This is a genomic window from Pseudonocardia aurantiaca, assembly GCF_039526725.1.
GTDB classification, from domain to species: Bacteria; Actinomycetota; Actinomycetes; order Mycobacteriales; family Pseudonocardiaceae; genus Pseudonocardia; species Pseudonocardia aurantiaca.
The window spans coordinates 171,161-399,571 of sequence record NZ_BAAAJG010000008.1 but is presented as its reverse complement, the minus strand read 5'-3'; the positions used below and the strand labels follow the sequence as shown (position 1 = coordinate 399,571).

Below are 228,411 nucleotides of genomic sequence, written 5' to 3'. Positions count from 1 at the left end.
GCCGACGCCCCCACGAGCAGGAACCGGAGCACGTAGTAGCCGGGGCGCCTGCGCATGAGTCCGGCGGCGGAGACCCGGCGGGACAGGAGCGCGAAGTCGCTGCCGGTCCGCGGGATCGTGGTGTCGGTGGTCGTGGTGTTCACGGTCCCCAGCCTTCGGCGCACGGGCCGCAGCGGTGAGCCGGTGAACCTCCCACCCTGGGTAAGGAGTTCCCCCGACCGGTGCCGGGTGCTCGCCCGATGGCGCGGGGGATCTCCGCTGAGGATTCTCACAGCGTCGTCACAGCGACGTTCTGTCACCGTGAGCGCCCCCCAAGCACGCTCCCCGGAGGCGCACGACGATGACGATCTCGCTGCACACCGGCACCCACACCGCGACCGTCTCCAGCGAATGGACCGTCTGGGACACGCGGTGCCGCCTGGTCGTCACCGATCCCTGGGCCATGCACAAAGCCCGACACCTCCTCGAGGAGCAGCTCACGATCATCGACCGGGTCGCCCACCCGAAGGCCGCGGGCGCGGGCCGGAGGCGCCGCGGTGGGCCGGTCGGCGGCGACCGCTTCGCCGAGCTGCTCGGCCGCACCAGCCGTCCGCGGGCCTACCCGTACGGGCTCGTGCCCGCGCCCGAGGGGGTGGACGTGCACCAGCCCGCACCCGAGCCGTGGCAGCTCGTGCTCGACGCCGCCGCACGCGGCCGCGAGGCTCTGCTGCTGGAGCGGGGAGCGTCGCTGCGGGCGTGGACGGCCCAGCTCTGCGCCGAGCTGGTCGCCGAGGTGATGTCCTGCGGTGTGCTCGTGGCGTTCGGGAGCGACGTCGCCACGTCCGGGCTGGCACCGGTTGGCGGCTGGCGCATCGAGATCCAGGACGCGCCGGACGCCTCGTCCACCGTGGTCGCGGTGGACGGGGGCGGCATCTCCCGGCTGAGCACGGTCCGCGTCGGGCAGCAGCGGGGGCGCTCGCCGCTGCGCCCCGTGGTGGTGCCCGCGACGGGGCGGACGGTTCCACCGGCGTGGCGATCGGTCAGCGTGGCCGCCGCCGACGCACCCGCGGCGAGCGCTGCGTGCGCCGGAGCGATGCTGCGCGGGCCGGCGGCGCCGGGGTGGCTGGCGGAGCTGGGCTTGCCCGCCCTGCTCGTGGACACCGCCGGTGCGGCCCATTGCGTGGGCCGCTGGCCGGTGCCGGCCTGAGCACCGGACGGCTCAGCCGCGCTTGGGCGCATACCGGCGAGCCGGCCGCGCGTCGGCGTGGCGACGGCGAGCGCGACCGCGTACCCGCTCACCGTCACCATCCACGCGGCGGTGGAGGCGCTGATCTCCAGGCCGGCGGCGAGCTCGGGGAGCGCAACGGTCACCGCCGACGTCGACATGCGGGCGAGACCGAAAAGGAGGCCGACAGAGCCGCCGCGCGCCCGAGATGGAGCACGATCGGAGAACGTGGTGGCCTCGGCGCTGTCGGTCGACACCGCCTTCAAGCAGGACGAGCGGGGCTTGGGCTAGACCTTCTCATCGATTGCCGGGGCGACCAGGCGGGCTGAGGCGGCCGCGCCGGCGGCCGAGAGCAGCACCGGCCACCGGCTGCCCTTGGGCAGCTTCCCGAAGGAAAGCAGCGTGGCGAGGGCGTCGCCGGCGTCGGCCACCCCGCCGCCCTCCACCCAACCCCGCACCGGGGCGTCGTGGCGCAGCGCCAGGACCAGGCCGATGCCGAGGGCGAGATCCCGGGCCCCGAGCGACCGGGCCAACAGCTTGGCCTGCCAGGCGACGTCGCGGCCGACCCACGGCCGCAGGGGCACCGTGGGCGCCACGAGGGCGGTGACGCCGATGGCGATTCGGACCCAGGCGATCGCCTCGGCCAGCTGACGAGCTTGATCCCGTTTCATAAGCGGGGACGCTACCGGGCGCCGGCTTCCGGCCGCATGCATCGTGCCGGTCAGGACCCAAGCCGCGTGACGATCGGGGGGACCGGGTTCAGGGGATGAGAACGACCTTCCCCGTCGTCGCGCGCGACTCCAGCGCCCGGTGGGCGCCGGCGGCGTCCGCGAGGGGGAACCGCTGCACGACCGGCACCATCCGCCCGGCCGCCGCCTCGGCGAGCGCCGCGGTCTCGAGCCCCCTGAGCCCGCCGTAGCGGCGCAGCATCCGCGGTCCCGTCACCCAGTGCACGGAGAGGCTCCCCTTGACGATGTCCATGGTCGTGAGCTGCGTGGGCTTCCCTGCGGACCAGCCGAACATCACGATCCGCCCCCCGACGTCGAGCATCTCCAGCCCCGCCCTCCCGACGTCGCCGCCCACACCGTCGAGCAGGAGCGTCGGCTTGCGCCCGTCGAGAGCGGCGAGCGCCTTCTCCGCCCATTCGGGCTCGTGGTAGTCGACCGCGACGTCCGCACCGAGCGAGCGCACCAGCTCGACCTTCTCCGGCCCGCCCGCCAGGCCGACGGAGGTGGCGCCCGCGGCCCGCGTGGCCTGCACGAAGAGCGTGCCGAGCCCACCGGCCGCCGCAGGGATCAGCACCACGTCCTCGGGCGTCAGGTCGGACATGCCGAGGACGCCGACTGCGGTCCGTCCGGTGCCGATCGTGGCCACGGCCTGCTCGGGGGAGAGACCCGACGGCATCTCGTGGAGGGACTCGGCCGCGGCCACGGCCCGCGCGGCGTACCCCCCGCCGGCCATCCCGAGATGCACGACAACCGGCTTGCCCACCCACGACGCATCGGCGTCCGGCCCCGTCCGAATGACCGTGCCCGCCACCTCGCGACCGGGTGTCATGGGTAGATCCGGGTCCGGGTACGGGCCGCCGGTCTGACCCGACCGGATCGTCGTGTCGAGCAGGTGCACCCCGGCCGCGGCCACCTCGACGAGCACCTGCCCCTCGCCGGGGACCGGGTCGGGCATGTCCTCGTACCGCAGCACATCTGCGGATCCGAACTCGTACTGGCGGATGACCTTCATATCGTCTCCTGTCTCGCGACCTGCGAAGATCACGCTAGGAGCTCCACCGCAGTTGAGGTCAAGTCCGTGTTACGGCCGCCCGGCAGCCCGCTGGGCGCGATGATGCGGGCGTAACGTTGATTACGTGCCCCATGATCTTCCCCGCACTGTGGGCGCCCTCCGGGCGTCCGGCCACGAGCTGCGTGGCGTCAAGGACGAGATCCGCGACAACCTGCTCGCCGCGCTCCGCGAGGGGCGCGACCCGTGGCCCGGCATCGTCGGGTTCGAGTCCACCGTGCTCCCGCAGCTGGAGCGCGCCCTGATCGCCGGGCACGACGTCGTGCTGCTGGGTGAGCGCGGCCAGGGAAAGACGCGCCTGCTGCGCTCGATCGTCAACCTGCTCGACGAGTGGACGCCCGTGATCGAGGGCTCCGAGCTGGGCGAGCACCCCTACGACCCGATCACCCCCGCCTCCCGCCGCCGCGCCGCCGAGCTCGCCGACGACCTGCCGGTGGCCTGGCGCCACCGCGACCAGCGCTACACCGAGAAGCTCGCCACCCCCGATACCGCCGTCGCCGACCTCATCGGCGACGTCGACCCCGTCAAGGTCGCCGAGGGCCGCTCGCTCGGCGACCCGGAGACCATCCACTTCGGCCTCGTGCCCCGCGCCCACCGCGGCGTCGTGGCCATCAACGAGCTGCCCGACCTCGCCGAGCGAATCCAGGTGGCGCTGCTCAACGTGATGGAGGAGCGCGACATCCAGGTCCGCGGCTACACGCTGCGGCTCCCGCTGGACGTGCTGCTCGTGGCATCGGCCAACCCCGAGGACTACACCAACCGCGGCCGGATCATCACCCCGCTCAAGGACCGCTTCGGCGCCGAGGTCCGCACGCACTACCCGCTTGAGCTGGCCGACGAGATCGCGCTGGTGCAGCAGGAGGCCGAGCTGGTCGCCGACGTGCCGCGGCACCTCGTCGAGGTGGTCGCCCGGTTCACGCGGTCGCTGCGTGAGTCGAGCGCCATCGACCAGGGGTCGGGGGTCTCGGCCCGGTTCGCCGTGGCCGCCGCCGAGACCGTGGCCGCCGCGGCACTGCGCCGCGCGGCGATTACGGGTGAGAAGCGGGCGGTCGCACGTCCGGTCGACCTGGAGGCGGTGCCAGCCGTGCTGCGCGGCAAGCTCGAGTTCGCCTCCGGTGAGGAGGGCCGCGAGTCCGAGCACCTGGAGCACTTGCTCCGGCGCGCGACCGCCGACACCGCCCGGTCCTGGCTGCGCGGCATCGACCTCAACCCGTTGGCCGAGGCCGTCGCCGAGACACCGGTGCGCACGGGCGAGCGCGTCCCCGCCATCGAGGTGGTGGCGGCGCTGCCCGCCGTCGAGGCACTCACGGAGGTGGCCACGCGCCTCGGCGCGGGCGGCACCGAGGACCCCGGACCGATGGCGAGCGCCGCCGAGCTGGCCCTGGAGCTGCTGTTCCTCACGAGGCGGCTGGCGAAGGACGAGTCCGACGACGGCGACACGGTGCGCTATGGCTAGACGCGCACGCAGGTATGCCTACGGGCCTTACACCGACGGGCCGGACCCGCTCGCACCGCCCGTCGACATCCGGGCGGCGCTCGACGAGATCGGCCGCGACGTCATGGAGGGCGCGTCGCCGCGCTCGGCGCTGCAGGAGCTGATGCGTCGCGGCATGCGCGGGCAGCGCGGGCTCGACGAGCTCACCCGCGAGGTCTGGCAGCGGCGCAGCAGGCTGCAGCGGGAGAATCGGCTCGACGGCACGTTGCAGGAGGTCCGCGAGCTCCTGCAGCGTGCCCTCGAGGCCGAGCGCGACACGCTGGGCCGCCAGGACACCGACGACGCCCGGTTCCGCGAGATGCAGCTCGACGCGCTGCCGTCGGACACCGGCGGCGCGGTCCGGGAGCTGAACGAGTACGACTGGCAGTCCGCAGGCGGCAGGGAGGCGTACGAGCAGATCCGCGACCTGCTCGGCCGGGAGATGCTCGACCAGCGGTTCCAGGGCATGAAGCAGGCGATGGAGAACGCCACGCCCGAGGACGTCGAGGGCATCCGCGAGATGCTCGACGACCTCAACGACCTGCTCGCCAACCACGCGCAGGGGCGCGACACACAAGCGCAGTTCGACGAGTTCATGCGCAAGCACGGCGAATTCTTCCCCGAGAACCCGCAGAACACCGACGAGCTGATCGATCTGCTCGCGCAGCGGGCCGCGGCGGCGCAACGGATGCTCAACTCGATGACGCCGGAGCAGCGCGCGGAGCTGATGGAGCTGTCGCAGCAGGCGTTCGGCGATCCGCGGCTGGCGCAGGCGCTGGGGCAGCTCGACGCGCACCTGCAGGGCCTGCGTCCCGGCGAGGACTGGGATGGCCAGGGCCGCTTTCGCGGCGAGAACCCGATGGGCATGGGCGAGGCCACCCGCGCGATGGAGCAGCTCGGGCAGCTCGACGCGCTGGCCGAGCAGCTGGCCCAGAGCTACCCCGGCGCCCGGATGGAAGACATCGACATCGACGCGCTGGGCCGGCACCTGGGCGACGAGGCCCGCGTCGACGCCCGCGCCCTGGCCGAGCTGGAGCGTGAGCTGCAGCGCCAGGGCCTCTTCGAGCGGGCGCCGGACGGGTCGCTGCAGCTCTCGCCCAAGGCGCTGCGGCGGCTGGGGGAGGCGGCGCTGCGCGACGTCGTCGACAAGATCGGTGCGCGCCGGGGCGAACGGGAGAACCGCAGCTCCGGGGCGGCCGGCGAGGCCACTGGGGCCACCAGGCCGTGGGCCTTCGGCGACACCGAGGCGTGGAGCGTCCCGCGCACCCTGCTCAACGCGCAGCTGCGGCGGGCAGGCGGCGACGACCGGCGGCTCGACGTCACCGACGTGGAGATCGTCGAGACCGAACAGCGCTCCCGTGCGGCCGTGGCACTGTGCGTCGACACGTCGTGGTCGATGGTGCAGGACGGGCGCTGGGTGCCGATGAAGCGCACCGCGCTGGCGCTCCACCAGCTCATCTCCACGCGGTTCCGCGGCGACGACCTGAAGCTGATCACGTTCGGCCGGCACGCCCGGTCGGTGGAGCTGGGTGAGCTGATCGGCCTGGAGGGGGTGTGGGAGCAGGGCACCAACCTGCACCATGCGCTCCTGCTCGCCGGCCAGCACCTGCGCCGCAACCCGGACGCCGAGCCGGTGGTGCTGGTCGTCACCGACGGCGAGCCGACCGCGCACCTGGAGCCCGACGGGGAGGCCGTGTTCGACTGGCCGCCGAGCCACGAGACCCTGCGCGCCACGATCGCCGAGGTGGACCGGATCGCCGCGCTGCGGGCGGCGATCACGTTCTTCATGCTGGGCGACGACCCGAGACTCGCGGCATTCGTGGACGACGTGGCCCGCAGATGCGGCGGGAAGGTGGTAGCGCCCACGCTGGACGGCCTGGGCGCGGAAGTAGTGAGCGACTACCTCCGCACCCGCAAACGCTGACCCCACCCGCGAGTCGCTGGGAAAGTGTGCGCGAGTCGCGGGGCTGCAGAACAGCCCGCGACTCGCGCGCACTAATCGCGCGACTCGCGCGCACTTTCGGCGCGACTCGCGGGTGGATCGCGGGGGATTCGGTCGCCTCTCCGGTAGACCTCCTGGACCTTCAGGTCCTCGGTCAGCACCACCAGGTCCGCGCGACTGCCTGCCTCGATCGCGCCCACGTCGGCCAGACCCATGGCCTTCGCCGGGGTCGTCGACGTCATCGCCACCGCCCGCAGCAGCGCCTCCTCGCGTGACGTCGCCGCGTGCCGGACGATGTTGGCGAACAGCTCATCGGTGGTGGCGGTGCTGCCGGCGATCGTGCCGGTGCCGGGGAGCCGCGCCACCCGGTCCCGCACGGCCACGCGGAGCGCGCCGAGGTGGTACTCGCCGTCGGGCATCCCGGCTGCCGCCATCGCGTCGGTCACCGCGGCCACCCGCCCGGCCCCTGCCGCCCGCACCACGTGCTCCCACAGCGCCGGGTGGACGTGCAGCCCGTCGGTCACCAGTTCCACGGTGACGCGTGGGTCCTCCAGCAGCGCCACGGCCGGGCCGGGCTCGCGGTGGTGGACCGGTGCCATCGCGTTGAACAGGTGGGTGCCCATCCGGGCGCCCGCCGCGATCGCGTCCTTCGTCAGCTCGTAGGTCGCGTCCGTGTGCCCGAGCGCCGCGATCGCGCCGGCCCCGGTGATCCGCCGTACCGCGTCAACCCCGCCGGTCAGCTCGGGCGCGAGCGTGATCATGCGCACGGCCCCTGCGCCCGCGCGCAGCAGCCGGTCGAGCTCGGCGGGATCGGGGTCGCGGAGCTGAAGGGGGTCGTGCGCCCCGCAGCGGGCCGTGGCGAGCCACGGCCCCTCCAGGTGCACGCCCGCCAGTTCGCCGTCGGTCACCAGCTCGGCGAGCGCGTCGACGGCCTTGAGCAGCTCGTCGGGCGCGGCCGCCACCAGGCTCGCAAGCATCGTGGTGCTCCCGTGCGCGCGGTGGAACCGGACGGCCTGCAGAGCCGCGCCCACGTCCCCGTCCGGGAACGCGGCTCCCGCCCCACCGTGCACGTGCACGTCGACGAAACCGGGAACGAGCACAGCGTCCCCGAAGTCGGTGTCGGGCGTCCGCGGCGGCGCGCCCGATCCGACCGCCGAGATGCGCTCGCCGGCCAGCTCGACCCAGCCCGGCCCTACCGTGCCGCCCGCGACGACAGTGCCGGCGGCGAGCAGGTGTTCGCCACTCCCAGAAACTCGAGTCACAGGGTCTCCGTGATCTTGCTCAGCCCGCGCGGCGCGTCCGGGTCGCCACCCCGCGCGACGGCCAGGTGCAGGGCGAGCAGTTGAAACGGGACGATCTCCAGCAGCGGCGACAGCTCCTCGGGGGCGCCTCCCGGCAGCGCGAACCCGACGGCGGCGCGGGACACCGCGCCGGGGTGCCCGACGCAGCAGACGTCCGCGTTGCGCTCCGCCAGCCGCGGCAGGACGTCCTCCATCGCCGCGCCGCCCACCCCGTCCGCGACGACGGCAAGCACCGGCACCTGCGGGTCGACGAGCGCGAGCGGGCCGTGCAGCAGATCGGCGCCGGAGAACGCCTGCGCCGACACGTACGAGGTCTCCATGAGCTTGAGTGCGGCCTCTCGCGCGGTCGGGTAGGAGTACCCGCGCGCGGTGGTGAGCAGCCGCTGGGCGAACCGGTAGCGCTGTGCCAGTTCCGCGACCTCCGCCTCACGGGCGAGCAGCGCGTCGCCGAGGTCGGGCAGCGCCGCGGCGGCCGCCGCGCCGTCGACGTCGCGGACCCGCTCCAGCAGCAGGTAGAGCGCGAGGAGCTGGGCGGTGTAGGACTTGGTGGCCGCCACCGACCGTTCCCGCCCCGCCAGCACGTCCACGTGCTCGTGGGCGGTCTTCGCGAGCGCGGAAGTGGCGTCGTTCGTGACGGCGACGGTGAGCGCGCCCTGCTCGCGGGCCACCTGCAGCGACCGGACGAGGTCGGGCGAGCCGCCCGACTGGCTGATCCCGATCATGAGCACGTCTCGCAGGTCGGGCCGGGCCCCGTAGGCGGTCATCGTGGACGGCGAGACCAGCCCCGCCGGGAGCCCGTGCCGGATCTCCACGAGGTACTTGGCGTAGAGCGCGGCATGGTCGCTCGTGCCGCGGGCGACGAACAGCACGGCGCGCGGGCGCCTGCGCCGGATCGCGTCCGCCGCCGCGTCGATGCCGGCCGCCGGGCCGTCGGCCAGCAACCGGCGCCAGACCTCCGGCTGCTCGGCGATCTCCGCGGCCATCAGGCGGCCGGGCATGTGCGGTGCCACGAGCGTCACGCTCTCTCCTGTTCGGGATCGGCAACGAGGGCGGCGGCGAGCCGCACCGCCCCGGCGACGGGCTCCTGCGTGAGCACATGCACCTCGACGCCGGGAAGTCGTTCCCGTACGGCCTGTTGCAACGCGGGCTGGTGCACGGCGAACCCACCGCCGAGCACGACGGGGCCGGGCGTGCCGAGCCGGCCGAGCACGCGGAGCGCCAGCGCCGCGAGCGCGTCGGCGGCGCCGGTGAGGAGCGCGCCGGCCGCCGGGTCGCCGGTCGCGGCCAGCGCGAGGAGCGCGGGCGCGCGTTGGGCCCAGTACCGGCGGTCCTGGGTGCTGTAGAAGTGGTCCACCAGCTGCTCGGGGCTGGTCAGCCCGCATTGCGCGAGGAGCGTGGCGGTCAGCTGGTCGACCGGCGCGCCCGCGTCCATCCGGTCCAGTGTGTGCCGGACGGCGTCGACGGTGACCCGGTAGCCGCTGCCCTCGTCGCCCAGCAGGTGGCCCCAGCCGCCCGCGCGGGAGTCGGTGCCGTCCATGCGCACGCCCCAGGCCACCGACCCCGTGCCGGAGATCAGCGCCACCCCGGTGTCCATCCCGGCGGCGGCGAGCACCAGCCGGGCGTCGTGCACGATCGCGACGCAGGCCCCGGGCATGCGCTCGGTGAAGAGCCGCTGCAGCGTGGCGATCGACTCGGAGCCGTCGGCCCCGGCCGCGCCCGCGCACACCGCGTCGACGTCGGCGGTGCCGAGCTGCGCGAGGAGGCCGTCGAGCTGGCGGCCCGCCTCCGCGGGGCCGACGGAGGCGATGTTGGCGCTCCCGGCCACCGCCTCGGCCACGGAAAGGCCGTCGACGGCGCGGACGCCGTGCGTCTTCGAACCGCCGATGTCGACGCCGATGACGGTCGGCAATTCCACCCCCGCAGAGAGTAGACGTTTGGTCTAGAGGACTTGGCTGAAGGCTGTCAGACGACGCTCCGCGGGGCAAGAGGGCACCCTCGCCAGCGTGACTGATCCGACGGACGAGCCGACCCCGCTCTGCCACCGGTGCGCCACCCCGCGGCCCGCGAGCGGCGCGGCTCGGCTGGCATGGGCGTGCGAGCGCGAGCCGGACGGGGAGCGGTGGCTGTGCCCGGGCTGCGCACGCCGGCATGCCCGCGAGATCGAGGCCAGGCTCGCCCCCGAGTGGTGGTGACCGGCTTGGAGCGCCCTGAACAACTCGGCCCTACTGCGCGACGCCCAGGCGGGCACCTCGCGGCGTTGGACGATCGGGCCGATACAACAGCGGTATCGGCCCGATCGTCCGCCTTGCGATGCACCCACCTGGACGCCGCTCGCTACGGGCGGAGTTGTTCAGGACCCTCCCAAGGCGCGAACGGCGCCAGGTCGAGCTCAGCCGGCTGGCCGAGCACGGCGCACGCGAGCGCGTCGCCGGAGACCGGGGCCATCGTGAGCCCGCCGGCACCGAAGCCGGCGTTCACGAACACCTCACGCATTCCCGGCACGGCGCCGAGGCGCGGGACGCCGTCGGCCGGCAGCGGTCGCAGGCCGACGCGGGTCTCCAGCACGGTCGCGTCCGCGAGACCCGGCGCCACTCGAAGGGCGTGGTCGAGCACCTCCCGTTGCCCTGCCGCGGTCAGCCGGACATCGAACCCGCTGCCGGTCTCGCGGGTCGCGCCGACCACCACACGGGAGTCGTCGAACGCGACGAGGTAGTGGCCGCTCAACGGGAGCACCGTCGGCCAGGCGCGGGTGTCGACGCCGTCCAGGCGCAGATGCGTGATCTGGCCCCGCTGCGGCACGACGCCCAGCGGATGGCCGAGCGGCTCCAGCAGGTCGTCCGTCCAGGCGCCGGCTGCCACGACCACGGCGTCCGCGGCGAGCTCGTCGGCGTCGACCTGAACGCGCACCCGCTCGCCGGCGCGCACGAGCGAGGCCTGTCCGGCACGGACGCTCGCTCCGTGGGCCCGGGCGCCTGCGAGGAGCCCGTCGCGCAGCGTCCGGCCGTCGACGCGCCCGCCGCCCGGTACGAAGACGGCGTCCAGGTCCGAGGCCAGCGGCGGGAACAGCTCGCGCGCCTTCTCGCTCGGGAGCCGCTCGACCTCCCCCGTAGGGGCGCCAGCCGCGTGCCGGATGGCAAGGCGCTCCTCGACCGCGTCGAGAACCGCGGGATCAGCGCTCACGACGAGCGAGCCGGTGCGGCGGAAGTCGACCGACCGGACGCCTGCCGCGGCAAGCAGTTCGAGCAGCCGGGGGTAGTACGCGGCGCCGTGGGCGTAGAGCTCGTAGTAGGCGCCGTCCGCGACGGCGCTGCTCCACGGCTGGACGATCCCGGCGCCCGCGGCCGTCGCCGTGCCCGGGACGTCCGCGTCGAGCACGGTGACCGCGGCCCCGCGGCGGGCCAGCGCGAACGCCGTGGCCGCACCCGCCACCCCGGCCCCGACGACCACCACGTGCGGCTTCGACATGTTCCTCCCGATGCGCTTCCGACCTCGCCCGGTGAGCATAGGAGGGTTCGTGGCGCCGCTCACCTGCACGATCGCAGAGGTCCGGTGGCGAGGTCCGGCCGCGTAAGTTGTGCCCCATGCAGACCTGGGCATCCGTCGACGTCCCCCAGCTGGCCGGCGGTGGCCCACCGCTACGCCTGCACGACACCGCCACGGGACGCGTCCGTCCGACCGCCCCCGGCGCCACCGCGCTCATGTACGTCTGCGGGATCACCCCCTACGACGCCACCCACCTCGGCCACGCCGCCACCTATCTGGCCTTCGACCTGGTCAACCGCTTGTGGCGGGACCTCGGCCACGACGTGCACTACGTGCAGAACGTCACCGACATCGACGACCCGCTCCTGGAGCGCGCCGCCCGGGACCAGGACGACTGGGTCGTTCTCGGCATGCGCGAGACAGCGCTGTTCCGGGAGGACATGGAGGCGCTGCGGGTGCTGCCGCCGCGGCACTACATCGGCGCCGTCGAGGCGATGGGGGAGATCGCGGAGCTGGTCGGCAAGCTCCTTGCCGCCGGGGCCGCCTACCGGATCGGCGACGAGCAGTACCCCGACGTCTACTTCGACTCCGCCGTCACCGGCCACTTCGGCTACGAGTCGAACTACGACGAGGCGACGATGGTCGAGCTGTCGCGCGAGCGCGGCGGCGACCCCGACCGCCCCGGCAAGCGCCATCCCGCCGACGCCCTGCTCTGGCGGATGGCGCGGCCCGACGAGCCGTCGTGGGAGTCCGACCTCGGAGCGGGCCGCCCCGGGTGGCACGTCGAGTGCGCGGCGATCGCCCTCAACCGGCTCGGCACCCAGATCGACGTCAACGGCGGCGGTTCCGACCTGATCTTCCCGCACCACGAGTTCGGCGCCGCCCACGCCGAGGCGCACACGGGCGTGCACCCGTTCGCCCGACACTACACACACACCGGGATGATCGGGCTCGACGGCGAGAAGATGTCCAAGTCGCGCGGCAACCTGGTCTTCGTCTCGAAGCTGCGCAGCGAGGGTGTGGACCCGAACGCCATCCGCCTGGCGCTGCTCGCCGGGCACTACCGCACCGACCGGGCGTGGACCCCCGACCTGCTCTCCACCGCCGAGGCCCGGCTCGCCCGCTGGCGCGAGGCCGTGGCCCTGCCGACCGCCCCTCCAGCCGACGACCTGGTCCAGCGCCTGCGCACCCACCTCGCCGACGACCTCGACACTGCGTCGGCGCTGGCGGCGGTGGACGCGTGGGCGGTGCAGGCGCTAGATCGCCGAGGCCAGGACCCGGACGCCCCGGCGCTGGCGAGGAGAGCTTTGGACGCCCTGCTGGGCGTCGCGCTGTAGGGCATCCAACGTCCAAACCCAGCGGTCCCTCTCAGTCGGGGGGCTCCGTCGCTCCCGCCTCCGGTGTCACGTCCTCGTTGCCCGGGACGGCGCCGCCTTCGCCCGGGTCGATCGGGATGTCGACGTTCACGTCGCGGTCGGCAGTGCCAGTCGGGGGCGGTTCCGGGTCGGGCTGCTGCGGTTCTGTCATTTCACCGAACTACCCGCTCTGGTTGAGTGAGGCACATGGCGCGCAACGTGCTCGGCGGTGAGCTCGCGACCTGCGGCACCGACCCGATGACCGGTTTCTACCGCACCGGCTGCTGCGACACCGGTTCGGAGGACGCCGGCGTGCACACCGTGTGTGCCCAGGTGACCGCCGAGTTCCTGGAGTTCAGCGCGCAGCAGGGCAACGACCTGTCCACCCCGCGCCCCGAGTACGGGTTCGCCGGACTGCGGCCGGGGGACCGGTGGTGCCTGTGCGCCGACCGCTGGGCCGAGGCGCTCGCCGCCGGGATGGCCCCGCCGGTGGTCCTCGAGGCCACCCACGCCCGCACCCTCGATTGGGTCGACCTCGCCGATCTCCGCCGCCACGCGACCACCCAGAGATGACCCCAGAGAGATTCCAGAGAGATGACCCGGTGATCTCCGTCGAGCTGGCCACGCGCTTGCAGGAGGCCGGGCTGCGGTGGCGGCCCGCGTCCGGCGACCGGTTCGTCATCGCCGAACGCGGCATGGACGCCGACGTGTTCGTGGTGAGCGATCTGACGATCGACGTGCACCAGGCCCCGACCGGCCCGCTCATCCGCTTCAACGGCACCACCGAGTGGGCGCTCGACAGCGTGCCTCAGGAGGCGACGGTGTGGCTGCCCCGCGAGGACCAGCTGCGCGCGGCCTTGGGCGGGCGCTTCCGGCGCCTGGAGACGATCGGCGACGGCTTCGCCGTGGTGGTCGAGAGCCTGGACGGCCGCGAGGAGCGCCACGTGGACGTCGACGCCGAACGCGCCTACGCGAGGGCCCTGCTCGCCCTTCTCAGCGCCTGAACCCGCCCGAACCGGCGCTCGTCGGCGGCTGCTGACGTCCTCTCCGCGCTACATCGACGACGAGGGCTACGACGAGGGCTACACGGTGCTGCTGGCGCTCAGCGTCCCCGCGGGGCGGGTCTCAGCCGGGTAAGGGCTCCGGCAGGCTCCCGGGGCAGCGCCACCGGCACCACCACGGCCAGGAGCGCGGCCGGGATCAGGAAGCCGGCCAGCGGGTCGGCGTGGTAGATCGGCGTGACCACAACGGGGCTCGCCGCGGCACCGGCGAACCGGACGGCCGAGACCACCGACATCGATCCGCCCTGATTCTCCCCGCCGGAGCGCAGCACCATCGCGTTGATCCCGACGAGCACGAGCTGCGTGGCGACCCCACCGAACGCCCACAGCACGGCGACCTGCCAGACGGCGGGCGCGACACCCACCCCGACGACCACGAGTGTCCCGAGCGCGCCGCCCAACAACACACAGAGCCGCGGCCCGATCCGGTCGATGCCCCCGCCGACCAAGCGCGCCGTCAGGATCCCGGCGAGGCCGAGGCCGGTCAGCACGAGCCCCCGTCCGCTCGCACCGACGTGGAACTCCTGCTCCAGGCGCAGCGCGACCAGGAAGTTCAGCCCGGTGAGACAGCCCCACGTGACGCCGGCAGCGATCCCGGCGCGCAGCACGAGCGGCCGCATCGCCGAGCGCAGCCCCGGACGCGCGCCGACCGCGCGGCCGTCGTCAGGAATCCCGGCCACCCCGAGTAGTACCGCGACGACGGCCACCCCGCCGAACGCGAGCCGCCAGTCCACTTCCGTGGCGAGCCCGCCCACGAGCGGCGCGAACGTCTGGCCGGCGGCCTGCAGCGACCCGAACCAGCCAAGCGCTCCGCCGAGCCGCTCCGGCGAGGTGGCCGTCGCGAGCGCGGCGAGCAGCAGTGGGGTGATGAATGCGTTCGCGGTGCCCTGCAGGGCCCGTGCCGCGAGGAAGAGCGGGAACGTCGTGGTGAGCATGCAGGCGACCGACGCGAGCGCGTACCCGCCGTACGCGACGGCGACCGTGCGCCGCCTGCCCCAGCGCTCGCCGAGCGTGCCGGACACGAGCATGACGGCCGCGAACGGGAGGATGTACGCGGTGACCGACAACGAGGCGGTGGCCGCGGAGACGCCGTAGTCGCGACCGAGCTCCGGCAGCATCGCGACGGTGATGCCACCGCCGAAGGGTCCGAGGAACGCACCGAGGTAGAGCCCGGCGCGGGCGAGTGCGCGGCCGCGGAGGCCCGCCCTCAGTTGCCCGAACCCCCGGTGCCGCGCCGCCGCAGGTAGCGCTCGAAGTCGGCGGCGATCGCGTCGCCGTCGGCCTCCACCACCTCGTCGTCGGCGTCCTCGATCGCGGCCTGCTCCTCGAGCTGCCGCACGTACTCGCGCACCTCGTCGTCGGCCTCGGCCATCTCCGAGACGGTTCGTTCCCACTCCTCGGCCTGCTCGGGCAGCCCACCGAGCGGCACCTCGACGTCGAGCACCTCCTCGACGCGGTGCAGCAGCGCCACGGCGGCCTTCGGCACCCGCGCCTGCGAGACGTAGTGCGGCACGGCGGCCCAGAAGGACACTGCGGGCACCCCGGCCTCGACGCACGCGTTCTGCAGGACGCCGACGATCCCCGTGGGCCCCTGGTAGCTCGACGGCTCCACGCGCAGCTCGCCCGCCGAGTCCTTGTCGTAGGAGATGCCGCTGACCGGGGTGGGGCGGGTGTGGGGTGTGTCGGTGAGCAGGGCGCCGAGGGTGATGACCTTCGTCACTCCCAGCCGTTCGATGTAGCCGAGGATCTCGCGGCAGAACGCGCGCCAGCGCATGTTGGGCTCGATGCCGTTGACGAGCACCACGTGCCGGTCCGTGCCGGGAAGGGTGGCGACCGACAGCCGAGTGGTCTGCCACTCGATCTTGCGGGTGACCCCGTCGGTGAGCTTCACGTGCGGGCGCGTGACCTGGAAGTCGTAGTACTCCTCAGGGTCGATCGAGCCCAGCGGGGTGGCGTCCCAGCTGAGCTCGAGGTGCTCCAGCGCGGTGCTCGCCGCCTCCCCGGCGTCGTTCCACCCCTCGAAGGCGGCGATCATCACCGGGTCGACGAGCTGCGGTTGCGCCTTCGCCGCTCCGGTCTCCGGGTCGCGATCGGTCATCGGTCCAGCCTACGGCCCGCGCGGCGCCGCGCCCGGGTGCCTACCCCGGGCGACTACCGTGTCCGCTGTGCAGTCCGACACGCGTGCCGCGGCAGAGCCTGCCTTCGACTCCACCCTGCTGGACACGCTCGCAGAGCGCGTCCTGATCGCCGATGGCGCCATGGGCACCATGCTTCAGGCCGCCGACCTGGTCCTGGACGACTTCCTCGGGTTGGAGGGCTGCAACGAGATCCTGAACGACAGCCGCCCGGACGTCGTGCGGCACATCCACCGCGCGTACTTCGAGGCGGGCGCCGACGCAGTCGAGACCAACACTTTCGGGGCGAACCTGCCCAACCTCGCGGAGTACGGGATAGCCGAGCGGATCCAGGAGCTCGCCGAGAAGGGCGCGCGCCTGGCGCGGGAGGCCGCCGACGAGATGGCTACCCCGGACCGCCCCCGTTACGTCCTCGGCTCTGTCGGTCCCGGTACCAAGCTGCCGACGCTCGGCCACGAGTCGTTCGCCCGGCTGCGCGACGCGTACGCCGAGTGCGGGCGCGGGCTGCTGGCGGGCGGCGCGGACGCGATGGTGATCGAGACCTGCCAGGACCTGCTCCAGGTCAAGGCGGCCGTGCTGGGCGTGAAGCGGGCGATGGTGGCCGAGGGCAGGCGCGTCCCGATCATCACGCAGGTCACCGTCGAGACCACCGGCACGATGTTGTTGGGCAGCGAGATCGGCGCCGCCCTCACCGCCATCGAACCCCTGGGCGTCGACCTGATCGGCCTCAACTGCGCCACCGGGCCCGCCGAGATGAGCGAGCACCTGCGCACGCTCTCCAAGCACGCCCGCATCCCCCTCTCGGTGATGCCCAACGCCGGCCTCCCGCAGCTCGGCCCGAAGGGCGCCGAGTACCCGCTCACCCCCGACGAACTGGCCGAGGCGCTGTCGACGTTCGTGCGCGACTACGGCCTGCGGCTCGTCGGGGGCTGCTGCGGCACCACGCCCGAGCACGTCCGCGCGGTCGACCAGGCGCTGCGCAGCGTGCAGCCGCCGGCCCGCACGCCGCGACCCGAGCCGGGGCTCAGCTCCCTGTACGCCGCCGTGCCGTTCCGGCAGGACACCTCGGTGCTGATGGTCGGCGAGCGCACCAACGCGAACGGGTCGAAGAAGTTCCGCGAGGCGATGCTCGCGCAGGACTGGGAGGCGTGCGTCGGCATCGCCCGCGACCAGACCCGCGAGGGTGCCCACCTGATCGACCTCTGCGTCGACTACGTGGGCCGCGACGGCGTCGCCGATATGGCCGAACTCGCCGGGAGGCTGGCCACGGCATCGACGCTGCCGGTGATGCTCGACTCCACCGAGCCCGAGGTGATCCGGGCAGGACTCGAGCGCCTCGGCGGCCGGTGCATCGTCAACTCGGTCAACTACGAGGACGGCGACGGCCCCGGCTCGCGGTTCCAGCGGGCGATGGAGCTGGTCCGGGAGCACGGCGCCGCGGTCGTCGTGATGTGCATCGACGAGGAGGGCCAGGCCCGCACCGCGGAGTGGAAGGTGCGCGTGGCGGCCCGCACCATCGACGACCTGGTGGCAAACCACGGTATGCGGGTCGAGGACATCGTCGTCGACACTCTCACCTTCCCCATCACGACGGGTCAGGAGGAGGTCCGCCGCGACGCGCTGGAGACCATCGACGCCATTCGCGAGCTCAAGCGTCGCTACCCGGACGTGCAGACGACGCTGGGCATCTCGAACGTCTCCTTCGGCCTCAACGCCGCGGCGCGGCAGGTGCTCAACTCGGTGTTCCTGCACGAGTGCGTGAACGCCGGGCTGGACACCGCGATCGTGTCCGCCGCGAAGATCCTGCCGATGGCCAAGATCGACGACGAGCAGCGCTCGGTCGCGCTCGACCTCGTCTATGACCGCAGGCGCGACGACTACGACCCGCTCAACAGGTTCATGGAGCTGTTCGAGGGCGTCTCGGCGTCCTCTGCGCGGGCGAGCCGCGCCGATGAGCTCGCCGGCCTGCCCCTCTTCGAGCGCCTGGAGCGGCGCATCGTGGACGGCGAGCGCGACGGGCTGGAAGCCGACCTGCAGGAGGCGCTTCGCTCGAGACCCGCCCTGGAGATCATCAACGACACCCTGCTCGCGGGCATGAAGACCGTCGGCGAGCTGTTCGGGTCGGGGCAGATGCAGCTGCCGTTCGTGCTGGCGAGCGCCGAGGTGATGAAGACCGCGGTGGCGCACCTCGAGCCGCACATGGAGAAGACCGACAGCGATGGCAAGGGCACGATCGTGCTCGCCACGGTGAAGGGCGACGTCCACGACATCGGCAAGAACCTCGTCGACATCATCCTCACGAACAACGGCTACAACGTCGTCAACCTGGGCATCAAGCAGCCCATCTCCACGATCCTCACGGCGGCGGAGGAGCACCGCGCCGACGCCGTGGGCATGTCCGGGCTGCTCGTGAAGTCCACCGTGGTGATGAAGGAGAACCTCCAGGAGATGAACTCCCGGGGCGTCGCCACGAAGCTCCCGGTGCTGCTCGGCGGCGCCGCGCTCACCCGCTCCTACGTGGAGAACGACCTCTCCGAGGTCTACGAGGGCCGGGTCGCGTACGCCCGCGACGCGTTCGAGGGCCTGCGCCTGATGGACGCCACGATGGCCCGGGTGCGCGGCGGCGGCACGGCCCTCGATCCGGAGGAGGAGGCGAAGCGGGCCGAGCGCAAGGCCCGCCACGAGCGCTCCCGGCGGGTCGCAGCCAAGCGCAAGGCCGCCGAGGCGCAGGACGCCGGCCCGCTGCCGGAGCGCTCCGACGTCGCCGCCGACAACCCCCTGCCGGCCCCGCCGTTCTGGGGCACCCGCGTGGTGAAGGGCGTGTCGCTCGCGGAGTACTCCGGGATGGTCGACGAGCGCGCGCTCTTCCTCGGGCAGTGGGGGCTGCGCGGGGCGAAGGGCGGCTCGGGGCCGAGCTACGAGGAGCTGGTGGAGACCGAGGGCAGGCCGCGGCTGCGATACTGGCTGGAACGGCTGTCCACCGAGGGCGTGCTTGCCCACGCCGCCGTCGTCTACGGCTACTTCCCCGCCGTGTCCGAGGGCGACTCCCTCCTCGTCCTGACCCATGACGTCGACGGCGGGCCGCGGCCCGACGGGCCGGAGCGGTACCGCTTCACGTTCCCGCGCCAGCGTCGCGACCGGCACCTGTGCCTCGCCGACTTCTGGCGCCCGCGTGGCCTCGCGATCGAGCAGGGCAAGGTCGACGTGCTTCCGCTGCATCTGGTGACGATGGGGCAGCCGATCGCCGACTACGCCAACGAGCTGTTCGCGAAGGACGCCTACCGTGACTACCTCGAGGTGCACGGCCTCGGCGTGCAGCTCACGGAGGCGCTCGCCGAGTACTGGCACCGCCGCATCCGCGAGGAGCTGGTGTTCGACGGCGGCGGCGCGGTGGCCGGCGAGGACCCCGAGGACGTGGAGGAGTTCTTCAAGCTCGGGTACCGCGGCGCCCGGTACTCACTGGGTTACGGGGCGTGCCCTAGCCTTGAGGACCGCACCAAGATCGTCGACCTGCTGCAGCCGGGCCGCATCGGGGTGGAGCTCTCCGAGGAGCTGCAGCTGCATCCCGAGCAGTCCACAGACGCCATGGTCGCGCACCACCCGGAGGCGAAGTACTTCAATGCAGGCTGAGGATCGCTTGTCGGGTCCGAACATAGGCGCTGAGGATCGCTTGTCGGGTCCGAACATAGGCGCTGAGGATCGCTTGTCGGGTCCGAGCATCCGCACTGAGCTTCCCACCACGATCACCAACCCCGCCGCCGTCCTCTGGGACATGGACGGCACCCTCGTCGACTCGGAGAAGGTGTGGACGGTCTCACTCGTCGAGACCGCACGCCGGCTGGGCGGCGAGCTCAGCGCGTCGGCGCGCGAGGACATGGTCGGCTCGAACATGGCCCGCACCCTGGTGATCATGTTCGACGACCTCGGCCTCGCCCACGATCCCGCGCGGATGGCGGAAGCCGCGGAGTGGATGACAGCTCGCACCGGCGAGCTGTTCGCGCAGGGCCTGGAGTGGCGGCCGGGCGCCCAGGAGGCGCTGCGTATGGTCACGGCGGCCGGGTGGCCCACCGCGCTGGTCACGAACACCGGTCGCGCCCTCACCGAGATGGCCCTGGAGGGCATCGGCCGCGAGCATTTCACCGTCTCGGTCTGTGGCGACGAGGTGCCGCGCGGCAAGCCGGACCCCGACCCGTACCTGCGGGCCGCGGAGCTGCTGGGGGTGTCGCCCGAGGAGTGCCTCGCGGTGGAGGACTCGCCCACCGGCACGCTCGCCGCCGAGCGGGCCGGCGCCGCGGTGCTCGTCGTGCCGTGCGAGGTGACGGTGCCCACGGGTCCGCGGCGGGTCCACCGGGCCTCGCTGGTGGGGCTCACCGCCGCCGACGTCCGCTTCTCCTACGCGCAGGCACGAGGCGAACGCGTGGCCTGACCATTCACTGAGGGAGGGCCCGTTGGCCCTCCCGTCCCGCCGTGCCGCAGAGTGGTATCAGCACCATCCGGCGCCCCGCGGGTAACCGGGCGCAGCACAGGAGTTGGCCTGCGCGCAGTGGCGGGTGACATATGACACTGGACAGGAGAGGAGATGGGCGAGGTGAAGACCTTCGACGGGCTGTTCGCCGAACTCACCGATCGGGCCGGCACCCGGCCGGAGGGCTCGGGCACGGTCGGCGCGCTCGACGCCGGCGTCCACGCGCAGGGCAAGAAGCTGCTCGAGGAGGCAGGCGAGGTGTGGCTCGCGGCCGAGCACGAGAGCGACGACGCGCTGGCCGAGGAGATCTCCCAGCTGCTCTACCGCATCCAGGTGCTCATGATCGGGCGGAAGATCACGCTCGACGACGTGTACAAGTATTTGTAGGGCGGGTTCCCGCACCTCCCCGAACGACCCGCACTCAGCAAGGCACTACCGAGGAGAGCCCCCATGCTCCGCGTCGCAATCCCCAACAAGGGGACGCTGGCCGAGCCCGCCGCAACGATGATGCGTGAGGCGGGGTACCGGCAGCGCTCGGACTCCCGCGACCTCAGCATGATGGACGAAGATAACGAGATCGAGTTCTTCTACCTGCGTCCCAAGGACATCGCCACGTACGTGGGCTCGGGCGACCTGCACCTCGGCATCACCGGGGCGGACCTCATGGACGAGTCGGGCAGCCAGGTGAAGAAGGTCATCGAGCTCGGCTTCGGGGCGTCCAAGTTCCGCTTCGCCGCTCCGGAGCGCACGGAGACCGGAGAGCCGTGGTCGCTCGCGCACCTGGAGGGCCGCAAGGTCGCGACCTCCTACCCGCGCCTGGTGCGCGCCCACCTGGCCCGCAGCCGCGTGCGCGCCGACATCATCAAGCTCGACGGCGCGGTGGAGATCTCCGTGCAGCTCGGCCTGGCCGACGCCATTGCCGACGTGGTGTCCTCGGGCCGCACGCTGCGCCAGCACGGGCTCGTCCCGTTCGGCGAGGCGATCGCCGAGTCGCAGGCCACCCTGATCGAGCGGGAGCCGCGGCCGGACCGCGAGGAGACGGTCGAGGTCAAGGCGGCCAAGCAGGTGTTCACCGCGCGGCTGCAGGGTGTGGTCTACGCGCGGCAGTACCTGATGCTCGACTACGACTGCCCCAAGCGCGTGCTCGAGGACGCCAAGCGGATCACCCCCGGCATGCAGGCGCCCACCGTGTCCCCCCTCACCGAGCCCGACTGGGTCGCCGTCCGGTCGATGGTGCGGCGCACCAAGGCCAACAAGGTGATGGACGACCTCGCCGCGCTCGGTGCCCGCGCCATCCTGACGTCCGAGATCCGGTCGTGCCGGGCCGTGGACGGCACGACGATCTGATCCCGCCCGGGTCCACGGGGCGTCGATGATCACGGACGCCCCGGATTGTGGGTGCCGTCGCCTACGCTGCGGAACGTGATGGACACTCCCGGCGCCGGGCCCGCCAGCGGCGGGGCGGCCACCGTCACAGCCGTCACAGCCACGGCCCCGACCACCTGCGAGGAGGCGCCCCCGCGGCGCCGTCCGGCGCTCTCGCCGTCGCGGGCGGGCGATTTCAAGCAGTGCCCGCTGCTCTACCGGTTCCGGGTCATCGACCGGCTTCCCGAGCTGCCCAGCCGCGCGCAGATCCGCGGCACGCTCGTCCACGCGGTACTGGAGCGGCTCTTCGACCTCCCGGCTGCCCAGCGCACCCCAGAGGCCGCCAGGGCGCTGGTCGCGCCGCAGTGGGAGGAGCTCTGCGCCGAGCTGCCCGAGCTCGTCGGACAGCTCTTCACGGGTGCGGACGACCCGGAGCTGACGCTGTGGCTGGAGTCGGCGGGCCCGCTGCTGGACGCGTACTTCACCCTGGAGGATCCCCGCCGGCTGGAGCCGGAGGCACGGGAGCTGCTGGTGGAGGCCGAGCTCGAGTCCGGCCTGCTGCTGCGCGGCTACGTCGACCGGCTCGACGTGGCGCGCACCGGCGAGATCCGCGTCGTGGACTACAAGACCGGCGCGGCCCCCCGCGAGGTCGCCGAGACGCGGGCGCTGTTCCAGATGAAGTTCTACGCGCTGATGCTGCTGCACCTGCGCGGGGTGGTGCCCACCCAGCTGCGTCTGGTCTACCTCGCCGACTCCGAGTCGCTCACCTACCAGCCCGACGAGGCCGAGTTGCGGCGTTTCGAGCGCACCCTCGATGCGATCTGGCTCGCCATCCGCACCGCGGGGGAGACCGGCGACTTCCGGCCCAACCGGAGCCGGATGTGCGAGTGGTGCAGCCACAAGGCCCTCTGCCCGGAATGGGACGGCACACCTCCCGAGTATCCCGGCTGGCCCACCGATCCGGCGGTGAGCGCCGTCGAGTCGCCGCTGGACCGGGCCGAGTGAGGCAGCAGCCACGGTGGCCGTCGGGATCGACGACGTGCGGCCACCTCCGCGCGTGGGTGCAACCGGGCGACCGTTAGCGTTGCACCTCGTGTCCGATCCGCGTGCCACTCTCGACGTGCCTGCGCTCACGAGGGGCGGCCCGTTCCGCCCCGGCGACCGCGTGCAGCTCACCGACCCCAAGGGCCGGCACTACACCGTCGTGCTCGAGGCGGGCGCGGAGTACCACACCCACCGCGGCGGGCTGCGCCACGACGACCTCATCGGCAAGCCCGAGGGCAGCCTCGTCGTGTCTCCGACGGGCACGCCCTACCTGGCGCTGCGGCCGCGGCTCGCCGACTATGTGCTCTCGATGCCGCGCGGCGCCCAGGTGATCTACCCGAAGGACGCCGCCCAGATCCTCATGTGGGGCGACGTCTTCCCCGGGGCGCACGTCCTCGAGGCGGGTGCCGGTTCGGGGGCGCTCACGTGTTCGCTGCTGCAGGCCGTCGGACCTGAGGGGAGCGTCACCTCGTACGAGATCCGCGCCGACCACGCCGAACACGCTGAGCGAAACGTGCGACAGTTCTTCGGCGAGCCGCCACCCAACTGGACCTTGAAAGTCGCTGATCTTAACACTCACGACTCCGCCTCCGAGCGTTTCGATCGGGCTGTGCTGGACATGCTGGCCCCGTGGGAGCAGCTGGAAACGGTCCGGGCCGCGCTCATTCCGGGGGGCGTGCTCGTGGGCTACGTCGCCACCACGACGCAGCTCTCGCGGCTCGTGGAGGACCTCCGCGAGCAGCAGAGCTGGACCGAGCCGCAGGCCTGGGAATGCCTGGTCAGGCCCTGGCACGTGGTGGGCCTGGCAGTCCGGCCGGACCACCGTATGCAAGGTCACACCGCCTTCCTGGTGACGGCCCGCCGGCTCGCGGACGGGGTCGTGCCACCTCGGCCGCAACGCAGGCCGACGAGCCGGTGAGGCCGTCCGGTGGAGCCCAAGACCCCTGCTGTCCGCAATCAGGCCCGGGGGTCAGCGTCAAGGTGCCGACCGGTTGAGGTGGATCACCGGTTCGCCGCAGGGCTAAATACCCACGATCGCAGGTACCGTATGGAAACGGAACACGGAGGGAGGATGCCGTGAACCCCTACGACGGTCCCGGCAGGCGTGAACCAGGTGATCGGGGCGAACTCAGCCCCGCTGAGGCCGCCGCGCAGATCCGCTTCCTCGAGGAGGAGGTGGCACTGCTCCGCCGGAAGCTCACAGAGTCTCCCCGGCATGCGCGTGTCCTGGAGCAGCGGCTCGCTGAGTCGGCCAGCAGGCTGGCGCAGTTGTCCGCTCGCAACGAGAAGCTCACCGAGACTCTCAAGGAGGCCCGCGGCCAGCTCGTGGCCCTCCGCGAGGAGGTCGACCGGCTGGCGCAGCCACCAAGCGGCTACGGCGTCTTCCTCGCGCGGTTCCCGGACGAGACGGTCGACGTGTTCACATCAGGGCGCCGCATGCGCGTCGCGGTGTCGCCTGCCGTCGAGACGGCAGAGCTGCACAGCGGGCAGACGGTGCGGCTCAACGAGGCGCTCACGGTCGTCGAGGCAGGCGACTACGAACGCATCGGCGAGGTCTGCGGGCTGCGCGAGGTGCTCTCCGAACCCACCGAGGACGGCCTGGCCGGTCGTGCGCTCGTCGTCGGGCACGCCGACGAGGAGCGGGTGGTGTGGCTAGCCGCGCCGCTGATCCCCGGCCCGGACAACCCCGACGCCGTGGCGCTCAAGCCGGGCGACTCGCTGCTGGTCGACACCAAGGCCGGCTACGCGTACGAGCGCGTGCCGAAGGCCGAGGTCGAGGACCTCGTGCTGGAGGAGGTGCCCGACGTCGACTACTCCGACATCGGTGGCCTGTTCCGGCAGATCGAACAGATCCGCGACGCCGTGGAGCTGCCGTTCCTGCACGCCGAGCTGTTCAAGGAGTACGAGCTGCGCCCGCCGAAGGGCGTGCTGCTCTACGGCCCTCCCGGCTGCGGCAAGACGCTCATCGCCAAGGCGGTGGCCAACTCGCTCGCGAAGAAGGTCGCGGCCGTCCGCGGCGACAACCCCGACGAGGGCAGGGCGTTCTTCCTCAACATCAAGGGCCCCGAGCTCCTCAACAAGTTCGTCGGCGAGACCGAGCGCCACATCCGGCTGATCTTCCAGCGCGCCCGGGAGAAGGCGTCGGCCGGCACCCCAGTGATCGTGTTCTTCGACGAGATGGACTCGATCTTCCGCACCCGCGGCTCTGGCGTGTCCTCCGACGTCGAGACCACGATCGTTCCGCAGCTCCTTGCGGAGATTGACGGTGTCGAGGGCCTGGAGAACGTCATCGTGATCGGCGCCTCCAACCGCGAGGACATGATCGACCCCGCGATCCTGCGGCCGGGCCGGCTCGACGTGAAGATCAAGATCGAGCGGCCGGACGCCGAGGCGGCCCAGGACATCTTCTCCAAGTACCTCACCGAGACGCTCCCGATCCACACCGACGACATCGCCGAGTTCGGCGGCAACCGCAAGGCCTGCATCGACGCGATGATCCAGCGTGTGGTCGAGCGGATGTACGACGAGACCGAGGAGAACCGGTTCCTGGAGGTCACCTACGCCAACGGTGACAAGGAGACCTTGTACTTCAAGGACTTCAACTCCGGCGCCATGATCCAGAACATCGTCGACCGCTCCAAGAAGTCGGCCATCAAGTCGGTGCTGGAGACCGGCCAGCCGGGTCTGCGCGTGCAGCACCTGCTGGACGCCATCGTCGACGAGTTCGCCGAGAACGAGGACCTCCCCAACACCACCAACCCCGACGACTGGGCGCGCATCTCCGGCAAGAAGGGGGAGCGGATCGTGTACATCCGCACCCTCGTCACCGGCAAGAACGCCGAGACGGGCCGCGCGATCGACACTGCGTCGAACACGGGCCAGTACCTGTAAGCCCTTCTCCCGAACGGGCCGCTCGTCGCAACCACTGCGAGGAGCGGCCCGTTCGTCGGTGTCCGGCGGCGGTGGTCGGTGAGATCCGGGAACGACGAGAGCACGCGGAGTCCCTGAACGGTCCGGAGCGGACGGGCGCTGGAGCTACGTCGGGCCGAGCTGATCCCGCGTCCGATCCGTTCACGACCCGGCGCCCCTGCGCTGCGTAGGGTCGCGCGCATGACGATCAACGCACGGATGGACGCGGTCGGGATCGTGGCCTCCGACATGGCGAAGGCGCTCGCGTTCTACCGGGCCCTTGGCCTGCAGATCCCCGCCGACGCTGACGGTCAGCCGCACGTGGAGGTGACGCTCACCGGCGGGCTGCGCCTAATGTTCGACACCGAGGAGACCGTCCGCTCCGTCAACCCGGACTGGCGTCCGGTGCCTGGCGCCGGACGGATCGGCCTCGCGTTCGTCCTGCCCGACGCTGCCGCCGTGGACGCGGCCTACGCCGAGCTGACCGCCGCAGGGCACCACGGCGAGATGGCGCCCTTCGACGCCTTCTGGGGCCAGCGCTACGCGGTCGTGAACGACCCGGACGGCAACGGCGTGGACCTCTTCGCCCCGCTCGCGAGCTGACTGGGCGCCACCCCGGCGAAAGCCCGCACCTCGCGGGAGAGGTGCGGCTGGTCGGCGTACCCGGCCACGGCGGCGACCTCGGCGATCGGCACATCGGCGTACAGGAGGCCCGCGGCCCGGCGGAAGCGCAGCACCCGCCGCAGCACGGCCGGCCCATAGCCGAAGGCGGTCAGGCAGCGGCGATGCAGGGAGCGGGCGGTCCAGCCGAGCCTGTCGGCGGTGTCTGCCACCGAGCCGCCCGCGTCGAGCCGGGCGACGACGGCTCGCAACCCGGCCTCGGCCGGGTGTCCCGGGAGCGCGGCAGTGATGCCGGCGAGCACCGCCACCGGATCGGCTCCGTGCTCCAGTCGCGCGGTGGCGCGGCGGGCGAGGGCCGGGCGTAGCTCGGCGAGCGGGACACGCTGGTCGCGCACCGCAGCCGCCGGGACGCCGAGAAGCGCCGGGAGCCGGCCCGGTGCGAACCGCAGCCCGGCGCTCGGGACGCCTGGATCCAGGCGTGCCGCGTGCGGTGCGGTGTCCGGGCCTGCCACCAGGAGGCCGGTACTGGTCCAGACGAGGTCCATGCAGCCGTCCGGCAGGACGTCTCGCACCTGGGCAGCGCTGACCTCCGACGTCCACGCGCACTCGACCTCGCCGCGCAGCGGGGAGGGTGGCGGTGCCTCGCGGTAGGACACACCCGGCACGGTAGCGCGCCCCGGACCTTCAGCACCCCGAAACGTCAGCGGGGTGGCCCCGCTGACGTTCAACGTCAGTAAGGCCACCCCGCAGTACTTGCCGGCCTGGCACTTGTCGGCCTGGCACGCGTCAGGGCCCCGCGCCTGGTCACGACTGGCGCAGCACGGCCTCGATCTCGAGGGTGATCTGCACCTTGTCGCTGACGACCACGCCTCCGCCGTCCATCGGCATCTTGATGTCGACACCGAAGTCGTTGCGGTCGATCGTCGTGGTGACGGTGAAGCCGGCCCGCGTGCCGCCGTAGGCGTCGGGGCCGAAGCCGTTCAGCTCCACGGCCAGCGGAACGCTGCGCGTCACCCCCTTGATCGTCAGCTCGCCGTCGACCGCGGTCTGGTCGCCGTCGACGCGGACGCCGGTGGAGCGGAACGTCCAGAGGGGATGGTTCTCCACGTCGAAGAAGTCGGCGCTGCGGATGTGGCCGTCGCGCTGGTCGTTGCCCGTCTGGATGGAGCCGGCCTCGATCGTCGCGTTGACCGTGGACTTCGCCACGTCGGCACCGGTGATGATCTCGCCCGAGAACGTCGCGAACCGACCGCGTACCTTGCTCACCATCATGTGCCGGACCGTGAAGGAGACATCGGAGTGCACCGGGTCGATGTCCCAGGTCCCGGCGACGTAGCCGGGGACCTGAGTGCTCACTACTGTGGTCATAGGGGCCTCCGCAAACTCATTGAGCGCTCATGTTTTCCGTGTGATGCTTGAAGGCAAATGAGCGCTCAAGTATTCCGGAGGTGTGGTGAGCGACACTAGTGGATCCGCGGGCCCTCGCTGGTTGAACGAGGAGGAGCGGCACGTCTGGCGCAGCTTCCTGACGGCGACGCGGCTGTTCTTCGACCAGGTCGAGCGGCAGCTCCAGCAGGACTCCGGGCTCCCGCACGCCTACTACGAGATCCTCGTCCGGCTGTCCGAGGCTCCCGACCACACGCTGCGCATGAGTCAGCTGGCATCGACGTCGCTGTCCTCGCGGAGCCGGATCTCCCATGCGGTGGCGCGGCTCGAGGAGTCGGGCTGGGTGCGCCGCCGCCCGGCCCCCGACGACCGCAGGGGTGCGCTCGCGCAGCTCACCAACGCGGGACTGGAGTACCTGGCGTCGGCGGCGCCCGGCCACGTGGAGACCGTGCGCTGCTACCTCTTCGACGCGCTGACCCCGCAGCAGCAGGCCGCGCTCCGCGAGGCGGCAGACGCCATGGTCGCCAAGATGTCCGACAAGCCGGTGTGGCCTGCCGTCGACGACCCGACGGCCGACGCGGGCGGCCGGAGGTAGCCGAGCCCGCCATCTCCCGGCCACCTCGACGCTACCGCCCGTACGCCACGACCGGGTCGGATCGCGCCATGATCACTCGCTCCCGCTCGCTCCCCGCAGCGCTCGGCCTCGTCGTCACTCTCGGCGCCGTGTCCCTCACTGTCGGCGCCGGCATGGCCGCCGCGGAACCCGGCCCGTCCGCCCAGGGCGGTCGGCAGCTCCAGGTCGCAGGCTTCCTCGGCGAGCAGCGCCTTCCCAATGCCATGCAGTTCCAGGGCACCACGGTCGGCGGGTTCTCCGGCCTCGACCGCGACCGCCGCAGCGGCACCTGGTTCATCGTCAGCGACGACCGCTCGGCCCTGCAGCCCGCTCGCTTCTACAGCGCCGACCTGAAGTTCGAGGGTCCGGACGGCGCCCTGTCCGGCGTCGAGCTGACCGGTACGGCGCCGTTCCAGCGGCCGGACGGCTCGACCTACCCTGCCTTGGAGGGCGGCGACGGCACGACCGTCGACCCCGAGGACATCCGCGTCGACCCGATCAGCGGGCGCCTGGTCTGGATCCAGGAGGGCGACCGGATCGTCCCGACGGACGGCACGCCGCCCACGCTGATCGACCCGACCGTCCGGTTCGCCGAGCGCGACGGCCGGTTCGTCTCCGAGCTACCCGTGCCGGCCGAGCAGCGGCCCGACGCCGGGCAGCGGGGCATCCGCCAGAACCTCGGTCCCGAAGGTCTGACGTTCGCTGCCCGAGGCGCGCTCGTCGTCACCGCCCTCGAGGGGCCGCTGCTCCAGGACGGACCGCCCGCCACCCGCACGACTGGCGCGTTGTCGCGGATCGTGGTGCAGAAGCACACGGGTGAGGTCCGCGCGCAGTACGCCTACCCGCAGGAACCGGTGTTCGCCGACCCGGTGCCGGCAGGTGGCTCGGCCAGCACCGGGGTCAGCGCGATCCTCGCCGTCGGCGACAATGACCCGACCCGCTTCCTCGTGATGGAGCGCTCGTTCGTCGCGGGCGTCGGCAACAAGGTGCGGATCTACGAGGTGAGCACCGCGGGCGCCACGAACCTCGCCAAGGGCACGCCGATCGCCGACGCCCGGCCGGTGCGCAAGCACCTCCTGGTCGACGTCGCCGACCTGCCCGTGAAGTCGGTCGACAACATCGAGGGCATGGCGTGGGGACCGGAGCGCCGTGACGGCTCGCGCGCCCTCGTGCTCGTCAGCGACGACAACTTCTCCGCCACCCAGGTGACGCAGTTCGTGGCGCTCGCCGTGCGCTGACGCCGGGTCGGCTCCTGAGCGCGCCGCATAGAGTCTCAGGCATGGCTTCTCATGTCGATGTCGTGGTCCTTGGAGCGGGTCCCGGTGGATACGTGGCGGCGATCCGCGCGGCCCAGCTCGGCCGCAGCGTCGCGGTGGTGGAGGAGAAGTACTGGGGCGGGGTGTGCCTCAACGTGGGGTGCATCCCGTCCAAGGCGTTGCTGCGCAACGCCGAGCTTGCGCACCTGTTCACGGCCGAGGCCAAGACGTTCGGCATCTCCGGTGAGGTCAGTTTCGACTTCGGTGCCGCGTTCGACCGCAGCCGTTCGGTGGCCGACGGCCGCGTCAAGGGCGTGCATTTCCTGATGAAGAAGAACAAGATCAGGGAGGTGCAGGGCCGAGGGTCGTTCGTCGACGCGCACACGATCGACGTGGCGCTCACGGACGGCGGCACCGAGCGGCTCACGTTCGACGACGTGATCATCGCCACAGGAGCCGCCACCCGACTGCTGCCCGGCACGCGGCTGTCCGAGCGGGTGGTGACCTACGAGGAGCAGATCCTCACCCGCGAGCTACCGCGCAGCATCATCATCGCCGGCGCGGGGGCCATCGGCGTCGAGTTCGCGTTCGTGCTGCGCAACTACGGCGTCGAGGTGACGATCGTCGAGTTCCTGGACCGGATGCTCCCCCTGGAGGACGCCGACGTGTCCAAGGAGCTCGCCAAGCGGTACCGCAAGTACGGCATCGAGGTGCTCACCTCCACCCGCGTCGAGGCGATCGACGACTCCGGCGACCAGGTCACCGTCACCGTCACCGGCAAGGACGGGCAGACCCGCGAGCTCCACGCCGACAAGGTGCTGCAGGCCATCGGCTTCACCCCGCGTGTGGAGGGCTTCGGCCTGGAGAACACCGGCGTCGAGCTCACCGAGCGCGGCGCCATCGCCGTCGACGACTACATGCGCACCAACGTCGCGCACGTCTACGCGATCGGCGACGTCACCGCGAAGCTCATGCTCGCCCACGTCGGCGAGGCCCAGGGGGTGGTCGCCGCCGAGACGATCGCGGGTGCCGAGACCATGCCGCTGGACTACGTGATGATGCCGCGGGCCACGTTCTGCAGCCCGCAGGTCGCGAGCTTCGGCTACACCGAGGCCCAGGCGCGTGAGCTGGCCCCCGAGAAGGGCTGGAAGGTCAAGGTGGCGCAGTTCCCGTTCACGGCCAACGGCAAGGCGCAGGGCCTCGCCGAGCCCACCGGGTTCGTCAAGCTCGTGGCCGACGACACCTACGGCGAGCTGCTGGGCGGGCACCTCATCGGCGCCGAGGTCACGGAGCTGTTGCCGGAGCTGACGCTGGCGCAGAAGTGGGACCTCACCGCGTACGAGCTGGCCCGCAACGTGCACGCGCACCCGACGCTCTCCGAGGCGCTGCAGGAGGCGTTCCACGGCCTGACCGGCCACATGATCAACTTTTGATCCAGATGCCCGCCAGCTCCCTGCCGTCGGGGACGAACGGCCAGCGCCGCGGGTCGGCCAGCACGGCGCGCAGCTCGTCGACCGTCACCCAGTCCCCCCAGACGACCTCCTCGGGCTGGTGGCGCACCGGGCCGTCCCAGCGGACCTCGTAGCCGAACACGTGGTAGCGGTAGCGGCCGTCGTCGTAGGGGTGGCGGCCCAGTGGGCGCAGCGGCGCGCCAACCACCCCCAGCTCCTCGGCCAGCTCGCGCTCGGCGGCCTCGCCGGGGTTCTCACCGGGCCCGAGCACGCCGCCTGCCCAGCAGTCGTACAGCCCTGGAAAGATCATTTTCTCCGGGCTGCGCCGGTGTAGGTAAACCCGTTCCCCGTCGCTGTGCTTACCCACCCCGCCGGCTCCGCCGGCTGCCGTCCCCCCACTGCGCACGAGCACCGCGGTGCTGGCGTGCCACAGTCCGTCGCGGTAGGCGACGCTGCGCTGCACCACCCCGATCGGGTTGGCGTCGGCGTCGTAGTGGGCCACGGGTTCGTCCGCCTGCACGCGCTTATGATGCGCCCGCCCGGGGTGGGGTCAGCGCAACAGGGAGGATCGCCACTCATGGGTTGGACGCTTGACGAGCTCCGCGAGGCCGTTCAGAAGCCGGTCGGCGATCCGACTCCGGCCCGACCGGTGATGACGGTGCGAAGCATCCATGACGACGGTGATCACCTGGTCGTCGTGCTGGACGCCGGTCGGCCGGGCGCCGAGGCCGAGCGCTGGGAGCTGAGCTTCGCGACGACGGAGGGTGACCTCACGCGGATGCCGCTCGATCACGCTGCGCTCATCCTGCGGGCGAACCTCGAGGAATGGTGGGACACCCGCGACCAGTACCCGGCCGGGGTGCCGGGTGTGGTCGAGAAGCGGGTCGGAACGCCATCTCAGTGATCCGGCGCGCATCGTCGTACAGCGAAACCGGCTCGTCCACGCCCGTCGGCGACCGCGCGCCCTCATTCACGGGCATGCGCCGACTAGTCTCACCACCATGTGCACGCAGCAGGTGGGCCCGTGACAGCCCGAAGGATCATGGGCACGGAGGTCGAGTACGGGATCTCGGTCCCCGGCGACCCCACGGCCAACCCGGTCATCACCTCCACGCAGGTTGTGCTGGCCTACGCGGCCGCAGCCGACATCCCGCGGTCGCGCCGCGCCCGCTGGGACTACGAGGTGGAGTCGCCGCTGCGGGACGCGCGCGGGTTCGACCTGTCGACGCCCACCATGCACAACCCCGCCGAGTCCGAGCTCGATGACCTCGGCGCCGCCAACGTCATCCTCACCAACGGCGCCCGCCTCTACGTCGACCACGCGCACCCCGAGTTCTCGACGCCCGAGGTCACCACGCCCCGCGACGTCGTGATCTGGGACAAGGCGGGCGAGCGGGTGATGGAGGAGGCGGCGATGCGGTCGGCCACCGTGCCCGGCGCCCCCCGCATCCAGCTCTACAAGAACAACGTCGACGGCAAGGGCGCGAGCTACGGCTCGCACGAGAACTACCTGATGGCCCGTTCCACCACGTTCCCCTCGATCGTGGCCGGGCTGACCCCGTTCTTCGTCACGCGCCAGGTCGTGTGCGGCGCGGGCCGGGTGGGGATCGGCGCCACCGGCGACGAGGCCGGCTACCAGCTCTCCCAGCGCAGCGACTACATCGAGGTCGAGGTCGGGCTGGAGACCACCCTCAAACGCGGGATCATCAACACCCGCGACGAGCCGCACGCCGACGCCGACAAGTACCGCCGCCTGCACGTCATCATCGGCGACGCGAACATGAGCGAGTACTCCACGCTGCTCAAGGCGGGCGCCACGGCGCTCGTGCTCGACATGATCGAGAAGGGCGTGCGGTTCGACGAGCTGCGCCTCGCCGAGCCCGTCCGCTCGGTGCACCGGATCAGCCACGACCCCTCGCTCAAGACGCTCGTCGACCTGGCCGACGGCCGGAAGATGACCGCCGTCGACGTCCAGCGTGCGTACCTGGAGAAGGCGCAGAAGCACGTCGAGAACACGATGGGCGCCGACGTCGACGACGCCACGACCGAGGTGCTCCAGCTGTGGGCCGAGGTGCTCGACGACCTCGCCCGCGACCCCATGAGCACGGCCGACCGGCTCGACTGGACGGCGAAGCTGCGGCTGCTGGAGGGCTACCGCGAGCGCGACGGGCTCGCGTGGAACTCTGGGCGGCTCGCGCTGGTCGACCTGCAGTACACCGACGTCCGGATGGGCAAGGGCCTGTACAACCGGCTCGTCGCGCGTGGGTCGATGAAGCGGCTGGTGGCCGAGGAGGACGTCGTCGCGGCGATGCACGCCCCGCCGGAGGACACCCGCGCCTACTTCCGGGGTCGCTGCCTCGAGCGCTACCCCGCGGAGGTCGCCGCGGCGTCGTGGGACTCGGTCATCTTCGACCTCGGCCGCGAGTCCCTCGTCCGGATCCCCACCCTGGAGCCCCTGCGCGGCACCCGCCGGCACGTCGGTGAGTTGATCGACAACTCGCGCACTGCGGAGGAGCTCGTCGAGGCCCTCACCCGGGGCTAGGGCCTGGTGACGCGCGGATCACGACAACCGGAATCACGGGCGTGTCGCCGATCGGCTGGGTAGTGTTCAGCTACCGGACCCGGTGGTATCGACACGTACGCCACCGGGCAGGCGTGAATAGGAGACACCCATGTCGCAGGAGCAGACCAAGCGCCAGGGCGGAGGCGGCGGCGACGACGATGACGCCACCGACGCGGCGGCGGCGGGCCAGGAGCGTCGTGAGAAGCTCGGCGAGGACGTCGACACGATCCTCGACGAGATCGACGACGTGCTCGAGGAGAACGCCGAGGACTTCGTCCGGGCCTACGTCCAGAAGGGCGGCGAGTAGCCGACCGGCTCCTGGCCCTGCGTCACCTGCACCACGTGATCTGCGTTACGTCAGTCGCACCACGCAATACCAGCGCAGTAATTGATCCAGAGCAGTACCAGCACTGCCCGGCACGATCCTGCGCGCCGGCACGGGAGAGAGGCACGCATCTGACCATGTCGTTCCCTGAGCGCCCGTCGCTCGGCACGCCTCCTGGCCTAGGCGCGTATCTCGCGCCCGGCCAGTCGTCGTTCACCGACTTCGTCACCGCCACTGCCCCCCACCTGCTGCCCGGCCGCGTGCCGGAGGGCCTCGCCCCGCGGGTGGGGGTCGGCGGCGGGGGGCTGGCCGCGGAGCTGGACGCCCCGCACGGCACCACCATCGTCGCGCTGAAGTTCGCCGACGGCGTGGTGATCGCCGGTGACCGCCGCGCCACCAGCGGCAACGTCATCGCCCAGCGCGACATGGAGAAGGTCTTCGTCACCGACTCGCACTCGGCCGTCGGCATCGCGGGCACGGCGGGCATCGCGCTGCAGATGGTCCGGCTGTTCAGCGTCGACCTGGAGCACTACGAGAAGACCGAGGGCGTGCCGCTGTCCTTCGACGGCAAGGCCAACAAGCTCGCCGGGATGGTTCAGGCGAACCTGGGCGCCGCGCTGCAGGGCTTCGTGGTCGTCCCCCTGTTCGTCGGCTACGACACGGACGCCGCCGACGCGGCCCAGGCCGGCCGCATCGTCACCTACGACCCCGTCGGCGGCCGCTACGACGAGCACCTCGGCTACCACTCCGTGGGCTCCGGTTCGGTGTACGCCCGGTCCGCGCTGAAGAAGCGCCATGATCCCGCCGCCGACCTCTCCACCGCGATCCGTACGGCCCTCGAGTCGCTCTACGACGCCGCCGACGATGACACCGCGACCGGTGGTCCCGACCTCACCCGCCGCCTCTTCCCGGTGGTCATCAGCATCACCGGCGTCGACGGTGCGGTGAAGCGCCCCGAGGAGGAGATCGAGGCGCTCACCCGCGACGTCGTGGCCGGCCGCATCGAGAACCCCGGGGGATGAGGCTCCCCGTGCTCCGCTCCCTCTCGACCCCCCAGGAGTTCCTCCCGTGACGATGCCGTTCTACTCGTCGGTCGACCAGCTGCTACGCGACCGGTCCGAGCTGGCGCGCAAGGGCATCGCCCGCGGCCGCAGCGTCGTCGTGCTCACCTACACCGGCGGTGTGCTGTTCGTGGCCGAGAACCGGTCCACGGCGCTGCACAAGGTCTCGGAGATCTACGACCGCATCGGGTTCGCCGCGGTGGGCCGCTACAACGAGTTCGACAACCTGCGCACCGGCGGCATCCGGATCGCCGACCTGCGCGGCTACTCCTACGACCGCCGCGACGTCACCGGCCGCTGGCTGGCCAACGCCTACGCGCAGCTGCTGGGCACCTCGTTCGTCGAGCAGCAGAAGCCCTACGAGGTGGAGCTGTGCCTCGCCGAGGTAGGCGCCACCCCCGAGGGCGACCAGCTCTACCGCATCACCTACGACGGCTCCATCACCGACGAGCCGCAGTTCGTCGTGATGGGAGGCACCACCGACCCGATCAGCGCCAAGCTCAAGGACACCTACCGTCCGGGTCTGGAGCTGGCCGAGGCCGTCGCCGTGGCGGTGGAGGGTCTCGAGGCCGCGGCGAGTGGCGCGGGCGCCAATGGGGCGGCCCAGCAGCCGCGGGTGCTCGGCGTCAGCGCGCTGGAGGTGGCCGTGCTCGACCGCGCCCGGGCGCGCCGCACGTTCCGCCGGATCACCGGGGCTGCGCTGCGCCAGCTGCTGCCGCAGGAGAACCGCTCGGTCGACGCACCCCCCGGCGCGGATGCGCTCGGCGGCGACGACACCCCGGCGGGTGGCGGCGCGGTGAACGACGACCAGCAATCCTCTTGACTTGAACCGAGGTTCAGGAAGCACCCTGGTGCCCATGGGCATCGAGCTGAACCACACCATTGTCAACTCCCACGACAAGCAGGCCGGGGCGCGGTTCGTCGCCGACGTCCTCGGCCTGCCCTCGCCCACGTCCTTCGGGCCGTTCGCGGTCGTGGAGTTGCAGAACGGCGTGAGCCTCGACTTCATGGACGTCGACGGCGAGGTCGGCGTGCAGCACTACGCGTTCCTGATCTCGGAGGACGAGTTCGACGTGGTGTCGGCGCGCCTGCGCGAGCGCGGCGTCCCGACCTACGCCGACCCCGGCCACCAGAAGCCGGGATCCAACACGCACGACGGCGGGCGCGGGCTGTACTTCGACTCGCCGGAGGGTCACAACCTGGAGGTGATCACCCGGCCGTACGGCAGCGGCGGTCAGTAGGCCCGCAGCTCCACACCGGTGCCGTCGGGGTCACGCAGGTAGATGCCCCGGCCGGTGCCGCGTGCGCCGAAGAGCTCCTTCGGCGCGGCCACGCCGTGGTCCGCGGCGAGCGCGTCGAGGTCCGCGTCGACGACGAGGGCGATGTGGTCGACGTTGGCGCCGGTGCGCTCGCCCTGGAGCACGTCGATGATGGTGCCGGCGTCGACCCGCAGGGACGCGAACGGCACCTCCCCGGCCCGCCACTGCTCCAGCCGCTCCGTCTGGAGCCCGAGCACCTCCCGGTACCAGCCGATGAGTCGCTCCGGGTCGGGCGTGACGAGGACGATGTGGTCGAGCCCGGTGACGCGCACGGGTCCTGTTTAGCACGGGGCAGCGAAGATCGCCGCGCGATGATCTTCAGCCTACGAAGGGGCGATCGCGGCCTGTCCAGCGCTCCTCGCGGCGCCGGTAGACCGGTATCGGGTCCTTTGCCACCCGGAACGTGTAGCGGCCCGCTTCCTCCACCACCTCGCCGTCGGTGGCGAGGATGCCCGGCACGGCCAGCTCGACGTCCAGCTCCGCCACCTCGCGCTGGTGGTAGACGCGGCTGTGGCCGAGCGCGCCCAACCCCAGCGCCAGCACCGCACGGAGCCGCGAGAACCGGATGTCGGCGCGCAGCCAGCGGACGTCGAGCAGGCCCGAGTCGAGGGAGGGCCGCCAGGCCGGCACCATGCCACGCGGGTGGTAGGGACCGTTGCCGACGAACAGGAACCAGACCGAGAGCCACCGCCCGTCCACCTTGATCTCGACGGGCTCGGCGTCACGCAGCACCGTCACCAGCGCCGCGGCGAACGCCGGCCACTTGCCCCACCGCCCCTGCCATTTCTCGCGCAGCCGCACCAGGTCGGGGTAGGAGCCCAGGCTCGCGGTGTTGAGGAAGCACCGCGTCCGCATGACCGCACCGGACTTGGGGTCGGCGCCGTGGCCGGGGTGCACGTCGATCAGGCCGAGGTCGACGGCCACCGCCTCGCCTGCGCCGGTGGCGTCCACAGCTTCCTGCAGGTCATAGACGCCGACGTCGCGGGCGAAGTGGTTCAGCGTGCCGGTCGGCACCACCACCAGCGGCAGGTGCCCGCGCCCGGCGACCGCCGCTGCCGCCGCCACCGAGCCGTCGCCGCCCGCCACGCCGATGGCCCGCACCCAGCCGTCGCGGGCGGTGGCCGCTTCGTCGAGCTGCTCGTCGAGGTCCCGGTCCGGGACGGCGCGCACCACGACGGCGGCGGGGAACGCGGCCTCGAGGTCGTCGGCTGGGTCGTAGTCGGGGTCGCCGGAGCGCTGATTGCAGACCAGCACCAGGCCTTTGCCGCGGGGAAGCTCCGGGGCGGCGTCGAGGGGGCGGGCGCGGGCCTCGTCGGTACGCCGGACCGGCCACCACCGACGGGTCGCCAGTGCCACCCCTGTGCCCAGTGCCGCGCCCGCGACCACATCCGACGCCCAGTGCACGCCGACGTGCACGCGTGAGTACGCCACCGACGCCGCGAGCGGTGCGATGGCCAGGCCGAGCTTGGGGCTCTCCAGCGCCACCGCTGTGGCGAACGCCGCCGCAGACGCCGCGTGCCCGGACGGGAACGACGAGGACGTGGGCGGGTTGTCGATCGTGTGGTAGGCGGGCAGCTCCGCGGCGGCCGGTCGCCGCCGCGGAAGCAGCGGCTTCAGCAGGGCGTTCGCGGTGGCGCTGGCCCCGGCGATCGCGATCACCCCGCGCATCGACGCCTTCCGGCTCGCCCCGCGTCTGCCCGCGAGCAACACGGCGATCGCGAACCACAGCAGGCTGTGGTCCGCCGCGACGGACAGGCCCTTCATGGCGGTATCGATCCCCGAAGGGGGCATGGAGGAGATCGCCCGGGACACGGCGAGGTCCGCGTCGTTCACGTCGTCGGCGGCCCGCCGGATCCAGGGGAGCACACCAGTGACCCTACGGCCCGGGTGCGCGATACCGACATCCTGCAACTCACCACGTTCGCCGTCGGGCTGTTCGTCGGCCTCGTCGGGCCAAGACCTCGTACGCGCGCACGCCAGGGCAGTCTTCACCGCGCTCGCCCGGCAGCTACCCGACCTCCGGCGCGCCCGGGACCACGAGGCCGAGTTCACGTGCGAGATCGGCCTCCACGGCCTCCTGACGCTGCCAGTCGAGTGGAAACCAGATGCGACAGCGTCGAAAGGGCGGTCACAGCGCTGACACGATCGGGCCGTGTCCGCTTACGCTTGCGGGATGCAGCGGCGGATCTATGGTGTCGAGACCGAGTTCGGGGTCACGTGCACCTTCCACGGACAGCGGCGCCTCTCGCCCGACGAGGTGGCTCGCTACCTCTTCCGCCGGGTGGTCTCGTGGGGTCGATCGTCGAACGTCTTTCTGCGCAACGGCGCCCGCCTGTACCTGGACGTCGGCAGCCACCCCGAGTACGCCACGGCCGAGTGCGACTCGCTCACCCAGCTCGTGGCCCACGACAAGGCCGGTGAGCGGATCCTCGAGGACCTCCTCATCGACGCCGAGCGCAGGCTCGTCGACGAGGGCATCGGCGGCGACATCTACCTGTTCAAGAACAACACCGACTCCGCGGGCAACTCCTACGGCTGCCACGAGAACTACCTCGTCGCCAGGGCAGGCGAGTTCTCCCGGATCGCCGACGTACTGCTTCCGTTCCTCGTGACCCGGCAGCTGATCTGCGGGGCGGGCAAGGTGCTGCAGACCCCGCGAGGGGCCGTGTACTGCCTCTCGCAGCGCGCCGAGCACATCTGGGAGGGTGTCTCCAGCGCCACCACCCGCTCGCGGCCCATCATCAACACCCGCGACGAACCGCACGCCGACGCCGAGCGCTACCGCCGCCTGCACGTGATCGTGGGCGACTCCAACATGTCCGAGGTCACCACCCTGCTCAAGGTCGGCTCGGCCACCCTGGTGCTGGAGATGATCGAGGCGGGTGTCCAGTTCCGCGACTTCACCCTCGACAACCCGATCCGCGCGATTCGCGAGATCAGCCACGACCTGACCGGGCGGCGCACCGTCCGGCTCGCCGGTGGGCGGGAGGCGAGCGCGCTCGACATCCAGCGCGAGTACTACGCCCGCGCCGTCGAGCACGTGGCCGCCCGCGGCAGCGCCGACCCGACGACCCAGCGGGTGCTCGACCTGTGGGGCCGCACCCTCCACGCCGTCGAGAGCCAGGACCTGTCGATGATCGACCGCGAGATCGACTGGGCGATCAAGCACCGGATCGTCGAGCGCTACCGCGAGCGCAACGACATGGACCTGGCCAACCCGCGCATCGCGCAGCTGGACCTCGCCTACCACGACATCCGCCGCGGCCGCGGCCTGTTCGACCTGCTGCAGCGCAAGGGCATGGTCGACCGGGTCACCGACGACGGCGAGATCGAGGCCGCGAAGGACACCCCGCCCCAGACCACGAGGGCGAAGCTCCGCGGCGACTTCATCGCCGCCGCTCAGGCCGCCGGCCGCGACTTCACCGTCGACTGGGTGCACCTCAAGCTCAACGACCAGGCCCAGCGCACCGTGCTGTGCAAAGACCCGTTCCGGTCGGTCGACGAGCGGGTGGACCGCCTCATCGCCTCGCTGTAGGCGCGAGTCGCGGGACGCTAGGAGCCCTATGGCTCGCCGAACATGCGGGCGCGCAGCTCGGCGAGCGTGTCCTGCACCGCGGGGGAGGTGACGCTCTCGTCGTTGCGCCCCGGTTCGATGCCGAGGGCGCGTAGAAGCGCCGCGGCGGGCACCGCAGGGTCGCCGGCGTCGCCGAGCACGGGGTGCAACCCGCTGTCGGCGAGGTGATGGAAGACCAGGTTGACCACGGTCCACGGGTTGAACGTCTCGACGGGTTCGTCCACTGCTGCCTCCCGATCGCGGGCTTCGAGCTTCCGCGCGTCGCCCCGCGACGGTCAAGACCACCGGTGTCGCAAGGTGAGACACCGGAGGGTTGCGCCCGGTCGGCCACGGCGCGGCCCGCGCCGGTCGTACGATGCCGACGTGTCCTCCGCACGGGCCGAGCGTCTGGTGAACCTGGTGCTCTGCCTGCTGTCCACCCGGCAGTTCCTCACGGCCGAGCGCATCAGGCAGATCGTGCCCGGCTATGCCGATGCGCGCGGGGACGAGGCGTTCTTCCGGATGTTCGAGCGCGACAAGAACGAGCTGCGGGAGCTGGGTGTCCCGCTGGAGACCGGGCGCCTGTCGAGCTTCGACACCGTCGACGGCTACCGCATCGCCCGCCAGGACTACGAGCTGGGCGACATCGACCTGGAGCCCGACGAGGCCGCCGCCGTCGCGCTCGCGGCCCGGCTGTGGGACTCGCCCGAGCTCGCCACCCCGGCCCACGGCGCCCTGGTCAAGCTGCGGGCCGCAGGTGTCGAGGTCGACGAGGACCAGGGCCGCGTACAGCCGCGGGTCCGGGCCACCGACCCGGCGTTCGCGCCGCTGCTGGCCGCCGTCCGCGAGGGGCGCGCCGTCACGTTCAAGCATCAGCGCGGCGGGGTCGGCGGGCCCGTGCAGCGCCGCACGGTGGAGCCGTGGGGAGTGATCTCCTGGCGCGGGCGCTGGTACCTCGCGGGCCACGACCGCGACCGCAAGGCCCCGCGCTCGTTCCGCGTCTCGCGGATCATGGAGCCGGTCACGCCGGTCGGGCCGGCCCGCGCGGTCACCGTGCCGGACGGGGTGGACCTGATGGGCATGGTGCGCGTCGGCGTCGAGCCGCCGCCCGTCAGCGAGACCGCGCGGGTGTGGGTGGCCGACGGGCGCGCCAACGGCCTCCGCCGCCTCGGCACGGTCGTCGGGCGGCGCACCCACCGCGGGCGCGCAGGCGACGAGCTGGAGCTGGGCCTGCGCAACGTCGACACGCTCGCCCGCTGGCTCGCAGGCCACGGCCCCGACGTCGTCGCGCTGGGGCCGGGCCGCCTGGTCGAGGCCGTGCGGGCCAACTGGGCGGCGTCCGCGGCGAACCACGCCGAGCAGGACCAGGCGGACCGCGCCGAGCCGCTGGCCCGCACGTGAGCACCGGAGGGGTCACCGAGCGGCTCCCGCGGCTGCTCTCACTCGTGCCCTATCTGCTCGCGCGGCCCGGCATCCCGGTGGCCGAGGCCGCCGCCGACTTCGGGATCTCCGAGAAGCAGTTCCGCCGTGACCTCGAGCTGCTCTGGATGTGCGGGCTACCCGGCTACGGGCCAGGCGACCTCATCGACCTGTCGTTCGCGGGCGACACCGTCACCGTCACCCACGACGCCGGGATGCGCCGTCCGCTGCGGCTCACCACGGCCGAGGCCACCGCGCTGCTCGTGGCGCTCCGCACGCTCGCCGACGTGCCGGGCGTGGTCGACACGGCCGCGGTGCGGCGCGCCACCGCGAAGGTCGAGCGGGCCGTCGGCGACGCGGGCCTCGGTGGCGTAGCCGTCGACCTCACGCCGGAGGAGGCCGAGGCGACCGCCGCCGTGCGCGCGGCGCTCGTCGCGGGCCGAGCCATGCGGATCGTCTACTACACCGCGGGCCGCGACGCCGTCTCCCAGCGCACGATCGACCCCATGCGGCTGCTGATCGTCGAGGGTCGCGGCTACCTGGAGGCGTGGTGCCGCCGGGCCGAGGCGGTGCGCCTGTTCCGGCTGGACCGGGTGGAGGACGTCGAGGTGCTCGACGAGCCCGCGGCCCCGCCTGCGGACGCCGAGCCCACCGACGTCTCCGAGGGGCTCTTCCGGCCGAGCGCCGAGCATCGCTCCGCCGTGCTGCTGCTTCAGCGCGAGGCGCGATGGGTGGCCGAGTACTACCCCGTGGACGAGGTCGTGGAGCTCGACGGCGAGCGGCTGCGGGTGCTGCTGCGCTACGGGGACCCAGCGTGGCTGGTGCGGCTGGTGCTCGGTCTCGGCGGCGGGGCCCGGCTGCTTCAGCCGCCGGAGCTGGTGGCCGAGGTCGGCAGGCGAGCGCGTGCGGCGCTGGAGGCGTCCGACGGGGAGAGGGATCATGGCTGAGGCCGTGGCACTGGTGACGCTCGGCATCGGGGTCGTGCTGCTGGTGATCGTCGTGGTCAGCACGCTGCGGCCGCTACGCCGGCTCCGCCGCGCCGGCGAGGCGATGCGCGAAGCGTTGCAGGAACGGGCGACGAGCCTGCGTGCACTTCGCAACGCCAGGAAGCGGCCAGATGACGCGCGGGGAACCGGCCGGTAGCCGCTTGCCAGTCACAGACGACGCGCTGGTGGAGCGGCGTACACTTCGGGCGACTTGACGACGGCGGAAGGACGAGAACCATGCCGAGCCTCGGCGGCTGGGAGTTCGTGATCCTCATCGGGATCCTGGTGCTGTTGTTCGGCGCCAAGCGGCTTCCTGACATGGCACGCTCCATCGGACAGTCCGCCCGCGTGTTCAAGGGCGAGATGAAGGGCATGAAGGGCGACGACGCGGCGAAGGCGGAGCCCCCGCCCGCCCAGACGCCCGCGCCGCCCGCCGCGCTCCCGTCCACGCAGGTGCAGCAGACCCCGGCGGAACCGGCCAAGCAGGACGCCCCTGCAGCGCCCCCGCGGGTCAGCCAGCCGGGTTCCGGCAGCAGCGGGCAGTAACCGCGCACAGTGGCCCGGTTCTCGCTGCGTCGGGGCGGAAGGCGGCCGAAGAACCCCGACGGCACCATGTCGCTCGTCGAGCACCTCTACGAGCTCCGCACCCGCCTCGCGATCGCGCTGATCGCGATCGCCGTCACCACTGTCGTCGGCTACATCTGGTACGAGGTGTCCTTCTTCGGGTTGCCCAGCCTCGGTGAGCTGCTGAAGGAGCCGTACTGCGCCATCCCGGCCACGTCGCGCGGGCAGTTCAGCGCGGACCCCAACGCGTGCACCCTGCTCGCGACCGGTCCGTTCGACCAGTTCAACCTGCGCCTGCGAGTCGCCATGACCGTCGGTGTCGTGCTGGCCTGCCCGGTGTGGCTCTACCAGATCTGGGGTTTCATCACCCCCGGCCTGTACGACAAGGAGCGGCGCTACGCGCTGAGCTTCGTGTCGGCGGCCAGTGTGCTGTTCGTCGCCGGGGCTGTGCTGGCATACCTGGTGATCACCCAGGGCCTCGCCTTCCTGCTCTCCATCGGCGACTCGGTGCAGACGACGGCGCTGACGGGCGAGTACTACTTCAGTTTCGTCATCGCGCTGCTGATCATCTTCGGGGTCAGTTTCGAGATCCCGCTGCTCGTCGTGATGCTCAACCTCGTCGGGATTCTCACCTACGCGAAGCTCAAGGCGTGGCGGCGGGGGATCATCTTCGGGCTCTTCGCGTTCGCGGCCGTCGCGACGCCGGGCCAGGACCCGTTCTCCATGATCGCGCTGGCCTCCGCGCTGGTGGTGCTGTTCGAGATCGCGATCCAGATCGCCCGGATCAACGACCGCAGGCGGGCGCGCAAGCGCGCCGCCGAGGGCTGGGACGACCTGGATCCGGACAGCCCGAGCCCGATCGACACCACGCCGAGCCAGATCGACACGACCCCGAGCCGGGTCGACGAGCCGGAGCACGTGCCGACCGTCGCGCCCGAGAAGCCGCGCCTCGACGACGTCACCTGATCCGCCCCGGTCCCGCCGCCGCGCCCCGGCGGTACCGGGTCAGACCAGAAGGTCGGTGGCGCGGTGCTCCGGCCCGACACCGTCAACGAGCACGGCCGGCCCCACCGAGTTGTCCAGCCGCAGCGGCAGGATCTCCCGGTAGGCGGACGAGTCGTACCAGCCCTCGGCCTGCTCGCGGCTCGGGAACGCGATGACGATGAGGTGCCCGGGGAACTCGCCCTCGAGCACCTGCGGCGCGGCGCCGTGCACCACGAACCTCCCGCCGAACGGTTCCAGCGTCGCGTCGATCCGCTGCAGGTACTCGACGATCGCCGGCCCGAACGTCACCGACTGCATGTGCGCCACCGCGTAGGTCGTCATCGTGGGTCCTCCCCATCAGGGCCGGTCGGTCACCGGCGCCGTGGGACCACCTTCTCCGGCGCTATCGGTGCCGGTCGATGACGTCGGGGGTAATGCGCCGGCGTCGGTCCGCAGCAGCCGCCAGACCGCCAGCGCCTGAGCGGACGCGGACGGGCGCCCGCCCGGTGCGGCGGCCGCCGCGCCGAGGCGGAGCCGCACCTGCGGATGAGCAGCGCCATGTCCCCGGCCTACGCGGGCGAGGTCTCCTTAGGCGCTCAGCCGGCGGCCCGCCACTCCCTGATCAGCTCGCCCTTGCCCTCGACCATCACCGCGCCGGGCTGGACCCGCACGGACCACGGGTCCAGACGCAGCGCGGCGAACGCGGGGGACAGCGGTCCGTCCCAGGCGGGCACGATGGCCGGGTCGTAGCCCACGGGCTCGGGGGCGGTGCGGAAGAGCTCCCAGAGCCAGGTGCGCCTCTCGTCGTCGGTGAGCAGCGTGGCAGCACAGTGGGCCGTGGCAACATCGTGGGACGGGTGCCAGTAGGTCAACGAGACGTACGGGTTGGCGCCGAGGTGCGCGACCTTCGTCTTCGTCGGGCTGGTGCCCACCCACCCGACGAGCTGCTCACCGTCCCACTCCCAAATGGGGTGCAGGATCCGGGTCCAGGGCCGCCCACCGGGGTCGACGGTGGCCACGGTCGCCCAGACGATCCGGTGCGCCATCTCGACGAACTCCGGGGCGGTCTCGGGCAGCGAGTTCGGCATGCCGGGGATCTTGCCACTGCTGTGTGAGCGGCCACTCCCGGTGACCCGGGCGACCATGTGGAAACCTGGAGCCGTGGCCACCAGCCAGCCCGCTCCCGCGGAGGCGTACGCCGCCGCCAAGAACCGCGCCGCACGTCCCCGCCTCACAGAGTTCGTCCAGAGCCTCCCGTTCGAGATCGACGGGTTCCAGCACAGCGCCTGCTCAGCCCTGGAGGAGGGCCACGGCGTGCTCGTGTGCGCCCCCACCGGTGCCGGGAAGACGGTCGTGGGCGAGTTCGCCGTGCACCTCGCCCTCGCCCAGGGGCTCAAGTGCTTCTACACCACACCGATCAAGGCGTTGTCGAACCAGAAGTACGCCGACCTGGTCGAGCGCCACGGGGCCGACGCTGTCGGCCTGCTCACCGGCGACACGGTGATCAACGGGGACGCGCAGGTGGTGGTGATGACCACCGAGGTGCTGCGCAACATGATCTACTCCGGTTCGCGCCAGCTGGACCAGCTGGGCTACGTCGTGATGGACGAGGTGCACTACCTCGCCGACCGTTTCCGCGGCGCCGTGTGGGAGGAGGTCATCCTCCAGCTGCCTGAGCACGTCTCGCTGGTGAGCCTGTCGGCCACCGTGAGCAACGCCGAGGAGTTCGGCGACTGGCTGGTCACCGTGCGCGGCGACACCACCGTGGTCGTCGAGGAGCACCGTCCGGTGCCGCTGTGGCAGCACATGATGGTCGGCAACCGCATGTTCGACCTGTTCGCGGGCGAGGATGCCGAAGGCGAGCTGCAGGTCGACCCCGACCTCGTCCGTCACTCGCGCGAGCTGGACCGGCAGAGCTCCATGACGCAATGGGACCGCGGCGGCCGCGGACGGGGGCGGTCCGGCGCGCCGCGACGCACCGGGTTCCGCCCGCCGTCGCGCACCACCGTCATCGACCGCCTCGACCGCGAGAGCCTGCTCCCCGCCATCACGTTCGTGTTCAGCCGTGCCGGGTGCGACGCCGCTGTCGGGCAGTGCGTCCGCGCCGGCCTGCGGCTCACCACCGAGGACGAGGCCGCCGAGATCCGGCGGACGGTCGAGCGGCGCACGGCCGATCTGCCGCAGGCCGATCTCGCCGTCCTGGGCTACTGGGAGTGGCGGGAGGCGCTGGAGCGCGGGATCGCCGCCCACCACGCCGGGATGCTGCCCGCGTTCAAGGAGACGGTCGAGGAGCTGTTCGTCCGCGGCCTCGTGCGGGCGGTGTTCGCCACCGAGACGCTGGCGCTCGGCATCAACATGCCGGCCCGCACGGTCGTGCTCGAGCGGCTGGTCAAGTTCAACGGTGAGGCGCACGTCGAGCTGACCCCCGGCGAGTACACCCAGCTCACGGGGCGCGCCGGCAGGCGGGGCATCGACGTCGAGGGGCACGCCGTCGTCGTGTGGCAGCCCGGTGTGGACCCGGAGCAGGTCGCCGGCCTGGCCTCCACCCGCACCTACCCGCTGCGCAGCTCGTTCCGGCCCGGCTACAACATGGCCGTCAACCTCGTGGGCCGGCTCGGCACCGAGGCCGCCCGCGAGCTGCTGGAGCAGTCGTTCGGCCAGTTCCAGGCCGACCGCTCGGTCGTCGGGCTGGCGCGCCGGATCGAGCGCAACGCGGAGGCGCTCGCCGGCTACGAGAAGTCGCTCGAGTGCCACCTCGGCGACTTCCGCGAATACGCGGCGCTGCGCAGGCGGGTCTCCGACCGGGAGAAGGTGCTCTCCCGGGAGGGCGTGGCCGAGCGCAGGGACGCCGCGGCCGAGTCGCTGCGCGCGCTCCGCCCCGGTGACGTCATCGCTGTGCCGGGCGGGCGGCGCGCCGGCCTCGCCGTCGTGCTCGACCCGGGGCTGGACTCCGGCTCCGATCCCCGTCCGCTGGTGCTCAGCGAGGACCGGTGGGCGGGCCGGCTCTCCGCGGCCGACTTCCCGGTCCCCGTCGAGCCGCTCGGACGGATGCGGCTGCCGAAGCACGTCGACCACCGCGCCCCGCGGGTTCGCCGGGACCTGGCGTCGTCGCTGCGCAACACCGGAATCGTCGCCCCCGCCACCGAGCGGCGCAGGAGCCGCGGCGGCCACGTGGACGACCCAGAGCTCGCGAGCCTGCGACGCGCGCTGCGGGCCCACCCGTGCCACGGGTGCGACGACCGCGAGGCCCACGCCCGATGGGCCGACCGGTACGCGCGGCTGGAGCGCGAGACCGAGCAGCTGCGGCAGAAGGTGCGGGCGACCACGCACTCGCTGGCGAGAGCGTTCGACCGGATCAGGGCGCTGCTTGCGGAGCGGGGCTACCTCGACAGCGACGAGGTCACCGAGCACGGCCAGCGGCTCGCGCGGCTGTGGGGCGAGTCGGACCTGCTCGCGGCGGAGTGCCTGCGCCACGGCGTGTGGGAGGGGCTCGCCCCAGCGGACCTGGCGGCCGTCGTGTCCGCGCTGGTCTACGAGTCGCGGCGGGACAACGGGCCGATGCCGCGGGTGCCGTCGGGGCCGGTGTCAGAGGCGCTGGCGGGCACGGTGCGGCTGTGGGCGGAGCTGGAGGGCGACGAGCGCCGGCACCGGGTCGACCGCACTCGTGAGCCGGACCTCGGGTTCGCCTGGCCGATGCACCGCTGGGCCCGCGGGGAGTCGCTGTCGGCGGTGCTCACGGCCGCGGAGGAGAACGGCGTGGAGCTGTCCGCGGGCGATTTCGTGCGCTGGACCCGTCAGGTGCTCGACCTGCTCGACCAGGTCGCCGGGGTGGCCGGGCGGGGGAATTCGGTGGGACGCGCCGCCGCTGAGGCCGTGACTGCGATCCGGCGCGGGGTGGTCGCCGCCGGTACCGCCTGACGGTCTCCTGGCGGTGCCTTCCGGTCGCGGTCCTGCCCGGCTCCGCGTCGTGTCGGACGCTGTGCTTTGATCGCCGAACCGCACGTCTTCGGGGAACGTCGGCGATGAGCGATTTCGCGAGCGGATCATCGGCACAGCGCCCTCCCCGAAGCGCCGGGTGAGCGCAGCGAGGGAGAGCGATGAGCACGCCCCACCCACAGGGTCCGAATCCGCCGCACGGTGCGCCGGAGCCTCCCGAAGAGCAGCCCACGTGGGGGCAGCAGCCGCCGGGTGGTTGGGGTCAGCCGCAGCACCCGCAGCAGCCTGCCCAGCCCCCGCTGTGGAACAGCGAGGACACGCGTGACGTCCCCCAGCTGGGCGGCCGGCAGCCCATGTGGGACGACGAGGAGACCCGCGCCGTGCCCCAGCAGGGGGTCCCACCGGCCGGCCAGCAGGGCCGGGACGTCGAGCAGACCAAGGACGTGCCGCAGCTTGGCGGCCACCAGGCGTGGAGCGTCGACCAGACAACTGCGGTGCATCAGTCCCAGCCGCACCAGTCCCAGGTGCCCCAATCCCACCCGCAGCAGGGCCGGCCCCAACAGAGCCAGCCGCAGCAGGCCCACCAGCCGCAAGCCCACCAGCCGCAAGCCCACCAGCCGCAGTCGCAGGCGTCCCAGCCGCAGCAGGCGCAGTCTCCCGCGCAGGGCCAGCCCCCGCAGGGTGACCAGGGCCAGCCGGTCCAGGGCCAGGGCGCCCAGCCGGCCGCCGCTCCGGTACCCGGCGGGCAGCCTTACGCCTCCCCTCAGCCCCACTACGGGGCGCACCAGCACACGCAGCCGCAGCAGCAGTACACCCAGCCCGGCCAGCCGGCCGCGTACGGGCAGCAGCAGCCGTACCCGGCCCAGCAACAACCCCAGTACGGGCAGCCGGTCCAGGGCCAGGCGTCCCAGCACGGCCAGAACGCGTGGGCGCAGCCGCAGTACGGGCAGCAGCCCCAGTACGGCCAACAGCCGGGCCAACAGCCCGGCCAGCCGCAGCAGTCGCTGTTCGCCCAGCCCACCACACAGGTGCCTACGCAGCCGGGCCAATCTCAGCCGGGCCAATCTCAGCAGGGCCAACCCCAGTACGGGCAGTCCGCGTACGGCCAGCAGCAGCAGTTCGGCGGCCCATCCGGCCAACCCGGCCAACCCGGCCGGCCGGCGTACGGGCAGCCCGAGCAGGGACGGCAGGGGTGGTCCGGGCAGCCGGAGGCTCCTCAGTGGAACCAGGGCTACCCGTCGCTGCCGGATGCGTCGGCGGGTGGCAAGCGGAAGCTGCCGATGCCGTTGATCATCGGTGGCGGGGTGGTGGTCGTCGCGCTCGCCGTGGTCGGCGTGCTCGGGTTCGTCACGCCCGGGTTCTTCATGTCGCGCGTGTTCGACAGGGCCGCCGTGGAGCAGGGTGTGGCGCAGGTGCTCACCCAGGACTACGGGATCGCCAACGTGGGTGGGGTCGCGTGCGCCGAGGGCATCCCGGTGCGGGCGGGCTCGTCGTTCGAGTGTGACGCCTCGATCGACGGCCAGCCGGTGCGCGTACCGATCCAGATCACCACGGACCAGGGGAACTACGAGGTCGGGCGCCCCGCCTGAGCCGACGGTGAACTCGGTGTCGCGGGGCTGCCCGATCGGGCAACATCACCACCTGTGAGCCACGACGTCCGCACCCTCGCCACCGACGAGTTCGTCGCCGCGAACGCGCTGTTCGCAGCGGCCATCCACCGCGGCCCCACGCCGGAGGCCCAGCACCCACGGGTCCTGGCCTCCTACAGCCCCGGTCGCGCGCTGGGCGTGCACGAGGACGGGGCGCTGGTCGCGACGGCGACGTCGTTCCCGAGCGAGACCCTGGTGCCCGGCGGGGCGGTGCTCCCGGTGGCCGCCGTCACCCGCGTCGGCGTCCGGGCCGACCACACGCGACGGGGCCTGCTGACCGCGATGATGCGGGCCCAGCTCGACGACGTCGCCGAGCGCGGTGAACCGCTGGCGACGCTGCGGGCGAGCGAGGCCCGGATCTACGGGCGGTTCGGCTACGGGGTCGCCACCCGCGGCCGCAGCGTCCGCGTCCGGGCCGACCGGGAGCCGCTGCGGCCGGGTGCCCCGCTGGATGGCTCCGTGCGAATGCTGGAGCGCCAGGACGTCGTGCCCACGCTGCGCAAGGTGCACGAGAACATTGCGCTGCGCCGCACCGGCGGCATGACCCGCACCGAGGCCTGGTGGCGGGGTTTCGTGGAGCGCCGGATCGACGACGGCGAGCACATCATCGCCGCCTTGCACACCGGCCGCGACGGCGACGACGGGCTCGCCGTCGCGTTCGTCGGCGAGTCCACGGGCGGGTTCGCGGGTCGCACGCTCGCCCTCACCGACCTGCACGCCGCCGACGTCAGTGCCACGGCGGCACTGTGGCGGTTCCTGCTCAGTGTCGATCTCGTGGGTGCGGTGCAGGCCGACCTGCGCCCGCTGGACGAGCCGCTGGAACTCCTGCTGACCGACCCGAGGGCGTGCGTCGTCACCGGGCAGGACGACGAGACGTGGCTGCGGCTCGTCGACGTGCCGGCGGCGCTGGCCGCGCGCAGCTACGGCACCGCGGAGCCGTTGCTGCTCGCCGTGCACGACCCCTTCCTGGAGCGCAACGCGGGTGTGTACCGCATCGCGGACGGGTCGGCCGAGCGCGTAGGCCCGCTCGGTGGCCCGGTGCACCCGGATCTGGAGTGCAGCGCGGCGGCGCTCTCGATGGTGTATCTCGGCGACCGGGTCCCCTCCGAGCTGGTGGGCACGGGCTGGTGGCAGGTGAACGACGCCGCGGCGGTACCGCGGGCCGACGCCGCGTTCGCGACGGCGGAGACGCCGTGGTGCGGCACGTTCTTCTGACGGGCCCGTCAGAGCAGGTCCTCGAGCAGCCGCGGCTCGCCCGACGACATCACGTTGAGCTGCCGCCGCGCCGCGCCGGCGCCCGAGCGGTATCCGCCCGTCGGCCACTCGTTGCAGCACCGGGGTCACCAGTCCGACGGCCACGCCCACCGCTGTGAGCCGCAGAAGCTGCGGGACCGCTTCGGTGCCGAGCACGACCGACGCGACACCGACGCCGACCGCGAAGGCCGCCGCGGCGAGGATCACGAGCCCGAGGATGCGCTGTTCCGGCACACCACGGACGACCCCGTACCGGGCCTGGCGGTTGGGGTCTACCCGGCGGCCTTCGCGAGAGCGGCAGTGAGCCGCTCGATCGAGCTGCCGATGCCCCACCGTTCGGCGAGCGCGGCGAGCCGGTCGGGGTCGGCCGGAGTGGCCGGGAGCGTGTCGGGACGGTCGAGCCGCACGGGTGCGTCGAGCGCGACCCGAACCACGGGCTCCACCACAGCGAGGTAGGGCGCAGCGGCGGCGAGCTTGCTGCGCACCGGCGGGCTGAGTCGGGTGTCGGCGCGGTTGGTGATCGCGGTGCGCAACTCGTCCCACGAACCGAACCGCCCGACGAGGGTGGCGGCGGTCTTCGCGCCGATCCCGGCAACGCCGGGCAGCCCGTCGGAGGGGTCGCCGCGCAGCATCGCCATCTCCGCGTACGCCTCGCCCGCCCGGCCGGCGGGCACCCCGTACTTCTGCGACACGTCGATGGGCCCGAGGTGCTCGGCCTTCGCGAGCCCGCGCCCGACGTACAACAGCCGGACGGGGACGGGCTCGTCCCGAACGATCTGCATGAGGTCGCGGTCGCCGCTCACGGCGAGCACGGGGTCGATGCGTTCGCCCCCGGCCAGCGTGCCGATCACGTCGTCGGCCTCGTAACCCTCGGCGCCGCCGGTGGCGATCCCGGCCGCGGCCAGCACCTCGAGGAGCACGGGCACCTGGGGTGCGAGCGCGTCGGGCACGATCTCCGGGAGCCCGGCCGGTGCCACGTCAGGCTCACCGGGCACCCGGTGCGCCTTGTAGGAGGGCAGCGCCTCCACGCGGAACGCGGGGCGCCAGTCCAGGTCGAGGCATGCGACGAGCCGGGAGGGGCGTCGCTCGCTCACCAGCCGGGCGACCATGTCGGTGAACCCGCGCACCGCGTTGACCGGGGACCCGTCCGGCGCCGTGATCGACTCGGGCACGCCGAAGAAGGCCCGGAAGTACAGGCTCGCGGAGTCCAACAGCATCAGCGACGGCGCAGGCGGGGTCACGGTTCGACAGCTTGCCGGAATACCCTGCTGGGCATGACACCGGCCGTTCCCACCACGCTGCTCGCCGACCGCCTCCGCCGCGCCGGCGAGGTGGCGGCTGCCCAGGACACCGACCTCCTGCTCGTCACTCCCGGCACCGACCTGCGCTACCTCATCGGTGCCGACGGCTCCTCCCACGAGCGGCTCACCTGCCTCGTGCTCCCCGCCGCCGGCCACCGGGCCCCGCCCGCACTCGTCGTCCCCCGCCTCGAGGCGCCCGGCTATGCGGGCCTCGACCTCGAAGGGCTAGGTGTCGAAGTCGTCACCTGGCAGGACGGGGAGGACCCGTATCTGCTGGTCAGCGACCTGGCCGGCGGCCCGACACGGGTCTCGGTCGTCGACTCGATGGCCGCGGCGCACGTCTTCGGGCTGCGCGAGGCGCTGCCCGAGGCGAAGCAGTACCTCGCCGGGCCGGTGCTGCGCGAGCTGCGGATGCGCAAGGACGCCGCCGAGGTGGCGGAGCTGCGCGCCGCGGGCGCGGCGATCGACCGCGTCCACGCGCGGATGGGAGAGTTCCTCAAGGCCGGCCGCACCGAAGAGCAGGTGGGTGCCGACATTGCCGCCGCGATCGTCGCCGAGGGCCACACGAGGGCCGAGTTCGTGATCGTCGGCTCCGGCCCGAACGGCGCGAGCCCGCACCACGACGTGTCCGGACGCGTGATCGAGAGCGGCGACGTCGTCGTGATCGACATCGGCGGCCCGCTGCCCAGTGGTTACAACTCCGACTGCACCCGCACCTACGCCGTCGGCGCGGAGCCGCCCGCGGCGATCCGCGAGGCGTACGCCGTGCTGCAGGACGCCCAGGAGCGCGCGGTCGCCGCGGTGCGCCCGGGTGTGACCGCCGAGCAGGTCGACGCCGCCGCGCGCGAGCCGATCACGGTGGGCGGGCTGGGTGAGCGGTTCGTGCACCGCACCGGCCACGGCATCGGGCTCGACGTACACGAGGACCCCTACATCGTCGCCGGCAACGCACTCGATCTGGAGCCGGGCATGGCGTTCAGCGTGGAGCCGGGCGTCTACCTCGACGGCGAGTGGGGCGCGCGCATCGAGGACATCGTCGTGGTCACCGACAGTGGCTGCGAGCGCCTGAACCAGCGGCCCCGCGAGCTCGTGGTCCTGTGACGCTGGTGCAGAGGCCGACGCTGGTGCAGAGGCCGACGCTGGTGCTCTGAGCAGCAACCGCTACGCGGCCGGGGCCGTCGCCGCAGGCGCCGGCTCCAGGTGCGTCCGGCCGTCGCTGCCCGCCACGCAGGCGGCAGCGGCGGTCCCGCCGCGCACGAAGTCGCCGACGCACCGCCCCATCTCCGCGTGCGCAGCCGCCGTCGGGTGGAACGACTCCTGGGCCAGGTGGTAGCCGAGCGCGTCGAGGCCGCCGTAGACCAGCGCGTCGGGCGCGACAGTGATGCGCTGCTGCCACTCCGCGCTGCGCACGCGTTTCGTGCAGGCCTCGTAGCCCTCGGTGGCCCGGGCCATGTCGAGGAACCGGGCGCCGGTGGCCGCGGCCACGCGATGGATCGTCGCGGACAGCGCGGGGAACAGCACCGTACGGCCCCAGCCGGCGTCCGGCCTGCTGTACGGGCAGCCGAGCGCGGCCTGCAGCGGGAGCATGTGCTCGGTGATGGGTGCGGAGTAGGAGGCGAGCACAAGCTCGTAGCGGGACTCGGGGTAGCCCGCCCGGCGCATGGCCTCCCGCACGTCCCGCACGGCCGCCTCGACCTTGGGTGCCGTGGCCGCCATGCGCTGGGGCACGAGCGGGTCGAGGGTCTGCCGGCAGGGCGGCTCGCGCGGGTCGATGAACGCGCGGATGCAGGCGATGCCGGTGCCGGTGATGGCGGCGTCGTCATTGGCGCCGACCTGCAGGATCACCGTGGTGACGCGGTTGGTGCGCGCCACCTGCACCAGCCGTTCCGCCTGTGAGCCCTCGGTGTGCTGCACGGCGGAGCCGAACCGGACCTGCGTGGTGTCGGCGCCGGAGCACGCGAGGTTGACCGAGGTCTGCGCGAGCCCGGTGCGGTGCGCGTAGGCGTGGACGGAGCGGTGGCACCAGTTCCCGTTCTCTCCGCGGGTGCCCTGCTCGTAGTCGCCCGCGCCCTCGCCGGCGGCCGCGCTGTCGCCCAGCACCACGACGGCTGTGGGTGGCTGCGTTGCCGCGGCCGGCGCAGCGACCGCGGGCGGAGCGGCGACCATCGCGGCGGCCGCGGCGGCAACGACCAGGACCAGCACGGAGCGGACGCGCGTCACACAGTGGACGGTAAGGGGCGGGCCGTGCCCTGACCATGGCGTTCGCCGATGCCTGCCGATCGTCCGTAGCCATCGCCCGGGGGGGAGCACGCCGTGGTCACGCACCGCGAGCGCCGTCAGCCCTCCGGACGGGAGATCGCTGTGCGCGGGGAGTGCCTCGCCGCGGCACGCGCCGGGCGCCCACGGCTCGTTGTGCCGGGGAGAGCCGGGGATCGGCAAGACGCGGCTCGCCAGTCTTCGCCCCAGGGGGCACCGGTTCGCGCACGACCTCGCGCGCGACGCTGAGAATCACGGCGGAGCGGATCGGGTCTTTGGCCTGCCTGCCCAGGGGGAACCTCAGGGTCGTATCCGGGTGTTTCCGGAGTACTCGCCGCTCGTGCCGGAGCACAGTGGTCATCAGCGGCGAGGTTCGCCGCTGTGGAAGGAGCCCTGAGGTGGCATCGACGACCCTGACCCGCCCGCAGCACGGGAAGGTCATCGCCGGCGTCTGCGCCGGTCTCGCCGAGCGCTTCGGCTGGAACCCGCAGGTGGTCCGGCTGGCGTTCCTGCTCTCGTGCCTGCTGCCCGGCCCGCAGTTCCTGATCTACATCGTGCTGTGGATCATGATGCCGAAGCGCCCCTACTGATCGTCGCGGCGTCCGCGGCAGGGTAGACAGGTCGAGTGACGCGCACGCTGCTGCTCGGCGCCCGGGTCGTCGACCCGGGCGCGCCGGCCGAAGGGTCCAGCGCGCTGGAGGTGGAGTACGGCCGGATCACGTGGGCGGGTCCGGCCGACCTGGGCCGGGAGCGCGCGCCCGGCGCCGACGTCCACGACCTCGACGGTGCTGTGGTCACCCCGGCGTTCGTGGACGCCCACGTGCACGCCACCGCCACCGGGCTGCTGGCGGACGGGCTCGACCTCACCGGCTGCCCGTCCCCTGCGGCCCTCCTCGACGCCGTGGCCGCCCGCGCAGCTGCCCGGCCCGGCGCGCTGATCTGGGGCCACGGCTGGCAGGACCAGATCTGGACCGAAGCGACCCCGCCGCGCTCGGCGATCGACCGGGCCGCGGCCGGTGCATCGGTCTACCTCAGCCGCATCGACGTGCACTCCGCGCTGGTCTCCTCGGCGCTCCTGGACCGGGCGCCCGGGGCCGCGGACGAGCCGGGCTGGTCGGACGGGCCTCTGTCCGCCGGCGCCCACCACCACGCCCGCCGCGCAGCGCTCGCCGCCGTCGACGGGCGCACCCGCGCTGCGGCGCAGGAGGCCTTCCTCGCCGCGGCCGCCGCGCTCGGCGTCGCCGTCGTGCACGAGTGCGCGGGACCGGACATCTCCTCGGCCACGGACCTCGCCGAGTTGCTCGCGCGGCCCGGGCCGCAGGTCGTCGGGTATTGGGGTGAGGCGGTCACGACGGCGGCGCAGGCCCGTGAGCTGCTCGCCGCCACCGGAGCGCACGGCCTCGCGGGCGACCTCTTCGTCGACGGCTCGATCGGCTCCCGCACCGCGGCCCTACGCGCGCCCTACGCCGACGCACCGGGCTGCACCGGCAACCGCTACCTCGACGCCGAGGCGGTCGGCGCTCACGTCACCGCGTGCACCGAGGCGGGTGTGCAGGCCGGCTTCCACGTCATCGGCGACGCCGCCGCGGACGCGCTCGTCGACGGGCTCCGCATCGCAGCCGCGGCCACCTCGCCCGACGCCGTCCGCGCCGCCCGGCACCGCGTGGAACACCTGGAGATGGCCGAACCCGCGCAGGCGGCGCTGCTGGCGGAACTGGGCGTCGCGGCGAGCGTGCAGCCGCTGTTCGACGCGCACTGGGGCGGGCCGCACGGCATGTACGCCGAACGCCTCGGCGCTACCCGCGCGGCGCCGATGAACCCCTTCGCCGCGCTCCGCGACGCCGGGGTCCTGCTCGCCCTCGGCTCGGACACGCCGGTCACGCCGGTAGCACCGTGGGACGCCGTCCACGCTGCCGCGGCGCACCGGACGCCCGGCTCGGGGCTCACACCCGCCGAGGCACTCGCGGCACACACGGTCGGCGGCCACCGCGCAGGCGGCGAGGGCTCCCCGTTGGCCGGCCGCCTCGTGGCGGGCGCGCCCGCCACCTATGCGGTGTGGGACGGGCCGGGACCGCTCGACGGCGATCCGCGCCCGCCGCGCTGCCTGCAGACCGTGTTCCGGGGCACAGCCCTGCACGACACGCTGCCGCGTCTGGCATGATGCGCGGCGTGACGGACCGGACTGGCATCGCTGGCGTGAGCCGCTGCTGTCCGGCGAGCTGTTGTCGTCGCTGCTGTCGCAGCTGACCCAGCCCTCGTCCGTCCCGGCCGCCGTCGCGGCCCGTCTCTTCCTGTGAGCCATGATCTCCACGCCTGGTTTGCCCGCTGATCTGCCCACGCCTGAGCTGCCCACGCCCGATCTGCGCGGTCATACCGTTCTCGCCCTGCACGCCCACCCTGACGACGAGGCGATCTTCACCGGCATCACCCTGCGCCGCCTCGCCGACGCCGGGGCGCGCACTGTCCTCGTCGTCGCCACGGCGGGGGAGCTCGGTGATTCCCGCGTGCCGCTGCGGCCCGGTGAGACGGTGCCCGAGCGCCGGGTCGCCGAGTTGGAGCAGGCCGCCGCGCTGCTCCGGGTGTCGCGGCTGGTGCTGCTCGGCCGCCGCGACTCCGGGCTCCCCGGCAGCGTCAGCGGCAACCACGCCAGGGCGCTCGCCGCGGCCGACCCGCTCCTGCTCGCGCGCACGGTCGCCGAGATCGCCGACGACGAGGGCGCCTGCGCGCTCGTGCACGACGACGAGCACGGCATCTACGGCCACCCCGACCACCGGGCGACCTTCCGGATCGGCGCTACCGCCGCCGACCTGGTGGGCGTCACGAGCTACCGCACCACCGTCGATCGCGAGCACCTGCACGTCTCCGCGCGCGACCGCCACCTCGTGCACGGGGCCGCCCGCGCCGCGGCCGTGGCGTTCGGGCGGGTCACCGCGGAGATCGGGCTCGCCGTCACCGGCACACCCGAACACCTCGCGAGCAAGCGGGCCGCGATGGTGGCGCACGCAAGCCAGATCGACGCGAGCGACGTGCCGGAGACCGGCTTTGCCGACGCGTACGGCTACGAGTGGTACCGCCGCAGCGGGGAGGCAGGCCCGCTGGATGCCCTCGGCAACGCCCACCTCGTTGCTCCGATACCGGCCTGACCGGACCCGTTCCCGTGCCCGCCGGTCGGCACCGAGATCCCACATCCGGGGACGTACGCTCGCGCGGTGGCCGTACCCACTGCGCAACCCGCTGCGTTCGACCCGGCTCCGGAACCGGCACCCCCGCCGCGGGCCGCCGGCCGCGAGCGCCGGTCGTGGGCCCCGTTCGCCGCCCGTTTCCTCGGTGCGGCGGGCGGTGGCCTGCTGCTGTACCTGAGCTTCCCGCCGCGCACCCTCTGGTGGCTGGCGTTGCCGGCGTTCGCGCTGCTCTGGGGCGTGCTACAGGGTCGCGGCGTCCGCGCGGGATTCGGGTGGGGCTTCGTGTTCGGCCTCGCGTTCCTGCTCCCGCTGCTCGTGTGGGTCGGCGAGCTGGTCGGGCCGGTGCCATGGGTGGCGCTGTGCGTGTTCGAGGCGCTGTTCGTCGGCGTCGGCGGCGCGTGCATGGCGCTCGTGTCGCGGCTGCCGGTCGGGCCGCTCTGGGCTGCCGCGGTGTGGATCGGCGCGGAGGCGCTGCGCGGGCGCGTGCCGTTCGGCGGGCTGCCATGGGGGCGGGTGGGCTTCGGCCAGCCCGACGGCCCGCTGCTGCCGCTGGCCGCCATCGGCGGGGAGCCGCTCCTGTCCTTCGCCACGGTGCTCGTCGGGCTCGCCCTCGGCGAGTTCGTGCGGAGGCTGGTGGTCAACCGCAACCCGCGGGCGCTCGTCGTACCCGCGCTGACCGCCGTGCTCGCGATGGTCTCCGGCCCGCTCGCCGCACTGGTGCCGCCCACGCCGGGAAAGCCGGAGCCGACGGTCACGATCGCCGCGGTCCAGGGCAACGTCCCGCGCCTCGGTCTCGACTTCAACGCCCAGCGCCGCGCCGTGCTCGACAACCACGTCCGCGTCACCGAGCAGCTTGCCGCCGACGTGGCCGCCGGGCGGCAGCCCCAGCCCGACCTCGTGCTGTGGCCCGAGAACTCCAGCGACATCGACCCGCTGCGGAACCCCGACGCCGCCGCGCAGATCGACAGAGCCGCCCGTGCCATCAGGGCGCCCATCCTGGTCGGTGCGGTGCTGCGCAACCCGGACGGGCAGACCACCACGAACTCGTCGCTCGTCTGGGAGGCGGGCGCCGGGGTCGTGGAGCGTAACGACAAGCGCCGCGTGCAGCCCTTCGGCGAGTACATGCCGTGGCGCGACTTCTTCGCGTTGTTCTCCCCCTACGTGGCGCGCGCGGGCTACTTCGTACCCGGTCCTGGTCCCGGCGCGGTCGACATGGCCGGTGTCCGGGTCGGTGTGGCGATCTGCTGGGAGGTCGCGTTCGACGATCTGGTCGCCGACAGTGTCGACGCGGGTGCCACCGTGATCGCGGTCCCCAGCAACAACGCCACGTTCGGGCTCACCGAGATGACGTACCAGCAGCTCGCGATGTCACGGATCCGCGCGGTCGAGCACGACCGGCCGGTCATCGTTCCGACCACGAGTGGGGTCAGCGCCACCATTGCCAGCGACGGCACGGTTACAGCGAGCACGAAGCAGTTCACGCCAGACGTCCTGGTCGATCGGACGGCTCTGAGCGACACCACTACGCTGGCCTCCCGATGGCGATCCACACCCGAGTGGGTACTGGTCGCATTGGGAGTGGTGGCGGTCGGCGCCGCGGTTGTGTCGCGGCGCCGTTGGGGGAAGGACGAGGATGGCTGAGCCCGCGGGCCCGGTGCTGGTGGTGATCCCCACCTACGAGGAGCGGGACAACCTCGGTCCGGTGGTGTCGAGGCTGCATGCCGCGGTACCCACCGCCCACGTCCTGATCGTGGACGACGCCAGCCCGGACGGCACCGGTGAGCTGGCCGATGCGATGGCGGCCGACGACGACCGGATCACGGTGATGCACCGCGACGGCAAGGGCGGGCTGGGCACGGCCTACCTCGCCGGGTTCGCTCACGGGCTGCGCAACGGGTACGAGGTCGTCGTCGAGATGGACGCCGACGGTTCGCACCCGCCGGAGGACCTGCCCGCCCTGCTGGCCGCGCTCGACGACGCCGACATCGTTCTCGGGTCCCGTTACGTGCCCGGTGGCATCGTGCGCAACTGGCCCGCGCACCGCGAGTGGCTGTCCCGCGGCGCCAACCTCTACTCCCGCGTCGCCCTCGGCGTACCGATCAAGGACATCACCGCGGGCTACCGCGTGTTCCGCCGGCAGGTGCTCGAGGAGCTGGACCTCCAGGAGGTCTCGTCGCAGGGGTACTGCTTCCAGATCGACATGGCCTGGCGCGCCGTGCAGGCCGGGTTCCGCGTGCGCGAAGTGCCGATCACCTTCACCGAGCGCGAGCGGGGCTCGTCGAAGATGAGTGGGGCGATCGTCGTCGAGGCGTTCTGGCGCGTCGCCTGCTGGGGCGCGGACCGGGTGCTGCGCCGCACGAAGCCGGACCGTGCCACGCCGGATCGCACGAAGCCGGGCGACAGGGCCGTGCCGGAGGTGCCGGAAGGTCCGGTCCGGGCGTGACGGGCAAGCCCGCATGACGGAACCGAGGGAAGAGCTCACGTGGGAGCTCTTCGGCACGGCGGCGCGCGAGCTCGCTGAGCTGGTCGCGAAGGACGGCTACGAGCCCGACATCATCCTGTCGATCGCCCGCGGCGGCCTGTTCGTGGCCGGCGCGCTGGGCTACGCGCTCGACGTCAAGAACCTGCACGTGGCGAACGTCGAGTTCTACACCGGCGTGGACGAGCGGCTGCCGGTGCCGATCATGCTGCCCCCGGTGCCCAACGTGGTGGACCTGTCGGGTGCGAACGTGCTCGTCGCCGACGACGTCGCCGACACGGGGGCGACGCTGAAGCTGGTGCGCGACTTCTGCGTCGGGCACGTGGCGGACGTCCGCTGCGCAGTGGTCTACGAGAAGCCACACACCACCGTGCAGTGCGAATACGTCTGGCGCCGCACCGACCGCTGGATCAACTTCCCGTGGTCGACCCAGCCGCCGGTGGTCCGGCGCCCGGACCAGGTCCTCGATGCCTAGGGACTCCTAGGGACTCCTAGGGACGCTGAGACCCCGGACATGAGAGAACCGGGCCGCCCCTGCGGGAGCGACCCGGTTCTCGGTGTCGGTAGTGCGCGTCAGGCGATGTCGCGCCGACGCTCGGCGAGCAATTCCAGACGCTCGTTGAGCAGCACCTCGAGGTCAGCCACGGAGCGGCGCTCGAGCAGCATGTCCCAGTGTGTGCGCGGGGGCTTCGCCTTCTTCTGCTCAGGCTCCTCGCCGTCCACCAGCCGGGAGATGCTGCCGTGGAGACGGCACTCCCAGGTGGCCGGGGCCTCTGCGTCGTTGGCGAAGGGCACCTCGAAGTCGTGCCCGCGTGGGCACGCGTAGCGCATCGACTGCCGCGGCGCGAGGTCGTGGTTGCGGTCCGTCTCGTAGCTGACAGCCCCGAGCCGGCTGCCACGGAGCACGCGGTCGGCCATGCGTCATCCTCCACTTCAGTGGCCAAGGGGACGTTCCCTCGGCCGTCGCCACCGGGTGTAACGTCTGCAACACAGCCGTCCATTCCCGCCATCGGGGCGGCTCCGCCAGCGTCGTCGTCGCACGACAGACGCCGGACGTTTGCCGCCCCGATAACTTAGTGTCCACCATGGCGGCCCGCTACACACGCCGTTGTGACCTGTCAGCCAGTTGTGACTTATGTCACCGGGCCCTGACGTGCTGTTTACACGAGTGCAGGTTCCTCGTTACCGGCTGCTCGGATCGCGCGCCGCACCGGCACGAATGCCAGCCCGACACCGCCCAACACGAAGAATACGAGCACCGAGACGATCGCGGGCCGGAACGAGCCGGTGGCGTCGGCAATGACGGCGAACAGCAGCGGCCCGAGCCACGACGTGCCACGCTCGCCCACCTCGTAGAGCGCGAAGTACTCCGCCTCGCGCCCGGCCGGGACCATCTGGCTGAACAGGGACCGGGTGAGGGCGAGCGTGCCCCCGATGACGACCCCGATCCCGGCCCCGACCATGAGGAAGCCGATCGCGTTGCCGGGCGCGAGGAGGTACGCGCAGCCGACGATCACCGACCAGCCGACCAGGCTGGCGAGCACCGTGCGCTTCGCCCCGAACCGCCTGGCCGCCGCCCCGTGCAGCACGGCCCCGCCGTAGGCGACGAACTGCACAACAAGGATCGTCGCGATGAGCATCTCGCGGGGCAGCAGCAGCTCCCGCTCCCCGTAGAGGCCCGCGATCTGGGCGACGGTGTTGATCCCGTCGGCGAACAGCAGGTAGGCGGCCAGGAACGCGAGCGTCAGCGGGAACCGGCGGGCCTCCCGCAGGGTCGACCCGAGCTGGCGGAACCCGGCCGTGAGCACCGCCCGGCCCTGCTTGCCGCCCTGCGGCGGCTGGTGACGGCGCAACCGGCGCAGCGGCAGCAGCGTGAACACGGCCCACCACACGCCCGCGAGGAGGAAGCAGATCCGCACCGCGGCGCTCTCCGACAGGCCGAGGGAGTCGCGACCGAGATAGACCACCAGGTGCAGCACGAGTGCAAGCCCGCCGCCGAGGTAGCCGAACGCCCAGCCCCGCGCCGAGAGAGCGTCGCGCTCGTCCGGGCCGACCAGCTCGGGCAGGAACGCGTAGTACACGACGATCGACGCGCCGTACGCCGTGTTGGCCACCACGAACAGCACGAACCCGAGCTGCCAGTTCGTGCCGGCCACGAGCGCCAGCGCAGCGGTGGCGGCCGCGCCGATGAACGCGAACAGCGCCAGCATCCTGCGCTTGTCCTGGGTGCGGTCGGCGATCGCGCCGGCGATCGGCAGCACCACGACCTGCAGCAGCGTCGCGATCGAGACGAGGTAGCCGTACACCGAGCCGGCGGCCACCGGCACGCCGAGCAGGGAGACGTCGCAGTCGACGAGCCCGGTCTCGCCTGGGCAGGCCTGGCCGGATGCGCGCGCGTCGGCCTCGGCCACACCCGTCAGGTACAGGGCGAGGAAGACCGTGATCACCGAAGTCTGGAAGACCTGGCTGGCCCAGTCGTAGAAGACCCAGCCCGTGCGCTCCCGCGCTGTGCTCGTCCCGCGGCCGGACGTCATGCGGCGCGGGCGGGCGGGCGCACCGGCCACAGCGCCACCAGACCGATGGCGAGCACGAGCAGGATCCCGATCATGCCCGCCCGGTCTGAGGCGAACAGCGTGGTGAACACTCCCACGAGCGTCGGCGCGAGGAACGACACCGCCCGCCCCGTGGTGGCGTAAAGCCCGAAGAGCTGGCCCTCGCGGCCAGGCGGTGCGAGCCGCGCGAGATACGTGCGCGACGACGACTGCGCCGGCCCGACGAACAGCGTCAGGATCAGCCCGAAGATCCAGAACATCGTCGGGCCGGACACGAACAGCAGCACCACACCGGTGGCGAGCATCCCGATCAGCGAGCCGACCACCACCGCCTTCGGCCCCACCCGGTCGTCGATCCGGCCGGCCACGAGCGCCCCGAGCGCCGAGACGATGTTGGCAGCCACCCCGAAGATCAGCACGTCGCCCGCACCGATGCCGTAGACGGTGACGGCCAGCACCGCGCCGAACGTGAAGATCGCGGCGAGCCCGTCGCGGAACAGCGCGCTCGCGCCGAGGAAGTAGACGGTGTGCGGGCTCGCGCGGTAAAGGCTGCGCAGGTCGGCGAAGAGCGCCTTGTACGAGGCCACCACGCCCAATCGGGCCGGCTGGTCGATGCGGGCCGCTACCTCGGGCACCACGACGAACATCGGCACCGCGAACACCAGGAACCACGCGGCCGCGACCAGCGCGATCAGCCGGATGTCGAACCCGTTCTCGGTCGGGACGCCGAGCAGCCCGCCGTCGCCGACGACGAAACCCAGGTAGACCGCGAGCAGCAGCACTATCCCGCCCAGGTAGCCCATCGCCCACCCGAAGCCCGAGACGCGCCCGATCGTCGCCGGCGTCGAGACCTGCGTCAGCACTGCGTTGTACGACACCGACGCCAGCTCGAAGAAGATCGACCCGGCGCCGAGCAGCAGGAGCCCGAGCCACAGGTAGTGCCAGTCGTCCGCGACGAAGAACAGCCCGGCCATCGTCACGATCGTCAGCGCGGTCCACACACCGGTGGCGAACTTGCGGCGCCCCGCCGCGTCGGCCCGCTGCCCGAGCACGGGCGCCATCAGCGCGATGAGCAGGCCGGCCGCGCCGATCGAGTAGCCGAGCCAGCTGTTCGCGCTGACGTCGCCGGGGAGGTCGTCACCCACCTGGTCGGTGAGGTAGACGGAGAAGACGAAGGTCAGGATCACCGCGTTGTACGCCGCCGAACCCCAGTCCCAGAGGCTCCAGGCCAGCACCTGCCCGCGCCCGGCCGCGGGGACCGACCGATCGGTGCTCTCGCGTGCCGCGGTGTTCATGCGCGGAGAGTAGCGGGCCGTATCCCGGTCAATCCGTCCACTGGTCGCGCTCCTGCAGGAGCTTGCGCAGGAGGTCGGGACGGTCGGACAGGAGCCCGTCGACGCCGAGGTCCAGCAGCGTCGACATCTCCGCCGGATCGTCCACGGTCCACACGTGCACCTCGCGCCCGCCGGCGTGCGCGGTGCGCACCAGGGCGCCGTCAACGACGGTCAGTGGCCCGAAGCGGCGGGGGAGCTGCGCCAGGTTCCCGGTGACGGGCGGCGCGGGCAGCCGGGAGAACGGGCCCGGCAGCGCGTCGAGCCACGCCCGGCTGCGCAGCCCGAACGCGGCGCCCTGCGCCATCGACGTGCAGACGCGGGGCCCGGCCAGCGCCCTCGCCTTCGCGAGCCGGCCGTCGTGGTAGCTGCCGAGGCAGACCCGGTGCCAGCTCTCGGTGCGGTCGAGCACCGCGAGGACGGGCTCGACCACGGCGTCCGACTTGAGCTCGATGGTGATCCGGGTGTCCGGCAGCTCGGTGAGCACCTGTTCCAGGATCGGCAGCGGCTCGCGGCCCATCACCCGCACGTCGGCGAGCACGGCGGCCGGTTGCGCCTTGATCGGGCCGGAGCCGTCGGTGGTGCGGTCGAGGGTGGGGTCGTGGTGCACGACCGGCACGCCGTCAGCGCTCGCGTGCACGTCCAGCTCGATGTAGGCGAAGCCCTCCTCGACCGCGCGCCGGAACGCGGCCAGCGTGTTCTCGTAACCGGCGAGGTCACCGACGTGCCAGCCCCGGTGGGCGTAGGCCCGCGGGTAGGGGCCGTCGAGGTAGGGGTGGCCGGACGGGAGGGGGCGGGACACGGGGCGAGCGTGCCACTCCGGACGATCAATCGCGACGGGGCAAGCGTTGCGGATCGGTGAACAGCGGGGCGAGCAGATCACCGTGTTCCGCGATCCGCGCCGGCAGGTCGGCGGCGGTGAAGATCAGGTCCTCGGGACGGCGGCAGGCGCGCACCTCGTCCCACGTCACCGGAGTGGCCACGGTCGGCCGGGCCCGCCCCCGCAGCGAGTAGCTCGCGATCGTCGTCTTGTGCGGGTTGTTCTGGCTCCAGTCGACGAACACCCTGCCGCGACGGCGGGCCTTCGCCATCACGGCGGTGACCCGTCCCGGCGTCTCGGCGGCGAGCTCCTCGGCGAGCGCCTTCGCGAACTCCGACGTGCGCTCCGCGCGCGAGACCGTAACCGGCATGTACAGCTGCATGCCCTTGCCGCCGCTCGTGCGCGGGTACGCGACGAGGCCGTCCGCGGCGAGCCGGTCGGCGATCCGCTCCGCAACCCTGGAGCAGTCGACGATCGTGGTGCCCTCGCCGGGGTCCAGGTCGAACACGACCAGGTCCGGCAGCTGGTGCCCGCCCCGCGGCCCGACCCGCCACTGCGGCACGTGCAGCTCAAGCGCGGCGAGGTTGGCCGCCCACGCGAGGCCCTCGGCGTCGTCGATGAGCGGGAAGTCGGCGCTCTCCGAGCGGCCGCCGGGGGTGCCGACCCGCGCGGTCCGGATCCAGTCGGGAGCGTGGCGCGAGACGTCCTTCTCGAAGAACGACGACCGCTCCACTCCGTCCGGCCAGCGGACCATCGTCACGGCGCGGTCGCGCAGGTGGGGGAGCATCACCTCGGCGACGGCCAGGTAGTGCGCGAGCACCTCGGCCTTCGTGGTGCCGGTGAGCGGGTAGAGCACCTTGTCCGGGTTGCTGAGCTTCGCACGGCCGAAGCCGGCTGCTTTCCCACCGGCTCCCGCCGCTGGGCGCGCCGGTTCGGGGGCCTTCCCTCCTCCCGTCGCGACCTCGACCCACCGCGCGCTACGCCTGCCCGGCTCGTAGGGCGAGTCGGCGTCCTTCGCCACGACACAGGGCAGGCCCTGTTGCGCGGCCGCCGCGACCACTTCCTGCCCTGCGTCCGGGAAGACCGGCGCGAGCTTCCAGTGCGGGCCGTTCAGCGGCAGCCGCTCCAGCAGCGCCCGGCGCTCCCGCAACGGCAACGGACACGTGTCACGGCCGTCGAGGTGCAGCAGGTCGCCGATCCACAGCTCGGCCCGCTCGACCGGACCGGCCAGCTCGCCGTCCAGCAGCACCGGAGTCGCGCCGAGCGACGGGCCGAGCTCCCGCAGCCGCGGGACGGTGACCTCGCCGCCGTCCCCGTCGGTGATCCTGGCCCGCCCGCCGTCGACCCGGATGATCACCCGCCGCCCGCCGAAGCCGACCTGCAGCCACCAGTCGGTCCCGTCGCCGGCCTGGGGGAGGGGCCCGGCTGTGGGGAGCATCGGCAGCGCGTCGTGGGGGAGCGGGTCGCGGTCGGGGACCGGGTCGGAGCGGCGCAGCAGCCAGTTGTCCTTGCCCCGGTCGCCGCCCCCGCCGTCGCGGTCGGTGCGGATGAACACGAACCGGCCTGCCGCCCGCTCGCCGCGCATCCGCACGATGACCTCGCGCGAGTTCCACTTCTCGGTCTCGTAGGTGCCGGTGTCCCAGATCGTCATGGCGCCGCCGCCGTACTCGCCAGCCGGGATCTCCCCTGAGAAGTCGAGGTACTCGATGGGATGGTCCTCGGTGCGCACGGCCAGTCGCACCGTCTCCGTGTCGGTGGGCAGGCCCTTCGGGACCGCCCACGACGCCAGCACTCCGTCGCGCTCCAGGCGGACGTCCCAGTGCAGCCGCCGCGCGTGGTGCTCCTGGATGACGAACCGGTGCCCCTCGCCGGACGCGACCGGGTCGTCATCGGGTACGGGCTCCGGCGTCCGCCGCGCGTCGCGCTTGCGGCGGTACTCGTCGAGCGGCACGTGTACAGGCTAGTGCGGTGGCCACCAACGTTGCCGGGGTGATCGCGGGATCAGAACGGCGCCTCGCAAGGCGCCCCCGCACCCTCGTACCGGGCGTACTCGGGTGCGGGGGCAACGCGGCGAGGCGTCGTTCTGGCCCGCGAGGACCCGGCGGACGTTTGTGGCCACCGCACTGGTTATCCCGTCCAGAGCATCTTGCGCCCGATGGAGGGCGGATGTGAACATAGGCTTGCCTCAACAAAGGAGCGCCTGTGTACGTCTGCATCTGCCACGCGGTGCCGGACACCGAGATCCGGTCTTGCATCGCGCGCGGGGCGCGCTCCATCGAGGATGTCGGGGACGCCTGTGGGGCAGGCACCGGCTGCGGCTCGTGCCACGACCACATCGACGTCTTCCTCGCCGCCGCGCACGCGCCGTCCGAACTCGCCGGTCTGCCGGCCACGGCGTGATCAGCGTCCCCTTCTGGATAGCCTGACCTGCGGGAAGGCGATCCTGGGTCGGCCACGATCGTGGATTCGGGCTAACGTCGCGGCGATCCTGTCCGCCGACGAAGCGAGGACCGCCATGCGTGGCGACGCCGAGATCATCGCGCTGCTCAACGAGCAGCTCACCAGTGAGCTGACCGCCATCAACCAGTACTTCCTGCACGCGAAGATGCAGCAGAACTGGGGGCTCACGAAGCTCGCGGAGTACACGAGGGCCGAGTCCCTCGACGAGATGCGGCACGCGGAGAAGATCACCGACCGCATCCTGTTCCTCGAGGGCCTGCCGAACTACCAGCGGCTCTTCTCGCTCCGGATCGGCCAGACCGTGCGCGAGCAGCTGCAGTCCGACCTCGCCATCGAGGTCGAGGTCGTCGAGCGACTGCGCCCCGGCATCACGATGTGCCGGGAGAAGGGCGACCACACGACCGCGAACCTGTTCGAGGAGATCCTCGCCGACGAGGAGCACCACATCGACTACATCGAGACCAACCTCGAACTGATGGACCGTCTCGGCGAGCAGCTCTACCTGGCGCAGCTCGTGGACCAGCCGCCCACCGCAGGCTGACCGCTCACCGACAACTCGATCACAGATCCCGTCCACGCCGCCGTCCCGGTGGCTACTGGCTCGGTGACAGCCGAGCGGGGATCGAAGATATACGGGCTCGTGGCACGATTTCGCAGGTGACCAGCAGACCCGACGCAGCGCAGCACCTACGCGACCTCGCGCGGCTGCGCCGCGTCCGCGACCGGATCGACCGGGAGTACGCCAAACCACTCAACGTCGAGGCGCTCGCCCGCGGCGCGCACATGTCGGCCGGGCACCTGAGCCGAGAGTTCCGGCGCGCCTACGGCGAGGCGCCGTACTCCTATCTGATGACGCGGCGCATCGAGCGCGCGATGGCGCTGCTGCGTCGTGGCGACCTCAGCGTCACCGAGGTCTGCTTCGCGGTCGGCTGCTCGTCGCTGGGCACCTTCAGCACACGATTCACCGAGCTGGTCGGTGTGCCGCCCAGCGTCTACCGGCGCCAGGTGGCGACGGCGGGGATGCCGCCGTGCGTGGCGAAACAGGTGACCAGACCGATCAGGAATCGAGAAGCGCCGGTCACCGAGCCGCACCTAGCGTGACCGCCATGGAAATCACCATTCACACGAGCTTCCTCCCGCACGACGACCCGGACGCCGCCCTGGCCTTCTACCGCGACACCCTCGGCTTCGAGGTCCGCAACGACGTCGGAAACGGCAAGATGCGCTGGATCACGGTCGGCCCCGCCGGCCAGCCCGGCACGTCCATCCTCCTGGCGCCGCCGGCCGCCGACCCCGGCATCACCGGCGACGAGCGCCGCACCATCGCCGAGATGATGGCCAAGGGCACCTACGGCTGGATCCTGCTGGCTACCCCCGACCTCGATGGCACCTTCGAGAAGCTGCAGGCCAGCGACGCCGAGGTCGTCCAGGAGCCGACAGAACAGCCGTGGGGCGTTCGCGACTGCGCCTTCCGCGATCCCGCGGGCAACATGATCCGCATCCAGGAGCTGTGCTGAGCTGACCGGCGATCGCAGCCACGATCTGCCAGACGGCACAGTGACGAAGCTCGGGCACGACGTCGGTGGCGGCCGCCTGGCAGCCACCGGCACCGACCCCGTCCGCAACGTCCCCCGTCACGGCCGATAACGGCCGACCCCGCTCCCGCACGCCACCTCGTACCTTGCGTCGCTGTCCTTCGGCTGGGACGGCGGGGCACTGCTGCCGTCGATCGTCACCACCAACGTCTACAACCGGCTGAAGGTCCGACCCGGCCGGGTCCCGACATTGCTCGTACTCGGAGGAGATCCCATTGAACTCGAACAAGTGGGTTCGACAGATTCACCGCTGGCTGTCCATCGCCTTCACGGTGACCGTCATCGCCTGCTTCGTCGCCTTAGGACAGGAGGAGCCTGCCAGCTGGGTGTTCTACCTGCCGCTGCTCCCGCTCGCCTTGCTCCTGTTCACCGGTCTGTACTTGTTCGTGCTGCCGTATGCCATCAGGTGGCGCAGCGGGCGACTCACCGCTCGAGAGGGCTGACCCGGGCCTACACCGGATCAGGTAGACATCGGACCGTTGCCGCGACCGCGCCGCCGAAGGAGAACGAGCCAGGCGACGCAGACGGAGACCGCGAAGGCGGCCCGCCTCACAGATGGAGACACGATGAGCATTGCCACGATGACGGACACGCAGTCGCCCGCGCTGCATGCTGCCGACAGCCACGATCTGATCCGGGTGCACGGCGCGCGCGTGAACAACCTCAAGGACGTCAGCGTCGAGATCCCGAAGCGCCGGCTGACGGTGTTCACCGGCGTCTCCGGCTCGGGCAAGAGCTCGCTGGTGTTCCACACGATCGCCGCGGAGTCGCAGCGGATGATCAACGAGACCTACAGCGCCTTCGTGCAGGGCTTCATGCCGACGCTGGCGCGGCCCGATGTCGACGTCCTCGACGGGCTGACGACCGCGATCATCGTCGACCAGCAGCGGATGGGTACCGACCCCCGCTCCACCGTCGGCACCGCCACCGACGCCAACGCGATGCTACGCATCCTCTTCAGCCGGCTCGGGCAGCCGTACCTCGGCTCCGCCCAGGCATTCTCCTTCAACGTCGCCTCGATCAGTGGAGCGGGCGCGGTCACGATCGAGCGCGCTGGGAAGACCATGAAGGAGCGGCGCAGCTTCAGCATCACCGGCGGCATGTGTCCGCGGTGTGAGGGCCGGGGCTCGGTCAACGACATCGACCTTTCTGCGCTGTACGACGACAGCAAGTCGCTCAACGAGGGTGCGCTCACGATCCCCGGCTACAGCATGGACGGCTGGTACGGCCGCATCTACCGCGGGTGCGGGTACTTCGACCCGGACAAGCCGATCGCCAGGTTCACCAAGAAGGAACTGCACGACCTGCTCCACCGGGAGCCGACCAAGATCAAGGTCGAGGGCATCAACCTGACGTACGCCGGGCTGATCCCGACGATCCAGAAGTCGTACCTGTCCAAGGACGTCGACGCGCTGCAGCCGCACATCCGCGCCTTCGTGGAGCGTGCGGTCACCTTCACCACCTGCCCCGAGTGCGGCGGCACCCGGCTCAGTGAGGCGGCCCGCTCGTCGAAGATCAAGGGAATCAGCATCGCCGACGCCTGCGCGATGCAGATCAGCGACCTCGCCGCGTGGGCGCGCGACCTCGCCGAGCCGTCGGTGGCGCCGCTGCTCACGACCCTCCGGCACACCCTCGACTCGTTCGTGAAGATCGGGCTGGGCTACCTCTCGCTCGACCGGCCGTCGGGCACGCTGTCGGGCGGCGAGGCGCAGCGCACCAAGATGATCCGCCACCTCGGCTCCTCGCTCACCGACGTCACCTACGTCTTCGACGAACCCACCATCGGGTTGCACCCGCACGACATCCAGCGGATGAACAACCTGCTGCTCCAGCTGCGCGACAAGGGCAACACGGTGCTCGTCGTGGAGCACAAGCCGGAGGCGATCGCGATCGCCGACCACGTCGTCGACCTCGGCCCGCGCGCCGGCACCGCCGGTGGCGAGGTGGTGTTCGAGGGCACCGTCGAGGGACTGCGGGCCAGTGGCACGCTCACCGGGCGGCACCTCGACGACCGCGCCTCCCTGAAGCCGTCGGTGCGCACGCCGTCGGGGGCACTGGGGGTGCGCGGCGCCGACACCCACAACCTGCAGGGTGTCGACGTCGACATCCCGCTCGGCGTGCTGGTCGTGGTGACCGGCGTGGCGGGCTCGGGCAAGAGCTCGCTGATCCACGGTTCGGTGGCCGGCCGGGACGGGGTGGTGGCGATCGACCAGGGCGCGATCCGCGGCTCGCGACGAAGCAACCCGGCCACGTACACCGGACTGCTCGACCCGATCCGCAAGGCCTTCGCGAAGGCCAACGGCGTGAAGCCGGCGCTGTTCAGCGCCAACTCCGAGGGCGCCTGCCCCAGCTGCAACGGTGCCGGAGTCATCTACACCGACCTGGCGATGATGGCAGGCGTTGCCACCACCTGCGAGCTGTGCGAGGGGAAGCGGTTCGACGCGGCGGTGCTCGAGTACCACTTCGGCGGCCGCGATATCAGCGAGGTGCTCGCGATGTCGGTGGCCGAGGCCGAGGAGTTCTTCGGCGCAGGCGAGGCGCGCACGCCGGCCGCACACAAGATCCTCGAGCGGCTCGCCGACGTCGGGCTCGGCTACCTCACCATCGGCCAGCCGCTCACCTCACTGTCCGGCGGCGAGCGGCAGCGGCTCAAGCTGGCCACCCACATGGCTGAGAAGGGCGGCGTCTACGTCCTCGACGAGCCGACCACCGGCCTCCACCTCGCCGACGTCGAGCAGTTGCTCGGCCTGCTCGACCGGCTCGTCGACTCCGGCAAGTCGGTCATCGTCATCGAGCATCACCAGGCGGTCATGGCGCACGCCGACTGGATCATCGACCTCGGACCCGGCGCCGGCCACGACGGCGGCCGGATCGTCTTCGAGGGCACACCCGCCGACCTCGTTGCCGCTCGATCCACCCTGACGGGCGAGCACCTCGCGGCCTACGTCGGTACCTGACCGAGGTCCTCGCGAAACCCTGTGACCGGAGCACGATGCGCGTGCGTCAGTCCAGGCAGAACTCGTTGCCCTCGGGGTCGGTCATCACGATGAAGCCGGCGCTCATCGGCGGAGCGGGCTCGTGGCGACGTACCCGTGTCGCCCCCAGCGCCACGAGCCGGTCGCACTCGGCCTCCAGCGCAGCCATCCGCTCCTCTCCCTGCAGTCCGGGAGCCGCACGGACGTCGAGGTGGAGACGGTTCTTCGCGACCTTGTCCTCCGGCACCTGCTGGAAGAACACCCGTGGGCCGTGCCCGTCCGGGTCCTCGATGGCCGATCTCGTGTTGCGCTGCTCCTCCGGTACGCCGACCCGTGCGAGGAAGTCGTCCCATGCGGCGAGCGGGTCGGCGTCCTCGGGCAGGTCGACTCCGGGCGGGCCGGGGTGGACGTAGCCAAGTACGTCGCGCCAGAAGGACGACAGCGCCCGCGGGTCGTGGGCGTCGAAGGTGACCTGGATGTGGCGGCTCATCGCAGATGATTCGCTCGCAAGCTCGCTCATCGGTTGCTCCGTTCGTAGCGGGTCTCGTGCAGGTAGATGTCGTGCAGCCAGGAGCTACCCTGGCACGTTTAGCGGACAGGATCGGTCCGCTATCTCTGGCAGGGTGGGCGACGTGGACGTGGCAGGCGGTGACGGGCGGGGTACGACCGAGCGGGTGCTCACCCTGCTCGGGCTGCTGCAGCAGCGCCCGGTCTGGACCGGCCCCGAGCTCGCCGACCGGCTCGGGGTCACGCCGCGCACCGTACGACGTGATGTCGAGCGGCTGCGCATGCTCGGCTATTCGGTGCATGCCACCCAGGGTGTCGGCGGCGGCTACCAGCTCGGCCCGGGGCAGGACCTGCCGCCGCTGCTCCTCGACGACGAGGAGGCGACCGCCACCGTGGTATCGCTGCTCGCCGGCGCGGGTGGCGGCGTCGCCGGCGCCGGCGACGCCGCGCTCCGGGCGCTGACCAAGCTCGATCGGGTGCTGCCCACCCGGCTGCGGCACGAGGTGCGCGCGCTCTCCGGCTCGGTGGAGTCCTTCGGCGGAGGCCGCACGCCGGTCGACCCCGAGGTGCTCATGACACTGGCCCGGGCCTGCCGCGACGAGGTCGAGGCCGCCTTCGACTACCCGTCCGGGAGCGAGGTGCGACGGCGGCGGGTCGAGCCCTACCGGCTGGTCGCCTCCGACCGGCGCTGGTACCTCCTCGGCTACGACCTCGACCGCGACGACTGGCGCAGCTTCCGCGTCGACCGGATGACCGCGGTGTCGCGGCGGTCCTGGCGCTTCCGCCCGCGCGAGGCCCCCGACGCCGCGACGTACGTGCAGGAGGGTGTGGCAAGCCGGGTCTACCCGCACCAGGCGCGCTTCCTCGTGCACGCGTCGGCCGACACCGTGCGCGCGCAGATTCCGGCGTCGGCGGCCGTCGTACGACGGCGAGGGAGTGAGCTCTGCGAGGTGCTCAGTGGCGCCGGCAGCCTCGACTTCGTGCTCATGCACGTACTCCTGCTCGGGCACGACTTCGAGGTACTCGACCCTCCGGAGCTCGGGAGGCGCTGTCGCGCGCTGGCGGAGAGACTACTGGCGGCCGGTGCAACGATCTCACCGGGATAGCGACGAGGCGGTTCTTCCTCAGTCGTCGAGTAGCCGCCATGCCGTGAGGGCGAGCCTCGCCCGTGTCAGTCCGGTGGGCTCGGTGAGCTCGATGCCCAGGGTCTTTCCGAGCTGTTCGATGCGGCGGGCGACGCTGCTGTGGTGCAGGTGGAGAAGGTCGGCGGCCCGGCGTTGGGAGCCGGTGGCGCAGTAGGCGTCCAGAGTCTCCAGATCTTCGGGGTTGCCGGCCATCCGGGCGATCGCGGCCACGTCGGCGTTGTCTCGTGCGGCGTCCTGGGGGGCGCGGGTGCGTCGACCAACTGGCCGTGCTGCCCACTGCATCCGGACAACAATCCGATGCAACTCCCGACCTTTAACTAGCCGATAATCGATGTTATGACAGAACTCCGGGTACGGGCATCAGGTGATACGCGGGTCCGGGCCCTCGGTGATCCCCCACATCTCCGCGAGCCGGCCATCGTCAACGCGGAAGATTTCGATGAGCATGGGCTGCGCGTCGCCATCCGGGGCCGCGATCCCATCGACAGACGAGCGGATGGCGACTTTGTCGCCGTCCACCAGGATGTCCTCGGCGACGACGCGCATATCGGGGAACTGGGCAACGACCTTGCGCCAGGCGTCCTTGCCTGCCTCGAACCCGGTGGTGCCGAGCGCGTGGCTGAAGAAGCCTGGGGTGAACAGGTCGTCGGCCTGATCGAATTGGCGGGTGTTGAAGCACTCCTGCATCCGCTGCACCAGGGCGCTCGCGTCGTCGCGTGTGGTCATCGGCGTGATCTCCTCGTGGCTGGTGGATCGGTCTGAAGGACGGTGCACTTCCATAAGCGGTGCGCCGCCCCGGTTACGACCAGCAGCATACGGTGCGCCGCCCCGGTTAAGCTAGGCGCGACATGTCCAGCCAGCCGCCTGAACGCGCCTCAGCGAAGTCGTCGGCAGCTCTCGGGAGTGACCGAGCGCTGCGGGCTGACGCGCGCCGCAATCGCGAGCGGGTCCTGCGGACCGCGCAGCAGCTGTTCGCGACCGAGGGTCTTGGCGTCTCGCTCGACGAGATCGCCCGCCACGCGGGCGTGGGCCCCGGCACCGTCCACCGGCATTTCCCCACCAAGGAGGCTCTCTATCTCGCCGTCGCGACCGATCAGCTCGAGCATCTGGTGAGGGAGGCAGAAGTGCTCGCCACCACCGACGATCCCGCCGCCCTGTTCACACAGCTGTCCCGGATGATGGCCACGGGCGCCGAGAACGTCGCTGTCAAGAGTGCGCTCGTGGCCGCCGAGTTCGACCTGCGCACCGCCGCCCCGAGGGTCGCGGCGGACCTCACACGCCAGGTCGCAGACCTGCTCGATCGCGCGCACGCAGCCGGCGTTGTGCGCGACGACCTCACTGTCGACGAGGTGATGGCACTCGTCGCCGGTGCCTTCGCCGCGATCCGCCACGCCAACGCAGAGACCAGCCGCGAACGCTCAGCCCACATCGCTCAGATCATCCTTGACGGGCTACGACCCCAATCCCGGTAGGCAAGACCCCTGCGCGTTCAGGGGGCCGGGGGTCTTGGGCTGAAGTGTTCACCTCCTGAGCACTTCACCCGGCACACTCGGTCCGTGCGTGCGGACAGGCTCGTGGCGGCCCTCCTGTTGATGCAGTCGCGCGGGCGCGTGACCGCGGCCGAGGTGGCCACCGAGCTGGAGGTGTCGGTCGCCACCGCCCGGCGCGACCTCGAGGCGCTCTCCGCGGCCGGCATCCCGGTCTACCCGCAGCAGGGGCGGGGCGGCGGCTGGACGCTGCTGGGCGGGGCTCGCACGGACCTCAGTGGGCTGACTTCCGCCGAGGCGCAGGCGCTCTTCCTCCTCGTCGGCCCGGCCGCTGCCGTCGCGCCCGAGGCCAAGGCCGCGCTGCGCAAGCTCGTGCGGGCGCTGCCCGGCCCGTTCCGGGACGAGGCCGAGGCGGCGGCCGACGCCGTCGTCATCGACCCCGCACGCTGGGGCGAGCCGGGCCGGGAGCGGCCACCGCTGGTCGCGGAGTTGCAGACGGCCGTCGTGCGCCGGCGCAAGGTCCGACTCGTCTACGTCGACCGGCTCCGCAACCGGTCCGAACGTGTGGTCGACCCGTGGGGGCTCGTCGACAAGGACGACGTCTGGTACCTCGTGGCGGGCACCGAGGCCGGGCAGCGGACGTTCCGCGTCGAGCGGATCGCCGAGGCGGTGCTGACCGACACCCCCTCGCAGCGGCCGGCCGACTTCGCGCTGGCGGAGGCCTGGGAGCAGGTCGTGGAGCAGATGGAGCAGCGTCGCGGGCTCGTCGAGGCGACGCTGCTGACCGACGCCAGGTACGTGCGGGTGCTGCGCGACCAGCACGGACGGCATTTCGCGGAGGACGGCGTGGCGGGCGACGGCCGGGTCCGGGTGCGGATCGCCGCACCTACGCCGTTGATGGTCGCGCAGCACTTGGCGGGTTGGGGTGCGCTCGTCGAGGTGCTGGGACCGGCGTCGGTGCAGGCCGAGCTCGCCCGGCTCGGTGCGGAGCTGGTCCGGAGATACGCTCCGGGCCAGGAATCGATCCAGGAGAAGCCAGCCATGCCGAGTGACGAGCCCGTCCCTCCCCCGGGCTCCTAGTCGTGCCGCACTCCGCCCTCGACGCGCTGCCGCTCACCTGCCCGATGTGCGGCCAGGACCTGTATCGACGGACCGGCTCGCTGGTGTGCCCGGCCCGGCACACGTTCGACATCGCGCGCCACGGCTACGTCAACCTCGCGGCAGGCCGGGCGCTCGTAGGAGACACCACGGCGATGGTCGTGGACCGGGACGGCTTCCTCGCCGCCGGGCACTACCGGCCGCTCGCCGAGCGCGTCGCCGCGCTGGCGGCCGACGTCCTGCCGGACACCGGTGGCCTGGTCGTCGATGCGGGTGGGGGCACCGGGTACTACCTCGCGCACGTCCTCGACGCCGCCCCGGCGGCATCGGGCCTGGTGATCGACTCCTCCGTCGCTGCCGTACGCCGGGCCGCGAAGGCCCATCCGCAGGCCGCCGCTGTCGCCTGGAACGTCTGGGAGCGGTGGCCGCTGGAGGACGGCTCGGCGCACCTCGTGCTCGACGTGTTCGCCCCCCGCAACGCCGACGAGTTCCACCGCGTGCTCCGCCGGGACGGGGCGCTGCTCGTGGTGACGCCCGCGCCCGATCATCTCGCGGAGGTGCGTGAGGTGGCCCGGCTCATCGGCGTCGACGAGCGCAAGCCGGAACGGCTGGACAAGGCGCTCGCGGCCCGGTTCCGGACGGAGACCCGCGAGCGGCTCGCGTTCGCGATGCGCCTCGACGAGGCGGGGCTGCGGCAGGTGGTCGGGATGGGGCCGAGCGCGCACCACCGCGACCCTGCCGATCAGCCCGTGCCCGGCGGGATCACGGCGACCGCGTCGTTTGTCCTCACGGTGTACCGGCCGGTTCCGCATCGGGGAACAGCCACATGAAGCTGCGGCGGGCCGCGTCCGCGTACTCGGCGCGGCCGCTCTCCAGCCCGTAGACCAGGTCCTCGAGGGCGGCGCAGCGGGCGAAGAACTCGATGCGTGGTCCGGCGCCGGGGAGCCCGCCGTACACGTCCAGCGCGGTGGTCAGGAACGCGGGCCCGAAGTCGCGGTAGAGCCGCGCGAAGTCGAGCGCCGGGTCGGTGACGGCGGCATCGGACCAGTCGATCACACCCGTGATCTCGCCGTCCTGCTCGAGCACGTGCTCGGCGCCGAGGTCGGCGTGGCAGAGCGCCCGCTGACCAGACCGCGCGGGCACGGCCGACCGGACGGCCCTCACCAGTGCAGGTGGGCCCGCCAGCTCGGAGAGCCATTCCCCCGGGTCGGCGTCCTCGACCGGCACCAGCGCCGCGACCTCGGCAGGGTCGACGGAGTGGAGGGCACGGAGGAGCCTGCCGAGCTGCTGGGCGGCTCCTGCGCCCGGCTCCCGCCCGAGCAGCGGTCGTCCGGGCAGCAGCGGGTAGGCGAGGACGCCCTCGCCGTCGGCGAAGCGGGGAACGGGCACCGGCAGCGGCAGCCGCGGTGCCAGCAGCGCGAGCAGACCCGCCTCCCGATACACCCGTTCTGGTTCGTCGGCTGCCCGCAGCACCATGTCGCCCGCCACGAACGCGACATTGTCGAGGCCCTCGCCCAGCCGGCGGAGCGGCTCCTCGGCGAGCGCGGGTGCATTCCTGCGGAGCGCGCGCCGGACGCGTCCGTGCGCGCTGTGGTCCACGCTTCACGCTAACCCGTTCGCCAAACATGGGATGTTAGGTTGTTTGCGTGGGTCTCTCGACGGTGCGGACCGGGCGTGTGTGTGACGACGTCATGGCCCAGATGGAACGGCTGATCGCCTCAGGCGAGTGGCCGGTGGGGTCGAAGATCCCGCCGGAGCCCGCCCTCGTCGCGGCGCTCGGCGTGGGCCGCAACACCGTGCGCGAGGCGGTCAGGGCGCTCGAGCACGCGGGGCTCTTGGAACCGCGCCGCGGCGACGGCACCTACGTGCGTGCGACGAGCGACCTGGGTGCTGCGCTGCTCCGCAGGGCGCGACGATCCACGGCCATGCACGTGCTTGCCGTCCGGAGCAGCCTGGAGCGCGACGCCGCCGCTGCCGCGGCGCTGAACCGCACGGAGGCCGACGTCGTCGCGATCCGGGAGGCGGCCGACGCGCGGCGGGCCGCGGCCCCCGAGGGCGGCGACCGGGGTGTGTTCGTGGCGGCCGACCTCGCGTTTCACCGGGCGGTGATCGCCGCGACCGGCAACCCGGTCCTCGTCGACCTGTACGCCGGTCTCACCGAGGCGATCCAGCGCACGGTCGCCGAGATCGACGAGCGCGATGACGATCCGGCCGCGTTCCCCGGCCACGACGAGCTGGCCGCCGCGATCATCGCGCGCGACCCGGTGGCCGCGAGGGCCGCCGCCGAGAACTACCTCGGTGCGGCCCGCGCCATCGCGGAGCGGGACCGGTGACGGCGCGCGTGGAGGAACGCGCGCCGCGGACCGGGTGGTTGCTGGCGGCCGCGATCGTGCTGGTCGCGGCGAACCTGCGGCCCGCCGTCGTCGGCGTGGCGCCGCTGCTGTCCGAGATCCAGGTCAGCGAGGGGCTCTCCGCCACGGCGGCGGGCGTGCTGACGGCGCTTCCGGTGCTGTGCTTCGGCCTGCTCGCCCCCGCCGCGCCGCGGCTCTCCCGCCGGTTCGGGATCGAGCGCACCCTGCTGCTGGCCCTCGTCGTGCTGTGCGTGGGATTCGCGGTCCGCACGCTGAGCCCGGTCGCGGCGCTGTTCGTGGGAACGGTGGTCGCGGGTTCGGCGATCGCGATCGGCAACGTCCTGCTGCCGGGCCTGATCAAGCGGGACTTCCCGCACCGCACCGGCGTGATGACCGGCCTGTACACGATGGCGATCTCGGCGGGCGGGGGGCTCGCGGCCGGCATCACCGTGCCGGTCGCGCAGGCCGCCGGCCTGGACTGGCGCGCTGCGCTCGGGACGTGGGGGGTCTTCGCGGCGCTCGCAGCCGTGTGCTGGCTGCCGCAGGCGCGGCGCGCGGGGCGGCCCGTCGCGGTCCGGGGGCCGGGCGTCGGGGGCCTCTGGCGGCAGCCGCTGGCGTGGCAGGTCACCGGGCTGATGGGGTTCCAGTCGTTCGGCTTCTACGCGTCGACCGCGTGGCTGCCCGCGGTGTTCGTCGACCGCGGGCATGACCCGGTGGCCGCGGGATGGCTCCTGTCGCTGGCGAGCATCGTCGGCGTCGGCGGTTCGATGGCGGCGCCGGTGCTGGCCACGCGATTGCCCCGGCAGCGGCTGCTCGCCGCCGGGATCGCGGTGCTGGCAGCGCTCGGGCTGCTCGGCGTGCTGCTGGTTCCCGGCGCCGAGATCGTGTCCATGGTGCTGCTCGGCGCGGCGCAAGGTGCGGCACTCGGGCTCTCGCTGACGCTGATGGCGCTGCGCTCCCCCGACGCCGCCCACGCCGCGCAGCTCTCGGGCATGGCGCAGAGCGTCGGCTATCTGGTGGCGGCGGTGGGACCGTTCGCCGTCGGCGCGCTGCACGACCTGACCGGCGCGTGGACCGTGCCGTTCCTGCTGCTCTTCGCGGCGCTCGCCGTGCAGGGGACGGCCGGAGTCCTGGCCGGCCGCGACAAGGTGCTGCGCTCCAGCACCCCGGCCGAACGGGACGTCGCCCCGGTAGCGTGATCGATCATGGTCGCGATGTACCCGGAGCCCGAGCCGCACGCCACCGGGATGCTCGACGTCGGTGACGGTAACCGCGTGTACTGGGAGTCCTGCGGCAACCGGGACGGGAAGCCCGTGGTGGTCCTGCACGGCGGCCCCGGCGCCGGCTGCCGCCGCAGCACAGCCCGCGCCTTCGACCCTGACGCGTACCGGATCGTGCTGCTCGACCAGCGCCAGTGCGGCCGCAGCACACCGCACGCGAGCGACCCGGCCACCGATCTGTCGGTCAACACCACCGAGCACCTGATCGGCGACATCGAGCGGCTGCGCGATCACCTGGGCATCGAGCAGTGGCTGGTGTACGGCGGGTCATGGGGTTCGACGCTCGGGCTCGCGTACGCGCAGCGGCACCCGGGGCGGGTGACCGAGATGCTGCTCGTGGCGATCACCACCACGAGACGCTCCGAGATCGACTGGCTCTACCACGGCCTCGGCAGCATCCTCCCTGAGCAGTGGCACCGCTTCCGGGAGGGCGTTCCGGAGGCCGAGCGCGACGGGGACCTGGTGGCGGCATACCGCCGCCTCGTCGAGAGCCCCGACGCCAGGGTGCGGGAGCAGGCGGCGCGGGACTGGCTCGCCTGGGAGGCGGCCGTGCTGTCCGTCGACCCGGACGCTCCCCCGCCCGCGTATTTCGCCGACCATCGATGGGGCATGGCGTTCGTGCGGATCGTGACGCACTACTTCCACCACGCCGCCTGGCTGGAGGAGGGCGTCCTCCTGCGGGAGGCGGGCAGGCTCGCCGGCATCCCCGGGGTGCTGGTGCACGGGAGCCTCGACCTGCAGGGCCCGCTCGTCACGGCGTGGGAGCTGGCGCGGGCGTGGCCGGAGGCCGAGCTCGTGGTGGTGAAAGGGGCCGGCCACTCGCGTCACGATGGGATGGGGGCGGCGATCAAGACCGCCGCAGACCGGTTCGCGCCCGGTGGCACCGCCCGAATCGCCTCCGCCGGTGCCGATCACCGCTGATCAGCGGCCATTGATCCGGCATCAACCCCGCAGTGGTGCCGGAATTGTCGGCGCCGGGTCCTAGGCTCGGCCCTGGCGGGCGGGGCACGCCGCGCGCCAGGGAAGATGGGACCTGGAGCATGACCGATCTGGCGGCGGCGGACGCCGCGCCTCCCGTCACCTGGGAGGAACACCGCACGGAGCTCACCGCCTACTGCTACCGCATGCTCGGTTCCTCGGCCGACGCCGAGGACGCCGTGCAGGACACGATGGTGCGGGCATGGCGCTCCTTCGACCGGTTCGAGGGCCGCTCGTCGGTCCGGTCGTGGCTCTACAAGATCGCCACGAACGTCTGCCTCACGATGCTCGACGGCCGGCAGCGGCGGGCCCGCCCCATGGACTTCGGCTCGGCAGGTTCAGCCGACGCGCCGGTGCCGGCGCAGCACCCCGAGATCTCCTGGCTCGAACCCATCCCGGATGCCCGCGTGCTGCCGACCACCGCCGACCCCGCCGAGCTCGCGGTCTCGAAGGAGTCGGTCCGCCTCGCGTTCGTCGCCGCCCTGCAGCACCTCCCCGCCCGCCAGCGGGCCGTCCTCATCCTGCGAGAGGTGCTGCAGTGGAAGGCGTCCGAGGTCGCCGAGCTGCTGGGCACCACGGTCGCGTCGGTCAACAGCGCACTTCAGCGCGCCAGGGCCACCCTCGCCGAACACGACCTCGACTCCCCCGCGCCCGACACGATGGACGCCGACCATCAGGAGTTGCTCACGCGCTACGCGGAGGCGTTCGAGCGTTACGACGTCAACGCCCTGGTCACGCTGCTGCACCAGGACGCCATCCTCAACATGCCGCCGTTCGCCCTGTGGCTGCAGGGCGTGGAGCAGATCCAGAAGTGGTGGATCGGCCCGGGCGCGCACTGCAGGGGCTCGCGGATCGTGCCGCTGGCCGCCAACGGCATGCCCGCGTTCGGGCAGTGGCGCCCCAACGGCGACGGTGACGGCTACCACGCGTGGGCCGTGCAGGTCCTGGAGATCTCCGACGGGCTGATCAGCGGATACACGTCGTTCCTCGACGTGGACACGCTGTTCCCGATGTTCGGGCTGCCGTTGCGACTCGACGCCGACGGGGAGCCGATCACGACCTGACACCCTCGGAGGCTCGCTCAGCGGGTGGGCTCCGCGCTGCCCTGCTGGTCGATAAGGGTGTTGAGCAGGTCCACGATGTGCTGCTGGCCCGCCGCGGCGGCGTCGAGCCGACCGCGGACCTCGGTGAAACCGCCGTCCACCTGGTGGAACCCGTCGTTCACCTGGCGGAACCGGTCGTCCATCTGCTGCCGGAGGTCGGCCAGGTCCTGACGCATCGCGGTGAAGCTCGACGTCGTGGCCTGGCGGAAGTCGCGGATCTCCGCGCGGATCTCCGTGACGTCGCGGTCGGCTCCCCCAGCCAGCACGCGCGCCGCGGCGGCGTCGTGCTGGCTGTGGCGGACTCGGTCGGTCAGCTCGCGGACCTGGGTCTCCAGGGCGGTGACGCGCGACTCCAGGTCGTCGGGCCGGCTCATGCCCCGGAGCGTACCGGCGGGCGGATGGGGCCCGTCAGCGTTCCGCGGACTTCGCCCACAGGTTGATCCCGCCCTCCACGGCGTGCTCGTCGATCCGGCGCAGCTCGTCGTCGCTGAACTCCAGGTTGGCCAGCGCCCCGAGGCTGTCGTCGAGCTGCGCGACGCTGCTGGCGCCGATGAGGGCCGAGGTCACCCGGGGGTCGCGCAGCGTCCAGGCCAGCGCCATCTGCGCGAGCGACTGGCCGCGGGCCTGCGCCATCTCGTTGAGCGCGCGGACGTGGGCGAGGGTCTTGTCGGTCAGCAGATCGGGCGAGAGCGACTTGCCCTGCGCGGCGCGGGAGTCGGCGGGCACACCGTCGAGGTACTTGGTCGTGAGCATGCCCTGGGCGAGCGGGGAGAACGCGATGCAGCCCACGCCGGTTTCGCCGAGCACGTCGAGGAGGTCCTCCTCGATCCACCGGTTGAGCATCGAGTACGACGGCTGGTGGATCAGCAGGGGCGTGCCCAGCTCCCGCAGGATCGCGACCGCCTCGGCGGTGCGCTCGCCGCTGTAGGAGGAGATGCCGGCGTAGAGCGCCTTGCCGGAGCGGACGGCCCGGTCGAGGGCGCCCATCGTCTCCTCGAGCGGGGTGCTCGGGTCGAAGCGGTGGCTGTAGAAGATGTCGACGTAGTCCACGCCCATGCGAGTGAGCGACTGGTCGAGGCTCGCGAGCAGGTACTTGCGGGAGCCGCCGCCCTGCCCGTAGGGGCCAGGCCACATGTCGTACCCGGCCTTGGTCGAGAGGATCAGCTCGTCGCGGTAGGGGCGGAAGTCCTGCGCGTAGATCGTGCCGAAGTTCTTCTCGGCGCTCCCGTAGGGCGGGCCGTAGTTGTTGGCCAGGTCGAAGTGCGTGACGCCGCGGTCGAACGCGCGGCGCAGGATCGCCCGCTGCGTCTCGATGGGCTTGTCGTCGCCGAAGTTGTGCCACAGCCCGAGCGAGATCGCGGGCAGGTCGAGGCCGCTGCGGCCGCAGCGGCGGAAAGTCGCGCGGCCGGAGCCGTCGGAGTCATAGCGGGCAGGATCGGCCTCGTACGTCATACACCCATCTTCGCCCCCACTCATCTGATGTGTGAGGAGGGGTCGGTCACGCGAATGCGCCGACCAGCGTCGGGAGGCAGTCGGGGCCGGTCTCGGCGCGCACGAGCAGGAACCCCGGGGTCTCGACCGGCGGGTCGAGCAGACGGACCGCGACACCTGCCTGGCCGCCGTCGCCGCAGCCGTGCACGAACGTCGCCTCGCGTTCGGCCAGCCCGATCTCCACGAGCACGTCCTCGACCGAGCGGACGGGCCGGCCCAATGCCGGGGTGAACCCGGCGGCCCGGCACGCGGCGAGAACGGCGTCGTGCAACGCGGGGTTGGCGGAGCGCTCGGGCAACCGGAGTGTCAGCTCGGCCAGCGCGCCGATCGGCACCGCCTGGTGGGCGGCGAGCGAGTGACCCGCCGGCAGCACGACGTGCACCGGGTCGCGCCACACCTCGACGGGCCGCAGCCCGCGCGCCCGGACCGGGCCTCGGACCAGCGCGACGTCCAGCTCACCGGCACGCAGCGCCTCGACGTGCGCCTCCGCCGGCCCGTCCACGAGCACCAAGGACAGGTCCGGGACGTTCTCGCGGATCCGGGCGACGCCGCGGCGCACCCGCTCCCCCAGCCCGGCGCTCGTGCCGAGGCGGAGGCTGCCACCGCGGCCGGCGGCCAGCTCGGCGGCGACGGTGCGCACCCGCTCGACGGCGGCGAGGGCCGAGCGCGCCTCGGCGAGGAGCCGCTCGCCGTCGCCGGTGAGCGCCACCCGGCGGGAGGAGCGCTCCAGCAGCCGCACACCCAGCTCGCGCTCGAGGCGCCCGATCTGCTGGCTCACGGCGGGCTGGACCACGGCGAGCCGATCGGCGGCCCGGCCGAAGTGCAGCTCCTCGGCGACGGCCACGAAGTAGCGCAGTTGGCGGATCTCCACGGCGACCACCCATCACGATCCGTTATCACTGCACAGGCTAGTTGCTCGTTGTTCGCGGCGGTCCCGACCGCTGGGCTGGAGGCATGCAGATCGGGATGTGGATCGACGACGAGCGGCCGCTCGCGGCCGTCGTCGAGAGCGTCGAGGAGGCCGCGAACCTCGGGTTCGCTCGGGTCTGGTTCGGCCAGCGGGCGGGGTGGGACGCGCTGACTCTGATCACCGCCGTCGGGAGCCGGGTGCCGGGGATCGGGCTGGGCACGGCGGTGGTGTTGACGTGGCCGCAGCACCCCCTCGCACTCGCTGGGCAGGCGCTCAGCACCAACGCTGCCGTGGGCGGGCGGCTCACGCTGGGGATCGGGCCAAGCCACCAGCCGATCGTCGAGGGCCGATACGGCTACCGGTGGGAGCGGCCCGGCCAGCACGTCGAGGACTACCTTGCAGCGCTCGGCCCCGCCCTGACAGGCGAGGCCGGGACCATCGCCGTCCCGGGAGCGGCACGCCCACCGTTGCTCCTCGCCGCGCACGGCCCGCGCCTGCTGCGCCTGGCCGGTGAGCGCGCCGACGGAGTGATCACCACCTGGATCGGTGCGCGCGGGCTCGCCGAGCACACCGTGCCCGCCGTCCGCGCGGCCGCGGCGGGGCGGGCCGCTCCGCAGGTCGTCGTCGGGGTGATCGCAAGCCTCACCCACGACCCCGAAGCGGCGCGGGAGTATGTCGCAGATCGGTTCGGGATGGCGAGCCGCATGCCCAGCTACCGCCGCTCGATGGACCGGGAAGGCTTTGCCGGTCCGGGTGACACCGTGCTCGCCGGTGACGAGGCCGAGTTGGAGAAGGCCGTACGCGGCTTCGCCGATGCGGGTGCCACCGAGTTCCAGCTCTGCGCGGTGGGGCCGGAAGGTGACCGGGCCCGCACTGTGGCGTTCTTCGGCGAGCTCGCCCGTCAGCTACGCGCGTAGCGCCCCGGCGTGATCCCGAGCATCCGGGTGAAGTGCCGGTGCAGGTGAGCCTGGTCGTGGAACCCGACGGCCACGGCGACGTCGGCGACGGGCTCACCGTCGAGCAGCCGCCGCCGGGCTGCCTCGACCCGCCTGCCGGTGAGGTACCGGTGCGGCGGCAGCCCGTACGCGCGGGTGAACGAGCGGATGAGATGCGCGGGATGGGCATGCAGCAGCGCTGCGGCGTCGCGCAGGGCGAGCCCTTCCACCGTGCGGGCGTCGAGGAGCTCGCGCAGGTCGGCGGCGAGCCGTGTGGGGGGCGGCTCCGCGGCAGGCCCGCGCAGGTGCAGCCGGATGCGGTCGCCGATCAACGCAAGCCTGCTCTCCGCCTCGAACTCGGCGCCGGTGCCTCCGAGCACCTGGTGGAGCTGATCGACGCGGGTGCGCAGGAGGTCGTCGTCGAAGCTCGGGGTGGCCAGCGAGGCGCCGGTCAGCGACTCGGGGAGCACACCGGCGTCGACGTAGAGAACGCGCTTGCGGAAGCCGTGGTGGGTGGCCGCCCGGCCGGTGTGCGAGACGTGCGGCGGCAGGAGCGTGACGGCGGGGCGGAGAGCACCGTGCTCGTGGCGGTCGAGGTCGTAGCGGATCGCGCCCTCGTCGACCACCAAGAGGGTCCAGGTGTCGTGCGCGTGCTCGGGGTACGCGTGGTCGGTGAACCGCGCGTGGAAGACCTCCACGATGCCGGGCACGGCAGGCGCCCAGGCACGCACGTCGGACACGAGCAGAACGTACAAGAACCGGCGGCCCCGGCGGCGGCACGCTCGGGGACGTGCGTTTCGAGACCAAGATCGCCGTGCTGCTCCGGAACGACCTGGAGGTCTGGCAACGGCTGAACGTGACCGCGTTCCTGGCAAGCGGGATCGCGGCCAACCCCGAGCTGCTCGGCGAGCCCTACGCCGACGCCGACGGCACCGGGTACCTGCCGATGTTCCGCCAGCCGGTGCTCGTCTTCGCCGGTGACGCCGACGTGCTCGCGGCCGCCCACGAACGGGCGGTGCGCCGCGGGCTGCCGGCCGCGGTGTTCACCGAGGAGCTGTTCACCACCGGCCACGACGAGGCCAACCGCGCTGCCGTGCGCGCGGTGGCCCGTGACGACCTCAAGCTCGTGGGCCTGGCCGTGCACGGGCCGCGCAACGCCGTGGACAAGGTCCTCAAGGGCGCGATCCTGCACACCTGACGACCTGCACACCTGACGGGCCTTACGGGGCCCGCATCGTCTGGACGAAGAGCTGCGGCTGCGGCGGGGTGCCGGCGCAACCGGTGCCGTCCATCGGCACGAAGACCGACGCCGTCTCGCCGGGCGGGTAGACCCGCAGCCCGCGGACGGGCGTCGGCCGGCACACGGCGGCGTCGAAGTTCTGGACGTTCACCAGCTGCAGTGGTGCGATCGCCGTGCCGCTGGGCGCGATGTCGATCTGCCCGCCGCGGTCGCCGGACATCTCCGCGGCCGGGCCGACCTGGTGCCCGTCGTCGCCCGCCACGTACGAGACGCCCGGGAAGCCCCGCAGCTCGCACGTCGCCCGTCCCATGTTGGTGAAGATGAGCGGGCGGTAGACCGAGCCGGCTCCGGCGTCGCCCGTACCGAGGGACACCGACAGCTCGCCGCTCGTGCAGCGCGGGACGGCCCCTGCCGCCGGAGCCGAGGCCGGGGCCGCGGCGGGCGGGGGTGTGGTGGGCGGTTCTGTGGTGGAAGGCGATGCGGTGGACGGGGGCGCAGCCGTCGTCGGCGGCGGGGTCGGTCCCGCACCTCCTCCGCCCGAGCAGCCCGCCAGCAGGCTGATCGCGGCCAGCACGATCACCACCACGGCTCGTCGTGTCGTCATCAGGTCCCTCGATCCCCGGTGTTCCCCGCACCGTTGTCGTTCATCGGGAAGGACGTGCGGCGCCAGGACGAGTTGTGCCTCTCAACCATCCGGTCAGGTGACGGGGGTCGCTGGCCTACGCTGGCACCGAACGTGACGGAGGTGACGGGTTGTCGGCAACGCGGCTGCTCGTGCTCGGGATCGTCCGAGGTTACGGGCGGGCGCACGGCTACCGGGTCGGCAACGACCTGCTGGCCTGGGGCGCCGACGAGTGGGCCAACGTGAAATGGGGCTCGATCTACCACGCCCTCCACTCGCTCACCGAGGGCGGCTTCCTCCTCGACCACAACGACGTCCCGACCCGTACCGAGTACGAGCTGACCGAGCGCGGCGAGCACGAGTTCATGAAACTGCTCCGCGACGCGATCCGCCGCCCCCAGCCCCGGCCGGACCTCCTTGGTGCCGCGCTGGCCCTCCTGCCCTCGCTCCCCCGCGCCGAGGCGATCGCCCTGCTTCGCGAGCGGCTCGCCGCGCAGGAGGCGGCCCGGGACAAGGCGCACGCGCAGGTCGAGGCGCTGGTCGACCCGCCGCACGTCCGCGAGCTGTTCGGGCTGTGGGAGCACAACGCCGACAGCGCCGCGGAGTGGACGCACGGGATCATCGCGCGCCTGGAGGCCGGTGCGTACCCGATGGCCGGTGAGCCGCGTTCACCCGGGAAGCCGGGAAGCTGGCACGACCTGGTGTTCCCGCCCCACCCACCCCGCTAGAACCCCGCCGTACGTGTAACGGCTGCCCGGTTCCGGGCGATTCAAGTTTGCATACCCGCTCGTCCTTCCGGCACACTCGACGCTGGCGGGTTCAAGTTTGAGTAATTTGGAGGGGCATGGCCATCGCAGTGAGCGCTCAGGCGCTTCGCAAGCGCTACCCGGGCTCGGAGGAGCCCGCTCTCGACGGGTTCGACCTGACCGTGCCCTCCGGCACCGTCCACGGCCTGCTCGGCCCGAACGGGGCGGGCAAGACCACCGCCGTGCGGATCCTCGCCACGCTGCTGCGCGCCGACAGCGGCCGGGCCGAGATCGACGGCATCGACGTCGCGACCCACCCTGCCGACGTGCGCAGGCGGATCGGGCTCGTCGGCCAGTACGCGGCGGTCGACGAGATCCTCGACGGCCGGCGCAACCTCGTGATGTTCGGGCGCCTGTTCCACCTGTCCCCGGCCGACGCCCGTCGGCGCGCCGACGAGCTGCTGGAGCGGTTCGCGCTCGCCGACACCGGCACGCGGCCCGTCGGGAAGTACTCGGGTGGGATGCGGCGGCGGCTCGACCTCGCCGTCAGCATGATCCTCGCGCCCGCGGTGCTGTTCCTCGACGAGCCGACGACAGGCCTCGACCCGCACGGCCGCGCCGAGGTCTGGGACGCCGTCCGCGGCCTCGTCGCGGGCGGCACCACCGTGCTGCTCACCACCCAGTACCTCGACGAGGCCGACCAGCTCGCCGGCCGGATCTCGGTGCTGGGAGCGCGGGGCGCGGGCGGCGGTCGGGTGGTCGCCGAGGGCACGCCCGACGAGCTGCGCTCACGCATCGGCGGTGACCGGATCTCGCTCGTCGTGCGGCACGCGGCCGACCTGCCACGCGCGGCGGCGCTCGTCGCGGATGTCACGGGCACCGACGCCGAGGTCGACGCCGACGCCCGCCGGGTGGCCGCTCCGGTGCGGGACCGGATGGGGGCTCTTGCGGCCACGCTCCGCGCCGTGCAGGAGGCGGGCATCGAGGCCGAGGACCTCACCGTCCGCCGTCCGACCCTCGACGAGGTGTTCCTCCAGCTCACGAAGGCAGGAGCCGCCGCATGACCGTTCTCCCCGTTCCCGGTTCGGCGCTGCGCTGGGCCGTCGCCGACTCCGCCACCCTGGCCCGTCGCTACCTCGCGCACCTACGTCACCAGCCCGCCGAGCTGGTGGGTGCGGTCGGGTTCCCGATCCTGCTCGTGCTGATGTTCGCGTTCCTGCTCGGCGGCATGATGGCGGTGCCCGGAGGGGGCGACTACCGGCAGGCGCTGCTGCCTGGCCTCTTCACGATGACGATGCTGTTCGGCCTCTCCGCCACGATGATCGCGGTCGTCACCGACGCCCAGCGCGGCATCACCGACCGGTTCCGCTCTATGCCGATGGCGCAGTCGGCCGTGCTCGTCGGGCGGGCGCTGGCCGACATGGTGACGTCGGCGATCGCGCTCGCCGCGCTGCTGCTGGTGGGGCTCGCGGTCGGCTGGCGCGCCCCGGGTGGTGCCGGGGCGGTGCTCGCGGCCGTCGGGCTGCTCCTGCTGCTGCGGTTCGCGATGCTGTGGGTAGGGATCTACCTCGGGCTGGTCGTGCGCGGCCCCGGGGCCGTCACCGCGGTGCAGACGCTGGAGTTCCCCGTCGGGTTCCTGTCCGGGCTGTTCGTGGCGCCGGCGACGATGCCGGTGGTGGTCTCGACGGTCGCCGAGTGGAACCCGCTCTCCTCCACTGCGGCCGCCACCCGGGACCTGTTCGGCAACCCCGGGTGGGGCGGCGAGTCGTGGGTCGCCCAGAACGCGGTGCTCATGGCGATCGTCGCGGTGTTCGCGCCGCTGTCCGTCCGCCGCTACCGGGAGATGAGCCGATGACCGCTGAGCACACCCCCACCCCGCCACGCTGGCTGAAGCCGCTCAACCGCGTGCTGATGGGGCTGCAGCGCACGGGGCTCGGGATGAAGGACCTCCCGGTGCTCACCGTGCCGGGCCGGCGCAGCGGCAAACCCCGCAGCACGCCGCTGTCCGTCCTCGACGAAGGCGGGGAGCGATACCTGCTGGAGGGTTTCCCCGGCGCCGACTGGGCCCGCAACGTCCGCGCCGCGGGCGGGCTGGGCACGCTGAGCGTCGGCAAGCGGCGGGAGCAGGTGCGGCTCGTCGAGCTGGACGCTGAGGAGGCCGTGGCGATCCTGCGCCTGTGGCCCGAGCGGCTTCCGGACGGCGCGAAGATCATGGCCGACGCCGGTGTCGTCGAAGCGGTTACGCCGGAAGCGTTCGAGGCCGTGGTGGGGACCTGCGGGGTGTTCCGCGTCCACCGGGTGTAATTCACGGGATCGGCGGCGCCTGTCGAAAAGACGGGCGCCGTCTCGACGTCCCGGACGACAAGCCACCAGACCCGAGCCTGAGGAGCCTGATGCAGGCCAAGAGCCCTGAGCACATCGTCGTCACCGGCGCGCGGGAGAACAACCTGCACGACGTGTCCGTCCGGATCCCGAAGCGGCAGATCACCGCGTTCGTCGGGGTGTCGGGGTCGGGCAAGTCGTCGCTGGTGTTCGACACGATCGCCGCCGAGGCACAGCGGCAGCTCAACGAGACCTTCTCCGCATTCGTGCGCGGGTTCCTGCCCAAGCTGGGGCAGCCCGACGCCGACCTCATCGAGAACCTGTCGACCGCGATCGTCGTCGACCAGAAGCGGCTGGGCGGCGGCAGCCGGTCCACGCTCGGCACCGTCACCGACATCAACCCGCTGCTGCGGCTGCTGTTCTCCCGCCGCAGCACCCCGCACGTCGGCGCCGGCTACATGTTCTCGTTCAACGAGCAGGGCATGTGCCCCGGCTGCAAGGGCATCGGCCGCAAGGTCCAGCTCGATCACAGCGTGATGTTCGACAGGACGAAGTCACTCAATGGCGGAGCGATACTGCACCGCGACTTCGCCGTCGACAGCTGGTACTGGCACGTCTACGCGCAGTCCGGGAAGTTCGACAACGACAAACCCCTCGCCGAGTACACGAACGAGGAGTGGCAGCTGCTGCTTTTCGGCGCGGACGAGAAGGTCGAGCTGGCCGCGCCGGGCCAGAAGAGCATGAAGATCGACTTCGAGGGTGTGGAGACGAAGTTCAACCGGCTCTACATCAACGCCTCCGAGGAGGGCGGCTCCGACCGGAAGAAGGAGATCGTCGCCAAGTTCACCACCTCCGTGCGCTGCCCGGACTGCGACGGCACCCGCCTCGCCGAGGCGCCGCGGACGGCGACGGTGAACGAGCACACCCTGCCCGAGATCTGCGCGATGGACCTCGGCTCGCTGCATGCCCTGCTGCCCAGCATGCGCGACCCCGACATCGCCCCGATCCTCGACGAGGCGGCCACGCGGATCGGCGCGCTGATCGACATGGGCCTGGGCTACCTGACCTTGGACCGGGAGACCTCGACGCTCTCGGGCGGGGAGTCGCAGCGGATCAAGATGGTGCGCCACCTCGGGTCGTCGCTGGTGGACGTCATGTTCGTGTTCGACGAGCCGACGATCGGGCTGCACCCGCGCGACGTCGGCCGGATGAACGCGCTGCTGCACCGGCTGCGCGACAAGGGCAACACCGTGCTGGTGGTCGAGCACGACACCGACGTGATCACCGCCGCCGACCACGTCGTCGAGCTCGGGCCCCGGGCCGGCACCGAGGGCGGCCGGATCGTCTACCAGGGCGATGTGGCCGGGCTCGCCGACTCGGGCACGCTGACGGGTGAGTTCCTGCACCGGCCGGTCAACGCCAAGCAGGAGCCGCGCACCCCCACCGGGCAGCTGTCGCTGAAGGGCGCGTCGGCCAACAACCTGCGTGGGTTCGACCTCGACATCCCGCTCGGCGTGCTCGTCGCGCTGACCGGGGTGGCGGGCTCGGGCAAGAGCACCCTGGTGCGCGAGGTGCTGGTGCCCCAGCACCCGGAGGCGATCGTCGTCGACCAGAGCGCGGTGGCCACCTCGATCCGCTCCACCCCGGCCACCTGGACCGGCGTGATGGACCCGATCCGCAAGCTGTACGCCAAGACGACCGGGGTGAAGCCCGCGCTCTTCAGCTTCAACTCCGAGGGCGCCTGCCCCACGTGCAACGGCCTGGGCGTCATCTACTCCGATCTCGCCTACCTCGACGGCGTGCGCTCCACATGCACCGACTGCGAGGGCCGCCGCTACACCGAGGAGGTCCTCGCGCTCACGGTGGAGGGCAAGTCGATCTCCGACGCGCTCGACATGACCGCGGCGCAGGCGGTGGAGTTCTTCACGACGAAGGACATCCGCAAGCGGCTCCAGTCGGTCGTCGACGTCGGGCTCGGCTACCTGACGCTGGGGCAGCCGCTCTCGACGCTCTCCGGCGGGGAGTGCCAGCGGCTCAAGCTCGCCGGCCGGCTGCACGAGGAGGGCAACATCTACGTGCTCGACGAGCCCACCACGGGCCTGCACATGTCCGACTGCGGGCACCTGCTCGGGCTGCTCGACCGGATCGTCGACGCGGGCAGCTCGGTGATCGTCGTCGAGCACAACCTCGACGTCATCGCGCACTCCGACTGGGTGATCGACCTGGGTCCCGACGGCGGCGACGGCGGCGGTGAGGTGGTGTTCGAGGGACCGCCCGCGAAACTGATGGAGGCGCCCGGCTCGTTCACGGGCGAGCACCTCGCCCGGTACGTGGGGGCCCAGCAGTTCGGGGACCAGCGCTTCGAGGTCCGGACGGCGTGACGGCAGGTACGACGGCGGAGCAGGTGGGGCGTGCCCGGCCCTCGTCCGGGCCGGGCGGCGCGGTCTTCGTGCCGGCCGACCCACCCCGGACCGGGCACGTTCTGCTGTGGGGTGCGGTACTTCCCGACGTCGGCGATCCCGGCCGGGCCCGCGTGGTGCCGCCCCCGGGGGACGCGGTGCGCGAGGTGGACGCCCGCACGCTGCCGGTGGCGGACGCGCTGCCAATCCTGCTGGCCGGTGGCGCCGACCCGGCCGTGGCGTTCTGGGGCGCAGCGACGCGGCTCGCGCTGGGGCTCGTGGCCCGCGGCCGGCTGCTGCCCGGTGTCTCCCCGGCCGGGTTCGACGCCTGGCGGGCCGGCCCCCTGGACACCGACGACGCCTCGCGGGTGCACGCGCTCGCCGCGGCCATGCCCGCGGCAGCACGGGCCGTGCCGGAGCCGGGTGCCGGCCCGGTGTCCCTGCCGCCCGCGGGGCCGCTGCTGCGGGCGTTCCTCGACGCGGTGGCCGACGTGCTCCCGCGCTCCCCGGCGGGCGTCGGCCCCTTCGCCGCCGTCGCGGCTCACCCGGTGCCGCACCTGCGGGACTGGGCCGACGAGGTCGCGGCTGGCGTAGACGCCGGGGTGCGGGTGTCGCTGCGGATCGAAACCGACGAGTCCGCGACGCGGTTCCGGGCGGTCGTCCAGGTGCACGGGCTCGCCGACCCGACCCGCACCGCCGACCTCGACGCCGTGTGGAGCGGGGCGGCGGCCGGGTTCGGCCCGCGGGGCCGCGTGGACGCCCTGCTGGGCGTGCGCCGGGCGGCGCGGTTCTGGGACCCCCTGCACCAGTTGCTCGGGCAGGCCGTGCCGGACCGGCTAGAGCTGTCCGACGCCGACGTCACCGACCTGCTCGGGCCGGCAGCGGCTCAGCTGGCCGCCGCCGGGGTGGCGGTGCACTGGCCTGCCGAGCTGCGCCCGGAGCTGTCGGCCCGGGCGATTGCCGGGCGTGGGAGCGGGCCCACCGAGTTCGGTGCCGGGTCCGAGCCGTTCGCTCTCGACTGGGAGCTGGCCCTGCGCGGCGACCCGCTCACGCGCCACGAGATGGACGAGCTGGCCGCCAGCCACCGGCCCGTCGTCCGGCTGCGGGACGGGTGGGTGCTCGTGGACCCGGCCGCCCGGCAGCGGGCCCGTGACCGGACCCTGGGGCCGGTCAGCGCCGTGGCGGCGCTCGGAGCGGCGCTGAGCGGTGAGGTGGCCGCGGGCGACGAGCGGGTGCCCGTGGTGACGACCGGATGGCTCGAGGAGCTGCGGGAGCGCATCGCGGCCCCACCGACCCCGATGTCGGCCCCGGAGGGTCTCGCCGCGACCCTGCGCGACTACCAGCTGCACGGCCTCGGCTGGCTCGACCGCATGACCTCACTCGGCCTCGGGGCGTGCCTCGCCGACGACATGGGGCTGGGCAAAACGATCACGCTCATCGCCCTGCACCTGCGCAGGAGCCCCCTCCGCGCCGGGCCGACGCTCGTCGTCTGCCCGGCGTCGCTGCTGGGCAACTGGGAACGGGAGATCACCCGGTTCGCGCCCGGCGTGCCCGTCCACCGCTACCACGGCAGCGGGCGCTCCCTCCCGGACGGCGACGGGTTCGTGCTGACGACCTACGCCACCATGCGCCGCGACGTGGAGCGGCTCGCCGCCCACCGCTGGGGTCTCGTGGTCGCCGACGAGGCGCAGCACGTCAAGAACCCGGCGTCGGGCACCGCGCAGGCGCTGCGGTTGATCAGTGGGGGCACGGCCGGGGCCAGGGTGGCCCTGACGGGCACACCCGTGGAGAACGACCTGGTGGAGCTGTGGTCGATCCTCGACTGGGCGACCCCGGGGCTGCTCGGCACGCAGGCGGAGTTCCAGGCCCGCTGGGCCGACCCGATCGCCGACGGCGCCGACCCGGCTCTCGCCGAGCGGTTCGCGAAGCTCGTCGGGCCGTTCCTGCTGCGGCGGCGCAAGTCCGACCCTGGTGTCGCTCCCGAGCTGCCCCGCAAGACCGAGACCGACCGGCCCGTGGGGCTCACCCGCGAGCAGGCGGGGCTGTACGAGGCCGTGACCGCCGAGACGATGGCGCGGATCGCCGAGGCCGACGGCATGGCGCGCCGCGGCCTCGTGCTCGCGCTGCTCACCGCGCTGAAACAGATCTGCGACCACCCCGCCCTCTACTCCCGCGAGCCCGAGCCCCTGCTGGCCGGGCGCTCCGGGAAGCTCGAGCTGCTCGACGAGCTGCTGGACACGATCCTCACCGAGGACGGGGCGGTGCTCGTGTTCACGCAGTACGTGGCGATGGGCCGGTTGCTGCAGGAGCACCTGCGCGGCCGGGGCGTCCCGACGCGGTTCCTGCACGGCGGCACCCTCGTGCCGGAGCGCGAGGTGATGGTGGAGGAGTTCCAGCGGGGCGAGGTGCCGGTGTTCCTGCTGTCGCTCCGGGCCGCGGGCACCGGGCTCAACCTCACCCGCGCCGACCATGTCGTGCACTTCGACCGCTGGTGGAACCCGGCAGTCGAGGACCAGGCGACCGACCGCGCCTACCGCATCGGGCAGACCCGGCCCGTGCAGGTGCACCGGCTGATCAGCGAGGGCACGGTGGAGGACCGGATCGCCGCGCTCCTGGAGTCCAAGCGCGCACTCGCCGACTCCGTGCTCGCCGGCGGCGAGGCGGCGTTCACCGAGCTGACCGACGCCGAGCTGACCGACCTGGTGGCGCTGCGCGGGAGTGCGACATGACGCAGGCACGGGGGTTTCCCGCCTTCCCACCACGGCCTGGGCGCCGCGGCCGGTCCTGGTGGGCGCGTGCGTTCGTCGCCGCGATGGAGGACGCCGCGCTCGACTCCGTGCTGCTGCGCCGCGGCAGGCGCTTCGCCGGCAGCGGTCGGGTCGGGCCGATCACGGTGTCGCCCGGCCGGATCGCCGCCACCGTCGACGACCCCGACGGGATCTTCGAGGTCACCGTGCACCTGACCACGTTGACGGACGCCGAGTGGAACCGCTTCCTCGACCAGGTCGGCGCGGAGGCCGGGCACCTCGCGGCGCTCCTCGACGGCGAGGTGCCGCGCTCGCTCGCGCACGCCGCCGACGCGGCCGGGGTGGCGCTGCTGCCCACGATCGGCGACCTGGAGTCCGACTGCGACTGCCCCGACATCGGCGACCCCTGCCAGCACGCAGCCGCGCTGTGCTACCAGACGGCGTGGCTGCTGGACGACAACCCGTTCGTCCTCCTGCTGCTGCGCGGCCAGGGCGGCGACGAGCTGCTGGACGCGCTGGGCGCGCGCCAGCAGCAGAGGCCGACACCAGCAGCGGACCGCCCGGTGCCCGCGACGACCGCCTACGCGGCCGACCCTCCGCCGCTGCCGGCACCACCACCGGCACCGGCCCGCCGGGACAGCCCGACGATCCCCCCGGCCCCAGACGTCCCGCCGGACACCCTGGACGCGCTGGTGGCGGCAGCGGCGGCCCGAGCGCAGGCCCTGCTGGCAGAGGGTTGATCGGCGGCACATGCGCTGGCGCGAGCCTGACGGGAACCGCTACCCTGACTCGTGACCAGATGAGAAATCTGGTCACGAGTCAAGGGATGGTCGATGCCTGACACAAGTCAGCGCGAGCGCGCCCAGCGGATCCTGGATGCGGCAGCCGAGCTGGTGCTCCGCTGGGGCTACAAGCGGGTCACGATCGAGGAGGTCGCCAAGCACGCCGGCATCGGTAAAGGCACCGTGTACCTGCACTTCGAGTCGCGCGCCTGGCTGTTCATGTGCGTGCTGATGCGCGAGTCGCTGGGCCTGGTCGACGAGTTGACGGCCGCGATCGAGCGGGACGCAACGGCAGTACTCCCGGCCGAGCAGGCCCGTCTGGGCTACCTCGGGGTGCAGCGCCGGCCGTTGCTGCGGGCGATGTTCGTCCGCGACAACGAACTGCTGGGCGAGTTGGCGCACGAAGGAGCGATCAACCCGGTGCGCGAATGGAAGGGCGAGCTCGCCTTCGAGCAGTTCCATCTGCTGCGCGAGCACGGGCTGATGCGCACGGACCTGGACATCGACACCCAGAAGTACGTGGTCGGCGCGGTACAGACGGGGTTCTACCTCCACCAGTCGGCACTCGGGTCGTCGGACGCCGACCCGCAGGTGGCCGCTACCGCGATGAGCCACACCATTCAGTCCGCGGTGCAGCCGCCGGGCTCGCCCGATCCAGAGGCGCTCGCCGCCGTGGTCCCTGCGGTGCTCGCTTCGTACCAACGGGTCCGGGCGTCGCTGGCTGCGGCGATCGACGAGCGGCCGTCAAAGCGCCCCGGACCGCCTGACAACCGTTCCGGCCTGCCCCAGAGAGGGTTCGAATGAGTCGAATAGTCATGGCAGGCATGCCTGCCGCCGGGCACGTCAATCCAACAATGGGGCTCGTGCGCGAACTGGTGCGCCAGCATATCGACGTCACCTATTACGCCACCGACGAATTCCGCGACCCGATTGAGCGCACCGGCGCCGCGTTCCGCCCCTACCCGGCAGGGACGCTCTCCGCGAACGACATCGCCGAGGCCACCCGGAGCGGCAGCCCCCTGCGGGTGGTCACCCGGATCCTCACCGCCACAGAATCATTGCTGCCATTCCTGTTGGCCGAACTGCGCACCGAGCGACCTGCCGCGGTCGCGTTCGACTCCAACGCGGTCTGGGGCCGCATGGCCGCGGCGAGCCTCGACCTGCCCACGATCTCGCTCATGACCACCATGATGGCGGGCGGCGGTGAGCTCAGGAGTCTGACGACCCGGGAATGGGTCCACTTCCTCCGGACCGCCGTGCCGGGCGTGCCCGAAGTGCGCGCGGCCAGACGGCGGGTGCTGCGCCGCTTTGGCAAGGAGATCTTTCCGCCGCGACCGATCTTTCCGATGCGTGGCGACGTGACGATCTTTCCGATTCCGCGGTGGCTGCAGGCGGCCAACCCGTTGGTCGACCAGCGCTGTCACTTCATCGGACCCACGATCGACCCCGACGCCCGCGACAGAGATCTCGATGCCGAACTGGCCGCCCATCTCGACGGTGCCGATCCGATCGTCCTGGTGTCGCTGGGAACCCTCCATGCGGGCAGCGACGACTTCTTCCGTACCTGCTTCGAGGTGCTCGCCGACCTGCCCGCGCGTGTCCTGCTCGCAGTCGGCTCTCACACCGACCCCGCCCGCCTCGGCCGGCCGCCGGTGAACACCCTGGTCCGCGCGTCCGTACCCCAGCTCGAGGTGCTCCGGCGGACGGCGGTCTTCGTCACGCACGGGGGCATGAACAGCGTGCTGGAAGGCCTGGCGCACGCGGTGCCGCTCGTCGTCATCCCCCAGCAGTTCGAGCAGCTGGTCATCGGCCAGGCCGTCGCCGACCGTGGCGCCGGGGTCGTGCTGCGGCACAACCTGTCAAATCGCCCCGTGCCGCCCGCCGAGCTGCGCACGGCCGTCGAGCTGGCCCTCACCGACTCGGCCCAACGCACGTCCGCCAAGGTCCTGGCCGAAACCCTCTGCGAGGGCGGCGGAGCCCCCGCGGGCGCCGAGGTGATCCGAAACCTCCTGACCGGGAACAGCTGACACCTGGGTCTGCCTCGGGTGTGGGAGAGGTCGCATCGCCGACGGCGATCACGGCGCTGCCGCCCCGTTAGGGTTTCCGCACGTGGCCGACACCTTCCTCCTGCTGGTCGGGGCCGGTGTCGCGGCCGGGTTCTGCAGCTCGATCGCGGGGCTCGCCTCCCTGTTCTCCTACCCCGCGCTCCTCGCCGCCGGGCTGCCCGCCCTTGCCGCCAACGTCACCAACACGGTCGCGCTGACGTTCAGCTCGGTCGGGGCGGCCGCCAGCTCACGGCCCGAGCTGACCGGGCAGGGACCAGCCGTGCGTAGGTTCGCGCTCCTCAGCCTCGTCGGCGGGGCGGCGGGCGCCGCGCTCCTCCTCGTGACCCCGCCGGGCACCTTCGAGCGGATCGTGCCGTTCCTCGTCGCCGTGGGCTCGGTGGTGCTCCTGCTCCAGCCCTGGACCAAGGCCTCGGTCGCGCGGTGGGGAGCTCCCGGCGAGGCCTCCCGGACCAGCCCCGCCGTCGTCGCCGGGATCCTCGGCGTGTCGGTGTACGGCGGCTACTTCGGGGCCGCGGCGGGTGTGCTCATGCTGGCGCTGCTGCTCATCGGGCTGCCGGTCTCGCTGCTGGAGGGCAACGCCCTCAAGAACGTCCTCCTGGGGCTCGCCAACGCCATGGCCGCGGTCGGCTTCGCGATATTCGGACCCGTCGACTGGGCGGCCGTGTTCCCGCTCGCGGCGGGGGTCCTCCTCGGCGCCTGGACGGGCCCGGCCGTCGCCCGGCGCGTCCCCACCGCCCTGCTGCGTACGGGGATCGCGCTCGCGGGGATGGGACTGGCCGTCGTGCTGGGGATCCGGGCGTACTGACCGGACCGATGAGTAGTGCCGGCGACCGTCGTTGCACGAGGCATGACAATCTCCGATATGGACACCACGGAGCTGGAGCGCACGGTCGCCGCGGCCACCGCCGGTGACGCGACGGCCTTCACGTCGCTCGTCGAGCGCCACCGGCGCGAGCTGCAGGTTCACTGCTACCGGATGCTCGGCTCGTACACCGACGCCGAGGACGTCGTGCAGGAGACGTTCCTGCGGGCCTGGCGGCGGCTCGACACCTTCGACGGCTCGTCGCTGTTCCGCGCCTGGCTCTACAAGATCGCCACCAACGCCTGCCTGGACCAGATCCGGCGCGAGCACCGGCGATTGCGGTCGGTCGGGTCGTTCGCCGAGGTGCCCTGGCTGGAGCCGTTCCCGGACCGGCTGCTCGACCAGGCCTCGCCCGACGACGAGCCGGACGCCGTGGTCGTCGCGCGAGAGACCATCGAGCTCGCGTTCCTCACCACCGTGCAGGTCCTGCCGGCCCGCCAGCGCGCGGTCCTCATCCTGCGTGACGTCCTCGGGTGGACTGCGGCCGAGACGGCCGGGGCGCTGGAGCTCTCGGTGGCCGCTGCCAACAGCGCGCTGCAACGGGCGCGGGCCACCATGCGCGAGCGGCTCCCGGAGCGCCGCGAGGCCTGGACCGCCGCAGAGGCGTCCGAGCAGGAGCGGGCGTTGCTGCAGCGCTACATCGAGGCGAGCAACGCCGCCGACCCGGCGGTGCTCGTGCAGATATTCAGCGAGGACATCCGCGTGACGATGCCGCCGTACCCGATGGTCTTCGACGGGCTCGAGTCGATGCGCGCCCTGTTCGACCGGGCCTTCCGCGACGGCACCCACGGCGATTGGAAGCTCGTCGCCACCGCCGCCAACCGGATGCCGACCGCGGCCAGCTACCACCGCGCGCCGGGTGACACGGAGTTCCGGGCGTTCAAGTTCGACGTGCTGCGGGTGGAGGGGGACCAGATCGTTGAGATCACGACGTTCGGGCCGGCCCTGTTCCCTGAGTTCGGCCTTCCGGAGGTGCTCCCCGCGGGCTGACCAGCCACCGAGCGCCCCGGCCGACCGCCGACACGACAGCCTCCAGCGGTCCGCGGTGCCCCGCCAGCCACAGCAGGACCCCGATCGCCGTCGCGATGAGCACGTGCGTGACCCACAGGGCGACGTCGTCGGTGCCGTTGCCGGGGTAGGCGGCGAGCCCGATGACGTGCAGCGTGTACAGCGTGAGCGGCGCGGCGCCGAGCGCCGCGGGAACGATCACCACGGGCCGGGCCACCTTCGCCAGCACCCGGGGACGGCAGCCGGAGGAGCTTCCGGAGCCGGCGAGGTGGGTAAGCAGCAGCATCGCGCCGATTACGGCAAGCGCCGTGCCGGTCGTGTGAGCGAGGTCGAGCGGCGAGCCCGAATGCGGCGAGTCGACCGCGAGCCACCACCACGTGTCGGTCGGGGTGGTGCCGTAGCGGCGGCGCTCCAGGGCAGGCCCGAGCGCGGCCGCACCACCTCCGGGGCCCAGGAGCTGCGCCGATGCGGCCCAGGCCGCGACGGCGAGCACCGTGCCACCGGCCAGCAGCCCGGCGGCCACATCCGTGCGGCGCAGGTCGAGCCGCCCGACAGCCATGCCGGTGAGCAGGTAGGTGGTCCAGGTGAGCACCGGGTAGTAGCCGGTGAGCCCGAGCGTGACGACCAGCTCGACGGGCTCGGCCAGCGAGCCGAGATCCGCCTGATCGCCCGGCCCCGCAGGCAGCCCGTCCCGAAGCAGATGGCTCAGCACGGGCGTGAGCACACACGCCAGCACGGCACCCGCCGCGAGCACCGGGGAGCGCAGCCGCAGGAGCGGAGCGGCCACGACGAAAAGCAGCCCGTAGTAGGCGAGGATCACCGCCACCGGCGGATCGAGCCCTACCAGCCACAGCCCGAGCAACGCCACCAGCGCGCCGCGCACGAGCAGCGAGGCAGCCGCGGCGAGGTGGGTGCGGCCGTCCGGCGGCGGCTCTGTGCCACCCGACGCGAGCGCCACCCCGACCCCCGCGAGCACCGCGAAGAGCGCCGACGAGCGCCCGTCCGCGAGCAGGCCGGTGAGTGTCTCCCCGCCCCCGCCGCCGCTTCTGGCACTGAGCGGCAGGATGTGCGTGGCGAACATCCCGACCAGCGCGACGGCGCGCGCCGCGTCCACCCCGAGGACCCTGCCGCGGCGCGACGTGAGCCGATCGGGATGGAAGTCCGTGGTCACCGGCCGCGCGTGCCCGCTGTCACCGGCCCGTCCGGGCGCGCCCCGGTGCGGCGCAGCCAGTCCTCCAGCGCTTGCTGGACCGTGCGCAGCGGCGGGCGCCGGCGCGGATCGTTGTCCATCGCCGCGTGCAGCAGCGCAACGTGTGCCGAGCGCTTCGGCAGCTGCGTGAGCGGCGCCCCGGTCGCAGCAGCACGCAGCCCGGACACGGCGTCGGGGTGCCCGCCGCGTGGCGGTTGGCCGGTGAGCGCGTAGGACACGGTGGCCGCGAGCTGCCAGGCGTCCGACGCCGGGGTGGCGCGCTCACCGCAGGCCACCTCGGGGGCGAGGAAATCAGGGGTGCCGAGCACGAAGCCCGCCATGGTCATCGTGGCGTCGCCGGTGCGGCGGGCGATGCCGAAGTCGATCAGGTGGGCGATCCCGCCCTGGTCGACCACAACGTTGCCGGGCTTGACGTCCCGGTGCATCACGCCTTGCGTGTGCGCCGCGTCGAGGGCGCCTGCCAGGCTTGCCCACACCCGGGCCGCCACGATGTCGTCGACCGTGCCCCGCGCCCGCACCAGATCGCCGAGGGAGGAGCCCTCGACGTACTCCATGACGATGACCATGCCCTCCAGCTCCGAGAGCCCCGGGTCGCTCGCCGCGGGCACCAGGTCGTGGATGCGTACGCAGTGGGGGTGGTGGACGGCGGCGAGCGCCCGTGCCTCGCGGCGGATGCGCTCCTCGGTCTCGTGGTCGGGGGCGTGGGCGGCCTTGAGCGCCACTGGGTGACCGAGGCGGGCGTCGTGGGCGAGCCAGACGCGGCCGAACCCGCCGGAGCCGAGCCTGCGGACCAGCCGGAACCGCGGAGCCCCCGGCGAGCCACCCGCGCCGTCGAGGGGCGGAGCAGCGGCGGGTGACATCTGCGGCGGGACGGGGAACGGCGGGACCGACGCCATCAGCGTCGGCCTGGGGCCCACCGGCCCGTGCGGGCCGCGGTCGAGCGGAGCGGACCGGGGAGCCGGGACAACCGGCGGCTCGGGCTGCCGGGCGGCGAACCGCTCCGCGAGCCGGTCGGCGAGGCGCTGGCGCGGCCGCTGCGCCGCGATCGGGCCGGTCGGCGGCCTGCGAACCGGATCCGGCCGGGCGACCCGCGCTGACGCCGTGAGCGAGCGGTGCACGACCTCGCGCGACGGCGCGCCGGCCATCAGCACCAGGAACATCCCGAGGAACGCCCCCGACGCGAAGCCGATCCACAGGTGCCCCATGGTGCCTGCGGGCTGGGCGGCGGTGAGCAGGGCGATGGAGAGCGTCGGCAGCCAGAAGAACCGGGAGGGCCAGCTCGGGCCCCGGCGCAGTGCGATACGGGCCTGCGCCGCCACCAGCATGGCAGCGACCAGCGGGAACCCGGCCAGGGTCACGAGCGCGAAACCGAAGGTCAGCGGGTTGACCGGGCTGAAGGCCGTGGCGACGTCACCCGCGCCAAGGAATTCCGATTGCGGCCCTACGAAGCACACCGCGGAGCCGAGGTCCCTGAGCTGGCGACCAGTCAGCCCCGAGATCTCGTCGGGGAGCACGGCGTTGCGGAAGACCTGCCCGGCGGCGGCGAACGCCAGCAGCGGCAGCAACCCGGCGAAGAGCACACCGGTGCACGCGAGCAGCACGGACTCCCCCGTGCCGTACCGGGAGCCGATGCGCTTGCGCACCAACGCGACGACGAACGCCCCCACCGCCGGCAGAAGTCCGAGCGCCACACCGAACAGGCTGACGGCCCACGCCCAGTCACCTGGGCACACCTCGGACCCCAGCGCAGCTCGCAAGCTCGCGATCAGCCCGGCGACCACCGCGGTCAGCCCCTCCACGCGGTGCTCCCCCTTCTCGACGCGGGGTGCCCAGGCGCGGGAACCCTAGGGGACCACTATGGCACCACCTTCCTCAGCTGACGCTGGAGACGGCGTCCTTCGCCGCGCGCAAATCGGTGATGTCCGCGAACCCGCAGAGAGCGAGGGTGAGGTCCAACTCGGCGAGCACCGACCGCACGGCGTGTCGCACCCCGTCCTGGCCGCCGAGCGCCAGTCCGTAGGCGTAGGGCCTGCCGAGCAGCACGGCGTCGGCGCCGAGGGCGAGCGCCACCGCGGCGTCGGCTCCCGTGCGGACCCCGGAGTCGAACAGCACCGCCGCCCGCCCGTCGACAGCGGCGACGATGCCCGGCAGCGCGTCCAGCGCACCGATCGCGCGGTCCACCTGCCGCCCGCCGTGGTTCGACACGACGATCCCGTCCATCCCGGCGTCGAGCGCCCGTAGGGCGTCGTCGGCGTGCTGCACGCCCTTGAGCACCACGGGCCCGTCCCAGTGCTCGCGGATCAGATCGAGCCGGTCCCAGCGCAGCGCCGTGCCCGTGAACATCGGCACCCAGCGCCCGACGGCGGCCATCAGGTCCTCCTCCGGCGGCGTCGCCAGCCCGGCCCGGAACGCGGGGTCGGAGAACGGGATCGCGGTACCGACGCCGCGCAGGAACGGCAGGTACGCCTGGTCGAGGTCGTAGGGCCGCCAGCCGAGCGTCCAGGTGTCGAGCGTGACGACGAGCACCTGGTGCCCGGCTGCCCTGGCCCGCTGGAGGATGGAGACCGTCACCTCGTCCTCGGTGGGCCAGTAGAGCTGGTACCAGCGCGGGGCGTCCCCGGACGCGGCTGCGGTCTCCTCGATCGTGTGCGACGCCGCGGTCGAGAGCACCATCGGCACCCCGAGCTCTGCGGCCGCGCGCGCCACGGCCAGCTCGCCCTCCGGGTGCAGGATCGACAGCACCCCGATCGGCGCGAGCAGCAGGGGCGCAGGCATCGCGGTGCCGAGCACGGTCGTCGACCAGTCCCGCTGCGTGGTGTCCCGCAGCATCCGCGGCACCAGCCGGTACCGGTCGAACGCCGCGCGGTTGGCCCGCATGGTCGCCCCCGACCCGGCCCCACCAGCGACGTAGCCGAACGGCCCGTCCTCCAGGACGGCGCGGGCCGCCTCCTCGAGCCGGGACGGGTCGGTGGGCAGCTCGGGACGCTGGTCGGCGAGCCCGCGCAGGTAGATCTCAGCACCGTAGGACGAGAACGGGACGGTCATGGACCGCGAACCTACCGGTCGGTACATCACCAGCACAGATCTTCGCGATGCAACCGAACCGGGAGCTCCTACCGTCCTAGGTACATGAACCGTGCCTTGTCGACCGCGCTCCTCGCAGTGGGGACGCTGGCCGCGACCGGCTGCGCCTCAGCACCGGCCACCCCGGCCGTGCCCCCGGAACCGACCGTCACGACCCGCGGCGTCGGCATCGCCACCGGGACACCCGACCTGCTGACCGTCACGCTCGGCGTGCAGACCCGCGACCGCAGCGCCGCGGCGGCCCTCGACGCGAACAACACGCGCGCCGCGGCGGTGATCGATGTGCTGCGCGCGGCCGGCGTGGCCCCGGCGGACCTGCAGACGAGCCAGCTCACCGTCTACCCCACATACGACCAGACCGGCAGCCGGATCTCCGGGTACGAGGTGTCGAACATGGTCACGGCCCGCCTGCGCGACATCACCGCCGCCGGTGCCGTGATCGATCGGGCGGGGGAGGTCGCGGGCGACGCCGTGCGCGTGCAGCAGGTCGGCTTCTCGATCGACGACGACAGCCCGGTGCGCGCGGCCGCGCGGGCCGACGGCGTGCGCCGGGCGATCGCGCAGGCCACGCAGCTGGCCGAGGCCGCAGGGGTCAGGCTCGGGCCGATCCGCTCGATCACGGAACGACCGGCCGAGCAGCCAGGTCCGTTGCCCTACGCCGCCGACGCGCGGGTGGCCGCCCAAGCCGTCCCGATCGAACCCGGCAGCCAGAAGCTGACGGTCGCGGTCGAGGTCGTGCACGAGATCGCCCGATGATCCCTGGAGCGCACCCGGAATGTTCCCCGGCTCACAGCGTTGCCTCGGGCATGGGTCTCAGCTATGGCGATGCGCCCCTCTCCGCGACCGCACCGAAGACCGTCAACTACCGGATCGAGTCGCCGGCCCACAAGCTGCTGGCCCACCCGTTCCCACGCCGCGTCCGGGCGGAGTTCGCCGGGCGCACCATCATCGACACGACCGCCGGTCTGCTGCTCCACGAGACCGCGCTGCCTCCACGGCTCTACGTGCCCGAGACCGACATCGACGCCTCCGCGTTCGTGCCGAGCGACCACAGCACGCACTGCCCGTTCAAGGGCGACGCCACCTACCGCTCGCTCGCGGTCGGGGACCGCGTGGTCGAGAACGCGCTGTGGGCCTACCCGGACCCCAAGCCCGAGGCGCTGTGGCTGGCCGGGTACGCGTCGCTGTACTGGGAGGCCGCCGACGCGTGGTTCGACGAGGACGAGCCGGTCCGCGGCCTCACCGACCCGTTCCACCGCGTGGACGTCCGGCGGTCCAGCCGGCACGTGCAGGTGCTCGCGGGCGACCAGGTCGTCGCCGAGTCCTCAGCCCCGCTCGTGCTCGCCGAGACCGGGCTGCCGCTGCGCTACTACCTCTCCCCCGACGACGTGCGGGTGCCGCTGGAGCCCAGCTCCACCAGCACCTTCTGCCCCTACAAGGGCGACGCGAGCTACTGGAGCCTCCAACTGCCCGACGGCCGCACGCTGACCGACGCCGTGTGGAGCTACCAGGATCCCTACGCCGAGTCGGCCGCCATCGCCGGACGCGTGAGCCTGCTGCACGACGACCTGACGATCCTCGTAGACGGCCGCCAGATCTAGCGGCTCAGTCGTCCTCGACGAGCAGGGCCTCCAGCGCCGGCAGAGCGGCGACCAGGGTGGCGCGCTGCGCGTCGTCGAGGCGGGCGAGGCGGCGCGCGACGAGTGCGGTGCGGTGGCTGCGCACCTCGGCCAGCCGCGCGGCACCCTCCTCCGAGAGCACGATCCGTACGCCGCGGGCGTCGTTCGGGTCGGGGGTGCGGATCACGAGCCCCTGCTCGTCGAGGGCGGTGAGCACCCGGCTCATCGTCGGCGCCGTGACGGCCTCGCGCCTGGCCAGCTCCGAGAGCCGCAACGGCCCGTGCTGCTCCACCGTGGCCAGCGCAGAGAGCTGCAGCGGGGGGATCGACTCGCGCCCGTCGATTCGGATGCGCCGGTGCAGGCGACCGACGACCAGCCGGAGCCGGGCGGCGAGCTCCGTCTGCTCGTCGGTGTGCACGTCCTCGGTGCTGGTCATCGGCACATGGTGCCAGGCTGCGAACGGGCGTTCATTCCGGTCACACCTTCCGCAACCGGATCCCGGTGACGTTGTGCGCGGGGCCCTTTCGCAGCACCAGGCTCGCGCGCCCGCGCGTCGGCTTGATGTTGCGCTCCAGGTTCGGCCCGTTGATCTCGGCCCAGATGCTCTCTGCCCTGGCGATCGCCCCGGCCTCGTCGAGCGCGGCATAGCGGCGGAAGTACGACTCCGGGTCGCGGAACGCCGTTTCCCGCAGCCGCAGGAAGCGTTCGACGTACCAACGGCGGATGTCGACGGTGGCCGCGTCGACGTAGACCGAGAAGTCGATGAAGTCGCTGACGGCCAGCGCCGGGCCGCCCTCCCGCGACGGCTGCGCGGGCTGCAGGACGTTGAGGCCCTCCAGCAGCAGGATGTCCGGGCGGTGCACCGTGAACCGCTCGCCGGGCACGATGTCGTAGGTGAGGTGCGAGTACACCGGCGCGGTCACCTCGGCGCGACCGGCCTTCACCTCGGTGACGAACCGCAGCAGCGCCCGCCGGTCGTAGGACTCAGGGAAGCCCTTGCGGCTCATCAGGCCGCGCTCCGCGAGCTCCGCGTTGGGGTGCAGGAACCCGTCGGTCGTCACGAGCTCGACCCGCGGGTGCTGCGGCCAGCGCGCGAGCAGCAGCCGCAGCAGCCGGGCCGTGGTGGACTTGCCCACCGACACCGACCCCGCGATCCCGATGACGAACGGGGTGCGGGCAGTCGTGCCACCGAGGAACGTGCGGTACGCGCGGTAGAGCCGGCCGCCCTCCTGCACGTGCAACGTCAGCAGCCGCGAGAGCGGGAGGTAGACCTCGCGCACCTCGTCCAGGTCGACCTCGTCGCCGAGGCTCCGCAGGTGCTCCAGTTCCTCCGCCGTGAGCGGCAACGGGGTGTTCTCCCGGAGCTTCGCCCATGACGGGCGGTCGAAGTCCACGAACGGCGACGAGGAGTCCCGCGGCGCAGCAGTGCGACTGCCGGTCATGACCGGAGAACCTAGATCCTCCCAGCATGCGATCGCTCGCATACGTGACCGGCGCGACGTCGCAAACCCGCCCCCGGGGTCGGCGAGACAACCGCCACGCCCGCCGTGCGGGCCGTCCTTGGCGTCACGTCATAGACTTGTGGCTCCGCCTCATGAGGAGCACGCTCGTGCCCGCTGCGTACCCCGCCGAGCCGGGTTGCAGTAGAAGGCCGGGTTCGACCCGGCGCACCGCCCCTAACGGCTGCCGCGACACCCGTTGCGGAGGCCCTCCGTGACCGTCGTCCTGTCGGTGCTCGGGCTGCTCGCTGTCGCCGCGCTGACTCTCGGCACCGCCATCTCAGTGGCCTCGGAGTTCGCGCTCACCGCGCTGGAACGCAGCCAGGTCGACGGCCACGTCGCCGAGTCGGGCGACCGCCGCGCCAGGGCCGTGCAGCGGGCGCACCGCTCGCTGTCGTTCCAGCTCTCCGGGAGCCAGCTGGGCATCACCGTGACCACGCTCGTCACGGGCTACATCGCCGAACCCGCGATCGCGTCGCTGTTCCGGCCCGGGCTCCAGGCGATGGGCCTTCCCGAGGGCGTCGCATCCGGCACCGCGACGGTCCTCGCGCTGCTGCTCGCCACCACACTCTCGATGGTGTTCGGCGAGCTCGTGCCCAAGAACATCGCCATCGCCGACCCCCTGCGCACCGCCCGCGCCGTCGTCTGGCTGCAGAGCGGGTTCGCACACGCATTCCGCTGGCTCATCACCGGGCTGAACGGCACCGCCAACGCCATCGTGCGGCGCCTGGGCGTCGAGCCGGCCGAGGAGCTGCGCTCGGCCCGCTCCCCTCGGGAGCTCAGCTCACTCGTCCGCTCCAGCGCCCAGCACGGCACGCTCGACGTTGGCACGGCAACGCTCCTCCACCGCTCCCTGCGCTTCACCGACCGGGTGGCCGAGGACCTGATGACCCCGCGCGTGCAGGTGGAGTCCCTCGACGCCGACGACACCGTGGCCGACCTGGTCGCGCTTTCCCGCCACAGCGGCTTCTCCCGGTTCCCTGTGCACAACGGCGACCCCGACGCCGTGCTCGGCGTGGTGCACGTCAAGCAGGCATTCGGCGTGCCCGCCGCCAACCGGGCCAACGTGGCCGTCCGCGACCTCATGCAACAGGTGCCCACGGTGCCCGACTCGCTCGACGGCGACGAGCTCCTCACACGGCTGCGCAGCTCGGGCCTGCAGCTCGCCGTCGTCGTCGACGAGTACGGCGGCACCGCCGGCATCGTGACGCTCGAGGATCTGGTCGAGGAGATCGTCGGCGACGTCCGCGACGAGCACGACCGCGCCGAGCAGGCCCAGGTACGGCCACTGGGGCGCGGCAGCTGGCTCGTCTCCGGGCTGCTGCGCGACGACGAGGTCGCCGACGCCACCGGCTTTGAGATCCCACCCGGCGAGTACGAGACGCTCGCCGGGTTCGTCCTCGCCCAGCTAGGACATATCCCCGACGTGGGCGAGGAGGTCGCGGTCCACGGCTGGCAGCTCACCGTGATGCGCCGCGAACGCAACCGGCTGGCGGAGCTCCGGCTCGCCCGCACCGGAGCACCGGAGCGCGAGGAGGCCGGCAGTGGGTAGCGACCTCCTCGCGTTGCTGGCCGCGATCGCGCTGCTGGCCGCCAACGCGTTCTTCGTGGGCGCCGAGTTCGCCCTCATCTCCGCCCGCCGCGACCGGCTCGAGGCGATGGCCGACTCGGGCACCGCGTCCGCCCGCACCGTCCTGCGGGCGGGCGCCGACCTCTCCCGCATGCTCGCGGCGTCGCAGCTCGGCATCACGATCTGCTCGCTCCTGCTCGGGCGCCTCGGCGAGCCCGCCGTCGCGCACCTGCTCGAACGGCCACTGGCATGGGTAGGCCTCCCCGAGGCGGTGCTGCACCCGCTCGCGTTCGCCGTGTCGCTCGCGATCGTGGTCGTGGCGCACATCCTGCTCGGTGAGATGGTGCCGAAGAACATCGCGATCGCCGGTCCCGAGCGGATGGCCCTGTGGCTCGTGCCCCCGTTCCTCGTGTTCACAACGATCGCCCGGCCGCTGATCAATCTCTTCAACGTCATGGCCAACGGCGTGCTGAGGCTGGCCAGAGTCGAGCCGCGCGACGAGCTCGAGGCCGCGTTCACCTCGGGCGAACTGGCCGACCTCATCGCCGAGTCGGGCCGCGAAGGGCTGCTCGACGACGACGAGTCCCGGCGTCTCAGCCGCGCGCTCAGCTCGGCCGAGGCGGCACTGGCGGACGTACTGGTGCCCGCCGACGAGATCGTGACGCTCCCGGCGTCCCCCACGGTCGGCGACGTCGACAAGGCCGTAGCCAACACCGGGTTCTCCCGCTTCCCGGTCCGCGGCGCGGACGGGGGGCTGGCCGGCTACCTGCACGTGAAGGACGTCCTCGACCTCGTCGACGACCCCGAGGCCGCAGTGCCCGCCGAACGGGTGCGCGGCCTGCCCGAGGTGCCGGCCTCGTTCCGGCTGGACGAGGCGCTGGCGGTGCTGCGCCGCTCCGGGGCCCACCTCGGCCGGGCCGTAGGCCCGCGCGGCGAGACGCTCGGGCTGGTGGCCATGGAGGACGTCGTCGAGCACTACGTCGGCGAGGTCCGCGACGCCACCCACGCGCGCGAGCACACCCAACGGCGTTGACCTGAAGGCGACTACAGGTTGCATGCTTGCGGCATGGCTTCCACCTCCACCTTCACGTTCACCGCGGCCGAGCTGGCCTACCTGCGCGGGCAGCGGTTGGCGCGGCTCGGCACGCTCGGCCCGGACGGTGCGCCGCAGGTGCGTCCCGTCAGTTTCATCGTCGACGCCGAGACCGGCACCATCGACATCCCTGGCATGCGCAACCCCGACACGCAGAAGTGGCGGAATGTCGAGCGCGACGGGCGCGTGTCACTCGTCGTCGACGACGTGGTGCCGGAGCCGTGGCAGCCGCGGGCCCTGGAGGTACGGGGGGTCGCCGAGGTGCTCCCCGACGTGCAGCACCAAACGGCCTTCCCCGGCGTCCGGCCCGGGGTGATCCGCATCCACCCGCAGCGAATCATCGTCTTCGGGATCAACGGCCCGGACGCCCCCGGCTCCCGCAACGTCGGAGCCGACCGCGGGTAGCGTTGTGTGCCGTGTCCGCCGCGCCGCTCGTGCTCGACGAGCCCGCATGGCGGGCGCGCGCCGCCGCGCACCGCGCGCGGGTGGAGCGGTGGACGCTGCCGCACCGCGAGCGGCGTCGAAGGGGCGAGCCGCACCCCGTCCTCGACTTCCTCTTCACCTACTACTCGCTGCGGCCGGCCCGGCTGGAGCAGTGGCAGCCCGGGCCGGACGTGCTCCTTCGCGGCGGCGACGAACTCCTTGACGTACCCGGCCACGTGCGCGACGGCGAGAGCGTGCGGCTCGACGTCGGCGCATTGCCCGGCCGGGTCGCCGGCACCGCTGCGTTCGTCCGCGACCTGCTCGTCGCCACGGCCGGGCGGCCCCCGCGGCTGAGCTGCTTCGGGCTGCACGAGTGGGCGATGGTGTACCGCAGCGACGCTCCACGCCACGGCCAGGTGCCCCTGCGGCTCGGGGCGGCCGGGACGGACGCCCTGGTCGAGTCCCTCCCGGTGCACTGCACCCACCACGACGCGTTCCGGTTCTTCACCGAGCCCGCGCGACCGCTCAACGCGCTTCAGCCCGAGCGCGCCCACCAGGTGGCGAACGAGCAGCCGGGCTGCCTGCACGCGACCATGGACCTCTACAAGTGGGCCTACAAGCTCTCCCCCGCCACCCCGGCCGAGCTGCTGGCCGACTGCTTCGAGCTCGCCGTCGACGTGCGCGAGCTGGACATGCAGGCGAGCCCGTACGACCTCGCCGACCTCGGCTACTCCCCCGTTGCCGTCGAGACCGCCGCCGGGCGCGCCGAGTACGCCCGTGCCCAGGCGGAGTTCGCCCGGCGCGCTGCTCCGCTGCGGTCCCGGCTGGTCGAGCTATGCGATCGGATCATCTCCGCCTGATCCCCTGACCGGTTGGCTCGGCTCAGTCGTCGCTGTTTCGGGGTCAATCTTTGATCGACGAGATGAAGGCGTCAATGTTTCATTGACGAAGGAAGGAGCAGCCACGCCGTGGCCCATCGGCTCACGCCCGCCCCCGGGAAAGACCAGGCGGGGGCAGTTCCTTCCAGCCGTGCTCGACCGACCGACGGCATCTATCGGGGTCGTCTCCGGCGCTGGTGAACAGCGCGGTCAGCAGAGCGATGCCGTTGGTGAGCGTCTGGCGCGGCAGTGGGCCGGTGGCGACGAGAGAGGCGAGTCCGTGTCCGATGATCCAGCTCTGTGTGGCCAGTTCCAGCGGGTCGACGTCGGCGCGGAAGCGGCCGGCGCCCTTGGCTCGTTCGACGACGTGAACCAGGCGTTGCAGGGTTTCGTCTGCGGCATCGGAGTCTTCGAGGTCGAAAGTCGCGTCGAACATGACTCGGTACAGGTCCGGGTTGTCCAGCGCGTTGCGCACGTAGGCGGCACCCAGGGCGGCCAGGTCGCGAACCGGGTCCGCGGACGTCGCCACCGTCGCAAGCCTGGCCGCCAGGCGCGTGAAGCCTTCCTGCCGGAGTGCCTTCCACACGCCGTCCATGCCGCCGAAATAGGTGTAGACGGCCATCGTCGACACGCCGGTGCCGGCCACCAGCGAGCGGAGCGTGATGGGCTCGCGGGTTCGGAGCATCTGCCCGGCCCGCTCGATGAGCAGGGTACGGACCGCCGGGTCCTTCGTCCTCGCCATGACGCCACATTACATAGCACTGATATGGTTTAGGGCGGAACGAACCCCCAAGGCTCTAACAACGAGGAGGCGGCATGGCCATCACCCTGGTGAACCCTGACGGATTGCCGAAGCCCGAGGTCTACCGGCAGATGTCGATCGCCAGCGGGTCGAAGCTGGTGTTCCTCGCCGGTCAGGTCGCCCGTGATGCCGACGGGCGCAGAGTCGGCGAAGGCGACTTCGCCGCTCAGGTCGAGCAGTGCTACCTCAACATCGGCACCGCCCTGGCCGAGATCGGTGGCTCGTTCGACGACGTGGCGAAACTGACCATCTACGTCGTCAACTGGGCCCCCGACAAGATGCCCCTGCTGGGGGAAGGGGTCACGCGGGCGGCGGCGAAGCTCGGAGTCGACCCGGTCAAGCCGATCACGCTGTTGGGTGTTGCCGCGCTGGGCGAGCCTGATCTCCTGGTCGAGGTTGAAGCGACAGCGGTCATCGACTGATACGCGAGGCCACGAGGCGGCGACCCCGGCGAAAGCCTCAGGCGGCCGGCCCCTGCGATCATCCGGCCCTGTCCCCCGGCTTCGCGGGGTCGTCGCCCTTTCGTCGACGATCCGTGGCGTCAATGTTTCATTGACATCGAGGCACCTGACACAACTCGACCCGGCGTGTATCAAGCAGTCGATCTCGAGCTTCTCCTTTGCGGGGCGGGTGAGCCGGAGGGGGCTCACCCGCCCCGCAACGAGCCCTGTGACAGGAGGGTCCTGAACAACTCGGCCCTACTGCGAGACGCCCGCTACGGGCGGAGTTGTTGTTGGGCGAGGCTGGCGACTGAGGATTGCCCGGAGTAGGGCAGGAGCACTCACCTGCGATCCGGCCGAGGAGGCACAGCCGCCTATTGCCTACCGGACCTTCGCGTGGGCACGCATCTGTTCGGCCAGCCGCTCGAGTTCGGCCGCCGTCGCAGGTGAGGCGTCGTTGAGTCCGCTGTGTGCGGCCGTCGGGCTCCGCAGGAAGCGCCGTAGCAGGGCCACGAGCAGTCCTTCCGGCAGAGTCTGCAACGCAGCGAACCCGCGAGGGACCGGTGGCGTCGGCATGACGGCCAGGTTCTGCCGCATGAGGTGGAGCATGCCGCGGACCGCGTCCGGATCGTCGGCCAGCGCTACCGGGCCGCCCGCCGCGTGCACCGCCTGCCCGAGTGGCACCTCGAATGCGGCGTGCGTCTTGAGCCAGGCATTCATCTGCGGCTCGGCCTTGGCGTTGATCCCGGCGGTGCGGAACGCCTCCACGATCCGTTCCAGTCGCGGGGTGGTACGGCCGTCGGGTTCGCCGATCGGCACCGCAACCCGGCGGGTAATGAAGTTGGTCGCGCGGTAGCGGACCACGTCGCCGTCCATCGTGCCGGCGGCCGTTGGGAAGCCGAGCAGTACCCGCTCGTGGCCGATCACCGCGCCCAGCGGCTGCGCACCGGCCGCCCAGTTGTGCAGGAACAGCACGTCGCCTTCGAGACCAGCGAGTGACTCCAGCACCGCGTCCACCTGATGGGTGCGGACGAAGACGGCGATCAGGTCGTACCCGCCGGCCGGGTGCTCGACCACCGGCACCGGTACCCGCCTGACGGCCGGGCTGTCTGCCTCGGCGAGCTGCACGCCGTGCCGGCGCAGGACGGCCAGGCGCTCGCCCCGGGCGAGGAGCGAGACGTTGTGCCCCGCGTCATGCATGCGGGCGGAGAACAGGCTGCCGGTAACCCCGGCGCCGTACACGAGCAGTTTCATGACAACCCTTTTTCGCATGTTCATTCACTCATACGTTCGTTTCAAACATATGCCGCAGCTGGACCGGTCCGGCCGAGGACACGGTCCGTGATCGCTACCTGGCGGCCTTCGGGCGCGCACTGCCCGGCCTTGCCCCGTAGGAGCTGTGGTTCCGGATGCGGGGGATCCTTGCCGTGACGGCCGTGGACCGCGTCGAGGTCTACCACCGGCGCCCCCCGGCCAGCCCGTCGGTAGCGGGCGAGGCGGCCCGCCGCTGGGCGATCACGTTCCTGACGGCAGCGATGAGCGCGCCACCGACCGGGAACTGACGCCTCCCGGCTCACCGCCCGGCCGCCCGCTGACGTCACCGAGGTATGTGAGGCCAGAATGACGGTATTCATGCAGGTCCCAGCCCGTCCCCGGCACCCCCCCGAGCGAGGTGTGGGCGTCGAGCAAAGCCGCAGATAATAGGGCGTTATCGGCGGGACGACTTCAGACGGGTTCGGTCGCCGACGCTCCGTCAGCCGCCCACCAGGGCCGACGAAGGCTTAGCGCCAGTTTTCGTTCCGATGTTCCTCAACCCCCTTGTTCAGGACCCTCCAAGAATCGCTACTGTCCCGCGCCGGAAGTCCGGTGCGTATATCGGCGGATCCAGGTCTCCGCTGGGTGTGCCGGGGCGCGGTCCTCGTACCGGGCGTACTCGGGCCGTGCGCCGGTGCGCCCAGCGGGGACCTGGGCCGTCGAGATATGTGGTGGACTTGCGGCGCGGGACACTAGGCGAACGCCTCCACGGGAGGGCAGCTGCAGACGAGATTCCGGTCGCCGTGAGCGCCGTCGATTCGCCGCACCGGCGGCCAGACCTTGCGGTCGTGCACCCCGGGCGTGACGCCCGTCGGGTAGCCCGCCAGCTCGCGCGGGTACGGGTGATCCCACTTGTCCATCAGGCTCGCGGCGGTGTGCGGGGCGCCGCGCAGCGGGTTGTCCGTCACTGGCCACTCCCCCGCTGCCACCCGGTCGATCTCGCGCCGGATGCCGATCATCGCGTCGACGAACCGGTCGATCTCGGCCAGGTCCTCGCTCTCCGTGGGCTCCACCATGAGCGTGCCTGCCACCGGGAACGACATCGTCGGTGCGTGCAGGCCGTAGTCGGCCAGCCGCTTGGCCACGTCGTCGACGGTCACGCCGGTGTCCTTCGTCATCGCCCGCAGGTCGAGGATGCACTCGTGGGCCACATGGCCGTCAGCGCCCGCGTACAGCACCGGGTAGTGCTCGCGCAGCCGCGCGGCGACGTAGTTGGCGGCGGTGATCGCGGTGAGTGTGGCGCGGCGCAGCCCGTCCGGGCCCATCAGCCGCAGGTACGCCCACGAGATCGGCAGCACGCCCGGGCTGCCGTGGGGGGCAGCGGACACCGCGCCGACCTCCCCGCGCCCGGGCAGGAACGGCACCAGGTGCTCGGCCACCGCCACCGGTCCCACTCCGGGCCCGCCCCCACCGTGCGGGATGCAGAAGGTCTTGTGCAGGTTCAGGTGGCTCACGTCGCCACCGAACGCCCCGGGCCGCGCGAGCCCCACCAGCGCGTTCAGGTTGGCGCCGTCCACATAGACCTGCCCGCCCGCCTGGTGCACGGCGTCGCAGACCTCACGCACCCGCGCTTCGAACACCCCGTGCGTGGACGGGTAGGTGATCATCAGAGCACCCAGGGCGTCGCGGTGCTCGGCGATCTTGTCGTGCAGGTCGTCGAGGTCGACGTCGCCGGTCGGCGCGGTGGCCACGACCACGACGCGCATCCCAGCCATCACGGCCGAGGCCGCGTTCGTGCCGTGGGCGCTCGCCGGGATCAGGCAGACGTCCCGATGCGCCTCGCCCCGGCTGCGGTGATAGGCCGCGATCGCGAGCAACCCGGCGAACTCGCCCTGGCTCCCGGCGTTGGGCTGCAGGGACACCGCCGCATAGCCGGTCAGCTCCGCGAGCCAGCGCTCCAGGTCGGCGATCAGCTCCAGCGTGCCCGCGGCGTCGGCCGGAGGGGCGAACGGGTGCAGGTCGGCGAACTCGGGCCAGGTGATCGGCTCCATCTCGACGGCCGCGTTGAGCTTCATCGTGCACGAGCCCAGCGGGATCATCGTGCGATCCAGCGCCATGTCGGCGTCGGCGAGACGGCGCAGCCAGCGCATGAGCGAGGTCTCCGAGCGGTGCTCGTGGAAGACCGGGTGCGTGAGGTACTCCGAGCTGCGTCTGAGGCCTTCCGGCAGCGCGTCCGCGGTGCCGGCGTCCAGGGCGGCGATGTCCAGGCCAGCGGTGTCCAGGCCAGCGGTGTCCAGGCCAGCGGTGTCCAGGCCAGCGGTGTCCGGCGCAGCGGTGTCGGCGCCGATCCCGAACGCGGCCCGGACGGCCTCCAGGTGGGCCACGGTGGTGACCTCGGAGCAGGCGATGCCGAGCGTGTCGGCGTCCACCCGGCGCACCGCGATGCCGGCGGCGTGGGCGGCGTCGGCCACCTCGTCGGCCCGCCCGGGTACCCGGGCCCGCACGGTGTCGAAGAACTCGTCGTGCACCACCTCGACGCCCCCGGCCCGCAACGCGGCCGCGAGCACCGCGGCCATCCGGTGGGCGCGCTGCGCGATGCGGCGCAGCCCGTCCGGTCCGTGGTAGACGGCGTAGCAGGCGGCCACGACAGCCAGCAGCACCTGGGCCGTGCAGATATTGCTGGTGGCCTTCTCCCTGCGGATGTGCTGCTCGCGCGTCTGCAGGGCGAGCCGCAGCGCCGGGTTGCCGTCGGCGTCGCGGGACAGGCCGACGAGCCGGCCCGGGAGCTGGCGCGCGTGCTTCTGCTGCACCGCCAGGAAGCCTGCGTGCGGACCGCCGAAGCCCAGCGGCACCCCGAAGCGCTGGGTCGTGCCCACCGCGGCGTCGGCCCCCAGCTCGCCGGGCGGAGTGAGGAGCGTGAGCGCCAGCAGGTCGGCCGCCACCGCGACCAGCGCGCCCCGCTCGTGCGCCGCATCGATGAGCGCCGTCGGGTCCGTGACGGCGCCGGACGCGCCCGGGTAGGACAGCAGGAGCCCGAAGAGGTCTCCCTCGGGCAGGCCGCCGGACACGTCGGCCACCACCAGCTCGATACCCAGCGGGATGGCCCGGGTCCGCAGCACCTCGATGGTCTGCGGCAGCGTGTCGGCGTCCACCACGAACCGCGGGGACGCCGCCTTGCCCGCGCGCCGGAGCAGCGTCATCGCCTCGGCGGCGGCGGTGGCCTCGTCGAGCAGGGACGCCCCGGCCACGGGGAGCCCCGTGAGGTCGGCGACGGTGGTCTGGAACGTCAGCAGGGCCTCCAGGCGGCCCTGGCTGATCTCCGGCTGGTACGGGGTGTAAGCCGTGTACCAGGCCGGGTTCTCCAGGACGTGCCGGCGGATCACGGGCGGGGTGATCGTGCCCACGTACCCGAGACCGATCATCGGGACGGTCACGGTGTTGCGCGCGGCGAGCGCGCGCAGCTCGGCGGTCACCTCGGTCTCAGACGCCGCCGGGGGCAGCGTCGAAGTGACGGGCTCGCTGTCGCGGATGCTGTCCGGGACGGCCGCGGACGCGAGCTCGTCGAGCGACGTCACTCCGATCGTCGCGAGCATCCGGTCGAGCTCCCGCGGACGGGGGCCGATGTGCCGGTCGGCGAACGGGATGCCGCGCTCCAGCTCGTGCAACGCCAGATCGTGGGGGGCGGGATGGGCGTCGGTCACGGGAGCCTCCGGTGCAGGGATGGGCAAGCGGGCGCTGCCCTCCCCCTCTGTCCCCGCCCGGCACCGGGCGCCTGAGAGATTCACCCCGGTGCGGCCAGGGCTTTCCCCGTCGGCGGACGGGCGAACCCGTCACTTTCCAGAGGCGTCTCGCCCGTGCGGTCCTGGGGCCTGAGAGATTCCGGGGAGGAATTGCTCCTTCGGCGCCCGGCGCGTCGGCTGCGACGTCCGGGACTCTCCCGCGCGGGATCGGCGACTACCCGGCAAATGGTACCGGTCCCGCGCCGGCAGCGGCCCTGGCGTGGCCGTGGGTTCCCGTAGTACCACTGATGTGACTTGCGCTACCCTCACGGCACGTTCGTGATCATGACCACGTCACCGCCCGCGCCGCCGCCTTCCACCTGCTCCTAGGAGCGAGCTTCCTCAGCTGATGGCGCGCCGGGCGCGGCGGCGGGACAGCTCGTCCTCCGGGGTGTCATCGACGCTGCCGCCGTCGGCACGTTCCACGGGGAAGTCCTTGATCGAGCCGCTGATCTCCTTCATGGCGCCCCCGACGGCAATGCCGAAGACCCCCTGGCCGCCGCGGAGCAGGTCGACGACCTCCTCGGGGGACGCGCACTCGTACACCGTGGTGCCGTCGCTGAACAGCGTGATGCCGGCGAGGTCACGGATGCCGCGCCTGCGCAAGTGCTCGACGGCCACGCGGATGTTCTGCAGCGACACCCCGGCGTCGAGGAGGCGCTTGACGACCTTCAGGACGAGCACGTCCTTGAAGGAGTAGAGGCGCTGCGAGCCGGAGCCCGCCGCTCCGCGGATGGACGGGACGACGAGGCCGGTGCGGGCCCAGTAGTCGAGCTGCCGGTAGGTGATCCCGACGACCTGGCACGCGGTGGGACCGCGGAACCCGACGAGCTGGTCGGGCATGCCGTCCAGGCCGGCTCCCAGCAGTGGATCCGGGAAAAGCTCGCCCTGCTCGGGCGCACCGGACGGCGGCTGCTCCACCGAACTCCTTCCGCCGGAGCCCGCACCGGAGGCGTCGGAGGACGTCCCGGGCCGAAGGGCTGATACCACCGACGATATGGGGGCCGACACGCCGGGTCAACGTGGCGCGCCGCCCCTCGGATCACCCATCGCCAGGCGTGGCGGGCTCGCCTGCCACGCCTAGGGCGCTCCTAGGGCTGAGCGCCCCGGAAGTCCTCGGGAGAGATGGAGTCGAGGAACTCGCGGAACTTCTCGACCTCGTCCTCCTGCTCGTCCGGGATGATCAGCCCGGCCTCGGTGAGGACGCTCTCCTCGGCGTGGATCGGCACCCCGATCCGCAGCGCGAGCGCCACCGAGTCGCTCGGCCGCGCCGACACCTTCACGCCGCCGTCGAAGACCAGCTCGGCATAGAAGGTGCCTTCCTGGAGGTCAGTGATGCGCACCTGCTCCAAGCGGCGACCGAGGGCGGTGATCACGTCCTTGAGCAGGTCGTGGGTGAGCGGCCGGGCCGGCTTCACCCCCTGCTGCTCCAGCGCGATGGCGGTGGCCTCGACCGAGCCGATCCAGATCGGGAGGTACCGGTCGCCGCTGGTCTCCCGGAGCAGGAGGATCGGCTGGTTCGCGGGCAGTTCCACTCTTACGCCCACGACACGCATCTCACTCATGGGCTCTCCTCCTCCTCACGAACCTGCCCTCCCGACGCTACACGGCGCACCCCGCCGACGCCCGCCTCCGGACGGGCGGCACGCCCGCCGAGGATCAGCCCCGGGGCCCCGCTTCGCGCGGCCCCGTGAGGAAGACCAGGCGGAACTTGCCGATCTGCACCTCGTCGCCGTTGGCGAGCACGGCGGTGTCCACGGGCTCACGGTTGACGTAGGTGCCGTTGAGGCTGCCGACGTCGACGACGACGAACTCGCCGGCGTCATTACGGAACTCCGCGTGCCGGCGCGAGACGGTGACGTCGTCGAGGAAGATGTCGCTGTCGGGGTGGCGACCCGCGCTCGTGGACGCGCGGTCCAGGAGGAACCGCGACCCCGCGTTCGGGCCACGCTTCACCACCAGCAGGGCAGAGCCGGCGGGCAGCGCATCGACGCCGGATACCGGCTGGTCCTGGGCCTGGGGCTCGACCTCGGAGAAGTCCGCGCGGAAGACCGAGGTGGTCTCCGGGGAGCGCTCCGGCGGTACGCCGGGCCCGTCGTTCGTGGTCACCTCGGTGTCTCCTCTTGCATGGGCTGACCGCTTGTGCGGCGGTTCGTGACGGCGCGGACCGGCCGGGCCGGGCGGCGCCGGGCGGCGCTGGGTGTTCCGGGTAACCTACCCCGCAGCAGTAGAGCCGGACGGGCGGGCGCCGGACGGGCGGGCGCGGGCCGGGTGCGAGTCGAGGCTGCCGTGTCAGTCGGCGGTCAACTCTCGGTACGCGGCGGCGTCGAGCAGATCGCCGGGGACGGCGCCGCCCGCCAGCTGGACCTCGATCATCCAGCCTGCCTCGTACGGCCCGGAGTTGATCAGCTCGGGCGTGGCCTCGAGCGCGTCGTTCACCGCCGAGACTGTGCCCGATACCGGCGCGTAGATGTCCGAGACCGACTTGGTCGACTCCACCTCACCGACGGCGGTGCCCGCTGTGACCGTGTCGCCCACGGCGGGTAGCTGCACGAAGACGACGTCGCCGAGCTGAGACTGGGCGTGGTCGGTGATGCCGATGCGGACCACCCCGTCCCCCAGGTCACGCACCCACTCGTGGGCGTCGGTGTAGCGGAGGTCCTCGGGAATCACGCGGGCAGCTTAAGCGGTGTCCCGCGGATCATGGTCGACGGGCTTCGGCGGCTGATCCAGCGCCTCAGCGGCCGGCCCGATCCCGGGTCCGCCCGCATCCACCTGCGGCGTGCGCATGGCCCCCACGAACTGCGCCAGATAGAGCAGCCCTGTGTAGAGGTAGAGCGCCGTGCCCCACACCGCGAATGCGTACGCGAACGGGCGGGCGAGGTCGGCGAACCATCCCGTCCCGCTGGCGGCGAGCAGCAGCGGGAACGCGTACAGCAGCAGGAACGTCGCGCCCTTGCCGAGGTAGATCACCTCGTACGGCCCGTAGCCCCGGCGGCGCAGCACCGGGAGGGTGGCCGCGAGCACGAGGTCGCGCGCCACGAGCGCCACGACGGCCCACCACGGCACCACGTCGCGCGCGCCGAGTGCCACCAGCGCCGCCAGGATGTAGAGCCGGTCGACGGCGGGGTCGAGTAGCGCCCCCAGCCTGCTGTGCTGCCCGAGCAGCCGGGCGAGCTTCCCGTCGAGCCAGTCGGTGATGCCCCCGATGGCGAGCACGACGATCGCCCACACGTCCGCCCGCGGTACGAGCAGCAGGTAGAGGAACAGCGGCACACCTGCCAGGCGCAGCAAGCTCAGGAGGTTCGGGACGGTCAGCACGCGGTCGGTCGTCGCCCGCCCCGCCGCCGTCTCGGTCACGCACAGAGCCTACTGGCGCCTGTTCGTCAGGTGGGTGCACACGGCCGGGCGGAGAGGCACGATCAACGCATGGACGCATCTGCACTCAAGGCCCTCCAGGCCCCACTCAAGGACCGGTACCGGGAGGAACCCGGCGCCGCGCTGATCACCCTCAAGGCCGACGGCGAGCTGGACGGCAGCGGCGTCGCATGCCGGGTGCGCACCGCCACCGCGCTGGCCGAGGCGGGCCTGCACCCCGCCACCGGCGGCGACGGCACGCAGCTCTGCTCGGGGGACATGCTGCTGGAGGCGCTCGTGGCGTGCGCGGGCGTCACGCTCCGGGCGGTCGCCACGACTCTCGGGCTCGACGTGAGCGGCACCGTGCACGCGGAGGGCGACCTGGACTTCCGCGGCACGCTCGGCGTCGACAAGGCGGCCCCCGTCGGCTTCCGCGACATCCGCCTCACCTTCGACCTCGACACCACGGCGAGCGCGGACGAGGTGGCCACCCTGGTCCGGCTGACGGAGCGCTACTGCGTGGTGCTGCAGACGCTCGTCTCCTCGCCGAAGACCTCCGTCGCCGTCCACACGGCGGCGGACACGTGAACGGCGCAGGTGCCCTCGTCCGCTCGCTGCTGGCGAGCGGGGTCGAGGTCTGCTTCGCCAACCCGGGCACGTCGGAGATGCACTTCGTCGCCGCACTCGACGCGGTGCCCGAGATGCGTGCGGTGCTGACCCTGTTCGAGGGCGTCGCCACCGGAGCCGCCGACGGCTACGCCCGCATGGCCGACCGGCCCGCGGCCACGCTGCTGCACCTGGGCCCCGGCCTGGGCAACGGCCTCGCCAACCTGCACAACGCACGCCGGGCGCACACGCCCGTCGTGAACGTGATCGGCGACCACGCCACGTCCCACACGAAGTACGACGCCCCGCTCGAGTCCGACATCGCCGCCGTGGCCGGGTCGGTGTCGGGGTGGCAGCGGCGCAGCACGAGCACAGCGGAGGTGGGCGCCGACGCGGCTGCCGCCGTGGCTGCGGCGCGCGACGGGCGGATCGCCACACTCGTGCTGCCGGCCGACGTCAGCTGGGACGACGGCGGCGAGCCCGTCGCCGCTCCCCCGCCCGCGGCACGGGCGAGCGCGACACCCGAGGCGATCCGCGACGCAGCCGACGCCCTCACCTCCGGCGAGCCGTGCGTGCTGCTGGTCGGCGGCGACGCCACCCGCGCCGGCGGGCTCGCGGCGGCCGGCCGGATCGCGTCGGCCACCGGCGCGAAGCTCCTGGCGGAGACCTTCCCCGCCCGGATCGAGCGCGGGGCGGGCGTTGTCGCGGTGGAGCGGCTGGCCTACCTGACCGACATGGCGGTGCACCAGCTTGCCGGCACGCGCCACATCGTGCTGGCAGGCGCCCGCTCCCCCGTCGCGTTCTTCGCCTACCCGGGGAAGCCGTCGGACCTCGTCCCCGAGGGGGGCCACGTACACACGCTGGCGCCACAGGACGGCGCCGCGGCCGAGGCGCTCGAGGAACTGGCCGACCTCGTCGCGCCCGGCATCGCGCCCGACCTCGCCCCGCTCGCGCGCCCGGCGATGCCCACGGGCCCGCTCGACGTGCAGAGCGTCTCGGCCGTGATCGGCGCGCTGCTCCCCGAGGGCGCGATCGTCGTCGACGAGTCGGTGACATCCGGGTTCGCCCTGCCCGCCGCCACGGCGGGAGCCCCGCGGCACGACTGGCTCACCCTCACCGGCGGGGCGATCGGCTTCGGGCTCCCGGCCGCCACCGGGGCAGCGGTCGCCTGCCCGGACCGGCCCGTGTGGTGCCTCGAGGCCGACGGCAGCGCCATGTACACGATCTCCGCCCTCTGGACGCACGCGCGCGAAGGCCTCGACGTCACGACGATCGTCTTCAACAACAGCGCATACGCGATCCTCCGCCTCGAGCTGCAGCAGGTCGGTGCGGCCGGGTTCGTGGTGGGCGACGGCGCGCGCGCCCGGTCGCTGCTCGACCTCAGCAGGCCGGACCTCGACTTCGTCGCGATCGCCACCGGGATGGGCGTGCCCGCCGTCCGGGTGACGACGGCCGAGGAGATGGCCGCCGCGCTCCGCCGCGCCGCCGCAGAGAACGGCCCCCACCTCGTCGAGGCGATCATCCCGCCGCTCGTGCCCTGACCTGCCGGATGGGGCCCCGCCGGATGGGGCACCGTGGTGTGGCGCGCCGGGACGGGCGAAACCGCGCGACGCCGCCCGACCGCTCGGCGCCACTACTCGTCCGGCCCAGCGGAGCCGCCCGTTCGATGCAGCCCGTGTTACAGCCCGCTCGGCGCGGCGGCCGGTCGGTTCGCCGCGATCGGAGCGTTCGTCGACCCCTCCACCCCGTCCGCCGACGTACAGTTGTGTGTGCGTGACGCTGCGTCGTTCCTCTGCACAGGGCCGTGCGCCCCGATGTGTCCGCGCCATAGTGCCGTGTCCACCGATGAGCCACATCTGTCGAGCCCGCTGGAAGCGTGATGACGAGAACGGTCGACGATGGGCGGTCCGTCGCCCACGCCTGCGCCGTCCCCGTGAGCGACGAGCAGCTCTGGGAGATGACGGCCGAGTTCGTCGCGGCCGGACTGAACCGCGGCGAGCAGGTCGTCTACTTCGACGACGGCACCGCGGACCACGTGCTGGAGCGGCTCACCGACGACTGCGTCGCGGTCAGTCCGTCGATCGAGGACGGCAGCCTCGCCATCGTCCCACCCGACGCCACCCGCACCACCCTGCGCAGCCCGCTGCTCGCGGTGGCCGAGATCGTGTCCGCCACCGTCGACGGGGCGGTGGCGCAGGGGTTCTCGGGCGTCCGCCTCACCGGCCAGTTCAACTACGCGCTACAGCGGGCGGGTGGTGTGTCGCTCGCCGAGTACGACGCGGTGTTCGACGATGTCACCCGGGAGCGCCCGGTCCGGGTCCTGTGCCTCTACGACCGGCGCCGGTTCCCCGAGGGCGCGATCGACGAGATGCGCGCCCGCCACCACACCGAGCTGGTCGTGCCGGCCATCTACGACGACGGGCTGCTGCGCATCACCGGCACCGGCCCGGCGACCGCGCGGGTGGCGGGCGAGGTGGACCACAGCAACCGCCCGCGCATTCGCAGGCTGCTGGAGGCCACGCTGGACGAGGCGCTCCGCTCCCACGCCGCGCCCACCGACATCACGCTCGATCTGTCGTCCCTGCGTTTCCTCGACGTCGCGGGCGCCGTCAGCCTGGTCCACGCGGCGGAGGAGTTCCCCAGCTCGCACCGGCTGGTGCTCGCCGGGGTCCGCCCGCGGGTGCTCAGGGTGCTCGACCGCTGCGGTGCCCCGTTCGCCGCCCAGCTCGTCGTCCGCCCGCGCACCGACGTGGAATCGGGGGTGGGCGCCCGGTGAGGACGGCGGCGGCTGTGGAGAGGGCAGCGCCATGAGGATCGAGACCACCCGCTCGGCAGCGGCGGTCCGGCTGCAGCACGCCGCGGCGTTCCACGGCTCCGACAGCGACCTGCTCGACCAACTCGTGCCGCTCGCCGACACGGCGCTGCGCGCCGGGGAGGCGGTGGCGCTGGCGCTGCGACCCGCCACCGAGCAGGCGCTCGTCGAGCGGTTGGGCAGCACCACGGGGCTCGCCCGGCTCCACCAGCCGGAGTCGGCCGACACGGCCTCTGGGCAGACCGCCGCCGGGCGCCGGGCCATGGAGCTGCGCGAGATCACCTCCACCACCGGCGCGCCGGTCACCGTGCTCGCCGAGCACACCAGCCGGCTCGACGGCGTCGACGGCGGCTTCTGGACCGAGCTGGACGCGGCGCTCAACGTCGCGCTCGCCGAGCTCCCGGTCCGCGTCACGTGCTTCTTCCCCGAGCTGCCGCTGCACCTCGAGATCCTCGACGGCGCCCACCGCAACCACCCGCTGCTGCTCAGGGCCGGGCAGCTGCGCCACAACCCGCAGCACATCGGGCCGCGCGAGGTCCTCACCACCCGCCCGGCGCCGCCCCCGGTGCTGCTCGGGCCGCCTGACCTGCGCATGGAGTTCAGCGCGTGGCAGCTCCACGAGGTGCGCACGGCTGTGGAGCAGGCACTCGAAGCCGCCGACTACGGGCGCGAGCGCGCGGAGGACGTCGTGCTCGCCGTCAACGAGGTGGCCACCAACGCGGTCGAGCACGGCACCCCGGAGGCCCGGTTGTCGATCTGGACCGGGCCGGGCGGGCTGGTGTGCGAGATCGACGACGGCGGCACCCTGCGCGACCCCCTCCCCGGGCTGCAGGCGCCGCACCCGGCCGAGGCCCGCGGCCGCGGTGTGTGGATCGCGCGGCAGGTATGCGACTCCCTGCACGTCTGGGTCGACGCACGCGGCACCCACGTCCGAATGCGGGCTACCCCATGAGTAGCATGCGATCTTGCTCCGCCCGTCACTCAAATGGCCGCTCAGCAGCCGGAAGTGTGACGAACCTGCCCCTTGGCAACCTTGTCGGTCGGGAGAAGACTCTCTCGCGGACTCGGGCGCCACGGGGCTGCGGACGGGTCACCGCGAGCATCACATCCGAGCACTACCGAATTTGGGACAACCATGTCTGACGATCAGCGACGATCTCGCACGGCGCAGGCTCTCCCGGCCGGTCGGCACCGCGTTTCGGTGCTCGGCTCGTTCACCCTCACCGCCGACGGTTACACCGTGCCGCTGGGGGTCGACTCACGCCGGCTCGTCGCGTACCTCGCCATCCACCCTCGCCCGCAGGAGCGCGTGACACTCGCCGCCGACCTGTGGCCCGGTGTCGCGCCGGCGGCCGCCGCCCGCATGCTGGCCGAGGCCGTCGCCGCCGTGGACGTACCCGGGGTGTTCCTCGCTGACGACGCTGCCGCGGGTGCCGACGACGCGAGTGCCGCCGAGGGCGGCCCGCTCGCCCTCGCGGCCGACGTCGAGGTCGACCTCGCCGACGCGCTCGGCCTGGTACGGGCCCTCCCGGAGATCCCGGTGAGCGACGCCCCGGACGTCGCGCTGCTCGGCGCCGACATCCTCCCCGGCTGGACCGCCGCATGGATCGCCGTGGAGCGGGAGCGGTTCCGCCAGCTTCGCCTCCATGCTCTCGAGGAGCGCAGCCTCCGGCTCACGGCCGCCGGGCGCTACGACGACGCGGTCGCGATGGCCCAGACGGCCGTGCGAGCGGCCCCGAGCAGGGAGAGCGCGCGCCGCACCCTCATCGAGGCGCACCTTGCCCAGGGCAACATCGCGGCCGCGGTGGCCGAGTACGACGACTACCAGGAGCTGCTGCGCTCCAGCGTCGGCCCCGCCACCACCGGCCTCGAGGCACTGTTCCCGCCGTCCCCGGTATGGCCGGTGCTGCGCGCCCGCAGCCCTATGCCGCGTTCGGCCGTCCAGCTCCCGGGCCTGCGCGCCGCGCGGGGTGCCTACGGGGGCGGCCGCCGCCTCGTCGCCGGCGGCTCGATCCCCGGCACGTCCCGCTAGCGGGGCACCTAGGAGGGTCGTGAACCACGCCGCTCGCTACGGGCGGATCGTTCACGGCGGACCGGCGGGATCATGAACCGCACCTTTGTGCCCGTCCTCCTCCGCAGCACCCGCAGGTCACGCGGAAGTTCCTCGATGAGCGCCATCCCCCGGCCGCGACAGCCGGGTTCTGTGGGCGCCGCACACACGCCAGCGGCCGCACAGCGGAGTGGTGCCCTCCCTGCGAGGGGGCAAACCGTGTCGGCGGCCGCGTGATCGGGTACTCGGCCACCATGCATGGTTCCTCCGAGCCCGACGTCGCCACCGACCGGCACGTGGCCCACGGCCGCGAGGCCGGCGGTGTCGAGGACGGGCGCAGCCCTGACGCGCCCGCCACCACCGGTACCGACGAGAACGAGGAGTTCGTCGGCCGGGTTGCCGGGCAGGATGCCGGCTACTCCGGTGAGATGGGCGCCGAAGCCCGCGCCGAGAAGGAGCCGAGATGAACAAGCGCGACGGCAACGAGCTGACCGGTCTGGCGAAGATCGCCTACAAGCCGATCGGCATGGCGTTCGGGATCCTCGGCGGCCTTCTCGCGGGGAAGGTCTTCAGGGTGATCTGGAAGAAGCTGTCGAACGAGGACGAGACGCCCCGGCCGCTGTCGGACGACTACAGCACCCGCGAGGTGCTGCTGGCCGCCACCCTGCAGGGAGCGGTCTTCGGACTGATCAAGACCGCGGTCGACCGGTACGGGATGAAAGGCGTGCGCCGGTTCCTCGACGCACCGCGCCCGCCGGCCCGCCGCTTGGAGGTGTAGGAGATGCCTGGCAAGGACGAGGTCCCGAGCACGGTCGAGCGGTCGGACGACAAGGCCAAGCGGACCTGGGTGAAGACCTTCGACTCGGCGATGGAGAGCTACGACGGCGACGGCGCCCGCGCGCGGCGGGCCGCGTTCGCCTCCCTCAAGCACACGCACGAGAAGGTCGGCGACCACTGGGAGCCGAAGGACCACAAGGGTCCGTCCGACGAGGCCGCCGAGGGCGGCGGGCCGGACAACACGCGGCCGAGCGCGGGAGGCGTGGACGCCAACGCCTCGAAGGAGCACTTGATGGACGTCGCGAAGCGGCTCGACGTCCCGGGCCGGTCGTCGATGAACAAGGACGAGCTCGTCGAGGCCATCGACAAGGCCAACAAGCGCGAAACGGCGAAGGCCCGCCGGAGGTAGCAGCGGGAAGCCCGAACGCCCCGGCCGTGCGGCCGGGGCGTTCTGCCCTGTACTGGGTGTATGGCCGACGCCAAGGAGGCAACGGATCGGTACGGCGGGCGCCGCGAGTTTCTGCACCGGCAGGGCCTGCCAGGCGGAGCCGGGATACCGTACGGCCGGGGTGGCCACGCGCCTGAATCTGCTACCCGGGGTTCCGGACCTTCGGGCGCGACGTCCCTCGCCGACTTCAGCGGAGGGACAACGCACTGGCTGCTTGCACTTCGCTGAGTGTTCGCCGTGCGACTTCAGTGAACTCGTCGGCGTTAGTCGTGTCGCTCCAGCGCTCATAGGCGATCTTCAAGGTGAGCGCACCCAGCTCCGCGGCCACGCGCGAGGTCAGGTCGGGAACGCCGCGGCGCTTGAGCGCGTCGATCATCGACGCGGTGAGGCCGAGTCCCTTCAGCGCCTCGCGCTCTTGCAGTTCCGGGTTGGCGGCGATTACTGCCCGCCTCCGGGCGGTGAATTCGCGGCGAGCGGGTGTGAAGGCTTCCCTCCCGATCGTGTCCAGGGCATAAGCCACCGCTTCGAGCGGAGTGGCCGCGGCCGGCGCCGCGGCGATCCCATTGACGAGTACTCCGGTCATCGTGTCCCCGCCAAAGAGCACCTCACGCTTGTCCGGGAAGTGACGGAAGAAGGTGCTCTTCGTGAGCCCCGCGCGCTCCGCGATGTCGATCACCGTCGTGTTCTCGTAGCCCCGCTCCGCGAACAGATCGAGGGCAGCGACAACGAGTCGCTCTGATGCGTTGGGCTGCCAGCGGGCCATGGGAACAGCGTACGGCACTTGGTCCCGTCACTCGGGTACGGTGATAGGACAAAGTCCCATCACCTTGCCTGCTGGAGGTCCCCCATGAGCCGAGCCGTCATGTATGAAACGTTTGGAGGTCCCGAGGTACTGGAGTTGCGAGAGGTCCCGGAGCCGCACGCCGGCCCGGGCGAGGTCCGCGTCCGCGTAGCCGCCGCCAGTCTGAATCCCATGGACTAGAAGCTCCCGATGGCGTGACTGCAGCGACCGACCTGTTCGGCACCGAGACGGCCGAGACCGCGCTCGCGCTCGGCGTACCGCCCGAGCGGATCTCCACGATCGCCGCGGGCCCCAACCCTCCCGGCGGCGTGCGCGCGACCGGCGGCATCGACGCGGGGCCGGACGCCCTGGAGCGGATCACCGACGCGATCCTTGCCGACAAGATCACCGTGCCGATCGCCGCGACCTTCCCGATCGAGCAGACCCACAACGCCGTGACACTGCAAGCTGGACGCCACGTCCACGGCAAGATCGTGATCATGCTGTGACCAGGTCATCCGGTGACCAGTCCCGCCGCATGCCCCGCCCCTTCCTCGTACTCCGAGCCTCGCCCGTTCGGCCCAACGAGGTGCCGCACGGCAAGGGAGGCCCTGTTCTCGCGAACTCGACCGACCAGTCCCACAGGTCCGAGCAGGACACCGCGTCGTCGTCGAGCACCGGGCCATCCTCATCACAGCACCGCACGAGTGAAGATCAGCACAGGTAATCAAGATGCCGGAGCCGACCCGCCTATAGGGGACCTCACCGATCTTGAGCCCGCGCCGTATCCGCTGGGGTGTACGGGGATCAGCCCAGCTCGCGCAGGCGCGGGAGGACGTCCTCGGAGAACTGGGTGAGGAACCGCTCCTGGTCGTGCCCGGGCCCGTGCATCACCAGGTGGTTGAGGCCTGCGTCCACGTAGGGCTTGATCTGGGCCAGTGCGTCGTCCGGGTCCGAGGCCACGATCCAGCGCTTCGCGACCTGCTCGATCGGCAACTCGTCGGCGAGGCGCTCCATCTCGACGGCCGAGTCGACACTGTGCTTCTGCTCCGCGGTGAGCGACAGTGGCGCCCAGAATCGGGTGTTCTCCAGCGCCATCCGCGGGTCGCGATCGTAGGAGATCTTGATCTCGATCATGCGGTCGACCGATGCCGGGTCCTTCTCGGCCGCGGTCGCGCCCTCCTCCACCGCCGGCAGCAGCTTCTCGGTGTAAAGGTCCATGCCCTTGCCCGACGTGCAGATCAGCCCGTCGCCGTAACGACCGGCGTACTTGGCCACCACCGGCCCCCCCGCGGCGATGTACACCGGGATCGGGTCCTTGGGCCGGTCGTAGATCGTCGCCCCGACCGTGCGGTAGAACTCGCCCTCGAACGTGACCTCGTCCTCGGTCCACAACGCCCGCATCAACCGCACCGCCTCCCGGAGGCGGGCGAAGCGCTCCTTGAAGTCCGGCCACTGCATGCCGGACACCGCGATCTCGTTCAACGCCTCACCCGTGCCCACCCCGAGCATCACTCGCCCCGGATACAGCACGCCCAACGTCGCGAAGAACTGCGCCATCACCGCCGGGTTGTAGCGGAACGTCGGGGTCAGCACCGACGTGCCGATCTGCACCCGCGAGGTCCGCTCCCCCACCGCTCCCAGCCACGCCAGCGCCGACGGCGCATGCCCCCCCTCGTGCCGCCACGGCAGGAAGTGATCCGACACCACCACGCTGTCCAGGCCCACCTCCTCGGCCCGTACCGCGTACTCCACCAGCTCCCGCGGCCCGAACTGCTCAGCCGACGCCTTGTACCCGACCCGCAACGCCACGCCCCTGGTCCTTCCCCACGGAGATCCTGCTGACCTCCAGGGTGCCACCGCCGCGGCCGGTGCCGGCACGAAGGGCTCTTGACCTCGACCGGCGTAGAGGTCGCAGGGTCGTCGCATGGGAGAACTCGCATGCGATCCGGAAAGCGAGGATCTACCGTGAGTCAAGCCATGAGTGAGCTCGCGAGCAAACCCTCGTCCGAGCAGCGCACCCCTGATCAACCCGACCGGGCCACCCTGGGTTCGCTGCGCCGGCTCGCCCCCTACCTGCGCCCCTACCGGTGGCCCCTGGTCGGGGGTGGCCTCGCCGCGCTCATGGGCACCCTCGCCGGTCTCGTCATCCCGCTGATCACCCGCTCCATCGTCGACGGCCCGATCGCCAGGGGCGAGCTGGACGCGCTGCCGTGGCTGGTGCTCGGTGTGCTCGCGTTCGGTGTGCTCGAGGCGGGGCTGATGTTCCTGCGGCGCTGGCTGGTCGCCCGCCCCAGCACCCGCGTCGAGGCGGACATGCGGGCCGACCTCTACACCCACCTGCAGCGGCTGCCCGTCTCCTTCCACGACCTCTGGCCGTCGGGGCAGCTGCTGTCGCGCGCCACCACAGACCTCACCACGATCCGCTGGTTCGTGGCGTTCTCCGGGATCTTCCTGGTCGTCAACGTGCTCACGCTCCTGGCGGGCGTCGGCGTGCTGCTGTGGCTCTCGCCGTTGCTGGGGCTCGTCATCGCGCTCACCGCTCTGCCGCTCACGGCGCTCACCCTGGTGCTGGAGCATCGCTTCTCCATCGAGGCCCGCCGCGCCCAGGACCAGGCGGGCGACCTCGCCACCGTGATCGAGGAGTCGGCGCTCGGAATCCGGGTGCTCAAGTCGCTGGGCCGGGGACGCAGGCTCACGGCCCGCTTCGTCGCGGACGCCCGCGGCCTGCGCGGCACCGAGCTGCTCAAGGTGCGGCTGCTCGCCGGGCTGTGGGCGGTGCTCGTGGTGCTGCCGGAGTCGGCGATCGCCGTGATCATCGGGCTGGGCGCCTACGGCGTCGCGCAGGGGTCGCTGACGCTGGGCACGCTCGTGGCCGCGGTCACGGTAATGACCTACCTGTACTGGCCGATCGCGTCGATCGGCTGGCTGCTGGCCGAGGCGAGCAACGCAGCAGCGGCGAACCGGCGGTACTGGGAGGTGCGCGACATCGTCCCGGCGATCACCGACCCGGCGGAGCCCGCCACGCTCCGCACGCCGGTGCGCGGCGAGCTGGTCCTGCGCGGGGTGTCGTTCCGCTACCCAGGCGCCACCCGCGACCAGCTCACCGGCGTGGACCTCGCGGTCCGGCCGGGCGAGACCATGGCGCTGGTCGGGGCCACCGGGTCGGGCAAGACGACGCTCACCGCGCTCGTCACGCGGCTCTACGACGTCACCGCGGGCGCGGTTCTGCTCGACGACGTGGACGTGCGGCGGCTGCGGCTCGCGGACCTGCGCGCCGCCGTGGCCACGGCGTTCGAGGACCCGGTGCTCATCTCGGCGAGCGTGCGGGAGAACGTGGCGCTCGGCAGGCCCGACGCCACCGACGAGCAGGTGCGCGAGGCGCTGCGAGTGGCCAGCGCCGACGGTTTCGTGGCCGCGCTGCCCTGGGGTCTCGACACCCGCATCGGCGAGCAGGGGCTCTCGCTGTCGGGCGGGCAGCGCCAGCGGCTGGCGCTGGCCAGGGCCGTGGTCGGCCGGCCGCCCGTGCTGGTGCTGGACGACCCGCTATCGGCGCTGGACGTCCACACCGAGGCGGAGGTCGAGGCCGCGCTGCGGCGCGTGCTGGGCGGGGTCACCGCGCTCGTGGTGGCCCACCGGCCCTCCACCGTGCAGCTCGCGGACCGGGTCGCGCTGCTCGCGGGCGGGCGGATCACGGCGGTCGGCGAACACACGGAACTGCTCGCCACCAACGCCGAGTACCGGAGGCTGCTGGCGAGCATGGAGGACGAGCAGGCACGCGAACAGGACGACAGCCGCCATGGCGAGCGGAACGGAGACCGGGAGGAGGTGGGGGCGTGACCACGACCGACAACACGACCGGCACCCCGGCGTCCGGCAGCGACGACGAGGAAGTCTGGCGCGGGTTCGCGGCCGACGACGAGGAGGAGGCCGACGTCGTCGACCGCCGCACCGGCCTCGCACTGCAGCAGCGGGCACGTGTCCTCGTCGCCGACATCCTCCGCCCGCACCGGCGCTCCGTGGCGCTGGCGATCGTCCTGATGGTCGCGGAGAACGCCGTCATGCTGGCCGGCCCGCTGCTGGTGGCCACGGCCATCGACACCGGGGTGCCGGCCGCGCTCGCCGGCCGGCCGGCGCCGCTCGCCTGGGCGATCGCCGGGTACGCCGTCTGCGGGCTGGCCGGGGCGGGGCTGCGGGCGGCGTTCCTCGTGCTCTCCGGCCGCGTCGGGCAGGACCTGCTGCTCGACCTGCGGGAGCGGGTGTTCGCCCACGGGCAGCGGCTCTCGCTCGACTTCCACGAGTCCTACACGTCTGGCCGGCTGATCTCGCGGCTCACCAGCGACATGGAGTCGCTGTCGGACCTGCTGGAGAAGGGCCTCGACGGGCTGGCCGGGGCGCTGCTGTCGGTCGTCGGGATCACCGTGCTGCTGATCTGGCTGGACCCGGTGCTCGCCGCGGTCGTGCTGGCGGGGTTCGCGCCGCTGCTACTGCTCACGCGCTGGTTCCAGCGCCGGTCCCGCGCCAGCTACCGGCGCACCCGCAGCACCGTGGCGCGGCTGATCGTGCACTTCGTGGAGTCGATGAATGGCATCCGCGCCGTGCAGGCGTTCCGCAGGGAGCAGCGGAACGACGAGATCATGGACAGCCTCTCCACCGCCTACCGCAACGCCAACACGTCGGCGTTCCTGACGGTGGCCGGCTACGTCGCAGGGGTGCGGACGGTCGGCAACACGACGCTCGCACTGGTCCTGCTGATCGGTGGACTCCGCGTCGTGGACGGCGCGCTCGCACTCGGCGCGCTCACCGCGTTCGTGCTGTACCTGCGCCGGTTCTACGACCCGCTCGACGACCTCGCGCAGTTCTTCAACAGCTACCAGTCCGCGGCCGCGGCGCTGGAGAAGATCGCGTCGGTGCTCGACACGCCGGTCGGCCTGCCCGAGCCGGCCCGCCCGGTCCGGCTGCCCGAGCCCGCACGCGGTGAGCTGGAGTTCGACGCGGTGCGGTTCGCCTACCGGCGGGCGTCAGACCGGACGGTGCTGCCCGAGTTCTCGCTGCACGTGCCGGCCGGCCAGACGGTGGCGCTCGTGGGGGCCACCGGGGCCGGCAAGTCGACGCTGGCCAAGCTCGCCGCGCGGTTCTACGACCCGACCGCGGGCGCGGTCCGCCTCGACGGCGTCGACCTGCGCGACATCACCGACGCCGACCTGCGCTCCGCGCTGGTGATGATCACGCAGGAGGCGTTCCTGTTCTCCGGCTCCGTTGCCGACAACATCGCGATGGGCGGCCACGGGTCGCGTTCGCGGGCGGAGATCGTCGCGGCTGCCGCGGCGGTGGGCGCGCGCGAGTTCATCGAGGCGCTGCCCGACGGTTTCGACACCGACGTCCGCAAGCGGGGCGGGCGGCTCTCGGCGGGCCAGCGCCAGCTCGTCTCGCTCGCCCGGGTGGTGCTGGCCGACCCGGCCGTCGTGCTCCTGGACGAGGCGACCTCCTCGCTGGACATCCCGTCGGAGCGGGCGGTGCAGGCCGCGCTCGAGACCGTACTCGCAGGGCGCACGGCCCTCGTGATCGCGCACCGGCTCTCGACCGTGCTGATCGCCGACCGGGTGCTCGTGATGTCCGACGGGCAGGTCGTGCAGGACGGGTCGCCGGAGGAGCTCCTCGAGGGTGGCGGCGAGTTCGCCGACCTGCACGCCGCCTGGCGGGCGTCGCTAGCCTGATCGGCAGGATGGCTGCGATCGTCCCCGAGCCCGTCACCACACTCGCCCCGGCGCTGCCGCGGCCACACGTGCTGCGGCAGCGCTGGTGCGACGTGGCGTTCCTGCACTGGGCAGTGCGCCCGGACGCCGTCGCGCGGTTCTTCCCGCCCGGCGTCCGGCCCGACGTCCTGGGCGGCTGGACCTACGTCGGGCTCGTGCCGTTCCGGCTGGTCGGTACCGCAATCGGCCGCGGGCCCGCCGTGCCGTGGGCGGGCACGTTCCTGGAGACCAACGTCCGGTTGTACTCGGTGGACGCCACGGGGCGCCGTGGCGTCGTCTTCCTCAGCCTGGACACCGACCGGGCCCTCGCCGTGGCCGCCGCGCGTGCGGTCTTCGGCATGCCCTGCCGCTGGGCGCGCATGCGGTTCCGCACCGACGGCGACGTCCGCTCCTACACCGCGCGGCTGCGGTGGCCGGGGGCGCGGGCGCGCCCACACGCCCACCAGCACAGCCGCGTGACGGTCCGGCCGGAGGCCCGCCCCACCCTCGACGGCCCGCTGGAGGCCTTCCTCACCGCACGCTGGGGCCTGCACATCGCGCACCTCGGGCGCACCTGGTACGTCCCGAACACCCATGAGAGCTGGCCGCTGCAGCGCGCCGAGGTGCTTGAGCTCGACGACGGCCTCGTCGCGTCGGTGGGCCTCGGAGACCTCGCCAGGCGCGCACCGGACCACGTGGCGTTCAGCGCGGGGGTCGCCGCCACGTTCGGGGCGCCGGTCCTAAGGAGCGCCCTGAACAACTCGGCCCTACTGCGCGACGCCCAGGCAGGCACCTCGCGGCGTTGGACGGTCGGACCGATACAACAGCGGTATCGGCCCTCCGCGTCAGGTGACCCGATGCGATGCACCCACCTGGACGCCGCTCGCTACGGGCGGAGTCGTTCAGGACCCTCCTAGCGACCACTCCGCGGCGCTGATCCGCCTCCTGTGGACGCCTTCGCCGGTTCGGACGCGGGCCGTCGTCGCCCGTCCGTAGGATCGCCCGGGTGACGGCCCCTGCCCTCGAGTCCGCCCTCGACGTCCTGCACCGGGTCTTCGGCTACGACTCCTTCCGCGGGGAGCAGGCGGAGATCATCGGGCACGTCTGCGATGGTGGCGACGCGCTCGTGCTGATGCCGACCGGCGGCGGGAAGTCGCTGTGCTACCAGATCCCCGCGCTGGTCCGCGAGGGTGTGGGGGTTGTGGTCTCGCCGCTGATCGCGCTGATGCAGGACCAGGTCGACGCACTGCGCGCGCTCGGCGTCAGAGCCGGGTTCCTCAACTCCACCCAGAGCCTGGATGAGCGGCGGGCCGCCGAGGCGGCGTTCCTCGCCGGCGAGATCGACCTGCTGTACCTGGCGCCCGAGCGGCTGCGGGTGCCCGCCACGCTGAGCCTGCTCGGCCGGGGGAAGATCGCCCTCTTCGCGATCGACGAGGCGCACTGCGTCGCGCAGTGGGGCCACGACTTCCGGCCGGACTACCTCGCGCTGTCGGAGTTGCACGAGCGCTGGCCGGACGTGCCCCGCATCGCGCTCACCGCCACCGCCACGGAGGCCACCCACGCCGAGATCGCGCAGCGGCTGGACTTGCGGCCGAGCGAGCGGGCCCGGCACTTCGTCGCGAGCTTCGACCGGCCCAACATCCAGTACCGGATCGTGCCCAAGGACAAGCCGCGCCAGCAGCTCCTCGACCTCCTCCGGGCCGAGCACCCCGGCGACGCAGGCATCGTCTACTGCCTCTCGCGCAACTCGGTGGAGCAGACGGCTGAGTTCCTCGCCACACAGGGAATCCCCGCGCTCCCGTACCACGCGGGCCTCGACGCGGCCACCCGCGCGGCCAACCAGGCCCGGTTCCTCCGCGAGGACGGCGTGGTCATGGTGGCCACCATCGCGTTCGGGATGGGCATCGACAAGCCGGACGTGCGGTTCGTGGCACACCTGGACCTGCCCAAGTCCGTCGAGGGCTACTACCAGGAGACCGGCCGCGCGGGCCGGGACGGGCTGCCGTCGACGGCGTGGCTCACCTACGGGCTCGCCGACGTGGTGCAGCAGCGCAAGATGATCGACGACTCTGATGGCGACCTCGCCCACCGCCGCCGCCTCGCGCAGCACCTCGACGCGATGCTCGCGCTCTGCGAGACCGTCGAGTGCAGGCGGGTGCAGCTGCTCAACTACTTCGACCAGCGCGGCGCCGAACCGTGCGGCAACTGCGACACCTGCCTCACGCCCCCCGAGTCGTGGGACGGCACGGTGGCGGCGCAGAAGGTGCTCTCCACGGTGTTCCGGCTCGACCGGGAGCGGCGGCAGAAGTTCGGCGCCGGCCAGATCATCGACATCCTGCTCGGGCGCCGCACCGCGAAGGTCGAGCAGTTCGACCACCACTCCCTCACCGTGTTCGGCGTGGGCACGGAGCTCTCCGAAGGCGAGTGGCGCGGGGTGGTCCGCCAGCTCATGGCCAAGGGGCTGCTCGCCGTGGAGGGCACCTACCAGACGTTCGTGCTCACCGAGGCCAGCCGCGGCGTGCTGCGCGGCGAGCAGCAGGTACTGCTGCGCCGCGACCCCGAGCGCCAGACCCGCTCCCGCACCCGCTCGGCCCGCGCGCCGCAGGCCGAGCTGCCCGCAGGGGCCGCGCCCGTCTTCGAGCGGCTGCGGGCCTGGCGCGGCGCCGCGGCCAAGGAGCAGGGCGTCCCGGCGTACGTGATCTTCCACGACGCCACCCTGCGGGAGATCGCCTCGCGGTCGCCCGCGAACCTGGCCGAGCTGGGCAGGGTCAACGGGGTCGGGGAGAACAAGCTGGCGAAGTACGGCGAGCAGGTCCTCGCCACCCTCGCCGAGGCGGCGAGCTAGCGGTGCCTGCGGGGCAGGTTGGGCCGGTTGGACTGAACGGGCCGAACGGGCCGAACGGGCCGGTCATCGGGCTCACCGCGTACGGGGAACAGGTCGCCTACGGCGTCTGGCACCACGACGCGGTGCTCCTGCCCACCACCTACCCCGACATGGTGGTCGCCGCCGGTGGTGTTCCGGTCCTGCTGCCGCCGATGGTGGAGGCGGCGGGCGCAGTCGGCCGGGTCGACGCCGTGGTGCTCTCGGGTGGGCCGGACCTCGCCCCGAGCCGGTACGGCGCGCCACCGCACCCGCTCACCGGGGCGCCCCGGCCCGAGCGCGACGCCACGGAGGTCGCCGTGCTGCAGCGCGCGCTGGAGCGCGGGATCCCGGTGCTCGGGGTGTGCCGCGGCGCGCAGCTCCTGAACGTCGCGCTCGGCGGCACGCTCGTGCAGCATGTGCCCGACGCGGTGGGCCACTCGGGCCACAACCCCTCCCCCGGCGTCTTCGGCACCACGCTGGTCAGCGTGACCCCGGGCAGCCGGGTGGGGGCGGCGGTCGGCACGTCGGTGTCGGTGCTCTGCCACCATCACCAGGCCCTCGACCGGGTCGCCGACGGGCTGGTCGTCACCGGGCGCGCAGCCGACGGCACCGTGGAGGCCGTCGAGCTGGACGGGCACCCGTTCGTCGTGGGTGTGCAGTGGCACCCCGAACAGCACGCCACCGACCACCGCCTCTTCGCCGCGCTGGTCGCCGCTGCGCTGGTCAACGCCTCGGGTGGATGATCCTCAGAGGAGCTCCAGCGGCACCTTGTGGGTCGGCGGCGGGAATGCCGCGTCCAGGTCGGCGAGGTCGCCGTCGGTGAGCCGCATCTCGGCCGCGGCGGCGTTCTCCCGCACGTGTTCCGGGTTGGCGGTGCGCGGGATCGCGCAGACGTCCCCGTCGCGCAGCACCCACGCCAGCGCGATCTGGGCCGGGGTGGCGCCGCGGCGCCGGGCGACCGCGGCCAGAGCGGGCACGCCGAGCAGGCGACCCTGCTCCACCGGCGAGTACGCCATCGTCGGCAGCCGCCGCGCTCGTAGGTAGGGCAGCAGGTCGTACTCGGGGCCGCGCCGGCTGAGGTTGTAGAGCACCTGGTCGGTGGAGAAGGACCCACCTCCCGGCACCGCCTCCAGCTCCGCGATGTCGGCCGTGTCGAAGTTGCTCACGCCCCAGTAGCGGATGAGGCCCGCCTCCATGAGGTCGGCGAAGCCTGCGAGGGTGTCGCCGAGCGGCACCGAACCGCGCCAGTGCAGCAGGTACATGTCGAGCCGGTCGGTACCGAGGCGCCGCAGGCTCTGCTGGCACGCCTGCACGGTCCCGCGGCGGGTCGCGTGGTGCGGGAGCACCTTGCTGACCAGGAACACATCGTCCCGCCGCCCGGCGATCGCCTCCCCGGTGAGCTCCTCGGCGGCGCCGTCGGCATACATCTCCGCGGTGTCGACGACGGTGAGCCCGAGGTCGAGACCCGTGCGGAGCGACCGGATCTCGGCCGCCCTGCGGTCGGGGCGCTCGGCGAAGTACCAGGTGCCCTGCCCGAGGGCGGGGATCCGCTCGCCCGCGGGCAGCTCGACGGTCCGCATCGGTGCGTCATCCTTCCTGGAGCCTGTGCAGCATCTCCGGCAGGGGCGCCGCGTGCACCACCGCCAGGCGCTGCGTGGATCGGGTCAGCGCCACGTAGAGGTCGTTGGCGCCCCGCGGCGACTCCGCGAGCAGCTCCGCGGGTTCCACGACGACCACGGCGTCGAACTCCAGGCCCTTCGCCGCGGTCACGGGAAGCACCACCACCGGGGCGCTCAGGTCGACGTCGCCTCCCTCCCCCGCGACCGCACCGAGCACCCGTTCGCGCAACGCCGCCACCCGGTGCTCAGGGGCCAGCACGGCGGTGCGCCCGTCGCCGACCGCCCCCGCCTCCTCGGCGACGACCTTGGCCACCACGTCGTCGATGCCGCCGCCCTTGACGCGGACCGCTCGGGGTGGGACGCCGGTGCTGCGGACCGACCGCGGAGCGGTGAGGCCCGGCTCGATCGCGGCCAGCACGTCGTCGGCCACGTCGGCGATCTCGGACGGCGTGCGGTAGTTGACCGTGAGCTGCTCGAGCCGCCACCGGTTCGCGACGAACGGCGACAGCGCCTCGCCCCACGACGCGGCGCCCGCGCGGTCCCCGGTCTGCGCGATGTCCCCGACGACCGTCATGGACCGGCTCGGGCAGCGGCGCATCACCAACCGCCACGCCATCGGCGAGAGCTCCTGCGCTTCGTCGATGATCACGTGCCCGTAGGTCCACTCCCGGTCGGCTGCCGCCCGCTCCGCGGTCGAGTCGTAGCGGCGCACGCGCTGGCGTTCGGCGAGCCGGTCGGCGTCGACGATGTCGGTGGCGCGCAGCAGCTCGGGGTCGAGATCCTCCTCGAGGTCGAGCACGTCGAGCACACCCTGGGCGTAGAGCACCTCCTCGCGCAGCGCCGCCGCCTCGCGCGCGGCCGCCTCGGAGCCGTCGTCGCCCAGCAGCTCGGCGGCCTCGTCGAGCAGCGGGACGTCGGCGGGCGTCCAGCGCAGGTCCACCGGAACGTCCGCTGCGGGGGCCGGGCGGTAGAGCAGCTCCCGGTCGGCCGCCGGGAGCCGCCGCGCCACCGAGTTCAGCCGCCTGCGGTCGGCGAACAGATCCGTGAGCAGCTGCTCAGCCGACAGCGTGGGCCACAGCGCGTCCAGCTCGCGGGTGAGCTCGCGGCTCTCGGCCAGCTCGTCGCGGATGTCGGAGAGGTCACCGGCGTCGAGGAGCCTGCGCCCGCCCGGCCCGGCCAGCGTGCGTGCCACCTGCTCGGCGAGCAGCCGCAGCGCCTCCCGTTGGAAGGTTCGTTTGGCCTGGTTGTGCGGTTTGCGCGAGCGGCGGGCCCGGCTGCGTGCGGCGTTCGCGATGTCGCGGTCCAGGCGCACCGGCTGCTGCTCCACGACGAGGTCGATCGGCCGCCGCGGCACCTGCTGCCGGTCCCGCACGGCGGCGGCGATGACGGTCGCCATCTCGGCCCGTCCCTTCACCGCGGCGGTCTCGACCGGCTCGATCCGCCGCGCGTCGAGCCCGGGGTGGAGCTGCCCGACGGTACCCAGCACGACGCTCGTCTCGCCCAGGGAAGGCAGCACCTGCCCGATGTAGCGCAGGAACGTGGGGTTGGGCCCGACGACCAGCACGCCACGCCGGGCCAGCCGGTCGCGGTGGGTGTAGAGCAGGTAGGCGGCGCGGTGCAGCGCGACTGCGGTCTTGCCCGTGCCGGGCCCGCCCTGCACGACGAGCACGCCGGACGGCTTGGACCGGATGATCGAGTCCTGCTCGCCCTGGATCGTGGCCACGATGTCGGACATGCGGCCCGTGCGGCGGGCGCCGACCGCGGCCAGCAGGGCCGCCTCACTGGTGAGGCCGCTGCTCTGCGACGCGGCCATGGCGTCCTCGAGGTCGAGCACCTCGTCGTCGACGGCCAGGACGTCCCTGCGGCGGGTGCGCAGGTGCCTGCGCCTGCGGATACCCTCCGGGGAGGCCGCCGTCGCCGTGTAGAACGGGCGCGCGGCCGGGGCCCGCCAGTCCATCAGCAGCGGCTCGTACTCGTTCTCCTCGTCCAGCAGCCCGAGCCGCCCGACGTAACGACGCTCGCCGTCGTCGGCGTCGAGCCGGCCGAACGCGAGCCCGTGTTCGGCCGCCCGGAGCGCGGCGAGCCGGTCGGTGTACATGGCCGCGGCCGCGTCGCGCTCGGTGAGCGCCTGCGGGGTGCCGACGGTTTCGTCGTGCAGCACCTCCCGGAGGCGGCGCGCGGTCTCGGCCCGCCGCGCGTCCAGCCGCTCGTAGAGCATCTGGACGTAGGCCTGCTCATGGGCGAGCCCGTCCGGCGTGCCGTCCTCCTCGGCTCCCTCGACCTTCTCGCGCGCAGCGGACGTGCTGTTCGACACCGGCGGATCACCTTCGACGCGAGGGACTGGAGAACGGAATGGCGGCTTACGAACGTACCAGCGGGTGAGTTTCCGGGTCCGAGGCCGCGGGTAGCTTCCCGCGTGCGATCTCTGGTTCGTACCACCCACTGCCAGTTCCCGTCCGGTGCGCCGTGACCGACGCGGCCCGCGACTCCGACCACGCCAACCTCGCACCGCTGTTCGAGGAGCTCGCCGCGATGCCCGCGGACGACCCCGGCCGGCCTGCGCTGCGCGGCAAGCTCGTCACCGGCTACCTGCCGGTGGTCCGGCACATCGCGCGCCGCTTCGCCGGGCGCGGAGAGCCGGTGGACGATCTCGAGCAGGCCGGGACCGTCGGTCTCCTCAACGCCGTTGACCGGTTCGAACCCGACCGCGGCGTCGACTTCCTCTCCTACGCCGTGCCGACAATCACCGGCGAGATCCGCAGGCACTTCCGTGACCGCACCTGGTCGATGCGCGTGCCACGGCGGCTCAAGGACCTCCAGGGCGCCATCAACGCCGCCGTCGGGCCGCTCTCGCAGGAGCTGGGCCGGGCCCCGCGGCCCAGCGAGATCGCCGCGCGCCTCAGCATCCCCACCGACGAGGTCGTGGAAGGCCTCGCCGCGCAGCAGGCCTACCGCAGCAGCTCGCTGGACGAGCTGGTGGCGGGCGCCGACTCCGCCCTGACCGAGACGTTGGGGTCCGTCGACACCGAGATGGACAAGGTGGAGTACCGCGAAACCCTGGGCCCGCTGCTCGACGAGCTGCCCGAGCGCGAGCGCACGATCCTGCTGCTGCGGTTCTTCGGCAACCTCACCCAGACCCAGATCGCGGACCGCGTCGGCATCTCTCAGATGCACGTCTCCCGGCTGCTCGCCCGGACTGTCGCACAGCTCCGCAGGCGGATGACCGAAGACGGATGATCGCGGACGGGTAGCTCCAGCCGTGGCGGGTACTCGAACTGCATGACCACCAACGTTCTGCGCAGCATCGACGTCAACGTGCCGGTCAGCACGGCCTACAACCAGTGGACGCAGTTCGAGTCGTTCCCGCAGTTCATGGACGGTGTCGAACGCATCGAGCAGCTGACACCGACCAGGACGCATTGGGTCACGAGGATCGCGGGCATCGAGCGCGAGTTCGACGCGACGGTCACCGAGCAGCACCCCGACGAGCGGGTGGCCTGGAAGACCGAGAACGGGACCCACCAGGCCGGGGTGGTGACCTTCCACCGCCTCGGCGACACCACGACCCGGGTGACGCTCCAGCTCGATCACGAGCCCGAGGGCTTCACCGAGACAGTGGGCGACGCGCTGGGGATCGTCGAGCACCAGGTGAAGCGCGACCTAGAGAAGTTCAAGGAGTTCATCGAGTCCCGCGGCCGCGAGGAAGGCGGCTGGCGCGGGGACGTCGGCCGCAGCCCCCAGACCCGCACAGGACAGACCCGCACAGGACAGACCGGCACAGGACAGACCGGCACCGAGACGGCCCGCAAGCAGCCGCAGACCGCCGGCGTTCAGGGCCCCGGTGGCCGGATCCCGCCGCCCGAGCCCGTCTGACGTCAGGACCTGACCGCGGTAGGAGCTGACCGGGAGCCCGGGCCCATCTGGGCCCGGGCTCCCGCACGTCAGCCGTGTCCGGCCGCCCCGTCAACCGTCGGCGTGGGGGACGGCCGCTCGCCCCCGGTCGCCCGGCGGTGGCCCCTGGCCCTCGTCATCGGCGGCGCGGGCCCGCCGCAAGAGCGGGAGCGGCAGCACGAACCAGAGGCCCAGGAGGATGACCGCCACACCGACCGCCGCCGGCACCGCGAAGGACCGGCCGACGGCGACGTCGAGCACCAACAGGACCGCGCCGACCAGCGTGAACGCCAGCGTGGCGAGGCCGGCTGTGAAGAGCCGGTGCCCGGCCTGCACGGTCTCCGCCTTGAGCCCGCGGCGGAAGGTGACGCGATGCACAGCGGCGGGCGCCACCAGGAGCCCGGCCGTCACCACGGAGAGCAGCAGCGTGACCACGTAGGTCCACCGCTGGAATGCGTCGATCGACTGGAACTTGTCCGTGAACGACAGCGACAGCAGGAACGCGAAGAGGATCTGCACGCCGGTCTGCGCCACCCGCAGCTCCTGGAGCAGCTCCAGCATGTTGCGGTCGGCCCGCTGCAGCAGGCCCTCACCGCGGCCGTCCGCGACGTGGCCGCCGTCTCGCCTGCCCGCAGGTGCGGCAGGCTCCCCGGGTGCCTCCTCCGACGCGAAGGTGCCTGGGCCTCTCATGTGGCAGAACTACCCCGAGACGAGAGCACCCAGACACTTCGGGTGAGAGATGCGCCGTATGTACCTTTACGCCGTCGCGCGGTGCGCGCCCTGGGCGAACTCCTCCACGATCTTCGCGCAGAACGCCGGCAGGTCGTCCGGGTTGCGGCTCGAGACCAGCCCGTTGTCCGTGACGACCTCCTTGTCGACGACGTTCCCGCCCGCGTTCCGGATGTCGGTGCGCAGGCTCGGGTAGGACGTCAGGGTCCGACCGCGCACGAGGTCGGCCTCGACCAGCGTCCACGGGGCGTGGCAGATCGCGCCCACCGGCTTGCCGGCGCGGAACACGTCCTGCACGAAGATCACGACGTCGGCGTCGATGCGGAGGCGGTCGGCGTTGACGGTGCCGCCCGGCATGAGCACTGCGTCGTAGTCGTCCGCCGATACCTCCCTGATCGAACGGTCGGCGGTGAACCTGTCGGCGGGCTCGATGTCGCCGTTCATCGCCTGGATCTCACCCGCCTGGAGCGAGACGATCTCGGTGCGCGCGCCCTCCCGGGTGACCGCGTCGCGGGGCGCGGTCAGCTCAACCTGCTCCACACCGTCGGTCGCGAGGATCGCGATGCGCTTACCGTCCAGCTTTCCAGCCATGACTCTCCTCCGTCTGCTTCCACGGGTGGCGTACCCGGCCCCCGGGTTCCGCACGTGCGGAGGGCGTCACCTGTCCGGGGAACGCGCTCAGCGGCCCAGGGCGTTCCGACAGGTCTGAGACCCGTGTCACCCGCGCTGCCGCACGCGGGCTTGACCTCACCCCGGTGGAAGGCTCAGCCTCCCGGGTGGCGCGGCTTCGGGGCGCGGCCGTAGGGCTGTTCGACGGGCTCGACGAACTCGGCGGGCGGGATCTGCCGGACCTGCGGGGCGTCGGCGAGCGCGAGCGGTTCGCCGTGGTGGCGAAGCCGCATCGGCGGGCCGGAGACGAGCCGGTACTCGGCCTCGTCCTGCCGGATCTCCACCCGCAGCTGGCGGCCCTGCCAGTTGAGCCCGAACGAGATCCGCGACAGCGCAGGGGGCAGCCGCGGCGCGAACGACAGCCCGCCGTTGTCGTACTGCATCCCGCCGAACCCGGCGACGACCGCGGTCCAGGTGCCGGCCATCGACGCGATGTGCACGCCGTGGTCGGAGTTGCCGGCCAGGTCGTCGAGGTCCACGAGGGCGGCCTCGGCCAGGTAGTCGTACGCCAGGTCCAGGTGGCCGGTGCGCGCGGCCACCACCGCCTGCGTGCACGCCGACAGCGACGAGTCCCGCACCGTGAGCGCCTCGTAGTAGGCGAAGTTGCGGCGCATCTGATCCAGCGTGAACGCGTCCGGCCGCAGCTGCATCGCGAGCACCAGGTCGGCCTGCTTGATCACCTGCTTGCGGTACAGGTCGAAGTAGGGCACGTGCAGCAGCAGCGGGTACTTCTCCGGCGGGGTGCTCTCGAAGTCCCACACCTGGTGGTGGGTGAACCCTTCCGACTGCGGGTGTACGCCGAGCACCTCGTCGAACGGGATGCGCATGGACTTCGCCGCGTCCCGCCAGCTCGCCATCTCCTCGGCGTTGACGCCCAGCCGGGCGGCCGCGCGGGCGTGCCGGGCCGCGGTGTCGGCCGCGACGCGCAGGTTCTGCTGCGCCATGAGGTTCGTGTAGACGTTGTTGTCGACGATGGCCGTGTACTCGTCCGGACCGGTCACGCCGTCGATCCGGAACTCCCCCGACGAGTCGTGGTGCCCGAGCGAGCGCCACAGCCGGGCCGTTGCCACCAGCAGCTCGAGGCCCACCTCCTTCTCGAACTCCACGTCGCCGGTGGCGGCGACGTGCCTGCGGACGGCGTCGGAGATGTCGGCGTTGATGTGGAACGCCGCGGTGCCGGCCGGCCAGTAGCCCGAGCACTCGTGCCCGCGGATCGTCCGCCACGGGAACGCGGCGCCCTTCAGCCCCAGTTGCTCGGCCCGTTCGTAGGCCAGCGGCAGGATCGACTGCCGCCACCGCAGCGCGTCCGCGGCCGCGTCGGGCGCGAGGTGAGAGAGCACCGGGAGGCAGAACGTCTCGGTGTCCCAGAACGTGTGACCGTCGTAGCCCTCCCCGGTGAGGCCCTTCGCGCCGATCGCCCGGCGCTCGGCCCGCGCCCCGGCCTGCAGCACGTGGAAGACGGCCACGCGCGAGGCCTGCTGCAACTCCGCGTCGCCGTCGATCTCGACGTCCGCGGTCTCCCAGAACTCGTCCAGGTACTGCCGCTGCTCGGCGAGGAGCCCGTCCCACCCGGTGTAACGGGCCGCTGCCAGCGCGGCACGCACCTGGTCGTGCAGCGCGGGCAGCGAGCGCCGCGAGGACCAGCCGTAGGCCAGGTACTTGATGATCCGCAGCATCTGTCCCGGCTCCAGCCGGGCGATCACCGTGGTCCGGCCGATGTCCTCGGTGGCCTCGGAGGTCACCTTGGTCCCGTCCGGCCCGTACACCTCGTGGTCCATCGCCGCGGCGACCCGCAGCCCGGACTGGCGCGTCCGGTGGATCAGCGTGGCGCCCGCGTCGTCGCAGCGGTGCTGCTCGGCCACAAGGGGGTCGGTCAGAGCCGCCTCCACGCGTGGGTCGGCCTCGTCGCGGGAGGGCAACTGCTCGTTGGCCACCAGCTCCGACTGCAGCACCAGGAGCGCGGACTCGTCCACCACCTCGACCTCGTAGCAGATCGCGGCGATCGCCCGCTGCGTCAGCGACACCATGCGGGTGGAACGCACGACGACTCCCCGCCCGGCGGGCGACGTCCACTCCACCTCACGGGTCAGGGTGCCCGCGCGCAGGTCGAGCATCCGCTCGTGGCGCTCGAGCTGCCCGTACCGCAGGTCGAACGGCTCGTCCTCCACCAGGAGGCGGATGAGCTTGCCGTTGGTGACGTTGATGATCGTCTGGCCCGACTCGGGGTAGCCGTACCCACCCTCGGCGTAGGGCAGCGGCCTGCGCTCGTAGAACGAGTTCAGGTACGTGCCCGGCATGGCGTACGGCTCGCCCTCGTCGAGGTTGCCGCGCAGCCCGATGTGGCCGTTGGAGAGCGCGAACACGCTCTCCACCTGCCCCATGCGCTCCATGTCGAGCCGCGGTTCTCGCACGACCCACGGCTCGACGGTGAACGCGCGTCCCGGGTCGGGGCTCATGACCTGTTCTCCAGCAGTTCGGCGAGGTCGGCGACGACGATGTCGGCACCGTGGGCGCGGAGCGCATCGGCGTGTCCGAGGCGGTCGACTCCGACAACGCATCCGAACCCGCCCGCCTTCCCGGACTCCACGCCGGCGAGCGCGTCCTCAAAGACCACGGCCTCGTGCTTGTCGACGCCGAGGTCGGCGGCGGCGGCGAGGAAGGTGTCGGCCGCGGGCTTGCCCGGCAGGTTGCGCTCCTTGGCCGTGACGCCGTCGACTCGGTGGTCGATCAGGTCTGTGAGCCCCGCGACCTCGAGCACCTGCTCGGCGTTGGCCGACGACGAGACGACGGCGGTGGCCAGTCCGGCGTCCTTCACCGCGTGCAGATAGCGCACCGAGCCGGGGTACACGTCGACTCCGACCGTCCTGATCTTTTCCTGCACCAGGTCGTTCTTCCGCGTGGCGAGCGCGTAGACCGTCTCGGTGTCCGGCGCGTCGCCGGGCCCGCCCGCCGGCAGGACGATGCCGCGCGACCGGAGGAAGGCGTCGGTGCCGGCCAGCCGGGGCTTGCCGTCGACGTAGGGGCCGTAGTCGGCCTTCACGTCGAACGGCTGGAAGGGCGTTCCCTCGCGGGAGGCGCGCGTCCGCAGGTAGTCGTCGAACATCTGCTTCCACGCTGCGGCGTGCACGCTGGCCGTGTCGGTCAGCACGCCGTCGAGGTCGAAGAGGCACGCACGCGTGCCGTCTGGGAGGCCGAGCATGCGCGCACGGTACCGAGTCGTACATCACGTCGGCAGGCGGAGTCAGTATCGGTCCGGCAGCGGTCCCAGAGCCGCATTGTCACTGCTCAGGAGGGCAGGATGACGGTCGTGTCCGATTCGGGACCGCCGGTGATCCGGACCTCGCAACCGCCTGCGACCGGCCGTGCCGTGAGCGTGAGGAGACCGCCATCGGGCCGCGGCTCGACGCCCTGCTGCACGGCGTCCCGGACGGCGGAGACGAGCCGCAGCGAGGCGACCGGGACGGCGTCCAGCCCGGGTGCGACGTCGACGGCCACCTGCAGCCGCTTGCCGAACCGGGCCTGTTCCAGACGGAGGTACTCGCGTACTGCCTCGAGCTCCCGCCCGAGCGTGCTCGGGCCGGTGTGGTCGGCGGCGCGGGACACGCCGGCGAAGTCGTCGAGCAGCTCGCGGGCCCGCGCGGGGTCGGAGCGGATCAGCGAGCCGATCGTGTTAAGCGCGTTGTAGAAGAAGTGCTGCTCCAGTCGTCTCGCCTCGACGGCCGACGGGGCTCCGGGACCAGGTTCGGGTTCGGGCGAGGCCGCCGGGGCCGCCTCCTCCGGCCCGGCAGGCGCCGCCGCAGGCTCCGGCGGGCGGGCCCACAGGTCGTTCCGCACGGCGTCGGGAGCCACCAGCCCGCGCCACAGCGGCCTGCGCATCCGGGCGCCGCCGATCCAGCCGGTGAACTCCGCGAGCCCGACCAGCTCCGGCGCGGCCCAGACGGCGTGCCGGGCCGCGTCGGCCGGCAGCGACGCGGCGAAGGGCGACTCGGCAGGCGCCCTGGCCGCGAGCCGCGCGGCGAGCTGGCGCCGCTGCTCCACCGACACCCCGACCCGCCCCACGTAGTGCAGCTGCTCCCCCGCGGGCGCACCGAGCAGCAGGGCGCCGACGCTCTCCGGGCGGCGCAGGTCCGCGGGCGTCCAGCCGCCCACGAGCACCTGCCGCGTCCGCTTCACCGGCACCCGCAGCCAGAACCTCGACCGCCCGCCCGGGTGGTAGCGGCCGCGCAGGTGACGCGCGTGCAGCCCGTCGGCACCCTTCTGGTCGGCGATGGCGAGCATCGTCTCCAGCTCCGTGGCCGGCAGCGGTGAGGTCGTCCAGACGGGCGGGCTCGCGAACCCCAGCCCGTCGAGCAGGGCGCGGCGGTCGGCGTAGGGCAGCTCCATCGTGCTGTGGCCGTCGAGCCACAGCAGGTCGGCGACCTGGAAGTCGACCGGGATCCGCCGGATCGTCGCGTCCGACGGGCGGTGGCGGGCGCTGCGGCGCTTGAGCAGCCGCGGCCGCACGGCGTGCTCCTCGCCGCGCGCCACGAGCGTGCCGTCGAGCACCAGCCCACCGGGCGGGGAGCGCCGCAGCAGGGGCTCGGTCAGCTCCGGGTAGGCGGCGCTCATCGAGTTGTCGCCGCCGGACAGCAGCCGGACCCGCTTTCCGGGCTGGACGTAGGCGATGCACCGGTGGCCGGTCCAGGCGACCTCGACGACCCAGTCGCCGCCCTGTGGCGGGTCGCCCGACACCGTGGCCGCCTGCATGGGCTGGACGAGCGCAGGTAGGGCACCTGGGGTTGCCCGTTCGCTCACGCGCTCACCGTAGCGGCCGGGCGCCGGCGGCTCCGCTCCTCTTCGCAGGCCGCGCGGCACGACGACCCCGCTGTAAGGGACGATCGGGGCACCATGACGCTCACCGACCGGCTCCCACCCACCCCCGACGACCCCGACGCGCTCGTGGAGGCGTTCACCGACTGGGCGTTCGAGGAACGGGGCCTGTCGCTGTACCCGGCGCAGGAGGAGGCGCTGCTGGAGCTGGTGACCGGCAGCAACGTCATCCTCTCCACGCCCACCGGCTCCGGGAAGTCGCTGGTGGCGGTAGGTGCACATGCGGCCGCGCTCGCCCGGGGGCTGCGCACCTTCTACACCGCCCCGATCAAGGCGCTGGTGAGCGAGAAGTTCTTCCAGCTCATCGACGTGTTCGGCGCCGACAAGGTCGGCATGCTCACCGGCGACGCCGCCGTCAACGAGAAGGCGCCGATCATCTGCTGCACCGCGGAGATCCTCGCCAACATCGCCCTGCGCTCCGGGCGCGACGCCGACGTCGGCTCGGTTGTCATGGACGAGTTCCATTTCTACGCCGACCCGGACCGCGGCTGGGCGTGGCAGGTGCCGCTGATCGAGCTGCCGCAGGCGCAGTTCCTGCTGATGAGCGCCACCCTCGGCGACGTCTCGTTCTTCCGCGACGACCTCACCCGCCGCACCGGCCGGGAGACCGCGGTGATCACGTCCGTCGAGCGCCCGGTGCCGCTGCACTACCGGTACGTGCTGACGCCCCTGCACGAGACGATCACCGAACTCCTCCAGACGCACGAGGCGCCGGTCTACGTCGTGCACTTCACCCAGGCCGCGGCCGTCGAGCGGGCGCAGGCGCTCATGAGCGTCAACGTCACCTCGAAGGAGGACAAGCAGGCGATCGCCGACCTGATCGGGCGCTTCCGGTTCACCGCCGGGTTCGGCAAGACGCTCTCGCGGCTCGTCCGGCACGGCATCGGCGTACACCACGCGGGGATGCTCCCCCGCTACCGGCGACTCGTGGAGACGCTCGCGCAGGCCGGGCTGCTGCGTGTCATCTGCGGCACCGACACCCTCGGCGTCGGCATCAACGTGCCGATACGCACCGTGCTCTTCACGGCCCTCTCCAAGTACGACGGGCAGCGCACCCGCCCGCTCAAGGCCCGCGAGTTCCACCAGATCGCCGGCCGGGCGGGCCGCGCAGGCTACGACACGATCGGCACGGTCGTCGCCGAGGCACCCGACCACGAGGTGGAGAACGCGCGGCTGCTCGCCCGCGCGGGCGACGACGTGAAGAAGCGCAGGCGGATCGTGCGCAAGCAGCCGCCGGAGGGGTTCGTCGGCTGGTCGCAGACGAGCTTCGAGAAGCTACAGAATGCCCAGCCCGAGCCGCTGACCAGCCACTTCAAGGTGACTCACGCCATGCTGCTGAACGTGATCTCCCGGCCGGGGGACGCGTTCGCGGCGATGCGCCACCTGCTCGAGGACAACCACGAACCCCGCGCCCGCCAGCGCAAGCACATCCTGCGGGCCATCGCGATCTACCGGGCGCTGCGCGCCGCCGGCGTCGTCGAGGAGCTGCCCGAGCCCGCTGATGACAACGAGAGGGCTGAGGGCCGCCGCGTGCGGCTCGTCGGGGACCTGCAGCTCGACTTCGCCCTCAACCAGCCGCTCTCCCCCTTCGCGCTGGCAGCGATCGAGCTCCTCGACCGCGAGTCGCCCACCTACGCGATGGACGTGCTGTCGGTGATCGAGGCGACCCTCGACGACCCGCGACCGGTCCTGTACGCCCAGCAGAACAAGGCGCGCGGCGAGGCCGTGGCGGCGATGAAGGCCGAGGGCATCGAGTACGAGGAGCGCATGGCGCTCCTCGAGGACGTTACGCACCCCAAGCCCCTCGACGAGCTGCTGCACGCCGCGCTGGAGACCTACCGCCGCGGTGCGCCGTGGGTCGAGGACGCACGCCTGTCGCCGAAGTCCGTGGCCCGGGACATGTTCGAGAAGTCAATGACGTTCGTCGAGTACGTCGGGCACTACCAGCTGGCCCGCTCCGAGGGGCTCGTGCTGCGCTACCTCGCCGACGCCTACCGGGCCCTGCGCCAGACCGTGCCGGACGAGGCCAAGACCGAGGAGCTCACCGACGTCGAGGAGTGGCTGGGCGAGCTCGTCCGCCAGGTCGACTCCAGCCTGCTCGACGAGTGGGAGGCGCTCGCCGCGGGCGCCGGGACGGGAGAGGAACCCGAACCGCCCGCACTCGACGCCGGCCCGGCGGCCGTCACCCGCAACGTCCGCGCGTTCCGGGTGCTGGTGCGCAACGCGATGTTCCGGCGCGTCGAGCTCGCGGCCCTGCGCCGGTGGGACCTGCTCGGCGAGCTCGACGCCGAGGCCGGCTGGGACGCCGAGGCCTGGCGCGAGGCGCTGGAGCCCTACTTCCTCGAACACGGCACCGACAACCGGGCCATCGGCACCGGCCCCGACGCCCGCGGCCCGCAGTTCGTCACGATCACCGAGGAACCCGAGCGCTGGCTCGTGCGCCAGGTCCTCGACGACCCGGCAGGCGACCGCGACTGGGCCATCACCGCTGAGATCGACCTCGCCGCCTCAGACGAGCAGGGCACCCCCGCAGTCTGGGTGACGGCGGTGGAACCGCTCGGCGGCCTCTGACCCACCTCCCCCACCCCACCCACACACCTCCCCCAGGCCGCACACACCGTCGATGGTGTGTGCGGCCTCTTCACGGTCTGTGCCGACAATCTTGGTCGTCGATCGATTGACGATTTGCTGGCGTCAATCTATCGTTGACGACATGAAGTACGAGGAGGCGATCCGGTGGATCGACCGGGTGGACCCCGCCGTCGCGCGGCCCGACCGTTCGATCACCGCCCGGCTGGACCGGATGAAGGAGCTCTCGGCCGAGGGCGGGCTCACCCGCGACGCCGCCGCGGCCTGGTACGCCCTGGTGCAGGAGATGCGCAGGCTCTCCGATTACTACGAGCGCGACCTCATCCGGCGGCTGCGGTCCGACGGGCTGACCTGGGCCCAGGTGGCCGACGCCGTGCAGGCACAGCTGAGCAGCCGGCAGGCGGCGCAGGCCAAGTGGAAGCGCCTGATCGATCCGGGCCGGCGGACCACCACCGGCAACATGCGGCGCGGCGGACGTCCACGGCAGGGCCCGCAGCCCGGCACGCCGGACTGACCAGCGCTTCGACCCCCGCACGATGATCTCCCAAGCGACGCCTGGGTGCGGCGCCGGAGCGGTACTCTCCGCGAAGATCGCCCACACCCGGGGGCGGCCGGTCCGGAGCGGGGGGCACGGGATGGGTCACGAGCCGCGCGGTCCCGGTTCCGCCGTGGGGCGCCGATCCGGGAGCCGCGCGAGGAGCCAGCGCCGGTGACCGCCCCGGGGCAGCTCCCATCCGGCCAGCTCCCATCCGCCCAGCTCCCATCCGCCCAGCAGGTCGCCGTCACCTGGCTGGAGGCCGTGCAGCACTCCAGCTTCGTGCCGATGACCCGCAGCGAGCTGGTCGACCACCTCGCCGGGCAGGCTCAGGTGCTACTCGCCGCTGCTCTGGCCGATCCGGCCGATCACGAGAGCGCCCAGGGGGTCGGCCGGTGGATGGTCGACACGCACTTCACCAACCCCGAATCACTCCACGAGTCCGTCACCGCGCTCGGGGCCCTGCTCGCCCCGGCAGGCGCCGCGCCGGTCGCCGCGGTGCTGGGCGCGCTGTCCGCCGGGTACGCCCGCGCTCTCCAGGAGCTCACCCGCACCGAGCAGGAGCGCGTCAGCCTGGCGGCCTACACGGCGCTCGTGGCCGCCGAGGAGGCCCGCTGGACCAGCGAGGCCCGCTTCGGGGCCGTCTTCGCCGACGCCGCCATCGGCATCGCGCTCGTCACCGGCGACGGTCAGATCGTCGAGGTCAACCGAGCGCTGTGCGACATCTTCGGGCTCTCCCATGAGGAGTTCACCCGCAAGAACGTGATGCCCTACATCCCGGCCGACGACGAGGAGTTCTGGTCGCAGCTGCGGCAGATGCAGGCCGGCACCCTCGATCACCTCCGCATCGAGCGGCCGTACCGGCGCGTCGACGGCACCACGATCTGGGCCGACCTGGTGCTGTCGCTCGTGCGCACCCAGGACGGCGAGCCCCGCTACATCGTGGCGATGGTGGGGGACCTCACCTCCCGCCATCGGCTCGAGACGTCGCTGCGCCACCAGGCGCAGCACGACCCGCTCACCGGCCTGCCCAACCGCACCGTGTTCTTCGAGCGGCTCGACGCCGCGCTGGCCACGCCGGCGTCCGCGCGCTCGGTCGGCGTCTGCTACCTGGACCTGGACGGCTTCAAAGCCGTCAACGACACCCTCGGGCACGGCGTCGGCGACGAGCTGCTGCAGGCGGTGGCCCGCCGTCTCACGGCCGAGCTGCGCCGTGCCGGGCACCTCGTCGCGCGCATGGGCGGCGACGAGTTCGTCGTGCTGGTCGACCGGGCGAGCAACGGCGACCCCGACACCGCTCGCGAGGAGCTGCGGGGGGTCGCGCAACGGGCGCTGGAGGCCGTGCGCCGCCCGATCATGCTCGGCACACGACGCATCGTCGTCTCGGCGAGCGTCGGCGTGGTCGAGCGCGACGACGGCGGAGCGGGATCCGCCGAGTTGATGAAGGCCGCCGACACCACCCTGTACTGGGCGAAGAACGACGGCCGCAACCGCGTGGCGTTCTTCGACGCCGACCGTCACCGCGCCGCCGTCGCGCGGTTCGAGCTGTCGGCCCGGATGCCCGATGCCCTGGAGGGCGGCGAGTTCGTCGTCGACTACCAGCCGCTCGTGCGGCTCACCGACCAGCAGCTCGTCGGCGTCGAGGCGCTCGTGCGCTGGCAGCAGCCCGGCGGCGAACGGCTCGGGCCGGACCGGTTCATCCCGGTGGCCGAGGAGACGGGCCTGATCGTCCCGCTCGGCCGGTGGGTGCTGGAGGAGGCGTGCCGCCAGGCTGCGCGGTGGCGCGCCGACCACCCCGGCACCGACCTGTTCGTCAGCGTCAACCTGGCGGCCCGGCAGGTCCGCGAGCCCGGGATCGTCGAGGACGTGGCGCGCATCCTCGCCGACACCGGCTGGCCTGCGCACGCGCTGCAGCTGGAGCTCACCGAGACCGACTTGATGGGCACCACCGGGGAGCCGCTCGACGCGCTGCGCGCCCTCGCCGAGATGGGCGTCCGGATCGCGATCGACGACTTCGGCACCGGCTACTCCAACCTCGCTTACCTCCGTGCGCTCCCCGTGCATGCGCTCAAGCTCGCCGGCCCCTTCATGACGGGCCGCGGCTCCGTGTCCGCGGACGGCGGGGACGGCGCGGAGGGCACAGACGAGGTCGACCACGAGGTGCTCGCGCTGCTCATCGAGCTGGCGCACACGCTGGGGCTGTCGGTCACCGCCGAGGTAGTGGAGACCGCGGTGCAGCTCGAACGGCTGCGCAAGCTCGGCTGCGACACGGGGCAGGGCTGGTACTTCGCCCCTGCCGTGGCGGCGGGCGCGGTGCCCGGGCTACTGCGCGGACCGGTCGGGCCGCCCTAGCAGCTCAGATCAGAGCTCGAGCGGGCTCGGGGCAAGGAGCGCCCTGAACAACTCGGCCCTACTGCGCGACGCCCAGGCGCCGCTCGCTACGGGCGGAGTCGTTCAGGACCCTCCTAGAGGCGGCGCAGTCCCGACAGCACCCGTTCCAAGAGGGCGATGTCGGGGCCTGCGGCCCCGGCCGTGCGGTGCAACGCCACCGCGCCGGCCGCGGCGAGGTCACCCACCAGCACCCGCGCCACGCCGAGGGGCACGTCGAGCAGCGCGGCGACCTCGGCCACCGAGCGGGGCTCGCGGCAGAGCCCGAGGACGGCGTGGTGCTCCCCGCTCATGTGCCCGGTCGGCGCCGTCGGCACCACCGAGACCAGCCCTTCGAGCGAGAGCTCCAGCTGGGAGCGGGTGCGGCCGCGCGTGAACACGTACGGGCGCACCGACGACGAGCTCGCCGGGTCGAAGTACCCGCCATGCGACTCGATGCCCGGAAGTGGCGGCGGGACGGGCACGACGCCCGTCCGCGGCGACTCGTCCTGCTGCGACGCTTCCTGCTGCGACTGCCGCGACTCCCGGTCCGGGGCCGACTTGCGGCGCCACCGGGAGGCGCCCCCGAACCGGGCGCCGGTGTACCCGACCGGACTGTCGTCCCCGTCCGGGCCGTCGTATCGATCCGATCCGCCCGGGCGCTCGGCGGTGTCCTCAGGGGCGTCCTCACGGGCCGCCGCGCTACTCACAGCCGCGAAGACCTCGGTGACCGCCTCCTGGGCGGCCGCCTCCCGTAACATCTCCTCCGCGCTGGGGGCCTCGGCGGCTGCCTTGCGCTTGCGCGCCTTCCGCCGTGGCGTCCCGCCGAACCGGGCGCCGGTGTAGCCGATCTCGGGACCCAGATCGTCCTCGGCACCCACCGCCGGTCACCCCCGTCGCGTTTCGTCCCAGTCCGGCACTCACCATGTCCACGCGGCGTTACGGTCCTGTTGCCTGACGGTTCCGCCGCCATGACTTCTCGTACCGTCGGCCAGCTGGGTAACACGTCGACGAGCACGTCCCGATGCCCCGGCCGGCCGCCTGCGAGACTGCGCGAATGGCGACGACGAGCGCTGGAGTTCTGCTGCACCGGCCCGGCCCGGCCGGCCCCGAGGTGCTGCTCGGGCACATGGGCGGGCCGTTCTGGTCGCGGAAGGACGAGGGTGCGTGGTCGATCCCCAAGGGCGAGCACGGTCCCGACGAGGACCCGCGCGACGCCGCGGCCAGGGAGTTCGCCGAGGAGCTGGGCTCCCCGCTGCCGGCCGGCCCGCTCGTCGAGCTGGGCACCGTCCGCACGTCGGGGGGCAAGCGGATCACCGCGTTCGCGCTGGCCGCCGACTTCGACGCCGACAACATCGACCCCGGCGTCTTCACGATGGAGTGGCCGCCACGGTCGGGGCGCACCCAGGAGTTCCCGGAGATCGACCGGGCCGCCTGGTTCGACCTCGACACCGCCCGCACGCGGATCACGAAGGGGCAGCTGCCTCTCCTGGACCGATTGCCGGCGCTGCTGTCGGGGTAGCTGCCCGCCATGAACCCCCTGGCCTCCGGCTTCCTGCGCGGCGCGGCATCGGGTGCCGCCGGCACCACGGCGCTTGTCGCCACCAGCTATCTCGACAGCGCGATCCGCGGCCCGCGCCGCACGCCCGTGGGCCTGCCGGCCCGGCTCACCGACGCCGCAACGGGCGTCGGGCTCGGCGCACTGGCCGGCGTGCTGCGCGGGGCCGGTGTCCGGCTCTCGGCCCTTGTCGGCGGGACGCTGCTCGGGCTCGCCGCGATGGCCGCGAGCGAAGGCCCGCGCACAGTGCTCCGCATCGGTGACCCGCAGCGTGGGAGCGCCCCGGACCTGGTCGCCGACGCCGTCCGGCACCTGGTCTACGGCGTCACGACGCACACCACACTGGTCGGGCTGTCCCGCGTGGCGGAGCGCCGCGAGCCGCTGCCCGTCACGAACGCGAGCGCGCTGCTCCGGGCCGCCGCGATCGGCGCGGCGAGCGGCTCGCGCAGCACCGCGGGTGTCGCCGCACTCGCGCTCACCTCCTCGCCCGAGAGCCCCGGGCCGGTCGCCTCCCGTCTGGGCGGGCGAACCGGCACCGCGTTGAGCAGCCTCGCGGCAGCGGGCGAGCTGGTGGCCGACCAGCTCCCCACCACCCCGAGCCGCCTGAACCCCTCGGGTCTCGTCCCGAGGGCCCTGCTCGGCGCCACCTCCGCGGCGGCGCTCGCCCGGCGTGACGGGCACGACCCGGCACTCGCAGGCCTCGTCGCGGTCGGGGCGGCAATCGGCGCGGCGGTACTCGGAGTGCGCTGGCGCGCGGCGGCCCAGCGCCGCTGGGGAAGCGACCGCCCCGGCGCCGTCCTGGAGGACGCCGCTGCCGCCCTGCTTGCCTACGCGGGCGCCCGCCGGGACGAACGCCCTGCGGCGGCCCGGCGGGTGCGACGAGATCCAGGAGTAGTGCCGCGGGACACGTCCCCGGACGGCGCCGCGCGCCGATAATGCTCGCCATGACGCGAGGCTTCTTCGGGCGGCGGCGGGATCAAGACCCGCGGCTGCCCCCCGGTCAGTACGACGCGCGAGACGAGTGGCCGGTGCTGCATGCGGAGGCGACCCCGGACATCCCCACGGACCGGTGGACGTTCACGATCGAGGGCCTGGTCGAGAACACCGTCACCTGGAACTGGGACGAGATCCACGCCCTCCTCCGCTCCCGCTACGAAGGCGACATCCACTGCGTCACGACGTGGTCGAAGCTCGGGATGACGTTCGACGGCGTCTCGGTCGACACGCTCCTCGAAGCCGCCACGCCGCTGCCCTCGGCTACTCACGTGATGGCGGTGTCGCACACCGGCTACACGACGAACCTCCCTCTCGACGACGTCATCGGCGGCAAGGCGTGGGTCGTCTGGGACGCCGACGGGAAGCCGCTTCCCACAATCCACGGCGGACCGGCCCGGCTGCTCGTGCCGCACCTGTACTTCTGGAAGAGCGCCAAGTGGGTCTCGGGCCTGCGCTTGATGGACCACGACGAGCAGGGGTTCTGGGAGCGGAACGGGTATCACGACCGCGGCGACCCGTGGACCGAGCAGCGCTACCAGGGCGACTGAACAGGCGCCATGACCCTCACCCCCGGCGGCACCACCCACCGCCGCACGCTGCGCTGGCAACTTGCCCGCGTCCTCGACGTCCGCGACGAGACCCCGCGCGCCCGCACCTTCCGGCTCCTGCTGCCGGAGCCGCGCCGCCACCTCGCCGGGCAGCACTACGTCGTGCGGCTCACCGCTCCCGACGGGTACACCGCCTCCCGCTCCTACTCGGTGGCGTCCGCCCCCGACGACACGGGCGAGATCGAGCTGACCGTCGAGAAGCTCGACGACGGTGAGGTCTCGGAGTACCTGCACGACGTCGTCGAGCCGGGCGACGAGCTGGAGGTCCGGGGGCCCGTCGGAGGCTTCTTCGCCTGGGGCGGGAAGACGCCCGCGCTTCTCGTCGGCGGCGGGTCCGGGGTGGTGCCCCTGATGGCGATGCTGCGCCAGGCCCGCGCCATCGGCCGCTCCGACCTGGTCCGCCTCGTCGTCTCCGCGCGCTCGCCGGACGACCTGTACTACGCCGACGAGCTGCCCGGTCCCGAGAGCCTCGTCGTCTACACGCGGCAGGGCCCGCCAGGCGCCGACCGCACGGCGGGCCGACTCGCGGTGGCGGACGTGGCTCCGCTCGTGCGTGGCGGCGAGACCGTCTTCGTCTGCGGGTCTCCGGGCTTCGCCGACGCCGCGACCGCGGTGCTGATCGCGGCCGGCGTGCCCGTGGAGGCGATCCGGGTGGAGCGTTTCGGCCCGTCCGGCTGACCCTCGCCCGACCGCCGCGCGCTCCTGCGCCGAGAGCCTCCCCCGGGGGGACAGCGCATCGTGTGCGGGACAGCGACGCCCTGTGACGGCATTCCCCTGCGGGTGAACGCAAGGGACACCTTCGCGTGGAAGGTCCGCTCGGCCGGGGACGGAACCCGCTACGCACGTCAAGCTGTGCCCATGCAACGCAAGCCACTGGTCGCCACCACCCTGGTCAGCGCGGTGGTCGGTGCCGTACTCGCTGGTCTAGCCCCTGCCGCCCTCGCGTCCCCACCCGGCTCCGTCGACGCACCCCTGAACCGCGGGTGGGTGTCGAGCAGCAATAACCACGGCTGGGACCACGACGAGCGCGCCGACCTCACGTCCGCCGACTGACCGTCCCCCGACGCCGACCCCGACCCCGACCCCGACAGGCTGGGCCTGCCCGCCCGCTTCGCCCCGCGCCGGCCGCCGCCGCACACCCCCTCCGGTGCGGCGGCGGACCGGAGGCGGACCGGGCCCCGCCAACGTCCGTCCCTACGCGTTGCCGCTGCCGTCGCCTGCCATCCGGCGGTAGACGGCAGCGGCCGCGCGGGAGAACCCGTCCGGCACGCCGACAGCGGCCATCGCGTCCGCGGCCTCGTCCATCTCCCCCGCCCAGCGCCACGCCTTCGCACCCGCCTTCGCCGCCACGCCCTCCACCACTGCGTCCAGGTGCACCCCGTCGCGGGCCAGTTGACGGCGCAGGGCCTCGTCCACCCCGTACGCCGTGGCGGCGTCCGCGATCGCCTGCCACGCCGCAGGCAGCGCCTTGCTCTGCACCGCGTAGCAGGCCTTCAGGGCGCTGGCCGCGCCGAGCCCCGGGCCGAGCACCTGCGCCTCGAACGGCGAGCCCGCGAACAGCGCCGCCACCGTCTTGGCTGCGGCGCCCGAGAGCCACAGGACGGTCCTGCCCGCCTTCCACGCGGGCGGGCCGATGACGGCCCCGTCCACGACGCGGTCCGGGCCGAGCACCTCACCGATCCCCTGCACCGTCGCCGGGGAGACGGCGTTGGCGTCGAGGTAGAGCGGGCGGCGCGGGTGATCCGCAAGCGCCGCCGCCACCTCCTCCGCGACCTCCCGGGCGGCGTGCGGCGGGCAGATCGAGACGATCACGTCTGCCCGTCGCGCCAGCGCGGCCACGTCGGGCACGCCCACGAGGTCGGCCAGCTCCGCGCGCTTCGACGTGCTCTGGCTACGCCCGGCGGCCGCCCAGATCACGGCGCCCGCCACGGGCTTGAGCGCCGACCCGATCGCTGCGCCCATTGCGCCCGGGTGCAGCACACCGATGACCGGACGGGGAGGGAGGGAGTGGTCCATCTGGGCATCATCGTCCATCCCCCGGCGTTCGCCTGGGAGGGATCAGCGCTCTCTCCCTGCCCGCGCCGCACCGCAGGAGGATCGACCAGATGGAGACACGGACGCCGACCGGGCTCGGTGAGGTGCCGGCTACGGCGAACCCCCACAGCGAACGCGCCGCGTCATGAGCACGGGCAGATTCGAGCGCAGGGACCTCGCGGACTTCCTCCGCCGCCACCGCGGCCGGCTCACCCCGGCGGCCGTGGGACTGTCCCCCAGCGGCAGCCGACGCACGGCCGGGCTGCGGCGCGAGGAGGTCGCGCAGCTCACCGGCATGTCCGTCGACTACTACGTGCGTCTCGAGCAGGGGCGCAGCCCGCACCCGTCGCAGCAGATGCTGCGCGCGCTCGCCAGGACGCTCCGCCTCACCGATGACGAGCACGACCACCTCTTCCGGCTCGCCGGCCACGAGCCGCCCGCCCGCACTGGTGCGAGCGCGCACGTGCGCCCCGGCGTGCTGCTCGTGCTCGACCGGCTCGACGACTGCGCGGCGTTCGTCGCCTCCGACACGGGGGTGACGCTCGCGCAGAACCGGCTCGCGGCGCTGCTGATCGGCGACATGGCCACGCGCACCGGACCGGCCACGAGCGCGCTCTGGCGGTGGTTCTGCGACCCTGCGGAGCGCAAGCGGTACCCGGCGGCCGACCACGAGCACCAGAGCCGGGTGCGGGTAGCCGACTTCCGCATGACGTGGGGGCGCCGCCGCTCCGACGCCGACGTGCGCCACCTGCTCGCCGACCTGCACGCGAACAGCCCCGAGTTCGCCCGCATGTGGGCCGACCACGAGGTCGCGGCCCGGCACGAGGACCACAAGCGGCTCGTGCACCCGGCCATCGGCACGATCGGGCTCCGGTGCGAGGTACTCCTCCAGCCCGACGACGGCCAGCAGCTCGTGCTGCTCACGGCTGCTCCCGGTTCGGAGGACCAGGAGAAGCTCGACCTGCTGCGGGTGATCGGGGATCAGACCGGAAGCGACCAGGCGGACATCCGCCGCTGACCGCTGCTCGACCGCCCTGGAGTCAGCCGCCCGCGACGAGCCGCTCCGCCTGCGCCCGCAGGTCCAGCAACAGCGGGGCCGCGCCGGGCACCACCAACGCGGCCAGCAGGAACACCGCCACCGTGAGGGCGGGCGCCACCAGCCACGTCTCCACGGACCCCCCGGTGCGGAACCGGAGCGGCCGTGGGCTGCCCACGGGGTACCAGTGCCGCTGCCGGATCCGCAGCGGCCACAGCAGCGGGGCACCGGTCTCCGTCACGGCGTCGCCGATCGAGTGCACGACCATCCCGAGGGTCACCGCGGTCCCGAGCCACCCGGCCGTGCCGGCTGTGCCGCCCGGCACGAACTCCTCCACCGCGTACGTGAGCCCGGCGGCGATCACCAGCGACGGGGGCCCGGGCACCAGGGCGTCGAGTCCCTTGATGGCCAGCGCGATGCACACGAACAGCGTGCCGATGAGCACCGGCGCGCCCCAGCGACCCGACGCGAGGTTCACGCCCACCCCGAGCAGCACGGCACCCGCAACGGTGTGGGTGAGCCCGCGGTGGGTGCCGCGGCCGGTGTCGCGCCGCCCCTTCGTCAGGTCGTAGACGAGCCCCGACAGCGGCCGCACCAGGTGGCAGGCGATCCACGAGGCCACCGAGAACCGCCTCGTCGCCATCGAGGAGGGATGGTCGAGGTCGGGGAGCAGCGCCGCACCCGCGCACACCGCGGCGAACGTCAGCACGCTCCCCGCGCTCGGCTCGACATCCACCAGCCGCGGGGCGAACCCGGCGACCGCGAGCCCGAGGGCCGCCCCCGACAACGCGTGACTGACCCCCAGCACCAGAGGACGTTAACCCGAACACCCGTTCGTGTCGCCGAGGCGCGCCGAGACCGCGACTCGCGCGCATCCAGACCCCGACTCGCGCACACCCAGACCCCGACTCGCGCACACCCAGACCCCGACTCGCGGAAGTCAGGGCCCAGTCCGCGAGTCGGGGCGTGAGTGCGCGCGAGTCGGGGCGTGAGTGCGCGCGAGTTGTGGGATTCAGGTGCCGGGGAGGCCCAGATGCTTCAGGATCTCCTCGGCCGCGAGCGTGGCGGTGAGATCGCCGGCGCGGACCTCGGCCTCCAGACGGGGCAGCGCGTCCCGCACGCCGGGGTCGGCGTGCAGGCGGTCCATGAGCCGGTCGCGCACCATCGCCCACATCCACTGCACCTGCTGCTCGGCCCGGCGCGCGCTGAGCTCCCCCGCCGCGTCGAGCGCCGCCCGGTGCTCCTCCACCGCCGTCCACACCTCGGCCATGCCGGCGCCGGTCTGCGCGCTGCATGGCAGCACCGGCGGGCGCCAGGCGGCGCTCGACGGCGTCAGCAGCCGCAGTGCGCCCTTCAGCTCGCGGGCCGCCGCGCGGGCCTCGCGCTCGTGTTCCCCGTCGGCCTTGTTGACGGCGATCACGTCGGCGATCTCCAGGATGCCCTTCTTGATCCCCTGCAGCGCGTCCCCCGTGCGCGCGATCGTGAGCAGCAGGAACGTGTCCACCATCGCGGCCACGGCCACCTCGGACTGGCCCACACCCACTGTCTCGACGAGCACCACGTCGTAGCCGGCCGCCTCCATCAGCACGATCGTCTCGCGGGTCGCGCGGGCCACCCCGCCGAGCGTGCCCGCGCTCGGCGACGGCCGGACGAACGCGCGCTCGTCGGCGGCGAGCTTCGCCATACGGGTCTTGTCGCCGAGGATCGAGCCCTTGGTCCGCGTCGACGACGGGTCGACCGCGAGCACGGCCACCCGGTGCCCGTCCCCGGTGAGCCGGGTGCCGAGCGCCTCGATGAACGTCGACTTTCCGACGCCGGGCACGCCGCTGATCCCGACGCGCCGGGCGCCGCCGACACTTCCCATGCTTGCTCCGCCTGCGCTCCGCGAGGCCGGCAGCAGCTCCATGAGCAGCTGCTGCGCGGCATGGCGGTGGTCGGCGCGGCTGGACTCGACGAGGGTGATCGCGCGGGCGAGCTGCGTCCGCGAGCCGTCCAGCACCCCCTTGACGAGGGCGGGCACGTCGACGGGACGGGCCATGTTACGGCGCGGTGTGCAGCTGCGCGGTGAGCTTGCCGAGCAGGTCGACGGCGGCCTCGGCGATCACGGTGCCGGGCCCGAACACCGCGGCGGCGCCCGCATCGAACAGCGCGGGGTAGTCACCCGGCGGCACCACCCCGCCGACGACGATCATGATGTCGGCCCGGTCCAGCTCCGCGAGCTCCTTGCGCAGCTCCGGCACCAGCGTCAGGTGCCCGGCAGCCAGCGAGTTCACCCCGACGACGTGCACGTCGGCCTCCACGGCCTGGCGCGCCACCTCGGCCGGGGTCTGGAACAGCGGGCCCACGTCGACGTCGAACCCGAGGTCGGCGAACGCCGTGGCGATCACCTTCTGGCCCCGGTCGTGCCCGTCCTGGCCCATCTTCGCGACGAGGATGCGCGGCTGGCGCCCCTCCTCCGCCGCGAACTCGGCCACGAGCTCCCGGGCCCGTTCTATCGCCGGGCTCTGGCCGGCCTCCTCGGAGTACACACCGGAAATGATGCGGATCTGGCCGGAGTGGCGCCCGAAGACCTTCTCCAGCGCGTCGGAGATCTCCCCGACCGTGGCCTTCGCCCGGGCCGCCGCAACCGACAGAGCCAGCAGGTTCTGCTCGTCGGTGCGCGGGGAGCCCTCGGCGATCAGCGCCGCCGCGTCCGTCAGGGCCTGCAGCACGGCGTCGACCTCCCGGGAGTCGCGCTCCTCGCGCAGCCGCCGCAGCTTCTCCACCTGCTCGCGGCGAACGCCGGCGTTGTCGACCTTGAGGACCTCGACGTCCTCGTCCTGGTCCACCACGTACTTGTTCACCCCGATCACCGGCTGGCGGCCGGAGTCGATGCGCGCCTGGGTGCGCGCCGCGGCCTCCTCGACGCGCAGCTTCGGCAGCCCCGCGTCGATCGCCTGCGCCATCCCGCCCGCGCGCTCCACCTCCTCGATGTGCGCCCACGCCCGGCGCGCGAGGTCGTAGGTGAGCCGCTCCACGTAGTGGCTGCCGCCCCATGGGTCGATCACCTTCGTGGTGCCCGACTCCTGCTGCAACAGCAACTGGGTGTTGCGGGCGATCCGGGCGGAGAAATCCGTCGGCAGCGCCAGCGCCTCGTCCAAGGCGTTGGTGTGCAGGCTCTGCGTGTGCCCCTGGGTGGCCGCCATCGCCTCCACACACGTGCGGACCACGTTGTTGTAGACGTCCTGGGCGGTGAGCGACCACCCCGACGTCTGGCAATGCGTGCGCAGGGAGAGCGACTTGTCGTTCTGCGGGTCGAACTGCTTCACCAGCTTCGCCCACAGCAGCCGCGCCGCGCGCAGCTTCGCGACCTCCATGAAGAAGTTCATGCCGATGCCGAAGAAGAACGACAGCCGTGGGGCGAACCGGTCGACCGAGAGCCCCGCGTCGATCCCGGCCCGCAGGTACTCGACGCCGTCGGCGAGCGTGTAGGCCAGCTCCAGGTCGTTGGTGGCCCCGGCCTCCTGGATGTGGTAGCCGGAGATGGAGATCGAGTTGAACCGCGGCATCTCGCGCGAGGTGAACGCGAAGATGTCGGAGATGATCTGCATCGACGGCTGCGGCGGGTAGATGTAGGTATTGCGGACCATGAACTCCTTGAGGATGTCGTTCTGGATGGTCCCCGTGAGCCGGTCGTGCGGCACACCCTGCTCCTCGGCCGCCACGATGTAGAGCGCGAGCACGGGCAGCACCGCGCCGTTCATCGTCATCGACACGGACATCTCGCCGAGCGGGATGCCGTCGAAGAGCTGGCGCATGTCGTAGATCGAGTCGATGGCCACACCCGCCATGCCGACGTCGCCCGCCACGCGGGGGTGGTCGGAGTCGTAGCCGCGGTGCGTCGCGAGGTCGAACGCGATGGAGAGGCCCTTCTGGCCCGCGGCGAGGTTGCGCCGGTAGAAGGCGTTGGACTCGGTAGCCGTGGAGAACCCCGCGTACTGGCGGACCGTCCAGGGCTGGGTGGTGTACATCGTCGGGTACGGGCCGCGCAGGTATGGCGCGATGCCCGGGTAGGTCCGCAGGAAGTCGACGCCGTCGAGGTCGGCGGCGGTGTAGAGCGGCTTGACGGCGATGCCCTCCGGCGACTCCCAGGTGGGGACGTCGCCTGTCCACCCGGTGGCGGGCGCTGCGGTGCTCTCCAGCGGGACCTGCGTGAAGTCCGGGACGGTCATGCGGACACCTCCAGCGCCATGTCGATCGCCTCGTACACGGACCCGATCACGGCGAGCGCGTCGCCGCCCGCCGCCATGTGCCCATCGACCTCTTCGACCCCGGCCTTTCCCGCCAGTAGGACGTACCGCGCTCCGGCGTCCCGCAGCGCCGCGACGGTCTCGGCCCCGCGCTCGCCGTAGAGCGCGTCGGTGGAGCACAGCACCGCGACGGGGGTGCCCGCCTCCCGGAACGCCTCGGCGACCTCGGCCGCGGTCTCCGTCGGCCCCGCGTCCGGCGCCTCGATGCCCCCCGCCTGGAGGAGGTTGCGGGCGAAGCCGGCCCGGACGGTGTAGGCCGCGAGCGGACCGAGGGTGGCGAGGAACGCGCGCGGCCGGGCGCCGGTCTCGGCGAGCATGGCGTCCGAGCGGTCCCGGAACGCCTCGTACGGCTCCGCAGGCCGGTACCGCGGGAGCCCGCCTGCGGGCGGCTCCGGCAGCGCGCGCCGGGTGACGGCCGGTTCGGCGAGGTCGGCGAACTCGCTGACACCCGTGATCGGGGCCTTCCGCCGGGCGGCGGCCGTGCGGCGCCGCTCGCGCACCTCGCCCACGCGCTCGGCCACCAGTCCGGCGTCCAGCGCGGCGACCGCCCCGCCCGCCGCCTCGATCTCCTGGAGGAACGCCCACGCCGCGGTGGCCAGCTCCGCGGTGAGGGACTCGACGAGCCACGAGCCACCCGCGGGGTCGATGACCCTCGCCGCGTGCGCCTCCTGCACCAGCAGCGACTGGGTGTTGCGCGCGATCCGGCGGGAGAACCCCTCGGGGGCGCCGATCGCTGCGTCGAACGGGGCCACCGTGACGGCGTCGGCACCGCCCACACCCGCGGCGAAACCGGCGACGGTACCTCGGAGCAGGTTCACGTACGAGTCGCGGCGGGTGAGCATCGCGGGCGAGCAGACGGCGTGCTGGGCCTGCGGGACGGGCGCCCCGCACGCCTCCGTGACCCGCGACCACAGCCGACGGGCCGCGCGCAGCTTCGCGATCGTCGGGAACTGCTCTGCGGTGGCCGCGTAGCGGAACTCGAGCAGGCGCGCGGCGCCCGGGACGTCGAGACCGGCGCCGGTCAGCTCGCGAAGGTAGGCGACCCCCGCGGCGAGCGACCAGCCCAGCTCCTGCGCGTCGGAGGCGCCCGCGAGGTGCACCGGGAGCGCGTCGACCACCACAGCGCGGACCTGGGGGAACTCGGCGGCCACCCGCCGGGCGAGCGGGACGACGGCGGCGACGTCCGGCCCGGTCCCGGTGCGGGCCCGCCGCCCGACCGGGTCGAGCCCGAGTGTGCCGAGCAGCGCGTCCGGAGCCACCCCGCGGTCGGCGGCGAGCGCGAGGAACGCCTCCGCGGCGGCGAGTTCGGCGTCCGCGGCGTCGCCGGAGGCGTCGAGTACGACGGGCGCGAGGTCGAGCAGCACGCCGTCGAGCGCGGCGGGGATATCGGCCACGGGGACGCCGCCGGTACCGACCGCGAGCCACACCGACGTGACGCCGTTCTCGAGATCGGCGATCACCGCCGCGTTCGCGGCTTCGGCGTCCGGCTCCGCGTGCCGCTGCCGGACGTCCCAGCCGTCGGGCGCCGGACCGTTAGGGCGGGAGCCGCGGACGAACGGCGCGGCGCCAGGTACACCTGCTGTGTCGTCCCGGGCGTCGTCGGCGGTGTAGAGCGGCCGCATGGTGATGCCGTCGGGGGTGGACCAGCAGAGCTGGTCGACCCCGGCGCCCGGCTCCGCGTCGGCGCCGAGCCTGCCGGCCTTCCGCACGACCTCGTCGACCAGCGCGGCCCACCCCTCGCGGGTGGGCGCCGGGAACCCGGCCGCGAGGGGCAGCTCCTCGGGCTCTGCGGGTGCGCCCTCGTCGAGCGCGCCGCTGTCCACCTTGGCAGTGTTCATCGCCCTCGACTCCTCTGCGACCCACGCGGCCGCCGCTGTGCCGTGTGCGGTCAGATCGCCAGGATTCTACTGACCGGTCACCTCGGCGCACGCGCCATGACGACCGTGATCCGAGGCACCTTTCGTCGTGCCGCGGCCCGTCACCGCAGGTCAGGCGAGCACAATCGAGCCGCCCTCGACCCGGATCGCCCGCTCGGGGAGCGGGCTGCCCGCCGGGCCCGCGACCACCGACCCGTCCTCGACCGCGAACTGGCTGCCGTGGCAGGGGCAGTTGATGGTGCCGTCCGCGATCTCGTCGACGGCGCATCCCTGGTGGGTGCAGGTGGCGGAGAACGCGTGGAACTCCCCCGCAACGGGCTGGGTGACGACGACGTCCTGCTCGGCGAGGACCACTCCCCCGCCCACCGGGACGGCGGACGTGCTGACCAGCGGGGCAGGCCCGGCCGCGGCCCCAGGAGCGGCGGACGGGTCGGCCGGCACCGTCGGGGGCACCTGCTGCGCCGCAGGTGCCGGAGCGACCGCGGCTGCCGGCGCGCCGGAGCGGTAGCTCGCGCAGGCGCTCAGGGCGGCGACGCACGCCGTGCCGCAGGCGCCTGCCACCACGGCGCGCCGAGTGAGGTTGACGGACATGGTCCTCCTAGAACGTCAAGCCGGACGTGGTGAAGAACCACACGGCCGAGCTGAGCCAGACTGCGGTCATGGCGGTGAAGAGAGCCCCGCCGAGCAGCGGCAGCGCCGACCGCGGCCCGCGGGCCTGCTGCAGCACGAGCATCTTGGTGACGAACACGCCGTAGAAGAAGCACGCGAGAAGCGAGTGCAGGAGCACCCGCGTGTCGCCACCTTGGAAGCCGAGCGCGTAGAGGCAGTGCACGGCGACCGGCACCGTCACGAGCACCGCGATCCGGCCGGACCACCGGTGCAGCACGGGCACCCACGCCGGTGGGCGGACCACCGGCGGCACGCGGCGCCGGTACATGGCCGACGCCGTCCCCATCTGAACGAGCGCCAGCACGAACGCCACCGTGGCGAGCCAGGCCTTCACCGCGGTGCCGCTGGAGAAGCCTGCGAGGCTGACCGCGACGAACTGAGGCTCGTGCAACCGCCCGTACGCGCCGAGGCCGACCGCGGCCAGCGAGCCGATCGCGGCGGCGACCAGCAGGCCCCGTGGCCCGGAGCTCGCGGCGCGGCGGCCGGGGTCGGTCGGGGAATCGGCGTGGGGGTCGACGTCGAGCCTCGTGGGCGGTTCGGTCCGCTGCTCGGGGAGCGGCTCGGCGCGCCACCCGGCGCGGGCCTTTGTCCGGACGTTCATCGCCGGATCACCGCGTCGCCGCCGTCGATCACGGAGACGGCCACGGGCACGCCGTTCACCTCGACGGCGTAGGGGTCGGCCGGGTCGAGGGCGGGCGCCGGGCCGCGCCGCCCCGCGCTGTTGGCCACCCCCGTGACCTCGCCGTCACCGGTGACGATCCACCCGACCCGGGTTGCGACCCCCCGGACGCTCGCGTTGCCCTCGTACAGCCCCGCGGGCGCGTCGACACGCGCCGCGGAGAACGGCCACTTCGTCCCCCCGACGGTCACCGTGCCGAGAGTGGCCGCAGCAGTGGACGTGCCGGTCACAGTGGCGGTGCTGCCGTCGGCGCCGCGCAACGTGAGCAGGTCGCCCTCGAGCGTGCCCTCGAGCCATGCCTCGATCTCGTCGCCGTCGCAGACGTACCCGACGGCCCGCCCGTCCTTCACCGCGATCGCGACCGTCGCCTCGTTGCCCGCCGTCCGCCCCGCGTAGGACTCCTCGGCGACGGCAGGGGGTTCCGGAGCAGGAGGGGGTTCCACGGCAGGCGCGGGATTGGGCGCGGCGGGGGCGGCGAGAATCGGCGGGACGGGCGGCGCGGCGGGGCCACCCGGCGACTCCCCGACGACGCCGGGTACGTTCGCCGGGTTGTTCACCTCGTTGACGACGAACAGCGCCCCGCCCAGCGCAGCGACGGCCGCGAGTGTCGCGAACGGTGCATACCTGGCCATGGTCTCCCCCCAGAGATCTCGGGCCCGGTCGAACCGGACCGTGCTCAACCAGCACACGGCCGGGCGCCCGAAACGGTTCATGACTTTTCGGGACGTTCCAGGACAGTCGGCAGGAACTGGGCGTGTCGCCGATGAACCGTCGGCCCCGGCCACACGTGTGGGTGGCAGGAGCCGCTAGGGTTCCGCGCTCGTCCAGGCCCGACCCAGCCCCGGGGAGCCCCCGCCCATGCCCGACGCCCGTGATCGTGACGAGGCACTGGTGCACACCATCTACCAAGAACACGGGCGCGCGCTGCTGGCCTACGCCACACGCTTGACCGGTGACCGTGCCACCGCTGAGGACGTGGTGCAGGAGACGCTGATCAGAGCCTGGCGACATCCGGAGGTCCTCACCAACGGCAAGGGATCGACGAGGGGGTGGCTGCTCACCGTGGTGCGCAATCTGGTCACCGACCGCTTCCGGGCCAAGGCGGCCCGGCCGCAGGAGGTCGCGGAGAACCCGGACGCCCCGCCGATGGTGCGCGACCACGCCGACAGCGTGGTCGCGTCGGTCACCGTGATGGCCGCGCTCGACGAGCTGTCCGAGGACCACCGGGGGGTGCTGGACCAGATCTACTTCCAGGGCCGCAGCCTCGGCGAGGCCGCGACCGCGCTCGGCATCCCGGCCGGCACGGTCAAGTCCCGGTCCTACTACGCGCTGCGGGCGCTGCGGGCGTCGCTCCAGCGTGACGGAGAGCCTGCGGAGAACGGGGTTCCGGCATGAACCGCCACCCCAGCCCACACGACCTGGAAGAACTGGGCGCCCACGTCCTCGGGCTGCTCGACCCCGCGCAGTCCCGCGCGGTCGAGGAACACCTGGCCGGCTGCCCCGAGTGCCGTCGCGAGTGGGAGGAACTGTTCGAGATGGTCGACCTGCTCGACGACGTGCCACCGGAGGCATTCCTCGACGGGCCGCCCGACGGGGGCGACCTGCTGCTGCAGCGCACCCTGCGGCAGGTCCGCGATGAGGCGGGTGCGCGGCGCCGCCGCCGCGCGCTCGCGCTGGTCGGCGCGGCCGCCGTGGCGCTCGCCGCCGTGCTCGCGGGTGGTGTTGCGATCGGCCGCACCACCGCGCCGCCGGTCGTGGCCGCGGCACCCGCCCCGTCGGCCGACGCGATGGTGCTCACCGGCGGCGGCGACCCCGGCGTCTCCATGACGGCCACCGTCAGCCCCGCCGCGGGCTGGGTGCGGTTGCGCGCAACGGTCGTCGGTGTGCCGGCCGGTGAGCGCTGCCGGCTCGTGGTGGTGGCCGCGGACGGCAGGCGCGAGGTGGCCGGGAGCTGGCTCGTCTCGCCCACGGGCTGGCGCGACGGGGTGACGCTCGACGGCTCGGCGCTCGTCGCCCCCGACCAGGTCACGGCGGTGGTCGTGGAGAACGAGGCCGGCCACGAGTTCGCGGTGGCCCAGACGTAGAAGGCTGTTCCAGAGATCCACGACACCCTCCGTTCCGCCGAACTTCTACTTCCTGTAGAACTACTACAGGACGTAGAAGTTCGACGATCGGAGGCGCGGTGTGAACGCCCTGGACCTGGCCAGGTGGCAGTTCGGGATCACGACGATCTATCACTTCCTGTTCGTGCCGCTGACGATCGGGCTGTCCGTGGTCGTCGCCGCGCTGCAGACCGCATGGCACCGCACCGGGCGCCCCGAGTACCTCCGGGCCACGAAGTTCTTCGGGAAGCTCTTCCTGATCAACTTCGCGATGGGCGTGGTGACCGGGATCGTCCAGGAGTTCCAGTTCGGGATGAACTGGAGCACCTACTCCACGTTCGTCGGTGACGTCTTCGGCGTCCCGCTGGCGCTGGAGGCGCTGCTCGCGTTCTTCCTGGAGTCCACGTTCCTCGGCCTGTGGATCTTCGGCTGGGACCGGCTCCCCCGGCGTGTGCACCTGGCGACGATCTGGGCGGCGGCGATCGGCTCCAACCTCTCGGCCTACTTCATCCTCTCCGCCAACGCCTGGATGCGGCACCCCGTCGGCTTCACCGTCGACCCGGCCACCGGGCGCGCGCACCTCACCGACATCGGCGCCGTGCTCACCAACCCGCAGGCCTGGTCGACCTACCTGCACGTCGTCAGCGCCTCGTTCGTCGTCGCCGGGCTCTTCGTCGTGGCCGTGAGCGCGTACAAGCTGCTGCACGCCGACGCGAGCCCGCACCCGAGCGAGCCGGGCATGTTCCGGCGCACGCTGCGCGCCGGTCTCATCACCACGCTCGTCGCCGGCGCCGTGGTGACGCTCTCGGGCGACCACCAGGCGAAGCTCATGGCCGAGTACGAGCCGATGAAGCTCGCCTCGGCCGAAGCGCTGTGGGACACCACCGACGCCGCGGGGTTCTCACTCTTCGCCGTCGGCAACTCCGAGATCAGCTCGGCAGGCGGCGAAGTCGCGATCGGGCGCAACTTCGTGGACCTGGAGGTCCCCTACGTCCTGAGCTTCCTCGCCACCGGCTCGCCCGCCGGCGAGGTCCAGGGCATCAACGACCTGCAGGCCCGGTTCACCGAGCAGTTCGGGCCGGGCGACTACACCCCGAACATCCCGGTGCTCTACTGGGCGTTCCGGCTGATGATCGGACTCGGCCTGGCCGGGGTCGGCGTCGGTGTGGTGGGCCTCTGGCTGACCCGCCGCAAGGCACCCCCGGTGCGCCCGTGGATGTACCGGCTGGCGATGGCGGGGCTCCCCGCGGCTCTCGCGGCGAACATCTTCGGGTGGGTGCTCACCGAGCTGGGCCGCCAGCCCTGGACGGTCGTGGGCGAGCTGCTCACCGCCGCGAGCGTCTCCCCCGGCGTGAGCCTCGGCGAGGTCGCGTTCTCGCTGTCGCTGTTCACCGCGATCTACGGCGTGCTCGCCGTGGTCGAGGGCCGGCTCCTCTGGAGCTACGTCAAGGCAGGCCCGGAGCACGTCATGCCCTACCCACGTGAGGGCGAGCGCGAGCCCGACAACGTCCCTGCGTTCACCTATTAGGAGAAGGCCGTGGATCTCCCCAGTGTGTGGTTCGTCGGGATCGCCGTGCTCTGGACCGGCTACCTGGTGCTCGAGGGCTTCGACTTCGGCGTCGGGATGCTGCTGCCGGTGCTCGGCCGGGGCTCTGAGCGCGAGGCCGACCGCCGGGTCGTGATCAACGCGATCGGCCCGGTGTGGGACGGCAACGAGGTCTGGCTCATCACCGCGGTCGGCGCGATGTTCGCCGCGTTCCCGGCCTGGTACGCGGCCACGCTGAGCGGCTTCTACCTGCCGGTCCTGCTGATCATCGTTGCGCTCATCGGCCGGGGGGTGGCGTTCGAGTACCGCGGCAAGGTCGACGACCCGCGCTGGCGGGCCCGCTGGGACGCCGTGATCGTCGCCGGGAGCGCGGTGCCCGCGTTCACATGGGGCCTGGTGCTCGCGAACGTCGTGCGGGGGGTACAGCTGGGCCCGGACGGCGTCGTCACCTCCAGCCTGCTCGACCTGCTCAACCCCTACGCCCTGGCGGGCGGGCTCGCGCTGCTCGCGCTGTGTGTGCTGCACGGCGCGGTGTTCCTCGCCCTCAAGACCGACGGGCCCGTGCGGCACCGGGCCAGGGTCGTCGCGCGCCGGACCGCCTCGGCGGCGACCGCTGCCGTGGTTGCGTTCCTGCTCTGGACGCTGGCCGACCACGGCACCGGCTGGACCGGTCTCGCCGCGGCGGCCGGCACGGCCGCACTGCTCGCCGCCGCGCTGCTCGTCGCGCGGCGCCGGGAGGGCTGGGCGTTCACGGCCACCGCGGTCTCGGTCGCCGCGGTCGTCGTGGTGCTGTTCGGCTCGCTGTACCCGGCCGTGCTGCCCTCGCTCACCGACCCCGCGTTCGACCTGACGGTCACGAACGCCGCATCCGGTCCGTACTCGCTCGGCGTGCTGAGCTGGGTCGGCGCCGTGTTCCTGCCGCTGGTGCTGCTCTACCAGGGCTGGAGCTACTGGGTGTTCCGCAGGCGGGTCACCCGGGCGCACGTCTCATGAGGCCGCTCGACCCCCGGCTGGTCCGCAGCACCCGAGCCGTGCGGGTGCACCTCGTCGTCACCGCCGCGTGCGGGCTCGCGCTGACCGGCCTGATCCTGGCCCAGGCCTGGCTGGTGGCCCGGATCGTCGCCGGCGCCGGGACACTCGGGGCCGGAACACTCGGGGCTGGGGAGCTCGCCGGCACCGTGGCCGCCGTCGCCCTCGTCGCAGTGGCCAGGGCGGGCCTCGCCACCGGCGCGGAGACCGCGGCGCTGCGCAGCGCCGCCCGGGTGAAGTCCGACCTGCGGCGCAGGCTCGTCCGGCACGTGACCGCGAGCGCGCGGCCGCCTGCCGTCGGAGCGGGCGAGCTGGTCACGCTCGCGACCCGCGGACTGGACGCCCTCGACGACTACGTGGCCCGCTACCTGCCCCAACTGGTGCTGGCCGCGCTCGTACCGCTCGCCGTTCTGGCCGTCGTCGCGCGGGCGGACTGGGTATCGGCGCTGGTGATCGCGCTGACGCTGCCGCTGATCCCGCTGTTCATGGCGCTCGTCGGGTGGCACACCCAGGCCCGCACCCGGCGGCAGTGGCGGCTGCTCGAACGGCTCGGCGGCCACTTCCTCGACGTCGTCGAGGGGCTGCCGACGCTCGCCGTGTTCCGCCGCGCGAAGGCCGAGGCTGCGCTCATTCGCAAGGTCACCGATCAGCACCGCAACGCGACGATGGGCACGCTCCGGGTGGCATTCCTGTCGGCGTTCGTGCTGGAGCTGCTCGCCACGCTCGCCGTCGCGATCGTCGCCGTCGAGATCGGGCTGCGGCTGCTGTACGGGCGTCTCGACCTGGAGACGGCGCTGCTCGTGCTCATCCTCGCCCCGGAGGCCTACCTTCCGCTGCGCGAGGTGGGCGCCCGGTTCCACGCCAGCACGGAAGGCGTGGCCGCCGCGGAGCGGGTGTTCGCGGTGCTGGAGAGCGGGCCGGCGCCGGCCGCCCCGGTGCCCGGCACGCTCCCGGCCGGAGGGCCGGAGATCCGCTTCGCCGGGGTGGGGCTCACCTACCCGGGACGCAGCGAGCCCGCGCTCGCCGGGGTCGACCTCGTGCTCGCCCCCGGCACCACCACCCTCGTCACCGGGCCGAGCGGGGCGGGCAAGACGAGCCTGCTGGCGCTGCTGCTCCGTTTTGCCAACCCGACGTCGGGCCGGATCACCGTGGGCGATCGCGACCTGGAGGAGCTCGACGCGGACGCCTGGCGGCGCCGGATCGCGTGGGTGCCCCAGCACCCGTACCTGTTCGACGCGTCGGTGGCCGACAACATCCGCCTCGGCGCCCCCGACGCGCCCGACGCCGCGGTGCGGCGGGCCGCCCGGCTCGCGGAGGCCGCCGACGTGGTGGCGGCGCTCCCCGACGGCTACGCGACCCGGCTGGGCGAGCGCGGGAGCCGCCTGTCGGCCGGGCAGCGCCAGCGGATCGCGCTCGCCAGGGCGTTCCTGCGGGTGGAGACGGCCGAGGCCGCAGGGAACGCGCCGGTCGTGCTGCTCGACGAACCGACCGCGCACCTCGACCCCGGGCACGCCGCGGCGGTGCGCGCCGCCGCCGCCCGGCTTCTCATCGGACGCACCGGAGTGGTGGTCGCCCACGACGGCGGCTGGACGGAGGTGGCCGACGAGGTGCTGGAACTGCCCAACCCGATGCCTGGAAAGCCACGTTCAGGGCGGGAGATGACTGCAACGTGGCTTTCCTGAGATCCGGGGGCCTGAGATCTGGGGGCCTGACATCCGGGAGCCTGGCATCCGGGGGCGCCTCTCCGCTCCTGCGGATGGTGGCCCTTGCGCGGCCGCGGGGGGTCCGGTTCGCGCTCGGGGCGCTCGCCGGGGCCACCGCCACCGCCGCGGGGGTCGCGCTGCTGGTCGTGGCGGCCTGGCTGATCGCCGCCGCCGCGGCGCAGCCGCCACTCACGGCGCTGAGCGTCGCTATCGTCACCACCCGGGCACTGGGCGTCACCCGCGGCGTGGCCCGCTACCTGGAACGGGTCGTCACGCACGACGCCGCGCTCCGCACGCTGGCGGACGTGCGGGTGCGCGTCTACGCACGGCTGGCCCGGACCGAGCCGGTGCACCGGTTCCGCAGCGGCGACCTCGTCACGCGGCTCGTCAGCGACACCGACGCCACTCAGGACCTCCTGATCCGCGGCCTCACCCCGCCGCTCGCCGCACTCGTCACCGGGGCCGGGGCGGTGGCCGTCAGCACCGCGCTGCTGGTTCCCGGCGGAGTGCTGCTGGGGGCCGGGCTGATGCTCGGCGGGGTCGCCCTGCCGCTGGCGGCTGCCGCTGCCGGCCGCGCGCCGGGCAGGCAGCGGGCCGCGGCCCGCAGCGCGCTCTCCGTCTCGCTGCTCGACGCCCTGCACGGCGCGCCCGACCTCGTCGCCTACGGGGCCATGCCGGCCGCGCTCGCGCGGGTGGAGGCCGCCGACGCCGAGCTCACCCGCGTCGAACGCCGTGACGCCGGGCTGCTCGGGCTGGGGGCGGGCGCGTCCGCCCTGCTCGCCGGGCTGACGCTGTGGGGCACGCTCCTCCTGGGTGTCGCCGCAGTGCAGGCGGGGGTGCTGACGACCGTGCCATTGGCCGTGCTGGTGCTCACGTCGCTGGCCGCGTTCGAGATCGTGGCGCCGCTGCCCGCCGCCGCGGCCCGGCTCGGGGCGGTCCGAGCCGCGGGAGCCCGGCTCTTCGGGGTGCTCGACACCCCGCCCGCGGTGGCACGGCGATCCGCCGTCCCGGACGTGCCGGACGCACCCGGCCTCCGGGTGCGCGACCTGCGCGTCCGCTACGCGCGACGCGATCCATGGGCACTCGACGGCGTGGATCTCGACCTCGCCCCGGGGCAGCGGGTGGCCGTCGTGGGGCCCAGCGGGTCGGGCAAGAGCACGCTGGCAGACGTCCTGTTCCGGTTCCGCGACCCCGACTCGGGCTCCGTGCTGCTCGACGGCGTCGACGTCACCACCCGCGAGCCGGACGCCGTGCGCGAACGGATCACGGGGATGCCGCAGGACCCGCACGTGTTCGACAGCACCGTCCGGGAGAACCTGCGGCTCGCCCGGCCGGGCGCGTCCGACCACGAGCTGTGGGGAGTGCTCCGCCGCGTGCGGCTCGACGGCGGCGTACGGGCGGCGGGCGGGCTGGACGCCGAGGTCGGCGCGCACGGGACCACCCTGTCGGGTGGAATGCGGCAGCGGCTGGCGCTGGCCCGCGCGCTGCTCGCCGGGGCAGACGGCGACCGGCCGCCGCTCCTGGTGCTGGACGAGCCCACCGCACACCTCGACCCCGACACCCGCGACGCCGTACTCGACGACCTGCTCGCAGCGACCGCGGGCCGGTCGCTCGTGCTCGTCACCCACGACCTCACCCGGCTCGACCAGCTGGACCAGGTCGTGGTCCTCGTGGCGGGCCGGGTCGTCCAGCGGGGGACGCACGCCGAACTTCTCGCACGGCCGGGCTGGTACCGCTCGGCACACGCGACGTCCACCTGCTCTCAGCCCCACCACAGCGAGGGCCTGCCAGTGTCCGGAGCCAAAGGGCGGGGCCGATAAGGTCCCGCCTCGCACCGTTCACTGACCGTCTAATGAGGTACCCGTGCGTTCTCCCCGCCTCCTCGCCGTGGTGCTCGCGGCGCTCGTCATGGCGCTGGCGGCCTGTTCCAGCGAGCCGCCGTCCGTCTCGGAGCAGACGCTGCAGGCGATCGAGGCCGACAACACGTTCTCCTGGACGCCGCAGGCGGGGAACCTCGACCTGGGTGTGACCCACACCGAGGACAGCCTCGACCCGGAGGAGCCCGACGCCGCCCGCCAGCGCGGGATGGACATCCTCTCCACCAACGGTGGGAGCTGGCAGAACGTCCACCTCATGGGTTTCGGCACCAACAACCCCGAGCCCTCCCCGGGACAGTACGACTGGGACACCTTGGACCAACGCATGCAACTGGTCGAGGAGACCGGCGGGCGGACGGTGCTCACCGCCTGCTGCGCCCCGGACTGGATGAAGGGCGGCCAGGCGGGCAAGACGGACTGGTCGCGCCTGGAGGTCGAACCCCAGCCGTCGCATTTCGCCGACTACGCCAAGCTGGTCGCCGCGACCGTCGAGCGTTACCCGCAGATCGAGCGGGTGCTGGTGTGGAACGAGCTCAAGGGCTTCTACCACCAGGAGGACAACCGCTGGGACTACGAGGGCTACACCGACCTCTACAACCAGATCTACCGGGCGGTGAAGGCGGTCCGCTCCGATGTCGAGGTCGGCGGCCCGTACGTGGTGCTCACCAGCCTCGACCCGGGCACGCCCGACTCGTCGGATGTCAGCGGGGCGTGGGGGGTGGCCGACCAGCGGGCGCTCGACGTCGTCGATTACTGGCTGCAGAACAACGTCGGCGCCGACTTCCTCGCGGTCGACGGGTCCACCTCCACCCGGCAGGACACACTTCCGAAGACCGTCGACCAGGGCGCACAGAAGTTCGCCGACCTCACCAAGTGGCTGCGCGCGCGGACCGACCTACCGATCTGGTGGGCGGAGTTCTACCCGGACGTGCCCAAGGGAGAGGAAGGAGCCGCGGACAGCCCGGCCAGCGCGGTCGCGACGCTCGCCGCGGTGGCCGCATACGCCCAGTCCGGCGCCTCGGTCGCGCTGCTGTGGGGCCCGCAGGGGCACGGGCTGCAGTACGCCGCGCTCTGGACCGACAGCACCCAGGACGACGGCGGGCAGCCGACGCCGCTCACCGCGGCCTGGGAGTGGCTCGTCCCCCGGCTCGCCAAGGGTGACGTGGAGATCAGCCGCTCGCGCACGCTCCCGCTCCTCGTGTTCCGCGCGCCCGATGGCGCGGTGGTCGTGAACCTGACCGGTGCGGACGCGCAGGTCACCCCGGAGACGGGGCCGGTTCCCGGATGGGCTGTGACGGTCACGAACCATGCCTCCTGAGCCGCCGGTCGGCGGCGAATGGTGGCGGTCGGCGGTCGTCTACCAGATATGGCCGCGCAGCTTCTCCGACTCCGACGGTGACGGCATCGGCGATCTCCCGGGGATCGCTGACCGGCTCGACCACCTCGCCGGGCTCGGAGTGGACGTGCTGTGGCTCTCGCCCGTCTACCCATCGCCGCAGGACGACGCGGGCTACGACATCAGCGACTACCGCGACATCGAACCCGTGTTCGGCACACTCGCCGACTTCGACGCGCTGCTGGCGGCCGTGCACGAGCGGGGCATGCGGCTCGTGATAGACCTGGTCGTCAACCACACCTCGGACGAGCACCCGTGGTTCGCCGAGTCGCGATCGAGCCGCGACAACCCGAAGCGGGACTGGTACTGGTGGCGCGACGAGGCCCCCAACGACTGGCGCTCGTTCTTCTCCGGGCCCGCCTGGGAGCGCGACGAGACCACGGGCGAGTACTACCTGCACCTGTTCTCCCGCAAGCAGCCGGACCTGAACTGGGAGAACCCGCAGGTCAGGGCCGCGGTGTACGAGATGATGCGGTGGTGGCTCGACTGCGGCGTCGACGGCTTCCGCATGGACGTCATCAACATGATCTCGAAGGACCTCGCGAGCGGGGAGTTCCTGTGCGGGCCCCGCATCCACGAGTTCCTGCAGGAGATGCACTGCGAGGTGTTCGCCTCCCGTCCCGGCACGTTCCTCACCGTCGGCGAGATGCCAGGGGTCAGCGTCGAGCAGGCGCGGCTGTTCACCGACCCGGCGAGGGCCGAGGTCGACATGGTGTTCCAGTTCGAACACGTCCGGCTCGACCAGGGCGCCACCAAGTGGGACCTGCGCCCGCTCGACCTGCGTGACCTCAAGGCGTCGCTCGGCCGCTGGCAGACGGGGCTGGCCGACGCCGGCTGGAACAGCCTGTACTGGAACAACCATGACCAGCCGCGCGCGGTGTCGCGCTTCGGCTCCGACGCTCCCGAGCACCGGGTGGCCTCGGCCAAGCTGCTCGCCACCGTGCTGCACCTGCAACGCGGCACGCCGTACGTCTACCAGGGCGAGGAGCTCGGGATGACGAACACGGCGTTCGAGTCGATCGCCGACTTCCGCGACATCGAGTCGCTGCGCCACTACGCCGAGGCCGTGGCCGGTGGCGCCGAAAGCGAGACGGTGCTCGCGGCGCTGCGCGTGATGGGCCGGGACAACGCCCGGACCCCCGTGCAGTGGGACGCGAGCGAGCACGCCGGGTTCACCACCGGCACGCCGTGGATCCCGGTGAACCCCAACCACCGGGAGATCAACGCCGCCGACCAGTGGGCCGACCCCGCGTCGGTGCTCCACCACTACCGCGCGCTCATCGCACTCCGGCACCCGGACTCCGAGTGTCACGAGCCCGCCGTCGTGCACGGCGACTTCACGATGTTGCTGCCCGACGACCCGACCGTCTACGCGTTCAGCCGCCGCCACCGCGACGACGAGCGGGGCGACGTGGAGCTGCTCGTGCTGGCGAACTTCTCGGCCGAGCCGGTGACGGCCGCGGTGCCGCAGGCCGACGCGTGGGACGGCGCCGAGCTGCTGCTGGGCAACCTCCCCGACGCTCCGGCGGCACCGGCCACCGCGCCGCTGCGCGCGTGGGAGGCCCGCGTGCTGCGCCGGGTCACCCGGTAGGCGCGTCCGCGCTCGGGTCAATCCCAGGCGCGTCCGCGCCGGGTAGCACCGTCAACGTGCTCGGAGTCTGCGGCAGGATCCGGGTGATGTAGGACTTCGCGGCCGCCGTGGTGCCGACGTCCTTGCCCGCCTGCTCCGACAGGAACCAGCGGTGCTCGAGGATCTCGTGGAACACCTCGGCGGGCTCCAGCCGGTCGGCCAGGTCCTCGGGCACCAGCGCCATCACCCGGTCGAACTGCTCGGCCCGCCACCGGTGCCCGGCCACGGTCTCCGGGACCGGCCGGCCCTCCTTCTGTTCCAGGTAGCCGCGGTAGCTGCGCAGGTCGTTGAGCAGCCGCCGCGCCTGGTTCTCGGTGACCTGCAGCCCGGTGAGCACGAACAGCTGGTTGCGGTGCCGGCCCGCCTCCGCCACCTGGGTGTGCACCCGCAGCCGCACGCCGTCATCGGTGGTGATCAGCTCGATCTCGTCGACGTCGAAGCCCAGCTCGTTGATCCGGTCCACCCGCTCGGCCACGCGGTAGCGCTGCTCGTCAGGGCGCAGCAGCTCCTCGCGGGTCAGCTCGTCCCAGAGGGCCTGGTAGCGCCGGGGCAGCTCGGCCGCGATCTCCACCGGGTCGACGTCCTCGGGCAGCAGCCCGCCGTACTGGAGGTCGAACAGCTCGCCGCCGACGCGCTCGGCCGCGTACTCGATGTCGAACCAGCGCTTCCCCTCCGACAGCGACGGGTGCAGCTCCGCGGTCTCGGCGTCGACCAGGTAGGCGCCGATGCTGCCCGCGTCGGGCCGGAACAGGGTGTTGGACAGCGAGCAGTCGCCCCAGAACAGCCCCGCCAGGTGCAGCCGGACCAGCAGCTCCACCATCGCGTCGACCAGCTGGTCGGTCGGCTGCGCGGTGTGCCCGTGGGAGAACACGTACCGGTAGGACATCGAGTAGTCGAGGAACCGGGTCACGAGCACCGCGTCCTGAACGACCCCGTCGACCGGGGGGCGTTCGACGCACACGCCCAGCACCGACACCGCCGGCATCCCCATCGACTCGAGCTGCCCGAGCAGCCGGTACTCCCGGCGCGCGAGCCGCTCGTCGATCTCCTTCAGCGCGTAGACCTTCCCGTCGACCTCGACGAACCGCACCACGTGCCGAGAGATGCCGCGGTGGACCACCTCGAGGAGCCGGTCGTCCTGCCACTCCTCGAGGGGCTCGTCCCACGGCAGCGACAGCAGCCCCGCCGCGTGGGCCGCCGGTGGCCGGAAGATGAAGCGCACGGAGCTACTGAATCAGGCTTTCGGACCGCCGGCCACGTACAGCACCTGGCCGGAGACGAAGCCGGCCTGCTCGCTCACGAAGTACGACACGGCGTGGGCGATGTCCTCGGGCTGCCCCGCCCGGGCCACCGGGATTTCCGCGGCCCGCGCGGCCACGTAGGTGTCCCAGTCCTGGCCGATCCGCTCGGCCGTCGCCTTCGTCATGTCGCTGACGATGAACCCGGGCGCGATGGCGTTGGCCGTGACCCCGAACTTGCCCAGCTCGATCGCGAGGGTCTTCGTGAAGCCCTGCAAGCCGGCCTTCGCGGTGGCGTAGTTGGCCTGGCCGCGGTTGCCGAGCGCGGACGTGCTCGACAGGTTGACGATCCGGCCCCATTTCGCCTCGACCATGTGCTTCTGCACCGCGCGGCTCATCAGGAACGAGCCGCGCAGGTGAACGCCCAAGACCGTGTCCCAGTCGACCTCGGTCATCTTGAACAGCAGGTTGTCGCGGGTGACGCCGGCGTTGTTGACCAGCACGGTCGGCGCGCCCAGCTCGGCGGCCACATGCGCGACGGCGGCCTCGACCTGCTCGGCGTCGGACACGTCGGCACCCACGGCGAGCCCGCGCCCGCCCGCCGCCGCAATGGCGTCGACCGTGGCCTTGGCTGCGGTCTCCTCCAGGTCGACCACCGCGACCGCAAGTCCGTCGGCAGCCAGCCGGAGGGCGGTTGCGGCACCGATCCCCCGCGCCGCTCCCGTCACGATCGCAACCCGCTGCGGGCTCTCGGCCATGTGCACTCACTCCAGTCGTCATCGGCGGCAGTACCCGCAGTCTCGGACACTGCACCGCCAAGGACACACGGGGGTGGGGCACGTCACCACTCGCCGCGGCCGCCGGGGTCACCCCGCCTGCTGAGGCTCTAGGAGCGCCCTGAACACCTCGGCCCTACTGCGCGCGCTGGACGCCGCTCGCTACGGGCGGAGTTGTTCAGGACCCTCCTTGGTCGTCGGAGGCGATGGCGCTCAGAATCGCTTTGCCGAAGCGCTCGCTCTCGGCGCGGGAGAACTCCCAGTGGAACCCGAGGAGCGGGGCGTCCTCGTCCTCGACGAGCACCTCGCCGGCCAGGACGTCATCGTCGGTGAGGAGCTCCGGCACCGTCATGGTCGCCTCCGATGATGTCGTGCACCCGCTGCTGATGCACACGATACCGCCGCGTCCAGATGATGAGCACCGCTGTGAGGTAGCTGGTCAGCATCAGGCCCGCCAGCGCGCACAGCGCGAGCAGCAGGTGGAACCGCAGCCCGAGAACCGTCCATCCGCTCAGGACGAACGGCTGCAGCTCGCCCGGCCCGACGTCCCGCAGGGTCAGCAGGGTGACGACGGCGAACACGGCGAGGACGGACGCCGCGACGAAACCGCCGACGACCGTCAGCGTCGAGCGGATGAGCCGCGTGAACGAGAAGCCGAACACCGTGATCACGAACAGCGGGACGGCGAGCGCCAGTGCAGGCGCGTTGAGGTCCAACGCCGTGATCCGGGCCGCGGCGAGCGCGAACACCATCGTGATCAGGGTGACCGCGGTGGACATGGCGACAACCGGACCGAGCCCGCCCGGCGGGATCTCCTCGAAGTGCACGCGCCAGCTCAGCCTCGGCGGCGCCTCCAGATACCCGAGGTTCGTCAGGTGCAGGTGCGGATAGATGTAGCCGGAGTCGTTGCGCAACATCATCCGCGGCGGGTGGTCCGGGCGGGCCGGGTTGAGCTGGAACACCGAGTCGTCGACCGGCGGGGAACCCTCGGCGTCGTTGTTGACCACCTCCTGGAACCGGACGTAGCGGTCCTGCGCCCGGCCGTCGATCTCGGCGTGGTAGCTGGCGTAGAGCTCTGCGGCGACGATCGCGATCTCGAACCGGCTCGGCTCCAGCCCGATCATGTCCTCGATCTCCCCGCGCAGCCCGCCGGGCCCGAACGACCGCACCGTCACGCTGCGCGTGTACTGGATCGACAACAGGGCGCCATCCGGGACGGGGACCTCCACGGCGAGGACGTAGCGCTGAGCGAGCGAGCGGCACGTCTTGCGGAAGTTGGCGTACGCCCCCGGGTGGGCCTCGGCGAGGGCGCCCGGGTCGAGGTCGTGGTCGCGCATCGTCGCCTCGATGCGTTCCCACAGCTCGTCGGGGTCGATGGGGTCCGGGTAGGCGATGAGCTGGCGGATCCGGTTCATGACCGCCCACCGGCTCACGTCGAACCGGCTGCCCGGGTCTCCCGAGACCGCGGCCGAGAACAGTGGGACACACGCCCATCCCACCAGCGCCGACGTCTCGGCCCGCGAGAGCGCGACCAGGCGTACCCCACGCGAGTCGGTGATCACGAGGTCGTCCAGCAAGGTGCCCTTGAGCGGCCACAGCAGCGGAACGAGCACCACCTCGGGCCGGGCGACGTCCCGGCACTCCTCGGCCAGACCCCTCCGTTCCGGCCACGGGATGGAGTACTCCGCCTTCGACTGCGTCCTGGCCTTGTCCGAGTCGAGTGTGATCGTCTCCTCGAGCCGCAGGCGGTACGCCGGGTCGGTGAGCATCCGCCCGAACAGCACGATCGCGCGTTTGGCGTACGTGTCGGTGACGTGCCTGCGGTCGCTCTGCAGCGCGTCCAGCGACGGGAACGACCCGAGGTAGCGGGCCGGCAGGCGGCGGGGCAGCACCTGCGACACCTCCGGCCCCCGAGCGCTCGACAACGCCCTCGTCGCCACGAACGCCGTCACCACCGTGACGCACCCGGCGAGCATCAGGACCACCCGGACCAGCCAGCTGAACGGCGGCACGAGCACGCCGCCGACGGGTTGGTCCAGCGCCGCGAGGACGAAGAACACGACCGCGGAGGCCGTGGCGAGGAACCAGTAGAAGTGCCAGCGCGTACGGCGACGACCCGGCGAGCGTGGCGCTGCCGCCGTCCTGCGGTTGATCACGACCGTGCAGCGTTGCGGCCCCAGGTGCTCCCGTCAATCGAGCACGCCGTCAATCGAGGAACGGCGTCAATCGAGGAACGGCGTCAATCGAAGGACCGGGCCGTCTGCCGCGCGTCCGCCTCCTCCCCCTGCCGCCGACGCGCACGTGGTCCCACACACCATGCACGCCGCCGATGCGCCCGATCAGGCTGCGCAGCAGCGCTCCACCCATGCATCTCCGCTACCCGCGGCGGGCGCGAAGAACCGGTGAATCAGGGCCGCAGCGCCGCCACCACGCCCAGGTCGCGGACCAGAGCGGCGAGCGCCTCGTCGCGGGTCTCGGGTGGGACCCGCAGGATCGACGACGGGTGCACGGTGGGCACCAGCCGGAAACCCGCCCAGCCGAGCACGGTGCCGCGCTGCGCGGTGACCTTGAAGGTGGGGCCGAGGAGTGCCTTCGCCGCGATCGCCCCGAGGGTCGCGAGCACCGCGGGACGCACGGCGGCCAGCTCCCCGTCCAGCCACGGCCGGCAGGCCTTGATGTGCGTGACGCGGGGTTCCCTGTGAATGCGGCGCTTACCGACGCGCTCGAATCGGAAGTGCTTCACCACGTTGGTCAGATACACCTCTGCGCGCTCGATCCCCGCCCGTTCGAGCGCGGCGTCGAGCACGCGCCCCGCGGGGCCGACGAACGGCTTGCCCTCCCGGTCCTCGCGGTCGCCCGGCTGCTCGCCCACGAGCATCAGCCACGCCGAGTGCGGACCCTCGCCGAACACGGTCTGCGTGGCCTCCCGGTACAGGTCGCAGTTGGTGCAGCAGGCGGCGGCGCGGCGCAGGGCGTCCAGGTCAGCGGGCGTCCCGGTCGCAGGGGGAAGGGAGGCACTCACCTCGATCGGCTACCCGGCCGTCAGGCGCGGGAACCGCCGGCGACCGCAGGGGCCGGGGCAGGGGCCGCCGGCGGGACGTCAGCACGGCCCCCAGGAGGTCAGACACCTCCCGACAACGACGATCCGCGGGGCGCGTTCGGCGATTTCGCCTGCGAGCGCGGCTGGTACGGGCCGCGGGCTCATCGGGTCGGGGTGGTGTGGCGCAACCGTGGCTGCCCTTCCGGAGGTGCGGGGGTGGCCACGACTCGTGGCACGAGGGCCAGGGCGGCGGCGGCGAGTTCGGCGGGCGGGACGTCCAGGCACTCGTGCCCGAACGGGCACTGCAGCTGCCGGCACGGCGAGCAGGCGACGGACCGGCGGAGCAGGGCGGCGGGCACCGACCGGGGCCGCAGCTCGGCGAGCCGTTCGGTCCCGGCGTAAGTGACTGCCACGGGCGTGCCGACGGCGTCTGCGATGTGCATGGCGCCCGAGTTGTTCGTGATCGCCACGGCCGCACGCCGCAGCAGCGCGGCGAAGACCGTGAGCGGGGCGGGCGGGACAGGTGTGACGGCCGGGTGACCCGCGGCCGCGACCACTCGCGCCACCAGCTCGTCCTCGGACGCGGTTCCGGCCACGAGGACCGGGAGCCCGCTCGTGGCCAGCCGCGCGGCGGCGGCTCCGAAGCGCTCGGCGGGGTAGCGCCGCGCAGCGCAGGAGGCACCCGGCGCGAGCAGCGCGAACGGACCTGGTGGAGCGAGGCGGTCGGCCGCCTCGTCGGCGTCGGGCGGCACCCGCAGCGCGGGCGCCCGGCCCCGGTCCGGCACGCCGATCGAGGCGAGCAGGTGCAGCGCCCGGTCGACCTGGTGGGTCCGGTCGGGCGGCGGGGTCACCCAGTGCGTGGCGACAGCGCCGCCGAACTCCCGGGAGTGCACCACGCGCGTGCCGATCCCGGCGAGCAGCCCGAGGTGCGCGACCGGCCACGGGGACTGCGAGAACGAGGTGAAGACGAGCAGCACGTCGTATCGCGCGGTCGTGAGCCGGTCGAGCAGCTCGCGTTCGGCGACGGAGTCCCCAGCTCTCCCCGGATGCCGCCCCGAGAGCTCCTGCGAGGACGGCGACACGGTCAGCACACCGTCGAGGTCCTCGATCATCGGCGCCAACGCCCACCCGGCGGGCGACGCGAGCAGGTCGAGATCCGCCTGCGGGGCCGCGGCGCGGATCGCCCGTAGCGCCGGGGTCGTCGTCACGACGTCGCCGATGCTGTCGGCGCGCACCGCGAGGATCCGCCGCGCCGCGCCGAGGTCGACCGGGCCGCCCCGGTCGGCGCCCGGATGCGAGAACCGGACGGAGCCCATCACGGCCACGACGGCTCCGGGGCCGTGCACACGACCAGCTCCCGGACCTCACAGCCCTCCGGGCGGGTCAGCCCGTAGCGGACCGCGTCGGCCACCTCGGTGGCCAGGGCCCTGGTGAGGAGCAGGGGGCGGCCCCCGGCGGCCGCGCCGGCGTGGGCGACCGCCCGGCCGAGGCCGGACGCGGCGCCGGTGATGAGGACGGTGCCGACGGGCCGCGGCGCGCGGCTCGAGGTCACGCGGGTGGGGAGCGTGCTGGTCACGGGAGTCCCTTTTGGACGAGCTCGGGTCCGGGTTCGGGGCGCGCAGCGGTCAGGCGGCGCAGGGCGGCGACGACCTCCTCCGGTGGCACCCCGCGCAGGCACGGATGGCCCGGCACGGGGCAGTCCCGCGCGCGGGTGTCGCGGCACGGGGCGTCCTGGTCGCCGAGCAGCACCTGCGCCACCTTGTAGGGCCGCCATTTGAGGGCGGGTACGACCGGGGAGAAGAGGGAGACCACCGGGGTGCCGACGGCCGCGGCCAGGTGGGCGGCGCCGGTGTTGCCGGCGACGACGGCGGAGGCCCCCGCGAGCACCCCGGCGAGGTGGGCGAGGTCGGTGCGGCCGCCGAGGTCCACCGACCGGCCACCCGCGACGGTGGCGGTGAGGGCGCGCTCGTCCCGGCTGCCGGTGACGACGACGGGGATCCCGTCGCGCTCCAGCAACGCGGCCGCGGCCCGGTGGTGCTCGACGGGCCACTGCCGGGCCGCCACGGTGGCGCCTGGGTGCAGCACGACGTACGGCTCGTCAGCGACCGGGCCGAGCAGCGCGGTCACCGGCGGCGGCGGGTGCACCGCGAGCCGCCCGTCGTCGTCGAAGGGGAGGAGGTAGCCCGCGGCGGCGGCGATCGCGAGCGCGCGTTCCGGCTCGGGCAGGTCCTCCGGCAGATCGTCGCCGGGTCCGGCGCCGGGTCGGAGCCTGACGTCGAGGAGCGTGCCTGCGTGGTCGACGGACGCGCCGGTGATCCGCGGGACCCCGGCCAGCCGCAGGACCAGCGCGGTCGGCAGCGGCGACTGGTGGAATGAGGTCAGCACCACGGCCTCGTCGAACGCGTGCCCGGCGAGCATCGCGACCACGTCGTCGACGCCGGCCCGGGTCACCGGGGGGGCCGGGGCCACGACCCACGGGCTGGCCCAGCCGAGCACGTGCCGCACACCCGGCAGGAGCCGCCCGGCCGCCTCGCCCGCCGGGCCGCACAGCAGCGAGACCTCGGTGTCCGGGGCGGCGGCCACGGCCCGCACGGCGGGGCCGGCGAGCAGGACGTCGCCGGTCCCGTCGAGCCGGACGACCAACACCCGGCGGGTCACGGGGTCGTCTCGCCGAGCAGGTGACGTACAGCCGCCAGGAGGTCGGGCCGCACGACCGGAGCCGCGCTCACCTCGTCGGGCCGCGTCACAGGGGTCGGCACGGGCCCCGTCCCGGTCGAACAGGACGGGCTCCTGGGCGCGGCGAGCGGACACGCAGGAAGAGATGTCCAAGAAGGACTGGATGAAACAAAAACTGCTACTTGAGGTGACCGGCGTCCGCGGCCCGGTCGCCTGCCCGTTCCGGCAGGTCGATTGTGGACGCCGGCACGGCGAGGCGCGGTACCGGGCCGTTCTCGCTGTCGCGGCGGCTGCGCTGCGACGTCCCCACGGCCTACGCCGACCGTGCCGACCACGTCCGCGCCGTCGCGCGGGTGCTCTACGCCGAGGCGGCCGCGCTCGCGGACGCGGCCGCCGAGTTGCTGCAGATCGACGAACCGCAGGGCACCCTGAAGACGTGGCGCCGGCCGTCGAGGCGGTCAACATCGTCACGAAGGACGTGCCGCCACGTGGGCGCCGCACGTCTGTTACGGCAACCGGTACGCGCGCCCACTGTGGGAGGGCCACTACGACTTCCTGTTCCCCGCCGTGCTCGACGCCACCGTCGACCGGCTCCTGCTGGAGTTCGCGCGCAAGGGCGACGAGGATCTCCACCTGGTGGAGGGATACCGGTGGGACCGCGCGCTCGGCGTCGGCGTGCCGGACGTCAAGACCGCCGAGTGGAGCCGGTCGAGGTGGTCGAACGCCGGATCGGGCGGGCGCTCGCGGTCCTCCCGCCTGAGCGCATACTCGTCACCCCGGACTGCGGACTCCGCTATGTCCCCGCCGACGCCGCCCGCGCGAAGCTGCGCGCCATGACCACAGCCGCCGCCGCAGTCCGCGGCCGCCTGCACAAGGAGAAGAAGGACACGTGATCCCCCTGGCCGAGAACGAGCACCTCTTCACGTCGGAGTCGGTCACCGAGGGCCACCCGGACAAGATGGCCGACCAGATCTCGGACGCGATCCTCGACGCCGCGCTCGCCGCCGACCCGGCCGCCCGCGTGGCCTGCGAGACGCTCATCACCACCGGGCTCGTCGTCGTGGCCGGGGAGATCACGACGACCGCCACCATCGACTTCGCGGAGGTCGCGCGGCGCACGGTCTGCGAGATCGGCTACGACAACGGCGCCTACGGGTTCGACGGCCGCCACTGCGCCGTGATGGTGACGCTCGACAAGCAGTCGCCGGACATCGCGCAGGGCGTGGACCATGCCTTCGAGAGCCGGAGCCACCAGCACGGCGGGACGCTCAGCGAGGAGGAGCTGGACAGCGAGGGCGCGGGCGACCAGGGGATGATGTTCGGCTTCGCCACCCGCGAGACGCCCGAGCTGATGCCGCTGCCGATCGCGCTGGCCCACCGCCTGTCGCGCCGGCTGGCCGCCGTGCGCAAGGACGGGACGCTGCCCTACCTGCGCCCGGACGGGAAGACGCAGGTGACCGTGCGGTACCGGGACGGCGTGCCGGTGGCCGTCGAGAAGATCCTGATCTCCACGCAGCACGCCGAGGACGTCTCGACCGAGCAGATCCGCGACGACCTGTGGCAGCACGTCGTCACCCCGGAGATCCCGGCCGAGCTGTACTCGGCGGAGGAGCTGAAGGAGAACTATTACGTCAACCCGACCGGCCGGTTCGTGATCGGCGGTCCGGTCGGCGACGCGGGCCTCACCGGCCGCAAGATCATCGTCGACACCTATGGCGGGTTCGCCCGCCACGGCGGCGGCGCCTTCTCCGGCAAGGACTCCTCCAAGGTGGACCGCTCCGCCGCCTACGCCGCCCGCTACGTCGCCAAGAACCTGGTTGCCGCGGGCCTCGCCGACACGGTCGAGGTGCAGGTGGCTTACGCGATCGGGGTGGCCCGGCCGCTGTCGCTGCTGGTGGAGACATTCGGCACCGAGCAGGTGCCGGTCTCGACGATCCGCAAGCTCGTCGACGAGCACTTCGACCTGCGCCCGGCCGCGTTCCGCCGGCACCTGCAGCTCAACCGGCCGATCTTCGGCAAGACCGCTGCATACGGGCACTTCGGGCGCGACGACCCCGACTTCACGTGGGAACGGACCGACAAGGCCGACGCCCTGCGTGCGGCGGCGGGGCTGGGCTGATGACCTTTCCGTCCGACCTGGAGATCGCCAAGGGCGCGACGCTCAAGCCCCTGGCCGACGTCGCCGCCGAGATGGGGATCGGGCCACACCTGGTCACGCCGTGGGGACGCGACGTCGCCAAGATCGACCTGGCCGCCATCGACGAGCTCGGCGACCGGCCGAAAGCGAAGTACGTCGTGGTCTCGGCCGTCACCCCCACGCCGCTGGGCGAGGGCAAGACCACCACCACCGTGGGCCTCGGCCAGGCCATGCGGCACATCGGCAAGCGCGCCACCGTCGCGATCCGCCAGCCCTCCATGGGACCGACGTTCGGCATCAAGGGCGGCGCCGCGGGCGGCGGGTACTCACAGGTCGTGCCGATGGAGCAGCTCAACCTGCACCTCACCGGCGACTTCCACGCCGTCACCGCCGCGCACAACATGCTGTCCGCGGTGCTCGACAATCACCTGTTCCAGGGCAACGAAAGCGAGATCGACCAGCACAACATCACGTGGCGGCGCGTGCTCGACGTCAACGACCGCGCGCTGCGCAACGTGATCGTCGGGCTCGGGTCGCGCCTGGACGGCGTGCCGCGCCAGACCGGCTTCGACATCACCGCCGCGTCGGAGGTGATGGCGATCTTCGCGCTCGCCCGGTCGGTGCCGGAGATGCGTGAGCGCCTCGGCCGGATCGTCGTGGCCTACACCCGCGACGGGAAGCCGGTGACGGCCGAGGACCTCGGGGGCGCCGGGTCGATGGCCGTGATCATGCGCGACGCGATGGCTCCGAACCTCCTGCAGACGCTGGAGAACACGCCCGTGCTCGTGCACGCCGGCCCGTTCGGCAACATCGCGCACGGCAACTCGTCCGTCGTCGCCGACCTGATCGGCATCCGCGCAGGCGACTTCCTCATCACCGAGGCCGGGTTCGGCGCCGACATGGGGGCCGAGCGGTTCTTCAACATCAAGTGCCGGGCCTCTGGCCTCACGCCGGACGCGGCCGTCGTCGTCACGACCGTGCGGGCGCTGAAAGCGCACTCGGGGAAGCACCGGGTCGTGGCGGGCCGCGCGCTGCCGGAGGCGCTGCTCGCGGAGAACCCCGATGAGGTGCACGTCGGCGGGGCCAACCTGCGCAAGCAGATCGAGAACATCCGGCTGCACGGCGTGCCGGCCGTCGTCGCGATCAACGCCTTCCCCGGTGACCACCCCAGCGAGCACGCGGCGATCGCCGAGATCGCGGCGTCGATGGGCGCGCGCTCGGCGGTGTGCACGCACTTCGCGGACGGCGGCCGGGGCGCGACCGAGCTGGCGCAGGCCGTGGCTGAGGCGGCGGACGAGCCGTCGGAGTTCCGGTTCCTCTACCCGAGCTCGGCCACCCTGCGGGAGAAGATCGAGGTCGTCGCACGGCAGGTCTACGGCGCCGACGGCGTCGACTACGACCCGCCCGCGGCGCGCCAGATCGACTCCTACGAGCGCAACGGGTTCGGCAACCTCCCCGTCTGCATCGCGAAGACGCACCTGTCGATCTCGTCGGACGCCTCGCTCACGGGCGCGCCGACCGGCTGGCGGCTCCCGGTACGGGAGGTGCGTGCGTCGGTCGGGGCCGGGTTCATCTACCCGATCTGCGGCGACATGCGCACCATGCCCGGGCTGGGCGCGCACCCCGCCGCCCACAAGATCGACCTGGACGCGGACGGGGAGATCGTCAACCTCTCCTGACACGCGCGGCGGGCGGCGCACCAACCCGGGAGATGGGTACGAACCGGACATGTCGCCCGCCGTCGTCGTCTTCGCGGCTGGTCCGGCTCCTCGCGTCGCTGCTCCTCGTACTCGCGATCGTCCTGTCCATCACGATCCTGCTGCTGCCCGTCGGCCTCGTGCTGGGGTTCGCGGCGATCCGCCTCTACGCGGTCGGTCTGCGCCTCCTCCTCCCGCGCGGGCGCGACATCGAGAACGGCGTCCGCAAGCAGACACGCAGGTGGAAGAGCGCGCGGGGGTGTGCACGACGTCGGCCCCTGGCGCCGCGTGCGCGGCGATCAGCATCGAGGCCGGCGCAGCCGGTTCATTGCGCCGCCCCCGCGGTCTCCACCTCGGTGTCGGCGTCATCGGCCCTGCGGGCGCCGCGGGCGTCGATGACGTCCTCGTAGACGGCCTGGGTGGCAACCGCGACGCGCTCCCATCCGTAGCGGGCGAGCACCCGGTCCCGGCCCGCGATGCCGAACGCCGCGGCGCGGGTTGGTGATCCGAGCAGGTCGCGCAGCGCCGCGGCGAGCGCGTCGGGACGGCGCGGCGGCACCAGCAGGCCGGTGACCTCGTCGACCACGGTGTCCTGGATCCCCCCGACCGCGCTCGCCACGACCGGGCGGCCGCAGGACATCGCCTGCAACGGCACGATCCCGAACGGCTCGTACCACGGCACGCAGACCACGGCGTCGGCCGAGCGCAGCAGCGCGGGCACGTCGGGGCGGGCCACCGGACCGATCAGGTGCACCCGGTCCTCCACGCCGGCGCGGGACGCGCACTCGCGCAGGCGCGCGGCGTCCGGGTCGCCGTCGCCTGCCCCGCCCGCGACCACCAGCTCGGCGGACGGGAGGCGGCGCAGTGCCTCGATGACCTCGTCGACGCCCTTTCGCCGCACGAGCCGGCCGATCGACACCAGCCGCGGCCGGCCTCCCCGCTCCGCGACGGGGCCCTGCGGAGTGAACGCCGAGGTGTCGACGCCGCACGGCACCACGGTCATGCGGCGGCGCGGCGCACCCATCCTGGCCAGCTCGAACACCTCGTCGGTGCAGGTGGCGAGCACACGGTCGGCCTGCCGGGCCACGGCCAGCTCAGCGCGCACGCGCCCCTCCGGGCTCGTGTCGTGACTGCCTTGGTGGCGCCGCTTGACGGCGCCGAGGGTGTGGAACGTCTGCACGACCGGCATGCGTCCAGCGGCCGCCGCGAGCGCCACCATTCCGGACATCCAGAAGTGCGCGTGGACGACGTCCGGCCGATCCTGCGCCCACGCCGTCTCGAGCTCCCGGGTGAAGGCGGGCAGGTGCGGCACCAGATGGTCCTTGGGGAGCACTTCGGCAGGGCCGGCCGTCACGTGTCGCACCACCACACCGGGACGCAGCGGCACACCGTCCGGGAGGTTCGCGGCGTAGCGGCGGGTCCAGACCGTCACCTCGTGCCCGGCGTCGGCCAACGCCGAGCTCAGCTCCAGCACGTGCACGTTCTGGCCGCCCGCGTCGGCGCCACCGAGGGCGGCGAGCGGGCTGGCGTGTTCGGAGACCATCGCGATGCGCATCGTCATCCGCTCCTTTCACTAGTGGCGGCCGCAAAGGGGCCGGGTTGCTCGGTGGTGTTCGGTCGCCTCCGCCAGGACGTTCCAGTCGCGGAGGAACCGGTCGAGGCCGTAGTGACGCACGGCGTGCGCGGACCTACGCCCGCCGCCACGCCATCTCGGCGTGCATCCGGGGCTGCGGCAGGTTGCCGACGACGGGACGCACACCGGGCCCGGTGTCCAGCGCGTCGGTGCCCACGTCGGTGTCCGCGAGTGCGGTGACCGGCACCTCGACGGCGGATTCGGGCCGGTCCCATGCCGCCGACCCACCGCCCCACCGGCCGCACTCGGGGAGAACCGGCAGCAGGTAGCGATGGGCACCCCGGACGAACGCCGTGGTCCACGAGTCGTCGACGTGCCAGACGAGGGTTTTCACCCCCTGGGTGTCTCCTGAGCGCCGACGACCAAAACGCGGATCACCCCAACTGCTACCAGCAGTTACGAACCTTACGCACCGTCACCGCCGCTCGAGGAGGCGCGCTGACCAGGGCTAACCGCGCAGGGTCTCCCCGCTTCGCATTGTGTGATCAGGGCTGACGAGGTGCCCGATGGCGCCGCGCGCGAAACGCCGGGACGGGTGGGCTTCAGAGGGCGCACGCCCGGTCCTCGCCCTACACTCGCGCTGGTGACCGCCGCGCGGGAGCTCCCCTTCCTCCGCACAGGCGGGGCGACAGGGCGCATCATCGGAGCACTGAACTGGTCGGCGACCTCCGCCGGCGCAGTCGGCTCCTGGCCTGCGGCGCTGCGCACCGCCACCGGGATCATGCTGGAGTCCCGCGGTCCGGCGCTGCTCTGGTGGGGCCCCGACCTCGTGGTGCTCTACAACGACGCAGCGATGGCGCTCCTCGGCGAGGAGCAGCCGGCCCGGCTCGGCCTGCCGGGCGCCGAGGCGTTCCCCGACCTGTGGCCCACGCTCGGGCCGCTCCTGCGCCGGGTGCTCGACGACGGCGTGTCCGCCCACCTGCCCGGGGAGCGTCTCGGAGAGGTCTTCTGGGCGGGCTCGTGCGCGCCGGTCCGCGGCGAGGACGGCAAGGTGCTCGGCGTCTTCACCACCGCGGAGGACACCACGGCGCGGGTGGTGGCTGAGCGCAGGCTCGCGACGCTGCGGCGGCTCGGGGAGGTCGCGGCCGCCCGGATCGGTCGCGCGGACGCGGCGGCCGTCGCGGCCGTCGACGCTCTGACCCACAACCCGGATGACCTGCCGTTCGCGGCGCTCTACACACACGACGGCCGGATCGCGGCATCCTACGGGCTGGCGCCGGGTGCGCCGGCCCTCGACGCCGACGGCGACCTGGGGCGAGCGGCGCGGCGCGTGGTGCAAAGCGGAGAGCCGGAGCTGGTCGCCGCGCAGGGGCCCGCGATGGTGCTCCCCGTTGCCGACCGGGGCGCGCTGGTGCTCGGCCTGCCCCTGCACCGGCCGGTGGACGAGGAGTACCGCGCATTTCTGCGCCTGGTGGCGGACGAGCTCACCACCGCGATGTGCGGGGACCGCCCCCGCGGATCCGCCGACGGCGGCAGGTTCGAGGAGAGCGAGCGCTACCGCACGCTCGTCGCCCAGGCGCCGGTCGGGATCTGGGTCACCGACCCCTGCGGCGCCACGACCTTCGTCAACGACCAGGTGGCGCAGCTGTGGGGGCGCACCGCAGACGAGCTGGCCGGCACCGCGTGGGTCGACCAGGTACATGCGGGCGACCGCGCAGCGACTGTGGCGGCATGGTCGGCGGCGGTGCGCGCCGGCGTCGCATGGGAGCAGGGCTACCGGGTGGTGGCCCGCGACGGGTCGGTGCGGCACGTGCGGTCCTCGGCCCGGCCACTGCGTGGCCCTGACGGCGAGGTCACCGGCTTCCTCGGCACCACGGTGGACGTCACCGACGAGCGCCGCGCCGAGGAGACGCGCCGGGACGTCGCCGCGGAGCACGCCGCCCGCAAGGTCTCCGACGCGGCGGCGGCGCGGCTGCGCGCGATGGTGCAGGGTCTCGCCGCGATCGTGTGGGAGGCAGAGTGGGACTCGGGCGTCCGCTCGCTGCGGTTCACGTTCGTGTCCGACCGCGCCGAGGAGTTGCTCGGGCACCCCGCCCGCCGGTGGCGCGACGACCCGGGCTTCTGGCCTGCGATCATCCACCCGGACGACCGCGAGGAGACGCTCGCGTACACCAGCGACCGCACGGCCGCCGGGCTCGACCACGACATCACCTACCGCGCCGTGGCGATCGACGGGCGGGTGGTGTGGCTGCATCAGGTAGTGCACGTCGTGACCCGGCCCGACGGGCAGCCCGTGGTCGCGCAGGGCCTCACGGTCGACGTCACCGAGCAGAAGCGCGCGGAGCGCCACGCGGAGCTGCTCGCCGAGACCGGGCGCCTGGTCGGCGACGAGGGCACGGCCGAGGAGCGGCTCGCCGCGCTCGCGGATCTCGTCATGCACGACCTCGGCGACGCCGCCGTCGTCTCGTTGATCGGGCCGGACGGGCTGGCGCGCCGGGTCACTGTCGCCCACGACGACGAGACGGTGCGCGCCGCGCTGCTCGCGCTCGCCCCTACCCGGCTGCCGCCGGAGCTGGTGTCCGCGTTCGCACCCGGGCTGCCCGTGCTGGTGTCGGTCACCGAGGAGCTGAACCGGGCCGCCGCAAGGGACGAGCCGGACGCCGCCGCGCGCGCCCAGCTGGGGGCGAGCAACACCCTCGTCGTGCCCCTCGTCATCGGCGGCCGGGTGGTCGGGCTACTCGGCTTCGTCAACTTCGACGGGGCGCGGTACTACCAGCCGAGCGAGCTGGACCTGGCCGCCGAGCTGGGCAGGCGCGCGTCGCTGATGCTCGCCGCCGACCGCCAGCGGGCGCGGGAGCGGCACCTGCACCAAGTCAGCGCGGACCTCGCCTCTGCGGCGGGGGTGGCGGAGGCCGCGCGGCTGCTCGTGGCCCGGCTCGGGGAAGTGTTCGACGCCGGGGCGATGAGCGTGTACCTGGTGGAGCCCGAACGCGGCATCCGGCTCGTGCACGCCGTGGGCTACTCGCAGGCCGCCCTCGAGGAGTTCGCCGTGGTCCGGTTCGACGACCGGATCCCGATCGCCGAGGTGGTGCGCACCGGCGAGCCGGAGTGGATCGGCAACCGGGAGGACTGGCGGCAGCGATGGCCCGGCGTTCTGGACCACGGCATCGCGGCCGGTCGGCACGCCGCGGCCGCGCTGCCGCTCACGGCGGCCGGGCGGGTGGTCGGCGCGCTCGGCATCAGCTTCACCACGGACCGGGAGTTCCCCCCGGACGAGCGCGACTTCGTCCTCGCGCTGGTGGCCCAGGCGGCGCCCGCCTTCGAGCGCGCAGCCGCCGCGGACGAGCGGCGGCTGATCGCGGAGACGCTCCAGACAAGCCTCCTCCCGCCGACGCTGCCGGGGCTGGACCGGCTGGCGCTCGCCTCGCGCTACCTCGCCGGGGCCCGGGGCACCCAGGCGGGCGGCGACTGGTACGACGTCCTCCCGCTGGACGGGGGCCGGGTCGCGATCGCCGTCGGGGACGTCGTCGGCCAGGGCGCGAAGGCGGCAGCGATCATGGGTCAGCTCCGGAGCGTGCTCTCGGGCTACCTGCTGGAGGGCCACGACCCGGTGCAGGCCGTGGAACGGCTCGACCGCTTCGCCTGCCGCGTGCCCGGCGCGGCCGGGAGCACGGTTGCGTGCCTCCTGCTCGACCCGGAGACCGGGGAGCTCACCTGGGCGCGGGCCGGACACCCGCCGCCCCTGGTCACCGGCCCTGCCGGCACGCGCCTGCTGGAAGGGGCGACCGGCACGGTGCTCGCCGTCCGCGGCCGGCCGCCGTTCACGTCGGGGTCGGCGCGGATCGAGCCGGGCGAGAGCATCGTGCTGTACACCGACGGGCTCGTGGAGCGGCGCGGGGAACTCATCGACGACGGGATCGAGCGGCTCGCCGCCGCCGCCGCCCGCCACCAGGCTCTTGCCCCGCCGGCGCTCACCGACGCGCTGGTGAGCGAGGCGCTGGCTACCGAGGCGCACCCCGCCCCCATCGGGGAGGCCGACGGGCCGTCGCTGCCCGACCCCGCCGACGACGTCGCGATCATCGTGGCCCGGCTCGTGCCCGCGCCGCTGCGGCTGGTGCTCCCCGCCGAGGCGCCGAGGTTGCGCGAGCTGCGGGCCGCGCTGCTGTTGTGGACGTCCGCGGCAGGGCTCAACGAGGACGACACCTACGACCTGCAGCTCGCCCTGGGCGAGGCAGCGGCCAACGCCGTCGAGCACGCCTACCGCGGCGGCGAGCCGGGCGTGATGGCCGTGGAGCTGTCCCGCGACCCCGACGGGACCGTGCGCGCACGGGTGCGCGACGAGGGGAGCTGGCGCCCCCCGCCGGACGACCGCGGCTACCGCGGGCGGGGGCTCGAGCTGATCCGCGACGTGAGCAGCCGGATGGAGCTCGACCGGGGCCCGACGGGCACCGAGGTCCGATTCACCCTCACACCGTCGCCGGCGTCCGCGCGCAGCCGTCCCCCCGTCGCCGTCCCACCGGCCGCGAACACCGCGCTGCGGCTGCTCCACGGGCCGGGAGGGCGGCGGATCGAGATCATCGGCGACCTCGACCTCGCAGGGGCGCAGGCCATCCGGGACGAGCTGACCGTGGCCGTGCGCGGCGGCCCGGACGTCACCGTCGACCTGCGCGCCACCACGTACCTGGCGAGCGCGGGGATCGCGCTGCTGGTCGAGGCCGACCGCGCCGCACGCGCGGACGGTGGGCGGCTGCGGCTCGAGGTGTCGCCGCACGACGTGGTCCGCAGGGCGCTCGCCCTCAGCGGCGTCGACGGCGCGCTCGAGGTGGACGACGGCCCGGGGGACGGCACAGCCGGCCGGGCCGGCCGCGACCGAACGGGCTAGCTGTTCAGGGCGCCCCTAGCAGGTCACCTTCGGCGGAGACACCATTTCCGACGGCGGCGAGCGCGTCCTCGAGCCGCTCGTGGTGGCGCAGCACCGGCCCGAACCCGCTGATCTCCAGGACCCGAAGCATGCCCGCCCGCCCGCCTGCCGTGCCGAACCCGACACCGCGGCGGTCCGCGTGCTCGCGGGCCGCCAGGAGGGCGACCAGCCCGGTGGAGCCGCAGAACGTCAGGCCGGACAGGTCGACCACCACACTGCGCGGGCCGCTCTCCACGGCCTCGTGGGTGACGCAGCGCAGCAGGCCGGCGGTGGAGACGTCGACCTCCCCGACCGGGGCGACCACCAGCACGCCCGCGCGCGCCTCGGCGACGGTCACCTGCAGCAGGTCGACGGGAGCCGTGCCCCGGCGCTGCGCCGGGATCCCGCACCGGCCATTCATGACCCGAACCCGTCTGCCATTTCTGCCCCATCGTCGCCCGTCAGGAGCTCGCGCTCGTCACCATCCTCCGCACGCGGGCGGGCCGCAAGGCAACGAGGACCCCCCAAATAGGGGGGTGATCACGTAGCCGCACAGACGCGCTAGTCGTCGTATCGGGTCCGTATCCGGCCGTCGGCCGTCTCCGCGAGCACACCGGACGCCAGCCCGTGGCGGACGTCGGCGTCGACGCGCTCGCCCGACTCACCGACCCGGTCGCGCAGCTCGCCGGTGGTGAGCGGCCCGGCGCGGAGCGCCACCAGGATCAAGCCGAGCCTGCGGTCGCAAGCGGGGTCGTCGACCTCGCGGTGCGGGGAGTACCGGGTGCGACCCGGCGCCGGGGCGGGCGGGTCCTCGTCCCTCGCGCCGCCCGAGCGGCGGGGCGCGGCCCGCACCGGCTCGGCGGCCACGGGGGGCTCGTCCGGCCCGGCGTCGTTCTGGCCGCCGTCGTCATCCTGCGCCGACAGCGGTGTCGCCACGTCCTCGAGCGACCGCTGCGCCGCCTCGACGCCGAGCGCCAGCTCCGCGAGCCCGGCGACGATCATCATGGCCGCGCCGAGGTAGTAACCCAGTGCCACGTTCCAGGGCTGCCCCGTCTCGACGAGCGCGCCGAAGAGCACCGGCCCGATGATCCCGCCGAGGCCGGTGCCCACCGCGTAGAACAGCGCGATGCACATCGCGCGGATCTCCATCGGGAAGATCTCCGACACGGTGAGGTACGCCGCACTCGCGCCGGACGAGGCGAAGAAGAAGATCAGGGCCCACGCGGCCGCCAGCGTCCAGGCCGTCAGCGCGCCGGCCGAGAACAGCCAGGCGGTGGCCACGAGCAGCAGGCCGGAGCCGAGGTAGCTGACGCTGATCATCGTGCGGCGGCCGACCGTGTCGAAGAGCCGGCCCAGCAGCAGCGGCCCCGCGAGGCTGCCGAGCGCGAGCGGGATCAGGTAGAGCCCGACCAGCGCGCTCGGTACCCCGAAGAACGTGGCCAGCACCAGCGCGAAGGTGAAGTAGACGGCGTTGTAGAGGAACGCCTGCCCGACGAACAGCGCGAGCCCGAGCAGCGTCCGTCGCGGATAGGTGTGCAGCACGGTGCGGGCGATCTCGCCGAAGCCGGTGCTGCGCCGCGGCCGTACCCGCAGCGTCTCGTGCACGTCGTCGAGTGGGCGGCCGGTCTCGCGTTCGATGTCCCGCTCGATCCCGGCGACCAGCTCCTCCGCCTCGTCGTTGCGCCCGTGCGTGTAGAGCCAGCGCGGGCTCTCCGGCAGGTGCCGCCGCACCACGAGGATGCCGAGACCCAGCACCGCACCGAGGCCGAACGCGACCCGCCAGCCGACGTCGGGCGGGAAGATCGCCGGGTCGAGCAGCAGCAGCGTGAGCGCGGCGCCGACGGCGGCACCGCCCCAGTACGAGCCGTTCACGGCCAGCGACACGGTGGCGCGTACCCGGGCCGGCACCAGCTCGTCGATCGCCGAGTTGATCGCCGCGTACTCGCCGCCGATGCCCGCCCCCGTCAGGAAGCGCATCACCAGGAAGAACCACGGATCGAACGCGAAGGCCGACGCGGTCGTGGCCACGATGTAGAGCGAGAGTGTCACCAGGAACAGCTTCTTGCGGCCGAACCGGTCGGTCAGGTGGCCGAACGCGAGTGAGCCGGCCACGGCGCCGGCCACGTACATGGACGCGGCGAGCCCGACCTGGGTCTCGGAGAGCGCGAGTCCGCTGTCGGGCTCGGTCAGCCGCTCGGCAAGCGCGCCGACGATCGTGACCTCGAGCCCGTCCAGGATCCAGACGGTCCCGAGTCCGAGCACCACCATCCAGTGCCAGCGCGACCACGGCAACCGATCCATCCGGCCGGGGACGTCAGTCTCCACCATGTTCCGCGCGTCCCACGGGTCACCGCGCTCCGCCGTGGTCATGCGCGGGTGTTGCCGGGCGCCCCGGGGGCAAAACCTCCGACCGCGACCGCCGGGATAGTCGTTCTGCAACGCGAAGACGGTCTGGGTCGCGGACGGCAGCGCGGGCTCGGAGTCCCGTCGAGTAGGGGGCCGCGTGCATGGGTGAGCAACCCCACCGTTCATTCCCGGCGCCCCGGCGGCCGGAATAATCAAGGATCGGAGCGATGAGATCGCAGCTGTGGGTGCGCTGGGGGCTGCTCGCCGGGCTCACCGCGGCGGGCACCGTGGCGATGGCGGCACTCGGCGTCCCCTCTCCTGCGCTGTTCGCGGGCCTGCTCGTGGCGACGGCGCTCGCGCTCGCCGGGTTGGCGCCCGCCCGGATCCCGCGGAGCGCGACGGCCGCGGCGCAGGCGGTCATCGGCGTCGTGATCGGCGTGCTGGCCCAGCCGGGCACCCTGGCCGGGCTGGCGGCCGACTGGCTCCCGGTGCTGCTCGTCATCTCCGGGACCCTCGCGATCAGCATGGCCGGCGGGCTGCTGATGGGCCTGTGGCCCGGCATCACCCCGCTGACCGGGATGCTCGCACTCACCGCGGGCGGGGCGTCCGGGCTGGTGGCGGTGAGCCGCGAGCTCGGCGGTGACGACCGGGTGGTCGCCGTGGTGCAGTACCTCCGCGTTGGGATCGTGACGGCCACGATGCCGGTGGTCGCCGCGGTCGTGTTCGGGGCGTCGGTCACCTCCGCGGTCAATGAGACCTCCGCGGGCGCGCCCTGGTTCGTCGACCTCGGTTTTCTCCTGTTCTGCGCGGTGGCAGGCACCGCGATCGCCCGGCTCCTGCGGGTTCCCAGTGCGGCATTGCTCGGACCGATGACACTGGCGATCGTGCTCAACCTCGCCGGCTGGTCGTTCGGCGCCACCCCGCCGACGCTCATCGTCGAGGTGGCGTACGCCGTGATCGGCTGGCAGGCCGGAGCGCGCTTCACCCGGGAGAGCCTCCGCACGGTGCTCGGACTGCTGCCGCTCGCGACGGCGCTGATCCTCGCCGTGATCGCCGCGTGCGCCGGGCTGGGCATGCTCCTGTCCACCCTCACCGGCGCGACCGCGCTGGAGGGCTACCTCGCCACCACCCCGGGCGGCGTCTATGCGGTGCTCGCGACGGCCATCTCCGCGGGCGTCGACGTGACCTTCGTCGTGGCCGTGCAGGTGCTGCGGGTGATCGTCATGCTCCTGGTCGCCCCGGTCCTGGCCCGGCTCGTGCGCCATCGCGGTGGCGGCGAGGCTGCCGCCGCCCAGCCGCCGTAGAGCCGGCACCCGGACGCTCGCTCCGTTGCTCCAACAGCACCCTCCAGCGCTGGGCCGAACGGCGGTGCGGTTCAATCTGCCGCCACGTTGCAGACGGGCGACTGCAGACAGTCGACAGAGTTTTCCGTTGTGCGGAAGATCACTTGTTGCCCCGGCGGCACGTCGGCGATCATGCGAGACCGATTTCGGCGAGGGAGGCGACGTGGCACGGATGTGGCTCGGCGCGAGACCGGCGGCCCCACCGGAGCAGGACGCCGGCGCGGCCGGACCGCCGCCCGCACAAGGCCGGCAGCGGGAGGAGTCCGAACAACGCGACCAGGAGACGGAACGCGGGCCGTTCTGGCGGCAGCTGTTCCTCCGGAGGCCCTGACCACCCGTCGAGAACGCGTCGTGGTGATCAACGTGGCCGTGGACGAGCCACGAATTCGATCTCGGCGGCCGGCTGTCGGGGTGCGGCGCTACCGTGCGTCGGCATGACCACGACCACCGGGATCGCCAGGTTCAGCGTCGTCGCCCTCGACTGCCGCGAACCGCTCGCCCTTGCGCAGTTCTACAGCGCGCTCACGGGCGCGCCAATCGAGCGCACCGACGACGACTGGGTGCAGCTCGCGGCCACGGGCGGGCCAGCGCTCGCCTTCCAGCTCGCGCCGGGGCACGTGCCACCGCTGTGGCCGAGCGACGAGATGCCGCAGCAGATCCACCTCGACTTCGACGTCCCCGACCTCGACGCGGCAGAGGAGCGGGTGATCGCGATCGGCGCCCGCAAGCACGACGTCCAGCCGGGTCAGAGCTTCCGCGTCTACCTCGACCCGGCCGGCCACCCGTTCTGCCTCTGCCGCGGGTAGGGCCTGGATAACCCGATCGGAGGTGTCATTGCCGTCCGAGCCGGGTAGTCCGCAGGGGACAGACCGACGATCGGAGGCTTACGTGGGAACCGACGACAAGATCGACAACAAGGTCGAGGAGCTCGGCGGCAAGGCCAAGGAGAAGGTGGGCGAGGCCACCGGCGACGAGGAACTCGAGACGCAGGGCAAGCTCGACCAGAGCAAGAGCAACCTCAAGCAGGCGGGTGAGAAGGTCAAGGACGCGTTCCGGCGCGACTGAGACACCGTCCGCCACGGGCCCCGGCCGTCCCCCGACCGGCCGGGGCCCTTCTTTTCCTGAGGCGCCCCTTCAATGCGTTGCGTCAGGTGGGGCGTCAGGCGAGGGTCTCCGCCAGAGGCTCACCCTGCGTCCCGACCGCGCGCGCCGGGCCGCGATCGGCGGACCGCATCCCCACCGGCACGGGCACCGGGAATCGCGAGCTCCGGTCGAGCACCTCGTCGTAGAGGGCAAGGTACTCCTCGGCCATCCGCCCCGGCGTGAAACGCTCCGCCGCCACCCGGCGGCACTCCCCCGGATCGATCGCGCCGACGCCCTCGATCGCCGCGGCCAGGCCCGGCTCGTCCCGGTGGTCGACCAGCAGGCCGGTCTGCCCGTGCTCGATCAGCTCGGGCAGGCAGCCCTTCGCGAACGCGACCACCGGCGTACCCAGCGCCAGCGCCTCCACCACCGCGGTGCCACCCGGCTCGTCCCAGTCCAATGGGAAGACGGCGGCGGCCGCGGAACCGACCAGGGTGTCCAGCACGGCGCCCTGCAGCGTGCCCGCCCACCGGACGCGCTCGCCGTCGATGAGGGGCTCGACCTCCTCGCGCCAGTACCGGACGTCCGGGTTGGTGTCGTCCGCGCTCGCCAGCGACTCCGCGGTGTGATGTGGCCCGACAGGGCCGGCGAACACGAGGTCCCGGCCGGAGGCGCGGGCCGCGCGGGCCGCCATGTGCTGTCCCTTGCACGGAGTGATCCGCCCGACCTGCACGAGGTGGCGGCCCTTGGGCGGCGCCGGCCTGCGGTCCGCGCCGACGGAGAGGGGGGTGGCCAGGTGCACGGTGCCCAGGCTTACCGCACGGAGGGCGGGCGGCGCCGTGCGCAGCTGGGCGGCCGACACGCCGTTCACCCACAGCGTCCCGCCGCCGTCGAACCCGCCGTACAGCTCCGGGTGCTTGGCGAGATCCCAGTGCAGCGTGTGGAGCACCGGCGGGCCGCCCCGCCCGAGCGCGCTGAGCACGGTGAGCCCGAACGCCTCCTGGTGGTCGTGCACGAGCGCGATGTCGTCGCGGCGGCGCAACTCGGTCACCACGCGGTGCAGGTGGGCCGCCGCCACCCCCATGACGCGGTTGTACGGCCGCTGCAGCTGCGCGAACTGGCCGTCGGGGAACACCGAGATGTGCTCGTCGGCCGGAAGGGCCGAGGTCCCGACCGTCGCCAGCACCACCCGCACGCCGCGGCGGCGCAACTCTGGAACCAGCGTGGCAACGACGTTCTCAATGCCGCCGTACCCAGGTGGCGGTACCGCGAGCCACGGGCCCACGTTCATCAGGACTGTGGTGGTCGCAGTTCTCCCCATGTCTTGCCCGGGTGCCCGTTTCTTTTGCGTTGAACCCAGGTACAACACACGCATGAGTCCGGTGCCGCGCAGCAGAGATCGTTGCCGCATCGGCTTCGTCGGCACGGGCTCGGTGGCCAACCGGCATGCGCGTGTGCTCGGCGGGTTCCCGGACGTGAAGCTCGTCGCGGCCACCGACATCGACCCGGACCGCACCGCAGCCTTCGCCGACGCACACGGCAGCCGCGCCGTGCCCGACCTCGACGCTCTGCTCGCGGAGGGGCTCGACGCGGTGTACGTGTGCGTACCTCCGTTCGGCCACGGCGAACCGGAGGTGCGGATCGCCGATGCGGGCGTGGCCCTGTTCGTGGAGAAGCCGCTGGCCGTCGACCAGGCCACGGCGGAGTGGGTGGGCAGACGCATCGGCACCTCAGGGGTGCTGACGAGGGTCGGTCACCACTGGCGATGCTCGGAGGCCGTCCGCAGAGCGCGGCAGGTGCTCGCCGGGAAGCGTGTCCGGTTGGCCGCCGGTACGTGGCTCGACAGTACGCCGCCGATGCCCTGGTGGCCGGACCGAACGCGCTCGGGCGGGCCGCTCGTCGAGCAGGCCGTGCACGTCCTGGACCTGGCCCGCGTACTCGTGGGCGAGGTCGCGGAGGTGCACGCCGCGGCCGCGGGGGCGATCGTCGGCGGCGCCGAGGCTGCGACGGCCGCGCTGATGTGCTTCGCGGACGGGGCCGTTGGCACGTTCGGCACCACCTGCGTCCTCGACGGCAGGCACCGCACGGGGCTGGAGATCGTCGCCGACGGGATGGTCGTCGGGGTCGGTGAGGACTGGCTCGACATCCGCGACGCCGAGGGCTCGCACCGCGTGGAGTACGACCCGATGACCGCGCGCATCGCCGTCGACCGGGCGTTCGTCGACACGCTGCAGGGCAAGCCCGTCGCCCCCGAGCGGGACGCGCCCGACCACGCGGAGGCACTGCGCAGCCACCGCCTTGCCTGCGCGCTGGCCCGGTCGGTCACCTCGGGCCACTCCGAACGGGTCCGCTGACCCAGCTCGCGAGGGGGAGCCGCCATGCCGGACCGTGCGATCGTCATCGAGTCGCCAGGGGTGGCCCTCGTGCGCGAGGTGCCGGAGGCGGGCGGCGGGCTCCTGCTCGGCACCGTCTGCACCGGTGTCTCCGCCGGCACCGAGCTGAGCTTCCTCAACGGCACGAACCCCGCCCTGCACGCCGCGATGGACGGCGAGCTCGGCCTGTTCCGTGACGACCTCCCCGCCGCCGGCTACCCCGTCACGCGCCTCGGCTACATGGAGGTGGCGCGGGTGCTCGCCGACGACGCCGGAACCGGCCTCGCCCACGGCACGCTCGTCGCCGCGACCTACGGCCACCGCACCCACTACCACCTCGACCCGCTCGCCGAGCGGTTCGTCGTGCTGCCCGACGACTTCGACCCGCTGCTCGGCGTCTACGTCGCGCACATGGGCCCGATCAGCGCCAACGGGCTCCTGCACGCCGCCGCCGACCTGTGCGGCGCCGACGTGCGGTCGCTCGGTGACGGGGTGTGCGGACGCCGGGTGGCGGTGGTCGGGGGTGGGGTGGTCGGGCTGCTCACGGCCCTGTTCGCCCGAAGGCACGGGGCGGCGGAGGTGGTGGTGCTCGACCCCACGCCGCAGCGCAGGGCGGCCGCCGAGGGCCTCGGGCTCGCCGCGCTCGACCCGGACGCCCACGACCCCGCCGTGCTGCTCAAGACCCGTTGGCGGCACGGCCCCGCGGACCGCGGCGCCGACGTGGTGTTCCAATGCCGCGGCCGCAGCGCCGCGCTGGCTCTGGCGCTGCGCCTGCTGCGCCCGCAGGGCACCGTGATCGACCTGGCCTTCTACACCGACGACGGCTCCGCCCTGCGGCTCGGCGCCGAGTTCCACCACAACGGGCTCGGCGTCCGCTGCGCTCAGATCGGGCGGGTGCCACGCGGCACGAACCACGCCTGGGACCGCGAGCGGCTCTCGGCCGAGACCGTCGACCTCCTGCTCGCCGACGGCGACGCCGTGCGGAAGCACGTGGTGACGGACGTGCTCCCGTTCGACGAGGGACCCGCGCTGCTGACCGACCTCGCGGCCCGCCGCCGGCACGTGATCCAGGCGGTGCTGACGGTGGACCAGACGAGCTAAGGGCGCGGAAACGCCACTAGCGCACGCGGGCGCCGCGGACCGCGCTCAGCCGGCTCCGGGCCCGCTCCGCCGCCGCCGCGTCGCCCGAGTCGAGCAGCTCCAGAGCGTCGTCGACCGCCGACCGCAGCAGCCCGCACTCCTTGGCGCGGTCGGCGAGCTGCGTGTGCATGGTCCACAGATCGACGAACACCGACACCTTCGAGCGCAACACCCACGGGTCGAACGGCTTGGTGATGTAGTCCACCGCGCCCGCCTGGTAGCCGCGGAAGGCCAGGTGCGGGTCGTAGTCCACGGCGGTGAGGAACAGGATCGGGATGTGCCGGGTGCGCTCGCGCTGCTTGACGTGCCCCGCGGTCTCGAAGCCGTCCATGCCGGGCATGTGCGCGTCGAGCAGGATCACCGCGTAGTCCTCGACGAGCAGCCGTTTCAGCGCGTCCTCGCCGCTTGTGACGGGCACCATCTCGATCGGGAGGCCCTCCAGGATCGCCTGGAGGGCGAGCAGGTTCTCCCGGCGGTCGTCCACCGCCAGCACCCGGGCCACCTGACGGCTCACCGTTCCCCCCGCCCCGTCCAGACGCCTGCCAGCCCGGTCATACCCCGCCCCCCGGTCATGCCCCGCCCCCGGTCGGTCATGCCCCGCCCCCGGCGATGCTCCTGCGCTGCGAGCGCCGGGGGCCGACCCAGGACGCCATGAGGGCGAGCAGCTCGTCGAGGTCCACCGGCTTCGTCACGTACTCCGTGGCTCCGGCCGCGAGGCTCGACTCCCGGTCGCCGGGCATCGCCTTCGCGGTAAGGAACACCACCGGCAGCTCCCGGCCCTGCGGGAGCTGGCGGATGCGCCGGGTCGTCTCGTTTCCGTCGATGTCGGGCATCATCGCGTCCATCAGGACGACGTCCACCTCCGGGTGCTCGTTGAGGAGGCGGATGCCCTCCGTGCCGTTGTCGGCGTACAGCACGGTGAGCCCGTGCAGCTCCAGCGCGCTGGTCAGCGCGAACACGTTGCGGACGTCGTCGTCCACGATCAGCACCGTCACGCCGGCCAGCTCCGGCGCCGAGCGCACCCCCGCCGGGCCGCCCGGGCCCGTGCGCAGGATGGGGCCGGCGCCCGGCCGTTCGGACGGGGGCGGCGAGGTGATGGGCGCGACGGAGGTGCGCCGCGGCATCATCCTCGCGGCCGCCGCCGTGACCGGGGGCAGCACGTCGGGCAGCAGCAGGGTGAAGACCGAGCCCTTGCCGACCTCCGAGGAGACCTCGATCTTGCCGCCGAGCATCCGGGCCAGCTCCTTCGAGATCGACAGCCCCAGCCCGGTGCCGCCGTACTTGCGGCTGGTTGTGCCGTCGGCCTGCTGGAACGCGCCGAAGATCATCTCGAGCTTGTCGTCGGGAATGCCGATGCCGGTGTCGCGGACGACGAACCCGATAACCGCTCTGGCCGAGTCGAGCACCGGCACGCCGTGCAGTGTGCCCGGCTGCACCAGGCCGACGTGCAGCGTGACGTGCCCCGAGTCGGTGAACTTGACGGCGTTGGCGATCAGGTTGCGCAGGATCTGCTGCAGCCGCTGCGCGTCGGTGGTGATCGTCTCGGGCAGGCCGGGATCGGCCTCCACACGCAGCTCGAGACTTTTCTCCTCGGCCTGCGGCCCGAAGGCCTGCTCGACGTAGGCCCGTACCTGCGCGAGGTCGACCGGCGCCGCGTCGACGTCCACGCGCCCGGCCTCGATCTTGGACAGGTCGAGGATGTCGTCGATCAGCCGCAGCAGGTCGGAACCCGCGCTGTGGATGGTGCTGGCGAACTCGATCTGCTTGTCGGTGAGGTTCTTGTTGGGGTTGTCGGCGAGCAGGCGCGACAGCAGCAGGAGCGAGTTCAGCGGGGTGCGCAGCTCGTGGCTCATGTTCGCCAGGAACTCCGTCTTGTACTGGCTGGCCAGCGCGAGCTGCTGGGCCTTCTCCTCCACGCCGCGCCGGGCCGCGTCGATCTCCATGTTCTTGATCTCGACGTTGCGGTTCTGCTGGGAGAGCTGCTCGGCCTTCTCCTCCAGCTCCGAGTTGGCGCGCTGCAGCTCGGCCGACTGGTCCTGCAGCTCCATCGCGAGGCCCTGGGACTGCGCCAGCAGCTCCTCGGTGCGCCGGTTCGCCCGGATCGTGGTGATGGCGACACCGATCGTGGCGACGAGCCGCTCGAGGAACGTCAGGTCCAGCGCCGAGAACGGCTGCACCGACCCCAGCTCGATCACGCCGAGGCACTCGTCCTCGAACAGCACGGGCAGCACGACGAGCGCGCGCGGCGTGACCGTGCCCATGCCCGACCGGATGGGCAGGTAGTCGGCGGGCACGTCCTCCACGTGGATCACCCGCCGGGTGACCGCTGCCTGCCCCACCAGGCCCTCGCCTGCCCCGAACGAGACCGGCGGGTCGCCGGGGGTCATCGCGTAGCCGCCGCACATCACCCAGCGCGCCGCGTCCCCACCGGAGATGATGGCCGGCTCGGCGGCCAGGAAGAACGCGCCAACCTGCGCGTTCACCAGCGGCACGACCTCGTTCATGATCATCTGACAGACCTCGTTGAGGTCCCGCTGGCCCTGCAGCAGCCCACCGATCCGCACCAGGTTGGAGTCCAGCCAGCTCTGCTCGGCGTTCTCCCGGGTGGTGGACCGCAGGTTCGCGATCATCTGGTTGATCGTGTCCTTGAGGTCGGCGATCTCCCCGCGGGCCGCCACCGAGATCTGCTGCGTGAGATCGCCGCTCGCCACCGCCGTAGAGACCGCGGAGATCGCCCGCAGCTGCGTCGTGAGGGTCGAGGCGAGCTGGTTGACGCTCTCGGTGAGGTCGCGCCAGGTGCCCGACACGCCGTGCACCTGCGCCAGCACGCCGAGCTTGCCCTCCGTGCCGACCTCGCGGGCCACGCGGGTGACCTGGTCGGCGAACGACGAGAGCTGGTCGACCATCGTGTTGACGGTGAGCTTGAGCTCGAGGATCTCCCCCCGGGCATCGACCGTGATCTTCTGGCTCAGGTCGCCCTTCGCGACGGCCGTCGTGACCTGGGCGATGTTGCGCACCTGAGCGGTGAGGTTGCCGGCCAGCTGGTTCACGTTCTCCGTGAGGTCCCGCCACGTCCCCGCGACACCCTTGACCTCCGCCTGACCACCCAGCTTGCCCTCGGTACCCACCTCACGCGCGACACGCGTGACCTCGTCGGCGAAGCTCGACAGCTGGTCGACCATCGTGTTGACCGTCGACTTCAGCTCCAGGATCTCCCCGCGCGCGTCGACGGTGATCTTCTGTGACAGGTCACCCTGTGCCACCGCCGTGGTGACCTGGGCGATGTTGCGCACCTGGCCGGTCAGGTTGCCGGCCAACTGGTTCACGTTCTCCGTGAGGTCCCGCCACGTCCCCGCGACACCCTTGACCTCCGCCTGGCCACCCAGCTTGCCCTCGGTACCCACCTCACGCGCGACGCGCGTGACCTCGTCGGCGAAGCTCGACAGCTGGTCGACCATCGTGTTGACCGTCGACTTCAGCTCCAGGATCTCCCCGCGCGCGTCGACCGTGATCTTCTGCGACAGGTCACCCCGCGCCACCGCCGTGGTGACCTGAGCGATGTTGCGCACCTGGCCCGTCAGGTTCGACGCCATGTAGTTGACGTTGTCGGTCAGGCCGCGCCACGTGCCGGCAACGCCCTCCACCTCGGCCTGGCCGCCGAGCTTGCCCTCCGTGCCCACCTCACGCGCCACCCGCGTGACCTCGTCCGCGAACGACGACAGCTGGTCGACCATCGTGTTCACGGTCGACTTCAGCTCCAAGATCTCCCCGCGCGCGTCGACCGTGATCTTCTGACTCAGATCACCCCGTGCCACGGCCGTGGTGACCTGCGCGATGTTGCGCACCTGGGCGGTGAGGTTGCCCGCCAGCTCGTTGACGTTCTCAGTGAGGTCGCGCCAGGTGCCCGACACGTGCGGCACCGCGGCCTGCCCGCCGAGCTTGCCCTCGATGCCCACCTCACGCGCCACCCGCGTGACCTCGTCGGCGAAGCTCGACAGCTGGTCGACCATCGTGTTGACCGTCGACTTCAGCTCCAGGATCTCGCCCTGGGCGTCCACGCTGATCTTCTGCGAGAGGTCGCCGGTGGCGACCGCCGTGGCCACCTGCGCGATGCCGCGCACCTGGCTGGTGAGGTTCGCCGCCATCAGGTTCACCGCATCGGTGAGGGCCTTCCACGTGCCGGCGACGTTCGGGACCGCGGCCTGGCCGCCCAGCTTGCCGTCGGTGCCGACCTCGCGCGCCACCCGCGTGACCTCGTCGGCGAACAGCCGCAGCGTGTCGGTGAGCGAGTTGATCGTCTCGGCCAGCTCGGCGACCTCGCCGCGCGCGCTCACCGTGATCTTGCGGGACAGGTCGCCCTGCGCGATGGCCGTGGCCGCCGACGAGATCGAGCGCACCTGGTTGGTGAGGTTGCTCGCCATCGTGTTCACCGAGTCGGTGAGCGCCCGCCACGTGCCCGCGGCGCCGTGCACGTCGGCCTGGCCGCCGAGCATGCCCTCGGTGCCCACCTCGCGCGCCACCCGCGTGACCTCGTCGGCGAACGACGAGAGCTGGTCGAGCATCCGGTTCACGGTGCGGCCGATCCGGCGGAACTCGCCGCGCAGGGGCCTGCCCTCGATCTCCAGGGCCATGTGCTGGGACAGGTCGCCCTCGGCAACCGCCTCGATCACCCTGGCGATCTCCGCCGTGGGCGCGACCAGGTCGTCGATCAGGGCGTTGACGGCCTGAACCCCGTGAGCCCACCCGCCGTCGTAGGCCTCCTCGTTGAGCCGGTCGGACATCCGGCCCTCACGGCCGACGACCCGGCTGATCCGCAGCAGGTCCCGGTTGCGTCGCTCCTGCAGCGCCACCAGCTCGTTGAACTGGTCGACCACCTCGCCGGGCAGACCGCCACGCCGTGGCAGCCGGATGTCGAACCGTCCCTGGCGCACCTGCTGTATCGCGTCGGCAAGTTCCCCGAGAAGCGCACCGTCGCCTGCCGCGGACGCACCACCGGCAGCCGGTGCGGTGGTCTCGTGCGGTGTGGTCGTCATGACGGCCGTCCTCCCAAGCTCGGACGGCGACCGGGCCCAGGCCGTGTCCTCGTGCGGTTGTCGGCCGGGGGCGCGCGCCACAGGGGCGCGGCCGCCGCAGCCCCAGACATTAGTGGATCGCGCCGTGGTCCGGTGGCGGCCCGAGCGGCTCCCGGTCGGACAAGGCAGACTGCACGCCGTGCCCGTTCAGCTCGAGCGGCGGACCAGGCTGCCGCCGGACGCCCGATCCGCCGGTCGAGCACGGCGCATGCTCCATGAGGCGCTCCGCGAGCTGCGGGAGCCCGGGGACGCCGATGACCTCGTCGACACCGTCGTCCTGCTCGCCAGCGAGCTCTGCGAGAACGCCGTGCTCCACGCCGGCACCGAGTTCGAGGTGGCGCTCACCGTCACCGAGACCGAGGCGACGGTTGCGGTCACCGACCGCGGCGCAGGTCCGCTGGAGCTGCACCTCGCCCAGCCCCGGCAGCGCTACGGCCGCGCCGCCACCCACGGGCGCGGGCTCGCCCTCGTGCAGCACCTCTCGTCGGCCTGGGGCACCCGCCACGAGGCCGACGGGCGGCACGTCATCTGGTTCTCCGTCGCTCGCGCCGCCCCGCCCGCCTCGACGCCCGCCCCGCCGGCCCCACCCGACGCCGAGCGCGTCTGGACGACGGCCGAGCAGGCCCGCTGGCTCCTGCACATCCCGCCGGGGCTCGTCGACCGGCTCGAACCGGCCGAGCTGGTGGCCGAGCTCGTCCGCAGGCTCCGCGAGTTGCTCGACGCCCAGTCGGTGAGCGTCGAGGTCGACGAGGGCGACGGCACCGGGTCGCAGGTGCTGACCCGCGACGGCAGCCTCCACGGGGAGGGCCCCACCGTCGAGGTGCGGCTGCCCATCACGGCACCGCTGCGCGGGGTGATGCACGTCGTGCACCGGCCCGGCGCTCCGTCGGCCGCCGATCCCGACCGCACGCGCGACCTGACCGAGCTGATCGCCAACCGGGTCGCGATGGCCATCGAGTCGGAGTGGCTGCGCGGGATCGACCAGCGCAGGCGGGCCTGGATGACCTACCTCGCCGAGACCAGCGAGCTGCTCGGCCAGTCCCTCGACGTGGACCTCGCCGTGGCGGTCGTCCCGCAGGTCGTCGTCCCGCGGCTGGGGCGGTGGTGCGCCGTGCATCTGGTCGAGCCGTCAGGGCGGCTGCGGCTGGCCGCGCTCACCCACGCCGACGAGGACGAGCTGCCGGAGCTGCGCGGCGTCCTCGACCCCGACGGGGTGCCAGGACTCCCGACCGAGCTGCGCGCGCGGCTCGCCGAGGTGGTCCGCGACGGAGCGGCGAGCCCGTCGAGCACCGCCGTGCGCTTCGCCGTCCCGACCGACGGGATCGCGCTCCCGCTGCGCGCCAGGGGCCGCTCGATCGGCACGCTGCTCGTCGGCAGGCCCGAGGGGCGCCCGCACAGCCCCGAGGACGTCGTGATGGCGGGCGACATCGCCCGCCGGGCCGCGCTCGCGATCCACAACGCGCAGAGCACAGGCGCCCACGTCGCCGTGTCGCAGGCGCTGCAACAGGCCCTGCTCCCCCGCGCGCTCCCGGTGGTGCCTGGTCTCGACTTCGCGGCCGAGTACCTGCCCGCCAGCTCCGGTAGCGACGTCGGCGGCGACTTCTACGACGTGCTCACCGTCGACCCGTCGCGTTGGCTCGTATCGATCGGCGACGTCTGTGGGAAGGGCGCGCGGGCTGCCGCGCGCACCGGCCTCGTCCGCGACGTGCTGCGCGTGCTCGTGCGCGACAACCGCTCGCTGCCGCGCGCCATCGAGATGCTCAACGACGTGATGATCGAGGCGGACGACCCGCTCCAGTTCTGCACGCTCGCCGCCGCGATGGTCAGCAGGCGGCGCTCCGCCCCGGGCGGGCGTGGCGGGCTCGACGTGGAGCTGGTGCTCGCCGGGCACGTCCAGCCGGTCCTCGTGCGGGCCGACGGAACCGCCGAGCTGATCGGCACGTTCGGCACGGCCGTCGGGCTGGTGCCGTCCGTGCGGCTCGCGTGCACCCAGCACCACCTCGGGCCGGGCGACACGCTGCTCGTCTACACCGACGGCGTCACCGAGCGCCGTCGCGGGCGCGAGCAGTTCGGGGCGGAGCGGCTGCTCGCGGTGGCCGCCGCCGCGGCCGGGCGCTCGGCCGTCCAGGTGGTGGGCGCGGTCCGGGAGGCCGTGGAGCGGTTCTCGGCGGACCCGCTCGACGACGACGTCGCCCTGCTCGCGGTCCGGGCGGCCCGGTAACGCCGGGTGCCCCCGTGCGAGGGACACCACGGGCGGCGATACGGCGCAGTCCCGGATAGGCCACTTGGCCGGTACCCAAGCGGCGGCAAGATCGCGCATCCTGGGGCCTGGCCAGCAGACGCGGGCTCGAGGAGGAGCACTGGACGGGCGAGACGGCAAGCGCACCGTGCTGACGGAGCTCCGCTCGTGGCCGACGCTGCTGCTGGTGCTGTTCTGCCTCGGTGTCGGCGTGCCGGTAACGGTCGCGCTCACCCCGCAGCAGAACCTCGTCGTGTTCGGCCAGCACATCTCTGTCGGGGCACGGCCCCCGGAGCTGAACGTGGCCGGGCCTGCCCGGCTCGTGCAGGTCGGGAACACCGACCTCGACATCGACCGGCTGCACGTCTACGGGCCGGTGCGCCCGCAGCTGACGATGGGCCCGGTGCAGCGCAACGACGCCGCGGCCGCCGTCTTCGACCCGAACCAGCGGCCGAAGGCCCAGGCCGACGCCGTCAGCGCCGTGACCGGCGGCTTCGTGCACTGGTACCTGCTCGGCGGGCTGGGGCTGCTGGCGTTCACGCTGATCTCGGCGGCGGGCGCGGCGGGCATCCGCACGCTCGTGGTGCTGCGGCGGCAGAGCCGCGAGACCGGCGGGCACGACCCGCTGAGCGAGATCGTGGCGGACTGCGTCCGGGCCGCCCGGCGCATGACGGTCATCGCTCTGGTCGCGTCGGTCGTCGCCTGGGGCATCTCGGGCGCGCTCGCGTACACCGGCGCTGTCGACGGCCTGCGCAACGTCGGGTCGCTGTCCCAGCTCGTCGGGGCCTACCACCTGAGCCCGGAACCGGCGGGACCGCCGATCTCCGGTTACGAGGGCGCCGTGATCGGCGACTCCCGCGCCGTGCGCGTCGGCGGCCCGCCAGTGCCCGACGGCACCCCGGCCGACGTGGCGTGCGAGCGCAGCACGGACTCGCTTGCCGCCGAGGTCGGACACCTCATGCCCGCCCGGGTACTCAACCTGTCGTGCCCGAGCGCCACGGTGACGAGCGGGCTGCGCGGGCCGCAGGACCGGGGAGGCCGGTCGGTGTCGGCGCAGGTCGCGGTGCTCAAGCAGATGCAGGACCTGCAGTTCGTCGTGGTCGCGATCGGACCCAACGACGTCGGCTGGACCGACTTCCTGCTCTACTGCTACGGCGTGCCCGACTGCTCCGACCAGCTCACCCAGGGCGAGTTCGACTACCGACTCGCCGCGTTCGACCGCGTGTACGGCGACCTGCTCGTCGACCTCAACGACCTGCCGGGCCGCCCGCAGGTCGTCATCATGACGTCCTACGGTGCGTTCCCGCCTGGGGCCGACTGCCCCGACACCCGCGCCGACGGCCACCCGGGCCTCGACGCCACCAAGATCGAGCTGCTCACCGATCGCAACGACCGGCTCAACGACGTGCTCACCGCCGGCGCCGAGAAGTACGGGTTCGCCGTGGCGCGGCCCGAGCTGGGGCTCCTGTGCGCGGAGGGCACTGACGGGCTGGGTCCCGACCTGCAGGGCATGAGCGATCCGTTCCCGTTTCACCCCACCGGTGTGGGGTCGCTGCGGATGGCGTCGTCGGTGGTGCGGCTGCTGACCGCGCCACCGGTACCCGCCCGCTGAGGTCTGGGCGCTGCGGTGGGCGGGGCGTCTGCCAGGCTCTGCTCGTGACCTCGCAGTACTGGGTGCTGCACGTCGATCTCGACCAGTTCCTCGCCGCCGTCGAGATCCTGCGGCGGCCCGAGCTGGCCGGCCGGCCAGTGATCGTCGGCGGCAAGGGCGACCCGACGCAGCGCGCCGTCGTCGCCACCGCGTCGTACGAGGCGCGCCGGCACGGCGTCCGATCGGGGATGCCGATGCGCACGGCCGCGAAGCGCTGCCCGGACGCGGTGTTCCTGCCGGCGGACAACCCGCACTACGAGGAGGTGTCGGAGGAGGTCATGGCCGTGCTGCGGGCCTTCCCGGACGTCGTCGTCGAGGTGATGGGCTGGGACGAGGCGTTCGTCGGCGCCGAGACGGCCGACCCGGAGGCACTCGCCCAGGACATCCGCGCCGCCGTGCTCGCGAAGACCCGGCTCCACTGCTCGGTCGGCATCGGCGACAACATGCTGCGGGCCAAGCTCGCCACCGAGTTCGCCAAGCCCGGGTCCCCCGAGCCGGGTGGCGGCGGCGGGACCTTCCGGCTCACCGGCGCGAACTGGGTGGAGGTGATGGCCGACCGGCCCACCCAGGCCCTGTGGGGCATCGGCGCGAAGACCGCCCGCAAGCTCGCCGACCGCGGCCTCACCACCGTGCGCGAGCTGGCCGCCACCGACCCGGCCGTTCTCGCCGCCGACCTGGGCCCGGCCATGGGCCCCTGGTACGTGCAGCTCGGGCGGGGCATCGGCCGCGCGCGGGTGGAGGGCACGCCATGGGTGCCGCGCTCGCGCGGCCACGAGACCACCTTCCAGGAGAACATCACCGACTGGGCCGACGTCCGCACCGAGGTCGCCGCCCTCGCCCGGCTCGTGGCCGCGGACATCGGCGGAGAGGGCAGGCCCGCGGCGCGCGTGGGCGTCAAGGTGCGGTTCGCGCCGTTCTCCACCTACACGCGCAGCAAGACACTCGACGCGCCGACAACGGACCCCGACGAACTGGCCACGGCAGCCCTCGACGTGCTGGAACGCTTCACCTCCCGCCGCCCGGTACGCCTGCTCGGGGTGAAGGCCGAGTTCTGATCGCGTGCGCACGAATCCAGCAACTCGCACACCCGAAAACAGCGACTCGCGGGAGCTTCCGCGAGTCGCCGGAAAAGTGAGTGCGAGTTGCGGTGTGCGGCTAGCCGAGCTGTCTCGACTCCAGCCAGTGCACGGCCTCCGCCACGGTCGCCACCGTGGGTGCGGGTGGGGCCTCGGGGCGGGCCATCAGCACCACCGGCAAGCCCAGCTCGCGGGCGGCCACCAGCTTCGCCGCCGTCATCTCGCCGCCGCTGTCGCGGGTGACGAGCACGTCGATGCGGTGCTCGCGCAGGAGGGCACGTTCCGCGTCGGCGGTGAAGGGGCCGCGGGCGAGCACCGCGTGGTGGCGCGGCGGGAGTGGCGGCGGGGGCGGGTCGACCGCCCGCAGCAGGAACCACAGCTCGGCGAGCCGGGCGAACACCGGCAGGTCGCCGCGACCGATCGCGAGGAAGACCCGCTCCCCCAGCGCCGGCAGCAGAGCGGCGGCGGCCGGGGCGTCGGGCACCCGGTGCCATCGGTCGCCCGGCCCTTCCTGCCAGCCGGGGCGGCGCAGCAGGAGCAGCGGAACGCCGACTGCCTCGGCCGCGGCGACCGCGTTGGCCGTCATCCGCGCGGCGAAGGGGTGCGTTGCGTCCACGACGGCGTCGGTCCGGCTGCCGCGCATCCACGCCACGAGCCCGTCGACGCCGCCGAACCCGCCGATCCGCACCTCGCCCTCGGGGAGCGCGGGCACGGCCACCCGTCCGGCGAGCGACGACGTGACGGCGAAGCCGGGCCGCCCGTCCAGCGCGGCGGCGAGCCTGCGGGCCTCCCCGGTGCCCCCGAGGACAAGGACGTTCACGAGCCGCTCCCGCGCCCGCTCACGAGCCTCCTCGCTGGCGCTCGTCGGCCGCGTTCGCGGCGCTGCTGTGTCCGATGGTGAGCTCGCAAGCTCGCTCACGACCCGGTCCGGCGGCGCAGCAGGTAGGTGTCCATGATCCAGCCCTTGCGCTCCCGGTGCTCGGTCCGCAGCCGGACGATCTCGGCCTTGACCTGCTGCAGGTCGCCCCGCACGAGCACCTCGTCGGCGGTGCCCACGTAGGCGCCCCAGTAGATGTCGAGGTCAGTGTCGGGCAGGCCTGCGAACGCACCCGCGGCGTCGAGCATGACCACGGCGTCGTCCACCCCGGGTGGGAAGCCCTCGTCGGCCAGGCGCCTGCCGGTGGTGACGGTGAAGGGCCTGCCGACCCGGTTGAGCACGAGCCCGTGCCGCGCGGCGAGGGCCTGCACGCTGCTGATCCCCGGCACCGAGACGACGTCGAAATCCACGCCGCCGCGCTCCCGCACCCGGTCGAGCATCCGCAGGGTGCCGTCGTAGAGGGCGGGGTCGCCCCACACGAGGAACGCGCCCGACCCGCAGTCGCCGAGCTCGCCGGCGATCATCCGCTCGTAGATCGCCTCCCGCCGCTCCTGCCAGTCGGCGACGGCGGCACGGTAGCCACCCGTGGCCGCCGTGCGGTCCCGCTCCGGGTCACGCGCCTCCACCACCCGGTACGGCCCCAGCACGTGCCGGGTGAGCAGCTCGGTGCGCAGGGCGGCGAGGTCGCCCTTCGCCTCGCCCTTGTCGATCGTGAAGAAGACGTCGACGCGGTTCATCGCCGTCACCGCGGCCAGCGTCAGGTGCTCGGGGTCGCCCGCGCCGATGCCGATGACGTAGACGGTGCGCACGCGCGACACGTTATGCCCCCGCGGGCCTCAGCCCGGGTCCGGCGCGTCGGTCGGCGGCACCGGCGCGACGCGCATCACCAGCGCGGCCGGGTCCACCTGGATGCTCAGCTCCTGCGCGTCGCCGATCGGGTCGCCGTCGAGCTGGGAGGGCTGCGGCACGTCCGCTCGGATCACGATCGACCTGGCCTGCCAGTGCTCGACCCGCTGGTGGCCCCGGCGTTGCTTGGTGATCACCCGCCAGGCCACGGCGATCCACCCGGCGATGCTGTTCGGGGCGATGCTCACGACGTCGAGCACACCGTCGTCGACGGTGGCCCTCGGCATGAGGACGAGGCCGCCGAGCAGCGTGCCGCTGTTGCCGACCACGACTGTGCGGATGCGGCGGCGCTGCGGCGGCCCGTCGTCGAACGTGAGCGTCACGCGGGTGCGGCGGCCGCGCATCGCGCGCAGCCCCGATATCACGTACGCCAGCGGCCCGACCTTGACCTTCAGCGCCTCGGGGGTGCTCTGCATGATCGCCGCGTCGAAGCCGGTGCCCGCCATCACGAGGAAGACGTGCTCGTGCTCGGCGCCGTCCACGCGGACCCGGCCGACGTCGATCTTCCGGTCGTCGCCGGTGAGCGCGACCCGCACGGCCGCCGCCACGCTGTCGGGCGTGCCGATCGTGCGGGCCAGCAGGTTGCCGGTGCCGGCCGGGACGAGGCCCATCGCGACGCCGGTGCCGGCCAGGCCCTCGGCCACCGCGCGGACCGTGCCGTCTCCGCCGCAGGCGAGCACGACGTCCGCGCCGCGTTCGATCGCGTGCCGGGCCTGCCCGGTGCCCGGGTCCTCGACGGTGGTCTCCAGCCACAGCGGCTCGGCCCACCCGAGCCCGGTGCAGACCGCGTCGATGCGCTTGCGTGTGCCCGGCTCGATCTTGGTCGGGTTGGCGACGACGGCGGGAACTGGGCGGTCCTCCGGGTCGGCGGCGAGCGTCTGCGGGTCACCACCCGCCTGCCGGCCGCGCACCACTACGGCCACGAGGAGCGCCACCACGGGCAGGGCCGCGAGCACGAGGACCCACCAGTCGCCGTCCACGGCCGAACAGTAGACGGCAGGTTGCGATCAGAAACGTCGAGGCGCCGCAGACCACCCGTCAGGCGGCTACCGGCACACCCAGCTCGGCGTACGGCAGTCCGAGCTCGTGCGCCACCTCCAGGCTCGTGAGTGCACCGTCGTGAGTGGAGAGTCCCGCGGCGAGCGCCGGGTCGGCGGCGAGCGCGTCGGCCCAGCCCAGGTCGGCGAGCCGCATGACGTACGGGAGCGTCGCGTTGGTCAGCGCGTACGTGGACGTGTGCGGCACCGCGCCGGGCATGTTGGCCACGCAGTAGAAGACCGAGCCGTGCACCTGGTAGGTCGGCTCCGCGTGGGTGGTGGGGCGGGAGTCGGCGAAGCACCCACCCTGGTCGATCGCGATGTCGACGAGCACCGAACCCGGCTTCATCCGCCGCACCAGGTCGTTGCTGACCAGCCGCGGCGCCCGCGCGCCCGGCACGAGCACCGCGCCGATGACGAGGTCGGCCGCGAGGCAGGCCTGCTCCAGCTCGTGCGCGTTGGAGACGACCGTGCGGACGCGGCCCGCGTAGCGCTCGTCGATGCGGCGCAGCTTGGTGATGTCGAGGTCGAGCACGGTGACCTCGGCGCCGAGCCCGACGGCCATGGCCACCGCGTTCTGACCGGCGACCCCGGCCCCGATCACGACCACGCTCGCCGGGCGCACGCCCGGAACGCCGCCGAGCAGCACGCCGCGCCCGCCCGCCGCACGCAGGAGCGCGCCCGCCCCGGCCTGCGGCGCGAGCCGGCCCGCGACCTCGCTCATGGGAGCGAGCAGCGGCAGGGTGCCGTCCGGGAGCCGGACCGTCTCGTAGGCGATCGCAGTGGTGCCGGAGGCGAGCAGCGCCTCGGTGCACGCGCGCGAGGCCGCGAGGTGGAGGTAGGCGAAGAGGACCTGGCCGCGCCGCAGCCGGTGGTACTCCTGCTCGATCGGCTCCTTCACCTTGAGCAGGAGGTCGGCGGCGTCCCAGACCTCGTCGGCGGTGCCGGCGACGCGGGCACCCGCCACCTCGAAGTCGGCGTCGCCGATCGAGCTGCCGATGCCCGCCCCGTGCTCGACGACCACGTGGTGGCCTGCCCGGGTGAGCTCGCGCGCCCCGGCCGGGGTCAGCGCGACGCGGTACTCGTGGTTCTTGATCTCGCGGGGTACACCGATCCTCATCCTGCGAGGATGAAGATTACGCGGAGGGCATGCAACAGAACCGCAGAAGCTTCGGTATCGTGGGCGTATGCCGCTGCCACCTGCGGGAGCGCAGCCCGAGCGGGCCCTCCGGCCGCAGGACGTGCGCCTCGACGACACCGACCACGCGATCCTGCGCGTCCTCGCCGACGACGCCCGCATCTCCAACAAGGAGCTGGCCGAGCGGGTCGGCGTCGCGCAGTCCACCTGCCTGGCCCGGGTGCGCGCCCTGCGTGAGAGCGGGGTGATCCGCGGTTACCACGCCGACATCGACCCGCGCGCCCTCGGCCACGACCTGGAGGCCATGATCGCCATCCGGCTCCAGCCGCACGCCCGTGGCGCGCTGCGCGACGTGGTGGCCACGCTGAGCAGGCGCCCTGAGGTGCTCGACGTCTACTTCGTGGCGGGTGCCAACGACTTCCTGCTGCACGTCGCCACGGGCCGCACCGACGAGCTGCGCCGGTTCGTGGCCGACCACCTGAACCGCGATCCGGCGATCGCCGGTACCGAAACGGCACTCATCTTCGAACACACGCGTGCTGCCGGACGCCGCGGCTCCTAACATCATCGCCATGAGCCTGGGGGGGACGACGGAAGGCGGCGAAGGCAGCACGGACGGCGAGGAGTTCCCGCTCCTCGTACGCCTGCTGCAGGTGGCCGCCGAGCGCGGCGAGGGCACGGTCCTGGGGCTGGGGCCGCCCGGCCGGGCCCGCATCGGACGGGTGTCGCGGGCCGACGCGGCCGCCTTCGCCGAGCGGCTTGCGGTCGCGTACCGGGAGCGCTCGCCCGCGATGGTCCGCTACGCGACGCGCAAGGTGGGCGACGCCGGCCGCGCGGAGGACATCGTGCAGCGGGCGTTCGAGAAGATCCTGCGCCGCCAGCGCAGCGACCCGCCCGAGATCACCAACATGCAGGCCTACGTGCTCACCGCGGTCTGCAACGAGATCAACCGCGAGCTGCGGGAGGTGATCCCGGCCAGGTCCAACGTCAGCATCGACGACCAGGACACCGACGGCTACGGGGACGCCCCCCGCTCGTCCGTCGACGTCTCGGCGCAGGTCACCGACACCGCGATGCTGCGGGAGGCGCTCGCCGCGCTCTCCCCCCGCGAACGCGAGGCCGTGGTCATCCGGATGCAGTGGCAGCTGAGCGTGGCGGAGGCCGCCGAGGTGATGAAGCTGTCCACCGGGGCGGTCAAGAGGTACACCTCCGACGGGCTGCGCAGGCTCCGGGAGCACCTCGACGCGGCAAGCGTGGCCTGAACGCCGGTACACCCGCCCCGTGGGCCGCTACTGCTCCACGAAGGCGCGCAGGCCGTCGAGCAGCCGGTCGACGTCGGCGTCATCCACATAGGGCGCGAGCCCGATCCGCAGCGCGCCGTTGTCGCCCAGGCCGAGCCTTCGCGAGGCCTCGAGTGCGTAGAAGGAGCTCGCCGGAGCATTCACACCCTGCTCGGCGAGGAACGCGTACGCGTCGGCACTTTCCCGGTCGGCGAAGGAGACCAGCAGCGTCGGTGTGCGGTGGCGCGCGCGGGAGTGCACGGTCACGCCGGGGAGCTCGGCGAGGCCTTGCTCGATCCGGGCGCGCAACCCGTCCTCGTGTGCGCTGATCGCGTCCATCGCCGCGACCAGCCTGGTCCGGCGGTCCCCGGCGACCGGGCTGAGCGAGGCCAGGAAGTCGACGGCGGCGGCGGTCCCGGCGAGCAGCTCGTAGGGCAGCGTGCCGAGCTCGAACCGCTCCGGCACGGCGTCGGTGGAGGGTGCGAGCTTCTGCGGGTGCAGGCCCTCGAGCAGCGCGGGGGACGCAGCGAGCACCCCGCAGTGGGGGCCGAGGAACTTGTACGGGGAGCAGGCGTAGAAGTCCGCGCCGAGCGCCTTGAGCTGCACCGCGGAGTGGGCGGTGAAGTGCACGCCGTCGACGTGGACGAGGGCGCCCGCCCGGTGGGCGAGGTCGGCGATCGCCCGGACCGGCGGGCAGGTGCCGATGAGGTTGGACGCGGCGGTCACGGCCACCAGCCGGGTGCGCGGGGACAGCACCGCGGCGATGTCATCCTCGGTCAGCTCGCCGGTGGCGGGGTCGAAATCCGCCCACCGGACGACCGCACCGACAGCCTCCGCGGCCAACACCCATGGCCGGATGTTGGCGTCGTGGTCGAGGCGCGTGACCACCACCTCGTCGCCCGGGGCCCAGGTCGCGGCGAGGGTGCGGGCGGTGTCGAAGGTCAGCTGCGTCATGCTGCGGCCGAACACGATCCCGCGCGGGTCGGCGCCCAAGAGGTCGGCCATCGCCGCCCGCGCGGCGGTGACGACGTCGTCGGCCGTGCGCTCGGCGGCGGTGACCTGGCCGCGGTTGGCCAGGGGGGAGACGAGCGTGCGCGCGACGGCGTCGGCCACGACGTCGGGCACCTGGGACCCACCCGGACCGTCGAAGTGGGCGTATCCGGCCTTCAGCGCGGGGAAGTGCTGGCGGACCGCTGCGACGTCGTACGGCATGACCGCAGCAAATCACGGCCGGAGCCCGTGCGGGGCCGGGACGCGACGGCGATCACCACGCACGACCGCTTGCTGTCACCAGTCCTCGGGTTCCGGGGCTTCCTGGCCAGGGGCGCGGTGGCGGCCATGGCGCAGCCCCCGCTGGTAGGTGCTGAGGCGGTCGCGCACGCGGTCGGGCACGCGGTCGGGCACCCGCTCCCCCGGCCCGCCGCTGGGGAGTCCGCTCTGCGTGCGCGGCGGCGGTACCAGCTGGTTGCCGGGGCGGCGGCGGGGAAGGCCGGAGGCGGTGGTGGGTATGGGCTCGGACCTGGCGGCACGCGCTGCGGCCTCCCGCCACTCGGTGTCCTGGGGCGTCTCCCAGTCCGTCGGGCCGCGCTGCGGGTCGGCGGTCCGGTCGGCGCCGGAGTCGCCGTCGCCCTCCCGGAACCACGCCGATGCGATGGCCTCGAAGATCGGAGTGGCGTAGCGGTCGTCGATCGGTTCCAGCGGGAGGTCCAGCAGGGGCCCGAACAGCTCATCCACCTGGGAGGACGGCGCAGGGGAGAAGGCGGGTGGCGTCGGGACGTCGAGCTCGGAATGCCCGATGCCGTTCCCGTTCGAGTAACCGGTGCCGAACCCGGTCCCGTTCCCGTTGCCGTTCGGCGTCCCGAGACCGTTCCGCCAGGCATCGAATCCGTCGCTGCCCGGTCCCCTGTCACTCGGGTCCCAGTGGTCCAGTCCCCCGTGGTCCGGCGCCCCGTGGTCCAGACCCCCGTAGTCCGGCGCCCCGTGGTCCAGTCCCCCGTAGTCCGGCGCTTCGTAGTCCGGCGCCTCGTAGTCCGGCGCCCCGTAGTCCACGCCCGCGTAGTCCAGCCCACGGCTGTCCAGTCCGCCGTTGCCCAGTAACCCGCTGCCCAGTGACCCGTTGCCCGATGACCCGTTGCCCAGCGACCCGTTGCCGAGGCCCGAGCTCGTGAGGTCACGGTTCCCGAGGGCAGCGCCGAGGCCTGCCAGCCCCCCGCCGACCGCGCTGCCGTACGTGTCCCCCACGTCGAACGTGTCGCTGACGCCGAGCGGGCCGGGGCCGTTCGCGTACTGCGGGAAGCCGCCACCGGTGCGGGTCACCGGCGGCTCGTCCGGTTCGGGCTCCTCGACGGTGACTGCGGCCGGCGGGCAGTGCACGCTGGCGATCAGGCCGGAGCCGGACGGGGGCGGCCCGCCGAGCGGGCGGTGCAGCGCGATCCCGTAGCGGGAGCGCCGGGACAGCTCTTCGGCAGCGGCGGCGGCGCGGTGCCCACCCGTGCCCTCGCGGTCGTACCCGGCGGCGCCGTCGACGAGCACGTCCGCGGTGGCCCCACCCGACTCGATGCGGCCGACCAGTTCGAGGTGCGCGCCGGGGTGGGCAGCGGTGGTCTGGTCGACGAGCTCGGCGAGCACGTGGAGGAACTCGACGGCGGCGGCCGAGCCGATCGTGGCGGCCGGCGCCGGCCGCACCTCGATCCGGCGCGGCTCCTCGGCGAGAGCCACGGCGTCGCCCATCAGCTCCTCGAGCCGCCGGGGACCGGTTGGGCGCACGCCGGGCTCTTGGCCGCACAGCAGCAGCAGGCTCTCGGAGTCGCGGCGCATCCGCGCCGCGGTGTCGAGGAGCTCGGGCAGCTCGGGCGGCTCCGGATGCTGTTCGGCGGCGAGCCGGTCGAGCAGCCACAGGTGGCGGTCGAGCCGCCCCTGGAGCCGCCGGGCCACACCCGCGGCGGCGTCGTCGGCCTCCGGGCGGGGCGCCAGCCCGTCCTCCCACCGGTCGCCGCCGCCCTGCAGCGGGTCCATGTCCCACCCGGACTCGAGGCGTGCGACGTAGCCCGAGTCGCTCTCGGACGTGTACATCCTGTCGCCCACCGATCGGTCCTCTCCGCGCGAGTCGTCGAGTCGCCGCCGCACCCAGGCGGGAAGGCACAGTCAACTATTGCTGTGACTTCGGCCACTGGGAGCAGCGGAGCCGCATGTCCTGGCGTGGCACGCTACATCGCGTGAGCGTCCCTCCGGCCGTCCTCGACGAGGCTGCGCTCAGGGCGCACGCTCGTGCGGCGGGCGGCCCTGAGGGCTGCTGACCAGCACAGGACCGGTGGCACCGTAACCCACATGGGCGGTTTCGACCATGGCCCCCGCCGACGAGCGGCGGCGAACCCGCGGCGCGCGCGAGGCAGCGTCACCTGCACGGCCCGATGAGTTCCACCGACGGCGGGAGTCCTAACGGGACCGAGAGGGCCAGGATCCACAGGATCAGGGCCCCTGAGCCGTGACTGATGGGAGGAGCGCCGTGACCGGAGTACGTGTGCTGGTGGGCACGCGCAAGGGTGCGTTCGTGCTGACGGCCGACGGGAAGCGCGAGCGCTGGGACGTGAGCGGGCCGCATTTCCCGGGCTGGGAGATCTACCACGTGGCGGGGTCGCCCGCCGATCCCAACCGGATCTACGCCTCGCAGAGCGGCGGCTGGTTCGGGCAGGTGGTGCAGCGCTCCGACGACGGTGGCCGCACCTGGGCACCGGTCGGCAACGAGTTCTCGTACGCGGGCGTGCCGGGCACGCACCAGTGGTACGACGGCACCCCGCACCCGTGGGAGTTCGCCCGGGTCTGGCACCTGGAGCCGTCGGCCACCGACCCGGAGACGGTGCTGGCCGGGGTGGAGGACGCCGCGCTCTTCCGCTCCACGGACGGCGGCGGGAGCTGGCAGGAGCTCCCCGGCCTGCGCGAGCACGGGTCGGGTCCGCACTGGCAGCCCGGTGCGGGTGGGATGTGCCTGCACACGATCGTCGTCGACCCGCGGGACCCCACCCGGATGCACGTCGCAATCTCCGCGGCGGGCGTCTTCCGTTCCGACGACGAGGGCAAGAGCTGGCGACCGACGAACCGGGGCCTGCGCTCGGCCGGCATTCCCGACGAGGATGCCGAGGTCGGGCACTGCGTGCACAACCTGGCGATGCACCCGTCGCGGCCGGACACGCTGTACATGCAGAAGCACTGGGACGTCATGCGCAGCGACGACGGTGGGGAGAACTGGTACGACATCGGCGGGAACCTCCCCACCGACTTCGGGTTCCCCATCGACGTGCACGCGCACGACCCGGACACGGTCTACGTCGTGCCGATCACCAGCGACTCCGAGCACTTCCCCCCGGAGGGGAAGCTGCGCGTCTACCGCAGCCGCACGGGTGGCCACGAGTGGGAGCCGCTGACCGACGGGCTGCCGCAGGAGCACTGCTACGTCAACGTGCTGCGGGACGCGATGGCCGTGGATTCGCTCGACGAGTGCGGCGTCTACTTCGGCACGACGGGCGGGCAGGTGTACGCGTCGGCGGACGCGGGCGACCATTGGGCGCCGATCGTGCGCGATCTGCCCGGGGTGCTGTCGGTGCAGGTCCAGACGCTGCGGTGACGGGCATGACCACGACAACGGTGCGGGTGAAGCTCCCGACCCACCTGCGCAGGCTCGCCGGGGTGGACGGCGAGGTCACACTGCAGGTCGCGGAGCCGGCCACGCAGCGATCGGTGCTCGACGCCCTGGAGGCCCGCCACCCGGCACTGCGCGGGACGATTCGGCAGCACGGCACACTCCAGCGCCGCGCGTTCGTGCGGTTCTTCGCCTGCGAGGAGGACCTCTCGCACACCTCCCCCGACGCGCCCCTGCCCGCGGCGGTGGCCGCAGGCACCGAACCGTTCCTGGTGGTGGGGGCGATGGCGGGCGGCTGAGCGCGCCGCTGCGGACGCGGGGTCCTACTCGAACCGGGACGGGTCGCCCGCGCCCCGGCGCACGATCTCCGGCTCGCCCTCGGAGAAGTCGACCACGGTGGTCGGCACGGTGCCGCACTCGCCGGAGTCCAGCACCGCGTCGACGGCGTGGTCGAGGCGCTCCTTGATCTCCCACCCGGTGGTGAGCGGCTCGGGTTCGTCGGGGAGCAGCAGGGTCGAGGACAACAGTGGTTCCCCCAGCTCCGCGAGCAGCGCCTGGGTCACCACGTGCTGCGGAATGCGCACGCCCACCGTCTTCTTCTTGGGGTGCAGGAGACGGCGCGGCACCTCCTTGGAGGCCGGGAGGATGAACGTGTAGCTGCCCGGCGTGGCCGACTTGATGGCGCGGAAGACCTGGTTGCTGATCTGCACCAACTGGCCGAGCTGCGCGAAGTCGCGGCACATGAGCGTGAAGTGGTGCTTGTCGTCGAGGTCGCGGATCTCGCGGATGCGCTCGATCCCCTTCGCCTCACCGAGCTGGCAGCCGAGCGCGTAGCAGGAGTCGGTCGGGTAGGCGATCAGGCCTCCGGAGCGGACGATCTCGACGACCTGCACGATCGCGCGTCGCTGGGGATCGACCGGGTGCACATCGAAGTACCGCGCCATGGGGGGAGCTTAGAAGTCACACCCTGCGGTCCGCAGCGACGCCACCCACGTGGACCGCTGCGCGAGCCGGCTTCTCACGCGAGCTCGGGCAACTCCAGCCGCGTGGCCCTGGCGAGCAAGTACTGCTGCTCCGGTGTGCTCGTCGTGCGGCGGGCCGCCGTGCGGTAGTGGGCTGCAGCGCCCGCCGCGTCGCCCGCCATCTCCAGCAGGTGCGCCCGCACGGCGTCGAGGCGGTGGTGCTCCGCCACGCGCTCGTCGCCTGCCAGCGCGTCCAGCCGCGAGAGCCCGGCCGCGGGGCCGTGCACCATCGCCGTGGCAACCGCCCGGTTGAGCGCGACCATCGGGTTGCCCCCCTGCATCCGCTCCAGCAGCGCGTAGAGCCCGAGGATCTGTCGCCAGTCGGTGTCCTCGGCGCGCCCGGCCTCGCCGTGGACGGCGGCGATCGCCGCCTGCAGCTGGTAAGGCCCCAGCTCGCGGCGCGTCATCGCGGCCGTGACCAGCTCGACGCCCTCGGCGATCAGCGCCCGGTCCCACCTGGTCCGGTCCTGCTCCGCCATCGGGACGAGCGACCCGTCGGCGCCGGTGCGCGCGGGCATGCGGGCGTCCGTGAGCAGCATGAGCGCGAGCAGCCCGGCCACCTCGGCCTCCTCGGGAAGCAGCCGGTGCACCATGCGGGTCAGCCGGATGGCCTCGTCGGTGAGCTCGACCCGGGCCAGCTCCGGGCCGGACGTGCTGGTGTAGCCCTCGTTGAAGATCAGGTAGAGCACCTGCAGCACGGCTTCGAGCCGCTCGGCCCGCCCGGCGGGCGCCGGAGGCGCGAACGTGGCCCCGGCCGCCTTGATCCGCTGCTTCGCCCGGCTGATCCGCTGGCCCATCGTCGGCTCGGGTACGAGGAAGGCGCGCGCGATCTCCCCGGTGGTGAGGCCACCGACCGCGCGCAGCGTCAGCGCCACCTGCGACGGCTGGGCCAGCGCGGGGTGGCAGCACAGGAAGAGCAGCACCAGGGAGTCGTCCCGGTCGCCCGTCGCGCCGAGGTCGGGCGCCGGGGCGAGGAGCTGCTCGGCGGTCATGCGGGTGGCGTCGGCGGCCTCCCGGTCCCGCCGGGCCCGGTCACTGCGGAGCTGGTCGATCAGGCGGCGGGAGGCGACCCGGATGAGCCAGGCCCGCGGCCCGTCGGGAACGCCGTCGGCCGGCCACTGCTGCGCCGCCGCCAGCAGCGCCTCCTGCACGGCCTCCTCGGCCGCGTCGAAGTGCCCGTAGCGGCGCACCAGCGCGCCGAGGACCTGCGGCGCCTGTTCACGCAGCAGGTCCTCGACCGCCCGGGAGAGAGGCGGCACTACTTCTCGGGCTCGGCGGTGGGGTCGACGCCGATCGGGCGGACCTCGACGGCGTCCCCGATCGCGTCGACGATCCGGGCGGCGATCGCCATCGCGCGGTCGTGGCTCGCGCAGTCGAGGATCGCGAAGCTCGCGAGCACCTCCTTGCTCTCCGCGTACGGGCCGTCGACGGCCACCGGCACGCCGTCCTGCTTGCGGACGGTCCGGGTGAAGGACGGGTCGGCGAGCCCCTCGGTGAGCACGAGCTCGCCGGTCGCCGTCAGCTCCGTGTTGAGGTTCTCGTAGAACTCGCAGGCGGCCAGGAACTCCGGGCTGGTGACGTCCATCGACTCCCAGTCCGCCACACCCGTGTACGCCAGCATCATGTACTTCATCGCGTCGCTCCTCGGTCCAGTCGTTGCCGGGTCCACTCGCTGCCGGGGGCCCAACCGATCCGTTCGGTGCAGGCCCCTCGACCGGTACCTCGGAGCGGCCTCCACCGTTTCGACAGCCGACTCGACCGTCGCTCGGCACAGCATTGCGCATCGGCCGTGGTGCCGATCACGAGGCGAGTGGACGCGCGGAAGCCGCGCTCGCCGCCGCCCCGGGCGCGCGGGATCAGAGCCGGGCGAGGCGCGGCACCGGACCGAACTCCCCGGTGCGGAAGTCCCGGTAGGCCTGCTCGATCTCCTCGGCCCGGTTCATGACGAACGGCCCACCGAACACGATCGGCTCGCCGACCGGGCGCCCGCTGTAGACCATCAGTCGGGCCTGTCGGTCAGACTCGGCGGCGGCGTGGAGCGGAAGCACGCTGCTCGCGTCGGGCTCTGCGTCGGCAACCGGGTCCGACCAGGCCACCTGCCCGGCGCGCACCGGGCGACCGGCCACCGACGCGGCGTCGTCGAGCACGGCCACGAACGCACGGTCGGCGGCCGGCATCGGGAGTTCCAGCTCAGCGCCGGGGTCGAGCGTCACGAGCACGCCCTGCACCGGCCAGTGGTTGAGGGCGGGCCCGGTCACGCCGTCGACCGTGCC

The 228,411-nt window shown here is 72.8% G+C and carries 217 protein-coding genes, 1 pseudogene and 1 riboswitch (2 of these 219 only partly in view); of the genes and pseudogenes, 126 read left to right on the top strand and 92 right to left on the bottom strand.

The window, feature by feature from the left end; translation table 11 throughout:
• A protein-coding gene (locus tag ABD143_RS11775; RefSeq protein ID WP_343975666.1) for a fatty acid desaturase family protein crosses the window boundary here: on the bottom strand, positions 1–143 show its 5' end (the start). It extends 901 nt beyond the left edge of the window; only the first 143 of its 1,044 coding nucleotides appear in the window; its start codon is at positions 141–143; its stop codon lies beyond the left edge, outside the window.
• A 197-nt stretch (positions 144–340) separates the two neighbouring features.
• Here ABD143_RS11775 and ABD143_RS11770 point away from each other — a divergent pair, with 197 nt between their 5' ends.
• A complete protein-coding gene (locus ABD143_RS11770; RefSeq protein WP_343975663.1) occupies positions 341–1,186 on the top strand; it encodes an FAD:protein FMN transferase in 846 nt (281 codons plus the stop codon).
• 57 nt (positions 1,187–1,243) lie between these two features.
• Positions 1,244–1,495 carry a hypothetical protein gene (locus ABD143_RS11765; protein WP_343975660.1) on the top strand — a complete coding sequence of 84 codons (252 nt, stop codon included), beginning with the start codon at positions 1,244–1,246 and terminating at the stop codon, positions 1,493–1,495.
• On the opposite strand, the gene ABD143_RS11760 is transcribed toward ABD143_RS11765, so the two are convergent.
• Together ABD143_RS11760 and ABD143_RS11755 are read right to left on the bottom strand one after the other, a co-directional pair.
• Positions 1,492–1,875: a hypothetical protein gene (locus ABD143_RS11760; protein ID WP_343975657.1), complete on the bottom strand. Its 384-nt coding sequence runs from the start codon at positions 1,873–1,875 to the stop codon at positions 1,492–1,494. The genes ABD143_RS11765 and ABD143_RS11760 overlap by 4 nt on opposite strands.
• An 88-nt stretch (positions 1,876–1,963) precedes the next feature.
• A complete protein-coding gene (locus ABD143_RS11755; RefSeq protein ID WP_343975654.1) occupies positions 1,964–2,944 on the bottom strand; it encodes a zinc-binding dehydrogenase in 981 nt (326 codons plus the stop codon).
• A 124-nt stretch (positions 2,945–3,068) separates the two neighbouring features.
• Between ABD143_RS11755 and ABD143_RS11750 the strand changes: the two genes are divergently transcribed.
• Both ABD143_RS11750 and ABD143_RS11745 read left to right on the top strand, forming a co-directional pair.
• A complete protein-coding gene (locus ABD143_RS11750; protein ID WP_343975651.1) occupies positions 3,069–4,457 on the top strand; it encodes an ATP-binding protein in 1,389 nt (462 codons plus the stop codon).
• A complete protein-coding gene (locus ABD143_RS11745) occupies positions 4,450–6,399 on the top strand; it encodes a vWA domain-containing protein (RefSeq protein WP_343975649.1) in 1,950 nt (649 codons plus the stop codon). The genes ABD143_RS11750 and ABD143_RS11745 overlap by 8 nt, the downstream gene beginning before the upstream one ends.
• Before the next feature lie 71 nt (positions 6,400–6,470).
• Here the strand turns inward: ABD143_RS11745 and nagA are convergent, their stop codons facing one another.
• Genes nagA through ABD143_RS11730 form a run of 3 tightly spaced genes read right to left on the bottom strand, consistent with a single transcriptional unit; the run spans position 6,471 to position 9,633 of the window.
• Positions 6,471–7,679 (bottom strand): N-acetylglucosamine-6-phosphate deacetylase, encoded by a 1,209-nt coding sequence (gene nagA / locus ABD143_RS11740; RefSeq protein WP_343975645.1) that lies wholly within the window; start codon positions 7,677–7,679, stop codon positions 6,471–6,473.
• The gene (locus tag ABD143_RS11735; protein ID WP_343977325.1) at positions 7,676–8,701 is read right to left on the bottom strand and encodes an SIS domain-containing protein; all 1,026 of its coding nucleotides are present in this window, start codon (positions 8,699–8,701) and stop codon (positions 7,676–7,678) included. The genes nagA and ABD143_RS11735 overlap by 4 nt, the downstream gene beginning before the upstream one ends.
• A 32-nt stretch (positions 8,702–8,733) precedes the next feature.
• The gene (locus ABD143_RS11730) at positions 8,734–9,633 is read right to left on the bottom strand and encodes an N-acetylglucosamine kinase (protein WP_343975642.1); all 900 of its coding nucleotides are present in this window, start codon (positions 9,631–9,633) and stop codon (positions 8,734–8,736) included.
• 88 nt (positions 9,634–9,721) lie between these two features.
• On the opposite strand from ABD143_RS11730, the gene ABD143_RS11725 reads away from it, so the two are divergent.
• Positions 9,722–9,910, top strand: a complete 189-nt coding sequence (locus ABD143_RS11725; protein WP_343975639.1) for a hypothetical protein — start codon at positions 9,722–9,724, stop codon at positions 9,908–9,910.
• Between the two features lie 142 nt (positions 9,911–10,052).
• Here the strand turns inward: ABD143_RS11725 and ABD143_RS11720 are convergent, their stop codons facing one another.
• Complete coding sequence (locus ABD143_RS11720) at positions 10,053–11,183, bottom strand: NAD(P)/FAD-dependent oxidoreductase (RefSeq protein ID WP_343975636.1); 1,131 nt, start codon at positions 11,181–11,183, stop codon at positions 10,053–10,055.
• A gap of 116 nt (positions 11,184–11,299) precedes the next feature.
• On the opposite strand from ABD143_RS11720, the gene mshC reads away from it, so the two are divergent.
• A complete protein-coding gene (mshC, locus tag ABD143_RS11715; protein WP_343975633.1) occupies positions 11,300–12,538 on the top strand; it encodes a cysteine--1-D-myo-inosityl 2-amino-2-deoxy-alpha-D-glucopyranoside ligase in 1,239 nt (412 codons plus the stop codon).
• Positions 12,539–12,569: 31 nt separating this feature from the next.
• On the opposite strand, the gene ABD143_RS11710 is transcribed toward mshC, so the two are convergent.
• The gene (locus tag ABD143_RS11710; protein ID WP_343975630.1) at positions 12,570–12,728 is read right to left on the bottom strand and encodes a hypothetical protein; all 159 of its coding nucleotides are present in this window, start codon (positions 12,726–12,728) and stop codon (positions 12,570–12,572) included.
• A gap of 35 nt (positions 12,729–12,763) precedes the next feature.
• Here ABD143_RS11710 and ABD143_RS11705 point away from each other — a divergent pair, with 35 nt between their 5' ends.
• Positions 12,764–13,129 (top strand): DUF2237 family protein, encoded by a 366-nt coding sequence (locus ABD143_RS11705; RefSeq protein ID WP_343975627.1) that lies wholly within the window; start codon positions 12,764–12,766, stop codon positions 13,127–13,129.
• A complete protein-coding gene (locus ABD143_RS11700) occupies positions 13,126–13,560 on the top strand; it encodes a hypothetical protein (protein ID WP_343975624.1) in 435 nt (144 codons plus the stop codon). The genes ABD143_RS11705 and ABD143_RS11700 overlap by 4 nt, the downstream gene beginning before the upstream one ends.
• A gap of 98 nt (positions 13,561–13,658) precedes the next feature.
• Here the strand turns inward: ABD143_RS11700 and ABD143_RS11695 are convergent, their stop codons facing one another.
• Complete coding sequence (locus tag ABD143_RS11695; protein WP_343977322.1) at positions 13,659–14,828, bottom strand: MFS transporter; 1,170 nt, start codon at positions 14,826–14,828, stop codon at positions 13,659–13,661.
• Positions 14,825–15,715: a PAC2 family protein gene (locus ABD143_RS11690; RefSeq protein WP_343975621.1), complete on the bottom strand. Its 891-nt coding sequence runs from the start codon at positions 15,713–15,715 to the stop codon at positions 14,825–14,827. Before ABD143_RS11690 ends, ABD143_RS11695 begins: the two co-directional genes overlap by 4 nt.
• 115 nt (positions 15,716–15,830) lie before the next feature.
• Here ABD143_RS11690 and metH point away from each other — a divergent pair, with 115 nt between their 5' ends.
• The 8 genes from metH to ABD143_RS11650 all read left to right on the top strand — a co-directional run bounded on the left by metH (position 15,831) and on the right by ABD143_RS11650 (position 26,139).
• Positions 15,831–19,382 (top strand): methionine synthase, encoded by a 3,552-nt coding sequence (metH, locus tag ABD143_RS11685; RefSeq protein WP_343977319.1) that lies wholly within the window; start codon positions 15,831–15,833, stop codon positions 19,380–19,382.
• 142 nt (positions 19,383–19,524) lie between these two features.
• Positions 19,525–20,178 carry an HAD family hydrolase gene (locus tag ABD143_RS11680; RefSeq protein ID WP_379659683.1) on the top strand — a complete coding sequence of 218 codons (654 nt, stop codon included), beginning with the start codon at positions 19,525–19,527 and terminating at the stop codon, positions 20,176–20,178.
• Between the two features lie 162 nt (positions 20,179–20,340).
• Positions 20,341–20,604: a phosphoribosyl-ATP diphosphatase gene (locus ABD143_RS11675; protein ID WP_343977316.1), complete on the top strand. Its 264-nt coding sequence runs from the start codon at positions 20,341–20,343 to the stop codon at positions 20,602–20,604.
• Positions 20,605–20,667: 63 nt separating this feature from the next.
• Positions 20,668–21,564 carry an ATP phosphoribosyltransferase gene (hisG, locus tag ABD143_RS11670; protein WP_343975615.1) on the top strand — a complete coding sequence of 299 codons (897 nt, stop codon included), beginning with the start codon at positions 20,668–20,670 and terminating at the stop codon, positions 21,562–21,564.
• Between the two features lie 78 nt (positions 21,565–21,642).
• Positions 21,643–22,587: a RecB family exonuclease gene (locus ABD143_RS11665; RefSeq protein WP_343977314.1), complete on the top strand. Its 945-nt coding sequence runs from the start codon at positions 21,643–21,645 to the stop codon at positions 22,585–22,587.
• Between the two features lie 79 nt (positions 22,588–22,666).
• Positions 22,667–23,545, top strand: coding sequence for a tRNA (adenine-N1)-methyltransferase (locus ABD143_RS11660; RefSeq protein ID WP_379659675.1), 879 nt, complete (start codon positions 22,667–22,669; stop codon positions 23,543–23,545).
• Between the two features lie 158 nt (positions 23,546–23,703).
• Positions 23,704–25,518, top strand: a complete 1,815-nt coding sequence (arc, locus tag ABD143_RS11655) for a proteasome ATPase (RefSeq protein WP_343975609.1) — start codon at positions 23,704–23,706, stop codon at positions 25,516–25,518.
• 219 nt (positions 25,519–25,737) lie between these two features.
• On the top strand, positions 25,738–26,139 hold the full coding sequence (locus ABD143_RS11650) for a VOC family protein (RefSeq protein ID WP_343975606.1): 402 nt from the start codon (positions 25,738–25,740) through the stop codon (positions 26,137–26,139).
• Here the strand turns inward: ABD143_RS11650 and ABD143_RS11645 are convergent.
• Both ABD143_RS11645 and ABD143_RS11640 read right to left on the bottom strand, forming a co-directional pair.
• Positions 26,076–26,813 carry a DUF6597 domain-containing transcriptional factor gene (locus ABD143_RS11645; RefSeq protein ID WP_343975603.1) on the bottom strand — a complete coding sequence of 246 codons (738 nt, stop codon included), beginning with the start codon at positions 26,811–26,813 and terminating at the stop codon, positions 26,076–26,078. The genes ABD143_RS11650 and ABD143_RS11645 overlap by 64 nt on opposite strands.
• Positions 26,814–26,961: 148 nt before the next feature.
• Positions 26,962–27,525 carry a YceI family protein gene (locus ABD143_RS11640; RefSeq protein ID WP_343975600.1) on the bottom strand — a complete coding sequence of 188 codons (564 nt, stop codon included), beginning with the start codon at positions 27,523–27,525 and terminating at the stop codon, positions 26,962–26,964.
• A gap of 121 nt (positions 27,526–27,646) precedes the next feature.
• Between ABD143_RS11640 and ABD143_RS11635 the strand changes: the two genes are divergently transcribed.
• The 3 genes from ABD143_RS11635 (at position 27,647) to lpdA (ending at position 30,845) form a co-directional block, all read left to right on the top strand.
• A complete protein-coding gene (locus tag ABD143_RS11635) occupies positions 27,647–28,138 on the top strand; it encodes a MarR family winged helix-turn-helix transcriptional regulator (RefSeq protein WP_343975597.1) in 492 nt (163 codons plus the stop codon).
• A gap of 68 nt (positions 28,139–28,206) precedes the next feature.
• Entirely contained in the window at positions 28,207–29,394 is a 1,188-nt protein-coding gene (locus ABD143_RS11630; protein WP_343975594.1) for an esterase-like activity of phytase family protein, read from the top strand.
• Between the two features lie 41 nt (positions 29,395–29,435).
• Positions 29,436–30,845 (top strand): dihydrolipoyl dehydrogenase, encoded by a 1,410-nt coding sequence (gene lpdA, locus ABD143_RS11625; protein ID WP_343975591.1) that lies wholly within the window; start codon positions 29,436–29,438, stop codon positions 30,843–30,845.
• Here the strand turns inward: lpdA and ABD143_RS11620 are convergent.
• Positions 30,835–31,383, bottom strand: a complete 549-nt coding sequence (locus ABD143_RS11620) for an NUDIX domain-containing protein (protein ID WP_343975588.1) — start codon at positions 31,381–31,383, stop codon at positions 30,835–30,837. The genes lpdA and ABD143_RS11620 overlap by 11 nt on opposite strands.
• Before the next feature lie 57 nt (positions 31,384–31,440).
• On the opposite strand from ABD143_RS11620, the gene ABD143_RS11615 reads away from it, so the two are divergent.
• The 6 genes from ABD143_RS11615 (at position 31,441) to ABD143_RS11590 (ending at position 36,053) form a co-directional block, all read left to right on the top strand.
• Complete coding sequence (locus ABD143_RS11615) at positions 31,441–31,767, top strand: hypothetical protein (RefSeq protein ID WP_343975585.1); 327 nt, start codon at positions 31,441–31,443, stop codon at positions 31,765–31,767.
• Between the two features lie 138 nt (positions 31,768–31,905).
• Positions 31,906–33,405, top strand: a complete 1,500-nt coding sequence (dop, locus tag ABD143_RS11610) for a depupylase/deamidase Dop (RefSeq protein ID WP_343977311.1) — start codon at positions 31,906–31,908, stop codon at positions 33,403–33,405.
• A gap of 130 nt (positions 33,406–33,535) precedes the next feature.
• On the top strand, positions 33,536–33,733 hold the full coding sequence (locus ABD143_RS11605; RefSeq protein ID WP_343975582.1) for a ubiquitin-like protein Pup: 198 nt from the start codon (positions 33,536–33,538) through the stop codon (positions 33,731–33,733).
• 155 nt (positions 33,734–33,888) lie between these two features.
• The gene (gene prcB, locus ABD143_RS11600) at positions 33,889–34,773 is read left to right on the top strand and encodes a proteasome subunit beta (protein ID WP_343975579.1); all 885 of its coding nucleotides are present in this window, start codon (positions 33,889–33,891) and stop codon (positions 34,771–34,773) included.
• Between the two features lie 46 nt (positions 34,774–34,819).
• Positions 34,820–35,635 (top strand): proteasome subunit alpha, encoded by an 816-nt coding sequence (gene prcA / locus ABD143_RS11595; protein WP_343975576.1) that lies wholly within the window; start codon positions 34,820–34,822, stop codon positions 35,633–35,635.
• Between the two features lie 34 nt (positions 35,636–35,669).
• A complete protein-coding gene (locus ABD143_RS11590) occupies positions 35,670–36,053 on the top strand; it encodes a VOC family protein (protein WP_343975573.1) in 384 nt (127 codons plus the stop codon).
• On the opposite strand, the gene ABD143_RS11585 is transcribed toward ABD143_RS11590, so the two are convergent.
• The gene (locus ABD143_RS11585; RefSeq protein WP_343975571.1) at positions 36,047–36,403 is read right to left on the bottom strand and encodes a VOC family protein; all 357 of its coding nucleotides are present in this window, start codon (positions 36,401–36,403) and stop codon (positions 36,047–36,049) included. The two genes, ABD143_RS11590 and ABD143_RS11585, sit on opposite strands and share 7 nt — an antisense overlap.
• Before the next feature lie 46 nt (positions 36,404–36,449).
• Positions 36,450–37,997, bottom strand: a complete 1,548-nt coding sequence (locus tag ABD143_RS11580; RefSeq protein ID WP_343975568.1) for a bifunctional phosphatase PAP2/diacylglycerol kinase family protein — start codon at positions 37,995–37,997, stop codon at positions 36,450–36,452.
• A 307-nt stretch (positions 37,998–38,304) separates the two neighbouring features.
• On the opposite strand from ABD143_RS11580, the gene pafA reads away from it, so the two are divergent.
• Positions 38,305–39,666, top strand: coding sequence for a Pup--protein ligase (pafA, locus tag ABD143_RS11575; protein ID WP_343977309.1), 1,362 nt, complete (start codon positions 38,305–38,307; stop codon positions 39,664–39,666).
• Positions 39,667–39,692: 26 nt separating this feature from the next.
• On the opposite strand, the gene ABD143_RS11570 is transcribed toward pafA, so the two are convergent.
• Positions 39,693–39,929 (bottom strand): hypothetical protein, encoded by a 237-nt coding sequence (locus ABD143_RS11570; RefSeq protein WP_343975565.1) that lies wholly within the window; start codon positions 39,927–39,929, stop codon positions 39,693–39,695.
• A gap of 139 nt (positions 39,930–40,068) precedes the next feature.
• Here ABD143_RS11570 and ABD143_RS11565 point away from each other — a divergent pair, with 139 nt between their 5' ends.
• The 5 genes from ABD143_RS11565 to tatC all read left to right on the top strand — a co-directional run bounded on the left by ABD143_RS11565 (position 40,069) and on the right by tatC (position 43,619).
• A complete protein-coding gene (locus ABD143_RS11565) occupies positions 40,069–41,085 on the top strand; it encodes a helix-turn-helix transcriptional regulator (protein WP_343975562.1) in 1,017 nt (338 codons plus the stop codon).
• Complete coding sequence (locus ABD143_RS11560; RefSeq protein WP_343975558.1) at positions 41,082–42,050, top strand: helix-turn-helix transcriptional regulator; 969 nt, start codon at positions 41,082–41,084, stop codon at positions 42,048–42,050. Before ABD143_RS11565 ends, ABD143_RS11560 begins: the two co-directional genes overlap by 4 nt.
• On the top strand, positions 42,043–42,246 hold the full coding sequence (locus tag ABD143_RS11555) for a hypothetical protein (protein ID WP_343975555.1): 204 nt from the start codon (positions 42,043–42,045) through the stop codon (positions 42,244–42,246). The genes ABD143_RS11560 and ABD143_RS11555 overlap by 8 nt, the downstream gene beginning before the upstream one ends.
• An 80-nt stretch (positions 42,247–42,326) precedes the next feature.
• Positions 42,327–42,635 carry a Sec-independent protein translocase subunit TatA gene (gene tatA, locus ABD143_RS11550; protein WP_343975552.1) on the top strand — a complete coding sequence of 103 codons (309 nt, stop codon included), beginning with the start codon at positions 42,327–42,329 and terminating at the stop codon, positions 42,633–42,635.
• A gap of 66 nt (positions 42,636–42,701) precedes the next feature.
• Complete coding sequence (tatC, locus tag ABD143_RS11545; protein WP_379659682.1) at positions 42,702–43,619, top strand: twin-arginine translocase subunit TatC; 918 nt, start codon at positions 42,702–42,704, stop codon at positions 43,617–43,619.
• A 39-nt stretch (positions 43,620–43,658) separates the two neighbouring features.
• Here tatC and ABD143_RS11540 read toward each other — a convergent pair whose 3' ends face one another.
• Both ABD143_RS11540 and ABD143_RS11535 read right to left on the bottom strand, forming a co-directional pair.
• Complete coding sequence (locus ABD143_RS11540; protein WP_343975545.1) at positions 43,659–43,979, bottom strand: DUF1330 domain-containing protein; 321 nt, start codon at positions 43,977–43,979, stop codon at positions 43,659–43,661.
• Positions 43,980–44,233: 254 nt separating this feature from the next.
• On the bottom strand, positions 44,234–44,725 hold the full coding sequence (locus tag ABD143_RS11535; protein ID WP_343975542.1) for a pyridoxamine 5'-phosphate oxidase family protein: 492 nt from the start codon (positions 44,723–44,725) through the stop codon (positions 44,234–44,236).
• Between the two features lie 73 nt (positions 44,726–44,798).
• Here ABD143_RS11535 and ABD143_RS11530 point away from each other — a divergent pair, with 73 nt between their 5' ends.
• The gene (locus ABD143_RS11530; RefSeq protein WP_343975539.1) at positions 44,799–47,555 is read left to right on the top strand and encodes a DEAD/DEAH box helicase; all 2,757 of its coding nucleotides are present in this window, start codon (positions 44,799–44,801) and stop codon (positions 47,553–47,555) included.
• A gap of 125 nt (positions 47,556–47,680) precedes the next feature.
• Here the strand turns inward: ABD143_RS11530 and ABD143_RS11525 are convergent, their stop codons facing one another.
• The gene (locus ABD143_RS11525; protein ID WP_343975536.1) at positions 47,681–48,712 is read right to left on the bottom strand and encodes a hypothetical protein; all 1,032 of its coding nucleotides are present in this window, start codon (positions 48,710–48,712) and stop codon (positions 47,681–47,683) included.
• Between the two features lie 141 nt (positions 48,713–48,853).
• Here ABD143_RS11525 and ABD143_RS11520 point away from each other — a divergent pair, with 141 nt between their 5' ends.
• Positions 48,854–49,162, top strand: coding sequence for a DUF4333 domain-containing protein (locus ABD143_RS11520; RefSeq protein WP_343975533.1), 309 nt, complete (start codon positions 48,854–48,856; stop codon positions 49,160–49,162).
• Between the two features lie 54 nt (positions 49,163–49,216).
• Positions 49,217–50,437, top strand: coding sequence for a GNAT family N-acetyltransferase (locus tag ABD143_RS11515; RefSeq protein ID WP_343975530.1), 1,221 nt, complete (start codon positions 49,217–49,219; stop codon positions 50,435–50,437).
• 311 nt (positions 50,438–50,748) lie between these two features.
• Here ABD143_RS11515 and ABD143_RS11510 read toward each other — a convergent pair whose 3' ends face one another.
• Entirely contained in the window at positions 50,749–51,693 is a 945-nt protein-coding gene (locus ABD143_RS11510; RefSeq protein WP_343977306.1) for a 5'-3' exonuclease, read from the bottom strand.
• 57 nt (positions 51,694–51,750) lie between these two features.
• Here ABD143_RS11510 and ABD143_RS11505 point away from each other — a divergent pair, with 57 nt between their 5' ends.
• On the top strand, positions 51,751–52,878 hold the full coding sequence (locus ABD143_RS11505; RefSeq protein ID WP_343975527.1) for a M24 family metallopeptidase: 1,128 nt from the start codon (positions 51,751–51,753) through the stop codon (positions 52,876–52,878).
• Between the two features lie 60 nt (positions 52,879–52,938).
• Here ABD143_RS11505 and ABD143_RS11500 read toward each other — a convergent pair whose 3' ends face one another.
• Positions 52,939–53,997 (bottom strand): GDSL-type esterase/lipase family protein, encoded by a 1,059-nt coding sequence (locus tag ABD143_RS11500; protein WP_343975524.1) that lies wholly within the window; start codon positions 53,995–53,997, stop codon positions 52,939–52,941.
• 434 nt (positions 53,998–54,431) lie between these two features.
• Here ABD143_RS11500 and ABD143_RS11495 point away from each other — a divergent pair, with 434 nt between their 5' ends.
• The 6 genes from ABD143_RS11495 to ABD143_RS11470 all read left to right on the top strand — a co-directional run bounded on the left by ABD143_RS11495 (position 54,432) and on the right by ABD143_RS11470 (position 60,169).
• Complete coding sequence (locus tag ABD143_RS11495; RefSeq protein WP_343975521.1) at positions 54,432–54,623, top strand: PspC domain-containing protein; 192 nt, start codon at positions 54,432–54,434, stop codon at positions 54,621–54,623.
• 35 nt (positions 54,624–54,658) lie between these two features.
• A complete protein-coding gene (locus tag ABD143_RS11490) occupies positions 54,659–56,194 on the top strand; it encodes an amidohydrolase (protein ID WP_343975518.1) in 1,536 nt (511 codons plus the stop codon).
• Positions 56,195–56,333: 139 nt separating this feature from the next.
• On the top strand, positions 56,334–57,176 hold the full coding sequence (locus tag ABD143_RS11485) for a PIG-L deacetylase family protein (protein ID WP_343975515.1): 843 nt from the start codon (positions 56,334–56,336) through the stop codon (positions 57,174–57,176).
• 66 nt (positions 57,177–57,242) lie between these two features.
• On the top strand, positions 57,243–58,856 hold the full coding sequence (gene lnt, locus ABD143_RS11480; RefSeq protein ID WP_343975512.1) for an apolipoprotein N-acyltransferase: 1,614 nt from the start codon (positions 57,243–57,245) through the stop codon (positions 58,854–58,856).
• A complete protein-coding gene (locus ABD143_RS11475; RefSeq protein ID WP_343975510.1) occupies positions 58,849–59,658 on the top strand; it encodes a polyprenol monophosphomannose synthase in 810 nt (269 codons plus the stop codon). Before lnt ends, ABD143_RS11475 begins: the two co-directional genes overlap by 8 nt.
• Before the next feature lie 13 nt (positions 59,659–59,671).
• Positions 59,672–60,169 (top strand): phosphoribosyltransferase, encoded by a 498-nt coding sequence (locus ABD143_RS11470; RefSeq protein WP_343975507.1) that lies wholly within the window; start codon positions 59,672–59,674, stop codon positions 60,167–60,169.
• A gap of 98 nt (positions 60,170–60,267) precedes the next feature.
• Here the strand turns inward: ABD143_RS11470 and ABD143_RS11465 are convergent, their stop codons facing one another.
• The 5 genes from ABD143_RS11465 to ligD all read right to left on the bottom strand — a co-directional run bounded on the left by ABD143_RS11465 (position 60,268) and on the right by ligD (position 66,348).
• Positions 60,268–60,612 carry an RNA polymerase-binding protein RbpA gene (locus ABD143_RS11465; RefSeq protein WP_343975504.1) on the bottom strand — a complete coding sequence of 115 codons (345 nt, stop codon included), beginning with the start codon at positions 60,610–60,612 and terminating at the stop codon, positions 60,268–60,270.
• Positions 60,613–60,854: 242 nt separating this feature from the next.
• Positions 60,855–62,228: an MFS transporter gene (locus ABD143_RS11460; protein ID WP_343977303.1), complete on the bottom strand. Its 1,374-nt coding sequence runs from the start codon at positions 62,226–62,228 to the stop codon at positions 60,855–60,857.
• The gene (locus ABD143_RS11455; RefSeq protein ID WP_343975501.1) at positions 62,225–63,541 is read right to left on the bottom strand and encodes an MFS transporter; all 1,317 of its coding nucleotides are present in this window, start codon (positions 63,539–63,541) and stop codon (positions 62,225–62,227) included. Before ABD143_RS11455 ends, ABD143_RS11460 begins: the two co-directional genes overlap by 4 nt.
• A gap of 28 nt (positions 63,542–63,569) precedes the next feature.
• Positions 63,570–64,379 carry a glycerophosphodiester phosphodiesterase family protein gene (locus ABD143_RS11450; protein ID WP_343975499.1) on the bottom strand — a complete coding sequence of 270 codons (810 nt, stop codon included), beginning with the start codon at positions 64,377–64,379 and terminating at the stop codon, positions 63,570–63,572.
• Between the two features lie 25 nt (positions 64,380–64,404).
• Positions 64,405–66,348, bottom strand: coding sequence for a non-homologous end-joining DNA ligase (ligD, locus tag ABD143_RS11445; RefSeq protein ID WP_343975497.1), 1,944 nt, complete (start codon positions 66,346–66,348; stop codon positions 64,405–64,407).
• 251 nt (positions 66,349–66,599) lie between these two features.
• Here ligD and ABD143_RS11440 point away from each other — a divergent pair, with 251 nt between their 5' ends.
• From ABD143_RS11440 to ABD143_RS11415, 6 genes are all read left to right on the top strand, one after another.
• A complete protein-coding gene (locus ABD143_RS11440; protein ID WP_343975494.1) occupies positions 66,600–66,797 on the top strand; it encodes a (2Fe-2S)-binding protein in 198 nt (65 codons plus the stop codon).
• Positions 66,798–66,912: 115 nt separating this feature from the next.
• On the top strand, positions 66,913–67,398 hold the full coding sequence (bfr, locus tag ABD143_RS11435) for a bacterioferritin (protein WP_343975491.1): 486 nt from the start codon (positions 66,913–66,915) through the stop codon (positions 67,396–67,398).
• Between the two features lie 116 nt (positions 67,399–67,514).
• Entirely contained in the window at positions 67,515–67,958 is a 444-nt protein-coding gene (locus ABD143_RS11430; protein ID WP_343975488.1) for a helix-turn-helix transcriptional regulator, read from the top strand.
• A gap of 5 nt (positions 67,959–67,963) precedes the next feature.
• Positions 67,964–68,374 carry a VOC family protein gene (locus ABD143_RS11425; RefSeq protein WP_343975485.1) on the top strand — a complete coding sequence of 137 codons (411 nt, stop codon included), beginning with the start codon at positions 67,964–67,966 and terminating at the stop codon, positions 68,372–68,374.
• 293 nt (positions 68,375–68,667) lie between these two features.
• On the top strand, positions 68,668–68,895 hold the full coding sequence (locus tag ABD143_RS11420; RefSeq protein ID WP_343975482.1) for a hypothetical protein: 228 nt from the start codon (positions 68,668–68,670) through the stop codon (positions 68,893–68,895).
• A 123-nt stretch (positions 68,896–69,018) separates the two neighbouring features.
• Positions 69,019–71,409 carry an ATP-binding cassette domain-containing protein gene (locus ABD143_RS11415; RefSeq protein ID WP_343975479.1) on the top strand — a complete coding sequence of 797 codons (2,391 nt, stop codon included), beginning with the start codon at positions 69,019–69,021 and terminating at the stop codon, positions 71,407–71,409.
• 46 nt (positions 71,410–71,455) lie between these two features.
• Here ABD143_RS11415 and ABD143_RS11410 read toward each other — a convergent pair whose 3' ends face one another.
• Positions 71,456–71,917, bottom strand: a complete 462-nt coding sequence (locus ABD143_RS11410; protein ID WP_343977300.1) for a VOC family protein — start codon at positions 71,915–71,917, stop codon at positions 71,456–71,458.
• 142 nt (positions 71,918–72,059) lie between these two features.
• On the opposite strand from ABD143_RS11410, the gene ABD143_RS11405 reads away from it, so the two are divergent.
• On the top strand, positions 72,060–73,040 hold the full coding sequence (locus tag ABD143_RS11405; protein ID WP_379659681.1) for a helix-turn-helix transcriptional regulator: 981 nt from the start codon (positions 72,060–72,062) through the stop codon (positions 73,038–73,040).
• Between the two features lie 18 nt (positions 73,041–73,058).
• On the opposite strand, the gene ABD143_RS11400 is transcribed toward ABD143_RS11405, so the two are convergent.
• Together ABD143_RS11400 and ABD143_RS11395 are read right to left on the bottom strand one after the other, a co-directional pair.
• Positions 73,059–73,361 (bottom strand): helix-turn-helix domain-containing protein, encoded by a 303-nt coding sequence (locus ABD143_RS11400; RefSeq protein WP_343975473.1) that lies wholly within the window; start codon positions 73,359–73,361, stop codon positions 73,059–73,061.
• A 78-nt stretch (positions 73,362–73,439) separates the two neighbouring features.
• Positions 73,440–73,805 (bottom strand): ester cyclase, encoded by a 366-nt coding sequence (locus tag ABD143_RS11395; protein ID WP_343975470.1) that lies wholly within the window; start codon positions 73,803–73,805, stop codon positions 73,440–73,442.
• A gap of 122 nt (positions 73,806–73,927) precedes the next feature.
• On the opposite strand from ABD143_RS11395, the gene ABD143_RS11390 reads away from it, so the two are divergent.
• The 3 genes from ABD143_RS11390 to ABD143_RS11380 all read left to right on the top strand — a co-directional run bounded on the left by ABD143_RS11390 (position 73,928) and on the right by ABD143_RS11380 (position 76,494).
• Positions 73,928–74,551 carry a TetR/AcrR family transcriptional regulator gene (locus ABD143_RS11390; protein WP_343975467.1) on the top strand — a complete coding sequence of 208 codons (624 nt, stop codon included), beginning with the start codon at positions 73,928–73,930 and terminating at the stop codon, positions 74,549–74,551.
• 84 nt (positions 74,552–74,635) lie between these two features.
• On the top strand, positions 74,636–75,646 hold the full coding sequence (locus ABD143_RS11385; RefSeq protein WP_343975463.1) for a helix-turn-helix transcriptional regulator: 1,011 nt from the start codon (positions 74,636–74,638) through the stop codon (positions 75,644–75,646).
• Between the two features lie 2 nt (positions 75,647–75,648).
• Complete coding sequence (locus tag ABD143_RS11380) at positions 75,649–76,494, top strand: putative RNA methyltransferase (protein ID WP_343975460.1); 846 nt, start codon at positions 75,649–75,651, stop codon at positions 76,492–76,494.
• Here the strand turns inward: ABD143_RS11380 and ABD143_RS11375 are convergent.
• Entirely contained in the window at positions 76,451–77,263 is an 813-nt protein-coding gene (locus ABD143_RS11375; RefSeq protein ID WP_343975457.1) for a phosphotransferase, read from the bottom strand. The two genes, ABD143_RS11380 and ABD143_RS11375, sit on opposite strands and share 44 nt — an antisense overlap.
• A gap of 47 nt (positions 77,264–77,310) precedes the next feature.
• On the opposite strand from ABD143_RS11375, the gene ABD143_RS11370 reads away from it, so the two are divergent.
• The 4 genes from ABD143_RS11370 (at position 77,311) to ABD143_RS11355 (ending at position 81,337) form a co-directional block, all read left to right on the top strand.
• Positions 77,311–77,997, top strand: coding sequence for a FadR/GntR family transcriptional regulator (locus ABD143_RS11370; RefSeq protein ID WP_343975454.1), 687 nt, complete (start codon positions 77,311–77,313; stop codon positions 77,995–77,997).
• Positions 77,994–79,214 carry a CynX/NimT family MFS transporter gene (locus ABD143_RS11365; RefSeq protein WP_343975451.1) on the top strand — a complete coding sequence of 407 codons (1,221 nt, stop codon included), beginning with the start codon at positions 77,994–77,996 and terminating at the stop codon, positions 79,212–79,214. Before ABD143_RS11370 ends, ABD143_RS11365 begins: the two co-directional genes overlap by 4 nt.
• A gap of 6 nt (positions 79,215–79,220) precedes the next feature.
• Positions 79,221–80,216: a prolyl aminopeptidase gene (gene pip / locus ABD143_RS11360; RefSeq protein WP_343975448.1), complete on the top strand. Its 996-nt coding sequence runs from the start codon at positions 79,221–79,223 to the stop codon at positions 80,214–80,216.
• A 119-nt stretch (positions 80,217–80,335) separates the two neighbouring features.
• Positions 80,336–81,337 (top strand): sigma-70 family RNA polymerase sigma factor, encoded by a 1,002-nt coding sequence (locus tag ABD143_RS11355; protein ID WP_343975445.1) that lies wholly within the window; start codon positions 80,336–80,338, stop codon positions 81,335–81,337.
• Between the two features lie 17 nt (positions 81,338–81,354).
• Here ABD143_RS11355 and ABD143_RS11350 read toward each other — a convergent pair whose 3' ends face one another.
• From ABD143_RS11350 to ABD143_RS11340, 3 genes are read right to left on the bottom strand one after another with little or no spacing between them, the layout of a single operon-like run.
• On the bottom strand, positions 81,355–81,750 hold the full coding sequence (locus ABD143_RS11350) for a beta/alpha barrel domain-containing protein (RefSeq protein ID WP_343975442.1): 396 nt from the start codon (positions 81,748–81,750) through the stop codon (positions 81,355–81,357).
• A 34-nt stretch (positions 81,751–81,784) separates the two neighbouring features.
• On the bottom strand, positions 81,785–82,828 hold the full coding sequence (gene mgrA / locus ABD143_RS11345; RefSeq protein WP_343975439.1) for an L-glyceraldehyde 3-phosphate reductase: 1,044 nt from the start codon (positions 82,826–82,828) through the stop codon (positions 81,785–81,787).
• 46 nt (positions 82,829–82,874) lie between these two features.
• Positions 82,875–83,747 (bottom strand): LysR family transcriptional regulator, encoded by an 873-nt coding sequence (locus ABD143_RS11340; RefSeq protein WP_343975436.1) that lies wholly within the window; start codon positions 83,745–83,747, stop codon positions 82,875–82,877.
• Between the two features lie 74 nt (positions 83,748–83,821).
• On the opposite strand from ABD143_RS11340, the gene ABD143_RS11335 reads away from it, so the two are divergent.
• A complete protein-coding gene (locus tag ABD143_RS11335; protein WP_343975433.1) occupies positions 83,822–84,694 on the top strand; it encodes a TIGR03564 family F420-dependent LLM class oxidoreductase in 873 nt (290 codons plus the stop codon).
• Here ABD143_RS11335 and ABD143_RS11330 read toward each other — a convergent pair.
• Entirely contained in the window at positions 84,679–85,452 is a 774-nt protein-coding gene (locus ABD143_RS11330) for an AraC family transcriptional regulator (protein ID WP_343975430.1), read from the bottom strand. The genes ABD143_RS11335 and ABD143_RS11330 overlap by 16 nt on opposite strands.
• A gap of 50 nt (positions 85,453–85,502) precedes the next feature.
• Between ABD143_RS11330 and ABD143_RS11325 the strand changes: the two genes are divergently transcribed.
• Positions 85,503–85,910: a DUF2000 family protein gene (locus tag ABD143_RS11325; RefSeq protein WP_343975428.1), complete on the top strand. Its 408-nt coding sequence runs from the start codon at positions 85,503–85,505 to the stop codon at positions 85,908–85,910.
• 22 nt (positions 85,911–85,932) lie between these two features.
• On the opposite strand, the gene ABD143_RS11320 is transcribed toward ABD143_RS11325, so the two are convergent.
• Positions 85,933–86,556, bottom strand: coding sequence for a DUF4232 domain-containing protein (locus tag ABD143_RS11320; protein WP_343975426.1), 624 nt, complete (start codon positions 86,554–86,556; stop codon positions 85,933–85,935).
• A 149-nt stretch (positions 86,557–86,705) separates the two neighbouring features.
• Here ABD143_RS11320 and ABD143_RS11315 point away from each other — a divergent pair, with 149 nt between their 5' ends.
• From ABD143_RS11315 to ABD143_RS11265, 11 genes are all read left to right on the top strand, one after another.
• Positions 86,706–87,302 (top strand): PadR family transcriptional regulator, encoded by a 597-nt coding sequence (locus tag ABD143_RS11315; protein ID WP_343975423.1) that lies wholly within the window; start codon positions 86,706–86,708, stop codon positions 87,300–87,302.
• A 116-nt stretch (positions 87,303–87,418) separates the two neighbouring features.
• Positions 87,419–88,384 (top strand): ATP-binding cassette domain-containing protein, encoded by a 966-nt coding sequence (locus tag ABD143_RS11310; RefSeq protein WP_343975420.1) that lies wholly within the window; start codon positions 87,419–87,421, stop codon positions 88,382–88,384.
• Positions 88,381–89,175 (top strand): ABC transporter permease, encoded by a 795-nt coding sequence (locus ABD143_RS11305; protein ID WP_343975418.1) that lies wholly within the window; start codon positions 88,381–88,383, stop codon positions 89,173–89,175. Before ABD143_RS11310 ends, ABD143_RS11305 begins: the two co-directional genes overlap by 4 nt.
• Positions 89,172–89,624 (top strand): nitroreductase/quinone reductase family protein, encoded by a 453-nt coding sequence (locus ABD143_RS11300; protein WP_343975415.1) that lies wholly within the window; start codon positions 89,172–89,174, stop codon positions 89,622–89,624. Before ABD143_RS11305 ends, ABD143_RS11300 begins: the two co-directional genes overlap by 4 nt.
• An 89-nt stretch (positions 89,625–89,713) precedes the next feature.
• Positions 89,714–92,023 (top strand): ATP-binding cassette domain-containing protein, encoded by a 2,310-nt coding sequence (locus ABD143_RS11295; protein ID WP_343975412.1) that lies wholly within the window; start codon positions 89,714–89,716, stop codon positions 92,021–92,023.
• A complete protein-coding gene (locus ABD143_RS11290) occupies positions 92,020–94,770 on the top strand; it encodes a DEAD/DEAH box helicase (RefSeq protein ID WP_379659672.1) in 2,751 nt (916 codons plus the stop codon). Before ABD143_RS11295 ends, ABD143_RS11290 begins: the two co-directional genes overlap by 4 nt.
• Entirely contained in the window at positions 94,767–95,528 is a 762-nt protein-coding gene (locus ABD143_RS11285; RefSeq protein ID WP_343975409.1) for an SWIM zinc finger family protein, read from the top strand. Before ABD143_RS11290 ends, ABD143_RS11285 begins: the two co-directional genes overlap by 4 nt.
• A 93-nt stretch (positions 95,529–95,621) precedes the next feature.
• Positions 95,622–96,374, top strand: a complete 753-nt coding sequence (locus ABD143_RS11280) for a TetR/AcrR family transcriptional regulator (RefSeq protein WP_343975407.1) — start codon at positions 95,622–95,624, stop codon at positions 96,372–96,374.
• An 11-nt stretch (positions 96,375–96,385) separates the two neighbouring features.
• Positions 96,386–97,597 (top strand): macrolide family glycosyltransferase, encoded by a 1,212-nt coding sequence (locus ABD143_RS11275; protein WP_343975404.1) that lies wholly within the window; start codon positions 96,386–96,388, stop codon positions 97,595–97,597.
• Between the two features lie 82 nt (positions 97,598–97,679).
• The gene (locus ABD143_RS11270) at positions 97,680–98,441 is read left to right on the top strand and encodes a sulfite exporter TauE/SafE family protein (RefSeq protein ID WP_343975401.1); all 762 of its coding nucleotides are present in this window, start codon (positions 97,680–97,682) and stop codon (positions 98,439–98,441) included.
• A gap of 57 nt (positions 98,442–98,498) precedes the next feature.
• Complete coding sequence (locus ABD143_RS11265; protein WP_343975398.1) at positions 98,499–99,488, top strand: RNA polymerase subunit sigma-70; 990 nt, start codon at positions 98,499–98,501, stop codon at positions 99,486–99,488.
• Here the strand turns inward: ABD143_RS11265 and ABD143_RS11260 are convergent.
• From ABD143_RS11260 to ABD143_RS11250, 3 genes are all read right to left on the bottom strand, one after another.
• Positions 99,424–100,677: a heparan-alpha-glucosaminide N-acetyltransferase domain-containing protein gene (locus ABD143_RS11260; RefSeq protein ID WP_343975395.1), complete on the bottom strand. Its 1,254-nt coding sequence runs from the start codon at positions 100,675–100,677 to the stop codon at positions 99,424–99,426. The genes ABD143_RS11265 and ABD143_RS11260 overlap by 65 nt on opposite strands.
• The gene (locus ABD143_RS11255) at positions 100,674–102,515 is read right to left on the bottom strand and encodes a serine/threonine-protein kinase (protein WP_343975392.1); all 1,842 of its coding nucleotides are present in this window, start codon (positions 102,513–102,515) and stop codon (positions 100,674–100,676) included. Before ABD143_RS11255 ends, ABD143_RS11260 begins: the two co-directional genes overlap by 4 nt.
• A 73-nt stretch (positions 102,516–102,588) precedes the next feature.
• Positions 102,589–103,761: a lactate 2-monooxygenase gene (locus tag ABD143_RS11250; RefSeq protein WP_343975389.1), complete on the bottom strand. Its 1,173-nt coding sequence runs from the start codon at positions 103,759–103,761 to the stop codon at positions 102,589–102,591.
• Positions 103,762–103,845: 84 nt separating this feature from the next.
• Here ABD143_RS11250 and ABD143_RS11245 point away from each other — a divergent pair, with 84 nt between their 5' ends.
• Complete coding sequence (locus ABD143_RS11245; RefSeq protein ID WP_343975386.1) at positions 103,846–104,556, top strand: SIMPL domain-containing protein; 711 nt, start codon at positions 103,846–103,848, stop codon at positions 104,554–104,556.
• Positions 104,557–104,606: 50 nt separating this feature from the next.
• On the top strand, positions 104,607–105,401 hold the full coding sequence (locus ABD143_RS11240) for a DUF427 domain-containing protein (RefSeq protein ID WP_343975383.1): 795 nt from the start codon (positions 104,607–104,609) through the stop codon (positions 105,399–105,401).
• Between the two features lie 4 nt (positions 105,402–105,405).
• On the opposite strand, the gene ABD143_RS11235 is transcribed toward ABD143_RS11240, so the two are convergent.
• Together ABD143_RS11235 and coaA are read right to left on the bottom strand one after the other, a co-directional pair.
• The gene (locus tag ABD143_RS11235; RefSeq protein WP_343975380.1) at positions 105,406–105,855 is read right to left on the bottom strand and encodes a MarR family winged helix-turn-helix transcriptional regulator; all 450 of its coding nucleotides are present in this window, start codon (positions 105,853–105,855) and stop codon (positions 105,406–105,408) included.
• Positions 105,856–105,895: 40 nt separating this feature from the next.
• Positions 105,896–106,861, bottom strand: coding sequence for a type I pantothenate kinase (coaA, locus tag ABD143_RS11230; protein ID WP_343975377.1), 966 nt, complete (start codon positions 106,859–106,861; stop codon positions 105,896–105,898).
• A gap of 271 nt (positions 106,862–107,132) precedes the next feature.
• Here coaA and ABD143_RS11225 point away from each other — a divergent pair, with 271 nt between their 5' ends.
• From ABD143_RS11225 to ABD143_RS11210, 4 genes are read left to right on the top strand one after another with little or no spacing between them, the layout of a single operon-like run.
• Entirely contained in the window at positions 107,133–108,470 is a 1,338-nt protein-coding gene (locus tag ABD143_RS11225) for a hemolysin family protein (RefSeq protein WP_343975374.1), read from the top strand.
• Positions 108,463–109,521: a hemolysin family protein gene (locus ABD143_RS11220; protein ID WP_343975371.1), complete on the top strand. Its 1,059-nt coding sequence runs from the start codon at positions 108,463–108,465 to the stop codon at positions 109,519–109,521. Before ABD143_RS11225 ends, ABD143_RS11220 begins: the two co-directional genes overlap by 8 nt.
• Positions 109,522–109,554: 33 nt before the next feature.
• Positions 109,555–109,986 carry a PPOX class F420-dependent oxidoreductase gene (locus tag ABD143_RS11215; protein WP_343975369.1) on the top strand — a complete coding sequence of 144 codons (432 nt, stop codon included), beginning with the start codon at positions 109,555–109,557 and terminating at the stop codon, positions 109,984–109,986.
• 11 nt (positions 109,987–109,997) lie between these two features.
• Complete coding sequence (locus ABD143_RS11210; RefSeq protein WP_343975366.1) at positions 109,998–110,864, top strand: 3-methyladenine DNA glycosylase; 867 nt, start codon at positions 109,998–110,000, stop codon at positions 110,862–110,864.
• Positions 110,865–110,985: 121 nt separating this feature from the next.
• Here the strand turns inward: ABD143_RS11210 and ABD143_RS11205 are convergent, their stop codons facing one another.
• Positions 110,986–111,624 carry a TetR/AcrR family transcriptional regulator gene (locus ABD143_RS11205; protein WP_343975363.1) on the bottom strand — a complete coding sequence of 213 codons (639 nt, stop codon included), beginning with the start codon at positions 111,622–111,624 and terminating at the stop codon, positions 110,986–110,988.
• 74 nt (positions 111,625–111,698) lie between these two features.
• On the opposite strand from ABD143_RS11205, the gene ABD143_RS11200 reads away from it, so the two are divergent.
• Positions 111,699–112,106: a RidA family protein gene (locus ABD143_RS11200; RefSeq protein ID WP_343975360.1), complete on the top strand. Its 408-nt coding sequence runs from the start codon at positions 111,699–111,701 to the stop codon at positions 112,104–112,106.
• 399 nt (positions 112,107–112,505) lie between these two features.
• Here the strand turns inward: ABD143_RS11200 and ABD143_RS11195 are convergent, their stop codons facing one another.
• Entirely contained in the window at positions 112,506–113,378 is an 873-nt protein-coding gene (locus ABD143_RS11195; RefSeq protein WP_343975357.1) for a ketopantoate reductase family protein, read from the bottom strand.
• 173 nt (positions 113,379–113,551) lie between these two features.
• Between ABD143_RS11195 and ABD143_RS11190 the strand changes: the two genes are divergently transcribed.
• On the top strand, positions 113,552–113,686 hold the full coding sequence (locus ABD143_RS11190; protein WP_343975355.1) for a hypothetical protein: 135 nt from the start codon (positions 113,552–113,554) through the stop codon (positions 113,684–113,686).
• A gap of 444 nt (positions 113,687–114,130) precedes the next feature.
• Here the strand turns inward: ABD143_RS11190 and gcvP are convergent, their stop codons facing one another.
• From gcvP to clsA, 6 genes are all read right to left on the bottom strand, one after another.
• Positions 114,131–117,079 carry an aminomethyl-transferring glycine dehydrogenase gene (gcvP, locus tag ABD143_RS11185; protein ID WP_343975353.1) on the bottom strand — a complete coding sequence of 983 codons (2,949 nt, stop codon included), beginning with the start codon at positions 117,077–117,079 and terminating at the stop codon, positions 114,131–114,133.
• Positions 117,080–117,225: 146 nt separating this feature from the next.
• Positions 117,226–117,328: riboswitch (glycine riboswitch) on the bottom strand.
• Positions 117,329–117,499: 171 nt separating this feature from the next.
• Positions 117,500–118,078 carry a MerR family transcriptional regulator gene (locus ABD143_RS11180; RefSeq protein WP_379659670.1) on the bottom strand — a complete coding sequence of 193 codons (579 nt, stop codon included), beginning with the start codon at positions 118,076–118,078 and terminating at the stop codon, positions 117,500–117,502.
• 170 nt (positions 118,079–118,248) lie between these two features.
• The gene (locus ABD143_RS11175; RefSeq protein WP_343975350.1) at positions 118,249–118,722 is read right to left on the bottom strand and encodes a bifunctional nuclease family protein; all 474 of its coding nucleotides are present in this window, start codon (positions 118,720–118,722) and stop codon (positions 118,249–118,251) included.
• Positions 118,723–118,816: 94 nt separating this feature from the next.
• Entirely contained in the window at positions 118,817–119,266 is a 450-nt protein-coding gene (gene garA, locus ABD143_RS11170; RefSeq protein ID WP_343975347.1) for a glycogen accumulation regulator GarA, read from the bottom strand.
• Between the two features lie 183 nt (positions 119,267–119,449).
• Complete coding sequence (gene gcvH, locus ABD143_RS11165) at positions 119,450–119,830, bottom strand: glycine cleavage system protein GcvH (protein WP_343975344.1); 381 nt, start codon at positions 119,828–119,830, stop codon at positions 119,450–119,452.
• A 9-nt stretch (positions 119,831–119,839) separates the two neighbouring features.
• Positions 119,840–120,517: a cardiolipin synthase ClsA gene (gene clsA / locus ABD143_RS11160; RefSeq protein WP_343975341.1), complete on the bottom strand. Its 678-nt coding sequence runs from the start codon at positions 120,515–120,517 to the stop codon at positions 119,840–119,842.
• A gap of 69 nt (positions 120,518–120,586) precedes the next feature.
• Here clsA and ABD143_RS11155 point away from each other — a divergent pair, with 69 nt between their 5' ends.
• The 8 genes from ABD143_RS11155 (at position 120,587) to ABD143_RS11120 (ending at position 127,168) form a co-directional block, all read left to right on the top strand.
• Positions 120,587–121,102: an OsmC family protein gene (locus tag ABD143_RS11155; RefSeq protein ID WP_343975338.1), complete on the top strand. Its 516-nt coding sequence runs from the start codon at positions 120,587–120,589 to the stop codon at positions 121,100–121,102.
• Positions 121,099–122,661 carry an acetolactate synthase large subunit gene (locus ABD143_RS11150; protein ID WP_343975335.1) on the top strand — a complete coding sequence of 521 codons (1,563 nt, stop codon included), beginning with the start codon at positions 121,099–121,101 and terminating at the stop codon, positions 122,659–122,661. The genes ABD143_RS11155 and ABD143_RS11150 overlap by 4 nt, the downstream gene beginning before the upstream one ends.
• 338 nt (positions 122,662–122,999) lie before the next feature.
• On the top strand, positions 123,000–123,896 hold the full coding sequence (locus tag ABD143_RS11145; protein ID WP_343975332.1) for an MEDS domain-containing protein: 897 nt from the start codon (positions 123,000–123,002) through the stop codon (positions 123,894–123,896).
• Positions 123,897–123,927: 31 nt separating this feature from the next.
• Complete coding sequence (locus ABD143_RS11140) at positions 123,928–124,884, top strand: ATP-binding protein (RefSeq protein ID WP_343975329.1); 957 nt, start codon at positions 123,928–123,930, stop codon at positions 124,882–124,884.
• 249 nt (positions 124,885–125,133) lie between these two features.
• Positions 125,134–125,964, top strand: a complete 831-nt coding sequence (locus tag ABD143_RS11135; RefSeq protein WP_343975326.1) for an AfsR/SARP family transcriptional regulator — start codon at positions 125,134–125,136, stop codon at positions 125,962–125,964.
• A 272-nt stretch (positions 125,965–126,236) separates the two neighbouring features.
• Positions 126,237–126,449: a hypothetical protein gene (locus tag ABD143_RS11130; protein WP_343975323.1), complete on the top strand. Its 213-nt coding sequence runs from the start codon at positions 126,237–126,239 to the stop codon at positions 126,447–126,449.
• Complete coding sequence (locus ABD143_RS11125) at positions 126,446–126,760, top strand: DUF4235 domain-containing protein (RefSeq protein WP_343975320.1); 315 nt, start codon at positions 126,446–126,448, stop codon at positions 126,758–126,760. The genes ABD143_RS11130 and ABD143_RS11125 overlap by 4 nt, the downstream gene beginning before the upstream one ends.
• 3 nt (positions 126,761–126,763) lie before the next feature.
• A complete protein-coding gene (locus ABD143_RS11120; protein ID WP_343975317.1) occupies positions 126,764–127,168 on the top strand; it encodes a ChaB family protein in 405 nt (134 codons plus the stop codon).
• A gap of 226 nt (positions 127,169–127,394) precedes the next feature.
• Here the strand turns inward: ABD143_RS11120 and ABD143_RS11115 are convergent, their stop codons facing one another.
• A complete protein-coding gene (locus ABD143_RS11115) occupies positions 127,395–127,970 on the bottom strand; it encodes a TetR/AcrR family transcriptional regulator (protein WP_343975314.1) in 576 nt (191 codons plus the stop codon).
• 233 nt (positions 127,971–128,203) lie between these two features.
• On the opposite strand from ABD143_RS11115, the gene ABD143_RS11110 reads away from it, so the two are divergent.
• Positions 128,204–128,497 carry a zinc-binding dehydrogenase gene (locus ABD143_RS11110; RefSeq protein ID WP_379659669.1) on the top strand — a complete coding sequence of 98 codons (294 nt, stop codon included), beginning with the start codon at positions 128,204–128,206 and terminating at the stop codon, positions 128,495–128,497.
• Positions 128,498–128,795: 298 nt separating this feature from the next.
• On the opposite strand, the gene fgd is transcribed toward ABD143_RS11110, so the two are convergent.
• The gene (gene fgd / locus ABD143_RS11105) at positions 128,796–129,800 is read right to left on the bottom strand and encodes a glucose-6-phosphate dehydrogenase (coenzyme-F420) (protein WP_343975311.1); all 1,005 of its coding nucleotides are present in this window, start codon (positions 129,798–129,800) and stop codon (positions 128,796–128,798) included.
• Between the two features lie 168 nt (positions 129,801–129,968).
• On the opposite strand from fgd, the gene ABD143_RS11100 reads away from it, so the two are divergent.
• The 5 genes from ABD143_RS11100 (at position 129,969) to ABD143_RS11080 (ending at position 137,329) form a co-directional block, all read left to right on the top strand.
• The gene (locus ABD143_RS11100) at positions 129,969–131,828 is read left to right on the top strand and encodes an ABC transporter ATP-binding protein (RefSeq protein WP_343975309.1); all 1,860 of its coding nucleotides are present in this window, start codon (positions 129,969–129,971) and stop codon (positions 131,826–131,828) included.
• On the top strand, positions 131,825–133,705 hold the full coding sequence (locus tag ABD143_RS11095; RefSeq protein WP_343975306.1) for an ABC transporter ATP-binding protein: 1,881 nt from the start codon (positions 131,825–131,827) through the stop codon (positions 133,703–133,705). Before ABD143_RS11100 ends, ABD143_RS11095 begins: the two co-directional genes overlap by 4 nt.
• Before the next feature lie 8 nt (positions 133,706–133,713).
• Positions 133,714–134,640, top strand: coding sequence for a YqjF family protein (locus ABD143_RS11090; RefSeq protein ID WP_343975303.1), 927 nt, complete (start codon positions 133,714–133,716; stop codon positions 134,638–134,640).
• 89 nt (positions 134,641–134,729) lie between these two features.
• A complete protein-coding gene (gene recQ, locus ABD143_RS11085) occupies positions 134,730–136,568 on the top strand; it encodes a DNA helicase RecQ (RefSeq protein WP_343975300.1) in 1,839 nt (612 codons plus the stop codon).
• A 2-nt stretch (positions 136,569–136,570) separates the two neighbouring features.
• Entirely contained in the window at positions 136,571–137,329 is a 759-nt protein-coding gene (locus tag ABD143_RS11080; protein ID WP_343975297.1) for a gamma-glutamyl-gamma-aminobutyrate hydrolase family protein, read from the top strand.
• Positions 137,330–137,332: 3 nt separating this feature from the next.
• Here the strand turns inward: ABD143_RS11080 and ABD143_RS11075 are convergent, their stop codons facing one another.
• A complete protein-coding gene (locus ABD143_RS11075; RefSeq protein ID WP_343975295.1) occupies positions 137,333–138,166 on the bottom strand; it encodes an aldo/keto reductase in 834 nt (277 codons plus the stop codon).
• A 7-nt stretch (positions 138,167–138,173) separates the two neighbouring features.
• Positions 138,174–140,423, bottom strand: coding sequence for a HelD family protein (locus ABD143_RS11070; protein WP_343977292.1), 2,250 nt, complete (start codon positions 140,421–140,423; stop codon positions 138,174–138,176).
• A 314-nt stretch (positions 140,424–140,737) separates the two neighbouring features.
• Between ABD143_RS11070 and ABD143_RS11065 the strand changes: the two genes are divergently transcribed.
• Positions 140,738–141,442 (top strand): SigB/SigF/SigG family RNA polymerase sigma factor, encoded by a 705-nt coding sequence (locus ABD143_RS11065; protein WP_343977289.1) that lies wholly within the window; start codon positions 140,738–140,740, stop codon positions 141,440–141,442.
• 42 nt (positions 141,443–141,484) lie between these two features.
• A pseudogene (locus ABD143_RS11060) lies at positions 141,485–141,937 on the top strand (SRPBCC family protein); the annotation flags it as partial.
• 231 nt (positions 141,938–142,168) lie between these two features.
• On the opposite strand, the gene ABD143_RS11055 reads toward ABD143_RS11060, so the two are convergent.
• The 5 genes from ABD143_RS11055 to ABD143_RS11035 form a co-directional block, all read right to left on the bottom strand.
• The gene (locus ABD143_RS11055; RefSeq protein WP_343975292.1) at positions 142,169–142,786 is read right to left on the bottom strand and encodes a DUF6328 family protein; all 618 of its coding nucleotides are present in this window, start codon (positions 142,784–142,786) and stop codon (positions 142,169–142,171) included.
• 66 nt (positions 142,787–142,852) lie between these two features.
• Positions 142,853–143,416 carry a type 1 glutamine amidotransferase domain-containing protein gene (locus ABD143_RS11050; RefSeq protein WP_343975289.1) on the bottom strand — a complete coding sequence of 188 codons (564 nt, stop codon included), beginning with the start codon at positions 143,414–143,416 and terminating at the stop codon, positions 142,853–142,855.
• A gap of 173 nt (positions 143,417–143,589) precedes the next feature.
• Complete coding sequence (locus ABD143_RS11045) at positions 143,590–145,950, bottom strand: glycoside hydrolase family 65 protein (RefSeq protein ID WP_343975286.1); 2,361 nt, start codon at positions 145,948–145,950, stop codon at positions 143,590–143,592.
• Positions 145,947–146,693: a beta-phosphoglucomutase family hydrolase gene (locus tag ABD143_RS11040; RefSeq protein WP_343975284.1), complete on the bottom strand. Its 747-nt coding sequence runs from the start codon at positions 146,691–146,693 to the stop codon at positions 145,947–145,949. Before ABD143_RS11040 ends, ABD143_RS11045 begins: the two co-directional genes overlap by 4 nt.
• Before the next feature lie 86 nt (positions 146,694–146,779).
• Positions 146,780–148,288 carry an ATP-dependent DNA ligase gene (locus ABD143_RS11035; protein ID WP_343975282.1) on the bottom strand — a complete coding sequence of 503 codons (1,509 nt, stop codon included), beginning with the start codon at positions 148,286–148,288 and terminating at the stop codon, positions 146,780–146,782.
• Between the two features lie 93 nt (positions 148,289–148,381).
• On the opposite strand from ABD143_RS11035, the gene ABD143_RS11030 reads away from it, so the two are divergent.
• The 3 genes from ABD143_RS11030 (at position 148,382) to ABD143_RS11020 (ending at position 153,839) form a co-directional block, all read left to right on the top strand.
• Positions 148,382–150,934, top strand: coding sequence for a DEAD/DEAH box helicase (locus ABD143_RS11030; RefSeq protein WP_343975280.1), 2,553 nt, complete (start codon positions 148,382–148,384; stop codon positions 150,932–150,934).
• A 142-nt stretch (positions 150,935–151,076) separates the two neighbouring features.
• On the top strand, positions 151,077–151,466 hold the full coding sequence (locus ABD143_RS11025; RefSeq protein WP_343975277.1) for a hypothetical protein: 390 nt from the start codon (positions 151,077–151,079) through the stop codon (positions 151,464–151,466).
• A gap of 195 nt (positions 151,467–151,661) precedes the next feature.
• Complete coding sequence (locus ABD143_RS11020; RefSeq protein WP_343975274.1) at positions 151,662–153,839, top strand: putative bifunctional diguanylate cyclase/phosphodiesterase; 2,178 nt, start codon at positions 151,662–151,664, stop codon at positions 153,837–153,839.
• 113 nt (positions 153,840–153,952) lie between these two features.
• Here the strand turns inward: ABD143_RS11020 and ABD143_RS11015 are convergent, their stop codons facing one another.
• Complete coding sequence (locus tag ABD143_RS11015; protein ID WP_343975271.1) at positions 153,953–154,735, bottom strand: DUF742 domain-containing protein; 783 nt, start codon at positions 154,733–154,735, stop codon at positions 153,953–153,955.
• A 176-nt stretch (positions 154,736–154,911) separates the two neighbouring features.
• Here ABD143_RS11015 and ABD143_RS11010 point away from each other — a divergent pair, with 176 nt between their 5' ends.
• From ABD143_RS11010 to ABD143_RS10990, 5 genes are all read left to right on the top strand, one after another.
• Complete coding sequence (locus ABD143_RS11010; RefSeq protein WP_343975268.1) at positions 154,912–155,376, top strand: NUDIX hydrolase; 465 nt, start codon at positions 154,912–154,914, stop codon at positions 155,374–155,376.
• Between the two features lie 9 nt (positions 155,377–155,385).
• Positions 155,386–156,348 carry a hypothetical protein gene (locus ABD143_RS11005; RefSeq protein WP_343975265.1) on the top strand — a complete coding sequence of 321 codons (963 nt, stop codon included), beginning with the start codon at positions 155,386–155,388 and terminating at the stop codon, positions 156,346–156,348.
• Positions 156,348–156,956 (top strand): sulfite oxidase-like oxidoreductase, encoded by a 609-nt coding sequence (locus tag ABD143_RS11000; RefSeq protein WP_343975262.1) that lies wholly within the window; start codon positions 156,348–156,350, stop codon positions 156,954–156,956. The genes ABD143_RS11005 and ABD143_RS11000 overlap by 1 nt, the downstream gene beginning before the upstream one ends.
• Before the next feature lie 9 nt (positions 156,957–156,965).
• The gene (locus tag ABD143_RS10995; protein WP_343975259.1) at positions 156,966–157,694 is read left to right on the top strand and encodes a ferredoxin reductase; all 729 of its coding nucleotides are present in this window, start codon (positions 156,966–156,968) and stop codon (positions 157,692–157,694) included.
• 180 nt (positions 157,695–157,874) lie between these two features.
• Complete coding sequence (locus ABD143_RS10990) at positions 157,875–158,069, top strand: hypothetical protein (RefSeq protein ID WP_343975257.1); 195 nt, start codon at positions 157,875–157,877, stop codon at positions 158,067–158,069.
• 141 nt (positions 158,070–158,210) lie between these two features.
• On the opposite strand, the gene ABD143_RS10985 is transcribed toward ABD143_RS10990, so the two are convergent.
• On the bottom strand, positions 158,211–159,032 hold the full coding sequence (locus tag ABD143_RS10985) for a DUF1932 domain-containing protein (RefSeq protein ID WP_343975255.1): 822 nt from the start codon (positions 159,030–159,032) through the stop codon (positions 158,211–158,213).
• 163 nt (positions 159,033–159,195) lie between these two features.
• Here ABD143_RS10985 and ABD143_RS10980 point away from each other — a divergent pair, with 163 nt between their 5' ends.
• Positions 159,196–160,068: a helix-turn-helix transcriptional regulator gene (locus ABD143_RS10980; protein ID WP_343975252.1), complete on the top strand. Its 873-nt coding sequence runs from the start codon at positions 159,196–159,198 to the stop codon at positions 160,066–160,068.
• A gap of 22 nt (positions 160,069–160,090) precedes the next feature.
• Here the strand turns inward: ABD143_RS10980 and ABD143_RS10975 are convergent, their stop codons facing one another.
• The 7 genes from ABD143_RS10975 to ABD143_RS10945 form a co-directional block, all read right to left on the bottom strand.
• Positions 160,091–160,894: a metal-dependent hydrolase gene (locus tag ABD143_RS10975; RefSeq protein WP_343975249.1), complete on the bottom strand. Its 804-nt coding sequence runs from the start codon at positions 160,892–160,894 to the stop codon at positions 160,091–160,093.
• Positions 160,895–161,098: 204 nt separating this feature from the next.
• Positions 161,099–162,124, bottom strand: coding sequence for a methylmalonyl Co-A mutase-associated GTPase MeaB (meaB, locus tag ABD143_RS10970; protein WP_343975246.1), 1,026 nt, complete (start codon positions 162,122–162,124; stop codon positions 161,099–161,101).
• Position 162,125: 1 nt separating this feature from the next.
• Positions 162,126–164,297 (bottom strand): methylmalonyl-CoA mutase, encoded by a 2,172-nt coding sequence (gene scpA / locus ABD143_RS10965; protein ID WP_343975243.1) that lies wholly within the window; start codon positions 164,295–164,297, stop codon positions 162,126–162,128.
• The gene (locus tag ABD143_RS10960; protein ID WP_343975240.1) at positions 164,294–166,213 is read right to left on the bottom strand and encodes a methylmalonyl-CoA mutase family protein; all 1,920 of its coding nucleotides are present in this window, start codon (positions 166,211–166,213) and stop codon (positions 164,294–164,296) included. The genes scpA and ABD143_RS10960 overlap by 4 nt, the downstream gene beginning before the upstream one ends.
• 150 nt (positions 166,214–166,363) lie before the next feature.
• The gene (locus ABD143_RS10955) at positions 166,364–166,843 is read right to left on the bottom strand and encodes a Rieske (2Fe-2S) protein (protein WP_343975237.1); all 480 of its coding nucleotides are present in this window, start codon (positions 166,841–166,843) and stop codon (positions 166,364–166,366) included.
• Between the two features lie 7 nt (positions 166,844–166,850).
• Entirely contained in the window at positions 166,851–167,522 is a 672-nt protein-coding gene (locus ABD143_RS10950) for a DUF6529 family protein (RefSeq protein ID WP_343975234.1), read from the bottom strand.
• The gene (locus ABD143_RS10945) at positions 167,519–168,232 is read right to left on the bottom strand and encodes a hypothetical protein (protein ID WP_343975232.1); all 714 of its coding nucleotides are present in this window, start codon (positions 168,230–168,232) and stop codon (positions 167,519–167,521) included. Before ABD143_RS10945 ends, ABD143_RS10950 begins: the two co-directional genes overlap by 4 nt.
• Positions 168,233–168,458: 226 nt before the next feature.
• Between ABD143_RS10945 and ABD143_RS10940 the strand changes: the two genes are divergently transcribed.
• The 8 genes from ABD143_RS10940 to ABD143_RS10905 all read left to right on the top strand — a co-directional run bounded on the left by ABD143_RS10940 (position 168,459) and on the right by ABD143_RS10905 (position 178,844).
• The gene (locus ABD143_RS10940; RefSeq protein WP_343975229.1) at positions 168,459–168,995 is read left to right on the top strand and encodes a sigma-70 family RNA polymerase sigma factor; all 537 of its coding nucleotides are present in this window, start codon (positions 168,459–168,461) and stop codon (positions 168,993–168,995) included.
• A complete protein-coding gene (locus tag ABD143_RS10935) occupies positions 168,992–169,684 on the top strand; it encodes an anti-sigma factor family protein (RefSeq protein WP_343975225.1) in 693 nt (230 codons plus the stop codon). Before ABD143_RS10940 ends, ABD143_RS10935 begins: the two co-directional genes overlap by 4 nt.
• A gap of 100 nt (positions 169,685–169,784) precedes the next feature.
• On the top strand, positions 169,785–171,230 hold the full coding sequence (locus ABD143_RS10930; protein ID WP_343975223.1) for a cytochrome ubiquinol oxidase subunit I: 1,446 nt from the start codon (positions 169,785–169,787) through the stop codon (positions 171,228–171,230).
• A 9-nt stretch (positions 171,231–171,239) separates the two neighbouring features.
• On the top strand, positions 171,240–172,241 hold the full coding sequence (gene cydB / locus ABD143_RS10925) for a cytochrome d ubiquinol oxidase subunit II (RefSeq protein ID WP_343975220.1): 1,002 nt from the start codon (positions 171,240–171,242) through the stop codon (positions 172,239–172,241).
• Positions 172,238–173,959, top strand: a complete 1,722-nt coding sequence (gene cydD / locus ABD143_RS10920; RefSeq protein ID WP_343975217.1) for a thiol reductant ABC exporter subunit CydD — start codon at positions 172,238–172,240, stop codon at positions 173,957–173,959. The genes cydB and cydD overlap by 4 nt, the downstream gene beginning before the upstream one ends.
• Before the next feature lie 74 nt (positions 173,960–174,033).
• Entirely contained in the window at positions 174,034–175,800 is a 1,767-nt protein-coding gene (gene cydC / locus ABD143_RS10915) for a thiol reductant ABC exporter subunit CydC (RefSeq protein ID WP_343975215.1), read from the top strand.
• Positions 175,801–175,843: 43 nt separating this feature from the next.
• On the top strand, positions 175,844–177,175 hold the full coding sequence (locus tag ABD143_RS10910) for a hypothetical protein (protein ID WP_343975212.1): 1,332 nt from the start codon (positions 175,844–175,846) through the stop codon (positions 177,173–177,175).
• Positions 177,165–178,844 (top strand): glycoside hydrolase family 13 protein, encoded by a 1,680-nt coding sequence (locus ABD143_RS10905; protein ID WP_343975209.1) that lies wholly within the window; start codon positions 177,165–177,167, stop codon positions 178,842–178,844. Before ABD143_RS10910 ends, ABD143_RS10905 begins: the two co-directional genes overlap by 11 nt.
• Here the strand turns inward: ABD143_RS10905 and ABD143_RS10900 are convergent.
• The 9 genes from ABD143_RS10900 to ABD143_RS10860 all read right to left on the bottom strand — a co-directional run bounded on the left by ABD143_RS10900 (position 178,834) and on the right by ABD143_RS10860 (position 186,923).
• Positions 178,834–180,105, bottom strand: coding sequence for a DUF4032 domain-containing protein (locus ABD143_RS10900; RefSeq protein WP_343975206.1), 1,272 nt, complete (start codon positions 180,103–180,105; stop codon positions 178,834–178,836). The two genes, ABD143_RS10905 and ABD143_RS10900, sit on opposite strands and share 11 nt — an antisense overlap.
• A gap of 12 nt (positions 180,106–180,117) precedes the next feature.
• The gene (gene fabG, locus ABD143_RS10895; RefSeq protein WP_343975204.1) at positions 180,118–180,879 is read right to left on the bottom strand and encodes a 3-oxoacyl-ACP reductase FabG; all 762 of its coding nucleotides are present in this window, start codon (positions 180,877–180,879) and stop codon (positions 180,118–180,120) included.
• Positions 180,880–181,075: 196 nt separating this feature from the next.
• On the bottom strand, positions 181,076–181,249 hold the full coding sequence (locus ABD143_RS10890) for a hypothetical protein (protein WP_343975201.1): 174 nt from the start codon (positions 181,247–181,249) through the stop codon (positions 181,076–181,078).
• Positions 181,218–183,053 carry a hypothetical protein gene (locus tag ABD143_RS10885; RefSeq protein WP_343975198.1) on the bottom strand — a complete coding sequence of 612 codons (1,836 nt, stop codon included), beginning with the start codon at positions 183,051–183,053 and terminating at the stop codon, positions 181,218–181,220. The genes ABD143_RS10890 and ABD143_RS10885 overlap by 32 nt, the downstream gene beginning before the upstream one ends.
• Before the next feature lie 251 nt (positions 183,054–183,304).
• The gene (locus tag ABD143_RS10880) at positions 183,305–183,919 is read right to left on the bottom strand and encodes a UdgX family uracil-DNA binding protein (RefSeq protein ID WP_343975195.1); all 615 of its coding nucleotides are present in this window, start codon (positions 183,917–183,919) and stop codon (positions 183,305–183,307) included.
• A gap of 179 nt (positions 183,920–184,098) precedes the next feature.
• On the bottom strand, positions 184,099–185,283 hold the full coding sequence (locus ABD143_RS10875; RefSeq protein WP_343975192.1) for a glycosyltransferase family 9 protein: 1,185 nt from the start codon (positions 185,281–185,283) through the stop codon (positions 184,099–184,101).
• Positions 185,253–185,513, bottom strand: coding sequence for a hypothetical protein (locus tag ABD143_RS10870; RefSeq protein ID WP_343975189.1), 261 nt, complete (start codon positions 185,511–185,513; stop codon positions 185,253–185,255). Before ABD143_RS10870 ends, ABD143_RS10875 begins: the two co-directional genes overlap by 31 nt.
• Positions 185,510–186,595 carry a glycosyltransferase family 9 protein gene (locus ABD143_RS10865; protein ID WP_343975187.1) on the bottom strand — a complete coding sequence of 362 codons (1,086 nt, stop codon included), beginning with the start codon at positions 186,593–186,595 and terminating at the stop codon, positions 185,510–185,512. Before ABD143_RS10865 ends, ABD143_RS10870 begins: the two co-directional genes overlap by 4 nt.
• Before the next feature lie 196 nt (positions 186,596–186,791).
• The gene (locus ABD143_RS10860) at positions 186,792–186,923 is read right to left on the bottom strand and encodes a hypothetical protein (protein WP_343975184.1); all 132 of its coding nucleotides are present in this window, start codon (positions 186,921–186,923) and stop codon (positions 186,792–186,794) included.
• A 388-nt stretch (positions 186,924–187,311) separates the two neighbouring features.
• Between ABD143_RS10860 and ABD143_RS10855 the strand changes: the two genes are divergently transcribed.
• Genes ABD143_RS10855 through ABD143_RS10845 form a run of 3 tightly spaced genes read left to right on the top strand, consistent with a single transcriptional unit; the run spans position 187,312 to position 190,429 of the window.
• Positions 187,312–187,506 carry a hypothetical protein gene (locus ABD143_RS10855; protein WP_343975181.1) on the top strand — a complete coding sequence of 65 codons (195 nt, stop codon included), beginning with the start codon at positions 187,312–187,314 and terminating at the stop codon, positions 187,504–187,506.
• 5 nt (positions 187,507–187,511) lie between these two features.
• Positions 187,512–188,732, top strand: a complete 1,221-nt coding sequence (gene metK / locus ABD143_RS10850; RefSeq protein WP_379659679.1) for a methionine adenosyltransferase — start codon at positions 187,512–187,514, stop codon at positions 188,730–188,732.
• On the top strand, positions 188,732–190,429 hold the full coding sequence (locus tag ABD143_RS10845; RefSeq protein ID WP_343975178.1) for a formate--tetrahydrofolate ligase: 1,698 nt from the start codon (positions 188,732–188,734) through the stop codon (positions 190,427–190,429). The genes metK and ABD143_RS10845 overlap by 1 nt, the downstream gene beginning before the upstream one ends.
• Before the next feature lie 343 nt (positions 190,430–190,772).
• On the opposite strand, the gene ABD143_RS10840 is transcribed toward ABD143_RS10845, so the two are convergent.
• Together ABD143_RS10840 and ABD143_RS10835 are read right to left on the bottom strand one after the other, a co-directional pair.
• Positions 190,773–192,002, bottom strand: a complete 1,230-nt coding sequence (locus tag ABD143_RS10840) for a glycosyltransferase (protein WP_343977283.1) — start codon at positions 192,000–192,002, stop codon at positions 190,773–190,775.
• A gap of 133 nt (positions 192,003–192,135) precedes the next feature.
• Complete coding sequence (locus tag ABD143_RS10835; protein WP_343975176.1) at positions 192,136–192,414, bottom strand: hypothetical protein; 279 nt, start codon at positions 192,412–192,414, stop codon at positions 192,136–192,138.
• A 249-nt stretch (positions 192,415–192,663) separates the two neighbouring features.
• Between ABD143_RS10835 and ABD143_RS10830 the strand changes: the two genes are divergently transcribed.
• The gene (locus ABD143_RS10830) at positions 192,664–196,902 is read left to right on the top strand and encodes a SpoIIE family protein phosphatase (protein WP_343975174.1); all 4,239 of its coding nucleotides are present in this window, start codon (positions 192,664–192,666) and stop codon (positions 196,900–196,902) included.
• A 4-nt stretch (positions 196,903–196,906) separates the two neighbouring features.
• Here ABD143_RS10830 and ABD143_RS10825 read toward each other — a convergent pair whose 3' ends face one another.
• Both ABD143_RS10825 and ABD143_RS10820 read right to left on the bottom strand, forming a co-directional pair.
• Positions 196,907–197,341 carry an STAS domain-containing protein gene (locus ABD143_RS10825; RefSeq protein WP_343975171.1) on the bottom strand — a complete coding sequence of 145 codons (435 nt, stop codon included), beginning with the start codon at positions 197,339–197,341 and terminating at the stop codon, positions 196,907–196,909.
• Positions 197,342–197,481: 140 nt separating this feature from the next.
• Positions 197,482–199,290: an MFS transporter gene (locus tag ABD143_RS10820; RefSeq protein WP_343975168.1), complete on the bottom strand. Its 1,809-nt coding sequence runs from the start codon at positions 199,288–199,290 to the stop codon at positions 197,482–197,484.
• Between the two features lie 203 nt (positions 199,291–199,493).
• Between ABD143_RS10820 and ABD143_RS10815 the strand changes: the two genes are divergently transcribed.
• From ABD143_RS10815 to ABD143_RS10800, 4 genes are all read left to right on the top strand, one after another.
• A complete protein-coding gene (locus tag ABD143_RS10815) occupies positions 199,494–200,570 on the top strand; it encodes an AbrB family transcriptional regulator (RefSeq protein ID WP_343975165.1) in 1,077 nt (358 codons plus the stop codon).
• A 202-nt stretch (positions 200,571–200,772) separates the two neighbouring features.
• Complete coding sequence (locus tag ABD143_RS10810) at positions 200,773–200,940, top strand: hypothetical protein (RefSeq protein ID WP_343975162.1); 168 nt, start codon at positions 200,773–200,775, stop codon at positions 200,938–200,940.
• Between the two features lie 103 nt (positions 200,941–201,043).
• A complete protein-coding gene (locus tag ABD143_RS10805) occupies positions 201,044–201,415 on the top strand; it encodes a VOC family protein (protein ID WP_343975159.1) in 372 nt (123 codons plus the stop codon).
• 82 nt (positions 201,416–201,497) lie between these two features.
• Complete coding sequence (locus ABD143_RS10800) at positions 201,498–201,674, top strand: CsbD family protein (protein ID WP_343975156.1); 177 nt, start codon at positions 201,498–201,500, stop codon at positions 201,672–201,674.
• 94 nt (positions 201,675–201,768) lie between these two features.
• Here the strand turns inward: ABD143_RS10800 and ABD143_RS10795 are convergent, their stop codons facing one another.
• A complete protein-coding gene (locus ABD143_RS10795) occupies positions 201,769–202,983 on the bottom strand; it encodes a glycosyltransferase (protein WP_343975153.1) in 1,215 nt (404 codons plus the stop codon).
• Between the two features lie 82 nt (positions 202,984–203,065).
• On the opposite strand from ABD143_RS10795, the gene ABD143_RS10790 reads away from it, so the two are divergent.
• Positions 203,066–204,046, top strand: coding sequence for a Gfo/Idh/MocA family protein (locus tag ABD143_RS10790; RefSeq protein WP_343975150.1), 981 nt, complete (start codon positions 203,066–203,068; stop codon positions 204,044–204,046).
• A gap of 24 nt (positions 204,047–204,070) precedes the next feature.
• Positions 204,071–205,165: a zinc-binding dehydrogenase gene (locus ABD143_RS10785; RefSeq protein WP_343975147.1), complete on the top strand. Its 1,095-nt coding sequence runs from the start codon at positions 204,071–204,073 to the stop codon at positions 205,163–205,165.
• A 16-nt stretch (positions 205,166–205,181) separates the two neighbouring features.
• On the opposite strand, the gene ABD143_RS10780 is transcribed toward ABD143_RS10785, so the two are convergent.
• Positions 205,182–205,718, bottom strand: coding sequence for a response regulator (locus ABD143_RS10780; RefSeq protein ID WP_343975144.1), 537 nt, complete (start codon positions 205,716–205,718; stop codon positions 205,182–205,184).
• 76 nt (positions 205,719–205,794) lie between these two features.
• Complete coding sequence (locus tag ABD143_RS10775; protein WP_343975141.1) at positions 205,795–210,237, bottom strand: HAMP domain-containing protein; 4,443 nt, start codon at positions 210,235–210,237, stop codon at positions 205,795–205,797.
• A 178-nt stretch (positions 210,238–210,415) separates the two neighbouring features.
• Here ABD143_RS10775 and ABD143_RS10770 point away from each other — a divergent pair, with 178 nt between their 5' ends.
• The 3 genes from ABD143_RS10770 (at position 210,416) to ABD143_RS10760 (ending at position 215,221) form a co-directional block, all read left to right on the top strand.
• The gene (locus ABD143_RS10770; RefSeq protein ID WP_343975138.1) at positions 210,416–212,497 is read left to right on the top strand and encodes a SpoIIE family protein phosphatase; all 2,082 of its coding nucleotides are present in this window, start codon (positions 210,416–210,418) and stop codon (positions 212,495–212,497) included.
• Between the two features lie 166 nt (positions 212,498–212,663).
• Entirely contained in the window at positions 212,664–214,127 is a 1,464-nt protein-coding gene (locus ABD143_RS10765) for an SGNH/GDSL hydrolase family protein (RefSeq protein WP_343975135.1), read from the top strand.
• 44 nt (positions 214,128–214,171) lie between these two features.
• On the top strand, positions 214,172–215,221 hold the full coding sequence (locus ABD143_RS10760) for a DNA polymerase IV (RefSeq protein WP_343975132.1): 1,050 nt from the start codon (positions 214,172–214,174) through the stop codon (positions 215,219–215,221).
• A gap of 100 nt (positions 215,222–215,321) precedes the next feature.
• Here the strand turns inward: ABD143_RS10760 and ABD143_RS10755 are convergent, their stop codons facing one another.
• From ABD143_RS10755 to ald, 4 genes are all read right to left on the bottom strand, one after another.
• Positions 215,322–216,062: a cobalt-precorrin-6A reductase gene (locus ABD143_RS10755; protein ID WP_343975129.1), complete on the bottom strand. Its 741-nt coding sequence runs from the start codon at positions 216,060–216,062 to the stop codon at positions 215,322–215,324.
• A 95-nt stretch (positions 216,063–216,157) separates the two neighbouring features.
• On the bottom strand, positions 216,158–216,928 hold the full coding sequence (cobF, locus tag ABD143_RS10750) for a precorrin-6A synthase (deacetylating) (RefSeq protein WP_343975126.1): 771 nt from the start codon (positions 216,926–216,928) through the stop codon (positions 216,158–216,160).
• Between the two features lie 27 nt (positions 216,929–216,955).
• A complete protein-coding gene (locus ABD143_RS10745; protein ID WP_343975123.1) occupies positions 216,956–218,005 on the bottom strand; it encodes a diacylglycerol/lipid kinase family protein in 1,050 nt (349 codons plus the stop codon).
• A 58-nt stretch (positions 218,006–218,063) separates the two neighbouring features.
• Entirely contained in the window at positions 218,064–219,182 is a 1,119-nt protein-coding gene (ald, locus tag ABD143_RS10740) for an alanine dehydrogenase (RefSeq protein WP_343975120.1), read from the bottom strand.
• 67 nt (positions 219,183–219,249) lie between these two features.
• On the opposite strand from ald, the gene ABD143_RS10735 reads away from it, so the two are divergent.
• Together ABD143_RS10735 and ABD143_RS10730 are read left to right on the top strand one after the other, a co-directional pair.
• The gene (locus tag ABD143_RS10735) at positions 219,250–219,762 is read left to right on the top strand and encodes an Lrp/AsnC family transcriptional regulator (RefSeq protein ID WP_343975117.1); all 513 of its coding nucleotides are present in this window, start codon (positions 219,250–219,252) and stop codon (positions 219,760–219,762) included.
• A 10-nt stretch (positions 219,763–219,772) separates the two neighbouring features.
• Positions 219,773–220,462, top strand: a complete 690-nt coding sequence (locus ABD143_RS10730) for an RNA polymerase sigma factor (RefSeq protein ID WP_343975114.1) — start codon at positions 219,773–219,775, stop codon at positions 220,460–220,462.
• Positions 220,463–220,489: 27 nt separating this feature from the next.
• On the opposite strand, the gene ABD143_RS10725 is transcribed toward ABD143_RS10730, so the two are convergent.
• Both ABD143_RS10725 and ABD143_RS10720 read right to left on the bottom strand, forming a co-directional pair.
• Positions 220,490–221,692: a cysteine desulfurase-like protein gene (locus tag ABD143_RS10725; RefSeq protein WP_343975111.1), complete on the bottom strand. Its 1,203-nt coding sequence runs from the start codon at positions 221,690–221,692 to the stop codon at positions 220,490–220,492.
• Positions 221,693–221,767: 75 nt separating this feature from the next.
• Entirely contained in the window at positions 221,768–223,564 is a 1,797-nt protein-coding gene (locus tag ABD143_RS10720; RefSeq protein ID WP_343975108.1) for a hypothetical protein, read from the bottom strand.
• Positions 223,565–223,985: 421 nt separating this feature from the next.
• Here ABD143_RS10720 and ABD143_RS10715 point away from each other — a divergent pair, with 421 nt between their 5' ends.
• Positions 223,986–225,101, top strand: coding sequence for a WD40/YVTN/BNR-like repeat-containing protein (locus ABD143_RS10715; RefSeq protein ID WP_343975105.1), 1,116 nt, complete (start codon positions 223,986–223,988; stop codon positions 225,099–225,101).
• A gap of 5 nt (positions 225,102–225,106) precedes the next feature.
• A complete protein-coding gene (locus ABD143_RS10710) occupies positions 225,107–225,415 on the top strand; it encodes a MoaD/ThiS family protein (RefSeq protein ID WP_343975102.1) in 309 nt (102 codons plus the stop codon).
• Between the two features lie 24 nt (positions 225,416–225,439).
• Here the strand turns inward: ABD143_RS10710 and ABD143_RS10705 are convergent, their stop codons facing one another.
• The 4 genes from ABD143_RS10705 to ABD143_RS10690 all read right to left on the bottom strand — a co-directional run.
• Positions 225,440–226,060 carry an L-threonylcarbamoyladenylate synthase gene (locus tag ABD143_RS10705; protein ID WP_343975100.1) on the bottom strand — a complete coding sequence of 207 codons (621 nt, stop codon included), beginning with the start codon at positions 226,058–226,060 and terminating at the stop codon, positions 225,440–225,442.
• A gap of 74 nt (positions 226,061–226,134) precedes the next feature.
• Positions 226,135–227,397 (bottom strand): RNA polymerase sigma factor, encoded by a 1,263-nt coding sequence (locus ABD143_RS10700; RefSeq protein ID WP_343975096.1) that lies wholly within the window; start codon positions 227,395–227,397, stop codon positions 226,135–226,137.
• Positions 227,397–227,771, bottom strand: a complete 375-nt coding sequence (locus tag ABD143_RS10695) for a YciI family protein (protein ID WP_343975093.1) — start codon at positions 227,769–227,771, stop codon at positions 227,397–227,399. The genes ABD143_RS10700 and ABD143_RS10695 overlap by 1 nt, the downstream gene beginning before the upstream one ends.
• 223 nt (positions 227,772–227,994) lie before the next feature.
• A protein-coding gene (locus ABD143_RS10690; RefSeq protein WP_343975090.1) for a pirin family protein crosses the window boundary here: on the bottom strand, positions 227,995–228,411 show its end. Its footprint extends 456 nt past the window's final position; 417 of the gene's 873 nt are visible here — the last part of the coding sequence; its start codon lies beyond the right edge, outside the window; its stop codon occupies positions 227,995–227,997.

Coding starts and splice junctions, on each gene's coding strand:
- ABD143_RS11770 (WP_343975663.1), top strand. CDS start 341: ATGACGATCTCGCTGCACACCGGCACCCACACCGCGACCGTCTCCAGC.
- ABD143_RS11760 (WP_343975657.1), bottom strand. CDS start 1,875: ATGAAACGGGATCAAGCTCGTCAGCTGGCCGAGGCGATCGCCTGGGTC.
- ABD143_RS11755 (WP_343975654.1), bottom strand. CDS start 2,944: ATGAAGGTCATCCGCCAGTACGAGTTCGGATCCGCAGATGTGCTGCGG.
- ABD143_RS11745 (WP_343975649.1), top strand. CDS start 4,450: ATGGCTAGACGCGCACGCAGGTATGCCTACGGGCCTTACACCGACGGG.
- ABD143_RS11735 (WP_343977325.1), bottom strand. CDS start 8,701: ATGGCCGCGGAGATCGCCGAGCAGCCGGAGGTCTGGCGCCGGTTGCTG.
- ABD143_RS11720 (WP_343975636.1), bottom strand. CDS start 11,183: ATGTCGAAGCCGCACGTGGTGGTCGTCGGGGCCGGGGTGGCGGGTGCG.
- mshC (WP_343975633.1), top strand. CDS start 11,300: ATGCAGACCTGGGCATCCGTCGACGTCCCCCAGCTGGCCGGCGGTGGC.
- ABD143_RS11710 (WP_343975630.1), bottom strand. CDS start 12,728: ATGACAGAACCGCAGCAGCCCGACCCGGAACCGCCCCCGACTGGCACT.
- ABD143_RS11705 (WP_343975627.1), top strand. CDS start 12,764: ATGGCGCGCAACGTGCTCGGCGGTGAGCTCGCGACCTGCGGCACCGAC.
- ABD143_RS11700 (WP_343975624.1), top strand. CDS start 13,126: ATGACCCCAGAGAGATTCCAGAGAGATGACCCGGTGATCTCCGTCGAG.
- ABD143_RS11690 (WP_343975621.1), bottom strand. CDS start 15,715: ATGACCGATCGCGACCCGGAGACCGGAGCGGCGAAGGCGCAACCGCAG.
- ABD143_RS11680 (WP_379659683.1), top strand. CDS start 19,525: ATGGACGGCACCCTCGTCGACTCGGAGAAGGTGTGGACGGTCTCACTC.
- hisG (WP_343975615.1), top strand. CDS start 20,668: ATGCTCCGCGTCGCAATCCCCAACAAGGGGACGCTGGCCGAGCCCGCC.
- ABD143_RS11665 (WP_343977314.1), top strand. CDS start 21,643: ATGGACACTCCCGGCGCCGGGCCCGCCAGCGGCGGGGCGGCCACCGTC.
- ABD143_RS11650 (WP_343975606.1), top strand. CDS start 25,738: ATGACGATCAACGCACGGATGGACGCGGTCGGGATCGTGGCCTCCGAC.
- ABD143_RS11640 (WP_343975600.1), bottom strand. CDS start 27,525: ATGACCACAGTAGTGAGCACTCAGGTCCCCGGCTACGTCGCCGGGACC.
- ABD143_RS11630 (WP_343975594.1), top strand. CDS start 28,207: ATGATCACTCGCTCCCGCTCGCTCCCCGCAGCGCTCGGCCTCGTCGTC.
- lpdA (WP_343975591.1), top strand. CDS start 29,436: ATGGCTTCTCATGTCGATGTCGTGGTCCTTGGAGCGGGTCCCGGTGGA.
- ABD143_RS11615 (WP_343975585.1), top strand. CDS start 31,441: ATGGGTTGGACGCTTGACGAGCTCCGCGAGGCCGTTCAGAAGCCGGTC.
- dop (WP_343977311.1), top strand. CDS start 31,906: ATGGGCACGGAGGTCGAGTACGGGATCTCGGTCCCCGGCGACCCCACG.
- ABD143_RS11605 (WP_343975582.1), top strand. CDS start 33,536: ATGTCGCAGGAGCAGACCAAGCGCCAGGGCGGAGGCGGCGGCGACGAC.
- prcB (WP_343975579.1), top strand. CDS start 33,889: ATGTCGTTCCCTGAGCGCCCGTCGCTCGGCACGCCTCCTGGCCTAGGC.
- ABD143_RS11590 (WP_343975573.1), top strand. CDS start 35,670: ATGGGCATCGAGCTGAACCACACCATTGTCAACTCCCACGACAAGCAG.
- pafA (WP_343977309.1), top strand. CDS start 38,305: ATGCAGCGGCGGATCTATGGTGTCGAGACCGAGTTCGGGGTCACGTGC.
- ABD143_RS11555 (WP_343975555.1), top strand. CDS start 42,043: ATGGCTGAGGCCGTGGCACTGGTGACGCTCGGCATCGGGGTCGTGCTG.
- tatA (WP_343975552.1), top strand. CDS start 42,327: ATGCCGAGCCTCGGCGGCTGGGAGTTCGTGATCCTCATCGGGATCCTG.
- tatC (WP_379659682.1), top strand. CDS start 42,702: ATGTCGCTCGTCGAGCACCTCTACGAGCTCCGCACCCGCCTCGCGATC.
- ABD143_RS11540 (WP_343975545.1), bottom strand. CDS start 43,979: ATGACGACCTACGCGGTGGCGCACATGCAGTCGGTGACGTTCGGGCCG.
- ABD143_RS11535 (WP_343975542.1), bottom strand. CDS start 44,725: ATGCCGAACTCGCTGCCCGAGACCGCCCCGGAGTTCGTCGAGATGGCG.
- ABD143_RS11520 (WP_343975533.1), top strand. CDS start 48,854: ATGCCGTTGATCATCGGTGGCGGGGTGGTGGTCGTCGCGCTCGCCGTG.
- ABD143_RS11510 (WP_343977306.1), bottom strand. CDS start 51,693: ATGCTGTTGGACTCCGCGAGCCTGTACTTCCGGGCCTTCTTCGGCGTG.
- ABD143_RS11505 (WP_343975527.1), top strand. CDS start 51,751: ATGACACCGGCCGTTCCCACCACGCTGCTCGCCGACCGCCTCCGCCGC.
- ABD143_RS11485 (WP_343975515.1), top strand. CDS start 56,334: ATGATCTCCACGCCTGGTTTGCCCGCTGATCTGCCCACGCCTGAGCTG.
- ABD143_RS11475 (WP_343975510.1), top strand. CDS start 58,849: ATGGCTGAGCCCGCGGGCCCGGTGCTGGTGGTGATCCCCACCTACGAG.
- ABD143_RS11470 (WP_343975507.1), top strand. CDS start 59,672: ATGACGGAACCGAGGGAAGAGCTCACGTGGGAGCTCTTCGGCACGGCG.
- ABD143_RS11465 (WP_343975504.1), bottom strand. CDS start 60,612: ATGGCCGACCGCGTGCTCCGTGGCAGCCGGCTCGGGGCTGTCAGCTAC.
- ABD143_RS11460 (WP_343977303.1), bottom strand. CDS start 62,228: ATGACGTCCGGCCGCGGGACGAGCACAGCGCGGGAGCGCACGGGCTGG.
- ABD143_RS11455 (WP_343975501.1), bottom strand. CDS start 63,541: ATGAACACCGCGGCACGCGAGAGCACCGATCGGTCGGTCCCCGCGGCC.
- bfr (WP_343975491.1), top strand. CDS start 66,913: ATGCGTGGCGACGCCGAGATCATCGCGCTGCTCAACGAGCAGCTCACC.
- ABD143_RS11425 (WP_343975485.1), top strand. CDS start 67,964: ATGGAAATCACCATTCACACGAGCTTCCTCCCGCACGACGACCCGGAC.
- ABD143_RS11415 (WP_343975479.1), top strand. CDS start 69,019: ATGAGCATTGCCACGATGACGGACACGCAGTCGCCCGCGCTGCATGCT.
- ABD143_RS11410 (WP_343977300.1), bottom strand. CDS start 71,917: ATGAGCCGCCACATCCAGGTCACCTTCGACGCCCACGACCCGCGGGCG.
- ABD143_RS11400 (WP_343975473.1), bottom strand. CDS start 73,361: ATGCAGTGGGCAGCACGGCCAGTTGGTCGACGCACCCGCGCCCCCCAG.
- ABD143_RS11395 (WP_343975470.1), bottom strand. CDS start 73,805: ATGACCACACGCGACGACGCGAGCGCCCTGGTGCAGCGGATGCAGGAG.
- ABD143_RS11390 (WP_343975467.1), top strand. CDS start 73,928: ATGTCCAGCCAGCCGCCTGAACGCGCCTCAGCGAAGTCGTCGGCAGCT.
- pip (WP_343975448.1), top strand. CDS start 79,221: ATGGTCGCGATGTACCCGGAGCCCGAGCCGCACGCCACCGGGATGCTC.
- ABD143_RS11355 (WP_343975445.1), top strand. CDS start 80,336: ATGACCGATCTGGCGGCGGCGGACGCCGCGCCTCCCGTCACCTGGGAG.
- ABD143_RS11350 (WP_343975442.1), bottom strand. CDS start 81,750: ATGAGCCGGCCCGACGACCTGGAGTCGCGCGTCACCGCCCTGGAGACC.
- mgrA (WP_343975439.1), bottom strand. CDS start 82,828: ATGACGTACGAGGCCGATCCTGCCCGCTATGACTCCGACGGCTCCGGC.
- ABD143_RS11335 (WP_343975433.1), top strand. CDS start 83,822: ATGCAGATCGGGATGTGGATCGACGACGAGCGGCCGCTCGCGGCCGTC.
- ABD143_RS11320 (WP_343975426.1), bottom strand. CDS start 86,556: ATGACGACACGACGAGCCGTGGTGGTGATCGTGCTGGCCGCGATCAGC.
- ABD143_RS11310 (WP_343975420.1), top strand. CDS start 87,419: ATGGCCATCGCAGTGAGCGCTCAGGCGCTTCGCAAGCGCTACCCGGGC.
- ABD143_RS11305 (WP_343975418.1), top strand. CDS start 88,381: ATGACCGTTCTCCCCGTTCCCGGTTCGGCGCTGCGCTGGGCCGTCGCC.
- ABD143_RS11300 (WP_343975415.1), top strand. CDS start 89,172: ATGACCGCTGAGCACACCCCCACCCCGCCACGCTGGCTGAAGCCGCTC.
- ABD143_RS11295 (WP_343975412.1), top strand. CDS start 89,714: ATGCAGGCCAAGAGCCCTGAGCACATCGTCGTCACCGGCGCGCGGGAG.
- ABD143_RS11285 (WP_343975409.1), top strand. CDS start 94,767: ATGACGCAGGCACGGGGGTTTCCCGCCTTCCCACCACGGCCTGGGCGC.
- ABD143_RS11280 (WP_343975407.1), top strand. CDS start 95,622: ATGCCTGACACAAGTCAGCGCGAGCGCGCCCAGCGGATCCTGGATGCG.
- ABD143_RS11275 (WP_343975404.1), top strand. CDS start 96,386: ATGGCAGGCATGCCTGCCGCCGGGCACGTCAATCCAACAATGGGGCTC.
- ABD143_RS11265 (WP_343975398.1), top strand. CDS start 98,499: ATGGACACCACGGAGCTGGAGCGCACGGTCGCCGCGGCCACCGCCGGT.
- ABD143_RS11250 (WP_343975389.1), bottom strand. CDS start 103,761: ATGACCGTCCCGTTCTCGTCCTACGGTGCTGAGATCTACCTGCGCGGG.
- ABD143_RS11245 (WP_343975386.1), top strand. CDS start 103,846: ATGAACCGTGCCTTGTCGACCGCGCTCCTCGCAGTGGGGACGCTGGCC.
- ABD143_RS11240 (WP_343975383.1), top strand. CDS start 104,607: ATGGGTCTCAGCTATGGCGATGCGCCCCTCTCCGCGACCGCACCGAAG.
- ABD143_RS11235 (WP_343975380.1), bottom strand. CDS start 105,855: ATGACCAGCACCGAGGACGTGCACACCGACGAGCAGACGGAGCTCGCC.
- coaA (WP_343975377.1), bottom strand. CDS start 106,861: ATGACCGGCAGTCGCACTGCTGCGCCGCGGGACTCCTCGTCGCCGTTC.
- ABD143_RS11215 (WP_343975369.1), top strand. CDS start 109,555: ATGGCTTCCACCTCCACCTTCACGTTCACCGCGGCCGAGCTGGCCTAC.
- ABD143_RS11205 (WP_343975363.1), bottom strand. CDS start 111,624: ATGGCGAGGACGAAGGACCCGGCGGTCCGTACCCTGCTCATCGAGCGG.
- ABD143_RS11200 (WP_343975360.1), top strand. CDS start 111,699: ATGGCCATCACCCTGGTGAACCCTGACGGATTGCCGAAGCCCGAGGTC.
- ABD143_RS11195 (WP_343975357.1), bottom strand. CDS start 113,378: ATGAAACTGCTCGTGTACGGCGCCGGGGTTACCGGCAGCCTGTTCTCC.
- ABD143_RS11175 (WP_343975350.1), bottom strand. CDS start 118,722: ATGAGTGAGATGCGTGTCGTGGGCGTAAGAGTGGAACTGCCCGCGAAC.
- ABD143_RS11155 (WP_343975338.1), top strand. CDS start 120,587: ATGGACGCATCTGCACTCAAGGCCCTCCAGGCCCCACTCAAGGACCGG.
- ABD143_RS11145 (WP_343975332.1), top strand. CDS start 123,000: ATGACGAGAACGGTCGACGATGGGCGGTCCGTCGCCCACGCCTGCGCC.
- ABD143_RS11140 (WP_343975329.1), top strand. CDS start 123,928: ATGAGGATCGAGACCACCCGCTCGGCAGCGGCGGTCCGGCTGCAGCAC.
- ABD143_RS11130 (WP_343975323.1), top strand. CDS start 126,237: ATGCATGGTTCCTCCGAGCCCGACGTCGCCACCGACCGGCACGTGGCC.
- ABD143_RS11125 (WP_343975320.1), top strand. CDS start 126,446: ATGAACAAGCGCGACGGCAACGAGCTGACCGGTCTGGCGAAGATCGCC.
- ABD143_RS11120 (WP_343975317.1), top strand. CDS start 126,764: ATGCCTGGCAAGGACGAGGTCCCGAGCACGGTCGAGCGGTCGGACGAC.
- ABD143_RS11115 (WP_343975314.1), bottom strand. CDS start 127,970: ATGGCCCGCTGGCAGCCCAACGCATCAGAGCGACTCGTTGTCGCTGCC.
- ABD143_RS11100 (WP_343975309.1), top strand. CDS start 129,969: ATGAGTGAGCTCGCGAGCAAACCCTCGTCCGAGCAGCGCACCCCTGAT.
- ABD143_RS11090 (WP_343975303.1), top strand. CDS start 133,714: ATGGCTGCGATCGTCCCCGAGCCCGTCACCACACTCGCCCCGGCGCTG.
- ABD143_RS11075 (WP_343975295.1), bottom strand. CDS start 138,166: ATGCGGACCGTCGAGCTGCCCGCGGGCGAGCGGATCCCCGCCCTCGGG.
- ABD143_RS11070 (WP_343977292.1), bottom strand. CDS start 140,423: ATGCTCTACGAGCGGCTGGACGCGCGGCGGGCCGAGACCGCGCGCCGC.
- ABD143_RS11065 (WP_343977289.1), top strand. CDS start 140,738: ATGCCCGCGGACGACCCCGGCCGGCCTGCGCTGCGCGGCAAGCTCGTC.
- ABD143_RS11055 (WP_343975292.1), bottom strand. CDS start 142,786: ATGAGAGGCCCAGGCACCTTCGCGTCGGAGGAGGCACCCGGGGAGCCT.
- ABD143_RS11050 (WP_343975289.1), bottom strand. CDS start 143,416: ATGGCTGGAAAGCTGGACGGTAAGCGCATCGCGATCCTCGCGACCGAC.
- ABD143_RS11045 (WP_343975286.1), bottom strand. CDS start 145,950: ATGAGCCCCGACCCGGGACGCGCGTTCACCGTCGAGCCGTGGGTCGTG.
- ABD143_RS11040 (WP_343975284.1), bottom strand. CDS start 146,693: ATGCTCGGCCTCCCAGACGGCACGCGTGCGTGCCTCTTCGACCTCGAC.
- ABD143_RS11030 (WP_343975280.1), top strand. CDS start 148,382: ATGACGCTCACCGACCGGCTCCCACCCACCCCCGACGACCCCGACGCG.
- ABD143_RS11025 (WP_343975277.1), top strand. CDS start 151,077: ATGAAGTACGAGGAGGCGATCCGGTGGATCGACCGGGTGGACCCCGCC.
- ABD143_RS11010 (WP_343975268.1), top strand. CDS start 154,912: ATGGCGACGACGAGCGCTGGAGTTCTGCTGCACCGGCCCGGCCCGGCC.
- ABD143_RS11005 (WP_343975265.1), top strand. CDS start 155,386: ATGAACCCCCTGGCCTCCGGCTTCCTGCGCGGCGCGGCATCGGGTGCC.
- ABD143_RS11000 (WP_343975262.1), top strand. CDS start 156,348: ATGCTCGCCATGACGCGAGGCTTCTTCGGGCGGCGGCGGGATCAAGAC.
- ABD143_RS10995 (WP_343975259.1), top strand. CDS start 156,966: ATGACCCTCACCCCCGGCGGCACCACCCACCGCCGCACGCTGCGCTGG.
- ABD143_RS10990 (WP_343975257.1), top strand. CDS start 157,875: ATGCAACGCAAGCCACTGGTCGCCACCACCCTGGTCAGCGCGGTGGTC.
- ABD143_RS10985 (WP_343975255.1), bottom strand. CDS start 159,032: ATGGACCACTCCCTCCCTCCCCGTCCGGTCATCGGTGTGCTGCACCCG.
- ABD143_RS10980 (WP_343975252.1), top strand. CDS start 159,196: ATGAGCACGGGCAGATTCGAGCGCAGGGACCTCGCGGACTTCCTCCGC.
- meaB (WP_343975246.1), bottom strand. CDS start 162,124: ATGGCCCGTCCCGTCGACGTGCCCGCCCTCGTCAAGGGGGTGCTGGAC.
- scpA (WP_343975243.1), bottom strand. CDS start 164,297: ATGACCGTCCCGGACTTCACGCAGGTCCCGCTGGAGAGCACCGCAGCG.
- ABD143_RS10960 (WP_343975240.1), bottom strand. CDS start 166,213: ATGAACACTGCCAAGGTGGACAGCGGCGCGCTCGACGAGGGCGCACCC.
- ABD143_RS10955 (WP_343975237.1), bottom strand. CDS start 166,843: ATGTCCGTCAACCTCACTCGGCGCGCCGTGGTGGCAGGCGCCTGCGGC.
- ABD143_RS10950 (WP_343975234.1), bottom strand. CDS start 167,522: ATGAACGTCCGGACAAAGGCCCGCGCCGGGTGGCGCGCCGAGCCGCTC.
- ABD143_RS10945 (WP_343975232.1), bottom strand. CDS start 168,232: ATGGCCAGGTATGCACCGTTCGCGACACTCGCGGCCGTCGCTGCGCTG.
- ABD143_RS10940 (WP_343975229.1), top strand. CDS start 168,459: ATGCCCGACGCCCGTGATCGTGACGAGGCACTGGTGCACACCATCTAC.
- ABD143_RS10935 (WP_343975225.1), top strand. CDS start 168,992: ATGAACCGCCACCCCAGCCCACACGACCTGGAAGAACTGGGCGCCCAC.
- cydD (WP_343975217.1), top strand. CDS start 172,238: ATGAGGCCGCTCGACCCCCGGCTGGTCCGCAGCACCCGAGCCGTGCGG.
- cydC (WP_343975215.1), top strand. CDS start 174,034: ATGGTGGCCCTTGCGCGGCCGCGGGGGGTCCGGTTCGCGCTCGGGGCG.
- ABD143_RS10905 (WP_343975209.1), top strand. CDS start 177,165: ATGCCTCCTGAGCCGCCGGTCGGCGGCGAATGGTGGCGGTCGGCGGTC.
- fabG (WP_343975204.1), bottom strand. CDS start 180,879: ATGGCCGAGAGCCCGCAGCGGGTTGCGATCGTGACGGGAGCGGCGCGG.
- ABD143_RS10890 (WP_343975201.1), bottom strand. CDS start 181,249: ATGACGGTGCCGGAGCTCCTCACCGACGATGACGTCCTGGCCGGCGAG.
- ABD143_RS10845 (WP_343975178.1), top strand. CDS start 188,732: ATGACCTTTCCGTCCGACCTGGAGATCGCCAAGGGCGCGACGCTCAAG.
- ABD143_RS10840 (WP_343977283.1), bottom strand. CDS start 192,002: ATGCGCATCGCGATGGTCTCCGAACACGCCAGCCCGCTCGCCGCCCTC.
- ABD143_RS10825 (WP_343975171.1), bottom strand. CDS start 197,341: ATGAATGGCCGGTGCGGGATCCCGGCGCAGCGCCGGGGCACGGCTCCC.
- ABD143_RS10820 (WP_343975168.1), bottom strand. CDS start 199,290: ATGACCACGGCGGAGCGCGGTGACCCGTGGGACGCGCGGAACATGGTG.
- ABD143_RS10815 (WP_343975165.1), top strand. CDS start 199,494: ATGAGATCGCAGCTGTGGGTGCGCTGGGGGCTGCTCGCCGGGCTCACC.
- ABD143_RS10805 (WP_343975159.1), top strand. CDS start 201,044: ATGACCACGACCACCGGGATCGCCAGGTTCAGCGTCGTCGCCCTCGAC.
- ABD143_RS10795 (WP_343975153.1), bottom strand. CDS start 202,983: ATGAACGTGGGCCCGTGGCTCGCGGTACCGCCACCTGGGTACGGCGGC.
- ABD143_RS10790 (WP_343975150.1), top strand. CDS start 203,066: ATGAGTCCGGTGCCGCGCAGCAGAGATCGTTGCCGCATCGGCTTCGTC.
- ABD143_RS10785 (WP_343975147.1), top strand. CDS start 204,071: ATGCCGGACCGTGCGATCGTCATCGAGTCGCCAGGGGTGGCCCTCGTG.
- ABD143_RS10775 (WP_343975141.1), bottom strand. CDS start 210,237: ATGACGACCACACCGCACGAGACCACCGCACCGGCTGCCGGTGGTGCG.
- ald (WP_343975120.1), bottom strand. CDS start 219,182: ATGAGGATCGGTGTACCCCGCGAGATCAAGAACCACGAGTACCGCGTC.
- ABD143_RS10735 (WP_343975117.1), top strand. CDS start 219,250: ATGCCGCTGCCACCTGCGGGAGCGCAGCCCGAGCGGGCCCTCCGGCCG.
- ABD143_RS10730 (WP_343975114.1), top strand. CDS start 219,773: ATGAGCCTGGGGGGGACGACGGAAGGCGGCGAAGGCAGCACGGACGGC.
- ABD143_RS10725 (WP_343975111.1), bottom strand. CDS start 221,692: ATGCCGTACGACGTCGCAGCGGTCCGCCAGCACTTCCCCGCGCTGAAG.
- ABD143_RS10710 (WP_343975102.1), top strand. CDS start 225,107: ATGACCACGACAACGGTGCGGGTGAAGCTCCCGACCCACCTGCGCAGG.
- ABD143_RS10705 (WP_343975100.1), bottom strand. CDS start 226,060: ATGGCGCGGTACTTCGATGTGCACCCGGTCGATCCCCAGCGACGCGCG.
- ABD143_RS10695 (WP_343975093.1), bottom strand. CDS start 227,771: ATGAAGTACATGATGCTGGCGTACACGGGTGTGGCGGACTGGGAGTCG.